The organism is Mesorhizobium sp. M1338, assembly GCF_040318045.1.
In the GTDB taxonomy this organism is placed as follows: Bacteria; Pseudomonadota; Alphaproteobacteria; order Rhizobiales; family Rhizobiaceae; genus Mesorhizobium.
Genome location: NZ_JAMYLL010000010.1, coordinates 1 through 170,321, shown reverse-complemented (window position 1 = coordinate 170,321; position 170,321 = coordinate 1). Strand labels below are relative to the sequence as shown.

At 60.4% G+C, this 170,321-nt stretch carries 134 protein-coding genes and 14 pseudogenes; 76 read left to right on the top strand and 72 right to left on the bottom strand.

Translation table 11 applies throughout. The features are described 5' to 3' along the window. Positions 1-239: pseudogene (locus NKH19_RS13005) on the top strand (D-amino-acid oxidase); the annotation flags it as partial. Between the two features lie 200 nt (positions 240-439). Here the strand turns inward: NKH19_RS13005 and NKH19_RS13000 are convergent. From NKH19_RS13000 to NKH19_RS12975, 6 genes are all read right to left on the bottom strand, one after another. Continuing rightward, on the bottom strand, positions 440-1,480 hold the full coding sequence (locus NKH19_RS13000; protein ID WP_352871600.1) for an EscU/YscU/HrcU family type III secretion system export apparatus switch protein: 1,041 nt from the start codon (positions 1,478-1,480) through the stop codon (positions 440-442). Between the two features lie 179 nt (positions 1,481-1,659). Next, positions 1,660-3,825 carry a type III secretion system export apparatus subunit SctV gene (sctV, locus tag NKH19_RS12995; RefSeq protein ID WP_352871598.1) on the bottom strand — a complete coding sequence of 722 codons (2,166 nt, stop codon included), beginning with the start codon at positions 3,823-3,825 and terminating at the stop codon, positions 1,660-1,662. Beyond that, entirely contained in the window at positions 3,822-4,133 is a 312-nt protein-coding gene (locus tag NKH19_RS12990; protein WP_352871596.1) for a tetratricopeptide repeat protein, read from the bottom strand. The genes sctV and NKH19_RS12990 overlap by 4 nt, the downstream gene beginning before the upstream one ends. A gap of 17 nt (positions 4,134-4,150) precedes the next feature. Next, on the bottom strand, positions 4,151-4,591 hold the full coding sequence (locus NKH19_RS12985; protein ID WP_352871595.1) for a hypothetical protein: 441 nt from the start codon (positions 4,589-4,591) through the stop codon (positions 4,151-4,153). Then, the gene (locus NKH19_RS12980) at positions 4,588-5,592 is read right to left on the bottom strand and encodes a SctD/MshK family protein (protein WP_352871593.1); all 1,005 of its coding nucleotides are present in this window, start codon (positions 5,590-5,592) and stop codon (positions 4,588-4,590) included. Before NKH19_RS12980 ends, NKH19_RS12985 begins: the two co-directional genes overlap by 4 nt. Before the next feature lie 122 nt (positions 5,593-5,714). Next, a complete protein-coding gene (locus tag NKH19_RS12975; protein ID WP_352871591.1) occupies positions 5,715-5,900 on the bottom strand; it encodes a hypothetical protein in 186 nt (61 codons plus the stop codon). Between the two features lie 211 nt (positions 5,901-6,111). On the opposite strand from NKH19_RS12975, the gene NKH19_RS12970 reads away from it, so the two are divergent. Both NKH19_RS12970 and NKH19_RS12965 read left to right on the top strand, forming a co-directional pair. Continuing rightward, a complete protein-coding gene (locus NKH19_RS12970; RefSeq protein ID WP_352871590.1) occupies positions 6,112-6,972 on the top strand; it encodes a MurR/RpiR family transcriptional regulator in 861 nt (286 codons plus the stop codon). A 76-nt stretch (positions 6,973-7,048) separates the two neighbouring features. Continuing rightward, positions 7,049-16,888 carry a LysM peptidoglycan-binding domain-containing protein gene (locus NKH19_RS12965; protein ID WP_352871588.1) on the top strand — a complete coding sequence of 3,280 codons (9,840 nt, stop codon included), beginning with the start codon at positions 7,049-7,051 and terminating at the stop codon, positions 16,886-16,888. 17 nt (positions 16,889-16,905) lie between these two features. Here the strand turns inward: NKH19_RS12965 and NKH19_RS12960 are convergent, their stop codons facing one another. After that, complete coding sequence (locus tag NKH19_RS12960) at positions 16,906-17,838, bottom strand: LysR family transcriptional regulator (protein ID WP_352871586.1); 933 nt, start codon at positions 17,836-17,838, stop codon at positions 16,906-16,908. 3 nt (positions 17,839-17,841) lie between these two features. After that, positions 17,842-18,153 (bottom strand): annotated as a pseudogene (locus NKH19_RS12955) (L,D-transpeptidase); the annotation flags it as partial. A gap of 351 nt (positions 18,154-18,504) precedes the next feature. Here NKH19_RS12955 and NKH19_RS12950 point away from each other — a divergent pair. The 12 genes from NKH19_RS12950 to NKH19_RS12895 all read left to right on the top strand — a co-directional run bounded on the left by NKH19_RS12950 (position 18,505) and on the right by NKH19_RS12895 (position 27,692). After that, complete coding sequence (locus NKH19_RS12950; RefSeq protein WP_352871585.1) at positions 18,505-19,152, top strand: type III secretion protein; 648 nt, start codon at positions 18,505-18,507, stop codon at positions 19,150-19,152. A 20-nt stretch (positions 19,153-19,172) separates the two neighbouring features. Further along, positions 19,173-19,805 carry a hypothetical protein gene (locus NKH19_RS12945; RefSeq protein WP_352871584.1) on the top strand — a complete coding sequence of 211 codons (633 nt, stop codon included), beginning with the start codon at positions 19,173-19,175 and terminating at the stop codon, positions 19,803-19,805. A gap of 17 nt (positions 19,806-19,822) precedes the next feature. Further along, a complete protein-coding gene (gene sctJ, locus NKH19_RS12940) occupies positions 19,823-20,656 on the top strand; it encodes a type III secretion system inner membrane ring lipoprotein SctJ (RefSeq protein ID WP_352982241.1) in 834 nt (277 codons plus the stop codon). Then, complete coding sequence (locus NKH19_RS12935) at positions 20,653-21,273, top strand: SctK family type III secretion system sorting platform protein (protein ID WP_352871581.1); 621 nt, start codon at positions 20,653-20,655, stop codon at positions 21,271-21,273. Before sctJ ends, NKH19_RS12935 begins: the two co-directional genes overlap by 4 nt. Before the next feature lie 5 nt (positions 21,274-21,278). Then, complete coding sequence (gene sctL / locus NKH19_RS12930; RefSeq protein WP_352871580.1) at positions 21,279-21,896, top strand: type III secretion system stator protein SctL; 618 nt, start codon at positions 21,279-21,281, stop codon at positions 21,894-21,896. After that, entirely contained in the window at positions 21,893-23,251 is a 1,359-nt protein-coding gene (locus NKH19_RS12925) for a FliI/YscN family ATPase (protein WP_352871578.1), read from the top strand. Before sctL ends, NKH19_RS12925 begins: the two co-directional genes overlap by 4 nt. After that, positions 23,238-23,726, top strand: a complete 489-nt coding sequence (locus NKH19_RS12920; RefSeq protein WP_352871577.1) for a hypothetical protein — start codon at positions 23,238-23,240, stop codon at positions 23,724-23,726. Before NKH19_RS12925 ends, NKH19_RS12920 begins: the two co-directional genes overlap by 14 nt. Positions 23,727-23,769: 43 nt before the next feature. Beyond that, entirely contained in the window at positions 23,770-24,876 is a 1,107-nt protein-coding gene (gene sctQ / locus NKH19_RS12915; protein WP_352871576.1) for a type III secretion system cytoplasmic ring protein SctQ, read from the top strand. Next, entirely contained in the window at positions 24,869-25,522 is a 654-nt protein-coding gene (gene sctR / locus NKH19_RS12910) for a type III secretion system export apparatus subunit SctR (RefSeq protein WP_352871574.1), read from the top strand. Before sctQ ends, sctR begins: the two co-directional genes overlap by 8 nt. An 18-nt stretch (positions 25,523-25,540) precedes the next feature. Then, positions 25,541-25,810, top strand: coding sequence for an EscS/YscS/HrcS family type III secretion system export apparatus protein (locus NKH19_RS12905; protein WP_352871573.1), 270 nt, complete (start codon positions 25,541-25,543; stop codon positions 25,808-25,810). A gap of 9 nt (positions 25,811-25,819) precedes the next feature. Then, complete coding sequence (sctT, locus tag NKH19_RS12900; protein ID WP_352982223.1) at positions 25,820-26,635, top strand: type III secretion system export apparatus subunit SctT; 816 nt, start codon at positions 25,820-25,822, stop codon at positions 26,633-26,635. 169 nt (positions 26,636-26,804) lie between these two features. After that, entirely contained in the window at positions 26,805-27,692 is an 888-nt protein-coding gene (locus NKH19_RS12895) for a D-glutamate cyclase family protein (protein WP_352871570.1), read from the top strand. A 487-nt stretch (positions 27,693-28,179) separates the two neighbouring features. On the opposite strand, the gene NKH19_RS12890 is transcribed toward NKH19_RS12895, so the two are convergent. The 8 genes from NKH19_RS12890 to NKH19_RS12855 all read right to left on the bottom strand — a co-directional run bounded on the left by NKH19_RS12890 (position 28,180) and on the right by NKH19_RS12855 (position 37,637). Continuing rightward, on the bottom strand, positions 28,180-29,502 hold the full coding sequence (locus NKH19_RS12890; protein ID WP_352982222.1) for an NAD(P)/FAD-dependent oxidoreductase: 1,323 nt from the start codon (positions 29,500-29,502) through the stop codon (positions 28,180-28,182). A gap of 11 nt (positions 29,503-29,513) precedes the next feature. Beyond that, a complete protein-coding gene (locus NKH19_RS12885; RefSeq protein ID WP_352871567.1) occupies positions 29,514-30,401 on the bottom strand; it encodes an ABC transporter permease in 888 nt (295 codons plus the stop codon). A 10-nt stretch (positions 30,402-30,411) separates the two neighbouring features. Then, on the bottom strand, positions 30,412-31,362 hold the full coding sequence (locus NKH19_RS12880) for an ABC transporter permease (RefSeq protein WP_352871566.1): 951 nt from the start codon (positions 31,360-31,362) through the stop codon (positions 30,412-30,414). A gap of 107 nt (positions 31,363-31,469) precedes the next feature. Further along, the gene (locus NKH19_RS12875) at positions 31,470-33,140 is read right to left on the bottom strand and encodes a peptide ABC transporter substrate-binding protein (RefSeq protein WP_352871564.1); all 1,671 of its coding nucleotides are present in this window, start codon (positions 33,138-33,140) and stop codon (positions 31,470-31,472) included. 59 nt (positions 33,141-33,199) lie between these two features. After that, positions 33,200-34,531 carry an NAD(P)/FAD-dependent oxidoreductase gene (locus tag NKH19_RS12870; RefSeq protein ID WP_352871562.1) on the bottom strand — a complete coding sequence of 444 codons (1,332 nt, stop codon included), beginning with the start codon at positions 34,529-34,531 and terminating at the stop codon, positions 33,200-33,202. A gap of 2 nt (positions 34,532-34,533) precedes the next feature. Beyond that, a complete protein-coding gene (locus NKH19_RS12865; protein ID WP_352871560.1) occupies positions 34,534-35,253 on the bottom strand; it encodes an SDR family NAD(P)-dependent oxidoreductase in 720 nt (239 codons plus the stop codon). Further along, positions 35,250-35,741 (bottom strand): MarR family winged helix-turn-helix transcriptional regulator, encoded by a 492-nt coding sequence (locus tag NKH19_RS12860; protein ID WP_023758780.1) that lies wholly within the window; start codon positions 35,739-35,741, stop codon positions 35,250-35,252. Before NKH19_RS12860 ends, NKH19_RS12865 begins: the two co-directional genes overlap by 4 nt. Positions 35,742-36,005: 264 nt before the next feature. Continuing rightward, positions 36,006-37,637 carry an ABC transporter ATP-binding protein gene (locus NKH19_RS12855; protein ID WP_502910922.1) on the bottom strand — a complete coding sequence of 544 codons (1,632 nt, stop codon included), beginning with the start codon at positions 37,635-37,637 and terminating at the stop codon, positions 36,006-36,008. A gap of 633 nt (positions 37,638-38,270) precedes the next feature. Between NKH19_RS12855 and NKH19_RS12850 the strand changes: the two genes are divergently transcribed. From NKH19_RS12850 to NKH19_RS12825, 6 genes and pseudogenes are all read left to right on the top strand, one after another. Then, on the top strand, positions 38,271-39,353 hold the full coding sequence (locus NKH19_RS12850) for an ABC transporter ATP-binding protein (RefSeq protein ID WP_352871556.1): 1,083 nt from the start codon (positions 38,271-38,273) through the stop codon (positions 39,351-39,353). 35 nt (positions 39,354-39,388) lie between these two features. Then, positions 39,389-40,714 (top strand): ABC transporter substrate-binding protein, encoded by a 1,326-nt coding sequence (locus NKH19_RS12845; protein ID WP_352871554.1) that lies wholly within the window; start codon positions 39,389-39,391, stop codon positions 40,712-40,714. 195 nt (positions 40,715-40,909) lie between these two features. Continuing rightward, on the top strand, positions 40,910-41,761 hold the full coding sequence (locus tag NKH19_RS12840) for a carbohydrate ABC transporter permease (protein ID WP_352871604.1): 852 nt from the start codon (positions 40,910-40,912) through the stop codon (positions 41,759-41,761). 1 nt (position 41,762) lies between these two features. Beyond that, positions 41,763-42,653 (top strand): carbohydrate ABC transporter permease, encoded by an 891-nt coding sequence (locus tag NKH19_RS12835; RefSeq protein ID WP_352871553.1) that lies wholly within the window; start codon positions 41,763-41,765, stop codon positions 42,651-42,653. A gap of 475 nt (positions 42,654-43,128) precedes the next feature. After that, positions 43,129-44,199, top strand: a complete 1,071-nt coding sequence (locus NKH19_RS12830; RefSeq protein ID WP_352871551.1) for a tartrate dehydrogenase — start codon at positions 43,129-43,131, stop codon at positions 44,197-44,199. Between the two features lie 267 nt (positions 44,200-44,466). Further along, a pseudogene (locus NKH19_RS12825) lies at positions 44,467-44,694 on the top strand (SOS response-associated peptidase family protein); the annotation flags it as partial. A gap of 401 nt (positions 44,695-45,095) precedes the next feature. On the opposite strand, the gene NKH19_RS12820 reads toward NKH19_RS12825, so the two are convergent. The 4 genes from NKH19_RS12820 to NKH19_RS12805 all read right to left on the bottom strand — a co-directional run bounded on the left by NKH19_RS12820 (position 45,096) and on the right by NKH19_RS12805 (position 50,847). Next, positions 45,096-47,558 (bottom strand): adenylate/guanylate cyclase domain-containing protein, encoded by a 2,463-nt coding sequence (locus tag NKH19_RS12820; protein WP_352871602.1) that lies wholly within the window; start codon positions 47,556-47,558, stop codon positions 45,096-45,098. An 80-nt stretch (positions 47,559-47,638) separates the two neighbouring features. Next, positions 47,639-48,733 carry a branched-chain amino acid ABC transporter substrate-binding protein gene (locus NKH19_RS12815; protein WP_352871549.1) on the bottom strand — a complete coding sequence of 365 codons (1,095 nt, stop codon included), beginning with the start codon at positions 48,731-48,733 and terminating at the stop codon, positions 47,639-47,641. A 300-nt stretch (positions 48,734-49,033) separates the two neighbouring features. Then, positions 49,034-50,128: an S-adenosylmethionine:tRNA ribosyltransferase-isomerase gene (locus NKH19_RS12810; protein ID WP_352871547.1), complete on the bottom strand. Its 1,095-nt coding sequence runs from the start codon at positions 50,126-50,128 to the stop codon at positions 49,034-49,036. Beyond that, positions 50,125-50,847: an SDR family NAD(P)-dependent oxidoreductase gene (locus NKH19_RS12805; protein ID WP_352871545.1), complete on the bottom strand. Its 723-nt coding sequence runs from the start codon at positions 50,845-50,847 to the stop codon at positions 50,125-50,127. Before NKH19_RS12805 ends, NKH19_RS12810 begins: the two co-directional genes overlap by 4 nt. 84 nt (positions 50,848-50,931) lie before the next feature. On the opposite strand from NKH19_RS12805, the gene soxR reads away from it, so the two are divergent. From soxR to NKH19_RS12765, 8 genes and pseudogenes are all read left to right on the top strand, one after another. Next, entirely contained in the window at positions 50,932-51,366 is a 435-nt protein-coding gene (soxR, locus tag NKH19_RS12800) for a redox-sensitive transcriptional activator SoxR (RefSeq protein ID WP_352871544.1), read from the top strand. A 281-nt stretch (positions 51,367-51,647) separates the two neighbouring features. Next, complete coding sequence (locus NKH19_RS12795) at positions 51,648-51,962, top strand: co-chaperone GroES (RefSeq protein ID WP_352871542.1); 315 nt, start codon at positions 51,648-51,650, stop codon at positions 51,960-51,962. 50 nt (positions 51,963-52,012) lie between these two features. Further along, positions 52,013-53,656 (top strand): chaperonin GroEL, encoded by a 1,644-nt coding sequence (gene groL, locus NKH19_RS12790; protein ID WP_352871541.1) that lies wholly within the window; start codon positions 52,013-52,015, stop codon positions 53,654-53,656. 45 nt (positions 53,657-53,701) lie between these two features. Then, positions 53,702-53,773: pseudogene (locus NKH19_RS12785) on the top strand (hypothetical protein); the annotation flags it as partial. Positions 53,774-53,825: 52 nt separating this feature from the next. Next, positions 53,826-54,215: a 4a-hydroxytetrahydrobiopterin dehydratase gene (locus NKH19_RS12780; protein ID WP_352871539.1), complete on the top strand. Its 390-nt coding sequence runs from the start codon at positions 53,826-53,828 to the stop codon at positions 54,213-54,215. An 8-nt stretch (positions 54,216-54,223) separates the two neighbouring features. After that, entirely contained in the window at positions 54,224-54,451 is a 228-nt protein-coding gene (locus NKH19_RS12775) for an antibiotic biosynthesis monooxygenase family protein (protein ID WP_352871537.1), read from the top strand. 166 nt (positions 54,452-54,617) lie between these two features. After that, a complete protein-coding gene (locus NKH19_RS12770) occupies positions 54,618-55,538 on the top strand; it encodes a complex I NDUFA9 subunit family protein (RefSeq protein ID WP_352871535.1) in 921 nt (306 codons plus the stop codon). A gap of 746 nt (positions 55,539-56,284) precedes the next feature. Then, the gene (locus tag NKH19_RS12765; RefSeq protein WP_352871533.1) at positions 56,285-57,499 is read left to right on the top strand and encodes an NAD-dependent formate dehydrogenase; all 1,215 of its coding nucleotides are present in this window, start codon (positions 56,285-56,287) and stop codon (positions 57,497-57,499) included. Positions 57,500-57,663: 164 nt separating this feature from the next. Here the strand turns inward: NKH19_RS12765 and NKH19_RS12760 are convergent, their stop codons facing one another. The 5 genes and pseudogenes from NKH19_RS12760 to NKH19_RS12740 all read right to left on the bottom strand — a co-directional run. Beyond that, complete coding sequence (locus NKH19_RS12760) at positions 57,664-58,149, bottom strand: hypothetical protein (RefSeq protein WP_352871532.1); 486 nt, start codon at positions 58,147-58,149, stop codon at positions 57,664-57,666. Between the two features lie 630 nt (positions 58,150-58,779). Beyond that, positions 58,780-60,093: an HlyD family type I secretion periplasmic adaptor subunit gene (locus NKH19_RS12755; RefSeq protein WP_352675652.1), complete on the bottom strand. Its 1,314-nt coding sequence runs from the start codon at positions 60,091-60,093 to the stop codon at positions 58,780-58,782. Further along, the gene (locus tag NKH19_RS12750; protein WP_352982214.1) at positions 60,068-61,843 is read right to left on the bottom strand and encodes a type I secretion system permease/ATPase; all 1,776 of its coding nucleotides are present in this window, start codon (positions 61,841-61,843) and stop codon (positions 60,068-60,070) included. Before NKH19_RS12750 ends, NKH19_RS12755 begins: the two co-directional genes overlap by 26 nt. Positions 61,844-62,240: 397 nt before the next feature. Beyond that, positions 62,241-63,041 carry a calcium-binding protein gene (locus tag NKH19_RS12745; RefSeq protein ID WP_031213793.1) on the bottom strand — a complete coding sequence of 267 codons (801 nt, stop codon included), beginning with the start codon at positions 63,039-63,041 and terminating at the stop codon, positions 62,241-62,243. A gap of 729 nt (positions 63,042-63,770) precedes the next feature. Further along, positions 63,771-64,279: pseudogene (locus NKH19_RS12740) on the bottom strand (beta-barrel domain-containing protein); the annotation flags it as partial. A gap of 210 nt (positions 64,280-64,489) precedes the next feature. Between NKH19_RS12740 and NKH19_RS12735 the strand changes: the two are divergent. After that, positions 64,490-64,870 (top strand): annotated as a pseudogene (locus tag NKH19_RS12735) (hypothetical protein); the annotation flags it as partial. 29 nt (positions 64,871-64,899) lie between these two features. Here NKH19_RS12735 and NKH19_RS12730 read toward each other — a convergent pair. The 9 genes and pseudogenes from NKH19_RS12730 to NKH19_RS12690 form a co-directional block, all read right to left on the bottom strand. Then, positions 64,900-65,160, bottom strand: a pseudogene (locus NKH19_RS12730) (hypothetical protein); the annotation flags it as partial. A 30-nt stretch (positions 65,161-65,190) separates the two neighbouring features. Then, a complete protein-coding gene (locus NKH19_RS12725) occupies positions 65,191-66,141 on the bottom strand; it encodes a LysR family transcriptional regulator (protein WP_352675657.1) in 951 nt (316 codons plus the stop codon). Positions 66,142-66,207: 66 nt separating this feature from the next. Beyond that, entirely contained in the window at positions 66,208-66,996 is a 789-nt protein-coding gene (locus NKH19_RS12720) for an ABC transporter permease (protein WP_023736275.1), read from the bottom strand. 3 nt (positions 66,997-66,999) lie between these two features. After that, the gene (gene nodI, locus NKH19_RS12715) at positions 67,000-67,911 is read right to left on the bottom strand and encodes a nodulation factor ABC transporter ATP-binding protein NodI (RefSeq protein ID WP_023736276.1); all 912 of its coding nucleotides are present in this window, start codon (positions 67,909-67,911) and stop codon (positions 67,000-67,002) included. Positions 67,912-67,954: 43 nt separating this feature from the next. Then, positions 67,955-68,200: pseudogene (locus tag NKH19_RS12710) on the bottom strand (carbamoyltransferase N-terminal domain-containing protein); the annotation flags it as partial. A gap of 34 nt (positions 68,201-68,234) precedes the next feature. Next, a complete protein-coding gene (gene nodS / locus NKH19_RS12705; RefSeq protein ID WP_502910919.1) occupies positions 68,235-68,882 on the bottom strand; it encodes a nodulation methyltransferase NodS in 648 nt (215 codons plus the stop codon). Then, entirely contained in the window at positions 68,879-70,237 is a 1,359-nt protein-coding gene (gene nodC, locus NKH19_RS12700) for a chitooligosaccharide synthase NodC (protein WP_352675662.1), read from the bottom strand. Before nodC ends, nodS begins: the two co-directional genes overlap by 4 nt. A 14-nt stretch (positions 70,238-70,251) precedes the next feature. Then, positions 70,252-70,911, bottom strand: a complete 660-nt coding sequence (gene nodB / locus NKH19_RS12695) for a chitooligosaccharide deacetylase NodB (RefSeq protein ID WP_023760354.1) — start codon at positions 70,909-70,911, stop codon at positions 70,252-70,254. Then, a complete protein-coding gene (locus NKH19_RS12690) occupies positions 70,908-71,501 on the bottom strand; it encodes a NodA family N-acyltransferase (protein ID WP_023736281.1) in 594 nt (197 codons plus the stop codon). Before NKH19_RS12690 ends, nodB begins: the two co-directional genes overlap by 4 nt. A 237-nt stretch (positions 71,502-71,738) precedes the next feature. Here NKH19_RS12690 and NKH19_RS12685 point away from each other — a divergent pair, with 237 nt between their 5' ends. After that, a complete protein-coding gene (locus NKH19_RS12685; RefSeq protein WP_023736282.1) occupies positions 71,739-72,764 on the top strand; it encodes a LysR family transcriptional regulator in 1,026 nt (341 codons plus the stop codon). Between the two features lie 503 nt (positions 72,765-73,267). On the opposite strand, the gene NKH19_RS12680 is transcribed toward NKH19_RS12685, so the two are convergent. From NKH19_RS12680 to NKH19_RS12665, 4 genes are all read right to left on the bottom strand, one after another. Then, positions 73,268-74,299, bottom strand: coding sequence for a LacI family DNA-binding transcriptional regulator (locus NKH19_RS12680; RefSeq protein WP_023736284.1), 1,032 nt, complete (start codon positions 74,297-74,299; stop codon positions 73,268-73,270). Positions 74,300-74,604: 305 nt separating this feature from the next. After that, a complete protein-coding gene (locus NKH19_RS12675; RefSeq protein ID WP_352982210.1) occupies positions 74,605-75,933 on the bottom strand; it encodes a dicarboxylate/amino acid:cation symporter in 1,329 nt (442 codons plus the stop codon). A gap of 474 nt (positions 75,934-76,407) precedes the next feature. Then, complete coding sequence (locus NKH19_RS12670; RefSeq protein WP_196815355.1) at positions 76,408-76,593, bottom strand: hypothetical protein; 186 nt, start codon at positions 76,591-76,593, stop codon at positions 76,408-76,410. Positions 76,594-76,607: 14 nt separating this feature from the next. Beyond that, positions 76,608-77,189, bottom strand: coding sequence for a mobilome CxxCx(11)CxxC protein (locus NKH19_RS12665; RefSeq protein ID WP_352982208.1), 582 nt, complete (start codon positions 77,187-77,189; stop codon positions 76,608-76,610). 138 nt (positions 77,190-77,327) lie between these two features. Here NKH19_RS12665 and NKH19_RS12660 point away from each other — a divergent pair, with 138 nt between their 5' ends. The 4 genes from NKH19_RS12660 to NKH19_RS12645 all read left to right on the top strand — a co-directional run bounded on the left by NKH19_RS12660 (position 77,328) and on the right by NKH19_RS12645 (position 82,972). Beyond that, positions 77,328-77,576, top strand: a complete 249-nt coding sequence (locus NKH19_RS12660) for a DUF2188 domain-containing protein (protein ID WP_023813721.1) — start codon at positions 77,328-77,330, stop codon at positions 77,574-77,576. A gap of 1,140 nt (positions 77,577-78,716) precedes the next feature. Next, a complete protein-coding gene (nifA, locus tag NKH19_RS12655; protein WP_352982207.1) occupies positions 78,717-80,483 on the top strand; it encodes a nif-specific transcriptional activator NifA in 1,767 nt (588 codons plus the stop codon). Positions 80,484-80,702: 219 nt separating this feature from the next. After that, positions 80,703-81,842 (top strand): histidinol-phosphate transaminase, encoded by a 1,140-nt coding sequence (hisC, locus tag NKH19_RS12650; RefSeq protein WP_352982205.1) that lies wholly within the window; start codon positions 80,703-80,705, stop codon positions 81,840-81,842. A gap of 89 nt (positions 81,843-81,931) precedes the next feature. Continuing rightward, positions 81,932-82,972 carry an LLM class flavin-dependent oxidoreductase gene (locus NKH19_RS12645; RefSeq protein WP_352569645.1) on the top strand — a complete coding sequence of 347 codons (1,041 nt, stop codon included), beginning with the start codon at positions 81,932-81,934 and terminating at the stop codon, positions 82,970-82,972. A 601-nt stretch (positions 82,973-83,573) separates the two neighbouring features. Here the strand turns inward: NKH19_RS12645 and NKH19_RS12640 are convergent. The 16 genes from NKH19_RS12640 to NKH19_RS12565 all read right to left on the bottom strand — a co-directional run bounded on the left by NKH19_RS12640 (position 83,574) and on the right by NKH19_RS12565 (position 100,186). Continuing rightward, entirely contained in the window at positions 83,574-85,466 is a 1,893-nt protein-coding gene (locus NKH19_RS12640; protein ID WP_352982203.1) for an ABC transporter ATP-binding protein, read from the bottom strand. 22 nt (positions 85,467-85,488) lie between these two features. After that, complete coding sequence (locus NKH19_RS12635; protein WP_352982202.1) at positions 85,489-87,327, bottom strand: ABC transporter ATP-binding protein; 1,839 nt, start codon at positions 87,325-87,327, stop codon at positions 85,489-85,491. Positions 87,328-87,412: 85 nt separating this feature from the next. Further along, complete coding sequence (locus NKH19_RS12630) at positions 87,413-88,306, bottom strand: SIR2 family NAD-dependent protein deacylase (RefSeq protein ID WP_023736292.1); 894 nt, start codon at positions 88,304-88,306, stop codon at positions 87,413-87,415. 33 nt (positions 88,307-88,339) lie between these two features. Next, positions 88,340-88,552, bottom strand: a complete 213-nt coding sequence (nifT, locus tag NKH19_RS12625) for a putative nitrogen fixation protein NifT (RefSeq protein ID WP_023813715.1) — start codon at positions 88,550-88,552, stop codon at positions 88,340-88,342. Then, the gene (locus tag NKH19_RS12620; protein WP_023736294.1) at positions 88,549-88,866 is read right to left on the bottom strand and encodes a nitrogen fixation protein NifZ; all 318 of its coding nucleotides are present in this window, start codon (positions 88,864-88,866) and stop codon (positions 88,549-88,551) included. The genes nifT and NKH19_RS12620 overlap by 4 nt, the downstream gene beginning before the upstream one ends. Before the next feature lie 96 nt (positions 88,867-88,962). Then, the gene (locus tag NKH19_RS12615; protein WP_023672218.1) at positions 88,963-89,157 is read right to left on the bottom strand and encodes a 4Fe-4S dicluster domain-containing protein; all 195 of its coding nucleotides are present in this window, start codon (positions 89,155-89,157) and stop codon (positions 88,963-88,965) included. A 32-nt stretch (positions 89,158-89,189) separates the two neighbouring features. After that, a complete protein-coding gene (gene nifB, locus NKH19_RS12610) occupies positions 89,190-90,665 on the bottom strand; it encodes a nitrogenase cofactor biosynthesis protein NifB (RefSeq protein ID WP_352982200.1) in 1,476 nt (491 codons plus the stop codon). A gap of 239 nt (positions 90,666-90,904) precedes the next feature. Continuing rightward, positions 90,905-92,668, bottom strand: coding sequence for a nif-specific transcriptional activator NifA (gene nifA / locus NKH19_RS12605; RefSeq protein ID WP_502910917.1), 1,764 nt, complete (start codon positions 92,666-92,668; stop codon positions 90,905-90,907). Positions 92,669-92,847: 179 nt separating this feature from the next. Next, on the bottom strand, positions 92,848-93,147 hold the full coding sequence (locus NKH19_RS12600; protein WP_023678245.1) for a ferredoxin family protein: 300 nt from the start codon (positions 93,145-93,147) through the stop codon (positions 92,848-92,850). Between the two features lie 11 nt (positions 93,148-93,158). Next, positions 93,159-94,466, bottom strand: a complete 1,308-nt coding sequence (locus tag NKH19_RS12595) for an FAD-binding protein (RefSeq protein ID WP_023813709.1) — start codon at positions 94,464-94,466, stop codon at positions 93,159-93,161. Positions 94,467-94,475: 9 nt separating this feature from the next. Beyond that, the gene (locus NKH19_RS12590) at positions 94,476-95,585 is read right to left on the bottom strand and encodes an electron transfer flavoprotein subunit alpha/FixB family protein (RefSeq protein ID WP_023766900.1); all 1,110 of its coding nucleotides are present in this window, start codon (positions 95,583-95,585) and stop codon (positions 94,476-94,478) included. 17 nt (positions 95,586-95,602) lie between these two features. Beyond that, positions 95,603-96,454: an electron transfer flavoprotein subunit beta/FixA family protein gene (locus NKH19_RS12585; RefSeq protein WP_352664361.1), complete on the bottom strand. Its 852-nt coding sequence runs from the start codon at positions 96,452-96,454 to the stop codon at positions 95,603-95,605. 188 nt (positions 96,455-96,642) lie between these two features. Continuing rightward, positions 96,643-97,023: a nitrogenase stabilizing/protective protein NifW gene (gene nifW, locus NKH19_RS12580; RefSeq protein ID WP_352664360.1), complete on the bottom strand. Its 381-nt coding sequence runs from the start codon at positions 97,021-97,023 to the stop codon at positions 96,643-96,645. Continuing rightward, positions 97,020-98,228 (bottom strand): homocitrate synthase, encoded by a 1,209-nt coding sequence (gene nifV, locus NKH19_RS12575; protein ID WP_352893546.1) that lies wholly within the window; start codon positions 98,226-98,228, stop codon positions 97,020-97,022. Before nifV ends, nifW begins: the two co-directional genes overlap by 4 nt. Positions 98,229-98,253: 25 nt before the next feature. After that, positions 98,254-99,420 (bottom strand): cysteine desulfurase NifS, encoded by a 1,167-nt coding sequence (nifS, locus tag NKH19_RS12570; protein ID WP_352982197.1) that lies wholly within the window; start codon positions 99,418-99,420, stop codon positions 98,254-98,256. Positions 99,421-99,865: 445 nt separating this feature from the next. Next, entirely contained in the window at positions 99,866-100,186 is a 321-nt protein-coding gene (locus NKH19_RS12565) for an iron-sulfur cluster assembly accessory protein (protein ID WP_352601193.1), read from the bottom strand. A 547-nt stretch (positions 100,187-100,733) separates the two neighbouring features. On the opposite strand from NKH19_RS12565, the gene hemP reads away from it, so the two are divergent. After that, a complete protein-coding gene (gene hemP / locus NKH19_RS12560) occupies positions 100,734-100,838 on the top strand; it encodes a hemin uptake protein HemP (protein WP_352761077.1) in 105 nt (34 codons plus the stop codon). Positions 100,839-100,868: 30 nt separating this feature from the next. After that, the gene (locus tag NKH19_RS12555; protein WP_352854604.1) at positions 100,869-101,951 is read left to right on the top strand and encodes a hemin-degrading factor; all 1,083 of its coding nucleotides are present in this window, start codon (positions 100,869-100,871) and stop codon (positions 101,949-101,951) included. 52 nt (positions 101,952-102,003) lie between these two features. On the opposite strand, the gene NKH19_RS12550 is transcribed toward NKH19_RS12555, so the two are convergent. Further along, a complete protein-coding gene (locus NKH19_RS12550; RefSeq protein WP_352441424.1) occupies positions 102,004-102,393 on the bottom strand; it encodes a hypothetical protein in 390 nt (129 codons plus the stop codon). A gap of 413 nt (positions 102,394-102,806) precedes the next feature. Between NKH19_RS12550 and NKH19_RS12545 the strand changes: the two genes are divergently transcribed. The 11 genes and pseudogenes from NKH19_RS12545 to NKH19_RS12495 all read left to right on the top strand — a co-directional run bounded on the left by NKH19_RS12545 (position 102,807) and on the right by NKH19_RS12495 (position 113,456). Further along, positions 102,807-104,024 carry a cytochrome P450 gene (locus NKH19_RS12545; protein ID WP_352982194.1) on the top strand — a complete coding sequence of 406 codons (1,218 nt, stop codon included), beginning with the start codon at positions 102,807-102,809 and terminating at the stop codon, positions 104,022-104,024. A 40-nt stretch (positions 104,025-104,064) separates the two neighbouring features. After that, positions 104,065-104,256 (top strand): ferredoxin, encoded by a 192-nt coding sequence (locus NKH19_RS12540; protein WP_352798761.1) that lies wholly within the window; start codon positions 104,065-104,067, stop codon positions 104,254-104,256. A 288-nt stretch (positions 104,257-104,544) separates the two neighbouring features. Then, positions 104,545-105,165, top strand: a complete 621-nt coding sequence (locus NKH19_RS12535; protein WP_352982237.1) for a nitrogen fixation protein NifQ — start codon at positions 104,545-104,547, stop codon at positions 105,163-105,165. Between the two features lie 263 nt (positions 105,166-105,428). Next, positions 105,429-105,536 (top strand): annotated as a pseudogene (locus NKH19_RS12530) (ABC transporter permease); the annotation flags it as partial. Positions 105,537-106,142: 606 nt separating this feature from the next. Beyond that, entirely contained in the window at positions 106,143-107,936 is a 1,794-nt protein-coding gene (locus NKH19_RS12525) for a DUF262 domain-containing protein (protein WP_352982192.1), read from the top strand. 239 nt (positions 107,937-108,175) lie between these two features. Further along, positions 108,176-108,658, top strand: coding sequence for a hypothetical protein (locus NKH19_RS12520; protein ID WP_156933466.1), 483 nt, complete (start codon positions 108,176-108,178; stop codon positions 108,656-108,658). A gap of 344 nt (positions 108,659-109,002) precedes the next feature. Then, positions 109,003-110,328, top strand: a complete 1,326-nt coding sequence (locus NKH19_RS12515) for a DUF4365 domain-containing protein (protein ID WP_023727136.1) — start codon at positions 109,003-109,005, stop codon at positions 110,326-110,328. Then, positions 110,325-111,779, top strand: a complete 1,455-nt coding sequence (locus NKH19_RS12510) for an argonaute/piwi family protein (RefSeq protein ID WP_023727137.1) — start codon at positions 110,325-110,327, stop codon at positions 111,777-111,779. The genes NKH19_RS12515 and NKH19_RS12510 overlap by 4 nt, the downstream gene beginning before the upstream one ends. Positions 111,780-111,972: 193 nt before the next feature. Then, a pseudogene (locus NKH19_RS12505) lies at positions 111,973-113,039 on the top strand (IS3 family transposase). 106 nt (positions 113,040-113,145) lie between these two features. Further along, positions 113,146-113,199 (top strand): annotated as a pseudogene (locus NKH19_RS12500) (IS200/IS605 family transposase); the annotation flags it as partial. An 83-nt stretch (positions 113,200-113,282) separates the two neighbouring features. Beyond that, positions 113,283-113,456, top strand: coding sequence for a transposase (locus tag NKH19_RS12495; protein WP_352967566.1), 174 nt, complete (start codon positions 113,283-113,285; stop codon positions 113,454-113,456). A 63-nt stretch (positions 113,457-113,519) separates the two neighbouring features. On the opposite strand, the gene brxL is transcribed toward NKH19_RS12495, so the two are convergent. The 8 genes from brxL to NKH19_RS12455 all read right to left on the bottom strand — a co-directional run bounded on the left by brxL (position 113,520) and on the right by NKH19_RS12455 (position 128,129). After that, positions 113,520-115,577 carry a BREX system Lon protease-like protein BrxL gene (brxL, locus tag NKH19_RS12490; RefSeq protein ID WP_352982191.1) on the bottom strand — a complete coding sequence of 686 codons (2,058 nt, stop codon included), beginning with the start codon at positions 115,575-115,577 and terminating at the stop codon, positions 113,520-113,522. Between the two features lie 11 nt (positions 115,578-115,588). Continuing rightward, on the bottom strand, positions 115,589-118,093 hold the full coding sequence (gene pglZ, locus NKH19_RS12485; RefSeq protein ID WP_352982235.1) for a BREX-1 system phosphatase PglZ type A: 2,505 nt from the start codon (positions 118,091-118,093) through the stop codon (positions 115,589-115,591). A gap of 2 nt (positions 118,094-118,095) precedes the next feature. Next, on the bottom strand, positions 118,096-121,542 hold the full coding sequence (gene pglX / locus NKH19_RS12480; protein WP_352982189.1) for a BREX-1 system adenine-specific DNA-methyltransferase PglX: 3,447 nt from the start codon (positions 121,540-121,542) through the stop codon (positions 118,096-118,098). After that, positions 121,542-122,093 (bottom strand): hypothetical protein, encoded by a 552-nt coding sequence (locus NKH19_RS12475; protein ID WP_352982187.1) that lies wholly within the window; start codon positions 122,091-122,093, stop codon positions 121,542-121,544. The genes pglX and NKH19_RS12475 overlap by 1 nt, the downstream gene beginning before the upstream one ends. 10 nt (positions 122,094-122,103) lie before the next feature. Continuing rightward, the gene (locus NKH19_RS12470; protein ID WP_023727145.1) at positions 122,104-123,267 is read right to left on the bottom strand and encodes an AAA family ATPase; all 1,164 of its coding nucleotides are present in this window, start codon (positions 123,265-123,267) and stop codon (positions 122,104-122,106) included. A 106-nt stretch (positions 123,268-123,373) separates the two neighbouring features. Next, positions 123,374-126,913: a BREX system P-loop protein BrxC gene (gene brxC, locus NKH19_RS12465; protein WP_352982185.1), complete on the bottom strand. Its 3,540-nt coding sequence runs from the start codon at positions 126,911-126,913 to the stop codon at positions 123,374-123,376. Positions 126,914-126,918: 5 nt separating this feature from the next. Then, positions 126,919-127,527, bottom strand: coding sequence for a DUF1788 domain-containing protein (locus tag NKH19_RS12460; RefSeq protein WP_502910915.1), 609 nt, complete (start codon positions 127,525-127,527; stop codon positions 126,919-126,921). Next, entirely contained in the window at positions 127,524-128,129 is a 606-nt protein-coding gene (locus NKH19_RS12455; RefSeq protein WP_023727148.1) for a DUF1819 family protein, read from the bottom strand. Before NKH19_RS12455 ends, NKH19_RS12460 begins: the two co-directional genes overlap by 4 nt. 731 nt (positions 128,130-128,860) lie before the next feature. Between NKH19_RS12455 and NKH19_RS12450 the strand changes: the two genes are divergently transcribed. Both NKH19_RS12450 and NKH19_RS12445 read left to right on the top strand, forming a co-directional pair. Continuing rightward, positions 128,861-129,607 (top strand): hypothetical protein, encoded by a 747-nt coding sequence (locus NKH19_RS12450; RefSeq protein WP_352967557.1) that lies wholly within the window; start codon positions 128,861-128,863, stop codon positions 129,605-129,607. A gap of 810 nt (positions 129,608-130,417) precedes the next feature. Beyond that, entirely contained in the window at positions 130,418-131,128 is a 711-nt protein-coding gene (locus tag NKH19_RS12445) for a reverse transcriptase domain-containing protein (RefSeq protein WP_352982183.1), read from the top strand. Between the two features lie 171 nt (positions 131,129-131,299). Here NKH19_RS12445 and NKH19_RS12440 read toward each other — a convergent pair whose 3' ends face one another. The 7 genes from NKH19_RS12440 to NKH19_RS12410 form a co-directional block, all read right to left on the bottom strand. Beyond that, entirely contained in the window at positions 131,300-132,643 is a 1,344-nt protein-coding gene (locus tag NKH19_RS12440) for a hypothetical protein (RefSeq protein WP_031251478.1), read from the bottom strand. 66 nt (positions 132,644-132,709) lie between these two features. Further along, on the bottom strand, positions 132,710-133,105 hold the full coding sequence (locus NKH19_RS12435; RefSeq protein ID WP_352982181.1) for an XRE family transcriptional regulator: 396 nt from the start codon (positions 133,103-133,105) through the stop codon (positions 132,710-132,712). Further along, complete coding sequence (locus tag NKH19_RS12430; protein WP_023727153.1) at positions 133,105-133,476, bottom strand: type II toxin-antitoxin system RelE/ParE family toxin; 372 nt, start codon at positions 133,474-133,476, stop codon at positions 133,105-133,107. The genes NKH19_RS12435 and NKH19_RS12430 overlap by 1 nt, the downstream gene beginning before the upstream one ends. Positions 133,477-133,507: 31 nt before the next feature. Continuing rightward, positions 133,508-133,798: a hypothetical protein gene (locus tag NKH19_RS12425; protein WP_023727154.1), complete on the bottom strand. Its 291-nt coding sequence runs from the start codon at positions 133,796-133,798 to the stop codon at positions 133,508-133,510. A 124-nt stretch (positions 133,799-133,922) separates the two neighbouring features. Then, positions 133,923-135,140: an MFS transporter gene (locus NKH19_RS12420; RefSeq protein ID WP_023727155.1), complete on the bottom strand. Its 1,218-nt coding sequence runs from the start codon at positions 135,138-135,140 to the stop codon at positions 133,923-133,925. Positions 135,141-135,197: 57 nt separating this feature from the next. Beyond that, positions 135,198-136,634 carry an RNA polymerase factor sigma-54 gene (gene rpoN, locus NKH19_RS12415; RefSeq protein ID WP_352982178.1) on the bottom strand — a complete coding sequence of 479 codons (1,437 nt, stop codon included), beginning with the start codon at positions 136,632-136,634 and terminating at the stop codon, positions 135,198-135,200. A gap of 69 nt (positions 136,635-136,703) precedes the next feature. Continuing rightward, positions 136,704-137,237 (bottom strand): peroxiredoxin, encoded by a 534-nt coding sequence (locus tag NKH19_RS12410; RefSeq protein ID WP_352982176.1) that lies wholly within the window; start codon positions 137,235-137,237, stop codon positions 136,704-136,706. 1,644 nt (positions 137,238-138,881) lie between these two features. On the opposite strand from NKH19_RS12410, the gene NKH19_RS12405 reads away from it, so the two are divergent. The 26 genes and pseudogenes from NKH19_RS12405 to NKH19_RS12280 all read left to right on the top strand — a co-directional run. Further along, complete coding sequence (locus NKH19_RS12405) at positions 138,882-140,084, top strand: cytochrome P450 (RefSeq protein ID WP_352982174.1); 1,203 nt, start codon at positions 138,882-138,884, stop codon at positions 140,082-140,084. Between the two features lie 89 nt (positions 140,085-140,173). Further along, on the top strand, positions 140,174-141,463 hold the full coding sequence (locus NKH19_RS12400; RefSeq protein WP_352982172.1) for a cytochrome P450: 1,290 nt from the start codon (positions 140,174-140,176) through the stop codon (positions 141,461-141,463). Then, a pseudogene (locus NKH19_RS12395) lies at positions 141,447-141,590 on the top strand (ferredoxin); the annotation flags it as partial. The gene NKH19_RS12400 and the pseudogene NKH19_RS12395, both read left to right, overlap by 17 nt. A gap of 168 nt (positions 141,591-141,758) precedes the next feature. Then, positions 141,759-142,601 carry an SDR family oxidoreductase gene (locus NKH19_RS12390; RefSeq protein WP_352854586.1) on the top strand — a complete coding sequence of 281 codons (843 nt, stop codon included), beginning with the start codon at positions 141,759-141,761 and terminating at the stop codon, positions 142,599-142,601. After that, a complete protein-coding gene (locus tag NKH19_RS12385; protein ID WP_352982171.1) occupies positions 142,601-143,944 on the top strand; it encodes a cytochrome P450 in 1,344 nt (447 codons plus the stop codon). The genes NKH19_RS12390 and NKH19_RS12385 overlap by 1 nt, the downstream gene beginning before the upstream one ends. 143 nt (positions 143,945-144,087) lie before the next feature. Beyond that, entirely contained in the window at positions 144,088-145,074 is a 987-nt protein-coding gene (locus NKH19_RS12380; protein ID WP_352982170.1) for a polyprenyl synthetase family protein, read from the top strand. 146 nt (positions 145,075-145,220) lie between these two features. Further along, positions 145,221-146,771, top strand: a complete 1,551-nt coding sequence (locus NKH19_RS12375; RefSeq protein ID WP_352982169.1) for a hypothetical protein — start codon at positions 145,221-145,223, stop codon at positions 146,769-146,771. Then, a complete protein-coding gene (locus tag NKH19_RS12370) occupies positions 146,768-147,670 on the top strand; it encodes a terpene synthase family protein (RefSeq protein ID WP_352982167.1) in 903 nt (300 codons plus the stop codon). Before NKH19_RS12375 ends, NKH19_RS12370 begins: the two co-directional genes overlap by 4 nt. A gap of 85 nt (positions 147,671-147,755) precedes the next feature. Further along, positions 147,756-148,802: a type 2 isopentenyl-diphosphate Delta-isomerase gene (gene fni, locus NKH19_RS12365; protein WP_352982231.1), complete on the top strand. Its 1,047-nt coding sequence runs from the start codon at positions 147,756-147,758 to the stop codon at positions 148,800-148,802. 587 nt (positions 148,803-149,389) lie between these two features. Continuing rightward, a complete protein-coding gene (locus NKH19_RS12360; RefSeq protein WP_352688265.1) occupies positions 149,390-149,716 on the top strand; it encodes a helix-turn-helix domain-containing protein in 327 nt (108 codons plus the stop codon). After that, a complete protein-coding gene (locus tag NKH19_RS12355; RefSeq protein WP_352982165.1) occupies positions 149,691-150,947 on the top strand; it encodes a type II toxin-antitoxin system HipA family toxin in 1,257 nt (418 codons plus the stop codon). The genes NKH19_RS12360 and NKH19_RS12355 overlap by 26 nt, the downstream gene beginning before the upstream one ends. Positions 150,948-151,419: 472 nt before the next feature. Then, positions 151,420-152,313: a nitrogenase iron protein gene (gene nifH, locus NKH19_RS12350; protein WP_023763052.1), complete on the top strand. Its 894-nt coding sequence runs from the start codon at positions 151,420-151,422 to the stop codon at positions 152,311-152,313. A 98-nt stretch (positions 152,314-152,411) separates the two neighbouring features. Further along, on the top strand, positions 152,412-153,914 hold the full coding sequence (gene nifD, locus NKH19_RS12345) for a nitrogenase molybdenum-iron protein alpha chain (RefSeq protein WP_352911758.1): 1,503 nt from the start codon (positions 152,412-152,414) through the stop codon (positions 153,912-153,914). A gap of 125 nt (positions 153,915-154,039) precedes the next feature. Next, positions 154,040-155,581: a nitrogenase molybdenum-iron protein subunit beta gene (gene nifK, locus NKH19_RS12340; protein ID WP_352982164.1), complete on the top strand. Its 1,542-nt coding sequence runs from the start codon at positions 154,040-154,042 to the stop codon at positions 155,579-155,581. A gap of 56 nt (positions 155,582-155,637) precedes the next feature. Further along, the gene (nifE, locus tag NKH19_RS12335; RefSeq protein ID WP_352631450.1) at positions 155,638-157,128 is read left to right on the top strand and encodes a nitrogenase iron-molybdenum cofactor biosynthesis protein NifE; all 1,491 of its coding nucleotides are present in this window, start codon (positions 155,638-155,640) and stop codon (positions 157,126-157,128) included. A gap of 9 nt (positions 157,129-157,137) precedes the next feature. Further along, the gene (gene nifN / locus NKH19_RS12330; RefSeq protein WP_352982163.1) at positions 157,138-158,520 is read left to right on the top strand and encodes a nitrogenase iron-molybdenum cofactor biosynthesis protein NifN; all 1,383 of its coding nucleotides are present in this window, start codon (positions 157,138-157,140) and stop codon (positions 158,518-158,520) included. After that, positions 158,486-158,983: a nitrogen fixation protein NifX gene (gene nifX, locus NKH19_RS12325; RefSeq protein ID WP_352982161.1), complete on the top strand. Its 498-nt coding sequence runs from the start codon at positions 158,486-158,488 to the stop codon at positions 158,981-158,983. Before nifN ends, nifX begins: the two co-directional genes overlap by 35 nt. A 17-nt stretch (positions 158,984-159,000) precedes the next feature. Beyond that, positions 159,001-159,480: a NifX-associated nitrogen fixation protein gene (locus NKH19_RS12320; protein WP_286461356.1), complete on the top strand. Its 480-nt coding sequence runs from the start codon at positions 159,001-159,003 to the stop codon at positions 159,478-159,480. Between the two features lie 27 nt (positions 159,481-159,507). Further along, positions 159,508-160,293 (top strand): response regulator transcription factor, encoded by a 786-nt coding sequence (locus tag NKH19_RS12315; RefSeq protein ID WP_352982159.1) that lies wholly within the window; start codon positions 159,508-159,510, stop codon positions 160,291-160,293. A 379-nt stretch (positions 160,294-160,672) separates the two neighbouring features. Next, positions 160,673-161,275, top strand: a complete 603-nt coding sequence (locus tag NKH19_RS12310) for a universal stress protein (protein ID WP_352555895.1) — start codon at positions 160,673-160,675, stop codon at positions 161,273-161,275. A 1,325-nt stretch (positions 161,276-162,600) separates the two neighbouring features. Next, positions 162,601-163,770, top strand: coding sequence for a TlpA disulfide reductase family protein (locus NKH19_RS12305; RefSeq protein ID WP_352982158.1), 1,170 nt, complete (start codon positions 162,601-162,603; stop codon positions 163,768-163,770). A 429-nt stretch (positions 163,771-164,199) separates the two neighbouring features. Continuing rightward, positions 164,200-164,568, top strand: a complete 369-nt coding sequence (locus tag NKH19_RS12300; RefSeq protein ID WP_352982156.1) for a DUF269 domain-containing protein — start codon at positions 164,200-164,202, stop codon at positions 164,566-164,568. A gap of 25 nt (positions 164,569-164,593) precedes the next feature. Beyond that, positions 164,594-164,796, top strand: a pseudogene (locus NKH19_RS12295) (CCE_0567 family metalloprotein). Next, a complete protein-coding gene (gene fdxB / locus NKH19_RS12290) occupies positions 164,793-165,110 on the top strand; it encodes a ferredoxin III, nif-specific (protein WP_352982155.1) in 318 nt (105 codons plus the stop codon). The pseudogene NKH19_RS12295 and the gene fdxB overlap by 4 nt, the downstream one beginning before the upstream one ends. Before the next feature lie 27 nt (positions 165,111-165,137). Next, the gene (locus NKH19_RS12285) at positions 165,138-165,458 is read left to right on the top strand and encodes an exopolysaccharide production repressor protein (RefSeq protein WP_352982153.1); all 321 of its coding nucleotides are present in this window, start codon (positions 165,138-165,140) and stop codon (positions 165,456-165,458) included. A gap of 328 nt (positions 165,459-165,786) precedes the next feature. After that, a pseudogene (locus NKH19_RS12280) lies at positions 165,787-165,946 on the top strand (1-aminocyclopropane-1-carboxylate deaminase); the annotation flags it as partial. An 821-nt stretch (positions 165,947-166,767) separates the two neighbouring features. Here the strand turns inward: NKH19_RS12280 and NKH19_RS12275 are convergent. Together NKH19_RS12275 and NKH19_RS12265 are read right to left on the bottom strand one after the other, a co-directional pair. Continuing rightward, complete coding sequence (locus NKH19_RS12275; protein ID WP_352982229.1) at positions 166,768-168,006, bottom strand: ATP-grasp domain-containing protein; 1,239 nt, start codon at positions 168,004-168,006, stop codon at positions 166,768-166,770. 546 nt (positions 168,007-168,552) lie between these two features. Then, positions 168,553-170,321: recombinase family protein (locus NKH19_RS12265; RefSeq protein WP_352982152.1), on the bottom strand; the 1,769-nt coding region annotated here is incomplete at its 5' end.

Genomic DNA, 170,321 nt, shown 5'->3' with positions numbered 1-170,321 from the left:
AGGTTCTGGAAGGCCATCCGAAGCTGGAATTGGAAAGCTACGGTGTCGGCCCCAAGCCGATTCCCGGAGATGGCGAGCCGGTATTCGGCCGGTTGAAGGACATCAAGGGATACCACGTCGCCTTCAGCCACAGCGGCGCAACGCTTGGCCTGATCGCCGGCGAGCTGCTTGCCGACGAGATCGCCACGGGAAGAGAGCACCCACTCCTCGCAGGCTTTCGGCCAGCTCGGTTTTCTTGAAGATCGATTCAAGATCGGAACTGCCGCTTGGTCGATCCGATGTTGCCGGAATAACTCATGACGATCGTGCTTTTCGCCCAACCCTGCGCTCGTTTGACTCGCCCGCGTACTGCGACCCGGCGTTCTTCCTTCGCCTAAAGATCCTGCCTCGCTCGTTCGACGCTGGTTTATCTTGGCCAAGCCAGCCGACTTGCGTCGCCTCAGGTGAGCCCGTGCCGGACGAGATGGCGAACGACCGGCGAAAACATCAGCTGGCCGATATAAGATCCGGTGTTCGCCTGCTCGAACAGTGTTTCGGCGGCTACCGCATCCTCGACTATGGGGATACCTGCCTGGCGCGCCTGAGCCATTATCTCGTCGGCCGCGCGGCCTTGACCCTTGCCAACGACCGTCGGCACCGGCGTTTCGTCTTTGACGTAACGCAATGCCACGGCGCGGTCGCCGGACACGAAGACGATGACCGCATTCTTCGCACCCAGCTTCGCAGGTTGCATCACCGCTTCGCGCCGCTGTCGCTGCTGTTCATGGCGGATCAATGGATCTCCTTCGAGATCCTTGTGTTCGCGCTTGTATTCGGTTGCCGTCATGCGCATGTCGCGAAGGAACAGCCAGCGCTGAATGGGAACATCGATCAAGCCGATAACGACAAAGGCCAGGGCGGCGGCAATTCCAAGGGGTGTCAGCACCGCCTTGATAATCGGCTCCAGGCATGACTGACCACAGCCTGGCGCATCGAACAGCGGCTGCAGCCATTCGGTCAAGATGAATACGAACAGGCTTGCCAGCAACACCACCTTGATCAGGCCTTTGGTGAACTCGATGACGTTGCGCAGCGACAGGATTTTCTGAAGGCCCTTCGCCGGGTTTATGTTATCGAACTGCGGCTTGAGCTGCTCAAACGAGAAGACCGGTCCGAACGTCCCCAGCATGCCGAAGGCTACGGTAAAAACGACAACGATCCCGACCAGTGGAAATGTGGCAAGCATCAGCAACGAAAGCGAATGGCGAATGGCCCCCAGGCTGACCTCCCCGAACGAGCCGCCGGGCACCGTCACGGTTTGTACGAGCTCCGAAAGGCGCCTGAAGAGCATCGGCCAGGAAAAATAGAGATACGCGAGCGCTGCGAAAAGCGTGAAGCCGGAGACCAGGTCGCGGCTTTGCGAAACCTGGCCTTTGCGGCGGGCGTCACGAAGCTTCTTGTCGGACGCTGGTAATTTCTTTTCCTCAGCTTCTTCGGTCATGTTGCAATCTCATCGCACTGTCGTGGTTCCAGTAGGCCGCTGAATAGGGAGAGGTGGATATGCGGTTGCATGTCGTATTCTGGCCAATCGTCATCACGCTGGCGCTGAGCGGTTGCCAGACGAGCAAAACCGGCGCTGTGCAGGCGAAGGCCTAAATGTCCCCGTCCGTCCGGCTGGCGTCATGAGGTTGCCTCTTGCCCGGCCTTCGGCTGAGCCGATGGCAACGACCGGGAGACACTGCTCGCCTCGGCCTTGCCCGAGCGGCCCGCGATCGTGGCCAGCGGCTGGACGTTGAATTCTTGCGCGAGTTCCTGGAAGGACAGAACCGGAAGCTCGATGGCATTGTGTATGAGCAGGCTCCGCATATGACGCCGCACATCCATCGCGGCGAGGACCACCGGTGAGACGTCGGTGGAGTTCTGCGTCAGCGCCCGCTCGATTTCGGTGACCAGGGCCTGCGCATCATCGTCGGAAAGATTCAGGAATGTCCCGGTCGAAGTGCTTTGCACCGCGTTTCGCAAGATATCCTCGGCCGACCGCTGCAGGACATAGGCGGCGATGATGTTGGTGCGGCCGGCGGAGCGGAAGCTGATCTGGCGCTTCAGGGATGTGCGGACATATTCCGTCAGCAGGACGACGTCCTGTTCGCGCTGGCCCCATTCGATCAGGGCCTCGAGGATCAGGCGCAGATTGCGGATCGGCACGTTTTCATCGACGAGCCGGCGAAGCACTTCTGCGATCTTCTGCAGCGGCACGATCTCCTGTGCCTGTTTGATCAGGTCCGCATAATCCGGCTCCATGTCCGACAGCAGCCTGCGTGTCTCCTGAATCCCGACGAAATGGCCGGCATAGAGCCGAAGCGAATTTTCGGTCCATTTGGCCGCTGTTTCGGCTGGCGTGGAGAAGGCGAAGCCGGCTTCCTTCAGCACCGATATGTTGCTGTCATCGACCCACGCGAATTTGCGCTGACCGGCAACCGGAGGAGCTCTTTCGTAGGTCACTTCAAGCAGATCGAGATGCGTCGCGTCCGCTTCGACAAGAACGCGGTCGGCTGGAATTTCGGCATCCAGGATGGGCGCTCCTTCCAGATCGATGCGGATGCCTCGTGGTGAAAGCATCTCGTCGACCTGCGTGCCGATAGCCGGAACGTCGACACCGAGATCGCCGAACAGTTCGCGGCGCACGCCGTCGGCGAGCGTGGCAAACTCGGGCTCCGGGATTGAGCGTCCTAGCTCGGTTCCGAAGCGGACCACGACGCGATAGGAAGGAGGCAGTGTTCCGGTGGGGATTGCTGAAAGCGAGGCGGAATTTCCTGGTTCGGGCGTGGCGATCTGGCCGATGTCTTTGGGCCCGGATTCCTGGGCAGTGCGGCGATTGATTGCGTAGGCGCCCGCTCCGAAGCAGGCGCCAAGCATGAGGAACACGACGGCAGGGAAGCCTGGCACCATGGCAAGGCCAACCATGATCACCGCGGCAAGCGCGAGCGCTCGGGAGTCCCGCAGCAGCTGGCTGGTTATTTGCTGGCCAAGGTCTCCCGTTCCGTCGGCGCTGCCGACGCGCGTCACCATCGTACCGGCGGCCACGGCGACGAGCAGTGCCGGTATCTGAGCCACCAGCCCGTCGCCCACGGTGAGCAGCGAGTAGGTGGAAGCCGCGTCCCCCAGGGACATATCGTGCTGCAGTGTCCCAACGGCGAAACCACCGACAAGGTTGACCAGAATGATCACGATCCCGGCGATGACATCGCCCTTGACGAATTTCATCGCGCCATCCATCGCGCCGAACAGCTGGCTCTCGCGCTCCAGCTGCTGGCGCAGGCGGCGTGCCTCCGCATGATCGATGTCGCCGTTGCGCAACTCGGCATCGATACTCATCTGCTTGCCCGGCAGGGCATCGAGCGTGAAGCGCGCGGCCACCTCGGCGACGCGTTCGGCACCGCGTGCAACCACGATGAACTGTGCGACGGTGATGATCAGGAAGATGACCAGGCCCACCGCAATACTGCCGCCGACGACGAAGGTACCGAAGGCGGTAATGATGTCGCCCGCGTCGGCCTGGAGCAGGATCAGTCGCGTTGTCGTGATTGTGATGGCCAGCCGGAACAGGGTGGCGATGAGGATGACCGACGGCAGCGACGAGAACTGGAGCGGATGAGAGACGTAAAACGAAGCCAGCAGGATAAGCACGCTGATGGCGATATTTGCGGTGATGAGAATATCGACGAGGAATGTCGGCAATGGGATGAGCATCATCACCACGGCGACCAGCAGCAGGACGGCGATGACGAGGTCGCTGCGGCGTGACAGCCTCGCCAGGAATTGCAGAAGCCGCTCCGACACGGTCATTCAACACCTCGTTGCGACAGGAAGCTCAGCAAGGCACTGCGCGCCTCGGTCTTGCGCCCGGCCGCCAGCAAGGCGCGGCTCTTCAGCAAGGCAAGCGCCGGATGGTCCATTCCTTCCAAGGTCTCCAGCCTGGCGATCGTGGCAAGCGCCTTTTCCGCCTCGCCATCAAGTGTGAGCAGGTGCGCCAATGTCCTGAGCACGCCGGCATTTCCCGGCGAGAGCTGTGCGGCGATAAGCAGGTACGCCGCGCCCCGCTTTGCCTGCCCGTGACACCCGTAGAGATAGCCCAGGACATGCAGCAGATGCACCGTCTCATGCGGGTCGGTCAGATTTCGATTCCTTCCTGCATGCGACCAAGCAGATCGCGATGACGCTCGATTTCATCCTCCATCAGCGTTCTGGCGAGTGCCTTGAGTTGCTCGCCGCCCTCGAGGTCAGGGACCAGGTCCGCTACGAAATGCTGAAGAATTGGCACAGAACGACGCAGGATGGCTGGCTCGGGAATACTGGGCATGACGAAGTTGATGAGGATCTCATCGAGCGATTCCCCGGCTTGACCCGGAGAGGGCTGGAATTCCGCTGTTTGTGTCTTTTCCGTACCAGCGGCCGACTTCGTGCCCTGTGCACGGTTTGAGGCTTTGTCGACGCCATTCATCCGTCGCCGGTTGGTCGATTGACCGCGTACGCTTTCGGCCTGGCGAACCTCGCGGCCGGGTGTGTCGCCCCTTGCCGTGTCGAACCGCGGCCCTTCAAGCCGGCGGCTCACGGATATTTCAGCGCGACCGTGGCGCCGCCCTTGGTCAGGAGAAGTTCCGTCTCGCCGATATGCTTTATGGTCCAGCCGTCATTCGTGAATGCACCTTCGTGGTAGCGTGCACCGTCGGCTGCGATGACGTAGGGCCGCTCGCCATACCAGATTGCCTGCAGCGTCAGGCGCGGAGCCTGCTCCGCATTGCCGATCATGACGTTGGAGACCAGCGCAATGTGGGCGCCGAACGCCTGGTCGAACCAGGATTGCGTTTCCGTCCAGACACCGCTCTTGTCATTCGGGATCATCCCCGAGACCAAGAGGCGTCCCGTTGATTGCTGAACGGTCAATGCGCTTATGCCCGACTGCTCGAGATGCTGCTTGAGCTGGCTTGCCGCTGCGGCGGCATTCTGAATTTGCGGCGGCGATGAATCGTCCAGCACTTCTTGCCCTGCCGCGCCGGCGAAGGCCATTCTGATCGGTTCGCCGTCCTGAGAGGCTAGCTTCTCCTCGCCAATGTCTGGCTTGGCGAAAGAGAACCCGTTCGCAGCGACGGAGACGGCGAAGACGGCAAGGAGAACGCTGCCCGCAACCAGGAGAGGACGATTGGAAACAGGCCAGCGGTTCGATCCGCGCGCCGGGTTAACCAGCCGGATACTGGCATCACCCACATTTATGATGAGCGGCAGCCTGCAGCGGCTGCCATGTCCCTCGTGGATGGTCTCTCCCGTGGCAAGCGCCACATCACCGCCAACGGCTTCGATTTCAAACTGGCTGCCCTGACGCCGCAGCCTTGCATGGATCGGCGCGATGCCTGCATCCCTGAGGACAATGTCCGACTCCGTGCTGGAGCCGACCGTATAGACCGGCTCGACCAGATCGATTTCGGCGCCGGCGTGAAATCCGTGGATTACGCTAAGCGCGATGGAATGCCGTGCTGCCGTGGAGGGAGCGATAATCGATCGGAACCGGCGCGCCGGTGCCGCATCCAGATATCTGCCGATAGGCCTAGCGGTCATGCAACTTGATCTCCCGCCGATGACAATTTCAAATGCAGCCAGACGACGGCGTTGAAAGGTTTCTGCCGTGCAGTACGCCGCCGGTTGCTTTCGGCGGCGTATGGGTTCGAAAATCCGCTGCCTTAGGCCTTTTCAGCCGACTGGCCGAGCGTTTTCGCGGTGCTCATCAGCATGTCATGTTGGGATTTCGCGATCTCTTTCGTGATCTCCAGCCCGAACATGCGCTCCTGTTGCTTGATCATCTTGTCCAGGTTCTGTTCCGGCGACCCGGCAGAGCCGGAGGTAATGGGAGGGGTAGCAGCCATCATTGTCTCCTTGAGGGACTATTCAAGTTACAAACTCCGGACTCACACCGCTGCGATCCGGCAGGTTGCCGAGGCACTCTAAGGCAGCATGACCGAAATTGAAAGTCCATTTGGAATATGCGACCCGCTCAAGTTCCAATTGTTGCATTGCCAACGCGTGAGGAGTAATCTGCCAAGCGGGTGAATGGGGTACTTCAGGATGGAAAAAGGTCCTTTGGCCGAGTTATTGGTCGAACGGTTTGACAATATGCCGCCGCAGTTGCGGGTCGCCGCGCGTTTCGTGCTGGATCATCCCAAGGAGGTCGCGCTGATGTCGATGCGCGAGCAGGCGCACCAGGCTGGCGTTTCGCACAGCACGATGATGCGGCTGGCGCGATTGCTTGGCCTTGAAGGTTACGAGGATATGCGCGGTCTTTATGCGCGCGCGCTGCGGGAGACGATCGCAGGAGAGCCGGCGCGACAGGGGATCGAACAGCGTGGCGATCCGGGATATTCGACCGTCGGCGTCGTTGCCGACAGGCTAGCGGCCCAGATTTCAAGTCTTGGTGAATACACCAACGCCATACAGATCGTTGCCGCCGCCGACCTGCTTGCAAGATCGCGCGATGTTTTCGGTCTCGGCTCACGTTCGGCTTATCCGGTCGCCAGCCACTTCGTTCACGTCATGTCGTTTCTGGCTGGCGGTGATCGCAAGGTGACGCTTGTCGGCGAGATGGCCGGACAGGGCCTGGATGCACTCCAGCACGCGGGACGTGGCGACGTGCTTCTGGCTGTGGGCATGGCGCCTTATGAACGCACGACCATCGACGTGGCGCGCCAGGCGGCTCGGCAAGGCGTCGGCGTGATTGCAATCACCGACAGCAGCGTGTCTCCGCTGACGCGGATCGCGCGGGAGACAATCATCGTCACGTCGAATTCTCAGTCGTTCTTCCGAAGCATGGCGCCGGCGTTCGCCGCCGTCGAGCTTCTGGCGGCGCTGACGGCAGCGCGGTCCGAAACGGATGCCGTCGAACGGGTAAAACAGTCGGAAGAGCAGCTTGCCGCTTTCGGCATTTATTGGAAGCCCCCTCGATAGCCTCCGAAAGGGTGCGATCGGGCGGGCGTGCCGGCGGCCAGGCTGCCGGCAACAGTGATTTCCGGAGGTCGTCCAGATGGTTCGCCCGATAACGCTCAACAAGCCGCCGGTCCAGCCGCAGAAGGTCAATGCAACGGCAAACACCGAGCAGATAGCGCGGCTGGAGGCGCAGGCGGCGAAACTCCGGGAGCAGATCAGGCTCGCCAACAGGATGGGCGAGCGCGACTGGTCGGCGCAGGCCCGTCAGGAACTGGCGCAGGTGAACACGCAGCTGAGTTCCCTTCAGCCGCCGCCTGTCGCGGCTCCGGCGGCGCCGGGCATCAACCTCGTGAACGCTGGCACCGGCACGCCCGGCAACGGCACGACGGTGACGCCGGCGCTCTATGTGCGGACTGATCTCGCGGCACCCACGCTGGCGCCGGTCAAACTTGACGGAAGCAAGCCCGACGACAACGCCGCGGAAGCGACGACTGCCCGCAACATCGTTAACGACGTCACCGGCGGCAAGAGCATCGACCAGATCGCGTCTGCCCGCGGCATGACGCGCGACCAGGTCATCGCCGCGCTCCGGTCTGGCGGCATGACCGTGTCGACCACCGATCCGAATAGCGATGTGCAGACGACGAAAATCACGGATGCCAGCGGCCGCACCGTCACGCAATATTACGACTACCAGCACGACAGCTACTATACGAGCGTCGAGCAACCCAACGGAACCGCGACCACCACGCCGGTCCGGGATGGGCTCGGGCGCAAGGAAACCAGCAGCTACAATGCCGACACCGGCGCCATAACGACACGTTACGAAGACGACCTCGGTTCGGGCACCGTCACCGAGCGGACGTCGCTGCCCAACGGTGCTTCGGTGGAAACGGTGACGCCGGGCGCCGGCCCGTCGCTTCCCGTCACCACGGTCACCGGTCCAGACGGCCGCAAGACCATATTGGCGGCCGCGCAGGATCCCGGCGGGACAAGCACGCAGAATATCAAGGACGGTCTGGCGGACGGCAAAAGCATCGAGCAGATCGCGCGGGACAACGGCCGCACCAGCGAGCAGGTGATCGCCGAACTGCAGGCCGCCGGCTATCAGGTCAAGACGCAGGCAGCGGCAAGCGGCAACGGCGACGTGCAGTCGGTCGAAATCGTCGATCCGCACAGCGGCAACAAGACCGTCTACTCGCACGACTATCAGCACGACGAACGCACCGTCGTGACCACGGCGGACGGCAAGGAAACGTCGCAGTCCGTCGATGGCAACGGCAAGACCCGCAACAGTGTACGCAACACCAAGACCGGCGAAACCACGACCACCATCGTCGATCCGAAAACAGGGACCGAGACCAAGATCGTCACCGACAAGGACGGCCGCGTGACGACGACCACCACCGAGAAGATCAACGGCGGCAAACCCGTCGAGTACGAGGTCAAACCCGACGACAACCTGACCCTGGTCGCGCGGCAACATGGCGTGACACTGGATGATCTCAGGCGGACGAATCCGGAACTTTTCAGCTCGTCCCGCGACCCGGACACCATCCATCCGGGCGAAAAAATCACCATCGAAAACGGGACGCGCACGACGGTGGAGGTCAGCTTCAACGGCTATACGCTGACCACCAGGCCCGATGGCAGTCTGACGCTGCACAACAACACCACCGGCATCGACCTGAAGATCGAGGCAGGAAGCACGCAGGCCTCCCTGGCCAGGACGCTATTGGCGGTGAACCCCAACAGCAGCAATTCCGAGGAGGCAAAGGAAGGCCAGGTCGTGAAGACCTTTGTCGAAGGGCTGTTGGCCGGTGAGACCTTGCCCAGCCTCATCGACGCCGCGGAGAAAGCCGGACAGGACAAACAGGCTCTGATCGACAAATACGGTCTGGGCACGGCCGCCAAGCCCAAGCTGGATGGGCAAAACAGGGTTGTCGATCCGTTCGGCGATCCGCCACAGGGCAACGCACCTTCCGGAGGGAAGTGGACGCCGATGAAGATCGACGGCGTCTGGACCTGGGTCGATCCCCAGGTCGCCCAGGCCATCATTGACGAGAACATCGCCCTGTCGCGCATCACCGAGACGCGAGCCTTGGCCGGCCAGCAGCAGGAGCAGTTCAACGTCGATATGCTCGATCCCGCCTACAAGGATGCGGTCGATGGCGCGCAGACCATCATAAACAAGGCATTGGCGCCTCACGGCCTGCAATGGACTGCGCAGAAACCGAAGGGCACGCTCGCCGATGCGCGGGAGCGGCTGACCAAGGCCAACACCTTGCTGCAGAACGCACGGGATGCCCGCGGCGAATATGAGAATGCCGGACGCGTCCTCAAAGATGCCATCGCCGGGCAGAGCACGCTGACGCCGCTGGGTGATCCCAATGCAACAGCCGTCGGCCCTGTCAACGGCCCGAACCGGTATACGGAACACGCTCAGGGTGTCGCCGAGCATGCAGCCGTCGACAAGCTGTTTTCCGAGGTCGGCCTGCATCTGAGCAAGGGCGACAAGCTCACCATCGATTTCCTGGTGGGGAAGGCCGAACTGGACGGCGTCCCCACGGACTCGAAGGAATACAAGGACCTGAAGGCGCTGCAGACGACAGCAGGCAGTCAGCTCGAACTGGCGCAGGCCTACCAGAACTACTTCGACGCTCATACCACTGCCGCACAGGTCGGCGCGCAGCAGACGGATCTCGAGCAAAAGCTGCTTGTCCAGTATCTTGGCGAACAGAAGTTCGACCCGAACGAGGAATACAACCGGTATAGCGGCGACTACCTGGGTCACTACAAGACCTCGACGCTCGAAGTCCGTGATGGCCAGCTCTGGGTCGTCAACCATTTCGACAAAGGAACGACAGAGCAGCAGCTCACCTACAGTCTGAACGACAAGAACGTCAGGGACGAATACCGGGACCGCCAGCTCAACAAGGACTGGCAACAGCTTCTGAGCGGTTCGACGGAGAAGGTGTGCACCGCCAACGGCCTGGAAACCGCGAAGGCCGGCGAGGCGCAAGCGGCAAAGAATCTGAACGATGTCCTAGACAAGCAGCTCGGCAACAGCATCACCGACCTGAAAACGAAGCTGACGAGCCTGCAGACCAACTTCAACAATGCGCTGACGCAACACGGGCCTGGGGCGGTCGATGCGCCCCAAGGGACGCTGCCCGATGGCGTGCAGCCGGTCGAAATCGATGTCGGCGGACAGACGATCAAGGTGGCGCCGGAGGTTGCCCAGAAATACAACCAGATAGGGATCGATGCGCTGACCCAGGGCGGCAAGGCAATCTGGATCGACCTGGACACACACGATGACGATCATGGTGGCCGCTGGGTCGACCCCGAACTGGCGGTCTCCAAGCTCAAGCTTGATGCGACAAGGGCTGAGATAACGCAGGCCGAGGATCTGCGCAGGGTGGTGCAGGGGTTCAGCGATTACCATGAGCTTCGGCTCAGCGATCCCTCGCTCTTGGCCGACCGCAACGGCACGGTGGACAAGACCTATCTGGACGAACATCAGCAACAGACGCTCGACGGCATCTATCAGCCGAAGTTCCAGCAGCTGCTCGACAGCGGCTACGACAACGAGTTCCGGGAACAACCTGGTACGACCCTCGACGACACGGTCGCCAGGACGTTCGGCCTGGATCGTTCGACCGATGATGGCCGCGAGGCGATCGACAATGTGACGGAGGAGATCCGCGATATTGGCGGCGACAATCCGTATGTGCGCAGAGTACCGATCTTCTACGTCGACGACGAGGTCGGGACGCAGCAGGTCACGCTCTTTGCCGTGCGCGACGGAGACGGCAACACTCGCTATGTCGACGCAACCGGCAAGAAGTTCGACGACCTCGGCGATTTCCAGGACAACAACAGCCAGTTTGGTGAGAACGGCAAGCTCGTCGTTCCCAAAGGACTGGAGATGAAGGCGGGAGACGACGGCAAGATCGCGCTTGAAGTGGTGAAGGCGCGCAACGTCTCGGTCTGGGACAAGGTTGTCGATCCGCTGGTTGGCATTGGGACCGGCATCGCCACTATCCTGTCGTTCACGCCGGCCGCGCCGATCGCGGCACCGCTGGCCTATACGGGGGCTGCCTATCTCGGAACCCGAGCGGTCATAAACCAGGTCAACCATCTGGAACATGGCGGCGAGTGGGACGATAGAGAGTCACTGATGAACATCGCCAGCGCGGCGACCACGGTTCTGCCCATGGCATCCAGCGGCCTGCGCACCATTGGCATGGCGGGAAAGGAAATGACCGCTCTCCAGGCCTTCCGCGGCAGCATAGGCGCAACACGGTCTGGCTCTTCCCTGGCGCTCGAAACCCGCAGCTACATGCAATCGACCGCCGGCCTGAACAAGGCGGCGTGGGGAATGGATGTCGGCTCGGTGATTGTCGGCGCACCCTTACTGGCGACCTCTGCCTACGATCTTGCCGTCAACGGAGACCAGATGAATGGTCTCCAGCTTGCCAATGCGCTTACGGGTCTTGGCACCGGGGTCACCGGTACCGGCCTCGGCATCCACGGCCTGCGTACGTTGCGGCCGGGAACGGGCACGCAGGCGAGCTCCAATGGTCCGGACGCCAGTCCGCCACCGGTCAGCGACGGACCACACCAGCAGCCGCCTGGCGGCAACGGACCGCGGCAATTGCCGCCGGCGCCGGAGCCCGGTTCCTCGGGGCGCCCAATGAATGTCTATGAGATCGGTGCCGACGGCGTTTACAGGCCGACCGGGAAGCAGGTCTTCCACGACCCCAGCCATCCGGTGATACCTGGAGACGTGATCAAGGCCGATGACGGCAGCGGCGATGGTTCGACAATGCAGCCGGGCCACGATCCTCAGGGGTCGACCCCGCCTGGTACTGCCCATCCCGCCGATGGCGATCCCATCATCGTACCGGGCAAGCCGACAGGACAAGACGGAACGGTGCGCCTCGTCTGGGACCCGGAGACACGCAGCTTTGCCAGCACGCCCGGACACGACACGAGCGAGTATGTCTACACCAGCGGCAAGGATCCGAGGACGCCCTCGGCCTATCTCGACGGCTTGACCGTCGAACAGCTTGTGATCCGCTACGAGCAGGAGAAGGGTTATTATTCCAGCCGCGAAATGGCCGAGCGCTATGGCCCGGACGGCGTCCAGATACCGCGCACGCCACTTCGCGACATCCTGCCGGACTTCCGCGTCGGCGTCACCTTCCGGGCCCGGCTGAACACCGGAGATGCATTCGGGATCGGCTCGCCGACAATTGCGGCCGTCGGCTTCGGTGTCGGAACCAAGACCGATTTCGGCATGATCGGATGGTCGATCGTCGACAGCGTCGGCCAACGCAGCCTGACGCCGTTCAAGGACGCGCTCGGCACCCAGGGCGTCGTATCCTACCGGGCACGCGAATACAGGAACATCACAAGCCTCCAGGCCGGCGTATGGCCGGTGTCCAACCAGACGGCCTTCCCGGTCCGCAGCAGCGATCTGTCGGCGGCTGCGAGCAAGGCGATATTCAGCGATGCGACCGGCTATGACGCCAAGCCAGTGGATGCCGCCATCGTCGGGATGACGCCGGATGGCGAAGGCACCGTGATCGAGATGGCCTACACGCCTTCGCTCGATGGCAAGGAGGTCACGCTCGCACCCGGCCAGCACGATTTCTTTGGTGTGCCGGCGGAAAACAGCTCCGGCCATGTCACGCTGCAAGGCGCGCTTCCGTTCGACCGTGTCATGACCGAGACGAAGGCCGGCATACGCCTGCCGATCGTGGCCAATCATGTCGCGGCGGTGGACCAGATGCCGCGCGTCGGCTTCGAGAAGCGCCCGGAACTGTCCGTCAAGGACACGCTCCAGCCGGGCGACATTGTGTCGACGCAGGCATACGACCAGATCCAATCCGCTCTCGGCTCGACAAGCCTGAAGATCCAGTTCGCGGTCAAGGATCCGGCGAAGGCGTCCGAACTCATCGCAGCCATCGGCCAGGGCGATGGCATCCGCTCGATCCGTGACCTCGTCAAGGCCGGCCAGATCGATCCGTCGAACACGGTTTCTCTGGTTGACGAACCGACGCTGAGCGGGTTGCGGCTGTCGGCCATACCGGGCAAGGCGCCCACCGCGGACATCGTTTTGCTGACCGGCGAGAAGGCTCGAATTGTAAATCCCGAGGCGATGCTGGTCGACGTCATCTTCAACGATCACAACAGGCTGCCTGGCGTACTGGGGTTCAATCCCGACCGGATGGTCACGTCCGCGACCTACAAGGTGAAATCGACAGTACAATCATGGCTTCCGGCGCGCTTCCAACCCGACGGATCAGCGCAGTCCCGCTACATGCCGAGCGCGGGCAACATCTATAAGAACCTCTACGGTTCGCATGGCACCCCGGCCACGCGCTACACGCTTTCACTGTCGACCCATCCTCTGCCTGCTGGAGCGTTGACTTTCAGCGCCGAGGTGAGAATCCAATACAAGTCCAAGGCGGCCAGCATCGCGTCTTCGATCGCCGAGAACGAAACCGCGACACTGACCTTCAATCGGGCCGACGGGCAAACTGAGGAATTGACGATCCCGGCCTGGCTCGCCCACACCGTGGAAACCTCGCGCGACGGCTCGGCGACAGGCATTCCGAAGGGCGGCAAGGCCTCTTTGGAGCAGTTCCTCGGCGAACTGGAAAAGAACGCAAGGCCCGACCAGCGCGCGGCGATCGAGCAGTTCCGGACGGAATTCGGCCCATCGATCGTCGATGGCGGCTTCATGCGCCAGAACGTTGCCGATGGCGTGCTGACCTTCCTCTCCTCGCAAGTGGGCAGCCGCCGAAACGGCCCGATTCAGATAAGGGACGAGCACGGTCAATCCGTGACCGCCACCCGATATGGACCGCTGCCAAAGAGCGCGGAGAATGTCTATGTGCCGCCAGCCGACGGACAACCAGCGCGCGGCGACGAAACGGAACTGATGCACAAATCGCATATTCTGTTCCGCGATCCGGAGACCGGAGAGGCATACGTCCTGCCATGGGTGCGCGGCGCCTCCGAGGACCATGTGCCGGGCAGTCAGGGACGGCCGGAAGGCGAGACCGTGCCGCCGGCGGCAACGCCAGCCAGGAAGGCAATCGAGGCGGCGCCTCCAACGACCTATTCGCTGCAACAGGTCCGCAACATGCGCCAGCCCGAGAAATGGCAGGCCGGCGAGATCTATACGCGCGAACTCAATGGGTCGCCTGGAGAAGTGCATTTCCCGGTCGATGCCAACCCGGGCGGGGCGCACCCCGTCTCAGGCGTGGGTGGGCGGTATGTGGATTCGCCCGTCTTCAAGAGCGACGACGTGATCGAAGCGATCGAGGTCAAGACCTATCATCGCTGGACGACGATCAACGGTGTCGCGCAGATGCGCGAAGTACCACTCACGCCGAAACTGCAGGAGCAGATCAACAAGGATGTGGCGCTGCGGAACGAGAACCCGGGTTATCAGCCGCGCTGGGTTTTCCTCGATGCGCCGCCTTCCGCGGACTTGCAGCGGGCGCTCGACGATGCGGGAATTGTCGGCAACATCTTCGGACACAACAAGCCCGCCACGGCAGCACCGCAACCCCAATCCGCAACGGCCGGAACCGGTTCGGGCCGAACCATGCAGCTCAAGGACGAGAGCGGCAAGGTGATCACCGCGACAATGTTGGGCACCGAGCCGAGGGGCCCGCAACAGGTTTATGTGCCGCCTTCCGACCGGCCTCGCGCGCCGGCCGATGCACCGGAGTTGGCGGACAAGACGCACATACTGGTGTACGACCCCGACACCGGCGAAGCCGTCGTGCTGCCATGGATACGCGGTGCTTCCGGCGGCCACGCGCTCACCCGAGATGGCGTCAGGGCGACGCCGCTTGACCAGGTGCCGGATCTCGTCATGGGCAATTTCCAGCCGAACCAGATTCCCTGGCTCAAGCGTGAGCAGGTGGCCGAACTGACGGAACAGCAGTTCCGCGACTTGGATCAGGCCGGCTTGCTGCCTTCTCTGACCAGGAGCCAACTGCGGGGTATCCCGAAGGCAAAGATAGGCCAGGTCAACATCGCGGGCCTCGACGGGAAACAGATTCCTTGGCTGACCGAGGGCCACATCCGGAACATGACCGGCCAGCAGTTCCAAGATCTCGGCAAAGCCGGTTTGACGCCTCAACTGACGAAGCCACAGTTGCAGGCGATCAAAGGAGACTTGGTCGAGTTCGTCGACGTGTCGAAGTTGGAAGCGCGCCAGGTTCCTTGGTTCAAGCCCGGCCAGGTCGCGAAGTTCACGTCACAGCAATTCAAGGACGTGGGCGAGGCCGGATTGCTGAAGAACCTAACCGAGCGCCAGGTTCAGGCGATCCCCGAAACCATGGTCGGTTCCGTGGACGTGGCGAAGCTCGATCCCAAGCAGGTGCCGTGGCTGACCGAGAAGCAGATCCCGGTGTTGACCCGCGATCAATGGGGCGCCTTCACGATCCACCACACCGAAGCGCTGACCCAGCCGCAAATCGAAGCGGTGACACCAAAACAGTTCGAGGAAATGAGCCCCGGCCAGTTCCGCAAGTTCACGCTTGAGCAGTTCGAGTGGATGAGCGGGGATCACATGAACGGCCTCTCCGTGCTGCAACTGACGACCTATCGGGCAACCCATAAAAAGGCGATGACGCCGGAGCAAGCGAGCAGCGTCGATCTGGCGCTGAGCCATGCCAGGATACGGGAAAACGCTCAGGCGCTCGCCACCTTTGGCGGCATGTCGACCACCTCCTACATGCTGTGGACTTCGTTGCCGCCAACTTGGACCGCCACCGCAAGTGGGGTGGCATTTGGCGTGCGAGGCTTCGTTTTCGGCGCGCAGGCGCTCTTCCCCAACGCAACCGCGGGTCACAAGCCGTTCGGGCGATTCCTCAACGCGCTCGGCGGAGCCACATTCATAGCCGCGGCGCCAGGTGCCGCGACCGGGATGATCCAGGGTAAGGATCTTGTCGTCAACAGCACGTTTACGCTCGGCAACATCGTCTATGGCACGAAGTCGATGCTGCAGTCGTTCACAGGCAGACCGGTGATCCGAAACCTGGCCGAACATCTGGCTGGACCAGGATATGTGCTTGGCTGCGCCGTCTATACGCTGCATTCCTGGCCGGCGCCGATCGCAACAGTCGCCGGCACCATGTTCACGTTCGGCTGCGCGGAATTCTGGGCGTCGGCCATAAGGACGGACCGAATGAATAGCCGTTCGGTACCGCGGACCGATGCCGATATCGCGGCGGCGGAAAAGTCCGACAAAAGATGGACCGCATGGGATCGGTGGACCCTGGGCATCACCTTCGGCGTTGGAATGCTTCTCTTCTCGCTGGACTCCCTGCTCGCGGAGCCTTGGGAGGGCGCGAAGACGGCCCCTCCACCCGATCCGAAAAAACCGGATGGCGATGCCTCGTCCCAGCGACCCGATGATCCTTCGGATGTTCCAGGTGGGACGCAAACCCTGCCAGAGACCTTTCCGCAACTTGTCGTGCAAGCGGATGACGGCCTGAATTTGCGGACCCAGCCCGACGGGCATTCGGCCGTGGCGACGGTTCTGCAACCCGGCACATTCGTCGAACAGACCGCGAAGCCTTCGACCGATCCTTCGGGAGAAGCCTGGATACCCGTCGAAGGTTTCGGACCGGACGGCGAAATGCATAGCGGCTGGGTCTCCGGCGACTATGTCGAGGTTCACCCCAAGGGCAGCAGCAATTCCGAGGGCCGCACGAATCCAACACTGGAGAAGAATGGCTATCAGTGGGTCGACGTCAAGAACGGCGACTCTATCCGCCTGATCGCCAGGACCCATTCAGCGGATGTGGCGGAGACGGTGGTGCTCAACATGGATCATATCCTGAGTCCGGACATGATTTTCTCAGGCGACCGCATCTACCTGCCGGTCACGTCGGTCGGCTGAGGAACTGCCGGCCCAATCTAGCGCCCGTCAGCAGGCTGCGCCTTGCCGCTTCTCGCGGCATAGGCGTGCGCGACGCAGGCAGCCAGCTTCGCCGCCCGCTCCGCTATCGCATTGGATGGTTCGGAAGAATAGGAGGCGGTAAACTGCAGGTCGGACGGGTGCCATTCGCAGTCGACAATGCGCAGTGTGCCGCTTGCGGTATAGTCCCGGACGACTTCCTCGGGGAGCGAGGCTATCCCGATACCGTTGAGAGTCATCTTGATGGAGGCCGCCAGCGAATTGGCCGGAAAGATACGCGGCGTCTCTTCCAGTTCACTGGTGAGCTTGCGGTAAAGTTCGCTGTAGGGTCTGGTGGTGCGCGCGTAGCTGATGATCGGAAACTGCATCAGATCATTCAGCGTCAGCTTGCTTCGGTTGGCCAATTTCAATCGCGGCGAACAGACCCAGACGAGCGGAAAGGATGGCAGCTCGATGTTCTCGATGCTGTACTCTAGAATCGGGCCCATCAGCACTGCAAGATCGAGCCTGTGGGACATGAGTTCGTTGCGAAGGGTCGTCGTCGCATCAACGACGATATCCGTATCGACGAGCGGGTAGTTTGCTTGCAATTCCTTCAGGAAATCCGGAAGCCAGGTGTGCACGATGGATTCGGCAACCCCGAGCCGAAGCACCCCTGCCGTCTCTGAGAGAGAGTTGGCCGCGAGTTGCAGCCGTTCCGCTACGCGCAGGACCCGTTGAGCAGGTGGCAGCAGCCTTTGTCCCTCGGCGGTCAGCCTGACGGTGCTGCTATGCCGTTCGAACAGCTTGGCGCCCAGCGCTTCTTCCAGGCCGGCAATTCGGGTGGATACCGCCGGCTGCGTCGTGTTCAGGCGTTCCGCTGCCTTTCGAAAGCTTCCGAAAGTGGCGACCAGGAGAAAGGTTTCGAGCTGCTTGATGTTGAAAGGGATCACGATTCAATGCCGGACAATAATCTGAGCTCCAATCTTTACGCGGTCATATAGATCGATAACGTCTTCATTGGTCATGCGGATGCATCCGGAGGAGTTGGCCTGTCCGACGGTCCATGGCTGGTTGGTGCCGTGGACGCGATAAAGCGTGTTTCCGATATACAGGGCGCGGGCGCCAGGCAGCATTCCTTCGTCTGACGTCTGGTCAGGAGCAGAAGGGGAGACCAGCACATTTCTCGCCTGATCGTAAGTCCAGCTTCTAGGGTCATAAGCGCTGTTTGATTGGGGCCTGCGCCGCCATGGCGGCAACCAGCGTGGCAGCAACAAAGGCTGCCGCAGCCAGTCTCCGGCTGAGACGTGGGCCGGACAGCATACTGCCTCCCGCTATGCTGGCGGAAACGAACACGTTCGCGAGCAGGGCCCTGTTTGCCACCACCGACACCTCTCTGCATCCAGGCGTTGAACAGTGGATCACACATGGGTCCCGCCTGATTCCAGCGCGCACCATATCGCTTTGTTTGTGGTTCGCAACATTTGGCACAGAAAGTTAATGCGTAGTCCAAATGGACTTCCAATTTTCCAGTGTGCGCGATAGAGTGAGACCGGCGGGCAAACCATGAAGCGAGCGACGCGGGCAACACTCGTGGGTCGCTTGCAATAGGACCAAAATTGACGGGACGCGGTATCTGCCATGCGGATCGGTTGTCGGGAGCCAGGGCTGCCTTTGTCGCCTGCGGCCTGGCGATGGTTCTGGCGTTCGGCCTTGCCTCGCAGCGCGCGTATGCCGCCGAACCGCGCTGGCCTCCTGGCCCCTACAAATACATCACGGTCGACCAGTCAGTGGCAGACGCGCTGGTCGAGCTTGGCCGCAACATGCGGGTGCCGATGCGTGTAAGCAAGCTTGTAAAGGGGCGCCTGAGTGCCGGCATGCCTGTTGGAACGGCCCACGAGTTTCTGGAAGAGATTTGCAATCGGTATGGGCTGGTCTGGCATTTCGACGGCATTGTCATGAACGTGGCAACCGAAGCCGAAATCCAGACGGAAATGATCCGGCTTGATGCCAACACGGCTGCCGGCGCCGAAGATCGGCTTTCGCGGCTGGGCGTCATCGATCCGAGGTTTCCGGTAAAGGTTTCGAAACAAGACGATGTCGTCTCGGTATCGGGGCCGCCCTCCTACATCGAACTGGTCAGGAAAACGCTCGGGGTTCCCGCGGCAACGGGCACGAAGCCGGAGCCGGGCAAGGTTGTTTCGGTCCGCGTTTTCCGCGGCAGGCAGGTGGAGGCGTATGATGTCCCCTCCGCCAACAAGAACTAGGAAAACAGGAGAGCAGGTTCATGCAAATCGCGCCGATTGGAGCCCTGGAAGCTACACTTGCAAACTTGACCACCAGCATAAGCGCGCAACAGCAGATCACCGCCGGCGCTGCGGCGCAGCCTGGCAACCGAATGGTCGGTGCCAAGCAGGAAAAGCACGACGCCGCGAAGCTCAACACGCCTGAGCGCAGCGATGTCGCCACACGGTCTGGTCAGCAGGTGGCACAGGCATCGTCCGGCGCCAATCCAGCAATGGCCGGCCAATCCTCCAAACCGGAAAGGACCGAGCCCATCGTCGAGCGCCAACTCTTCGACTATCTGGCCGAGGCCGAGAAGGCAGGAGGCGGGGCGTTCACGGATCCGTCGGCGCTGTTCGGTTCGGCCGTTCGGTCGCTGGACGGAATCATGCAACAGGTCCAGAAAGCACTCGGCCAGGCGAACGCTCCCGCGAACGCCGAGACAGCCGCCACGCAGGATGCTGCCGGCAAGCCAGCGCCGTCCGGCAAGGAAGCCGAGAATTCCCCGGCAAAGAATGCCGAGCAACTTCTCGAACGGTCCATTTCGGTGATGTGGGCAGCCGCCAATCTCGAGGTCGTGACGAGCAGCGTGACGGCCGTCACGTCGTCCACCAGCACGCTGATCAAACAACAGTAAATGCCGCGGAGTGTTTCGTGCCGACGCTAACCTTGCCGTGGCGGTCAACGCTATTGAATCGATACGGCGCCCGTTGGCGCGTCGCGCTCGTTGTCATGGGTATGCTCGTACTGCAAGCGTGCTCTGTGGAGCTCTATTCCAACCTCAGCCAGCGGCAGGCCAATGAGATCGTGGCTACGCTGGTGCGCCACGGGATTCCGGCGCAACGCGAGACCGGCAAGGACGGCAAGATGACGGTTTCCGTAGAGAAGGGCCGCTTCGCCGAGGCCATGGCGATTCTCGACGAAAGCGGCTTGCCCAAACAGGAATTCCAAACGCTCGGCGAGGTGTTCAAGAGAGGTGGGATTGTATCCTCGCCGGCGGAAGAGCGGGCGACGATGATCTATGGCCTGAGCCAGGAACTGTCGCAGACCATCTCGGATATCGACGGCGTGCTTTCCGCGCGTGTTCATCTCGTCTTGCCCGAAAACGATCCGCTGAGACAGCAGCTGGTGCCGTCGTCCGCCTCCGTCTTCATCCGCCATCGCGCATCGGTTCCGATGAATGAGCTGATTCCGCAGGTCAAGATGCTGGTGGCCAAGGGTGTCGCCGGACTGACCTATGACAATGTCTCCGTCACCCTCATTCCGGTGACCGCGACGGCCCCCGAACAGGGAACCGGCGAGGCGGGCCTCACGAGCTTCCTCGGCCTCTGGATGCATCCGGACAGCGTTGCCGCCGCGATGGGGCTGTTTTACGGCATGGCGGCGGCCATATTCGCGCTGGCTGCCCGCCTGGCCTATCTGCAGTGGTGCCGACAGCCAGGCGTCTATGCGCTCGATGCTTCGACAATGCCCGTGAAGAAGACATGACCGAGACCCGCTCGACGCAAACCGCCAGCCCGGAGTGGCAGGCATTCGTGTCCAACCCCGCATCCTATGTCGATGCGGCAAGGCTCGCGGAATGCCTTGACGGTACGATCGGCGAGGCTGCGTGCGAGCGCATGCTGCAATCGCAACGCCTGCATGAACGATTGTCGGAGCTTCTGGTCGAGCGTCATAGGCTGTCTTCAGCAGTCGAAGAGCTTGCCGACGAGGTCGATCGAGCGATCGCTCTGTCCTCTGGCGAGGAGTTGGAGGAACTTGCGCTTCGCGCCGGCGCGATCTACTGGGCCGGCAGTCTAGCCGCTGTCATTGTTGGACGCGAAGCGGCCGCGTGGCAGGCAGCGCTTGGCGCGGATCTCTGCGCTTTCGCGGTCGCCAACCGCGATCTGGCTGGTCCGATGCAGCGGTTGGAGCCCCTGGAAGACATCTACTGTCGCGTCTATGCCGACGGCCTGCGTTGCCTTGGCGCCTGGTGTCAGGCGATGCCTGGCGACACGAGCATGCGGGTGCGCCTCAAGTTGGTGCCGCACGAGCTTGTCGACCAGGCGGTAGCCGGACCCTTTGCCGAGACCGGTCCCGCGATTGTTCGACGAGCGATGAGCTAGACGCGATGGTCGAACTAGGCAAAGCGACCGATGCCGTGCCGAGGCGCCCTTACGCCCGGATCCTGCGTGCCGCCGAGGTGCGCGCGCTGCAGGATGGGCATGCCGTTCTCGACGAAGCAAGGCGCGATGCGCAGCAGTTGCGTGACGCCGCGCGGCGAGCCTATGCGGCTGAATATGCACAGGGCTATGAAGACGGCAAGGCGCAAGGCGATGCGGACGCCACGCGGTTGATGAGCGAGACAGCGGTCAAGGTGGATCGCTATTTTGGCGGGCTGGAAGCCGAAGTCATCAGCCTGGCCCTCGATGTCGTCAGGCGAATGCTTGGAGAATTCGACGTCAGCACGCTTGTCGCGAAGGCCGCAAGTCAGGCTGTGACTGAAATTCGCCGCGCCAAATATCTGAAAGTCCGCGTTCATCCCGCTTCCGTGGACAGGGTTCGCGATGAGCTGGACGCGGTCTTGCGCGAGGGTGATCTGGGCATGACGGTCGAGATTGACGCGGATGACGCATTGGCAACCGGCGCCTGCGTCGTTTCGACTGACTTTGCCGTCGTCGATGCGAGCATCGACGCGCAGCTCCAAGCCATGGCTGCCGCGATTGCGTCAAAGGCGGAGGTTCCATGACACAGCCCGCTGTCGATATCGAAAGCCGTCTGGCGTCTATCATTCCGAACCTGCGTTCCGCCCTCCGCGACGATGCAAGCCGGCCGAGGAAGGGGCGTGTTAAGCGGGTCACCGGCACGGTTATCCATGCAACCATGGAGGAGGCCCGGATCGGCGAGATATGCGAACTGGTCGATCCCAGGACCGGCAAGACGACCAGGGCGGAAGTCGTCGGCCTCATGGACGAAATGGCGATCCTTGTTCCGCTTGGCGATCTGACCGGTCTTTCAAGCCTGACCGAGGTGGTTGCGACCGGAAAGGACCAGCGCGTGCCCGTCGGACCCGGCCTGCTTGGTCGGGTCATCAGCGCGCTCGGCGAGCCACTGGATGGCAAACCGCTTTCGCCGGACGGCATTACCGGCAGCTATCCGGTCAACGCCTATCCGCCATCCCCGCTCGAGCGCAGCTTGATTTCCGAGCCGATCCAGCTTGGAATCCGCGCCCTCGACGGGCTGCTCACCTGCGCGCGTGGGCAGCGCGTCGGCATCTTCGGTGAACCTGGCGTCGGCAAGTCGATCCTGCTTTCCGACATTGTCAGCGGCACCGATGCCGATGTTGCCGTGGTCGCCCTTGTCGGCGAGCGCGGACGTGAAGTGCGCGAGTTCCTCGAACATCAACTTGGACCGGAAGGGCGGCAGCGGGCAATCGTCGTCGTTGCGACATCCGACCGGCCTGCCATCGAGCGCGTCAAGGCCGCCTATGTGGCGACCAGCATTGCCGAATATTTTCGGGACCAGGGCAAGCATGTGCTGCTTGCGATGGACAACATCACGCGGTTTGCCCGAGCGCAGCGCGAGATTGGCCTGGCCTCGGGCGAGACACCGACGCGTCGCGGTTTTCCGTCTTCGCTGTTCGCGGTCTTGCCGCGCCTGCTCGAGCGCTCGGGCCCCGGCCGCGTCGGTTCCATCACGAGCCTCTACAGCGTTCTCCTGGAAGGCGACGGCACACTGGATCCTGTCGCCGAGGAAATTCAGGCGCTGCTCGATGGCCACGTCTTCCTGTCGAACGAACTCGCGCAGCGGAACCACTTCCCGGCCATCGACGTCTTGCGCAGCCGAAGCCGTCTCATGGACGCGGTTGTACCGCCGGCACATCGGTCCGACGCCAGCCACCTGCGTGAGCTGCTTGCCCGCTACGCCGACATCGAACTTCTCCTGCGGGTCGGTGAATACGAAAAGGGCAGCGATGCCGTGGCGGACGAGGCAGTGGCGAAGATCGATGTCATCAAAGCCTTTCTGCGTCAGGCGTCCGCCACACACGAGAGCATCGAGAAGACACGCCAACTCATGCGGGAAATCGTCGATGAAAGACCGTGACATGATCGCTCGATTGCGCGACCTCAGACGCCGCCGGGAAGAACGCGCGAAGGAAGGCGTGATCAGAAGGCACGCCGCCGCGCACCGGGCCACCAGGGAAGCTCAGGAGGCGGCCGCCGCCGTCACGCAGCACCTCCAGCGCACGGTTGACGCCGAAGATGCGGCGTTCGGTTCGCTTGTCGGACAACCGGTAAAGGCCGCCAGCCTGCATCGGCTCCAGGGACGGTTCGAAATCGCCGCCAGAAAAACCGCGCAGCTGCGTGAAAACGAGAAGATGGCCGGCGTCGCCGAGGAGCGTCGGAAAGTGGAATTGTCGGCAGCGCGCAACGATCATCGTGCGAGCGTGAAGGCGGTGGCGAAGCTGGATGGACTGCTGGAGCATCTGACCAAACGCAGCGCGCGTCGTCGCCTGGCTCTTTCCGAGCTTGTCGAGGAGGAGGAACGCGGTCCGCGGCACTTGCCCGCGGAACGATAGCCCAATCCGTGATCGTGGATATGGATGTGGACATGGAAGTGTGATGCCTCAAGCCTTGGCGTCGGCAAAAACGAAAGCGCTGGGAAAACCGAAGAAACGCACTGCCGGACTGCCGGTCGTGGGCGAACGGCTGACGCTCGAATCCGTCCCGGCCGTGGACGTCGGGGCATTGAACGCCTTTTACCGCCGTCGCGCTCCCGCGCAGATCACCATCGCGGGGAAGGCAATGACGATCGCTGCGGTCTGGCCGGCGGCGAACCCCGCGGATCAGCGGCTGTGCACGATTGCGTTCACCGTCGCAGGCAAGGTCGCCAAATTGCGCCTGCCGCTTTCTGTGGTCGAACGAGCCTTCGCCAAGGCGGACGAGTTGGTCGACATGAAACGACTGGCGCCCATGCACGCCGCACTGCTGCTGGAATCCGCATTCGAAGAAGACCTCGAAAGGATCGAGGGCAAGCTGGGTGAGAGGATCGCGCTCACCTCGGTCGAACGAAGAGATACGGTCTCGGAGCAAATCTCGCTCGCTTTTGTCATGGCCGGCAACGACGGGACGATAGACTGCGTGCTGAACACGACGGACGCCGGCCTGGCGGTGCGGATCGGCCGCCTTCTCGACGAGATCGGCAAAACGAGGCCGCCGATTCCGGCCGAATTCCCGCTGTCGGTCTGCCTTCGGCGTGGCGCGCTGACGATCACCCTTGGCGAGCTTCAAAGCCTGCAGCCTGGCGATGTGGTGCTTTTCAGGGATGCGGAGGAAGAACGCATGGCGGCACTCATCATTGCCGAGCGCCTTTATGCGCCGGTGACCTTGACTGCCGATGGGCCGCAATTGCTTGCCGCGCCGACTGCAATCGCCGGATCGAATTGGGAGTGGACCATGAACCAGAACACGCCGCCGCCAGCCGGCCAGACATTGGAAGAGTCGACTCTGGACGAGTTGCCGGTCGCGCTTGCCTTCGAGATCGGCCGCATGGCGATGCCTCTTGGGGACGTAAGACAGCTTGCGCCCGGCGCTGTCGTTGCACTCACCGATGTAACCGAGGAGGCCGTCGACATCATCGCCAACGGCAAGCGTGTCGGTCGTGGCGAGATCGTGCGGATTGGGGAAAACCTGGGCGTGCGGATCGTCCGTATGTTCGACAATGCTTGAGAATTCGCCCAACCTGCTTGGGATTCTGATCGCTGTCGGCTTCGTCGGATTGCTGCCGCTGGCAGTCGTCACGATGACGGGCTTCCTGAAAATTTCGGTGGTGCTGTTTCTCGTCCGCAATGCGCTTGGCGTCCAGCAGATGCCGCCCAATCTGGTGCTTTACGGCATAGCGCTCGTGCTCACGGTCTACGTCACCACGCCGATGCTGAGCGAGATGTCGGGCCGGCTTCAGGACGGGCAGGTTCAGTTCCAGACGACGGACGACCTCGCCAGGGCGGCGCAACTGGTCAGAGAACCATTGCAGCGGCATCTCATGAAATTCACCCAGCCGCAAGAGCGGCAGTTCTTTCTTGACGGCACCACTCGCCTGTGGCCGGAACAAGCGCGGCAGAACCTCAAGGACGACGATCTCTCGATCCTTGTTCCAGCCTTTGTCGCATCCGAGCTTACCCGTGCCTTCGAGATCGGCTTCCTGCTTTATCTCCCTTTCCTCATCATCGATATCGTTGTCGCGAATGTCCTGATGACGCTCGGCATGATCATGGTCTCGCCGGTTCTCATCTCGATCCCGCTGAAACTGTTCCTTTTCGTCGCGATTGATGGCTGGTCGCGGCTGATGCATGGCCTCATCCTGAGTTATGTCTGACGCCGCTGGGGGATTTGCATGAACAATGACTTCATCCTGGCGAAGGTCCAGAGCGCGCTTCTGACGGTGCTGCTCGCGTCCAGTCCGGCGATTATCGCGGCGCTTGCCGTCGGCATCCTTGTCGGCCTTGCCCAGGCCCTGACGCAGATTCAGGACCAGTCGCTGCCGCAGACGATCAAGCTCGTCGTGATCCTGCTGGTCATCATCGTCTTCGGTCCGCTGCTTGGCCAGCAGATCGCGGAGCAGGCCTCGACGGCGCTGGACGAATTCCCCGTCGTCACGCGCTGAGGCGGTCGGATGCCGGTCGAACCAATCTTCGCATCTGTCAAGGAGCTGCAGTTCTATCTTCTGGCCGGCGCTTTCGCGCTCGCACGCCTGACCGGTTTCATGCTTCTGATGCCGCTCTTTTCGCGTGTGCCGCTATCCGGGCTTCTGCGCAACGGCGTGGCTCTCGCGCTGGCGGTTCCGGTCTTCCCGATGATCGTGACCAAGCTGACGACCACCGATATCGCGACAACGATGATCGTCCTGTACATTCTCAAGGAGGTCGTTGTCGGGGTGACGCTCGGGCTGGCAATGGGCATACCGTTCTGGGCGGCGGAAGCCGCTGGCGATATCCTGGACCTGCAGCGCGGTTCCACGATGGGGACCCTGATCGACCCGATGATGACCCATGAGACGAGTGCCACCGGCACTTTGCTGGCCATCATCATGATTACGATCTATCTGGCGGCCGGGGGCTTGCAGCTTTCCCTGACCAGCCTCTACGACAGCTACGGCCTCTGGCCTATCGACCAACTCCTGCCTGTGTTCAGCAAGGATGCCGCTGGGATATTTCTCAGTCTGCTCACCCGCATCCTGGTGATGGCACTGACCCTTGTGTTCCCGGTCGTCATCAGCATGCTCTTGTCCGACATTGTTCTGGCTTTTCTGGCGCGCGCCTCGCCGCACCTGAATGTTTTTGCCCTGTCGCTGGTCGTCAAGACGCTGGTGTTCAGCCTTGTCCTAGTCCTCTACGCGGCTTTCCTGCTCTTCTATATGAACCGGGACCTCGGCTTCCTACACGAAGCAGGCCGACAGATAGAAGCAATCGGCTGCCGCAGCTGTCAATGAGTACAAAAACTCCATGAGCAGATCCTAATAATAACAGCAGCCTCCATTGGTCGACCAATAAATACAATTTATCGACGAGGGAAGATTCTGATAATTTGACAAGCGGGCAACGCGTCGATGATCTTACGCGCTCTCGACGTGTCTCTGAACATACATATGCCCGGAAGCCATGGCTCGCCAGACCACTTCATTGTTCTATGACAATTTGCGACTGGTCGATGCAGATAGGCTGCGCAAACTGGTTAGAATGGGCGCTTATGAAGGATATACGGGAGGGCTTGCGCGCGGTAAGCTGCAGGCCAATATTGTGATTGTGCCCCGCAGTTTTGCCGGGGATTTCCATCGGTTTTGCGTCCGCAATCCGAAACCCTGTCCTTTGGTGGGCGTCACCCGTGCCGGCAGCCCTTTGCTCCCAGCCTTGGGCGATATCGATATTCGCACCGATGCACCCCAGTATAACATCTATTGCTTCGGGGAGATGATCCGTCGGAAAACCGACATCATCGACCTGTGGCGGGATGATTTCGCCGCTTTTGCGCTCGGCAGTTCGCTTACCGTCGAGGCGGCACTTGCCAAAAAGGGAGTGAAGCTCCGTCGCATCGGCTTCGGAAGGACTTCCCCCAAGTTTAGAACCAGGATCGAGACGTTCCAGGTCGGACCGTTTGGTGGCGAAATGGTCGTCTCCATGCGCCCGATAAGACATTGCGACGTCGATAAGATTCGCGCCCTGACGGCAGGTTTTCCGCATGCGCACGGCTCCCCTATCCATGTCGGGGAGCCGGCGACCATCGGGATACGAGATTTGATGGCTCCCGACTGGGGCGATGCGGTCGAAATCCGGGACGGGGAGGTCCCTGTATTCTGGGCCAGCAGCCTGACCGCTCAAGACGCTCTTGCGCGTGCCGAACTCGCGATCTCGATCACGGTGTCGCCGGGCCATATGCTGATCACCGACGTGGATGCACAAGCCGGTGCGCGTCTCGGAGCCAGCTTGGCGCATACGGGCGTGCAAATGGGCGGGTTTTGGACTCGCGACGATGCTCTAGACCCACAATGACTAAATATTTGCAACGAAGAGCGGCCGCAATTGGAGCGGTGACGGTACTTTTCGAGACGGTTTGGACGCGCTATCGAACGCCACAAGGTGGAAAAATCGCTGATTGGTCTCGATAGTCGGTAGGCGTTAGCGTAGTCCGGAGCGCTACGGCGTATTTTTCCGCACAAAAGACAACGATTTTCGGCATCTCGTTCACTACCGATTCTGCATCATCAACTGAAGTCTTCGATTGCGTAAGTCCGATACGTTCGGCAGTCTGCTCGTCTGGGCAGGATTTCAAAGCAATCTGAAGTTGTTGGCTCAATCTGTGGGCGATCGGCCAATTGATCTCGAACCAAATGGCGCCTGTCGTCTCAGGGCGCGGTGGCGTCCGAAACCAGAGCGGCGTGCCGAGGGACTGGAACGGCGGCCGGATTCCGCTCTGTCCTGGGCAGGGACCAGCCGCCTGTCGGCGGTGCGCGTCGCGAAATCTTCCATTCGACCCTGGCTAGGCGTGGGGTGGGAGTTGGGACCCGCTAGCCTTTGCCCGCAGCCAGTCCGAGACGCGATAGTACCGTAACATCGCGGCGGGAGCGAACGACATGAAGAAGGGTGCCCGCCGGAGTGGTTCGAGCTTCAGCGACAGGTCTTTTTCAGGGACGCCCTTCGCCCATTCGCCGAGTATGCCGCCGAGCATGCTTCCGGTCGGCACGCCGCGACCGGACAGTCCTGTCAGTGCGACGACGCCCGGCGCGAGCTCATAGAATCGTGGGATGGTGCGCTGCTGCATATCCAGTTCGCCGAACCAGAAATATTCCCATCTCAACTCGCTGCTGAGCTGCGGATGGAGCCAGCGCAGCCGATCAGACATGAGGCGGTGTGTGAACGCCATGTCCCTTCCGCGACGGCCCATCGGGAACATCGAGGCGACGATGCGTCCCTCGGCATTGTACTTGTAGACAAAGATGTCGCCGCGGCCGTCATGCATCGTCGTGTTGCGCGGCAGGATGGTTTGGCGTTCGCTGGCCGTCAGCGGCTGGCTAGCGGCGACGAACACACTCTGGATCTTGTAAGTCTGGTCGAGGCCGGGCCATCCGTCGACGGTGTAGGCGCCAGTCGCAAAGATGACCTTATCGGCGACAACGGTTCCTTCGCCGGCGTGCACTGCCCAGGCACCATCCTGCCGCACGACGTCGCGGACCGGCGATCCCGTGTGGATTGCGCCACCTTCCTGCATGACGGCACCGGCCAGGCCTCTTGCGTATCTCAATGGATTGAGGTGACCAGCCTCGGAATGAAACCAGCCGCCATGATATCGCGGGCCGCCGGTGATTTCCTCGGTCGCCTGTCTGTCGAGCACCCGCGTCTTGGCGCCGACGGCATTATACTGCTGCGCCTTTACCTCGAGCTTGGCGATGGCGCCTGGCGTCAGCGCGCCCATGACGTAGCCATTCTGCTGCCATTCGCAATCGATGCCGTAACGCTCGATCATCCCTGCGACTTGTCCGTTGGCTCCTGTCTGCCGGGCGATCAGCCTTTCCGCCCACGGCTCGCCCAGCATGGCACGCAGTTCGGGCAGGCTGTAATGGGTGAAGGTTGGCGTACAGTGGCCGGCATTGCGCCCCGAGCCGCCGAACTCGATCTCCTGGGCTTCGAGCAGAACGACGTCAATGCCGTCACGGGCGAGATCGAGTGCGGTGGTCAACCCGGTGTATCCGCCGCCGATGATGCAGACGTCCGCCCGCCTGCGTCCTTGCAGTGGGCTGGTCTCTGGCGGCGGCGGCGCGGTCGCATACCAGAGCGAGACTTCAAACGGTGAAAACCTTGCCATTCCGGGCGGCTTCACAGCATGTCGCTTCGTGCGTCGAGCGCATCGCGCAACCCGTCGCCGATGAAGTTGAAACTGGTGACTGCCAGGGTGATGGCGGCACCGGGAACGATTGCCAACCACGGCGCGCTGTCGAGATACTGCTGGGCGCCGTTCAGCATGTTGCCCCAACTCGGCAGCGGAGGCTGGATGCCGTAGCCGAGGAAGCTGACATAGGCTTCCAGAAGGATGGCGCGGGCAACGGTAAGCGTGGCCGCGACGATGATCGGGCCGATCGCATTGGGCAGCAGTTCGCGAAACATGATGTGGCTGTTGCTGAGCCCGAGCATGCGGGCGGCGACCACGAAGTCGCGTTCGCGCAGCGATCGCACTTCCGCCTCGACGATGCGCGCGATTTCCATCCAGCTCGTTGCCGCGATGATCAGAGTGATCATGATCGGGCTCGGCTTGATGAAGGCCGCCATCGCCAGCAGTAGGAAGATGTTGGGAAAGGACAGCATCGCGTCGACGAAACGCATCAGCACCGTGCCGATGCGGCCGCCGAAGAAGCCGGCAGCGATCCCGAGCACGGTTCCAAAGACCGTGCTGATGACCATCGCAGCGAAGCCGACCAGGAGCGAAATGCGTCCGGCCATGAAGAGGCGCGCCGCGATGTCGCGGCCGAGCGGATCGGTGCCGAAGAAATGATAGCCCGTGAACGGCGGCGAGAACCGGCCACGCAGATCGATGTAGAGATCGTCAAAGGGCAGCAGCAAGGGGCCGAGGACGCAGGCCAGCACCAGAACGACGATCATCACCAGGCCGAACATCGCCAGTCGGTGACGGGCAAATCGGCGCACGGAGCGGCTTTGCCACCAGCGGTGCCTGGCGTGGGTGGGGATGAGGAAATCCGACTGGGTCATCTCTTCGTCCTCAGCTCAATCGAATGCGCGGATCGACGAATGCGACGGTGAGGTCCGCGGCCAGATTGCCGACCAGGACAAGAACCGCGGACATCATCAGCAGACCCATCACGACGGGGTAGTCGCTGTAACCGAGGCTATCGAGGAACAGCCGTCCCATGCCGGGCCAGGTAAAGACTGTTTCCGTCACCAGCGCCCCACCCAGTATTGTTGGCAGTTGCAGCCCCAGCAGGGTGATCATCGGCAGCAGGGCGTTTCCGAGGATGTGGCGGATCAATACGCGCCGGGAACTCAGCCCCTTGGCCCGGGCCGTTCGGACAAAATCCTGACTGATGACGTCGAGCGTGGCGGTGCGCATGTAGCGGCTCCACACGGCGACATTGACCAGCGCAAGAACGATGCTCGGCATGATGAGATGGATCGCGTAGTCGCCGAGCGAGCCATTGCCGATCGTGTACATGTTGCCGGCCGGCAGCCATCTGAGCCGCAGCGAGAATATGTAGATCGCGATCAACCCAAACCAGAAGGTCGGGATCGACAATGCCACCATCGCGCCGACCGTCGCTGCGTAGTCGAAGATCGAGTATCGTCTAAGCGCGCCCAGGACACCTATCCACGTGCCCACAAAGATGGCGATCGCGGTCGATACGCCCATCAGCAGCAATGTCGCGACAAGGTGCTCCCAGATGATATCAAGCACGGGCCTGCCGTCCCGGTAGGAATGACCCCAGTCACCGCGAAGCAGGTGGCTCAGCCAGTCGAGGTACTGGATGGGAAGAGGGCGATTGAGTCCCATTTGCGTGGCGATCCGGTCAAGATCGGCCTGCGTCATTCCTGGCGTGAGAGTGAATTGCGAGAGCGGTCCGCCCGGAGCCAGGTTCAGGACGGCAAAGCCGATCACCGAGACCAGCAGGAGCAGGACGAGACTTTGCCAGAAGCGTCCCAGCAGATAGCGAAGCATGCCGGTTGTCTCCGTTTTGGTGTCCGTCGGATACAGTCGCGCCAGAGGCGCCTTGTCGGCTATGCAGGCCGAGCCGGTCATCACCGGCCCGGCCTCGTTTGCGCGGGCTATGCCCATTGCCAGGTGGCCACGTCCCAGGAGTCGATGCGTACATTGATGTTCGGCTCGACGCCTTCGACACCGGACTTGTGTCCGCGCACCGTCGCGTATTGGAACATCGGCAGGAATGGCAGGTCGTTGCGTACGGTCTCCTGGATCTTCAGGTAGGCTTGCTTGCGTTTCTCCGGCACGAATTCGACACCGCCAGATCCGAGCAGCTTGTCTACCTCCGGGCTGGCATACTGCCAGGTGTTCTGGCCGGCGCCACCCTTGGCCGGAATCGACTTCGAGCTGAGATAGTCCGACGTGTCGGGATCGGAGCCCGTCAGGAAGTTAATGCCGACGACGACGGAATCGAATTCCGACTTCATCCAGTAGTCGCCCCACATCACGGCTGGCGGCAGGTTGGAGATCATCACCTCGACGCCGATGTCGCGATACGATTGCTGGATGAACTGCTGCGCCTGTTCGCGGATGTGATTGCCCGCCGTGGTCGAGTTCTTGAACGAGAGGCGGACACCGTCCTTGACGCGGATGCCGTCCGCTCCGGGGACCCACCCCGCGTCGTCCAGCAGTTTCTTTGCCTTGTCCACGTCGTATTCCTGCTTCGGCAAATCCGGATTGTAGTAGAAGGACTGCTGCGGCATGTAGGTTTCGGTCGGGGCCGGCAGCCCGTAGTAGAGGGCGTCGATGATCGTTTTCTTGTCCAGCGCATGATACAGCGCCTGGCGAACGGCGAGTTCCTTGAACTGCGGGCGCTCCATGTTGAAGCTGAGCGACTCGACCGTGGCGGCGGGAATGACGGCGACCGACGTTCCGCCCAATGCCTTGGCTTCCTCATAGTGGTCGGCTGTGATCCACTGTAGTCCGATGACGTCGATATCACCGGTCTTGAACTGGGTGTAGAGAACGGTCAGATCCGGAATGTACTTGTAGATCAGGCTCTTCAGGTAGGGGCCGTCGGCGAAGTAGTCGGTGTTGGCGGCCAGTTCGATATGGTCGCCGGCCATGCGTTCCACCCATTTGAACGGGCCAGTGCCGATCGGGGCATTGTTGAACGGCGCGGTGTTCTTGTCCTCCGCCGCACCGAGCACATGTTTGGGAACGATGAAGGTCGCGGCCAGGATCGACGGGTAGGGCGCGTAAGGCTCCTTCATCTTCCACTTGATCTCGGTTGGCGAGACGACAGTCAGGTCCTGGACAAGTTCGTGGCCGGCGCGTCGCCAGCTGCGAAACTTCGGGTCGACCAGCAGTTCGAGCGTGAACTTAACGTCCTCGGCGGTGAACGGCTGTCCGTCATGCCACTTCACGTCGTCGCGCAGCTTGACGTGCCACTCGAGCCCGTCGGCCGAGATGCCGCCGTTTTCGACGGTAGGCACCTCCTTGGCGAGCGCGGGGAAGAAATTGCCCTTGGGATCGACACCAAACAGCGGATCGAAGACGCTGAAGTGAATGCCCTCGTCGACCTCGATATGGGGCAAATGCGGGTTGAAGACGGTGGGCTCCTGGGAAAACCCGACGATCACCTGTCCCTTGGGTTCGCTCGGCGGGGTTGCCGCAAAGGCCCTGCCTGCTCCCGTCAGGTTGGGCATGGTGAGGCCGGCGGCACCGGCGATTGCCATTCCAAGCGCCTGACGACGCGTCGGTCGAAAGATTATGCTGCTGCTCTTGTCTGACATTGGAGGCTCCTTTTCATAGTGTTCCACTTTCGCTGCGTCACGCTCTCTTGTCGGAGCGCTTATAATCCAGTGATCGGCGCGACCTTCGATCCGTCCGAGAACCGCGACCACCGGAAGTCCTTGGGATCGACGATCGGCGGCCGTCCGGTGACGATATCGGCCATCAGCCTGCCTGCCGCGGGGCCGATGCCGAAACCATGGCCCGAGAAACCGGTCGCCACATGGAAGCCGGGAACGCTGTCGACGGCCGAAATGACGGGAATGGCGTCGGGCGTGACGTCGATATAGCCGGCCCAGCGCTGCGCCACCTGTGCCTTTTCCAGAACCGGAAATGCTATGCGGGCATTTGCAAGGACGCGCTCCGAGCTTTTCTTGGAAGGCTTTGGATCGAGCACGCGGCAGTATTCGAAGGGGCTCGCCTCATCCATCGCCCAGCGGGTCGGCATCCTTGCCTCGTCTAGGAAACGACCGCCCAGGCGGAATTGCAGCGATCGCCACTCTGTCTTCCAGGCCGGAAGAAAATCGCGCGCATAGCGAAAGGAGTTCGGCACGATGTCGACGACATTGCTCATGCTGGAGGCGACGGTGTAGCCACCGTCCTGGCGCTTGCGTATGGCGAAGTTGTTTGCCCACACGGCCTGGTCCGGCCCGTTCTCGACCGGCGTCGTGCGAAGAACCGTGTTCATGACCTTCAACTGCGGCAGGTTGAGACCAAGCGTTCCGCAAAACAGGTTCGACCAGACCCCTCCGGCAAGGACGACCGCCTTGCAGGCAATGAAGCCGCGTTCGGTCACGACGCCCGAGACGGCGCCGTTCGTCGTCTCCACGCCGCGCACGGCGCATTCCGTCAGTATGGCGGCGCCGCGGTCGCGTGCGGCTTCGGCAATTGCAGGCGCGGCCTTCTGGGGCTCGGCGCGACCGTCGGCGGGCGTGTAGAGCGCCCCTTTGACGTCGAGATTGGAGCCGGGGAGGAGGTCACGCAGTTCACCCGCGCCGATCATTCGCGACTCGAACTGATAGCCTTCGAGATGGCGTCCCCAGCGCTCGTGCTGTTCGTATTCCTTGTCGTCCGCGCATGTGAACACAATTCCGGCCCGGGCATAGCCAGTGTCTCGTCCGGTCCGTTCGGAGAGCCTCGCCCATATGCGCAAGGCCTCCGCCATCAGCGGAACCTCGCGTGGATCCCGCCGGGAAATGCGAACCCAGCCCCAGTTGCGGCTGGACTGTTCCTGTCCGATCTCGCCCTTCTCGCACAGGGCGACCCGCAAGCCTGTCTCGGCCAGTTCAAGTGCCGTCGCGGTGCCGATGATGCCGCCGCCGACGACGACACAGTCGACCTCCTTTGGCAGCTCGGTATCTCCATGGACGGGGACGACGAACGGTCCGGGCATGCTCAGTAGGACTCCTCGAGCTGGCAATTGATGGAAAATTCCGCGACGCTCGCATGATCGGGCAGATCGAGAAGCAAGCCGATGATCCGTGCGAGGTCGTCCGGATCGGTCATCAGCGCATCGGAGCGATCGGTGACGCCGCGGGCCATGTCGGTGGCGACGAAACCGGGACAGACGGCCGTGGCCCGAATTCCGAGGTCCCACCCCGCCTGCCGGATGCCGTGGGACAGCGCGACTGCGGCAAATTTGGAGATCGAGTAGGAGCCCGCGGTCACGGACTTGACCCGCTTGCCAGACAATGAGGCCAGTATGATCACCCGGCCCGCGGGGCTCGCCGCAAGCGACGCCCATGACGCGCGCACCAGACGGCGCGGAGCCTTGACGTTGATCTCGAACATCAGATCGAGATCCGCGTCGTCGATGTCGATGACCGACTTCGGAATCATGATGCCGGCGCTGGCGACAACCGCGTCGATCCGGTTGAAGGCATCAATGGTGCCGTCGACCCACGTCTGTTCACTGCCGGCTTCCGCGGCATCGTACGGGAACAGGCGGACGCGTTCGCTATCGGCCCAGTCGGGCTGCACCGATTCGCGCATGCCCAGCGACAATGTCCAGCCCGTCTCGAACAGGTGCCGGGCGCAAGCCGCACCGATGCCGCGGCTGGCACCGGACACGAGTGCCACACGCTGGCCGGTTCGGATTCCTGCGGGTTTCCTCATTGGTCGAGTCCCGCGGTGCGGCGGTAGACACGCCGCAATATGTCCAGCAGACGCTTCTGGTCTTTCTCGGGCACATCGGCGAAGAAATCGCTGGATTGCTTGGTGGCGATCTTGCGCACCTTGCGGGCGAGGTCTGCCCCCTTTTGGGTGATGTGGAGCTCCTGTGCGCGTCCATCGTCCGGTGCAGCCTGACGCGTGATCAGTTCGTGATCGATCATCTGGTCGACCAGCCTGCCCATGGCGGAGCGATCGCGCATGATGAGCTGCGCGATGACCGAGGGCCGTATTCCTGGATGGCTGTCGACAAGGAGCAGTGTGGTGATCTTGCCCGTTCCCCGGGCAACATCGAGACCTTCCAGCCGGTCATCAAGATCGCGTGAAAGCGCTATGTTGATGCTGCGGATATAGAAGCTCAACGTGTCTTCGAGGACATCCAGCCCGACCGTCTCGACAGGATAAGGCGGACCTTTGTTCTTCTTCACCGGCATCGAACACTCTCCAGAGGCTGTCGTGGACAGCCTTCATCGAGATCGCCGCAGCCCCATCCGGGGTTGTCGAGGGCTTCCAGGGTATGATTGAGCGAGTAGTGGATAAATGCAACTACTTTTAGTGGACAAACGCAACTATTCTACTCAGCAGGAGACCGGCGCGGCACGCATCGGCAGCCTGATCAAGGAGCAGACATGCGGCCGCGCCTTTGTCGGCATGGTCATTTATTGTTCAGGGGAGGAGAGCTTCAGGGTGGCCGCGGCTCAAGCAGCCGGGATCCATTCCTTGCCGGGAATGGCGGAGATCAGTTGCCTCGTATAGGGGTGATGTGGCGACCGGAATATCTGCGACGGCGGGCCACACTCCACGACTTCGCCGCGGTTCATCACCAGAATTTCGTCGCAGATCCGGCTTGCCACCCGCAGGTCGTGAGTGATGAAGATCATGGCGATCTTCATTTCTTCCTGGATGCTCGCCAGCAGATCGAGGATCTGCGCCTGGATGGAGACATCAAGAGCCGAGACCGCTTCGTCGGCGACCAGGACCTTGGGGTCCATCATCAGGGCTCGTGCGATGCCGATCCGCTGACGCTGGCCGCCAGAGAATTCGTGCGGAAAGCGGTCGTAGGCACCCTCGTCGAGGCCGACCAGACGCAGCAGCCGCAGCGCCTTCGCGCGCGCTTCCGGAGCGGACAGGCCGTGCGCCATCGGGCCGACGGTGAGGATCTTGGCGATCGTCTGGCGCGGATTGAGCGAGGCGAACGGATCCTGGAAGATCATCTGGATGTGCGGCCGCATCGGTCGGAACTCGGAGTCCGAAAGCGCCGCGATATCCTTGCCGTCGAACAGGATGCTGCCTCCGTCGCTGTTCAGGAGTTTCAGCAGGACGCGGCCCAGCGACGATTTCCCCGAGCCGGACTCGCCGACGATGCCGAGCGTTCTGCCCTGCCGAACCTCGAAGCTGACCTGCTTGACGGCATGCACGATGCGGGACCTCGAGAAGAAGCCGATGCCCGGGCTATATGTCTTGTCGAGTTTCTGCACCGCCAGCGCGATCGGAGTATCCTCGCGCGCCTTCGTTTCGCTCTCGATCATATGCGGGACGGCGGCGATCAGCCGCCTGGTGTAGGGATGGCTTGGATTGCCCAGCACGTCGGCGGCGGCGCCTTGTTCGACCATCGCGCCTTTCTCCATGACGATGACGCGATCGGCGATTTCCGCGACGACGCCAAAATCGTGCGTGATGAACATGACGCTCATGTTCTTTTCGCGCTGCAGCCGCCGGATCAGGGCAAGTATCTGCGCCTGGGTGGTGACGTCGAGAGCGGTGGTCGGCTCGTCGGCGATCAAAAGATCAGGCTTGAGCGCCAGCGCCATGGCGATCATGACGCGCTGGCGTTGCCCGCCAGAGAGCTGGAACGGATACTGGTGGCGCAAGACCGCCGGTTCCGGCAGGCCGACTTCGCCAAGCAGGTCGACAACCGCCTTGGCGCGGGTCGCCGAGGTGCCGGACCGGTGTGCTTCCATGACCTCCGCCACCTGTTGGCCGACAGTCATCAGCGGATTGAGCGCGGAAAGCGGATCCTGGAAGATGATGGAGACCGAACGGCCACGCAGACTGCGCATCACGTCTTCCCCGGCGCTGGCGAGATCGTGACCCTTGAAGCGGATGCTTCCCTGCGCGATCCGCACCGAAGACGGCAGCAGGCCCATGATCGCGTTTGCGGTGACGGACTTGCCGGAGCCGGATTCGCCGACGATGCAGAGCATCTCACCCTTCCGCATGTCGAAGGAAATGTTTTCGACGGCGTTCTCCCGCTCCATGTTGTTTGGCAGGCGGACGGTCAGATTTCGAACAGAGAGAACAGTTTGCTCGCTCGGCTCGTGGGTGGTCATTTCGCTCGGCGGCATTGCTTGGCCCTTCAAAGTCCAATGATCTGACAGCATACTAGCCGCACGTCCTGCCATCAGCGCAAGCCCCGACGACTATTTCATTCGTCGACTAGCCGACGAACCATTGGCGCCTGAAGTCGCGTGGTAAGCGGTCCCTAACTGGACCATGCCAACCACCAGTGCGCGAAATCAGTATCGTCGGCCTATGATTTTATCAAGAAGGGCGATCCTGGATGCGGTTCCAGGCATGCATGCGGTTGGCGACCTGCACTGCGATCGGATGGAACGGAACTGGCTTCATGTTCGTAACCGGCAGCGGCATCTGCTCGTCCGTGCGCCGACCGCTGACCAGCGACCGATTTCCTGGCCAAGTGACAGCGATATAGCGACGCCGCGGCCGGAATAGATGCCCCTAAAGACGAGACCGGCGCCAAGGGGTACAGGCGCGGCCGGCGGTCGGGCACCACGGCGAAAGTCCCGTGCACCTGCGGCTGGAGTAAACGCTTTACAGCCCGGTTTGGTACCGCTACCGTTTCCACGTCGCGTGAGCAGGGGAGGGGAGCCTGGGGCTGTCGCGGACCAGACACGAAGCGGTTTCCTTCGACGACGTCGCAGGAAGCATTCGGGAGGAAATCGATGGCGTCTGTCGCAATTGGCGAAGTCTACAAATCATTCGGGTCCGTCGAGATTCTACACGGCGTCAGCGTCGATATAAAAGACGGCGAATTCGTCACGCTGGTCGGGCCCTCGGGCTGCGGAAAATCGACTCTTCTCAGAATGATTGCCGGCCTGGAAAAGATTTCACGCGGCCAGATCGCGATTGGCGAACGTGTCGTCAACAACGTTGCGCCCAAGGAACGCGACGTCGCTATGGTCTTCCAGAATTATGCGCTCTACCCGCACATGACAGTCGCCGAGAACATGGCGTTCTCGCTGATGCTCAAAGGTGTCTCCAAGACAGAAAGCGATGCCGGCGTTCGCCGGGCGGCCGAAATCCTCGGGCTTATGCCGCTGCTGTCGCGCTATCCTCGCCAGCTTTCCGGTGGCCAGCGCCAGCGCGTCGCCATGGGCCGGGCGATCGTGCGCGATCCGCAGGTTTTCCTCTTCGACGAGCCGCTGTCCAATCTCGACGCCAAACTCAGGGTGCAGATGCGCGCCGAGATCAAGGAACTGCATCAGCGCCTGAAGACCACGACGGTTTATGTCACGCACGACCAGATCGAGGCCATGACCATGGCCGACAAGATTGTCGTCATGCATGACGGCGTCGTCGAGCAGATCGGACCGCCGCTGGAACTCTACGACAGGCCGAACAACCTCTTCGTCGCTAGCTTTATCGGCTCGCCCGCAATGAACCTGCTCAAGGGCGAAATCGCAACCGACGGCCCGCCGTCCTTTCGCGGCGCCGGCGGCATTTCGGTGCCGCTCGCCGCGCCACTTCCCATCGGCAGCAGCGGGCCAGTGGTTCTGGGAATACGGCCCGAGCATTTGCGGCTGTCGGACCAAGGCATTCCCGTCACCGTCGTGGTGGTTGAACCGACCGGGTCGGAGGTGCAGCTCATCGGCCGCACTTCCGGGGGTGACGAGATCGTCGCCAATTTTCGAGAGCGCCATTCTTTCACGCCTGGCGAAACCATCCAGCTCGCCGCCGAGCCGGGACTCATTCACCTTTTCAGCGGCGAGACCGGGCAACGATTGGAAACGCGCAGCAGGCAATAAGGACCACTACGAGGAATCGACAGGAGGAGACAAGCATGAGGTTCACCAGACGCGACGTAATCCGCACCACCGCCGCCGCGGCGGCGGGCGCCTTGGGAAGCCGGTTCATCAGCTCGCCCGCCTATGCCCAGGAGGGACCGAAATACAAACCCGAGGACGGCGCCAAGCTTAGGCTGCTGCGCTGGTCACCCTTCGTCCAGGGCGACGAAGATCAATGGCTGGCCAACACCAAGCGATTCACCGAAGCGACCGGTGTCCAGGTCCGCGTCGACAAGGAAAGCTGGGAGGACATTCGCCCCAAGGCAGCAGTCGCCGCCAATGTCGGGTCCGGCCCCGACCTGATGTTCGTCTGGTTCGACGATCCACACCAATATCCCGACAAGCTGCACGACGTGACCGAGCTGGGCGAATATCTCGGGTCGAAGTACGGCGGCTGGCATGACGGGCCAAAGCAGTACGCGACCCGGGAAGGAAAATTCATCGGCCTGCCGCTGGCCACCATCGGCAATGCAATCGTCTATCGCGAGAGCTGGGTCAAGGAAGCTGGCTTCTCGGAATTCCCGAAAGACACGAAAGGCTTCCTCGAGCTTTGCAAAGCGCTGCAAGCGAAGGGACATCCGGCCGGTTTCACGCACGGCCATGGCGTCGGCGACGGCAACAACTACGCGCACTGGCTGCTTTGGAGCCACGGCGGCCAGATGGTCGACGAGAGCGGCAAGGTGACGATCAACAGCCCCGAGACCCTGAAGGCGATCGAATACGCCCAGCAGCTCTACAAGACTTTCATTCCCGGCACCGAGAGCTGGCTCGACGTCAACAACAACCGAGCCTACTTGGCCGGCGAATTGAGCGTGATCGCCAATGGCATTTCCGCCTACAACACGGCCAAGATCAACAAGGACAAGGATCCGAAACTGACCGAAATCGCCAAGGACACGCGCACGACCAACTTACCGATCGGACCCATCGGGAAATCCGTCGAGCTGTTCCAGGTGACCACCGCCGTCATCTTTGACTACACGCCTTACCCGAATGCGGCTAAAGCCTATCTGCAGTTCATGTTCGAGGACCCGCAAATGTCGGACTGGATCACTTCCTCGGCGGGCTATTGCTGCCAGACGCTCAAAGCGTTCGATAACAATCCTGTATGGACGGCCGACCCCAACAACGCTGCCTACGCGAAAGCCTCGGCGACGCTTCGACCTAACGGCTATGCCGGGCCGCTAGGCTATGCCTCGGCGGCAACCATGGCCGACTATGTGCTAGTCGATATGTTCGCCAAGGCCGTGACCGGCCAGGCGACGCCGCAAGAGGCGATGGAAGAGGCCGAGAAGCGCGCAAACCGCTACTATCGCGTTTGAGCCGGGCTCAGCCGGGCGGCAGGGCTGTCCGGCTGGCTTCGGACTGCGTCAAGGCTGTTCCGGCCGATCAATAAGACCTCAACAGGAGCCGACCCCATGGCCGTGCCGTCAGCTGCCATTCAGCCGCGTTCTTCGAACCTGTCGCGGATTCTATCGCGCTGGGCCGAAAGCCGGAACGCGCTGGGCTTCGGCTTCATGCTGCCGGCGGCGGCACTACTGCTTGTCTTCCTGACCTATCCGCTCGGCCTCGGCGTCTGGCTTGGCTTCACCGATGCCCGCATCGGCCGCCCCGGCATCTTCATTGGCCTCGAGAACTACGAGTATCTTTGGAGCGACGCCGTCTTCTGGCTCTCCGTCTTCAACACCTTGCTCTACACGATCAGCGCCTCGATCCTGAAATTCGCGCTTGGCCTCTGGTTGGCGCTCATTCTCAATCAAAACCTGCCCTTCAAATCGTTCTTCCGCGCGATCGTCCTGCTGCCGTGGGTAGTGCCGACGGTGCTGTCGGCCATCGCCTTCTGGTGGATCTACGATGCGCAGTTCTCGATCCTATCATGGGCCCTGCAGCAGATGGGCCTTATCGACCATCGCATCAATTTCCTCGGCGATCCGACGAACGCGCGGGCGTCGGTCATCGCCGCCAATGTTTGGCGCGGCATTCCGTTCGTGGCGATCACTCTGCTTGCAGGCCTGCAGACGATTCCGCAGTCGCTCTACGAGGCCGCGACGCTTGACGGTGCCAACCGTTGGCAATTGTTCCGCCACGTGACGTTGCCGTTGCTTACACCCATCATCGCCATCACCATGACGTTTTCGGTGCTCTTCACCTTCACCGATTTCCAGCTGATTTATGTGCTGACCCGCGGCGGGCCGGTTAACGCCACCCATTTGATGGCGACGCTGTCGTTCCAGCGAGGCATCTCCGGAGGCCAGCTTGGCGAGGGCGCCGCGATCGCGGTGGCCATGATCCCATTCCTGCTTGCGGCAATCCTGTTCAGCTATTTCGGCCTGCAGCGCCGCAAATGGCAGCAGGGCGGCGGAGACTGACATGGCCGCGATCGAAAGCAACCGTCCGGACACAGACGAGGGCGGCATGGGTTATCTTCAGAGCCTGCCCCGGCGCGTAGTGACCGTCTATCTGCCGCTGCTGGTATTCGTCATCGTGCTGTTGTTCCCGTTCTACTGGATGACGATCACGGCGGTGAAACCCAATCTCGAGATGACGGATTATGCGAATTTCAACCCGTTCTGGGTCGTGCATCCGACATTGGAGCATATACGCTATCTTCTCTTCGAGACGTCCTACCCCGGCTGGCTGCTCAACACGATCCTCATCTCAACTGCCGCCACGTTCCTGTCGCTGCTTGCTTCGGTGTTTGCGGCCTATGCGATCGAACGCTTGAGGTTTTCCGGGGCGCGCCAGGTTGGTCTGGCGGTCTTCCTGGCCTATCTCGTGCCGCCCTCAATCCTGTTCATTCCATTGTCGGTAATGGTGTTCAACCTCGGCCTTTACGACACGCCGTTCGCTCTGATCCTTACCTACCCGACCTTCCTCATCCCGTTCTGCACATGGCTGTTGATGGGTTACTTCCGCTCGATCCCGTTCGAACTGGAAGAATGCGCGCTGATCGACGGAGCGAGCCGCTGGCAGATCCTCACCAAGATCGTGCTGCCGCTGTCGGTGCCGGGCCTGATTTCCGCGGGCATCTTCGCATTCACCCTGTCGTGGAACGAGTTCATCTACGCCTTGACCTTCATCCAGTCGTCCGAAAACAAAACCGTCCCGGTCGGCGTGCTTACCGAACTCGTGCGCTCGGACGTCTATGAATGGGGAGCGCTGATGGCAGGCGCACTGATCGGCTCTCTGCCGGTGGTGGTGCTTTATTCATTCTTTGTCGAACACTACGTCTCCTCGATGACAGGGGCAGTGAAGGAGTGAGGCTTTGCTACGGTCGCCTTCCGAAGCCGCCCCGTAGAAACACCGCAGGCTTGGTATCCTTTTCAACGAACCTACCTCGGCCTCGTGCTAAGTCCTGTCGAGATTTAGGAATCGGCTTTTGGCTTGTTTGTGATTCAGGCTGAATGGGACGATTTGTCCTGACTGACGCCAAATGGGTAAGATGGAACCGCCTTGCGTGACCTTCCAGCCTTTTTTGAAAATTGGACACCGTCTTCAAGCGATGCCGGGATTGAATCCCATTACTGCGGGTTTTCGAAGCCAATCGGGACCAGCCAGACGGGGAGTCCGGTCGAGGTCACCGCCACGGAATGACCAGGGACGGCATGACCGAGCAAGATTTGCGCGCCCACGCGGCCCCAAACGCGAACGGCGATAGGCGATATATTCAGGGGCACCGCCGATACCGAAGGAATGACCGGCGCTATCGTCGCTGTCATCGAAAAGGAGCCTGGGAATGTCCTCGCATATGATCGCTGTCATCGGTGGTGACGGTATTGGACCGGAGGTCGTCGAGGCTGGGGTGAAGGTGCTAGAAGCCTTGACTGTTGCCGAACCAGGTCTTGCCTTCGATTTCAAGCGCTTCGACTGGGGTTCTGATTACTATCGCGGCAACGGCCGCATGATGCCGCGCGATGGCCTTGACCAGATTAAGGCCTTCGATGCGATCTATTTCGGCTCGGTCGGCGACCCTAATCTCCCCGACGATATCACGCTTTGGGGTCTGCGCCTGGCCATCTGCCAGGGGTTAGACCAGTACGCCAATGTGCGGCCGACGCGCCTCCTTCCTGGACTGACCGGTCCGCTGCGGTCCGAACTCGGCAAGCAGATAGACTGGGTGATCGTCCGCGAAAACAGCGAGGGCGAATATGCTGGCGTCGGCGGTCGCGTCCATCGCGGCCTGCCGATCGAGGTTGGCATGGATGTCGCTGTCTTTACCCGCACCGGCATCGAACGAATCGCCCGGTTTGCCTGCGACCTTGCCTCGTCACGGACCCGAAAGCTGCTGACAGTGGTGACAAAGTCGAATGCACAGCGCCATGGCATGGTGCTCTGGGACGAAGTCGTTCGCGAGGTGGTTCGCGACTACCCCAGTCTGACTGTCGATTGGATGCTAGTCGACGCCATGACCCAGCGAATGGTCAACAAGCCCGACAGTATCGACACGGTTTTAGCGACCAACCTCCATGCCGACATCCTTTCCGATCTGGCTGCTGCGCTTGGCGGTTCTCTTGGCGTTGGCGCGACGTCGAACATCGATCCGTCTCGCAGGCATCCGTCCATGTTCGAGCCCATCCACGGTTCGGCCTTCGATATCGCCGGCAGGGGCATTGCAAATCCTATTGGATCGTTCTGGACGGCAAGCCTGATGCTCGACCATCTCGGGGAGGTGGCTGCAGCACGTCGCCTTATGGTGGCGATCGAGATCGTCACCGACCGTGGAGAGTTTCTTAGCCCGGATCTTGGTGGTGCTGCGAGCACGGCAGCGGTCACGGCCGCCGTGATCGAGGCACTTCGCTCCAACTAGCACTACTTTGGCAGATTTTTAACAATGGGGCGGGCCGGATGATGCGTTGGCAACAGGAATTACACAGAACAGAAAAATCTAGCATCGGTCAGGTCTGAAGCTCATTCGCGCAAGCGACAACGCAATTCGCTGAGCATCCAAAGTTTGTTGCCGGGCCTGCGAAAGCCATAGCATGCGATGCTCCCACGACACCCCTCTCATTGCGGACCTCGCGGCGACAGTGATTTCGTATCCCCCGCAGCGAGGCGACGCGATCGAACTGGCATCATGGCCGTCGCTGGGGGTGAAGCTGTCGGCAACAAGCCGCCCACCTTCACCATGCTGACGACCGATCCCGGGCGGGATGTCGCGCCATATCACAACCGACAGGTGGTCGTCCTTCAGCCGGAGAATTGGGCTGCCTGGATCAATTTAACAAAGCCTGACGCCGAGCTCTTGCGCCCGCTTCCATCCGGATCGCTTTCGGTGGAGAAAGTTCGCCCCGAAAGTTCGTGATTTAGCTGCGTAATCTCCGGCACGCTGAGGGGACCGAGATCGAGAACCGGCGTGTATTCGCCGGTGCGGCGCCAGACGCCCCGAACCTTTCCATTCTCTCGATCCCGTTTCGGATAGAATATCTGCCCCTCGAAGTGATCAAGGAACGCCTTTGCAGACGCGGCATCACTGAAACAATGGAGCCGAAAGGTATTCTCCGTTCGGCCATATCGCCTGCACCTGCCGCGTTTGGTGCTTAAGTCCTCGTTCCTGGCAGAACTTCGCAATTAAGCGGCGCGCTTTTACCCGATTGGGACTCGGAGCGACCGGAAGCCTTCATGCATCTGGTGCTCTGCATCGCATGAGCGGCGTCCCACATCCCACTCCTTGCGTCCATTGGGAGGGTCGTTGTGGACCAAGCCCTACTTGTGACAAAGCCGATCCAGCGCGTCTCGAAGTGCAGTGGCGGCATCGTCACGCTCGTCAGGGGACATAAGCTCCGGTTCAAGTTCCAGCCTGAAGTGCGGCAGCTCGGTTCGAACGGCACGACGAGCGGCCGCCAGATTGGCCTTCAGATCGATGACGCGGTAGGTGGCCACGGGATAGGCAATCCCCTTGACCTGGACGTGCCCCAGTTCCTCACAGTCGATTGAGTCCTTCACTTGCGCAAACGTCTCGTAGGAAATGAGGATGGCCCCCGGCGGCGCCTCCTGCTCCAGGCGCGAGGCGAGATTCACGGCGCCGCCGATTATCGTGTAGTCCATCCGGTCCTCGCTGCCGAAGTTACCGACGGTGCAGTAGTCGGTATGGATGCCGATGCGACAGCGCAGCGGTGTTTCGATCCCCATGTCCCGCCAGACTTCGGCAAGCTCGCTAATCCGCTTTTGCATTGCAAGTGCCATCTGCGCACAAGCCAGCGCGTCCTCCTTGACGCCGCGAGTCTCGGGATCGCCGAAAAACATCAGGATCGCGTCGCCGACATATTTGTCGATCGTCGCGCCGTGATCCGAAGCTATTTTCGACATTTCCGTCAGATAGTGATTGAGGAGTTGGGTGAGATCCTCGGATTCCATTTTGTCAGTGGTCTCCGTAAAGCCGGCGATATCGGAGAAGCATATTGTCAGTTTCTTCCGCTGGCTGGCGATCCTGACCTCCTGGCGGCCGGTGAATATCGAGCGATACACTTGGGGCGCCAGATACTTCGCCAGCTTGCTGGAAAGCGCCTCCAGAACCACGGATTTCTCGGCTAGGTTCTCCTCCCTTTGCTTCAGCTCAGTGATGTCCGAATAGACGGCGACCGTGCCGCCGGCGCTGATCCGCCGCTCGCTGATCATGACCCATCGCCCGTCGCCTCGCCGCTGCACCCAAGGTTCGCCAGGGTTGCGGTGCCGCGAGAGGCGCTCGGCGACCCACTCCTCGACCCGCCCCTCGGCGTCCTTGATGTAGCCGCGCTCAGCGGATCGGCGAATGATTTGCTCGAATGTCGTGCCGAGCGTCAGTTCGGTCTCCAGACCGGTGTAGAGCAATTCGCGGTAGCGGCTGTTGCTGAGGGCGAGCCGGTCCTCCCGGTCGTACAGAGCGAATCCTTCGGAGATGCTTTCGATGGCATCGATGAGCCGCTGGCGAGCTTCCGCTATTTCGCGCAGGTTCTTTTCCTCGACCTCGACAGCAGTATCCCGGAAGAGTCTCAGCGCTTCGGCCATGCGCCCGATTTCGTCGCTGCCCGCGGCTGGCAGCGGCGCACGAAGGTTGCCCCCCGCAATCGCGAGCATGCCCTGGCTCACGGCCCCCAGTCGGGCGAGGAGGCTGCGGTCGACATAGAGCCAGACAACCAGAACCGAACTCAGGAGGCTGAGGAAGGCGGAGCCGAGCACAACCGCGGTGCCGTAGCGCTGGACGAGCGCGGCTTCGCGACCGGACGCAGCGATCTCCTGGTCTGCGGTGGCGACCAGGCGATCGACGCCAGCGGTGAGATTGCGCGACAGTCGATTGTTCTCGACCAGAAGCCTTTCGCCCTGTGCCAGGACAGCGAACTCGTCCTCCCGCGCCTTGGGGATGCTGTCCTCGCCGTCGGTCAAACCCTTGAATTCGTCGACACGCTGCCGGAAGCGGGTCCGCAGCTTTTCGTCGATCTCCGTGGAAACCTTTTCAAGAGCAGTGAGCGAACGGCGTAGCGGAAAAAGGATCAACGCCAGGTCGCCCGGCGTCGGCGCGTTCGCGACCTTCACCAGCGCGTCGTTGACCGCCGAGATCTCCAACTGCGCCTTCTGCTGGGGGATGTAGGCCGCAATCGCCTGGACCAGGTCGGTCATCGCCGCTGCGCGTCGATCGGGCGACAGCGACGTGTCGGCCGCGACCGCCCGCCATTGCGGAAGCCTGGAATCCATCACTAGGATGCTGGTGGCGACAAGGCGCTGGCTTCCGGTCGTCGTCGCGGCGAGGCGATTCAGGAGCTCCTCCTTGCGGGCGACCACGTCGAGCCGGGCGACAACAAGAGAGTCGAGCTCCTTCAGGTTGCGCCTCAGAACAATCACGGCTTCCTCGATCTCGGCCAAAGGCACTGTGCCCAACGTGGCATCACGGAGGTCCGTGCGCAGGGCCTCGAGGCGGGACATCTCGAGCGCCACGGCAGCCGAGACCTCGCTGTGCTGAGCCCTGCTTGTCGCTGCCAGCACCGATGGCGCGGCAGCAGCGACCCGTTCGGCTTGGCGCGAAAGCTGGAGGGAGGCGAGCGCCGACGGCACTCGATCCGTGGTAATTCGGTCGACGACGTCGCCAACCTGGAGGAAGGCATAAAGCGCCGCAGCGGTTGCCAGCACCGCAAGGGCGCTGATCCCGAAAAAGGCGAGCAACAGCCGGCCGCGTATGCCGAGGCGTTCAAGCATCTCGGTGAGTCGCGACAGTTCGGCCACTCTGGTCTGCATCGACTAGACATCTCAGCCGGCACGCCGGCGATCAGCGAATCCTATTCAACCGGCACGTACTCTCCGCCGCGCCAGACGTACCAAACCCAGCTCTGCTTCGTGAGGTCGCCCTTGTCGTCGAAATCAACCCGGCCGATGACGGTGTCGAATTCCTGTTCGTGCAGTGCCGCAATGACGGCCTTGTGCTCCAGCGAACCTGCCTTCGAGACTGCCTGGGCCCAAACCTGGACCGCGCAGTAGCTCAACAGCGTGTAGCCCGCGGGTTCGAAATTCTCCGCACGGAACTGCTCAACGACCGCGGCCGCTTCGGGGCTTCGCCTCGGGTCCGCCGGGAACGTGAAGAGGGTCCCCTCCGCCGCGGGGCCGGCGATCAGGGCAAATTCCTCGGTCGCCAAAGCATCTCCGGATATGAGCTGAACCGTGTAGCCATTGTCGTGTGCAGCGCGAGCAATCAGCGCAACCTCGGCATGATACCCACCCACATATAAGGCGGAGACGCCGGCGGTCTGCAACGCAGCGACCTCGGCCGAATAGTCGTCCTTCCCGGGAATGTATGCGTCGTAAACGGCCTCAGTCACGCCCCGCTTGTTTAGCTGCTTCCTGGTCTCGTCGGCGAGACCCTTCCCATAGGTCGAGTTGTCGTGGAGAATCGCAATCTTCTTGTTGCCCCAGCGATCGGCAAGGTAGTTGCCGGCGACGATACCTTGCGCGTCGTCGCGGCCAATGGTGCGAAAGACATTGGCGCGGCCCTGTTCGGTCAGCTGCGGATTGGTCGAGCCTGGAGATATCTCAACGACGCCCGCCTCCTCGTACACTTTTGATGCGGGGATCGAGGCCCCGGAGCAATAATGCCCGACGACGAGCACGACCCCGTCAGCCACCAGCTTCTTGGCGGCCGCCACAGCTTGCTCGGGATCGCAGAAGTCGTCGACGGAAATGAGCCTCACCTTCTGGCCGAGCACGCCGCCCGCCGTGTTGACGTCGGCCACTGCCATCTCCGCGCCGCGCTGTCCCTGCTCGCCGATCCAGGCGAGCCGTCCCGTCATCGCAGCCGAGACGCCGATCAGCACCTCCGCTCGCGCGGAGCTGAACGCGGCCGCGAGCGCGACGATCGCTATGGCGATGATGCGGTGCATGTGTGCACCCCCTTAACTATAGCTTACGCCAATCCCGTCAGAGCCGACAGCCCCTTCGGCAAGCGCGACTATCTCGGCTGCTATTGCAGCGCACACCCAATTTTTGGCGGAGCGATCATAAACTGGAATGGCTTGTCATAACTTCGTTCGCTGAGGTCGGAATCGCGCGCCAAATCCGGACGTTGCCGCTGACCGGAGGGAGCGTCGTGATTGGGTCAAATTCCGAATCTTCATCCGCTGCAACATAGCTCCGACCTTCTCGCGCGCCGAGCGCCCGAAATGCCACCGAACCTGCCGACATCATAGCCACGCCTCGAGTAGAGGCTTCGTCTCGAGCACCTCGGCACGGTTCCGTTCGCGCGATAGAAGCAGCGGTTGGCGATTGAGCAGCATGGAATCGCCGAATTCATGCGCGCGGTATCGATACGCGGTGAAGGCTGCGGAGGCCTTGGCGAGCAGAGCATCATCGGCAAAGGCGCGCAGGAGTTCGAAATGGCTTTCGCCGGGCTGGTGGACGCCTGTGAGAATCGCATCGACCACGCGAAGCCGCGTGCCCCGCGCGATGCGCCCTGTCGCAATGCCATTTCCGGCACGCACATTGCCGCCGGGATTGGCGGCTGCCTCAAGTGCGCGCACTACGCTCGTGCCGATCGCAATGATGCGGCTGCCGCGCAGCTTCGCCCGCGCGACCTGCGCCGCGGTGCGCCCAGGGATGCGGTATGGCTCGTCGAAGGGAAGGCGCGAGTCGAGCGCGGGATCGCCGGTGGAAGAGACGCCCGCAGCATGCGTGAGTGTTGCAAAGCCAACGTCGTGCCGACGCCAGGCTTGGAGCGTGCGCCAGTCGAGCGCGAAGCCTGCCGACGGCGCCTCGAACGCGACCGGCCCGGCGGCAATCTTCGTCCAAACATCCCACAGTGCCAACGGCTCGGGAACATGCGCGTATTGGATCGGCTGGCCGTGCTGCGCCAGTCCTGCAAGCACCGCTGCGCGGTTGCCTGGGAAGTGCAACTCGAGAAGGCGTGGATGGTCGAGAAGGCGCTCGACGACAGCGTCAAGCGAGCCGAGCCGGAGGCGATCGCCTGGTGACAGCGGAGGTGGAGGCAGCCGGTCTTCCGTGCGCGTGCGGTGATCGCCCGAACCGAAGGCAATCGCCACGAAACGGGTTGGGTCGGGAAGTGACAGCCAGCCCGCCAGGCGGATCTCGATCGCCTCACCGCTTGGAACATGCGTGCCGTGCAAGCTGGCAGGCAAGGTCGCGGCGTCATTGGCGACGACCAGATCGCCGGGGTTGAACAGCGTCGCGAGTCCAGCGCGCCGTAGGTCGCGCATCATGCCGTCCGCCTCGACGACGAACAGCCTGGCGGAGCGCCGATCGGGACGATCGGCGGCAATCATCCATGTGCTCCGGCGAGAAGCATAGAGCGGACCGGCAACGCGTCGAGCATCTTTTCGATGATCTCGGCAGCTGCCTGCTCGGGGCGCTTCAAGGTCGCCGGATCAGCATCAGGGATCGCGAGCGCGTGCAGTGGGGTGTCCATGTCGCCGGGGTCAAGCGCGAGGAGCCGGATGCCGTCTGCTTTCGCCTCCTCGTCCCAAATCGCCGTCAGATGGGCAAGAGCGGCCTTGCTCGCGCCGTATGCTCCCCAGCCGGGATAGGCGTTCACCGCGGCGTCGCTGGAAATGTTGATGACCAGCGCGCCGCGGCCCTCGCGCGCGGACGCGGCAAGCGCACCGAACAGAGCTTTCGTCAGCCGGAACGCGCCGACGAGATTGACCGCGAGCGCCGTTTCCAGCTCCTCGCACTCGGTATCGGCAAGGAGCGCCAGAGGGACAGGGCCGAGGCTTGAGGCATTGTTGATCAGGACATCGAGCCCGCCGAGCCCGGCAGTGACCTGCAACGCGATCAGGTAGATGTCCTCCTTCTTGCCGACGTCGCCGACAATGCCGTGCGCGCCCGTCTCGTCAGCGATGCGTGCGACATTCGCGGCGGCGCGAGCGACGAAGGCCACGCACGCACCCTGCGCGGCCAGCTGCCGCACAAGCGCCACTCCGAGCCCGGAGGTGCCGCCCGTGACCGCCACGCGAAGTCCCTGAAGTTCGATATTCGTCTGCATTGCCAATGCTCCTTTAATCCGTATGCCCTTGCTACAAGTTCAAGTTAACTTGAAGTCAAGCGGGAATTGTGCTTTCGTTCATGCATGGATTCCATGCTGACCATCACCGACGTGGCGCGGCGCAGCGGCGTCGCATCATCGGCCCTGCGCTTCTACGAGGAGCGCGGGCTGATCGCGTCCGAGCGGGCCGGCTCGGGACACAGGCGCTACCCGCGATCCGTGCTGCGCCGGATCGCCTTCATCGTCTTCGCGCAGCGAATTGGGCTGACGCTTGAGGAGATCGGCGCCGAGCTGGCCAAGTTGCCAGCCGATCGCGTGCCGTCGCGTCGGGATTGGTCGCGGTTATCGGGCCAGTGGACCAAGCACATCGACCAGCGCATCGCCGAGTTGCAGCGCCTGAGGTCGGGGCTTACCGAGTGCATCGGTTGCGGCTGCCTGTCGATCGACCGGTGTAGCCTTGCGAACCCTGCCGATATGGCAGGACGCAAGGGGCCGGGGCCGAGGTATTGGCTGGGGTGAGTTGGCAGCGTGCCTGTCACTATTGCAGAACTCGGCAGCGCAAGACTTCGCCAAGTGCGAGACGCTGCGGCCCCGGTAAGGTTCAGCGGCGGTATTGTTCGTCGCTGACTTTCTCCACCGCTCGACGGCCTTGCAATCGAGTGAATAGCAATATGCGCCGTTGAACGCGCCGACGCGTCGCCAGGCAAGCCTGGAAAATTTGGCGCTCCTATCATTCGAGTGCCAAAGGGGCTATGTTAAGCGTTGCAGTCGCTCAGTGTGCGGCGGCAGAAAGAACCCCAATGAAATTCCGACCACTCCACGACCGCGTCGTCATTCGGCGGGCGGAAGGCGACAAAAAATCCAAGGGCGGAATCATCATTCCCGACACCGCCAAGGAAAAGCCGCAGGAAGGCGAAGTGATCGCCGTCGGGCCGGGCGCGCGCGACGAAAGCGGCAAGCTGATCCCGCTCGACGTCAAGGCCGGCGACTTCATCTTGTTCGGCAAGTGGTCCGGCACCGAGGTCAAGATTGACGGCGAGGACCTTCTGATCATGAAGGAGAGCGACATTATGGGCATCGTCGAGAAAACCAAAGCGGCCAAGAAAGCCGCCTGACCGGGCGATTTGCGCTCTGCTAATTTCTAGACTGAACTGGACGTAAAATCATGTCTGCCAAGGAAATCAAATTCGCTACCGATGCGCGCGACCGCATGCTGCGCGGTGTCGAGATCCTCAACAATGCGGTGAAGGTCACGCTCGGTCCCAAGGGGCGCAACGTCGTCATCGACAAGGCCTATGGCGCGCCGCGCATCACCAAGGACGGGGTCGCCGTCGCCAAGGAAATCGAGCTTGCCGACAAGTTCGAGAACATGGGCGCGCAGATGGTCCGTGAAGTGGCCTCGAAGACCAACGACCTGGCCGGTGACGGCACCACCACCGCCACGGTGCTGGCCGCTTCGATCCTGCGCGAGGGCGCCAAATTCGTTGCCGCCGGCATGAACCCGATGGATCTCAAGCGCGGCATCGATCTTGCTGTGGCTGCCGTGGTGAAGGACATTCAAGCCTGGGCCAGGAAAGTCAAATCTTCGGACGAGATCGCCCAGGTTGGTACGATCGCCGCCAATGGCGACGCGTCGGTCGGCGCCATGATCGCCAAGGCGATGAACAAGGTCGGCAATGAGGGCGTGATCACCGTCGAGGAAGCCAAGACCGCCGAGACCGAACTCGATGTCGTCGAAGGCATGCAATTCGACCGTGGCTATCTCTCGCCCTATTTCGTCACCAATGCCGAAAAGATGCGCGCCGAACTGGAGGACCCTTACGTCCTCATCCATGAAAAGAAGCTCGGCAATCTGCAGGCGATGCTGCCGATCCTCGAAGCGGTGGTGCAGAGCGGCAAGCCACTGCTGATCATCTCCGAGGACGTCGAAGGCGAAGCGCTGGCGACCCTGGTGGTCAACAAATTGCGCGGCGGCCTGAAGGTCGCGGCCGTCAAAGCGCCGGGATTCGGCGACCGCCGCAAGGCCATGCTGGAAGATATCGCGGTGCTCACCGCCGGCCAGATGATTTCCGAAGACCTCGGCATCAAGCTCGAAAACGTCACCATTGACATGCTCGGCCGCGCCAAGCGCGTCCTCATCGAGAAGGACACCACCACGATCATCGACGGTGCCGGCGAGAAGGCCACCATCCAGGCGCGCATCTCCCAGATCAAGGGGCAGATCGAGGAAACCACCTCCGACTACGACAAGGAAAAGCTGCAGGAGCGGCTGGCGAAACTCGCCGGCGGCGTTGCCGTCATTCGCGTCGGCGGCGCCACCGAGACGGAAGTCAAGGAAAAGAAGGACCGCATCGATGATGCGCTGAACGCCACGCGCGCCGCAGTGGAAGAAGGCATCGTTCCCGGCGGCGGTGTAGCACTCCTGCGCGCTAGGTCGGCCCTCAACGGGCTGACCGGCGCCAATGCCGATGTGAATGCCGGCATTTCGATCGTGCTGCGGGCGCTCGAGGCGCCGATCCGCCAGATCGCCGAGAATTCCGGCGTCGAAGGCTCGATCGTCGTTGGGAAACTCATGGACAGCAAGGATCACAATCAAGGTTTCGATGCTCAGACCGAACTCTACGTCGACATGATCAAGGCCGGTATCGTCGACCCCGCCAAGGTCGTTCGGACGGCCCTGCAGGATGCCGGCTCGATTGCCGCGCTCCTGATCACCGCTGAAGCAATGATCGCGGACATTCCGCAGAAGGATGCGCCCGCTGTGGGTGGGGCAGGAGGTATGGGCGGAATGGGTGGAATGGACTACTGAGCGGCGCCTGAAACTATAGCCAGGACGACGGAAGGCCAGCGACACGGGCACATGCAAGCCGATATCTCGACGATCATCGGTTCGCTCGACATCGTGTTCGGGGAGATCGATCGATAGGCGCTCGTCGCTGTCGTTTCTGCTGCTAAAAAATGGTCTTGGAGACAAGAACATGACCGACACTCTTGCCGAGAAAACATGTACGCCTTGTCGCGGCGGCGTCCCGCCGCTCACGCGTGATGAAGCCCAACGTTTCCAGGCACAGGCTCCAGATTGGGAGCTGGGTGACGATGCCCACCGCATCCAGCGGAGCTTTCGATGCCGCAATTTCCGGGACGCGCTCGCCCTTGTTCAGGAGATCGGTGAGCTCGCCGAAACCGAAGGCCATCACCCCGACATCAGCTTCGGCTGGGGTTATGTGACGGTTTCCCTGAGCACCAAGAAGATAAAAGGACTGCACGAGAACGATTTCATCATGGCGAGCAAGATCGATTGGGTGCTCGATCGCTCGGGCCCCTCGACCGCCGGCGGTGACACGGCAAATCCATTGCCAATCAAGTGAGGTCGTTTATGCCACACATCCGAACCGACAATCAGCGCGTCACCCAAATCACCATTGTCGATTCTGAACCGGACAAGCAGGCCGAGGCATTGTCCGTCATGACCGAGCGAGCGCGCTTTATGGCGCGCCAGCCTGGCTTCATCTCAATCAGCCTGCATCGCAGCCTCGACGGGCGGCGCATCGTCAACTACGTCCAATGGCAGAATCGCGATCTGCTGCGATCGGCTCATCAGTAGCCGGAATTCCGCAAGGAGTGGGGTCATTTCGATCAGTTGACGGACGAGATCGATCCCAATCTGTACGAGGTAGCCCAAGTGATAGATAGTGGTCAGTAGGCGTGCCGCCCACATGACCTGAATCGCCGGGTCGAGACGGCCGACATGAGCTGACAGAGTCTAAGCCATGGCTGCCATGAACCATCGCGTCGTCACCGTGTTCGGTGGAACCGGGTTTCTCGGCCGCCGCGTTGTTCGGCATCTCCGCGATGGTGAGTTTTTCGTTCGGATTGCATCAAGACATCCGGAACGGGCCAAGAAGCTGTTTGGTTCTGACGATCCGCAACTTCAAGCGGTCGAAGCCGATATCCACGATGAGCGGGCGATCGCCGATGCACTTGCCGGTTCCTACGGTGTTGTAAATGCGGTCAGTCTTTATGTCGAACAGGGACAGGAGACCTTTCATTCCGTGCATGTCGAGTCAGCCCGGCGGGTTGCAGCTCAAGCACAACGAGCTGGCGTCGAACGGCTCGCTCACGTTTCAGGAATCGGCTCCGATGTTGCCTCGCCGTCGCTCTACATCCGCAAGCGCGGCGAAGGCGAACTGGTGGTGCGTGCAGCGTTTGCTGACGCCACTATCATCCGCCCGGCGGTGATGTTCGGACCGGATGACGCGTTTCTCACCATTATCCTCAAACTTCTCCGCCGGCTTCCAATCTATCCAATGTTCGGTCGCGGCCTGACGAGATTGCAGCCGGCCTATGTGGGCGATGTGGCAGAGGCGACCGCAAGAGTGCTGCAGGGGACGGAAACGCATGCGATCACGTATGAGTGCGGCGGTCCTCGCGTCTACTCATACAAGGAATTTCTCAGAGCCGTTGCGCACGAAGTCGGTCTTAGGCCCAAACTGATTCCAATCCCATTTGCCGCTTGGCACGCGCTGGCTTGGTTCGCCGAAATGCTCCCGAGCCCGCCCGTCACTCGGAATCAAGTGGAACTGATGCAGGTCGACACCGTGTCATCGCCGGAGATACCGGGATTTGGAGAACTTGGAATTTCGCCGTACTCGGTCGAGGAAATGCTCCAGGAGATATTATGGGATCACTGATCAAAGAGCTTCTTCGGCTAGTGCGCTCCCGCCAAGGGGAACGACAAGGGCAAGGTCGAGGGCATGGTGAAGTATTCCCGCTCGAACTTCATGACGCCGATACCGGCGGCGGCGAGCGTCGATGAGGCTTCGGTTTATCGTCTGCTCAAGGCGCACGACCTCGTCTAGGGTAGGACACCACACTTGGTAAACGCCGCTCCCTTCCGGTCGAGCGGCGTTTTCGTATCTTCTGTAAAAAGGCAACAAACGGCCCGCATTGTGGAAAGGCTAGCCTTGTAGCGCTGGCTGGTGAGCGTTGCGAACTGGCCCGGCAATACCGTCTGAGCGGCAAACGATCCGAGATTCCTCTGCTTTATAAGCGCTGACTAACAGGTTGTTTGCAATCTTTGGGGGGATGCAGAAGCCTTTGAGGCCTGCGAAGTAGGAGCCTGTCAGTGATGCACGGTGCCCGACCTCGGCAATTCTGAAGTGTCCGCATCAAGCATTTGTTGTCAGCAGGCCGTGCGCGCGGTCTGAAACAAGGGAAATTGAACGCTGCACCACTGCCGCCCGCAGCACTTGAAACCATGCCCGGGTCTTCCATGTAATACGCAATAGCGCACAACTTTCCGAATGAGGAAGCGCCGGCAGATGAGTCTGCTCCCCACCAGCAATTCAACAGAGCATCGCGATGCTGACCATCGTTGGCCGGCAGCGCTAACAACAGAGCGTTTTCCTCTTCGTTGTCAGACGAAGGGAGATACACAATGGCAAAGGTCGTTTGCGTCCTCTATGACGATCCGGTCGACGGTTATCCGACAAAATATGCGCGGGACGGCCTGCCAGAGCTCGACAGCTATCCCGGCGGCCAGACACTTCCCACGCCGAAGGCCATCGACTTTGAACCAGGGGTCTTGCTCGGTAGCGTGTCGGGCGAACTCAGCCTGAGGAAATTTCTCGAAAGCACGGGCCACAGCCTGGTAGTGACCTCGGACAAAGACGGTCCCGACAGCATTTTTGAACGCGAGCTCGCTGACGCCGAAATCGTGATCTCGCAGCCGTTCTGGCCGGCATATCTGACTGAAGAACGAATAGCCAAGGCAAGCAGACTGAAGCTTGCGATCACCGCCGGCATCGGATCCGATCATGTCGATCTTCAGGCCGCCATGGACCGCGGCATCACGGTCGCCGAGGTGACCTACTGCAATTCGATCAGCGTGTCCGAGCATGTGGTCATGATGATCCTGGGGCTCGTGCGCAACTACATCCCGTCCTACCAGTGGGTCGTGAAAGGCGGCTGGAATATCGCCGACTGCGTCGCACGCTCCTACGATATCGAGGGAATGCAGATCGGAACCGTCGGTGCCGGCCGGATCGGCAGCGCGGTGTTGCGCCGGCTGAAGCCGTTCGACGTCAAGTTGCACTACACCGATCGCCACCGCCTGCCTGAGGCGGTCGAGAAAGAGCTTGGCGTCACCTTCCACAAGGACCCCGCATCCATGGTCGGCGTCTGCGACGTGGTGACGATCAATGCGCCTCTCCATCCGGAGACGGAAAACCTCTTTGACGAGACGATGATCGCCAGGATGAAACGCGGCGCCTATCTGGTAAACACGGCGCGCGGCAAGATCTGCAATCGTGACGCCATCGCCCGCGCGCTGGAGAGTGGCCAACTCGCTGGCTATGCCGGCGACGTCTGGTTCCCGCAGCCGGCTCCCAAGGATCATCCGTGGCGATCGATGCCGCATCACGGCATGACGCCGCACATTTCAGGATCGTCGCTCTCCGCCCAGGCGCGCTACGCCGCGGGCACCCGCGAAATTCTCGAATGCTGGTTCGAAGGCCGGCCGATCCGTGAGGAATATCTGATCGTCGATGGCGGCAAGCTCGCCGGCGCTGGCGCGCATTCCTACAGCGCCGGCGACGCCACCCGCGGTTCGGAAGAGGCAGCACGCTTCAAGGCCAGGAGTGATCCGAGCTAGATCGACTTCCGCTACGCTCGACTCGGACGGGAAGAAGACAAGGGTGACGTGGGGGGCAGATCAACAGGCAGATCAACATTGGTCCTGCTGCCAAGGTTGACGAAAAGACCAAGGCCGAACTCAAGAAAAATTGGACGATGATGCTGGCCGGTTCGACAACATCATCAAGCTGGCCACTGACACGTCGCTGCGCCTTTCGAAGTTGAGGACGACCAAAGGCAAAGGCCGAGCCGCCTGAGTGTTGGAACCAGGATGCCGGCAGCCTGTTGCGAGGTTGGGCCCGCGCGTTGCCACTGGCGCAGCCATTTGACTGCGTCGCGGTCGCTGGTCTCGGGGTGGAGGGTAATGCGCTCCAGCACACTGAGACGGAGCTGCAGCGCCTCCTCGCGCTCGGCCGTGAGCCAGGCCTGATAGGCGTCAAGCTGCGGCAGATCGAGACCGTCGAGCAAAGGCAGCGCCAGGAGCTTTGCCATTTCGTGCAGTTCATTGAGCGTGACAGGCGGCGAGGAAGCCTGCCGTCGCCGGACGATCTCTAAAACTATCTCATTGTGCCGTGGCATGATCCTGACGAGGAGCAGGCAGGGCCTCGGCTGTGATCGACAGGAGATCTTTCCTGGGACGCCGATAGCTGCAAGGATCTCGCGGAACATTGGCAAACTGTCGAAGCATTGCGCCGACTACCGGGGGCGGCCCGACCCCATGTGTTTCAGATCCGATGTCGGCTGCGTCAGGATCGCGGTGCCTCGGATCAACAGCCCCCGCCTGCTAGCGGGGAGAAATATGACGTCGAATGTTGCAGCCGCCCATGGCGTCATAGGCGCACGGCATTTAGCTCAGGCCCTTGAGAGAGGCCACTGAGGTCGATGCCTAGGGAAGGGTCACCGCGTGCCTCCGGGATGGCACTTCCGCTTGCGGCGGTTGCAAATCGCTGGGGCCTCGGGACGTTACGGAGGGAAGGCATGTGGGTCGATCCACGTCTCGCCGACGGCCCGAAAGACGTCTCCGCGGCGCTATGCAGCCAACTTTGTTGACCGTCGTAGCTATGGCTGAATCGACTTCTCGACGGTATGGAAACGGTATAAAGGCATAGGAGACAATGATAGTAAAGGCGGATTAACTAGCTCGGCAACGTATAATCAATTGAATTTATTAAGAAATATTTGGTGCCCAGAGGCGGAATCCAAGTGAGGAAAGTATGCCAGTACTTTCAGGATGTTACTACCCACGTAGCCTGCGAACAACCAACATAAATACCAACAATATATTTCTGTGGATTACTATCATTCCTCGTGGAATGCCCGACTGATTTGGTCCGACAGCGGCTTCACAAAATAGGAAAGCGCCGTACGCTCGCCCGTCTGGACCATCGCTTCGGCCGGCATGCCGGGCACGAGCGTCAGGTCCTTGAGCTTCGTCAGTTCCGCATGCGGAACCGATAGACGCACCAGGTAATACGAAATGCCGTTTTTTTCGTCCGTCGCCAGATCGGCTGCGATCCGGCTGACATATCCGTTCAATTCCGGCGTGGTTCTCAGATTGAAGGCTGACATCCGCAGCACGGCCTTGTGACCAAGCTGGATTTGGTCGATGTCCTTCGGGGTGATCCGTACTTCCAGCGCAAGATCGTCGCCTTCCGGCACGATTAGCATGATCGGATCGGCGGGCGTAATCACTCCGCCGAGCGTATGAACTGCGAGTTGTTGAATGGTGCCTGACTGCGGCGCGACGATATCGATCCGTCGCAGTTCCTGTTCAGCCGCCACCTTGCGCTCACCATACTCCCCGATCTGCGCCTGAACCTCTCTGAGCTCCTGGCCGACTTCGGTCTTGAAATCCTGATCGATCTGCGGGATCTGCAGGCGCGTTTCGGCTATGCGGGCTGCTGTCTGTGCCTGATGTGCGATCTTCTCACCGCGTTCGCCACCGAAAGTGGCAACCTGGATCTTCAGGCTGTTCAACCGTTGGTCCGAGACAATGCCTTGGTCGCGCAGCCCACTCAGAACAGCAATTTCCTTAAGGAGAACCTCGATCCTTTTTTCACAGGCAATTTCCTGCGCCTCGAATCCTTCGATCTCGTGGTGATATTGAGTAATGTGTTCCGCCAGTTGCGCCTGCTTTCCGTCGCGGGATTGTCTGCGGAATTCGAACAGCAGCGTCTCGCTATGTATTGCCGAAGCTACGTCCGGAACATCTCTTCGGACGAGCAGCCAGTCCGGGAAGGCGATCTCCGCGAGATCGTCACGTTCAGCATCGAGTCTTGCCTGGTAGGCGGCGAGCTCATCGAGCCGCTTGGTGACTATGGCGAGATTGGCGCGCGTCTGGGTGGCATCGAGCCGCATGAGGATGTCGCCGGCTTTCACTTTATCGCCTTCGCGCACCAGGATTTCTCCCACCACCCCGCCGGTCGGGTGCTGCACCTTCTTGACATAGGAATCGACGACAAAGTGTCCGGACGCGACAACCGCACCGGAGAGATTCGTGAAGGCCGCCCAGGCTCCGGCTCCTCCCACAAAGATTACGCTCGCCAGAAGGCCCGCCACCAGGTGGCGGCGAATGGAGCTGGAAACGTCATTGTTCTGATGAATGCCGGACACCGGGATCCTCCATGTCAGCGCGCTCTCCCACATGATCCTGTGTAGATTCGATGGCCTTGACGCCAGCGCCTCGTGCCATCGCTGTCCCCTTCAGGACTTTGGAAAGTGCTTCATCACGCGCACCGAATGCTCGCTGCCGTCCACCTTCCATCACCAACACCAAATCCACGGCGCGGATGGCGCTCGGCCGATGGGCGACGACAACCGCAATGCCCTTGCGCTCGCGCACGGAGGCGATCGCCTTAACGACCGCAGCCTCGCCTTCCGCATCGAGATTGGCATTGGGTTCATCCAGCACAACAAGGAAAGGGTCTCGATAAAGAGCACGGGCAAGACCGATACGCTGGCGCTGCCCGGCGGAAAGTGCCGATCCGGCCTCACCGATCGGAGTTTCGTAGCCGTGCTCAAATCGGAGGATCAGTTCGTGCGTGCCCGCTGCTTTCGCCGCGGCGACAATAGCCTCAGGGTCAGGATTATCTTCAAAACGAGCAATGTTTTCGGCAATGGTGCCGTCGAACAGTTCAACACCTTGCGGCAGATAGCCGATATGACGGCCTAGTGCTTCCCGGTCCCATTGATCGAGGCTTGCGCTGTCGATGCGAACCTTTCCGGCGACCGGCGCCCATGCGCCGACGATGGCGCGCGAGAGTGTCGACTTGCCCGAGCCCGATGCACCGATGATCCCGAGTGCGCTTCCCGCCTGAATGGCAAACGCAAGGCCGGTCACGGTCGGCTTCCTTTCGCCGGGCGGAACGATTGTCACGCCTTCGAGGCGCAGTTCGCGTTCAGGTGCAGGCATTGGCATAACAGGAGCGGATTCAGGAACCTTTTCCAAGAGGTCCTCCAGCCGCGCCCAACCCTGGCGCGCCATGAGGAAAGGTTTCCAGCTTGAAATGGCCAGATCGACCGGAGCCAGCGCACGCCCCATCATGATCGAACTGGCAATCATAACCCCGGCCGTAGCCTCCTGTCTGATGACAAGGTACGCGCCGACGGCAAGAATGGCCGATTGCAGCAGCACGCGCAGCGATTTTGAAATGGCACCCAGCCCACCTGCCAAGTCCCCAGCTTTCCGGTTGGCGGCCAGATACTTGGCATTGGCCTTTTGCCATCGGGCAGCGATCCGCTTTCCAAGGCCGAGAGCTCGCACGACCTCGGCATTGCAACGCGCTGCTTGCAGCAGACCATTGCGTGCCATGTTGTGGGCAACGGTATCGCTTATCGGCCGTTGCGAGAGAGTGTTGGCAAGGAGTGTCAGAGATGTGAGGCCGACCGCCCCGATAAGTGCCGTCATGCCGATCCAGAAATGAAGGAGGAAGCAAATGCCAAGATAAAACAGCATCCATGGCAGATCGAAGAACGCTGTCGGACCGTTTCCACCCAAGAAGCCGCGAACATTGTCGAGATCGCGAAGCGGCTGCAAGCCGTCGCCCGGCATGCGCGTTGAAAGCGGAAGGCGAACGATCGCATCGTGAACGCGTCCGGAAAACTCTCCATCGAAACGCTCGCCAATCCGCAGCAGCACGCGGGCGCGCAAAATGTCGAGCAGGCATTGGAACGCATAAAGCCCCGCAGCAAGCACGACGAGCCCCACCAGCGTCGATACGCTGCCACTTGCCAGAACGCGGTCATAGACCTGAAGCATGAACAGCGGCGAGATCAGCGCAAGCACGTTGACCGCGCCGCTGATCAACACAACGCCCCAAATAGCGGAACTCAGAGGGAAAGGTCTCAAAGCTGAATCCTTCAAGGAATGGCTTCTCACGTAAGTTCCGGAGGCTGGCGACTCAGCCCCATATTGCTCCCCGACCGGCGACCGACTGCATCCGCTCGCTGGTTCAGGATCAGTGCTCCCGCCGAATATGTTTGGTCCCGGCATTTAATGGAGCGGGTCAACAAACCGTCCGGCTGAAGGTTTGGAAGGGCAACGTCATCGTGGCCGGCCGCAAGGGCCCGGACAGGCTTCCGCCTCCACACTTTCAGGAGATTTCGGTGCACGACCAGCGCGACGCGCAGGGCTTCGTCAAGCTATCCACGCTGCAACTGCTCCCGGGCGCCCCTCGGCCGCCCCGGCCCATGGCAAGTAGCGGAAACGGGAAAGCGCCCGCCCAGGGGGGCGGGGCGCGGTTCCGTATCGGTTTTCTGGATCAAACGAAGGTGAAGTCCGACGCGGTCAGGCCTAGGTCGGCCACGGTGACCACACCGCCCAGGTGGGCGAACTCGTGCGCGCTGCCGTCGGCGGTGACATAGGCCAGAGTTGCGACTCTGTCGGTGTAGCTGCTTTGGTAGACAATGATGTCGCCGGCGTGCTCGCCGGAGATCGCACGCGCTGCCTCATTAGCAGAGTTGAAAGATTCGCCAGTGATTACCACGACATGTTCGCCGTTCGCACCCGAGGCCGCGCCACTGTAGAAGCTGCTCACCGGGTAGCCGGACTGTATACTGGCGTTGTTGACGAAGTTCGCGCCAAAACCGTCGTTGTAGAGGCCCACCGCATCGAAGGCGAACTTGTCCTCCGCCGGGTTGAAATCGGTGATAGTGGTAATGTCCGGCTTCGACCCGACACTCGGATCGACCCCAGGCACCGGATTGTGGAACTGGAACACGAACGTGTCATTGTCGGTGCCCCCGGTCAACGTATCCTGGCCGTCACCCACGTAGAGGACATCCTGGCCGGGACCGCCGCTGAGCCTGTCATTGTCCTCACCGGAGATGCGCGCGTTGAAGCGGCCGTTGTCGCCGGAGAGATCGTCCCAGCCATCTCCGCCGAAGATGCGGTCGTTACCCTCGCCGCCAAGGGCTCGGTCACTGCCCGGGCCAGCCGAGATCTCGTCGTTGCCGCCACGACCGTCAATCCAGTCACCGCCCTGGAAACCCTCCATCCAATCTTCACCCTTGGTGCCGAGGAGTGTTTCGGCATCCGGGCTACCCTCGATAATGTTTGCCATCGAAAAAATACTCCTGATGATGCACCCTGCCTGACGCGTTCATATTGCTCATCGGGTAATTAGAGAAATCGATTGCTTGGATAGACACACATTTACGAAATGGATGCATTCACGTTCACTTCGCCCTTCCGCTGAGCAGTAGCGGGCTCGCAGGCGGCGGGGACGCGCCCAGACGATCGACCCGAACATTCACACTCAAGCGGACGAGTAAAACTTGGTAACCGGCCGCCCTGGTTGGGCCCAAACCTCTCCCTGTTTGCTCGACGCCGGCATACCCGCACCGTAAGCGCTGGACGTGGACAAGTTCCGGTGGCGGCGGGTACGGCGCGGCTCAGCGATGAATGGGGGGGGGGGCCGGAGACGGTTCCTTCCCCGACACGCATGCTGCTACCGCGCAACAAGGGGAGGGCAATTTGCCGCCAATGGTCTCGTGATAGCACCTTTCGCCGACAGGCTGTCGAAGTTGACCGAAGCCGAGCTGAAACGACAACTGACGGGTCCTCACAGCTGCGTTACGCATTCGCTCACCGTCAAGCCGGCCTCGGAAGAACAGGCATAGGGCTGTGTTGCCGAGTATCTCGCCAGCACTGCCCATTGCGAGCAATGGAACATTAGGGAGCGCGTTCGCGCGAGCCGAGAGTTCAAGGATCTCGGAACGACAGCTTCCACACGTCGGCCGCACGGGCTCTACGCGACGCGGCCTACGCCAAGCTAACAGAATTGCTTTCATTACTCGTGGAATGCCCGACTGATTTGGTCCGACAGCGGCTTCACAAAATAGGAAAGCGCCGTACGCTCGCCCGTCTGGACCATCGCTTCGGCCGGCATGCCGGGCACGAGCGTTAGGTCCTTGAGCTTCGTCAGTTCCGCATGCGGAACCGATAGACGCACTAGGTAATACGAAATGCCGTTTTTTTCGTCCGTCGCCAGATCAGCTGCGATCCGGCTGACATATCCGTTCAATTCCGGCGTGGTTCTCAGATTGAAGGCTGACATCCGCAGCACGGCCTTGTGACCAAGCTGGATTTGGTCGATGTCCTTCGGGGTGATCCGTACTTCCAGCGCAAGATCGTCGCCTTCCGGCACGATTAGCATGATCGGATCGGCGGGCGTAATCACTCGAGCGTATGAACTGCGAGTTGTTGAATGGTGCCTGACTGCGGCGCCACGATATCGATCCGTCGCAGTTCCTGTTCAGCCGCCACCTTGCGCTCACCATACTCCCCGACCTGCGCCTCGCTGGACGAGGACAAGTTCCGCTGGCCGCGGGTGGAGAACGGCGTGATCCGGCTTGCCGCGCCCAACTGATGGCGCTCGTCGAAGGCATGGACTGGCGCGCTTAAGCCGAACGGAGACGGCGTCCGACGTCGGCCGGATAGGCCGTGGCGACGTGACTCAGGCGCAAAAGGCGGGCCTCTGGCCGTGCAAAATAAGCTTTTGTCGGCGTCATGAAGAGAAGCGCTTTGGCCCGTCTCCACGAAATCGTTCCGCTCAAGGCGATATTCGTCCCCATGGCGGCGGAGAAGGCCGAACTGCAACAACTCCGGAGCGAACACTCAAGGCCGAGATCGTCCGGATGGCGACACTCAACGAGCGTGCCCAGGAGAGGCTCGCCGACCTTCAGGGATCGTCAAGCAGCTGGAGCGCGGCGCTTCGGTCGCAGCTCCGAGAAGCTCGAACGTGCCCAGGAGGCCTTCGCCTTCGAATCCAGACCGGGCTCGGCGCGATTGAGTCCGAACTCGAGGCCGCAAGGCCGCAAGGCCGCAAGTCCGACAGGCGAGCCGCGACGTGCTGCGCGACCGCGCAAGGCGTTCCCGGTGCATCTGGAGCGGGTCGAGATCGTCATCCGGCTCGACCCATGGGGGAAGAAGCGCTCCCGCAGCCAATCGTCCAGTCCGTCAAACGCCGTCGGCCGCACGGGCTTGCGAAACGGAACAGTCCCGCCCTCGCTTAGATGCCGATGCACGGTGTTGCGCGCGCACCGAATTCCTTCGCCCGTCGGTTCCCCGCCAACCTCATGCCGCCGCAGCATCGCTGCCACCTCTTCAGGCTGAAGGATCTGCTCTCCCTGCATCGTTCTCGACAATGCAGGAATCGCCCAATCCCAATCGCCATCCATGCCTCCTCTTATAACCGAGGGGTCAGTTTCTCAATTCGGCCGACAACTGAGACGTCCGGTGCTCTTAGGCAGGGCAATCATACGAGATGCCTCCTGCAACATCATTTCCCGCATCCATAGGCTTGCCGGATCATTATTGTGAAGCGCAGGCCATTGGATGGCCTCCGTGAATGCGGCAGGAAGTGGCGGCGGAAGTTCGACAATCCGCAAGGGTGTTAATTTCGCGAAATGCTGCGCCAGCCGCAACGGCATGGTCCCGATGCGGCTGGTGCCTGATAGAAGGGGCGGGATCATGCTAAAGGCGTGTACGACGACCTCGATACGTCTCTCGAAACCGTTCTCGAGCAAATACCATTCCTCGATGGAGGGCTGCCGGGTGTCCCCGAATTTAAGCACAACCTGCCCCATCGACAAGTATCGGTCGAATGTAAGTGGCTCTGACAGCTGCTTGTTCGTGCCGCAGCCTACGCATACGAGCATATCTTCGAACAGGGCTGCGCGAGGATGTTTCGACATGAACACTTCCGGCATAATCAGAAAATCAACGTCGCCGCGCCGGAGAAGCTCCTCGGGGTCGTCGGAAATAGGCAGACATTCGAAGCGGACGGCGGGAGCTTCCCGCGCAGCACGCTTTACGATCTTCTTAAAAAATACGAGAGTGAGGTAATCGGAAAGGATGATGCGGAAACGACGATCCGATCCGACCGGGTTAAAGGGGTCCCAGGAAATAATCGACAGCTGGATGTGCAGCAATGCCTCCCGGACTGCTGTGGCGAGCCCCTCCGCGCGCGGTGTCAAAATGAGTTCGCGGCCGTTCATCGTAAATAGCTCATCGCTGAAATAGGCGCGTAACCGACCGACGGCGGCGCTCATGGCCGGCTGACTCAGGTTAATACTGCGGGCTGCGGCGGTGACTTTACGCTCCCTGATCAAAGCGTCCAGCACAACGAGGAGATTTAGATCGAGTCCCTTAAAACGCATGCATTGACCTATCCGACCCGTGGATGGGTATCGCCCAAACAATCAATTTCACGAATGGTGAGAGCGTCAACGCATCAGCCGACGACGAAACAGAGCAACCGATAGGAAGAACGGCAAAACCGTGTATATGCAAAGCGCGCCGATATGCAGGCCCATGCTGCCGGCCGGACGGCCAAGCATCGCCGGACGAATGAGGTCAATTGCATGTGCGAGGGGCAACAAGGAGGCGACGTCCTGAAAAGCGCCGGGCAATTGGTTGACCGGAAACATCGCGCCGCAAAGGAAGAGCATGGGTGTTATAACAAGGGTATTATAAAATATGAAATATTCATAACTGGGCGCAAGCGCCGTGACGACCATCGCTAGACTCGCGAAGGCGAGGCCACTGAGAGCGATGACTGGCAGCAAGCAGAGGATGGATGGCCACGATGCGTAGCCTAGCGTGGTCGCAACAATAGTGATTGCTGTGCCCGCCATCAGGGCCTTGGTGGCTGCCCAGGCCAATTCGCCGAGTAAGATATCGCCGAGCGTCAGCTGAGTGCATAGCATTCCTTCCCAGGTGCGCTGGTCGCCCATGCGGCCGAAACTCCCGTAAACCGTTTCAGCGGTCGCCGATGCCATCGCGCTTGTGGCAACCATGCCAGCCGCGAGAAACGCAATGTACGAAGTGCCCTCAACAGGACCTATCATTGTTCCGATTCCAAAGCCGAGACCGAACAGATAGATCATCGGATCGGCGAGGTTGCCGAGCACCGATGCAAGCCCGATTTTCTTCCATCCAAGATAGTTGCGGCGCCAAACCGCGACCCAATTCCACGCATTGGCGGGCATGCCCGCCGCATAACGTTCGCCCATTGTTCAGTCCTCCATCTCGCGCCCGGTTAGCCGCAAAAACACATCCTCGAGATTGGGGGGACGCTGCAGAAGGCGTAGACCCGCGCGCCCGCGTAGCTGCGCCAGCACCTGCTCCGGATCGGGTGCATAGCAAAAAAGCGTCTCACCGCTCACCTCGATGCGCTGTGCGTACGGCCGGATCAGCGCACCCAGTTCATGCGGATTGCCGCCGTAGACCTCGACCACGTCACAGCCGATCTGCTCGTCAATGAGTGCGGACGGGCGGCCTTCGGCGATCTTGCGCCCCTCCTCCATAACGCACAGCCGATCGCACAGCCGCTCGGCCTCTTCCATGAAATGGGTAGTCAAAAGAATAGTCTTGCCCCGCGCCAGCAGCGATCGCAGCCGTTCCCAGATCAGGTGGCGGGCCTGCGGATCGAGGCCGGTGGTCGGCTCGTCCATCACCAGCAAGTGCGGGTCATTGATCAGCGCACGCGCGAGCGTCAGGCGCCGCTTCATGCCGCCGGACAGTTCGGCGACGCGCGCATCCGCTTTGTTCTCGAGGCGGGCGAACTCAAGCAGCGATGGTATGACCGCATCGATCTGGCGTCTGCTCATCCGGAAGTAGCGCCCGAACACCAACAGGTTCTCGCGTACAGTGAACGCGGTATCAAGATTGTCGAACTGCGGGACCACGCCGATGCGCATACGTGCCAAACGCGCGCGCGCCGGCACTGGAACGCCGAGCACAGTAATCTTCCCCGCATCGGGCGATGTCATGCCGAGGACCATACGCGCAATCGTGCTTTTGCCCGCGCCGTTCGGTCCCAAGAGCCCGAAGCATTCCCCCGCCGCAACGCGGAACGACAGTCTGTCGACAACGAGCTTGTCATAAGTTTTGCTTACGTCAGTAAGATCGATCGCTACCATGGACATGGGTTCATTTTACCGAGAGGGACGCCAAGACTGGCGGTTGCTTGGTTGCCTGCCGGACCTGAAACTGTGACTCGTCTTCGCCATCCCAGCCGTCGATAACGAACTGATCGACGTCACAAGGATTTAGCCCCTGTTCCGGTAAAGCGGCGACAATTGCGTAGAGATTATCGATGGCTTGGTAACGCGGATCGTTGTGCCGCTTTTCCTGGTCAACGCAGAAGACGAGCCGTCCATCCTCGACCAGGGCGATCGCCCCATCATGGGTCAGCTTGATACCAAAGATGCGCATAGTGTCTCCAGGTTAACGGCGATAGATTCGATCATCAGGAAGCGGAAAGCGGGTTTCGGAAACGGACGAGCAAGCAGTCTTCGTTGACCGACTCGCCCCGACACTCAAGACGCTCTACCTCGATCAACGTTTCGTTCAGCATGGCGATGACCGGCTCAGCACCAGCGGCGTGACCCCAGCGACGGCAATTAGCATCCCTTGCCGATCCGAAGATCAGATGCCCGCCAGGCGCAAGCACCCGCACCAGGTTTTTGACGGCCGCGCGCATCTCGGCTATGTCTTCGAGATAGTAGAGGACCTCCGCCACAACGATCAGGTCAAACAACTCGTCGGTCGAAAACTGTTGAACATCGGAGACTATCCAGTTGATGCGCGACGGCTCGTTTATCCGTTGACGTGCTCGAGCAATCGCTTGCGCCACGACATCGATGACGGTGAGCCCTTGGCAGTAGGGGGCTAGTTTTTCCGTGAATGCGCCGGCAGCGCACCCGACTTCGAGGGCATTTGAAATGGAGCCTTGGGCAAGCGCCAGCTGGAGCATTTGCGTGTGGCGCTTCCGCTCGAACGGATTGCCGTCGAGAAGCCACGGATCGTCTGCGGCCAATTCCCGATCAAGCAACTGATGATTCACGTTCGGGGTCAAACTCGTGCACCTCTCGTCCACTAGGTAATTAGCGATCACTCGTCGCCGCAAATGTTGCCCGACAGCACTAATTCCGAAGAATCCCGCGCAAGATTGAGCCTGCGAAGCGGAGCCGCATGCGGCGAGAATTCTGCCCTGCTGGAACCAGTGATCGGAGTTTGGGTGGGGGCCTGTTTTCCCCCAGTGTTCGATGTAGCGACAGCAGAGCCTCGCGACAGCCAATCGCTATTGCTCAATGTACACAGCGCGTAGGCTTTCAACGGAAGCAAGAGAAAGATGTTGATGAACGTGTGCAGCGAAAAGCCCAGAAATCGAAACTGTCGGGCACGAACTGCTACCACGCTGCATCGGAGCATGGTCATGGACACAATCATCAGTCCTGTCCACCAAGGCACAGAGCCTGTCAGTGCGAAATGTGCGAGGCCCGTTAATACCGATACGGCGAGGAGTAGCGCGCCGAGATTCTGTCCGACCACGTCCAACGTGAGATAGCTATTTAGGCTGGGCAGCAAGCGCAGCCCAAGCAGCGTGTCCCGGAATGTGCTTCGTGCCCAACGGAGTTGTTGGCGCAGATACGGTCCGAGTCTGTTCGGGACGACTGTGGCCGCGATGGCGCTCGGAACGTACTCGGTTCGAAAGCCTGCTTTCAGCATCAGGATAGTAAGATGGCGATCCTCACCGAAGTCGCTTGGCTTGCCCCGAAAAAACTGCGACTCGTACTGGTCCAGTAATAAAAGGAGCGCAGACCGGCGGTACATGGCACATGGGCCGCAACAGCACATAACGGCACCGAAGCGAGCCTGCGCCGCGCGCTCCTCGTTGCAAGCCAGCCAGTACTCCATGTCTATCAGCCTAGTCAGCCAGCTCTCGGTCCGGTTACTGGCCGTCAACTGACCCATGACTGCGCCGACCGCTGAATCTCGCATTTTCGGTACAAGCTTGGCAATGACGTCGGACGCGAGTAACGTGTCTGAATCAACGTTAAGCACCAGATCCCCTGATGAGCGGCGTATCGCGGCGATCTGCGCCTTGCGCTTTCCAACATTCTCGGGAAGCAAAATGATGTCGAACCTGGGGTCGCGCGCGTAGGCTTCGTGGACAGTTCCTAAGGCTTCGCGATTTCCAGAACCGTCATCAACCACATAGACCCGAAGTCTTCCGGCGTATTCTTGGTCGGCAATGGAAGCCAGGCACTCTGAAAGCGTGCGCGGATCCTCGTTGAAGCAGGGGACGATGACATCCACGCTGGGCAGTTGATCGGAGCCGACGAGAACCTCCAACGCCGATGAGTCGTTTGTCGGCAGAGCATAAATCCCCTGCATGCTCTTATAAGCAGTTGAGAGCAGCGCATAAAGCGATATGGCCACAGTGCTGGTTGTACCAAGAAGAGTCATGGGATCTCGTTTGTTCAGTGATGTTGAGGAAGTGAGCGGATTACAAATCCGCGCTCACGCAATGCTGGAATCAGCCGGGACAGCGCCGTGACCGTCTGGTCGCGCAGACCGGCGTGAGCGCCCTGGCTTAACTCGCCGGGAGGGCATCCGTCGTGCAAGAGTACGATTGCGCCCGGCCGGACAGAGGCGAGCACTTTATCGATAATCGCGTCGACCCCAGGGCGAGACCAATCTCGAGGGTCGACGGACCAATGGAGGGCCGCCAGCCCGGCGATCTGTGAGGCTGTGAAGACTTCTTCGCTCCAGGCGCCGTAGGGCGCGCGAACATAGCGCACCGAGGCCTGCGGGCACGCTCTCATGATGGCGTCGTTCGCTTCAAAGACCTCACGTTGCACTTCGCCGAAACCGCATTGGTACAGATCCGGATGAGACATCGTGTGGTTGCCTACCTCGTGCCCTTCTGCGACCATCCGTTGGATTAGATCTGGGTGCTCTAAGGCGTAGGCGCCGATGACGAAGAAAGTCGCCGGCACCCGCTGCTCTGCCAGCACATCGAGAATCTCCGGTGTGAAAAGTGGATTGGGACCGTCGTCAAACGTCAGATAAACGCTGCGACGGCCGGTGCCGTCAGAGCACTCACGGCGCACTTCGTACAAGCAATCGGGACGGCTCATAGCTCTGGTCCGTTCCGATCTATCATCGTGCCCGTGGGCCATTCGCTGATCGGCCGTCCAACCGGCAGAACAATGGTGAGTGCGTCATCGATGCGTGTGGGCGGCAGGTCGAGGCGGGCCTCTGGTCGGGTCGAGCGCACGCGAATTCCCGACAAAACGGCCAAAGGCCTGTATCGCCGCCCGAACCTCTCAACATGATTCCGCAGCGCGTCCCGGACCGTTCCGAAAGCGAATGGAACGCCAAGCTCCTGCAGTATTGGAAGCATGACATGGATTGAATGGGCGATTCCGAGACCCTCAAGGTCCGGGCGTACCCCGTACAGGCCCAGCTCAGCCACCAACAGGTCGACCGCGTCAACCTTGATGAAACGGCGCAGTATGCCCATGTGAGCCGCTACACCACTTGAATCATAGGCGATCACGCGGAGTTCAGGCCTGGCTCCGGCCCAGCTTCGACTACCTTCGAACGGTTCTGCGTTGGACGCCCCAGTCGGCCCGTACGTATCACGAAAGAACTCGGCGAGCTCAACGTGATCGGAGAGCTGCAATTCGTTTTCCCAGCACAACTTCCACTGCACCTGGTGGCGCATTCAGGACCTCTCTTCATATTAGTTTTTGCGGCCGCATTACCCGACCAAAGCGGCGCTGTTGGCTGCATTCAGCCGTTGTCGTTGGCGAAGGTGAGCCAGACGCTCTCTCGAAGTTCCGGCCCGTGTCGTCGATTTGAGCTTGACGTCGCTCATTAACGTTCCTCTAATGCATGGCTCGTAAATTCGTAAAATTGATTGTTTGAATGATACGCATCCACACGTTGGATAGAACATGACATGCGTTTCAAGGGACTCGATCTAAATCTCCTCGTTGTGCTGGACGCTCTGATGAGGGAGCGTAAAGTCACTGCCGCGGCTCGCAGTATCAACCTGAGCCAGCCGGCCATGAGCGCCGCTGTTGCTCGGTTACGCGCCTATTTCAACGATGAGCTATTTACGATGAACGGCCGCGAGCTCATTTTGACACCGCGCGCCGACGGGCTCGCCACAGCAGTCCGGGAGGCATTGCTGCACATCCAGCTATCGATTATTTCCTCCGACGCTTTCAACCCGGCCCAATCGGATCGTCTCTTCCGAATGATGCTTTCCGATTACATCACGCTCGTATTTTTTAAGAAGATCGTAGAGCGTGCTGCGCGGGAAGCTCCCGCCGTTCGCTTTGAATGTCTGCCTATTTGCGACGACCCCGAGGAGCTTCTCCGGCGCGGCGACCTTGATTTTCTGATTATGCCGGAAGTGTTCATGTCGAAACATCCTCGCGCAGTCCTGTTCGAAGATATGCTCGTATGCGTAGGCTGCGGCACGAACAAGCAGCTGTCAGAGCCACTTACATTCGAGCGATACTTGTCCATGGGGCATGTCGTGCTCAAATTCAGGCACACCCGGCAGCCCACCATGGAGGAATGGTATTTGCTCGAGCACGGTTTCGAGAGACGTGTCGAGGTCGTCGTACAGGGCTTTAGCCTGATCGCGCCCGTCCTGTCAGGCAGCAACCGCATCGGGACCATGCCCTTACGGCTGGCGCAGCATTTCGCAAAAACAACACCCCTGCGGATTGTCCAACTTCCGCCGCCACTTCCTCCTCCCGCATTCACGGAGGCCGTCCAATGGCCTGAGCTTCACAATACTGATCCGGCAAGCATGTGGATGCGGGAAATGATGTTGCAGGAGGCATCTAGCCTGGCGCCTTTGCCTGAAATCAATGAGCGTCTCGGGCACGCCGATCCGACCTTGCGGTTGTTGGTACCGACTGCCACCTCGATTTCGCGTGCGAAGTCCCGGAAGATGTTAAGCCCCACTTAAACACCGGGCCTTGCCCAGCAGAGCGGCGCAGTTGATCGTCAAGTACGAGGGCCAGGAACGAGCAGAACACACGCCCGGGGTTGCTACTGAATTGACTGCCGCCTCCGATTTTCCTTGCGGAGTCCCAGAAGATGCTCAGCCCCACTTAAATGCCAACGTCGCAGGCCTTGCCGCGGCTTTTCACGCGCGGCCAGGCGAGGAGATGGCGGTCCACGTGGTCGATCATCTGTGCCAGCCTCGCTCGGCTACTGGCGTCGACGACAGTCCCCTGCACCGAGAAAGTCGGGCACTTGGCAATGAAGCCGGTCGAGCTTGACGCTGCGGACCCAGGCAATTGACCCCGCGCTTCTGCCTGAACGCGTGGCCGATCCGTTCATCTAATCGGCGCTACATTCTGCCCGGCTGAGGTCCGTGGGTGCGGCCACCCCGCGGGATGGGATCATCATTCAACTTTCTCTCGTTTATGAAAGGAAACTCCCCGCTCACGATAGAGTCCATGAGTTTCATATATTTTCCGGCAGATGGATGTCGAACGGGAGAAATGTCTGTCCGGGCGTTTCAGCGGTGCCGGTCTCGATAGCCCGCGTCATCAGCGTTATCAGCTCTCGGCAAAGTCGGCGCATTGGCGTGGCGACCGCCATCGTGACGATATTATCTGCGAGCGCCGCCCGAGACTCCGGTGTGATTTCATTCACGATCGCGACGAGATCGCGACTTTTGCCCTCTTCTCGGAGCGCGGAGATGGCGCCCTCCATGCCGCCGCCGGCGACATAGAAGCCGACGAGCTCGGGCTCTCGCTGCATGAGATCAAGCGTTGCCTCGTAGGTGATCTGCCGTTTCTCGAGGTTCATGACAGGATCCAGCACCTCGAACGTGGGCGCGTTCTCACGGCAATAGGAGCGAAAGCCGACGTCACGGAGCTCGTGCCCCTGGAAACGATGGCTGCCGACAAAAACCGCCACTTTGCCGGGCCGTTTTGCGACCTTCGACACCATCCAAGCGGCCGTGCGCCCCACCTTGCGGTTGTTAAGGCCGATATACCCCTGTCGCACGCCGGCGGCGAAGTCGGAAAGCAGCGAGAAAACCGGAATGCCTTTGGCCTTGAGGTCCTCAACCGCTGCTGTAATTTTCGGGTGGTCCGGTGCCACCATCGCGATCGCATGGCAGCGTGCGCCCAAATCCTTGAGCCGCGCGATCAGGTCGCTCGGCATATGTGACGGGGCGAATTCGACGAGCGGAATGCCGTGGAAGGACTGGGCCAAATTGACCGATGCTTCGACCTCGCGTGCAAAATCTTGGTAGAAATGCTGGGCCGGTTTTCTCAAGATGAAGCCCAGACGGTAGTGCGGTAGGTCTCGCCGTAAGCGCTGCTTGATTAGCCCGGCAGCATGATAGCCGATCGCGTGGGCGGCGTCGTGGACCCGCCGCGCGGTCTCCTCGCGCACCGGATGGCGGGCGTTCAGAACCCGATCGATCGTTGCTACGCTGACTCGGGCTTCGCGGGCGAGATCGGCAATTGTGGGGCGCTTGGTCATAGGTCCCTATTCTGATCGGTTTTTGACGCGGGCCGGCTCTCTGTCGCCTAACGCGTTTCGGTTTCGGGTGGCAAAGTGAAAACGTCCCATACGAATGGCCAACAGCGTGTTGGACGAACATCATTCCAGACGTAAACCGGCCGGGTATACTGGAAGGCTCATTCGCTTAAAGGGCGGTGACGGTTTGCACTCACACATTTAGCGCTTCGGCTACATGGTCCGTGAGGAGCCGTTTAGAGGCTGCGGGTCGGTCGTTCAGTTCATGTGACCAGCTAGGCGACTTAACAGGTCGTGGGCCGCCCACCTTATTGGGAGGAGGGTAGCCGGTTTGATGCCTCGGCAAGCTGATGACCGCAGAAGGCGGCTTTCATCTGTGCTCGGTCCAATTCTCCTTCCCAGCGGGCGACGACGAGGGATGCCACTGCGTTGCCGACGCAATTCGTCAGCGCCCGGCATTCGGACATGAAGCGGTCGATGCCGAGTATCAGTGCCATCCCAGCAACGGGAACACTCGGAACTACGGCGAGCGTAGCCGCCAGGGTGATGAAGCCCGCGCCTGTGACACCTGCAGCGCCCTTGGAGGAAAGCATTGCTACGAGCAGCAGCAGCACCTGATCGCCGATGGACAGATCCGTGTTCGTCGCCTGCGCGATGAAGAGGGCCGCCAGCGTCATGTAGATATTCGTGCCGTCCAGATTGAATGAGTATCCGGCCGGGATGACGAGACCCACAACCGAACGCCTGGCGCCCGCCTTCTCCATTTTCTGCATCAGCGAAGGGAGCGCCGCCTCCGAGGAGGACGTTGCGAGGACAAGCAGCAGCTCTTCCTTGATGTAGCGAATGAGAGAACAGATCGAGAAGCCGTTGTAGCGACAGACCGCGCCGAGAACCCCGAACACGAAGAGGAAGGCGGTGAAATAGAACGTCGCGACCAGCATCGCGAGGTTGACCACCGAACCGATGCCATATCTGCCGATGGTGAAGGCCATTGCGCCAAAAGCGCCGATCGGCGCGGCCTTCATCAGAATTCCAACGAGCTTGAAGACAGGCGCGATGAGCGCCTGAAGGAAGCAAACGACAGGCTTGCCCGGCTCTCCGGCCATCGCAAGCGCCATGCCGAACAGAACCGAGAAGAACAGCACCTGCAGGATGTCGCCTTCCGCGAAGGCACCGACGATCGTTGGCGGGATGATGTTCATCAGAAAGCCGGTGACCGACTGCTCGCTGGCTTTTGCGGCATAGGTATTCACGGCCTGGACATCGAGCGAGGCCGGATCAATGTTGAGGCCGGCGCCAGGCTGGACGACATTGGCGACGATGAGGCCGACGATCAGCGCGAGCGTCGAGAAGGTGAGGAAATAGACCATTGCTTTACCGGCGACCCGGCCGACCTTATGAAGATCGTTCATGCCGGCAATGCCGGTGGCAATTGTCAGGAAGATGACAGGCGCGATGATCATCTTGACCAGCTTGATGAAGGCATCACCCAGCGGCTTCAGGCTCTCGCCGGTCTCCGGATAAAAATAGCCAATTGCGACGCCGAGCGCGATGGCGGCAAGCACCTGGGCGTAGAGCTTGGCGTAGAAGGGTTTGCGGGGCGCGGGACTCGCGCCGCGAACTTGTGCAGCTGACACTGTTTCTCTCTCCCTGACCGGATCGAGGTGGCGTGACTTCTCCCGGGCTTCTCCCTATCGCGGCGCTCCGGTCGAACGCTGCACCAACGCCGCCGCAATACCCATGCCAGATGAATCCGCATGACCTGAACTGACGTGGGCTCGCCAATGCTGGAGGAATGCGGTGTCAGACCAGCGGGATAGGCCGCGGTCCGGCACGCCCTTGATGGTCTCTGGCAGAGTGCTGCCGGTCGATCCCTCTGGCTAGCGGTTTTGCTGCACAGAGCGTGCTGGGTTCCTCGTTTTAGCCGGCTTTGGACCGCGCCGCATCGCTGGCGCCAGCGCGTACCAAATAGGTCGCCTGTTCATAAGCCCTTCCAGATGACAGGCTAACTTACCCCTGGAAGCGCTCGTTTCTTGACAGCCTACGACTATGCAGCCACTGCAATGCACAGAATAATTTGGATGGGCCTTTGGACGACCCATTTTGGCAAATCAACGCCCGCAGCAGGGGCAGCCGCTTCCAAGCGGTCCCATCGTAATCTGTTCAGACTTTTCGATACGCTCATTGAGTGTGCCGATTTCGGCGCCAGGCCGGGTGATCCGTGTTACAAACTCTTTCCGATCACCCAGAGACAACTTCGTATATCCCCGGATAACCTTGCGCAGTTCATCGTTCATCATCTTCTCCTTATTTAGTTTCCGCCGCAAACGGCGCATTTCTTTTTTGGCCACCAACGCAAACGTCGAGAAATGGGGATTTCGTTACACACCGCACATAACCTTCGATACTCGATCAGCCCGTTTCGCATGCCTAGGTTCTTTTCTTCGGACGTTATGTCCTTCTCGATGTCATGGGAATCTATGATTTTTTGTTGATCGGTCCGCATCCTGAATTCGAGAGCGATATCGTCGACTCGACTTTCGCCGATTGCACGCCAGGCCTCCTCCATTTCATATGAATCGCGCATGGCACGTGAGCTATAGGCCAGATCGTCGTCCCATCGGCTGAAGACTGCCCAAAGAGCGAAAAGCAGTTGGATTACCGCGGCCACCGCGAGACCAATCTTAAGCACCGTCAGGTAAGTCGCTGGCAGTCCGAATGTGTCTGAGCCCGCAATAGCGCCAAGAATGATGGGAATTGCGAACGCCCAGAAATCGCGCAGCCTCGTAAGAAGCTTAAGTCGCCTCAGACGGCGCGAAAAAACGGTATATGTGCCATGGCAGTTCAGCGCAGAATTCCACGCTTTTGTGCGCACCTCAGCTTCAGTGATCATGTCGGCTCGATGACAAAACATTAACTCAGTGGGAACTGCCGGTCGGCCGCCTCGAATAACATGTGGAAGTGAAGCACGGTAGGTTGTGAATGGAAAAAATATCCGTACTTTACTGCTATTCACAGAGGATAAATCTTCATGACAAAGAAGCCTGACAGAACGGTTTATCAGCGCCCTGCCGACAAAAAGTGGGTAGACAGACGAAATGACGCCGATCGCGGCTTCGTGCATGATACGCAGAAGGACGCAATTCAATCCGCCAAGGAAAAGATCACCAATCAGGGCGGTGGCGAACTGACGGTGAAGGGCCGCGACGGAAAAATTCGTAGCAAGGACTCGGTCGGCGGCGGTAACGATCCCAATCCTCCGAAAGACAAAGAACATTGATGCCTTCCACGCTGCGACGCCGCAGGCCTAATATGGTTGCTTTTCCAGGTCGCCTGCCTGCACGGCAGGTGAGCATCATATTTGCCTGAATTGGCACTACGCCAATTCGCTTGGCGGGTATAGGTTTTCAGCATCGACGCATCCTGCCCTTGCGTGTTCCTCAGGCACTTCCGTTCCGGCCATTCCGCCGCGGTTGTGACCACGGCTCTAGGGAACCCCTGACGGGCTTCCGGACATCGTGTGACAATCCCTTTTGTAAGAGGCGAGTTCCTCTCGCCGGAACGCCTGCGCCACATGGCGCAAATCCGTTGGTCTAGAGGAGGCCGAGAGCTTCGCTTTCCCTGACTAGCCGTGGCACCCATGATGGGATGAATGCGCTGGCACAAGGCGGGAATGACGAGGGTCCAGCACGACCCGTTGATGTTCACTGACAGAGTGCTGCCGGTCGATCCCTCTGGCTCGCGGTTTCATCGGTGGCATCAGAGCGGAGAATTGCTGTGCTCTTTGCAGCGCTCCCGCTGCATGAAAGCGACGTCGAGACGTAGAGCTTGACGCCGCTGGTGATGACCACGACGATGTGATTCAGAAATTGCGAGCACCGCCTACGAAGCCGTACTCGACGCCAGCTTCGCGCCTTCACACGCGACACCGCCGCCGCATGATCAACTCGAGAAAAATGGCGGTTGCCGCAACCGACCAGTGTCGTTGGCGGTTATTGTCGCTCCAGCCCCTCCTTCGCAGGCGCTGGTGAATGCACGGCCCGGCATTTACACTCGGCGCGGTCAGCCGCTCGGGCACCGCATCGCCGGCGCAAGTATTTCCGTCGTTCAACGGCAAAAACAGAATTGATGTATTCTATCATATGCCGCGAGGTTTCCTTTCACGAATGAAAGAAAGCTCGATTGACTATCCCGCCTCGCTCCAGTCTGTTGAAAACAACGTGTGGTTGCCTTGGTGCAAGCCGAGACCATGGCCAAGCTTCGTGGAGGGGAGAGCCAAGCGATGCATCAGGGTTCGATCCGCTTCGCACTCGACCAAACGGCGGCACGAGTTCACGTCGGAGTATTTTCGGGCCTGCTCGCGACGCCGCGGGCGCACATGCCGCCGGCTTACGTTTGATGGCGCGAGATCGAGGATCACATGCACCACAACATTCGCAAATCAGAACAAAATGCCAGCGAGTGCGGCATATCGCTGCCGGATGCGATAAGAGGTTGTCCAACGTCCGAGACGAATCCTGCGAATGGGGTATTGCACGAGCGCGCCCTCATCGGAATCTTCGAAATATCGAAAATACTCACCGGTCCCGCCCGGCTCGAACTCACGTTGGCCAAGGTCGTTGATCTCCTGCACTCGTTAGTGCAGATGCGGCACGGCATCATCACTCTCTGCGATGCCGAGGCCGGACTGGACATCACCGTGGCCAGCGACTGCGACACGAACAGCAATGAGCCCTCCCGGTCGCGCGTGCCGCGCAACGCCATCGATCAGATTGTGACGACGGACACGCCGCTCATCGCCGAGGACATAGCGATGCATCCGGCCTTCACTGCCGCTGACATCGAGGTGCTTGGGGCCTCCGATACCGTGTCCTTCATCGGCGTTCCCATTCGTGTTGATGGGAACGCCGTAGGCGCGCTGACTATGGACAGGGCTTTGGAAAGCAGGTCAAGCTATCGGCTCGATTACGATGTCCGACTGCTCACCATGATTGCCAACATGGTGGGACAGACAGTCAAGTTGCACCGCTTCTGCGCGGGGGACCGCGAGCGACCGCCGGAGTTGGAAGATCGGCTGCAGACGAAATTTTCCGATGTTAAGCACCCTGCACCCCGGCGCAAAAAGGTTCATGTCGAGGGGATGATTGGTGACAGTCCGGCGATAAGCGCGCTGCTGGAGAAGATCGCGATCGTAGCCAAGGCAAAAACCACGGTTCTGTTGCGAGGCGAGTCCGGTACCGGGAAGGAGCTGGCTGCCAAGGCAATTCACGAGTTGTCGCCGCGCGCCAAGCGGCCCTTCGTTAAACTCAATTGTGCAGCGCTCCCAGAGACAGTCCTGGAATCCGAATTGTTCGGTCATGAGAAGGGTGCCTTCACAAGCGCATTCAATTCCCGCAAGGGGCGCTTTGAGCTCGCTGACAAGGGGACGTTGTTTCTGGATGAGATTGGCGAGATCTCGGCCTCGTTCCAGGCAAAGCTACTGCGCGTGCTGCAGGAGCAGGAGTTTGAGCGCGTCGGCAGCAATCAGACCATTAAGGTCGATGTTCGCGTGATTGCCGCCACGAACAGGAACCTGGAAGAGGCGGTTGCAAGGAATGAGTTCCGCGCCGACCTATACTACCGCATCAACGTGGTTCCCTTGCTGGTACCAGCATTGCGCCAGAGGCGCAGCGATATTCCGCTGCTCGCAGCTGAGTTTCTCAAGAAGTTCAACGACGAGAACGGCTGTACGCTTACCTTCGATCCAAGTGCGATTGAAGTGCTGATGAAATGTGAGTTTCCCGGCAACATTCGCGAGCTTGAAAATTGCGTGCACCGGACAGCGATCCTGGCCGAGGGACTATCAATCGGGAGAAACGACTTTGCCTGCTCGCAAGGCCAATGCTTTGCCGAGGCGCTGTGGAAGTGCAGATCGGGCAAGGCCGCGCTGCAACCAGCGCCGATCCTGCCGGAGTCAGTGAATCCGGCCACGCCGCCGGATGCGGCAGCCTGTTCGGCCGCGACCACAGTCCCGCGTGCCGGCGCAACACACCCAATTGGCGCGAGGACCCCCGACATAGAGCGCGTCATTGCTGCCATGGAAAGATGTGGCTGGGTGCAGGCAAAGGCAGCGCGCCTCCTTGGACTGACCCCGCGCCAGATTGGCTACGTGCTGAGGAAATACGGCGTCGAGATCAAGCGTATCTGAAACCGAGGAGATGAGCTGAGCTGCATAGCGCCTTGCGGCAGCGATGCAGATCCGCGTCCGCGTCCACTCGATTCACCGAGGACAGCCTGGCCGAATTCCCGTGTCTGCGTTGCGACCATCGTGTGAGTGGCAACGCTTCCATCGTCAATCCTGTCCGCCATGTTGCTTTCGTTGCGAGCTCATACGGATGCCCCCTGTTGACTGAAACGGAGTTAAAATATGTCCGATGCAAAACTGCAAACTGTGCTTTCGGCTCTTCCGCCAGTGACGCGACAGTTAGATCCTCTGCCGTCCAACGGACCAGCGCCGGACGGAAATTTTGTCAAGCTGAATACGAATGAAAACCCGTTTCCGTTGCCGCCAATCATAATGCAAAGTGCAGTGGCGGCTCTCAAGTGCCAGTATCTATATCCGGATGACGATAACATCAGCTTGAGGGAAGCGGCGTCCAGCACCTATGGCGTTTCCAGGGATCAGGTCATCGCAGGCAACGGGTCGTCTGAACTGCTCGGACTCATCTACAGAGCTTTCCTCGCGCCTGGCGATAAGGTTGCGATGATGTCGCCAGGGTTTTCGTTCAACCGCAAACTTGCCATGATTCAGGGCGCCGAGTTTCTCGAAGTCGGATGTCAAGCTCATTCCCTGCCAATGGAGCAATTGCTTTCCGGTCCGGCAAAAGACGCCAAGTTCATTATGTTGGCCAATCCAAACAATCCGACCGGAACATTCCTCCCGATAAGCGATATCGAACGCCTCGTAGCACAATCGGACCGCTTGGTTGTCCTTGATGAAGCCTACGTCGACTTTGCACCCGATCATGGCCTGCGCCTCATCAACCAGTATCCGAACGTTCTGATCTTGAGGTCATTCTCGAAAAGCTATGCCGCCGCCGGCATTCGCGTCGGTTTCGGTTTCGGTCACCCTGAAATTATTGGCAGGCTGCGAAACATCCAGAACGTCTTCAACATGAACGTCATCGGGCATGCCGTTGGTATCAGCGTGCTTGCGCATCGCGGCGCCTACGCAGAGAACCACAAGCACATCAAGGATGAACGAGAGCGAGTGACAGTCGCGCTGTCGCAACTCGGATTTTCCGTAACGCCCTCCCGCGCAAATTTCTTGCTGGCCCGTGTGCCCGCGGGACAGGACGGCTCATGGTGGCAAGCAGCATTGGAAAGGCAAAAGATACTTGTCGCGTTTTTTCCGGACAAAGGCTTGGAACACTGCATACGCGTCAGCATCGGCACAAAAGAGCAGATGGATGCATTTCTTGCTGCCGCTGGCGACATTGCTGGAAGCTTAACGGTGCCAAGCTCCAAGGGCAGGGAAGCGTCAGGCTCTGCTTCTTCCTTACGCTGACGCTAATCGGCGATCACACACATCTCTTCCGACTTGCTTGGTCATCCCAGCAAGAGAACAGCCTGCTTTTAAAATTGGGGACTTATCGAGTGACAAACGTCTTTCCTTCAAACCTAGCGTTCGGCATCTTCGATCATCTGGACGAGGATGGCCGCGACATCGGTCGGCAGTACGAAGATCGCCTGATATTAGCAGAGGCGTGCGATCAGCTAGGGTTCTATGCCTATCATCTCGCAGAACACCACTGTACTCCCCATGGGAGAGGTCCATCGCCGAATCTGTTCTTATCGAGCGTCGCCCAGCGCACCCGGCGCTTGCGTCTCGGACCCTTGGTGATGCTGCTTGCGCTTTATCATCCGCTGCGTGCGTTCGAAGAGATCTGTATGCTGGACCAGTTGAGCGGTGGCAGGCTCGAACTGGGCATAGGGCGCGGTGCTCTCCCGATCGAATTGGGCTACTTCGGGATTGGTGCGGACGCGGTGCCGGGCCGTTATGCCGAAGCCAGCGAAATCCTCATGGAAATACTTGTTAATCCGATGAAGGTCGGCACGCTATGCTATCAAGGCCGCCATTTTGATCTCAATGACGTTCCTTTGACGCTAAGACCTCATCAGCGTCCACATCCGCCGACGTGGGTCGCTGCCAATCGACCCGAGTCCGCAGCTTGGGCGGCTGCGAATGGAACAAATATCGCGTGTGTAGGACCTTCCTCTTCTGTTCGCAAAACTACTGATGCGTTCCGCGCCTATCGAGAAGACAACGCTGGCGCGGGGGATCAGGCGCAATTTATCGGATTGCTCCGCATGGTCGTGGTTGGGCGTTGTGACACACATGCCTATTCGCTCGCGGCACCTGCTTACGAACGCTGGCTCAAGAGCTTCCAATTTCTTTACGAGCTTAACGCTATCCCCACTCCACCAAACCTGCCGCTGACCTTCGATGCGGCAGTCGAGAGTGAATTGTGCGTGGTAGGATCAGCAGAATCTGTGCGAAAAGCTCTGTTAGGTCAGTTGGAAGAGGCAGGTGCCAACTACCTGCTTTGTCAACTGGCATTTGGAAATCTGCCGCTAGATGCTTCCCTGTACACTGCGACGACCATTCAATCCGAAATCATGGCTCGATTTGGCTGACCATGAAATTCGCAGTCTGAGGTTGAATCGTTGTACAGCGCTCCTTCACATCCACGTGCTCGAGCGTGCACGTGGTGGGGACGGGCAATCGGGAGGGAGGCCAAACTGACGACGAGCCGGCGGCACAGAATACCAGGTTTGTGCGTTGGCTGGCGTCTGGGCCATCGTGTGAACCTGCATGATCCTAAGGAGATGATGGCCGAGCGCGTCACGATGCAGGCACGCGTCTGCTCGTCGCGCTCGCGCTACCCGTTGCCCATAGCCCGCCGCAGAGGTTCTTCTCGCCCGGGGCGGCGTCGGTGCGGCGCCTCCAGCTTCATCAGCGGCCCGGCGGTAGCAAAGCCGCCACTCGCTACGGCGCTGTTGAGGGCGCGCTCGCGAGCGGCTTTGCTACGCCCAGCCACCAACGGGAGCGAGCTCGCCCGATGATGGGGTGCACCGCGGTCGGGATACGATGCTGAAGGAAATCGTTCGCAGCCGGTCTTCACGAACTGCGAGGAGTGCTTGTCCTTGAATGCTGCCTGCTGGCCGTCTGCGGTGGCCTGAGTGGTCCGCCGACACGCCCGAAAGTCAACGCCACTACCACAAGGCCGCCAAAAACTCAGGTCTGGGAGCCAGCTTGGAAGGTGGTCTCGTGTTCGGGGATGTCGTCGAAGGAGGCGTAGTTGAGATAGTAGAGTTTGGAATACAGGCCGCCCATAGCTATTAGCTCATCGTGGTTGCCAGTCGCAACAACTTGGCCATTCTGAAGCACGATGATGCGGTCGGCCCCCCGGATCGTGGCGAGACGGTGGGCGATGACGAGGCCAGTCCGCCCTTCAAGCAGCTTAATCAGAGCCTTCTGAATCTGCAATTCCGTATAGCTGTCGATGTTGGCGGTCGCTTCGTCGAGCACGAGGATCTTGGCGTCAGCGACGAGGGCGCGGGCGAAACTGATAAGCTGGCGCTGGCCGAGAGATAAGTTGTCGCCGCGTTCGCCAAGTTGGGTCTCATACCCGTCGGCGAGGCTCATGATGAAGTCATGCGCGCCGACCGCCATCGCCGCCTCGATCACCTTGTCGCGCGTGACTTCCGTCTTCTGGTATCGAATGTTCTCGAAGACCGTCCCGGTGAACAGGAATGGCTCCTGCAGCACCATGGCGACCTGGCGGCCGAGCGATTCCTGGGTGAGGTCGCGCACATCATGCCCGCCGACCAGCACCTGACCCTGCTGAACATCATAGAAGCGGTGGACCAGGGCCATCGCACTCGATTTGCCAGAACCGCTCGGTCCGACCAGTGCGACCGTCTCGCCGGGATTGACCCTGAAGGAGACATTTTTCAGAACCGAACGGTTCGGATCGTAGCCGAATGTGACGTCCCTAAACTCAACCGAGCCGTCCATTTCGGGCGAAAGCACCTCGGCATTGGGTTTGTCCTGAACATCGATCTTGACATCGAGCACATCGGTCAGGCGCTTGCCTGAGGCCATGGCGCGCTGCATGATCGAATATTGCAGGGTGAGTGAGCGGATCGGGTCAAAGAAGCGCTGGATGTAAAACAGGTAGGCTACCAACACGCCCACATCTATACGGCTATTCACGACCATCGAGCCGCCGACCACAATAACGGCGGCCAAGGCGAGGCCCGTGAGGCCATCGACGATAGGCACCATGACCAGTGCATATCTGGCAGCGATCAGTTGGGTCCTGAGGTTGGCATGGGCCCGGTCGTCGAAAAGAATGAAATTCACCTGCTGGCGATCCATCGACTGTATGGTCCGCACGCCGTGAATGGCTTCGGCCAGCGCGCCATTGACGACGGAATTGGTTTCGTGTGCAGCCATGAAGGCGTCGCGGGCACGCGGCAGCCAGACAATGCGGACGATCACCAGGATCGGCAGAACCGACAGCGTCAGGAGGCCGAGGCGAAAGTCGAGCCACAGCATTACGAAAACGATGCCAAAGAGAAGTGCAACATCGCCTAGGGAATATACCGAGGTTTCCAGGAACTCCTGTATGGAGTTAACGTCGCCTTGCAGGCGCGACATCAGGCGTCCGACCTCAGTCTTGTCCATGAAAGAGAGCGAAACCTTTTGCAGATGGCCAAACATGGCGCGGCGGATGTCGAACAGGACAGTTTCGGCAATTTTCCCATCCAAGGTTTCCTGCATGTAACCGGCGGCGAAATTGACCAAAATCGCCCCAAGGAACGCGCCGACGGCCGCAAGCTGGGCTGAGCGATCACTCGCTGCCGGGTTCATGCCCTGGTCGATCGCGTAGCGGATGATCAAGGGGATGAGAAGCTGCGTCCCGGTGAAGATCAACATCGCGACAATCGTGACAACTACCTTTGCCCGATAGGGATGGACGAAGCCCCAGATCCGGCGGAGGATGCTCTTGTCGAAAGCCCGGCCGAACATCTCCTCCTCGATCCGGTGCGAGCCGACGACCGCGCGCGGAGGGCGTCTGCCGTCGTCACGTTCGGCTTCGAGTTCGCCGGGGCCCTGGTCCATCAGCGGGCGCCCCCATACTGGGTCATATGCTATCACCTGGGCGCGTCTGGAGATCGTAAAGGGCCCTGTAGCGTCCCCGCTTCGCCAGAAGCTCTTCATGCGTGCCGCGTTCTACGATTTCGCCGTTATCGACAAAAAGGATCTGATCGGCATGCATAAGCGCACTCAGCCGGTGCGCGATGATGATCGTCACCCGATCCTTGGCGAAGCGCCGCGTCGCCGCGCGAATGCGCTGCTCGGTGCCGGCATCGATCGCGGCCATCGAGTCGTCGAAAACGACGACAGAGGGGCGCAGCATCATGGTGCGAGCAATCGTGAGACGCTGGCGCTGGCCGCCAGAGAGAGAGACGCCGCGTTCGCCCACGACCGTCTCATACCCTGCTGGGAGCCCGAGGATGTAGTTGTGGAGCTGGGCGAATTCGCCAGCGCGTTCAATTCGCTGTCTCTTCGCCCAGGGGTCGCCATAAGCGATGTTGTTCTCAATCGTGGTGGTGAACAGGAACGCATCCTGCTGTACAACGGCAACCGCCTTGCGAAGGCTCTCGAGGGTGACATTGCGTATGTCCTGGCCGTCCAACGTGATGGCGCCACCGGTCACGTCGTAAAAGCGGGGGATCAGATGAGCCATCGTCGATTTGCCGGAACCCTGCGGACCGACGATCGCGATCGTCTCGCCTCTCCGGGCCTCAAAGCTGAGGTTCTTCAGAACGGCGCGGTTTTCGACATTGGGGTACGCAAATGAGACATTGTGGAAGCGCAGAGTGCCGTCGCTTATCTCAAGCGGTCTGGCCTCGAGAGCATCCCTGATCGTGATCTCCTGATCGAGGAGACCGAAAAGCCGCGAACCGCAGCTGGAAGCGCGGGCAAAGGCATTGACCATGAGGCCGATCTGGCGGACTGGCATTTGCAGGATGGTCATGAAGGTCAGGAAGGTCGCCATCGTTCCGACGCTGATCTCGCCAGCGATGAGCTTGTTGCCACCGATCCAAAGCACCAATCCCATTGCGAAAAAGAAGGACAAGGTCATCGCCGACGTGCTGGGTACGTAGATGTCAACGAGATCGTTGGCGAGGCCGAGCGCGGTCTTGGAAGCGCGGTCGAACTTCAGCATCTCATAGGATTGAGCCGCAAAAGCGCGGACCACGCGGATGCCTGCGAGATTTTCCTTCATCACGCGGCTTAGTACCGAAAGGCGCTCATAGAGGTCGAGCCAGGTGGCGCGCAGCCTAAGCTGTGTGGTCGATGAGCGCCAGGCGACAAAAGGCACGAAGCTCAGCGCGACCAGGCCGAGCATGAGATCGATCGAGATCATCATGTAGGCGCCGATCCCGATCAGCATGGTGAGCAGGACCACGCGAACGAGCGCGGTGGAAAAATACATCCGCACCCCTTGGAGATCGAGCATTCCGATGGTGATCAGATCGCCTGAATGGACCCGATCGTGAAAGGAAAAGCTGAGACGCTGGATCTTGTCGTAGTAGGCGAGCCGCAGTTCGTACGCGACATGATGCCCGACGGCTTCGGCAAAATAGTTCTGCGCCATCGTGAAAAGGCCGCGTAGCGCGCTGACGGCGAGCAGCAGGAGAGCCGGGGTCCAGAGCGCTTGCCCTGCCGCGCTCCCGCCGCCCCCGATGGCTGTCTGGGCCTGGTCGACAGCCCGGCCGAGAAGCTGGGGAATGAGCAACTGGAGGATTGCCGCCATGATCGTCGAGCCCATAGCGAAGGCGACCTGCCAGGGATGCCGAAAATTCATACGCGTAATGCGCAACAGCGTACTCAAATCCCGGCCCCAGCGCGCCGCTTCAACATGGGTCAACGAATTCAGAGCGTTCGTTGCGCTGCCGACAGCATCACTGTTCACGGGTGTATTCCCGACTGCATTTTGCGCCTTCGTGGAAAGCCGAAGGACGCATCATCAAAGGCATCCGCCATTGTTAATCCCGTCCTCAACCTGCAGCCGTGCCCGTTCCCAGAAGCCGAGCCGCCGCTTCACCTACTGGCATGTCGATCACAGTGATTCCGCTCGCCGCAAGGAAACGCGCTTCGTTTCTGGTCAGGGTTTCCGCGTCCATTACGGTGCAATAGGGACCGCGGGAGCGCTTCATGATCTGTCTGGCGTAGGTGCGCAGCATCTGATCGTTGAAGCGGCAGCCAACGAAGAAAAATCCACGGGTGATGCGCCGTTCCTTCACCACGTCTGGGATCGGTGTCTGGATATCAATTTCGGTCAGGACTTCGACATAGTCGGAATCTGCGACGAGAAAGTTTTGCGCGGGCCTACTACTCCCGTGAGGTGCATAGAGGACCGTCTTTGCCCCCGATCGGGCGTCGAGCTCCCTCCCGGACAAATCGTAGGTTTTTGTCCAAATGTTGCCGATTTCGTTCGCCCGCGTGACGCCTTGTATCTCAACGACGTCCGTTCGGCCGGTCTCCACGAGAGCCGTGCGCATCGCGCTGTCATACCAGCTGTCGATGATGAGGGAGAGCGGCAGCCTTGCGAGCCAGGCGTGGAGGAGGGTTGGCCTCACCGGCGCTGCGAATATCTCCGTCATCCAAGCTTGAAGCGTCCGGCGATGCCGGCGCTGTTCGATGAACTGCGCAACCGACCACATATTGGTGCGGATCCTGGAAGGGGCGGGCGCCCGTGCATTGAGTGCCGCGGCAACGACCTCCGGAGTATGCGGCACAGGCGGTTCCGCACAGTTCAACCCAAGAAGACCCGGACCGAGATAGGGGATCACCTCATCGGCGGCGAGCGCTTCCTTCGCCAAGTCAAGCAGCTTATCGGCAAAACTGTCCCGCACGATGACGAGGTGGCCCGATGTCAGGATCGTGTTCATGCTCGTTTCCTAGCGACGCACTTAGCGGCAGCATCAGTCCTCTTCGGAAACCTTCCTTGCCTCGACAGTGATCGGCAGACGCGTATCCCGTGGGAGATCGGGTAAGACGAGCCGCCACCCGTTCCGGAGCGTGATAGTTCCGCCCCACAACTCTTCCTTCTCGAGCTTGATGATCGGCTCTTCGAGGTCTTTTTTGGGGACATACGCCGACAAGCCAGCATCGGTCCTGCGGATCATGACTTTCATCTGGCCGTCCCTTCATTGGAATTGCTTTCAGCACTGCAGGACTCGGCTTTCTCGAGGCTCATCAGTTCACGCGCTCGCATGCCGACGACGGTGCCACGGTCGATCCACTCGACCGCATAGATGAAAAACTGCTGGAGAAAGGTGCCGATGTCGCGCACATATCCCTCGTCGCCCTTGCGCACGAGATTTTCGCCGATTTCCCTGCCGGGATAGGTGCCGTCATTCTTTATGTGGCGAGTGGCACGTACCCGCTCTCCCGGCATGAATCGTGGGGGCCTGCGGATTTCGATCTCCTCTTCGCGTCCGAGCGACATGTCCGTTCCCTGATTTCTCTTGGGGCTGCAGATTGTGAACAAGGCGCTCCAGGCGTCCTGCGTAGGCAGCCCCAACCATGTCGGCAGCCCATGGGGTCACGCAGGAACGCAGGTCTTCGGCACCGGGCATACCGAGGCACATTGCTGCGCATCGAAGACCCCCTCGCATTCGGTGCACTTCTGTGACTCGATCACGTAGCTCTCGCCTTTGAACTTGATCGCGCCGGAAGGACATTCGAATTCGCAGGCGCCGCATTGGGTGCATTGGGATGCGATGATCTTGAAAGCCATTTTAACTCCTGGTCCGAATGAAATGAGACAGCTCAGGCCGTCGCCGCGAGTGCGGGGGCCCCTGACGTGGCGGTGTAAATCGCGCTGATTGCCGTCTCGATATAGTCATGGGCATAAGCATCGGTCGCTTGGATTCCAGCCTCCGCGAGCTGATCCTGCGGGCAAGTTCCGATCCTGGCGCACAGCACGATATCTATGCCTTGAAGGGCTGCGATGATGCCATCGAGGGCGGCTTCCTTGCCCAAGCCGCCGAGGCAATACTTCTCCACCTTCCGATGCCCGACAAAGCTGATCCCCCTCGGCGAGGCTTGATAAACCTGGAATTCCTTCGCATGGCCGAAATGTTCGTTGACGCGGCCGCCGCCCTTGGTCGCCACCGCGAAGAGGACGGCTTTGCCGGGCCTGGCTGCCTTGACCAATCCGATCGCTTCACTTCTGGCCGCCACGTGATCACGGCGCTCCTGCGCGACCAGCTCCCGATAGGCCTTACGCTTGCTGGCATCGTAGGTGACCTCGCCGGGAATCCGGTCGGCCGTGAATTCCTGGCCACGATCCTCGCCAAGCATGCCGACGGCATCTGCCCGGCACTGCCGGCAGTGGCGCATCAACTGGGCGCCGCCTTCGAGACGATCCTGAAGAGCCTTCAGCTCCATTGCGTTTGGGCCGCGCTGCCCACTCAGTCCGTAGTGCGTGCCGTGCGCCGGGTCCGAAATCAGCGGCATGAGGTTGTGCAGGAACGCGCCTCGCTCCTTGACCCATCTATTCACCTCGATCAGATGCTCATCGTTCACGCCAGGAATCATCACCGAATTGATTTTGGTGAGGATGCCGCGCGCGGTCAGCATCTCCAGGCCCAACATCTGCCGCTCGTGCAGCATCCGGGCGGCTTCGAGGCCGACGTAGCGGCGATGGTCGTAAAAGATCCAAGGATAGATCTTTGTACCGACCTCAGGGTCGACCATGTTGATGGTGATCGTCACGTGATCGACATTCATGTCGGCAAGCTCATCGACATGGTCCGGTAGCGCGAGCCCATTCGTGGAGATGCAAAACTTGATGTCTGGGATTTCCCTGGCGACCCTGGCGAAGGTCGCCTTCGTCTTCTTCCAGTCGTAACAGGCATCGCCCGGTCCGGCGATGCCGAGCACGGAAAGCTGCGGCACCTCGCTGGCGACCGCGATCACCTTGCGTAGCGCCTGGTCGGGCGTCAGCTTTTCAGAGGCCACCCCAGGCCGGCTTTCGTTGGCGCAGTCATATTTGCGATTGCAGTAGTTGCACTGGATGTTGCAGCCCGGCGCGACCGCGACGTGCATGCGCGCGAAATAGTGATGCGCCTCTTCTGAAAAGCAGGGGTGATCCTTGATCTTCTCCCAGACAGCCGGATCCGTGTCGTCGGGCTTTGTCGACGAGCCGCAGGATGACGCGCAGCCACCGGGTTTCATGGTGCCAAGCAACTGGTCACCGAATGTCGTGCTGAGGCTCTCAAGCGAAATTGCCGGTGCAGACATGAACGGCTCCGTTGCTGCGTGATGTCGCAGTTCAAAGCGCAAGAGCTATGCCAGCTCAAAGAGCTGTTTCGGTTCACGAATAGGCTTGTCGTGTCAGATTCCTTCGGATTGCTCCGACACACCTTTGTCGGGCTTACGACAGTGGACACGCAAATAGGGTCGCGAGGCTACCAGCCTTGGGCGCGCAAAGTGTGAACGAGACCACTCCGGGCTGCTTACGGTTGACGTCATCACGACGTCTAGAATTTCTTCACCACGATACCATGCCGGCGCAGGGCGTAGCCGACTTGCCGCGGCGTGAGGCCGAGGATACGAGCCGCCCTGGCCTGAACCCAACCGGCCTTGTCCATCGCGTCGATCACCCGGTCGCGTTCCGCCAGACGCGGGGGACAAGTGGGATCGTTCGGATCGCCTGCCGTAAAGGGAGATATCTTGCCTGCGGAGGCACCGATGCAACTGGCCGGCAGCCGCAATCCGACCGGCGCTGCGTTGACCCGTGCGAGATCGTCGATGGCATTGCCGCCATTCGAGCGGTCGGCTCGCTTCCAGAGGAGCCAGGAAAGGCACTGGCCCTTCTTACAGGCGAAATCGGATGGAGTGATCGTCCTTGAGCGCGCAAGTGTGGCCGTCCTTTGGACGCAGTTCTCCAGCTCGCGGACGTTACCAGGGAAGTAACATTGCGAGATCAGGTCAAGCGCCGGCGCCGCGAAGGCTAGTGCGCGATCGTTCTCCTTGTTGAACCGGTTGAGGAAGGCGTTCGCAAGGCGTGGAATATCGCCGGTTCGCTCTCTGAGCGGAGGCAGGATAATTGGCACGACATTGATGCGGTAATAAAGGTCGGCCCTGAACTCCCCTTTTATGACGGCCGTCTCGAGGTCCTTGTTGGTGGCGCATATGAGGCGCACGTCGACCTGTAGCGTTTTGGTGCCGCCGACTCGCTCCAACTCGCCTTCCTGCAAGACACGCAACAGCTTGGCTTGAAAGGCCGGCGAAATCTCGCCGATTTCATCAAGTAGCAGCGTTCCCTCATTTGCCAATTCAAAACGACCGGCGCGCTGGGAGATAGCACCCGTGAAAGCGCCCTTTTCATGCCCAAACAGTTCTGACTCCAGAACGCTTTCAGACAGTGCGGCGCAGTTCAATTTGACGAAAGACTTCTTCCTCCGACGTGAGAGCTTATGGATGGCCTGCGCAAAGAATTCCTTGCCGGTGCCGCTTTCACCCCGCAGAAGCACGGTGGAATTGGTCCCTGCTACGACCGAGACGGTTTCGAGCACCTGCTTGAGTGCGGGGCTTTCCCCGATGATCCCGTCGATTTTGGCATCCGCATGCCGGGCAGGGTCGTAGGTCCTCCCCTCGTTGGGCGATTTCTCCGGTCCCGATTGCCCATGGCCACACCGCTGACGATCTGTACTCAGGGCGCGATGGAGGCGGATGGTCCGGCCGACAAGGTTGGCGACCATCGTCAGGAAATAAATGTCCTCGTCGTCGCGAAAGTCGGTGGCGCCGTCTCCGGCGCGGTCGATCGACAATGTCCCAAGGATATCATGATCAGCCTTTAGCGGGATACCGATAAAGGCAATTGGGATGGTTCCGATGCTCGAAGACGTTTGAAGGTCAGCCTGAAATAGTTGGGACTTGCGCACGTCCGGTATGAAGAGCGGCGTCCCCGTAGCGACGATTTGATCTGTTACGGCCTGTGGTATGACGCGGCGAGTGCCTGATTGACGTACGTGGGTATTGCCGGCAGTCGCGGCAATCTCCAGCTCTCCTTCAGCGTCCAGGACGACGATTGCTCCGTGACGCATCTGCAGAAATGAAGGCAGGACGTTCACGACATTGGCGAGCGTAATCTCCAGCTCGCTGGGGGCGGTCAGCACCTTCGATATCTCGTAGAGTCCTCTGAGCGCGATATCTGATTGGGGCATGCTTTTGATGGGCGGTTCAGGGCGGGTCTCCCGAGGTCCAACCTCGTCGACCCGATCTTGCGGTCCGTGGGTCATGGAAACACCTCAGGGGTTGTCGTCCAGAGTGCTCCTCCTTTTTTATCTGAATTCTGAAAGCACAGTATTCACGAGCTTCTCTTCGTCAAAGCGACGATCGAAGCAAAGAAAATAGACTTGGCGTTGGGCGAGACCTAAACTGTATCAAGATCAACCCTCTTAATACGTGCGTGCGTCGGTCATCCGAATTTGAAGAGGACTCCGAAACCGCCGCGTGGATAGTTCCACTCGATCTCGCCACTGGTCTCACACAAAATCCGGCAGGTGCCGCACTCCATGCAGCCGTCAGCAGTGATCTCCACTTGACCTTTGTCGTTCAACTCATAACATTTCGCCGGGCAGACGTGGGTAAGCGCGAGCAAGTTCGCGCTTGGCCTCTCGTGCGGTCGCACTTTGATATGCGGGCGGCCGGAATCCACCAAGTAGCGGTTCTGGTAAAGCTTGTCCTCGACACGTGACTTTGTCACTGCGATCGTCATTTCGTCTCCCTTCAGCGCCACGCCAATGCAAGGCGGACCGCGTCGCTGACCAGCCCCCAACGCGAGCGCGCCTTGATGAAGGCCGCCGTGGTCGCCTTTTCCTTCTCGATCTTCGGCGTGCCGTCGACACGCATGAAGTTCTGCGCGGCTTGCGACATCAACCGCGGATAAGTTGTGAAGTAATTGCAGGAATTGGTGTGGAGCAGGGCCGGCATATCTTTGTATTTCTTCAGGTCCTTGACCACGAAGGACTTGTCCAGCATGGCTTTGTAAAGAGCGAGATTTCGTTTGGTCATAGGAGCGTTGCGGCTGTTGACCTCGATGATTGCCTCAGCCGCGATGCGGCCGGAGGTCATGGCGAGGTTCGAACCCTCGCGGTGAATGGCGTTGTTCAGTTGCGCGGCATCGCCGACCACGACCCAACCGTCGCCAAACAGCTGCGGAATAGCCTTGTAGCCGCCTTCGGGAATGAGGTGTGCGGAATATTCTTTCACTTCCGAGCCGGCGATCAGCGGCCGGATCGAAGGATGGCTCTTTAAGGCATCAAGGAGAACGTAGGGGCTCTCGACCATCGCGGCAAAATCGGAGACGAGGCAGCCAATGCCCAGTGAGATCGACTCCTTGTTGGTGTAGAGGAAGCCGAGCCCGGCCATGCTGCGGGAGGTCGTGCCCACCGCCTCGATCACGCAGCCTTCATCGCCCTTGACGCCGAACCGCTGCTCAATGACCTCTTCGGGCAGGAAATGCATTTCCTTAACGGCGAGCGCCACGGTTTGTGGCTTCGGCATCTGGCGCAGGCCGGCTCGCGTGCCAAGCAGTCCGCAGACACCTTCTGCGAGAACGACCACGTTCGCGTAGATGGCTCCGCCGGCCCGATCTGTGCGGACGCCGACCACCCTGTCCTTGGCGTCACGGATGAGCTCCGTCACGGTCGTCTCGCACAGAACCGTCGCGCCGGCCTCGCGCACCTTACGCGAAAACCATTTGTCGAACTGGGCACGGATGATTGTGTATCGGTTGGGCTTGGCCTCATTGAAGTCGTCCGACCGATAGTGAATCCCGGTATGGGATGTGTCGTCCATCACCCAAAGCCGCTGTTCAACCAAATGCCGCTCGAGAGGCGCATCGTCCCTGAAATCCGGGATGATCTTCTCCAGCATGTTCGCGTACATGATGGCACCTTGGACATTCTTGGAGCCCGGATATTCACCGCGCTCCAACTGCAGCACCTTCAGGCCATGGCTGGCCATGGTGTAAGCAGCTGCGTTTCCGGACATGCCTGCCCCAACAACAATGGCGTCGAAGTTTTCCTCGATCATGTCCGTCCCTTAGCTCGCAAGCTTATCGCGACTGTGGGGCGACAGCCGCCGGGTGAAGGCTTCCGTCAGTGCGGGCAGGAAGCGGATCGCGTCGGTGACGATTCCGAGGTGAGCGAAATCGAAAATCGGCGCGTTCGGGTCGGTGTTGATGGCCACGATGAGATCCGCCCCCTCGACGCCAACCCGATGCTGGACGGCGCCGGAAATCCCGGCCGCTATGTAAAGCTTCGGCCGGATGGTCTTGCCAGTTTGGCCGATCTGCCGATCAGCTGGCATCCAGCTCTTCTGGACTAACGGGCGCGAACAGCCATGCTCGGCGCCGATTGCTCGCGCGAGGTTCTTCACAAGCTGCAGGTTCTCCGCCGCGCCAAGACCAAGGCCTCCCGCAACCACGACGTCGGCATAGGCAAGGTTTGCCTTTGCCGACTGATTGTCCGGCAGGAAGCCGAGGACTTTGGTAGCGATCTCGTCCTCGGCAAGCGAGAGCTTGTGCCGGATGACACGCCCGACCGGTTTATCCGTCCGCTGCGGCATGGGCATGACTCTTGGCCGCACTGTCGCCATCTGAGGGCGGAAATTGAGCGTATAGATCGTGCACAACAAGGAACCGCCGAAAGTCGGACGCGTCGCGGCGAGCGAACTGTCGGTATCCACATCGAGTTCGGTGCAGTCGGCCGTGAGCCCTGTCTGCAAGGTCGTCGCCACGGAGCCGGCAAGATCCCTGCCGAGTGTGGTGGCACCGAGAAGAAGGATTTCGGGTTTGTGGGTATCGACCAGATCCGTCATCGCCTTGGTGAAAGGCTCGTTCCGATAGTCGGCGAGCAGGGGCGCCTCGGCGATGTAGACAAGGTCAGCACCATAAGCGAATGCTTCGGCAACGGCGTTCCCGACGGCCTCTCCCGGCGGTCCGAGCACGACGCCTGCAAGCTGGACCTGAAGCTTGTCTGCTAATTTGCGGCCTTCGCCGAGCAGCTCGAATGATACGGGATGGACCTGGCCGCGTTCGAGCTCGATGAAGACCCAGACGTGGCGGTAGTCCTTGAAATGGGCGGGCAGCTCCTTCTTTATGCCGGCGCGGCCGGCGGCAGGGCGAGGGGTTTCTCGGTTCGCGGTCGACATCGTTTTGCTCCTTGCCGTCACGCGCCGCCGTTAAAGGCGAGCTCATGTTCCAGCGCCGGCTGGCGGGTGAAGATTGCGGTGATGAGTTCGTCAGCGACATCGCGCAAGGCCTTCTCGGCGGTGTCGATTAGTGCCGCCTTTTCAGCTCGAGCAGGAGGGGCGAAAACACGCTTGACGACGGTCGGTGAGCCGCGCAGGCCGCATTTGGTGAGATCCTCGATGCCGGCGTCGGCCGCACTCCATTTCAAGACCTGGTTGCGCGCGGCGCACAAGGCGTCGTGGATCGAGCCCCGGCGGATCTCGTTTGTGCCTTCCAGCATGGTGATGAGGCAAGGCAGCCTGCTCTTCAGCATCTGTGTGCCGCCTTCGGAGCGGCGCTCGACCTTGATCTCGCCTGCAGCAAGGTCAATAGAGGGGATCTTCGCGACATAGGTCAGTTGCAGGAGTCCGAGGCGCTTGGCGATGCCGGGCCCGACCTGGGCGGTGTCGCCATCGATCGTCTGCTTGCCGGTGAAGACGAGGTCTGGCGTGCCGAACGTCTCGCCGACCTTCGCGATTGCCTGGGAAAGGGCGAACGAGGTCGCCAGCGTGTCGGAGCCGGCAAAATAGCGGTCGGTCAAGAGCACCGCTCGGTCGGCGCCGTAGCCGAGCGCCTTGCGCAGCGCGTCCTCTGCCATGGGCGGACCCATGGTGAGCACAGTGACTTCGCCGCCATAGGCATCGCGCAGTCTGAGCGCTTCTTCGAGGGCGAACAGGTCGTAAGGGTTGATGATGGTCGGAACACCCTGGCGCATGATTGTGTTCGTCACCGGATGGACCCTTATCTGTGCCGAGTCCGGCACCTGCTTGATGCAGATTACGATGTGCATTGGCGGTTTCTCTAGGCTCCTGTCCGGTTGCGGGCATTGCGGTTATCTCCTTGATCCGCATAATTCGTGCCAAGTCTCTTGCGCTGCCCCCTTTCCTACAACTTCGGCTGGTTGCTTCTGACGGCGCTGTGGTGATGACCGGATTTGTCGGCTGCTCGACATTGTCGCGTCGCAACCCTTGTCGCCGCTCATTCTCGTCCGAACCGCTTCAGTACCGAGTCGAACGGGACAAAGGTGTGACCCGGCGCGGCAGGTTTGTTCGGATCGTGGTCTTTGAGCACCTTGAAGACCCGATGCGTGAGCGGCGAGGAAATCGCAAAGTCCTCGTAAGCGCGTTCGAGCGTCGCGCGCACCCTCGCGGCAATCACCTGGTCGGGCAGACCGGAGAAATCTTCTTCGGCAAGGTATTGGCCCACGCGCTTCATTATATGGAGCCGCGAGACATTCAGCACCTTCGGGTCATAGGAGACGCGCAGGACTGAGAAGAACTCCTCCGCGGCCGACAGGCGCTTCAGTCGTGCGAGGATGTCTGTGACATCGATGGGGCGGCTGTCAGCGGAACAATTCATTGCATTCTCCCTGGTCGCAAAACTGTGGCCTCTGCACGCGCGCGCGCGGCTGACCTGGACCCGCACAGCTCGAACAGGGACGCCTCGCTGCACATTTTATCGTAGAGCTCGACCAGTTGAGTTGCAGTGACCGTCGATTTGGTCTCGGCCGCCTCGCGCCGGACGCGGGCCACCATCGCGGCTGCCAGATCCGGGTCGAGATCGCGACCGCTTTCGCTCAGCACATGAGCAATCGCAGAGGCGCCGGAATGCTTGCCGATGACGATCCGCCGGCAACGGCCCACGAGAGCCGGATCAAGCCCCTGATAAGTACGCGAGTCCTTCAGCAGCCCTGCGACGTGAATGCCGGATTCGTGGGTGAAAACATCGGCGCCGACGACCGGCTTAGTGGCCGCGGTCTGCCGGCGGGCGGCCCAGGCCACCTGGGCGGCGAGGCTGGGCAATGCGGTCAGCTCGATGCCGGTATCTGCGCCGCCGAAGACCGCCATCGCGGCGGCCACCTCTTCCAGCGCGGCATTGCCCGCACGCTCGCCGAGCCCCAGGACGGTGACGGAGGCATGGCGCGCGCCTGCGCGGATCGCGGCTAGCGTGTTGGCGCCAGCAAGTCCGAGATCGTTGTGCGCATGAAATTCAAGGTCGATTGGAGACTGCGCCACGAGCTGGGCGACAAGTTCAAAGGTCGAAAACGGGTCGAGAACACCGACTGTGTCGGCTAGCCTGACGCGGCTTGCGCCGGCGCGTGCGGCCGTATCGATGACGCGGGCGAGATGATCCCGATTGGCCCGCGAGGCATCCTCGCACCCCACCGCGACGAAGAAGCCGGCGGCGGCGGCGCGCCTGACCATATCATCGATGACCTGGAGCGCTCCCGCCTTGTCGAGGCCGAGCTTGGCGGCAAGTTGGATGTCCGACGCAGGCAGCGACAAATTGACCGCTTGGACCCCGCTCTTGATCGCTGCATCGAGATCCAACGACGTCATCCGGCACCAGGCCATGAGCCGAACCGGAAGACGCCGCGCGACCACGGCGCGAATTGTTTCGATCTCGTCGACCCCCATGACCGGCGTGCCGATCTCGATCTCTGTCACGCCGGCCGCCGCAAGAGACTCAGCGATCTCCAGCTTTTCCGTCGTGGTAAAGGCGACGCCCGGCGCCTGCTCGCCATCGCGCAAGGTCGTATCGTTGAGAGAGACATGACGGGTCATGACCGGTAGCCTGTTCTTCTGCCGCTCACGCATAGACCGGATTACCCGGCCCAGAACCGGAAAAGCTGCGCAGCTTCCCCACGATTGCCGGCATGACCTCGAGCACCCGGTCGATATCCTCTTCGCTGTTGTCCCGCGCCAAGGAGAAGCGGACTGCCGCGTGCGGCGTTTTCATCGCGCTTAGGACATGGCTTGGTTCCTGAGAGCCGGAGGTGCAGGCCGAGCCAGAGGAACACGCGATGCCAATGCGGCTGAGGAGAAGTGGAATTCCATCACTGTCGACATGTTCGAAGGAGATGTTTGCGGTGTTGGGCAACCGTTGCAGGGGATCACCAGTGACACAGGTGCCTGGGATGCGCTGGAGGATCCCGCCCTCCAGACGATCGCGGAGCGACTTTACCCGTGTGGTCTCGTCGTCCATGAATTTCAAGGCGAGTTCGGCCGCCGTGCCGATCCCGGCTATGCCGGGCGTATTCTCGGTGCCAGCACGCCGGTTGTGTTCTTGGTGACCCCCCTTGATCAGCGAATGGAAGTTGACGCCGCGTTTTACGAAAAGCGCACCGATCCCTTTCGGCCCGTGCAGCTTGTGGCCGGAGAGCGACAGCATGTCGATTGCGGTCGACTTCAGGTCCATCGGAAGCTTGCCGACCGCCTGCACAGCATCGGTATGGAATAGGGCGCCCACTTCCTTGGCCAACTCGGAAAGCCTGGCCACGGGGAAGATCACACCAGTCTCGTTGTTCGCCCACATTATTGATACGATTGCCACCTGTGGGGTGAGGGCGGCCATATAGGCGTCGAGGTCGAGCCGACCACGGCAATCCACCGGGATCCTGTGCACCTTGACGCGGCGGGTCTTCTCAAGATGCGCGCAGAGCGTCAGCACGGCGGGGTGCTCGACCGCGGACGTCACGATCTCGGTTCGGTTGGGCGCCGCCTCGAGCGCTGAAAGAAGCGCTGCATTGTCGCTTTCTGTCCCACCCGAGGTGAAGGTGATCTCATCCTCGAACTCCGCGCCGATCAGCGCTTGCAATTGCCTCCGCGCCTTTCTCACCGCCGCACTGACAGAGGCGCCAAGAGCGTGTGCCGACGAAGGGTTGCCGAATTGATCCCTAAAGAACGGCAACATCGCTTGCACGACCTCAGGATCGACCCGTGTGGTTGCGTTGTTGTCGAGGTAGACAGGCTTCATAGGTGCGATCCTCAGTTAAACAGAATGACGCGAGCGCTAGACCGACTCGTTGAGCCTCTGGCTCATGCCGTTGATGATAATGGGCCTGAACTGGCAGCGCGCGCAGACGCCCGGAGTGTTTGCGTAAATCGGATCTCCGTCGATATGGACATGTTCGCAGTGGCCGCAGGTCAGCCCGCAGGTAAGGACGCCCGAACGCGATAACGCTACCGATGAGCCGAATTTGGCGCAGCGGCGCGATTTGTCCGCAAGCAGCTCGGGTGCCACCAGGAACCGAGCTGCTTCGGGAGGCGACTTTCTTTGAATCCTACTGGGAGCGAATGGCGGTCCCGAGATCGGCTTTGACCTTGTCTTGCTTTTTAGGACGCGGACATCTGTTGTGCCGGCCATATAAGTCTCCTCTGCCGCAAAATCAGTCTGTCGGCCGCACAGGCGCTTCGGGCGTTTAACTGAAGGACTTGCCGCAGCCGCACTTTTCGCGCGCATTGGGGTTATCGAAGACAAAACCGGAAGATTCGAGCCCGGTGAGGAAGTCGACGGTCATGCCGGCTACATGGGGTTGGGAGCCCGTGTCCACGAACAGCTTGATCCCATCGGTGTCAGTGATCGCGTCGCCCTCGCGCGACACGCTCTCCAGGCCCATTAAGTATTTGAAGCCGGCGCAGCCGCCGGCCTCGACCATGATGCGAAAGCCTTCCGCCGGCTCGCTGGCGCGGGAAAGAGCAGTCTTGAAGGCGGCAACGGCGTTGTCGGTGAGCGTAATCATGGCTCCATTCTCCTCAGTCCAGGACCGGCTTGCGCATCACGCCGCATGCACCGTGCCAAAGCGAAAAAACGTTTCAACACAGCGCGGCATCTCTGACACTGCCGTGCTTCTTGTGAGTGCATTGCAGCGAAGGCGTCGGCAAACCGACACGTACTGTCGGTTTGTCCGGTCCCGCCACCAGGGATGTTGGGCCTGAGTTCCCGGTTGAACTCACATCACCAAGTACAGAACTTCTTCTGAGCTTGCTTCGGCGCAATTGGCACGGTTTTTGAAGCTCCGTTTGGCGAGACGGCAAGAGCATGCCGATCCACAACCATGCCGTGGGTGCCCGCGCGATGGATGGGGCGAAGCAGGGGAGCAACATGTCAGGACCGGGTCAGACACGCGTTGTTTGGCAAAGCCGCGCCGCCCGTGGCATCCGAATGCCCGCTTGGCCGATTGCGACAACACCCACACTCGCTCACCCACCGCCCAGTAGCGGCCGACCGGCTCGATGGGATGCCATTGGCATGTGCCTGCTCGCCGGTTTTCGCGCGGGTGCGACGCCGTGCGCACGCTGTCCAGCGACACCTTGTTCATGGGCCAGCAGCAGATCAGGATCGACCATTTCGGCGCGCCTTATCGGCTGAAGATACCCGGGCAGGGCAGATGATCCTCACACGTCGTAGAAACAGGGGTAAGCATGGACCAACGCGAGAAACCGTCGCCCGACGAAATCCGGCGGGCGTGCAAAGACAATCCGAAAATCCGGGAGCATGATCTCGCCGCTCGATTGGGCATTTCGGAAGTCGAGTTGGTCGCGGCGCATTGTGGTCATGGCGCGGTGCGCATCGAGCCGCGCGTCGATGATCTGCTGACCGGCCTCGAAGCGGTCGGCGAGGTGATGGCGGTCACCAGCAACGAAAGTGCCGTGCACCAAAAGATCGGCGTGTACGGCAAAGTGGTCACCGGCAACCAGCATGCCATATTGCTCGGCGACGGGATCGACCTGCGCATCTTCCCGAAAGCGTGGGCGTATGGCTTCGCCGTCGAGAAGCGCGAGGGAGCCGAGATCCGCCGCAGCCTGCAATTCTTTGATGCCACCGGCGAGGCGATGCACAAAGCTCATCTCAGGCCCGCCTCGAACCTGCAGGCCTATCAGGATCTGACGGCAGAGCTTGTATCCTCCGATCAGGAGCCGATCATATCGCTCGAGGCGAGCGGGGCGCGCGATAACGCAGTGAGTCCAGACCACGCCGCCACGGTCGACGACCTACGCGAGCACTGGGGCCGGCTAAGCGACGTGCATCAGTTCTACCATATGTTGAAGACACTGAAGCTCAGCCGCTGCCAGGCTATGCGTACGGCCGACGAGGATAACGCCTGGCTGCTCGACAATGATGCCGTTGGCGCCCTGTTCCAACAGGCGGCCGAAGACGAGATGCCGATCATGTGCTTTGTCGGCAATCGTGGTTGCATCCAGATCCATTCCGGCCCGATCAAGTCGGTCAAGCAGATCGGGCCGCGGATCAATGTGCTCGACGAGACCTTCCATCTGCATCTTAGGACCCATCGCATCCGCGAGGTCTGGGCCGTGCGCAAGCCGACGAGGGACGGTCACGTGACGTCCATTGAAGCGTATGGCGCGGACGGCGAGATGATCATCCAGTTCTTCGGCAGGCGCAAGGAAGGCGAACGCGAGGGCAGCGACTGGCGGTTTCTGGCCGAGAGTCTGCCATGTGTTCCCGGTCCGGATGTGGAGAGTGCCGACAGGCCCTCGGATTGAACCGGCCGCCATAGGACTCGGCAGCACGTTCCGACAGCGGCTCGCGAGGAATTTAGCTCCATGTGCGGAAAGGCTTGCCTTCATAAGCGCATACGGACGGTTGGGTGTGCACGCCGGAACAGACCGCATCGATACAGTCAAGCTCGTCGCGGCCGGACTGCTGCGCACGAGTGCATCGCCGTCTGACCGAAAATCCTTGCAGCGCCTGCGAGCGATAAAACGCATACGCCATCATCGCCGAACCGAAGCGCGGCTCGATCTTGTTGATATTCCCGATCAAACGCCGTCGGGTCTTGTCGGATCGCACCCGATCCTTGCGCTGGATCGCATCGTTGCTCAATCCGGGCCGTGCGAGGCGATCTCCTCGCTCGTCGACCGGAAGGCTGTGCAGCAGCAGCCAGGCCGAACAGCCCGATGTCGCGGACTCGACAAAACCGACCACGGATGTCGGTTGTCGGACGTTGTCCTAAGAATGATGGACAGGTGATCATCAACTTAGCGGCGGCGGCCCAGTTCAGGCTGGCGTCGCTTGGTACAGGCCAGGGGCACGCCTATCCGGCACGCGACTTGCTTTGACAATTTGGCCAGCGGGGTGTCAGCAGTGCGTCACGATCTCAGCGGTGATTGATCGCCTCTCAACCATAACGGGATAAGCGGCGGCTTTGCTTCTGACCGCAGCGCGGCGGAGATGCCCTTCGGATTGACTTCGCAACCGATCTCATCGCGCTGGCAGTGGGCTGATCGGGCGACAGATCTCGAACGCGCCCGACAAGAGACGCACCCATACGGAAATCGATTTTATCAACAGCGGTGCAATCTCAATCGAGCCATGAACGCCAATGTAGAGAAAGCAAGATGGCGACCAACCCCGTTCCAGATCATGTCCCGCCCGAAATGGTGAGGGATTTCAGCCTGTTTACATCGCCAGGGATGCCACCAACACCCAACGGGGATCCACACGCAGCTGTCGCTCGCGTACATGACGGGCCTCCGATCTTTTACTCCCGCTACAACACGCAAGATGGCCGGGGTACCTGGGTCATCACCCGTGCCGCGGACCAGCGGAAGGTGCTGCAGGACGCAGAGACTTTTTCCAGCCATCGCAGCATCTTCTCCTCCATACTGGGTGAAAACTGGCCGACGATCCCGCTTGAGCTTGATCCACCGGCCCATGGCGTCTTTCGCTCACTGCTCAATCCGCTGCTTTCGCCAAAGCGGGTGTTGGCTTTGGAACCGGCTGTCCGCGAACGGGCGGTCGAGCTGATCGAAAGGATCGCCGCGTCGGGCACAAGCTGCGACGTGATGAAGGATTTTGCCTTTCCTTTCGCGGTGAGCACCTTTCTTCGCTTTCTGGGGTTGCCCGATGACCGACTCGATACATTCGTCGGCTGGGGGAAAGATCTGCTCCACGGCGACGATAAGGAACGACCTGTGGCTGCCCGGACGATCGTGGCATTCATCGACGAACTTGCAGCCATGCGCCGCCAGGAGGCGGTTGACGATTTCATGACCTTTATCGTGCAGGCACAGGTCGAGGGCCGCCGGCTGACGGACACCCAAGTCCGCGGCATCGGCGTGCTTGTCTTCGTCGCTGGGCTCGACACGGTCGCAGCAGCTATAGGCTTTGACTTGGCGTACCTCGCGCGCAACCTCAAAGATCAGCAATTGCTGCGGAGCGAACCGGACCGCATCCCGCTCGCAACCGAAGAATTGCTGCGGGCCTATCCGCCCATTCAGTTGATTCGCGTGGCTACGAAAGATATCGACTTCGAAGGCGCGCCGATCCGGAAGGGGGACTATGTTTCCTGCGCCACGATGATTGCCAATCGTGACCCGGCGGAATTCGCATGCCCCAACACGATTGATTTGGAGCGGGAGGACAACCGCCACGCAGCGTTTGGCTATGGTCCCCACCGTTGCCTTGGCTCACACCTTGCCCGGCGGGAGATTGTCATTGGCCTGGAGGAGTGGCTGGCGCGCATCCCGGCTTTCAGGATCAAGCAGGGTACGGCACCGATAACTTCTGGCGGCCATGTGTTCGGGATCGAGAATTTGATCCTGGACTGGTCTTAGGCCCGCCCCGAGCCGGGGCACCGACAATGGAGGCAGCGCCATGCGCATCATCGTCCAAAAGGCCAAATGCCAGGGTCACGCGCGATGCGCGGCGCAAGCGCCGGACATCTTCAAGCTTGATGAGGAGGGCTACATCCTGCCTGGTGACATTGAAGTTGCGGAAGGGGAGGAACTGCCTGCATCGCGAGGCGCGCGATCCTGTCCTGAACGTGCGCTGGAACTCACTCGCTGACGCTCTGAATCAGACGTCATTCAACCGTGAGTCTGGCGGCTTCAACCATGTGGCCGCACTCAGCACGCGACCTCTGTCCCGCACGGTCCACGTCCAAGGGCCGGGGTTCGCGAAACGCCTCCTTCCAATCACAGAATCTGCGACAGAGCCGAGTGGACCAGACGAAAATTGCCGAACTACTCGACCGAGAGGCGATCCGCGACTGCCTCTACCCGAAGAACTCCCCCACCCAGTTGCGGCCGGCCGGGTCGCTGCATGACTTGATAGGACAAACCAGGAGAACGCACCATATTTGCCCAACATTATGCCCGGCTCAGCACCGGCCAATGGCCGCAGATCGAGCTGGAGAGGAGGTTCGACCAGCATGTACTTGCCTGTGTGCTCTCACGGGCGCTCGAGGAGATCGAGGCCGGCGAGGCGACTGCGACGGAGGCAACCGGACTCTCGCGCGCCGAGCTGCGCGATGTCCTGGCCCGCTGTTTCCCTGCTATTCCTATCAACGCGTTTGCCTTGAAAGAGGTGAGCGAGCCCGAGCCGGATCTGGAGGAAGAACTTCTGCACGGACTGCTGCTGGCGCATGCCCGGCCGGGCGACAAGGCGAGCGCCCGCTTCGCCAGGATCATCGCCCGGCGTGCCATGCGCAATGACCACCTCTGGCAGGACCTTGGCCTTTTTAATCGGACCGAGCTCGGCAGCCTGCTCGCCTCGCATTTTCCGACGCTGGCGGCCGGCAACACCCAAAACATGAAATGGAAAAAATACTTTTATCGCAAGCTCTGCGAGGCCGAAGGCTTTTCGCTGTGCAGCTCCCCCAGTTGCCGGGACTGCAATGATTTCGAAAGCTGCTTCGGCCCGGAGGAAGGCGAAAGCCGCCTCACACGGATCAAGAACGGCGTCGCCTCGGATTGAGAGCCGCTTTCGTCAATCGTACAGCGCCGGCGCTCGCGCCGCGCCAATCTCTTGTCGAATGTCGACGGACGCCTTCGAGGATTTGAATGCTGTGCCTGCTGTCCGATTGATCGCGATGCTCGCTTCGGCGGGCGCTGCCATCATGGCCGTGCAGGACCCGACCCGCACCATCGCCGCCGAGCAACTGCTGTTCTCCGGGTCGTTGCTCCTCGCCTGCCTGGCGGTTGCGGCGCATGGGCGGCCGCGGTTCACCGCCGTCATTGTTCGCGCTGGTGCACAGTTTCGCCACGATCACCCATTGGGGCGGCCAGATTGTCTCCGGCGTCGCCATCAATTTCGTTGCTGCCGGCTCCGCAATCATTCTCGGCCAGGTTCCGGCAGGGCGCGCGCTAGGGTTCCTGGAAGCTTTTCGAATTTTCTGGATCCCGCCTCAACCCGAATTGCGCGTGCTTGTTGGACAAATTAGTCACTAGATTCGGATTTAGGATAGATTCAGGAGGCTTCGAATTTCTAACGCTCGCGACCTCGCAGGTCGTTCACGTCAGCACGAAGGCGTTTAACCCTACGTGTCGTATTGGCAGCTATGCGCAGCATTCCGGTCGTTGCCCAGTCTTGTTGAAAGTTCCAAAAGCTGCCGATCCGGTTAGCGCACACAAAACACCATAGCGGGGCGGAGGCGGACCCTCGGTTATTAGACTATGGCGTTGAAACAGCTACCATGGCTCTTAGCTGGCCATGCGGTTCCGCTTCCAATTCGCGAACACGGCATTTCTTGTAGCTGCAGGCATTCACGGGTTGGGTGCGATCGTCGCAGCGACTGCATCCCAGGGCATGGGTCTCCAGTGTTGGGCCTACTCCTGCGGCGTGCCGACCGCCGGGTCTATCCTCGGGCCCTACGTAGACTTTCGGCGACAAGAAAAGTACACCGGATCAACAATATAGAGTCGCCTTTCCGTCGACTCGACCCCAGGGGCCGAATGATGCACATTTCGCCAACCTCGTTGAAAGTCAGCCAGTTGCTCGGTACGGCAAACGAGCAATATGTAATCCCGCCTTATCAACGCCGATATTCCTGGCGCGAACGACAAATCTGGGAGTTGCTCGAGGACATCGATTTACTCGAAGGGTCCGATGTTCATCTGTTGGGCAGCATCGTGTGCCTGACCGGGCGCCATTCCGCGAATATGAACCCCTTGGAACTGGTGGACGGGCAACAGCGCCTGACCACGATCTGCATCTTGCTCGAATCCTTGAAGAAACGCTTCGTCGAAGAAGGAGTCGATGACGAGGAGCAATGGCGCAGTCTTGCGCGGCTGCTGATAGCTCGGAATTCCGGTGGGGACAGCAGCTCGAAGATTGCGCTCAACACTCTGGACAGCGATGAATTCAAGAGCCTAGCTGCCAGCGAAGAAATCGACTTTGGCGCCTATCAGAACCAACGCCTAGCGAACGCATTCGGGACGATCAGGGCTTGGCTCTCGGAGAAGACGCTGGAAGACCTTGTGGCATTCTCGTTCAAACTACAGAATCAGGCTTTGATCGTGCGGCTCGACGCGAGCGATGCCAAAGACGCATTCAAGCTCTTCGAGACGATCAACAACCGCGGGCTCCGCTTAAGCCCCACCGACATCGTCAAGAATTTCCTGTTGGGCAATGCCGCGAGGTTCGGGCCGCAGCAGCTGGAGGGTGCCAAGAAGGAATGGGCGAAGCTTCTTTCCCACCTCGATGGCACCGATACGGATGCATTCTTCCGATACTTCCTCATTGCCTCCACACAGCGGCGCATCACGAAGAACCAAGTCATTCCGGAGTTCAAGACGCTGTTCATGAATGAGGTAGTCGAGGCTCGTCAGCTTCCAGATCGGCACCTCTACGCCGACGAGGAGGAAATCGAAGATGACAATCTCGATGATGGCGTCGACATAAAGGACATCGAGATCGAAGAGACCTCGGCGGAACAGATCACGTTCGCTGCATTCCTCAAGCGGATCGTGACCAGCGCGAAAGTATTCGGCGAACTGGTGCTCGGCGCCACCGGCAGCAAGCAGATCGACAGACATCTGCGAAATCTGCGCATGATCAAGTCCGCTCAGACCTACGGCTTCTTGATGCATCTGCGCGCCGGGGGCATCGACGACAAGACATTCGTCCAGATTCTGAAGCTCACGGAAAGCTTCGTATTGCGCCGGCATATATGCAGGGAACGCGCGAACGAGACCGAGACCTTGTTCGCCAAGCTGTGTGAGGTGGATCCAACCGACCCGATCTCGGCGACCCGCAAGGCATATCGCGACGCGTGCCCATCGGACGACAAATTTGCATTGGAATTTGCCAGCGCGAATTACTCTGCCAACATCATCGATCGAGCAAGATACTGCCTGGAACAGATCGAAATTCGCCGCCATGGCAAGCACACCGAGCTGGCCGTGCTCGGTGCAGAAGACGTCCATGTCGAGCACATCATTCCGCAGAAGATAACGACGGCGAAATCGAAGAGGGATTGGGGCGACTGGATCACCTACCTTGGGGAGAAGGCAAACATTCTACATCCCCGATTGGTATCGAGAATCGGCAACCTCACACTGTTCGCAGGCGAGCTTAACATCAGTGCCTCCAACAATCCCTTCGTTGCGAAGAAGTCGGCCTACAAGCAGTCCGCAATTCTTGTCACGCAAGATTTGGCGGTCATGCCAGCCTTCAAGTTCAAACAGGTCGAGGCTCGATCCGTGGATCTAGCTGGGTTGGCGGTTCAATACTGGCCACGGCCTTGAATTTGTTCAGCCGGGCGTTCCATCTCGGTCATTCCCTGGCGTATGCTGAGATAGCCGCTTCTGGCGATGTCAGCCATAGGCGGACTTTCGTTGGCGATCATGGTGTACGCCGCTCCCCTGGCGTCTTGGGGGCTGGTAAATGAGATGTTCCGGTCAGGGCACCCGCCTCGCGGCAAGACTGGCAGAACGGCATGCAGCTATGGTGCTCGCCAAGGCGGTCGACGAGCGAGGGGTGGTGAATGGGAAAGCAGATCGTTTGGAGAACAGATACACGGCGCTTCGAACGAGGCGATGTGGTGGCCTCTGCCGCTGACCACGCGGCAACCACATTGCACGCTAGTCACGCTCTGGCCGAGCAAGCTTTCCGAGACGGTATCCCGAACGGTCACGACCTCCGCGCCAACTCCCTCTACACATGGCGAGACGAGAGCTGGGCGCGGCTGACCTGGGACCGCGAAAAGGGCAAGTTCCTCTACAAGCTCGAAATCGATACGGATGACATTAGGCACACTGGAGACGTGTGCTGGTATTCCGCTGCCGGCATACTCATCGGTAATGGTAAGTCTCCCGACGAAGCCGTGGACGCTTATGCGACCGGCAAGCCTCATATCCCGGACATACATTTCAAGCCGAGGGTGGAAATCCTGGTCAAGCGGGCCATCGTGCTGGAGCGGTACGAAAAGAAGGCCCCGAAGGGCCTTGCCGGGCTTGGTAAGGACTAAGCCTGTCCTAATCCCATGTGTGGGCCGTCCCCTCATTGCTTCGCTTGCGAAAGAGCCTGACTTCTTCAACAGCCTGCTAGGTGCGGTTCGCAGGCTACCTCTTGCTATTAGCCTCAGGCAGCAGCCTATCACATCGCATGCCACAAAGAGCAGCCCCGGCATCCGGCCTGCTCCAGCGCCGCTTCTGGTAGGCGGTGGCGGAAACCCGAATGGCCGTGAGGCGCAGTCTCCGGCGCGGTCAAAAAGCTATGGGTATGTGACTCTACCCGACAAATGACTATCGACAACCGACTGCACAATCCCAATATTGGGAGCTGTTCGCCTATTGTTCCTTTGGAGCGTCGATGTCAAAGAAGATCACCGACAATCAGCTGCTGGGTGAGATTGGTGAAACCGCAGCCCGACTTCGATTCTTGAAAATCGGATTTCAGTTCGATGTCAGGTCGAGATTGGAAGCAGGCGTAGATGGCATCGTCGAAGTGATGGACAACGGTGTCCCACTTGCGAAGATGATCGCCGTCCAGGTGAAGGCCCGCCATGGAAATGCATATGCTTCGGAGGACAAAAACGGCTTCACCTATATGGTGCGAAGCGAAGACCTCGAATATTGGCGCCCGTCGAATCTGCCGGTGATCATTGTCCTGTACCGCGATTCCGACGAGACCTTCTTCTGGAAGGAGATCCCGCGCGGATCGGACGACTCCGAGCGCAGATTGCGGTTCGACAAGAAGCTGGATTGTCTCGACACCGATGCCGTCGATAGATTGGCCGCAATCACCGTTCCCAAGGCCGGCTTCGGCTACTATATCCCGCCGTTGGGAGGTGGCGAGTTTGCCCTCGTCAACATGCTCCCCATAACTTTCCCTCCTGAGATGTATGTCGCGCCCACCACCCATTCGGCGAAAGACGCTGGCAGAATACTGCTCGATCTCGACGAGCCCGCCCGGTTCGACTGGGTCATGAAGAGTGACACGCTGTGGTCGTTCCAGGATCCGCGGAAGACTGTCTGCCGAGAGATCGTCGAACTCGACCAGGTTGAGGCCATAGACACGCGTCATTTAGCATTCCATGAGGACGTCCACGAGCGCAACGTGTTCGCACATCTTCTTCGGCGGGCCTTGGGTCATCAGTTCTACAAGGATTTGGGCTGGGACAAGGACCGCGGCCAGTTCTACTTCAAGGCGTTGGCGGCGAATGCATCGAGGTCGTTCTCCTACAAGTCCTCCAAGCAGAAGGCCAGCTCCTACGTCGTAAATGTCGCCATGCAAAAAGCCGATACGACCCGAGTGTCTTTCGTGCGCCATCATTCGTTCATCCCGCGCTTTGAAAACCTTATGGATGAGTGGTTTTTAGTGGTGAACCCGAACTACTACTTCACGACCAACGGCTTCCAGCCGCATTCCTATCCGGCCGAATTGCTGGCCGGAAAGAAGCGCCTTGACAACAGTGCTTCGCTGCGCGGTCAGTTGATACTCTGGCACCGCTTCCTCACCAGGCAGGATGGCAGTGCCGACGATCTCTTCGCCGAGCCGAACCTCGAAGGCCAATTGAAATTCGGGGAGCCGCCTGAGGTGTATCTCGCTACGAAGGTGCCTGAGGACGCTTGGGGTACGAAGAAGGCAAAAGACAACGGCGACGACAGCACTCAGGCGGAGATCGAATTCCTATGAAGTTCGAAACCATTATCTTCGATGAGCCACATCTCGAGTTCGGCGACAAGCACCACCATCCGGATCCACGGCTCGGCCTGTACGAGGCCGGACCTTTGCAGACGCCCCTCGGTGACTCCATTCGAATTGCGGTCGTCGGCAATGCCAAGACCATCGAGGACACCAAGCGCTACCTGGAAGACGCGACCGCTGGTTTCCCCGGCAAGACCGAGAAACATCCCAACCTCCACCCCGATTTTCCCGGGCTGGGAAACCAGAACCCGTTCCGTTGCAAGTTCGAGCTCGTCGAGAATGCCGCTCTGGCCATGCCGCAGGCTCGCATCGAAGCCATCCTGAAAGAACCCAACCACGAGAAGGCGGTCAAGATGGCCGTCGATGAAGTCATGATCCAGCTTCGGGCCATCGACGAGGGGACCGAGCGGCCGAACGTTGCCATTGTCGCACTTCCGGTCAACCTCATCGAACGCGTGGTGAACGCCAAATACTCCCCTGATGGAACTACCGAGCAAGAGGACAGCGGGGGAACCGATGCGCCGAACTTCCGCGGCATGCTGAAAGCGCGCGCCATGGATCTTCGATTCCCGATCCAGATCGCCTGGGAGGATACGCTGGACGACGCAGTGATCATCCCCCAGAAGGTCAAGGAAGCCACCGGCCGCCAAATCCAGGACGAGGCCGACCGCACGTGGAATCTGATGACGACGCTGTACTATAAGGGGACGGGACGCATTCCGTGGCGCCGTATGCCGAAGGAGGGGGAGTTTACTGCCTGTTACATCGGCATCAGCTTCTACCGCGAAGTGGGAGGGCAGCAGCTGTTCACCAGCGCGGCGCAGATGTTCGACGAGCGGGGCCGGGGCTTCATTCTCAAGGGCAAGCGCGCCCGCACCGAGACCAGGGGCCGGCACCCATACATGGCCGAGGACGATGCCAAGGAACTGATTCGCCAGGTGCTCGCCGCCTACCGTGCCCATCACATGAATTATCCGGCTAGGGTGATCGTCCTGAAGACATCTAGGTTTCGCGATGAGGAGGCGGAGGGGATTTTGGACGCGCTCCAAGAAGTTGGTACCGAATTGCGGGATCTGGTCTGGGTGCAAGAATCGTCGCACATCAAGGTGCTTCGTGACGGAAACTACCCGGTGATGCGCGGAACCTTCGTGGAGATGGGCGGCAAGGGTTTGCTCTACACGACAGGCAGCATTCCCTACTATGGCACCTATCCAGGCAGGTACGATCCCAAGCCTCTGTTGATTTGCCCCCATTTGCGCAGTGACAGCACCGTCAGAACATTGGCGGAAGAGGTCTTCTCGTTGACCAAGGTTAACTGGAATTCGACGCAGATGAATCAGAAGCTGCCCATACCGATTCGGGCGGCCCGCAATGTCGGCGAAATCCTCAAATATATTACCGATGAGAAGGTAAATTCGGACTATGGCCGATATATCTGACACTTGGGGCAGCTTTCAGATCTGGAAACCCCACGCATTTAGGCGGCTGGGATTGTGGCGCTTCCGGTATAGATTGTGTGGATGGAAGCATACAAGCTGACCTGAGACCCTGAAGCTCCTCCAGTTTTTGGTAGAGTCTGTCCCGCTCAAGGAGACGGACGAATGAAGTTCACGGTTCACGGAAGAACAAGTCATCGCGATTTTGAAGGAGCAGGAGGCGGGCATGAAGACCGCCGATGTCTGCCGCAAGCATGGGATCTCGGAAGGGACCTTCTACAAATACAAGGCCAAGTTCGGTGGCATGGACGTTTCCGATGCGCGCAAGCTGAAGACTTTGGAAGAGGAGAACGCCAAGCTCAAGAAGCTGCTGGCTGAGCAGATGCTGGACAATGCCATCCTGAAGGATGTCGCTGCAAAAAAATGGTGACGCCCGATGCCAAGCGATACGCTGTGGCCCACGCCTGCGATCGGCATGGGGTGAGCCAGCGTCGGGCGTGCAAGGCTCTTTTCGTCGATCGCTCGAGCGTTCGCTACGCAAGCATCCGGCCGGACGATGCCGCCGTTCGAGCCGCGATGAAGACGGTGGCTGCCGAGCGCCGCCGCTTTGGCTACCGGCGCAACCACATCATGCTTGAACGGCAAGGGATCGTGATGAACCAGAAGAAACTGCGGCGGCTTTACCGGGAAGAGAAGCTCCAGGTCCGCAAACGTGGCGGCCGCAAACGGGCCTTGGGAACGAGACGGCCGATGATCGCGCCGGGCCGGACGAATGAGCGCTGGAGCCTAGACTTCGTAAGCGATGCCTTCACGGACGGACGCCGGTTCCGGGTTCTGGCCGTCGTCGACGACTTCACGCGCGAGTGCCTGGCGCTGGTCGCGGATACATCGCTGTCGGGCGCCCGCGTCGCTCGGGAACTGGATGCCATCCTCGCCCGCCGCGGCAGGCCTCGCACGATCGTCTCGGACAATGGCACCGAGCTGACATCGATGGCGATCCTCAAATGGTGCCAGGAAAGCGGCGTCGAATGGCACTACATCGCACCCGGCAAGCCGATGCAGAACGGATTCGTGGAGAGTTTCAACGGCCGATTTCGCGACGAATGCCTGAACGAAACGCTGTTCTCCACTCTCACGCAAGCACGGACAGCAATCGATCTATGGAAGGAGGACTACAACCAGAACAGACCACACTCAGCCCTGGGCAACATCACGCCCATCGAATTCGCCATCAAAATGGCTCTGGAAAAACAGGCCGCATGAGGCCAGAAATGAAACTCCGGACTCTCCACTGAACTGGAGGGAACAAGGGTCTCAGGTCAAAGCGTGGCAGCTACACGGTTGGGGCTGCAAGTATCCCTTGGTTTGGGTGACGAAATACCGTTGCGCGGTGCTCGGTGGCGACGTTGGGAGCCGGTGTCGAGAACTGCTGCGCGAGACGGCGCAGGCGCATGAGGTGGCTGTGCATGCCGGATCGATCAATCGATCAATCGCGACCATTTGCATATGCTGGTGTCGATCCGTCGATCCCGCCGAACCTGTCAGTGTCGCGCGCGGTGCAGCACCTCGAGGGGGCGCAGTTCGCGCAAGCTGCAGAGCGAGTTCGGTATATTGCGCAAACGCTACTGGAGCCAGCATCGATGGGCGAGGGGCTATTGGGTGGTAAGCTGTGGAATGTGACCGATGAAATGTGGACCTAATCATCAAGTTCGGCATCGAGCGCGACTGGCATAAGGAACCGCGTTAACCCAGGCGCATATAAGTCACCTCGAATCCTTTGGCGGACCGAAACTGCTGAAGTCGGTTCGACAGGCTAAAGGCGTCGTTCATCTCGTAGTGCTGAAAGATATCCAGGCCTCGGTCCAGCGAGATTTTCCAGCCCGTATCAGTCACGATATGGCGCGCGTGGATGGTTCCGGCACCGTCAAACTCCCAGGTGAAATTGACGCCTGAACCGAGGCAGGACTCTTCGATGGAAAGCAGATTGGCCTTTTGTTGATCCGCTTTGAGATCATCGCGCGCCGTCACGAGATGGATGTCCACCTCGTCCTCCGGCGCCTTGTGCTTGACGACGGTCTCGATGAACTCCATCAGGTTCCGGACCTGGTAGAAAAGACGGATGTAGGGGTCCGTGAGCGTGATCTTCCGTGCGCCCCTGACATAGGGGCCAAAGAGCAAGTCGAATGAAACGCCCTTCTGGTTCTCGCTGAGAACTCGGTGGCCTTCCCTCGCATCCGGCAAGACGCTTTCAGCTTTGCTGATCGAAGGCACGCTATTCCGGGAAACCACCTCCTCCTGGATCTCCGGTTGGCCCTCCTGCTGCGCAGCGGCCCGACGGCGATAGTAGGTAGGGTACTCGTCTTCCTCGAGCGTGGTGACGGCGATCTTCCGGTCTCCGGCCGCGAAGTAGGAGAAATCGATATCGGGATACGTGGTGTCGATCCGCATCAGCTGATCCTTGACGCGTTTTCTGCCCTCGATGGAGAGCCTGAGAAGCTCTTCGGTCTCCTCCTTCGACGCGCCGCCGCCAGGGAACAGAATTTTCATCAACCCTGAGAAGGTCTTGTTGATTCCGTCGCGGTCGCGGGTGGAGATGGCCGAGGATAACCGAAACAAGTCCTTGTAGCGATCGGAATAGTCGTCGCTTCTGAGGTGCCGCAGGATTTCGGCGAGATAATCGACGACGAATCCATAGCCGATGGAGAACATTTCTCCGCGGATCACGTCCACCTCCCAACCCGGGATGTAGGCATGCAGGCGATCGATGAACGCCGAGTCGTAGTATTTCTCGGGGACCTCCTCGAAAAGATCGGTGTGCTTGAGCATGTAGGGGACGTTGTGTTTGGTATTTCCTACGAACACCATCGAGGCCTCGGCGCCCAGTGTCTCCACGCCTCGGGAGAACGTTTTGTTCGCCATGTAGTTTTTCATGATGTCGACAAGCGACTTGTCGACCCGCTTCTGCCGCCCCGCGAACTCGTCGAACGCGACGACATCCCAATATCCCACCAGCCCGAGCTTGCCGGACTGGTTGTTCACGAACAGCTTGGGCACGGTAACCTCGCCACCCGAGATCAGAATTCCGTGCGGCGAGAACTCGGAATAGATGTGTGACTTACCCGTACCCTTTGGCCCGAGCTCGATGAGATTGTAGTTGCGCTCGACGAACGGGATGAGCCGCATCAACTGGATCAGCTTGCTGCGTTTCCCGAACATCTCCGGGTCGAAACCTATGCTCTGGATCAGAAGGTCGATCCATTCGTCCGTCGTGAATTCCTGGCGCGCCTTCAGATAGGCTTCATAGTCGAAATGGGAGAGTTGGATCGGCTTAAGGGTGCCGAGAATCCATGGCGAGACGGCTTTGTCCTCGGTGTGCTCGTATTCGACGTCCGCGATGCACCAAACTCCGGCTACCAGCAGCTTGGGATGGGACTTCACCGTCCCAGAATCTACAACGACCTTCTTGATGCCGAGGTTCGCGAATTCCGCCTCGTAAGCATCGTTCTTATCGTTCAGCGCGACGCCGATCTTGTCGATGACCTTGTAGCGGCCCTTTTCCCGAACGTTCGAGCGGACCAGTCCTGCCTCGTTTCGATGGACATAGTGCTTGCGCAGGATCTCCTTGACGGTCTCGATACCGGACTGGATCGAAGCCTCGTCACTCGTGGCGCAGTACTGCCCGAGGAGATATTCGAGCACATAGGTGGGAACGATAGCGTTTCCCTTGACCGCCTTGACCAGGTCCTTTCGGACGACCAGCCCCGGGAAGGCCGCATTGATTTTGGTATCCAGCGCGTTCAATCGCTCGCTCCTCAGAAATCGAAATCGCTCGTGAAGCTCCTGCGTAGCAGATATCTCATGCTCCGGTACTCCTTGAAGTGCGACGTGCCAGCATGCTGCTCCTCGAGCCGCAGCACGACCTCTTGCCCGTTGAACTCGTCGGCCTTCTTCGACAACAGGAATCGCACGGGCATCTCCCTTTCCCTCGGGTTCTCGGAGGGGAAGTCAAACAGAAGATCATGGCTGTCGGAAATCAGTTCGCCGGAACCGCTGTAAATACCCGCCCGGAGCCGCCGCGGCTGAGCCTTCTCCGTCACCGGGGTCGATTGGTAGAAAAGGACAGAAATCTGGGCGGAGGTGATTGTCTTGTTCGAACTGGCGACGATGTCGACCTCGACCGCCGACAGGTCGCTCTGTCGTTTTTTGTTGATCTTCAGGACGGGGATGATCACCTCCTGCAGGGAGGCGCCGCCATGCACATAGCGGCTGCCGGATCCTTTGAGGCGCAGCCTGCCGATGGATTTCGGGATCAGCACCTCGACGTCGCCTTCGAGACCGAGGGCGGCGGGCTCGAACTTCCGGAGGCCGGATTGCGCGACGAATCCTTTGCCCAGCACGAAGCGGCGATCCTTGAACAGGACTGTATCACCGCTGACCTCGGCACCTGAGAAGTCACTCTCTTCGATCGGCCGATGCTGGTAGATGAAGCCGTGATCGGCAGTGAGCAGGAGATTGCTAGCGTTGGCCGCAGTCAGCTTCTTCACGAGCTTGACCAACTCGTCGAGCGAGTCCTCTACGGCCTCGAAGACCCGCTCCTCCGAGACCATCTTGTCTCCGGCCGCATCTATGCGGTTGTGGTAGATGTAGACGACGTCGTGATCGCGTAGAAGGGTCCTCGCTTCGTCCCCTTTCATGGCCATTACTTCTTCGGCTTTCAGGGCGGCAACCCGGTCTCCGGCGCGGCCGCTCTCCAAGATCTTGCGGCGATTCACAAGTCCTTGGGAACTGGCGCCGTCGACCAGTACGACTCCTGTATCGTCTCCGGCGATCCGGATTTCGTTGTTGGGCAGGAGTGACGCCATCCCGAGCTGGGTGTAGCTAGGGATCGACGCCAGCGCCGGCTCGATCTCGGCGTCGTAGCGGTCGAGGCTCCGGATGCGGCCGAGCAGCTCTTCTCCGACCTCATATCGCATGGCATCGGAAACAACGACGCAAAGCTTCAGGTCCTTGCGCCTATAGGGGGCGACCTGAGATGCGTAGAATTCCCGCTGGCGCATGATAGGCGGCGCTTCCCATCGGTCAGCGGCGTCGATGTGTTCCTGCCAGCGGTTGTTGAGCTTGAGCAGGTAAGTGTTGACGTAGAGGTTCTCGATCCTTTCGAACAGGTCGCCCATCAAGGACGCCTGTGCGGAGCGCTGCATATGGAAGACGAACTGGCGATAGATCTGGTCAATGCGGAACCAGGACTGTGCGTAGCGTCGAGCCCCATCCGACAAGGATTCCATGTTCAGTGTGGCTTGAGAGACCGACTGCAGGAAATCAGCGGCATGACTCAGGGCTTGATAGAGGTCGGCGAATTCTTTGTACCAGTGGCTCTGTCGCCGCTGGCGTAGCCAGCTGACCACGTCAGCGTAGGGCAACGTCTGCGCGCCGACCTCGCGCACAAGGTTCCGGATGATTTCCCGGTCGATCTCGCGGAAATAGTCAAGTTCCATCAGCGTCCGAAAATCGCGCTTGGCGAGATCAGCCGGAATGGCGAGTGCCTCCTCATATTCCGCCGAGAGCGTTTCGAAAGTTTCGGCCGTGTTGCGGTTGTTCTTCCACCGCCGAAAGAACACCAGCGCCTCAGAGGAGAGGCGCGCATCCGACCCGACACCAAAGGCATAACAGGACTTGAACAGCTCGATTGCGAAATCGGGAATAGACGGATCCTTGGCGCGATAACCGTAGTGCCGGCCCATCTGCTCCCACACGAATTCGTCTAGGGCGACACGGGATATCAGCCGCAGCCTGTCGTCCTTCTTCTCGGCGTGCTCGGCCAACAGGCTCTCGACTACCGTGTCGAAGGTCGGATCCGCGTTGGTGCAGACCGCCAGCATCTTCAGGCGGAGGGAATTTGCCGTATCGTCCGACCTGAGCAATCGCTTGAGTTGCTCGATGCGCCTGGCCGCGCCGAAGAACTCCTCGTGCTTCCGGACGAGATCGGAGAAGCCGACCCCGAGGCCCAGCTCGGAGAGCCAGTTCGAGACCTGGTCCATCCGAAACACGCCATTGGCAAGTTGCACGTCCAGCAGCCAGTTCTCGAGCTGATCCGGTTCGGGACCTTCCCTATAGAGCAGGAACTTCTGCTTCGGCGCCGCCTCACGAAGGATTCGGTGCTTCACGCCAAATTCGTTATTGGCAATCTCGACCTTCTCCACACCAGGAATCGACACCGCCTCGAAGGAGTTGCGGAAGCTACGCTCCGCATCGTACCAGAAGACAATGTCGTGCTTTTCGAATTGGGCCTGAAGGCCGAGGGCTATGCGATCTTGCATCATCAGTCTTCCGCATCGCCCAGGCCTTTGATCGGCTTGAGCGCGCTGCCGAACTTGGCGTAGTTCACCTTGACCCCATCATCGAGGTCGATCTCAAGCCGGCGCGTCGCAAGGGGGTAGAGGATCTCACGTTCATAGCCGTCCAGTTCATCGATATTCCGGCTGACGCTCTCAATCTCTTTCAGAGCCTTGGCCTTGTCGGCCTGTGCAGATGCGGAACTGATGCTGATCGCCGCCAGTTCGTTCCGATGCGAGTCCAGCTTGCGGCGGAACTCGCGCAGGTAATCCAGCACAGTGCTCACAGTGTCGGGACGGTAGCGGTGCATGTAGACCAGCGCGTTGAATGTGCCTTTCGGGCTCGAGAACAGCCAATAGATCGGGCGCTTTTTGTAGCGGCGGACATGGTCTTCGTAGAAGTCTCGCAGGAAGAAGCGCCGGATATCCTTACCGAGCGCCGTCTCGATGAACGCCAGGTTTTCGACACGGCGCTCCTCCCCGAAAGTCAAGCGAAGGAAATGGCGGAATCGGTCTGCCATGTCGTCGGCAAACCAGTCGCCGTCCAGAATTGGGATCACATTGTCCCTGTCGGGCGGGAAGCTTGGTTCCGGTATGCGCTTCAGGTAGTCCTCGAATCCTTCGCCCTTGTTGGCCAGGATCAAGCCCGGCGCATCGAGGCTGTAGCGGCCGAACATACAGCCTACAGCATAGCTAAGGAACTCGCCCATCGTGTCAGCGCGCTGCAGATCCTCAAGCTCGGCCTCTGATTTCATGCCACCATAGTGATAGGCCGGGTTGCAGGTCAGGGTTATCTCCTGCGGGGGCACTACAGTGGTCAGCTCGTCCTGGAGGCCATAGGCGTTGATGAAGATGCGGTTATTCTCTTCCTCCAGCAACTGCATCTCCTCGATCACCCGGCGCCAATGGGAGCGGAGACCGGCGTAGGTTTCGGCCAGCGTGACTTGCCGGTGGTTAGGTGAAAGAAGCGGGAGCGTGGTGAAATCCCAAGAGGTTTCGTAAGCGTCCCAGTCGGATTTCGTGATGCTTATTGCCTGCATACCGATCTGCTTTGTAGCGTCCTCGGTGGATGCGTTGTCCACCATCGGAAGATTTGAGATGTGCCCGCTCTGGAAATCCAGCATGGGAGCCAGAACCTTCAGAAACTCTAGAGTCACTTTACTATTCAGAAAGGACGCAATCGATTCGAGCGCATGTGTTTCACTAAAGAGGCAAGGCCCCGTAGATTCGAATAACTGCCCGGAAGGAAAGTATCTGAACGCGGTTGATCCGCTTGAAACTCGTGTCCAAGTGAGACCGCGCTTGAAGTAGTTGTGAGAATTCCTGAGGTTAGATTTTGGAAAAGCTTTAAGGGTCGCGCCATCATCCTGCCAGTCAGCGACATAGTCATTGTTTCCGTACCACTTGCGAAAAGGCCCGCCTTTCTGACACGGTATCCAGCGATCAAAAGGACTTTCAACCTCGTGCCACAACCGAAGGAAGCGATCATTGTCACCTGTGTCGAAGCCTTTTCCGATAGAGGCAAACTGATCGAGACTTTTCCCTTTCTGAAAAGCGGAACGGGCTTCGCTGGTTGGCCAATATGCAAACGGATATCCGGGGATTTTCAGGAACTCCATCTGATCAACGACAAAGCAGTTGTACGAATGGTCCCTGAATAGCCTTTCAATCTTTTCTGGCGCGCGCACCTGTACATGCGCATCAAACAGTCGTCTATATATACCTCGCGATGATGATGAAGGTTTTGAATTCTCCAAACAAAAGGCGACGGTTCCGAAGTCAGCACCGAAAATACCACGCCCTAGATGCAGTAACGAACGGACACTCGCGTTTCTGATTAGTGATAGACGAAGTTGTTCGAAAGATATCAAAAACATCCACGAAGGAATGTTAATCATTCCAAGAATACCATGGTGTAAAAGAAGAATTAAGCTGCGTTCCATGAAGCATGTCATTAAATCTTGCTTGCTATTGGGAAATTTTCGCTCGACCCACGCCTTCAAACCTTGGTTCATCCCGCCCCAGCCCATGTACGGCGGATTCGCTACCACCACATGGTATTTCGGGCTCAGATAGTCGGCGATACGCAGCGCTGCTTGGACCCGAGTATGCACGTCGCGCAAAAACAGGTTGCTCTCAAAATCCTTCGTCGCAATAAGCCGGGCTACCTCGGTCAGGTCCCCCAGCTTGGGAACAATCAGTGAGCCGAAGTTCTTGGCCTCGGCAAACTGGCTTAATGTCTCGCGAAGGTCGCTGGTGAATAGGTCGCGTCCGACCGTGGCTGTATAGTCCGCCAACTCCCCGTCCTTAAAAGCAACGTTCTCCAGCACGCAGACATTGGGCTGGACGGGCCGCCGCAGGAACCGCTTGCGTCGGCTAGCCGCCTTCATCACCAGCGCAAAGGCTGCCAACGCTCCGGCGCGGTCATCGATCTCGATGCCGTAGAGGTTGTGGGTCAGAATCGTTTCGGGGATCTCGGCGGGATCGTATCCTTCCTCCTCGTAGATCGCGTAGAGCAGGTCGAAGGCGTAGGTCAGCATGTGTCCGGACCCGCAGGCCGGATCGCAGACCTTGATCTCCTCTGGTGAGGAGACGCGTAGGAAGTCGTCCTCCGGCTCTTCCGGCGCGATGTAGTAGTCCATCTGCTGGGCGAGCTTCGATCCGGGGCGATTGAGCATCCAGAGCCGGCCGAGCGAATTCTCGACGAGGTAACGCACTATCCAGTGCGGAGTGAACAACTGTGTCGCGGAGGGAATGTTTTCTGGGGTGATCTTCTGGTTTTTCTTCAGCCCGGCGAAGACCTCGTCCTTCTTCTCCGAAATGTAGAATTGGTAGAGCCAGCCGATGACCTCGACGTCTTCGCAGACATCAGGCGTCATGGCTTCGCGCGTATATGCGAGTATTGAGTTGTTCGACAGCAGATCCTCAGGCATCAGCAGTTCGGTAAAATCGTCGATTCGCTCGAATAGGAAGGGCATCGCCTTGTGCCAGTCGTTGCAGATCGCAACGAGTAGCAACTGGTAGGCCTCGGCCTGCGGGTCCTGGCTGGGGGAGCGTCCGTCGAGCTGGGCGCGGATCTGACCGCGAACCTTCTCCGGCACGCGACCCTCATCGATGTTCCCGGCCTTGGCTTCTGCCAGGATCTCTGGCTGGAACTGGCCCGGCAGAGGCGAGACGACCCTGACAGGATTCAGGTCGTTGACGTCCATGTAGCGCAGGGCGCAGAATCGGTTGAACCACGTGTAGGCGACCCGCTCGATTACCTGCCGCTTACCGTCGGTCGCGATGGCCACCTCAAGCTTCTTCACAGCTTCCGGATGCTCACGACGCGCGGCGGCGCCTTCGGCCAGTACGGAGTCGAGCTTGGCGCCGACCTGCCCGATCAAGGTGCGGCGGGCGAACTGGGCGAATTTCTTGAGTTTCGAAGTATCCATCAGGCAGCCGCTTGCGCGCTAGTTGCCGTTGCGGGAATCCGTTTGACGGGCCAATCGGCGAACGTTTTGTTCCAGATGTCCACGGAAAGCACGACGCAATCAGCGATGTGCTGACGCCGCCAAGGCGTATCTGTCTCGCATTTGATGTCGGCGAACAATCGGTCCTTGAAGCCTGCGAGAAGAGCTTTCTGCTTCTCGTGGTCGAAGGCGTCGAGGCCGATCAGGACCACGAATTTGATGGGCTTGCCATCGCGCTCCATCAGATGAAGGAACGTGTAGGAGTCACGCGCCTTAGGCGTTAGTTCCTCTTTGAGGACCGTGTTGTCGGCTAGCCTCTTGAAATACCGCTGACGTTCATCGTCGGGGCATCTGGAGATTGACGGATCCTTTATTTCCACGAGCAAGACGTCCTGGTCTCGTTCGATCACGAGGTCTACGAACTTCATCTGCTGGGGCAGTCTTATGCCCTGTTGATCCAACTCGTGCCAGGGAAGGTCGTCCGGAAAAGAAAACTCAAGCTCTGCGTTTGCCTCTGCTCTGTATGTTTTCATGTTCTAGCGCTCAACCCAATGCCCGCTTCACGTCTTCGTCGTACAATTCAGCAAATGTGTCGGAAATGGCGGACTTTGAGATAAGCGAATAATTGTCGGCGCTTTTAACCCCCACCTTCTGTGTATCTGGATCGCGGTAAAGAGCGTGGAATCTCACGTGATCATCCTTTCCCGGATCCATCAGCAGATCGATCCACTTCAGAAGGACATAGTCGTGTGTGGCGAGGATGATTTGCTGGCCGTTTCGGGACAACTCCAGCAGAACTTGAACAAGCTTCTTCATCAGCTTTGGGTTCAAGTTCGCCTCAGGTTCATCCCAGAGGAGAACACCACTGCCGCCGGGGTTAATTGACCCATTGCACAACAGACGGTGGAGCACTCCGATCTTCCGGAAGCCTTCGGCCGTCATGCTGCTTGCAAGAGAGTTCTCTCCCTTCGGCACGAAATGGAGGACAGTCGAATCTTGATATATTTGAGCCGCTTTGGATTTCGAACGCTCCGGATCGGCCTTTTCCTGATACTTTCCTGCCTCAAAGCTAAAGCCGCCGTCAGCCGTCAGGAGGTACCGCCCGCCGACCAAATCTACTAACTCGCGAACGACCCTCGACAACCTTGGATCCTCGCTGATGGTCGAGTCTTCGTCCTCAAAGCCTGGCCGCACCAGCTGTTCAGCCAAGTCGATGTATGTATCGTCAAAAATCATCTCCACAGTGGCGCGATCGTGATCTGGATGACGGATACCGCGTGCAAGAGAGAGCACCTCCTTGGTGGGAATGAAGACCGGCCGAGCATCTTTTCCATCGAAATGCGACCCAGACTCAAGCCTCAGTTTCTCGGAATTGTAGTTGAACCCTACGGCAGCGATGGTCTCGTCGCTTTTCTTCACGTGTAGCCGCGCCCGCTCGTTTGATCCATCCGATCGCAAGCTGCCGATCTTGTTCTCCCTCGGCAGGAAAAGACGGAGGAACTTGTCCGAAAGAGCTGCTTCGATATCCTGCTTTGCCCGCTCCACGTTAGGAGGTAGATGGCCTGCCATCGTGAGCGCATAAATCGCCTTGAGGAGGTGCGTTTTGCCGGTGCCATTGCTGCCGATGACAACGTTGATCCGCGGTGAAAGCGAAACGTTCAATTCTTTGAACGCCGTAAAGTTTTGGATTTCGAAGCCAGTGATCATTCCTCGGTGCCCCGCGCAGTGAGCGGAAGGTACCGACCTGCTCGGCGGACCCCGTAATCAGGAATGGATCTCTGCGACATCGCTCGAATGCGCGTGACCCGCTTGTTCATACCGTAATCCTTTTGCCTGCCCGGATTTCCCGGATCAGCGTCTTGCGCATGGATTCGAGAAATGCCTCGACATCGCCCTCGTTTTCCAGGAATGCCTTTCCGAAGGGGATAGGCAGCGAGGTGTGGGCTACAAACAGGACCGGCGGCTCCACCTTACTTGCATTACCGTCCTCGAATCCTTTCGCCGCGCCTCGATCATTGTCCGGCTTTGCGGCTGCTTGCCTGGAAGGGGAGGTGATCCGTGCGAGAAGCTCCGGATAGAGCCTCGTCCGGAAGTCATTGGCCCGTTCCCGGACGATGGCGATGAGCGTGGCGCTGCGCAGTGGGGCCAGCCCTGCCTCGGCATCGGCAAGGATCAGCTGGCGTTCGACCTCGGGCAAGTTGCCCAGCTCCGGAAGCGCGTTGAGCTTTGACGCAAGTTCATCTAGTTCCTTGATCGCGGCGTCCCGTTCGTGCTTCAGACGCTCCTCGATGATACCGCGGATGCGATCCAGACCAGCCTTCAGCTGCTGGATGGCGTTGTTTCGGAAGCACGTGGGATCTTCTAGGACAACCTTTATGGCCTGCGCCTCGACACCACCCGCGTAGGCGAGGTTCGCCTCCTGCTCGCGAAGGAATTGCCTCGCGTCATCGTAAATCCCACGCTGGGCGCCTTTCATGAACTTCCGAACGGGATCGAGAACATCCTCCTTGAGGTTGACCAAGGAATCGGCCTGTTTGGGGAAGTCGGTCACGTACCAGCCATAGGGTTTCCCGGTCGCCGGCTTCAGGGCTTCGAGAACGGGCTGCAGCGCCACCAAGAATGGATATCGGTCCCTCTGGTCCAGATATCCCTGGATTTCCTGAACCGTCTGGTGGAAAGCCTCGGCAACTTCCTTGCCGATGATCCGCGCGTCCGTAGCCGAAGGCTGAGTGTCGAAGAACTCGGAATAGAACTCTTTCAGCTGGCGCAGCTGGGCCTGCGAGAACTCCACCTGCGGCTCCAGCACGATGTTGCCGTGAGCCTGCGTGTTCTTCAGCGTTCGTTCGAGCGATTGCCCCTCGAGCAGGTTCCCGTCGGCACGAGCCTCTAACTTTCCTCGTGCAAAAAGGCTGGCGAGGTTGCAAAGGACGGCGGCATATGGCCAGCCATATGGCTTGCGCTCAAATCTTTCCGTAACAGCCTTGACGGTGGTCCGCACGCCGTTACGGCTGTTGCCCTGGATGAAGTTCTGGATTTCTTGCTCGGCTTCGCTCAGTCCTGCGGCTTCGTTCCCGAATAACCCGTCTTCCGCCTGCTTCATAAATCTGCCGAGGTCGCTCTCCAAATACTGAACGCCTCGAAGCATGCCGAGGTTGACGTGCACCTTGTCGACGAGAACCTGAAAGGCTTTCATGATCCGGAGCTGGGCATCCTCGGCGCGGATGTCGATCTCCTCGCCCCGGACGAAGAGCCGAGCTTCTGAAAGCAGTGCCTTCAGGCGGCTGGTCAGGTCGCGGTGCCGCTGCGCGTTCTGGGCGCCCTTGTCCCCGATGATCCGCTCGACGCTGGGCTGCAGCGTCATCGCGCGGTTCTGTCGCACATATTTTTCCGTCCGCTTGTACATCATGATGTCGGTCATCAGACGGTCATCGGGCTTCAGCACGACAGCTAGCTCGTCGCGCGACATGCTCTGCATTTTGGTTGCGTCAGGATTCCCCACGTGCTCGTGGAAGGGCGTGTAGAGGTTGATGGAAAGCTCGTGATCGCGACCACTCAGCCGGTCATCGAGTCGCCTCGCATAGGCGTAATCGTGTCCGGTCGCCTCGTGTCGGATCTTTCGCGTCTTGACGATCCCGTCAAATACCAGCTCCTCGAATTCCTGGGCGACCTCGGTCAGGTCGACCTCGACCGCCTTAATCTCCTGCTCGATATCCTTTTCCTCATCCGTCAGGAACTCGAAGAGCTCGCCGTTCCGCTGGATGTAGGTCTGTTGCTCAAGGACGCTGACGGCTTCCTCTACCTGCTTCCTCAACCGGGTCAGATCCTCGTCGAACCACCGTAGAAGGAGGATGCAGACGTTCCGGAGTGTTGTCTTGAAGGGCCGGACATATTTAACGAGGAACAGGGCCTTGAGGACGCGCACAGCGAACGGATTGTCCAGGTTTCGCTCGGCAATCTGGATCGATTGCTGAACCCCTGATTTGAGTGCGGACCGAATGCCCTCGAACATCATGTCGAAAGGGGCAATGCCGCCGAGTTCAAGACCAGCGATATGGACCGCAACGTCCTGGAAGACTCCCAGCATCGACCTTTCGCCGACAGAGCTGTGTCGTCCCTCGAAAGCGTTGTGCTCCGACAATGCCTGGATGGACATCTGGAACAGCGAGTACTGGTAGGGAATGAAAGGATAGCTCTGGATGAAATGATCCCGGTCGGCAAAGTTCCGGAAGTGGATCGAGCCGTCGGAGAAGTCGAACAGGGTTTTGAAGTTGCCTGACTGCTTGTGGAAGAGGTCCGACAGCGCGAACACCCCACCTTCGGTCTTCTTCAGCAGCCGCTTCTGGATGACTTCGTCGGCGTTGGCGCTAGTTAACGACATCCGGTTGGCGAAACGCGCCTGGATCTTGGAGAAGTCGTTTTCCTGGCGCTGGGTCAACTCGCCGATCACGGCGCGAATTTCCTGCTGCGCCGTGACGACGATCCATGCTCGGCCCCGGCACTTGGTGTTCAGGCTTTCCGCGATCGTCTGGAGGTTGGTCATCAGCTTGACGTTGTCGGCGATGTATTGGCCAACCTCGTCGACGAAGAAATTCAATCGGAACTGCAGTCCCTGCCTCTCGACGTAATCCTTCACTTGCTGGGCGAAGTCCTCGATCGAAACCTTGTAGTCGGAGCGGTACTTCCCAAGGATTCCCTCGGCAGACGCCGCGTCGGCGCCGCTTGCCTCCGCATAGGCTTTTGCGATGCTCGGACCCTCCAGCAGCGCCTGCTCCCGGCCGCGTTCCCACGTTTTTCCGGCGATGCGCTGGTAGACGGTCTTGAAGCCGGCGTATTGCTCTCGGCTGTCGAGATCGCGCTCAAACTGGGCAACATGACCCTGCTTGCCATAATAGCCGCACATCTCGTCGAAGACCTTCTGGAACACCGCCAGCAGGGCATCGATTTGGGTCTTGGTGATGACGTCCGCCTTCTGGTCGATGTTGAAGAGAATGCTCTTCGAAGGAATCGCGACGGCGCGCTTCAGGTCTGCGCTGAGGATTTCGTTCTCGACGGATTTCTGCAGGAAGATGTCCAGTGCGGGAGTCCCGTCGATCACCCTGTTCTCAAGAACCAGGGCGAGCATCTTCAGCAGGTGCGACTTGCCGGAACCGAAGAAGCCGGAAATCCAGACGCCGTTCGCCGTTTCGTAGTTGTTGTAGGCATCGAGAAAATGCTCCAGGCGCTTCTCGACTTCGTTCGTGATGACATACTCCTCCAGTTCCTGGCGGAGACTCGCCTCGTCATCGGCCTTGATGACACCCTCAATCGCGCGGTCGACAGGCTTCTCGAAGATTTCCTTCAGATGAATCGGCATCCCCGTCACACCTCGTAATGGAAGATATTGAAGGCCCTGTAGTACTTGTCGTCGTGCAGCAGCCCGAAGAGGTCGAGAGACGCCCCGGTTTCCAGGCTCTGTGTGTATCGACCAGGAAAGAACATGACCGTGGGCTTTTCCTTGGCCGTGCTCTGGAGATTGTTCAGAACGTTGTGGGACCTGATGTAAGGAAAGACCTCGCCCACGCCTGACAGAAAGAGGACCGCATATTCCTGAGATTCGAGCCTGCGGCCGATTTCCGGTACAAGATGCGCCTCCGGATCGAGGACTCCCTGTAGTAATTCCTTCAGCTCGGCCTTCGCAGTCGACGGTTCCATCTCCAGAATCTGATCCCAAATTCCTCGCTGCCTCAGCAGATCGATGGCCAGGTCGTAAAGATTAACCTCCAAGACGGCCACACCGTGGTTGGCCAGCTGATTGATCAGCTGCCCACGCTGCTGCTCCATGGATACCGCTTCCTCTGGAGGGTAGGGGCAGATGAAGAATGGAACTTCGTTCCCCAACCCTTGGCGTGCAAGAAATCGCTCGCTCGACATCACCTTCACGAGGTGTTCGAAACGGCGCTTCGGAGATGCCAGTTCGCGCGACATCATGCGGAGAACCCAGATGCGCCTGGGAAGAAACGCAACTCCTTGGGATCGTGCGCGACAATCAACTCCTGCAGGGCGGGGGAGAGCAGGGTCCTCATGATCTTTCCGGACGGCGAGACGAGATCAGCCTCGCGCACTATCCGAAACAGGACCTGACGGAGCTTGGCGCGGGTGGAAGGTTTCAATTCCGCCAGTTCGGGATGCCATTCCGCCTTCGCATCGAAGAAGGAATCGAAATGGTCATATCCCAAATCCTCTTGGAACCTGGCATATCGCTCCTGGAGAATTTCCGACGCGAAATCAGCAACAAAACCGTAGGTGCGGCAGATCGCCAACCAGAGAAGATGACCCTGCTCGTGCCTGCTGCTGCGTGTGAAGAACTCCAGCTCATCCATATGCAACGACCGGAGCCGAGCAATGATCTCCCGGACGGTGCGCCGGGCCGAACTTTGAGTCCGGAAGGAGAGCGACTGCAGTGCCTGCTCGGCAACGTGCGGCCAGTCGGACCGCTCCTGATACGACCGGGCCAGCAGAATGGATTCGTCGAGGAACAACGATCCAATCGAGAATGACAGACGGTACGTGGCAGGTCCTGTTGTGAGCATCGGGCGGTATTACACTTTGTTTGGGCGGCGGGCATGCAATATCCGAGCGTTATCCCGAGCTGACGGCTCGCGACGGACCGGCGGTCACGTTACGAAATGTGGCTGCCTCCCCGGGTCCTGCTCGGACACCGAATCCCGTGGCCATACTAGCGATTTGAGGCGGCGTGCCAACCTTGCGCCGTGTCGCATCCTCATGATCGAGAATTGACTTTCTCCATTGCTCGAGAAACGACCAGCTTCTCAAGAGCTGCTACGCGCGTATAGGGCTCCAGATCTCGCGTGCCGGTTCGCACCGGTTGCCCCGCCGCTACCGTCCGGGTAAACTCTGGGGCTGAGATTTGACTGTCGGCCATTCATCTTGGCTTGCGCCAGAAGTCTCGCAAAGGTCTTTCCAGTCCTTTGTGCCAATGTCCTTCAAGATTTATGATCTGGCGAGGGCGCTTTCGATTCTACTAAAATAACAGATATCGATTTTTTAGGTATTTTTAAAAACCAAGAGCGCAGGAAAGCTTGCTGCTGCCATTCCAAGTGGCGCCGTGATAAACTCAAACGCACGGGTTGCTAGATTAATCATAGGGCTATTCTAGTCGACTGGCCGGAATCACGCAAGACCATACCGACTGCCGCGCGCACGCCGCTAGGTCTGAATGGCCTGAATTTAGACGCGTGATGCCAAATGACAGAGAGTTCATAGCTGACTAGAGTGCCGACCCGGCTCTTGGGAATCTGTCATGATCATCGACCAGAAGCATCCCATCTCTTGGTCACTCGTCGAGCGCGGCGCAGACGGCCGGAAAGTGATGAAGGACCCCGCACTCACGAAGCCATTCCTCTATCACATGCTTGAATGGCGTTACGCCAAGGTGATTTTCGAAACTAACAAATTGCGGCTCTCGCCCGTCCGAAGTTGGCAGGACCCCTACGAGCGGTGGTGGTGCGATGGTCTGTTCAATCGCCCCGGTCCGTTGTCGGGGTTCCAACCGTACGGCTCGTGTTGGACCACAGGTGCACATGACGAACCGCGTTGGCGAATGGCCGGCTTTGGTCCCGACAAGGAAACTCCTGTAGTCCGAATCCGCTGTCGGGTGGACGCTATGGTGAACGCGGCAAAAGGCCTCCTCAAGAACGGTGCCGGCTCCGCTTTTTTAGGCCGCGTTCAATATCGTGGCGAGAGAACGCTTGTTCGTCTGGCGCAGTCGGTCGCAGAAGGATCGAAGAAAGAAGTTACCCGGATGGCCGCGACCATGCTGTTGCACAAGCGGCGTGCCTTCAAGTTCGAAGACGAGGTGAGACTCCTTTGGCTGGACAAGCAGGCATTGAGAGAGGGGGTCTATATCGACATCAAGGCGAAGACGTTCATCGACCAAGTGATGATTACACCTCACGCAAGCCCCGCTGAAACGGTGAACATCAAACGGGAGATGAAGCCTTTTGGTGTACCTTGCCTCTCGTCAGGTGTGTTGAAGTCGCCACGTTAGGCGCCGCCGCAGCCTTCGCGTCGAGAGCCGATCGAAAGATTAGCAATGGCCTATGTTGCGTGTTAGGTCGCTCAGGTTTCTCGTCGGCCAAACAAACGAACGTCAGCTTTTCATCCGCCCTTGGCCCGAACCGGACGTGCCGCTTGCGGCCTAACAGCCGCCGGGCTGCAATGCGCTTCATGCACGAACATGACGTAATCGCGGCAGCGGTGGCCACCTGAGACGTGGCGGCAATGTTCGAACCTCTAGCCGGCTGGCTGCCCCCCGATAGGATGAAGAACGGGCTCACGATTGACACCGGGCCCTGGCATCGAATGGAGGACAGCCATGGAACAGTATATCGGTCTCGACGTGTCCACGAAAGAGAGGGCAATATCGACAGAGAGGGCAATATCGATCCGGCAGGACGGCCAGAGGATTTGACGGGGCAAGTGCGCGTCCGACCCGCAACTGCTCGCGGCGGTGATCCGCAAGGGCGCACCGCAAGTCCGGCGAGTCGTTGTTAGCCGGGAATGGCTGGTTCGCTTCCTGGAGCATTGGATCGGCGACAAGCAGCGGCCGTTGGCGATTGCCACCCTGGAAGATAAGATCGTTCAGGGTGCAACGGTCATGGTGCTCAATGCCATCTACGAAGGCGACTTCTGTGGTTTCTCCTACGGGTTCCGACCCAAGAGGGCCGCACGATGCATTGGATGCCTTGTACGTCGCGATCGACCGACGGAAGGTGAACTGGATCGTCGACGCGCATCATCCGCCAGATCCAGAAATGGCTCAAGGCGGGCATCCTCAAAGACGGGGTCGTGACTGTGGATGACAGGGGAACCGGTCAAGCTCGGTGATTTCGCCGCTTTTGGCCAATATCTACCTGCATTACGTTCTGGCCTGTGGGCCCAGCGCTGGCGACAGCGCGAGGCTACCGGCGACATGATCATCGTGCGCTATGCCGATGATGTGGTCGTTGGCTTCGAGCATGAGAGCGACGCTCGTCGCTTTCTCGAAGCGATGCGCGCGAGGCTTGAGGAGTTCCTGCTGTCGCTTCATCCGGACAAGACTCGCCTGATTGAGTTTGGTCGCCTGGCGGCGGCCAGTCGAAAGAAGTGCGGGCTCGGCAAACCGGAGACCTTTGCCTTTCTGGGATTCACGTTCATCTGCGGAAAATCGCGTCGAGGGCGCTTCCAGCTTCAAAGGAAGACCCGCGGCGACCGCATGCGGGCGAAGCTTCAGGACATTAAGGTCGAGCTGCGACGGCGAACGCACTGGCCGATCCCCAAGCAGGGGAAGTGGCTAAGGCAGATCGTGACAGGCCACTTCGCATATTTCGCGGTTCCAACGAATATCCGGGCGCTCACGGCGTTCAGGTATCGGGTGATCGACCTTTGGAGGCGTACGCTTCAGCGACGCAGCCAGAAGGACGGCGCTACGTGGGAACGGATCGCGCAGTTAGCCAACGACTACCTTCCCAAGCCTTGCAACCTTCATCCATGGCCGAGTGTCCGCTTCGCCGTCAAACACTCGAGGTAGGAGCCACGTGCGGGAAAGCCGCCCGCGTGGATCTGTGCGGGGGGGCGCTCAGTAATGAGCGTCCCTACCGCGAAAAGCCGCTCTCAACTTGATTGTCGCGCGGCAGACGATCAATGGCTCGGTCTCGGCACTGCGGTTCCTACGAAACAGGGTCAGCGGGAACGCAGCGAATCAAGGCTTAGGAACCCATTTTGCGTAAAGGCTCTTCGAGGCCGTGGGAACCGTCTTGGCATCAACGAGAGCGACGAGCGAGCGGAACCGCTTCTCGCAGCCGCTGTTCGAGTTGATGCGACTTGCGACGAGGGTTGAGGCCTTCGGTAGATCCAGCATCAGCTTGACCTCGTTTGGCGAGAACGACTTGACCATCTCATTGTAGGATGGCGACGCCGCGTTCGAGACGCCGTATGAGTTGCCAGTCGCTGCCGTCACGACTCCCTCCACAAAAGTGGCCTGCGCTGTTTCCGGAACGCGGTTTTTCCGCGACAGCTTGAGGAGCCGATCGGCGAAGGGCGGCTCGTTGTGGAAGTTATCCCAGCCATTGTGCACACTTAAGAGCTTCCTACTCGCTGATGTGAAGATACTGTGGACCTCGGCTTCGCTCAGCAGCGACAATTGGCCCAGTGTCTCGAAGAACTGCAGCGAAGCCTTCTGACGGGCTTCGTCGCCTTTTGCCTTATAGTCCTGGTGTCGATCCACCAGCGCCGACCTGGTCCGGGGGCTAAGGTCGTTACTGAACGATTCGCAGATTGCGATGGCGTTCAGGCGGGCTTCCTCTCCCGACGCTGGGTCACAGTAGATGCCGTGTAACATGACGAAGATCAGCTCGCGCTGGGCCTCGAATGTTTCTTGGATACGGCGTTCCCATTCTTGTCGTTGATCCTTCTTGAACTTCGTTGCTTTCAGCGCGGCGAGCAGGGACTTTGTGTCCACCCCCTTAGGGTTGTGGGCGCTCGAGAGCGCATGCTTCTGACAGCGGCTTAGGAAGCTCAGGAACTCGTCTTCGTCGACCGTCCCCGCAGCTGGGTGTGCGATAGAGAAGCTGTTGCGTGTGGCCCTGCACTGATCGAGGAAGAAGAAGTCGTCGTCACCGATCAGGTTGAGCTTACGGCAGAGGTCGAGCAGCTCGGCGTCCTTGAGGTCGAGGAGCGTGTCCTCGTCGAAGGACTTGTCGTCGAGGATCTGAGGGACGACGTTGATGCCGAACCGTCGCACCTTGTCACGCAGTTCCACCACGGCCGCGTTCCAAACATAGTTGATGGCTGCGTCGAACAGTCCGCTGGCGACGGCGACACACATTTTGACGATCCGCTCATCGCGCAGGTGCGGAGGGATCTTCTTGATCAGGCGTGGGAGCTGGGACCAAGCATGGGCGATCTGGTCGTCCTCGGCGAGCACATTGCGGGGGACTCCCAACGCGGCGGTAAGTTGGGCTAGCATGGGCGAGGAGAGAGGGGTCACGTCGGGCAGTGTGACGGCGGGCAGATCGGTCTTTGGCTTAACTAGGACGTTGCTCATACTTACTCCCTGCATCGACGAGACCATCTCGCCCCATCGGTAGTCTTTAGCCGAAACAGAGTGAGGTCAGCCGGCGCGTGCGGCCTTTGTGCGATTACGTCCACCTGCCGCTCTTTTAACGCTACGCACGGAGACGGCTTTGGGAGCCACGACGTCGCCGAGCCGCTCTATACGGAAGGGCGCGCGCGAGGGAAGGCGAACGACGAGTTCGAGTTGCCCCCCGATCGCCTCGACGTAGCTTTTAAGAGTAGATAAGTACATGTCGGCTTGTTTCTCGATCTTCGAGACCGAAGGCTGCTTGATCTTGAGGACCGAAGCGATTTCGGCCTGGGCCTTTCCAGCGGCACGCCGCAACTCGCCGAGACTCTCGACTTCTCCCCTTAACTCTTCGAAACGCGCGTCGACTCGCTCCCGACGATCCTCGGGGAGCGCAGCGATTAGGTCGTCAAGCTTGCGTCCCATCACTTCTTCTCCTTCTTCGCCGCCGCCAAACGGTCGAGATGCCCTTGATAGCGCTTGTCCGCCTTGGCGATCAGACTTTTATAGAAGCGCTTCTCACTTAGGCCCGACTTATCGCCGGCGACGAGCAGGATCGCCTTCCGCTTCCGGTCGAATGCGAACGCAACCCGCCAGACACCATCATCAGCGCCGAAGCGAAGTTCTTTCATGTTCGCAAACGACGAGTCATTCAAGGTATCCGCATGGGGTCGCCCCAGCTGGGGCCCGAACACACCGAGCAGCTTAGCCGAGGCCAATAGCTCATCTTGGACTGTCTGGGGCAACGCCTCGAACTCCCCATCGAACTCATCGCCAAAAACGACTTCCCAAGTCATATATAGCTCCTAGGCTATGTGGTCAACATCATCAAGCTGCCGAACGATAGTCTGCGGCCGAAACAAGGTACGCGCGGTCGACGATAATCCGGCCGCCGTTGACACGACTGGCAATTCGCGACCTGTCTGCGCTATCGAGCGGCATCGTCACCGGCGTTCTGACGGGCGTGGCCGGCGCGTAGCTGTCGCTTGCCCAGAATGCCGGCTTGTCGTGAAGGATATGACCGCCAGCAAAGGGTTCCATCGCGCCGGCAGCGCTCACCGTCGCCAAATGGAAACCGGTGCCGGCGAGGTTCGCTTGTCTGGCGGCGAAGGTCGCCATGGCCCGGAGGTGAAGCCGGCGAGGCGCTGCGCTGGTCCATGCGTAATCGTGCGGAGAACCGCGCCGCGCCGTGCATCGCATCTCTCGTCCCGCTGCGCTGCTGAGGCCTTTTCTGTCAGGCGGTCTAGGTTTCGCGCTTCGGGCCGAGCAGGAATACTATGAGGGCAGCGACGAACGTGGCAACAGCACTGTAGGCAATGGCACTGGTAACCCCGGCATTGTCCACCAATAGTCCGCCGAAGATCGCGCCGGCAGCGATTGCCACTTGGAATACTGTGACCAGCAGCACACCGGCGCTTTGGGCCTGCTCGGGAACGACCCTCCGTACCATCCACGTCTGCAATCCCACTGGCACCGCGCCGAAGGCAAACCCCCACGCGGCAACAGCAATCGCCGAGGCCAAGGCCGATGCTCCCGCCGTCAGCAGCGAAACAGCGGCTATCGCTATGAGCAGCGGTGCAAGGGCCGCGACTGCCTTGAGACTGTACTCGGCCAGAAGCCCGCCGGCCAAATTGCCGAAGAATCCGCCGATGCCAAAAGCCAGCAACACAAGCGAGATCGTCTCGACATCCAGCGCGGGAATCTTCTCGAGGAAGGCGCGGATATAGGTGATTCCGGCGAAGTGGCCGGAAGCGACCAGCAGGACGACCAAAAGCGCAATTTTGACCATCGGAATCTTGGCCACATCCAGCATGCTGCGGAAGCTAGCCACTCCAATCGGAGGCAGTCTCGGAATGGTTATGAGTTGCACCAGCAGTGTAGCCGCGCCGCCGACTGCGGCGAGTATGAAGGCGCTTCGCCATCCCCAGATATCGCCGACATAAGCGCCGATTGGAGCTGCGCAAACGGTAGCCACCGAAACGCCGGTGAGGATGATCGACATAGCGCGCGCCAGGAGGTGGCTTGGAACGAGCCGCATCGCCAGTGCTGCCGACATCGACCAGAAGCCTCCGAGCGCTATGCCGAGCACGACGCGTGCAGTCAGGAGAACCGCCAGCGACCACGCGCCGGCCGCCAGAAGGTCCGACAGGATCAGCAGCAGCGTCATGGTCCACATGACGGTCCTGCGGTCCAGGCGCTTTGTGATGATGGCCACCGTGGGCGCCGAGATCGCCCCGACGATAGCGGTCGCCGTCATCGCCTGTCCAGCCGCTCCCTCGGTTGTGCCGAGATCATGCGCGAGGGGCGTGAGCAGGCTGACAGGCAGAAACTCTGCCGTGACCAGCCCGAAGGTGCCCAAGGAAAGCGAAATCACCGCACCCCATGCGGGACCAGACGGTGGGACGGGTTTTTCTGGGTCGTGCAGAACAGCGTCCATGACGCATGCCGCGGATTGGGTCATGAACGAAGTCTCCACTTTGATGCAATGCAACGTGATGTTGGTTGCCCTGACCCAAATTCAAAAACACAAGCGCATTTCCCGGCGGCGTTGCACGGAGGAGGGGATGTTCATTGCTTCGCGATATTTTGTGACGGTGCGGCGCGCAACATCGATGCCGGTTTCCTTCAGCCGGACAGCGATGTCCTCATCGGAAAGCACGTCGCCGGGAGATTCTGCGGCAATGATCGCTTTGATCCGATGCCGGACAGCTTCGGCGGAGTGCGCATCGCCGCCTTGGCAGGACGCGATCGCGACGGTGAAAAAATACTTCAGTTCAAAGACTCCGCGCGGGGTAAGCATGTACTTGTTCGAGGTCACCCGGCTTACCGTCGACTCGTGCACGCCGATCGCGTCAGCGACGGTTCTGAGATTGAGAGGCCGCAGGTGGGCGACGCCATGTTCCAAAAAGGCATCCTGCTGACGCACGATTTCAGCCGCAACCTTAACAATCGTCTTGGCGCGCTGATCGAGGCTGCGGATTAGCCAGTTCGCGTTTTGCAAGCATTCGTCGAGAAATGCTTGATCTTTCGAATTTTGGGCAGTTTGACGCGTGACTTCGGCATAGTAGGTTTGGTTGATCAGCAGCTTTGGCAGCGTGGCGGGATCAAGTTCGATCTGCCACCCGCCTTGCGGCGAGGGCGTGACCCAGACGTCGGGTATGATTGATTCAGACGCACCGGATTGGAATCTGTTCCCAGGCTTGGGATCGAGGGCCCGAATTTCATGCATCATGTCGAGAAGGTCTTCTTCATCGACGCCGCAATGCTGCTTCAGCGCCTCAAAATCGCGTCGCGCAAGCATTTCAAGATTGGCAACCAAAGCTGCCATTGCCGGGTCGAGCCGGTTTCGCTGGCGCAACTGGATCTCGAGGCATTCTCTGAGACTTCGCGCAAAAACTCCCGGTGGATCAAATTGCTGCAAGGTTCCGAGAACCCGTTCCACAACAGCCTCATGGACATTCAGGCTCTCGGCCAGCTCCAAAAGGTTTGCCCGAAGATAGCCAGTGTCTTCCAGATCGGCGGCAAGCTGGCCAGCGATCAGCCGCTCCTGTGGTCTGAACGCAGTGAGGGCGATCTGACGAGCGACATGGTCGTGCAATGTTTCGGCGAGGGTGGCAAACTCGTCGAGGGAAGGGCCATTGCCGGGCGGGTTGTTGGTCGTGTTGCGAAGTGATTTCCATTGCCCGAGCCGTTCAGGCGAACTTGCCCCGGTCGGTCCTTCAACGGCGTTTGCGCCAGGGCCGACAGGCTGATCCGCTCCCGAAATCGAAACGTCGTCAAAAGGCCCGCCATCGCTTGATGCAGATTCCAAGAGCGGGTTCTTCTCAATTTCCCGCTCCACGAACTGATGCAGTTCAGTATGCGCCAGTTGCAGCAAGCGAATCGACTCAATGAGTTGAGGCGATGCCACCATGGATTGCTTCTGGCGCTGAAGCAGGCTTGCTGAGGATTGCATGGTGAGCGCGATAATCCTGTCGAGGAGCCTCTTGGGACCGGCAATGGCACCAGTGAGACGTTTTCTAGGTCAAGCGGCGGCTTTCAGCGTTTCGAGAACGTTTTGCGGGGACGAGACGCCATACGGGTCGGCCTCGCAGTTGTCGGAGAAACCTTCCTCCTCGAACCAGTGCTCCACCACGCCATTGTTGATCAGGGCGGCGTAGCGCCAGGAGCGCATCCCGAAGCCGAGATTATCCTTGGCGACCAGCATGCCCATTTTGCGTGTGAACTCGCCTGAGCCATCGGGAATGAGCTCGACCTGCTTCAGGCCCAAGGACTTCCCCCACGCATTCATGACGAAGGCGTCGTTGACTGAGAGGCAGTAAATCGCGTCAATTCCCTCCTTCTCAAACTCATCATAGAGGTCTTCGAACTTGGGCAATTGGTAGGTCGAGCAGGTCGGCGTGAAGGCGCCAGGCAGCGAGAACAGGATGACCCGCTTGCCGGCAAAGTAATCGTCAGATGTCTTTTCTTGCCAGCGATATGGATTTGGCCCCTGGACTGACTTATCGTGAACACGCGTGAGAAAGGTGACGAAGGGAACTTTCTTTTGAACTGTCATCAAGTTGCTCCTAAAGAAGAAAACTGCCGTTGAATTCTGGCAGAGGCTGGCGCAATTCCGAGCAAAGCTTAGTATGCTCGGGCACGGAATGAGGGCCTCGGCGGCTCGCAACGTCCTTTTCCATCCCGACGTATGGGAACGTCTTGGCGGCTGGTCTTGGCCACCCGAACGCAATCGATCTGAGCGAGCTGGAGACCGTCGAGCCGCTTGCTTTCCACGGCTGTGGCGCCGGAAGCGGGATCGGTCACTCGCGATCGTGCGTTTGGAAAAGGGATAGCGGCCGGAAGTAGCCAATATCTCAAGCATGTGGGGGCCTGAAATGTCACTTCACGCAACAGACCCGCGTCACTGGACTGGTTCAGCGTGTTGTCGATATGTGGCAGCGACCCGCCGGCCTTGGCTTGGGTGACCGTTTGACGGGGCTCTTGGGCACTCCCATGCTGAACAGAACCGGTAAACGGCATTTGCGCGAGCGGCCCGTGTTGGCGTGCCGGCATCGGACCAGCCATGCGCAAAGCGGCCACCGAGGAGGGACTTCCGGAGAAGACGATGTCCCGATGTTCAGCGGGAACGGGCACCGTCTCTTCAGGCCACGGTTTGGAGCTTCGCGTATCGGGCATGGCACAAGTCGCTTTCATCGTGATTTCATGGTGCTCTAACCAAGAGCAGCAAGCGGCGTGCCATTTCAAATAGAGATGCTGTTGGACCGCCCCTTCTTCTCGGAGGCCGTGTCTTAGAAGATCGGGCGCGCGCTATGCCGCCTCGTCACACAGGCAACAACGATGCTGTATGGTGCGGACATTCGGCGCTTCAGCCCCGGCTGGGCAAAGACGAACACCGGAAGCCGAGCCGATGCACTACCTGAGGCTGGCGGGCACTCCAGTCATTGCGTAGCGCGTGCCGCTAGCGTTCTTGGGTGCGCAGGCACGCCTATCGCGAACATGCGCCTGTCGCGGCAACCATGAGCGCGCGCTCTTGGGCAAGCGCCTTGGCCCCTGAGGATCGAATTCCCCAATCGTGTCTGTTTGCCGCCCTCTTATGTTCGAAACTGGACCAGAATGTCGCAAGCCCGACCTAAAGGTCGCCCGAGGCGTTCTGTCCGACACTGTACCGTCGCCTTTGTTGCCCGCGACACCGGCTTATTTCGCCTAGCTCTTCTCTGGCCTCAGGCTAAGCCGCTGAGAAGCTGCCACGATTTTTTTCTGCTGCTGCCAAATTGGCACGAGATTTGAAGCACCTTCGTTGCGGCCGGGAGCCGCCGACCGACTTTCATTTCGTGGATGACACGAATGGAACGAAGAAAGAAAAGCAAAATGTCAAATCCGCGTCGGATAGCGTCTATGGACAGGGGCCCTCGGCGAAACCGCCTTACCCAACAGCTCGCCGCCCTTGTCGACCCTTGCGCAGGAAATCTTGGCCGGCGGCGAGTCAAAGGCCCACCACACCGACTTTATCCTGACCTCGAAGGTACAGGATAACGTTCTGCATCTCGCCGCGCGTTTGCCTAGACAGTTAAGCGTTAGCCGATCCTGATAATCGGTCTGCCTTCCGACGACGTCGTCTACATGCCGTCTTAGGTCTTCTCTACCGCAGCGCCCGCCGGTCACCTTCCGCCCTTCCATCGCTATAGAGTGAAGTGCCAGCATGTCCGAACAAGCTTTGCCGACGCTGCCGATGTGGCGCGTCGATCACATTGAGCCCTCGCCTGAGATGTTGGCGCTACGGGCCAACGGTCCGATCCACCGCGTGCGCTTCCCGTCCGGGCACGAAGGCTGGTGGGTGACAGGCTATGACGAGGCCAAGGCGGTGTTGTCCGACGCGGCGTTCCGGCCCGCGGGAATGCCGCCGGCGGCATTCACCCCGGATTCGGTGATTCTCGGTTCGCCAGGATGGCTGGTCTCGCACGAGGGGGACGAGCATACGCGGTTACGCACGATCGTGGCGCCGGCCTTCAGCAACGGCAGGGTGAAGCTGCTCGCGCAGCAGGTCGAGGCGATCGCCGCGCAGTTGTTCGAGACGCTGGCGGCCCAGCCCCAGCCCGCCGATCTGCGGCGCCACCTCTCCTTTCCGCTTCCCGCCATGGTCATTGGCGCGCTGATGGGCGTGCTCTACGAGGATCACGCCTTTTTCGCCGGGCTGTCCGACGAGGTGATGACGCACCAGCATGAAAGCGGCCCGCGAAGCGCGTCGCGCTTGGCCTGGGAAGAACTCCGCGCCTACATTCGAGGCAAGATGCGGGACAAGCGCCAGGATCCGGGCGACAACGTGCTGACGGATCTGCTCGCGGCGGTCGACCAGGGCAAGGCGACCGAGGAAGAGGCGATCGGCCTGGCGGCTGGCATGCTGGTGGCGGGGCACGAGAGCACCGTGGCGCAGATCGAATTCGGCCTGCTGGCCATGTTCCGCCATCCGCAACAGCGCGAACGCCTGATCGGCGATCCATCCCTGGTGGACAAGGCGGTGGAGGAAATCCTGCGCATGTACCCGCCGGGCGCCGGCTGGGACGGCATCATGCGCTATCCGAGGACCGACGTGACCATCGCGGGCGTGCATGTTCCCGCGGAGAGCAAGGTGCTGGTCGGCCTGCCGGCGACGTCATTCGATCCGCGCCATTTCGACGACCCGGAAATCTTCGACATCGGACGTGACGAAAACCCGCACCTGGCGTTCTCCTACGGGCCCCACAACTGCGTCGGCTTGGCGCTGGCCAGGCTGGAACTCAAGGCGGTGTTCGGTTCGATCTTCCAGCGCTTTCCCGCGCTGCGCCTGGCCGTGGCGCCCGAAGAACTGAAGTTGCGCAAGGAGATCATCACTGGCGGGTTCGAGGAGTTCCCGGTGCTCTGGTGATACGCGGACGCCACCAGGTATCCCGATGTTCTCGAATTGCCGGCGCGCCTGCCGCGCCGATCAGATCAGCCAGCCAACAGGTGACCAAGATGGACGTGCAAGACACCATGGCATCATGCCGGGACGCCTTCGCCGAACTGGCGTCGCCAGCGTGCATTCAGGACCCGTACCAATTCATGCGGTGGTTGCGCGAGCACGATCCGGTACATCGCGCGGCGTCGGGCCTCTTTCTGTTGAGCCGCCACGCCGACATCTACTGGGCGCTCAAGGCCACGGGCGATGCTTTTCGGGGGCCGGCGCCAGGCGAACTGGCGCGCTATTTCCCGCGGGCGGCGACCAGCCTGTCGCTAAGTTTGCTGGCGTCCACTTTAGCGATGAAGGAACCACCAACGCATACGCGTCTGCGCCGGCTGATCTCGCGCGATTTCACCATGGGCCAGATCGACAAGCTGAGGCCGACCATCGCTCGCATCGTCGCAGCGCGCCTGGACGGCATGGCGCCCGCGCTGGAGCGCGGGGAGGCGGTGGACCTGCATCGGGAATTCGCGCTGGCCTTGCCCATGCTGGTTTTCGGCGAACTGTTCGGCATGCCCCCGGACGACATTCTCGCGCTCGTCACCGGCATCAGCGCCATTCTGGAAGGCCTGAGCCCGCACGCCAGCGATCCCCAGCTCGCCGCGGCGGACGCGGCCAGCGCCAGGGTGCAGGCCTACTTCGGCGACCTCATACAGCGCAAGCGTATCGATTCCCGCCACGACATCGTGTCAATGCTGGTCGGCGCACACGACGACGATGCCGAGATGCTGTCGGATGCGGAATTGATCAGCATGCTCTGGGGCATGCTGCTGGGCGGCTTCGCCACCACTGCCGCGGCCATCGGCCATGCGGTCCTGGCGATGCTGGCGTATCCCGAACAGCGGCACTGGCTGCAGGGAGATGCCGGAGGGGTGAAGGCATTCGTCGAAGAAGCCCTGCGCTACGACGCGCCCGCCATGTTCAGCTCCATTCCGCGTATCGCCCAGCGCGACATCGAACTGGGCGGCGTGGTGATCCCGAAGAACGCGGACGTGCGCGTGCTGATCGCGGCCGGCAATCGCGACCCGGACGCCTTCGCCGATCCCGATCGCTTCGATCCCGTGCGGTTCTACGGCACCAGTCCTGGCATGTCGATCGACGGGAAGATCATGCTGACCTTCGGCCATGGGATCCACTTCTGCCTTGGTGCGCAACTGGCCCGGGTGCAGTTGGCCGAGAGCCTGCCGCGGATCCAGGCGCGCTTCCCCACGCTGGCATTGGCCGAGCAGCCGACCCGGGAGCCCTCCGCGTTCCTTAGAACATTCCGCGCGCTGCCGGTACGGCTGCATGGGCAGGAGGGCTGAGATGCGCGTCGTAGTCGATCAGGATCTGTGCGGAACGACCGGGCAGTGCGTGCTGACGCTGCCTGGCACCTTTCGCCAGCGCGAACCGGACGGCGTGGCCGAAGTGTGCGTGGCGACGGTCCCGCAGGCGCTGCACGCCGCCGTGCGGCTTGCGGCCAACCAGTGCCCGGTCGCCGCCATTCGGATCATCGAAAACGACGCTGGCCATGACGAGCGCGCCAGCGCCGACCCGGCGCCTTCTCCGACGCAGGCCGAGGGGCATGCCGCGAAAGACCAATGCAATTCAGGAGACACGATGGGAAGGTTTGAAGGCAAGGTGGCCGTGGTGACCGGCGCCGGCGCCGGCATCGGCAAGGCATGCGCTCTCGCCATCGCGCGCGGGGGCGGCAGAGTGGTGGTGGCCGACATTGATGGCTCGGCTACCATCGCCTGCACCGCGCAGATCGCGGCCGAAGCGGGCCACGCGCTGCCCATAGCCATGGATATCGCCGATGATCAGGCGGTGGCAGCGCTGTTCGAGACGGCGGAGCGGCACTTCGGGGGGGTCGACCTGCTGGTGAACAATGCGAGCGCCATGCATCTGACCCCGCGCGACCGCGCGATCCTCGACCTGGACCTGGCAGTCTGGGACCAGACCATGGCGACCAATCTGCGCGGCACGCTGCTCTGCTGCCGGCAGGCCATCCCACGGATGATCGCCCGCGGCGGTGGCGCGATCGTCAACATGTCCTCATGCCAGGGGCTGAGCGGTGACACGGCGCAGACGTCCTACGCCGCGTCGAAGGCGGCGATGAACATGCTCTCGGCTTCGCTCGCCACCCAGTACGGTCACTCTCAGATACGCTGCAACGCGGTTGCGCCGGGTCTTATCATGACCGAGCGTCTCCTCGCCAAGCTGGACGAATGCATGCAACGGCATCTGCGCCGGCACCAGCTCCTGCAGCGCGTCGGCCTCCCCGAGGACGTGGCCGCGCTCGTGGCGTTCCTGCTCTCCGACGATGCTGCGTTCATCACTGGCCAGGTCGTGTGCATCGACGGCGGCATGCTGGCGCATGTGCCGACATACGCCGAGGGTGGCAACAGCTGCGCCGCGCGCCCTGCCGGCGACACCGAATCGGCGGCGGCGGCGCGCTGCTGATGGACATGCTGCTCAACCCACTCAACCGTCGGCACCGGCTGCGATGCGACATCCCGGTCATGCCTGGCGCTTTCCCCCTGGTCGGGCATCTTCCCGCCATTGTCTGCGACCTGCCGCGCCTGCTGCGGCGCGCGCAACGCACGCTGGGCAGCCACTTCTGGCTGGATTTCGGCCCTGCCGGACATCTGATGACCTGCGTGGATCCGGATGCATTCGCACTGCTCAGGCACAAGGACGTGTCCTCGGCGCTGATCGAAGAGATCGCGCCCGAATTGCTTGGCGGAACGTTGGTTGCCCTGGACGGCGGCGCGCACCGGCAGGCGCGCGATGCCATCAAGGCAGCGTTCTTGCCCAAGGGGCTGACCCAGGCCGGGATCGGCGACCTGTTCGCGCCCGTCATCCAGGCGCGGGTGCAGGCGTGGCGCGCCCGCGGCGAGGTAACCATCCTGCGCGAAACCGGCGACCTGATGCTGAAGCTCATCTTCAGCCTCATGGGAATCCCCGCGCAGGACCTGCCGGGATGGCATCGCAAGTACCGGCAATTGCTGCAGTTGATCGTCGCGCCACCGGTCGACCTGCCCGGACTGCCATTGCGGCGCGGCCGCGCCGCCCGCGACTGGATCGACGCGCAGTTGCGCCGGTTCGTCCGCGACGCGCGCGCGCATGCCGCGCGCACCGGGCTGATCAAAGACATGGTGAGCGCCTTCGACCGCAGCGACGGTCCGCTCTCCGATGACGTCCTGGTCGCAAATATCCGCTTGCTACTGCTTGCCGGTCACGACACCACTGCCTCGACGATGGCCTGGATTGTGATCGAGCTGGCGCGGCAGCCTGTGCTGTGGGACGCCCTCGTCGAGGAGGCGCAACGCGTGGGCGCGGTGCCGACCCGGCACGCGGACCTGGCGCAGTGTCCGGTCGCCGAGGCGCTGTTCCGCGAGACACTGCGCCTGCATCCGGCGACCACGCTCCTGCCGCGTCGCGCGCTGCAGGAATTGCAACTCGGCCAACGACGCATTCCCGCGGGCACCCATCTATGCATCCCGCTGCTGCATTTCTCGACCTCGGCGCTGCTGCACGACGCGCCTGATCAGTTCCGCCTGGCGCGGTGGCTGCAACGCACGGAGCCGATCCGGCCGGTTGACATGCTGCAGTTCGGTACCGGACCACACGTCTGCATCGGCTACCATCTGGTATGGCTGGAAATGGTGCAGTTCTGCATCGCCTTGGCGCTGACCATGCACAAGGCCGGGGTGCGGCCGCAGTTGCTCAGCGATGTCGAAAAAGGCCGGCGCTACTACCCGACCGCACATCCGTCCATGGCAATCCGCATAGGCTTCTCATGAGCTGGGCACGCCCTGTGTGGCAAGGCAGCGGCGCCGGCGGGGCGCGGCATTGCTGCACTCAGCGCACGCATTGGTGTGACGCCGGCAACACCGTGACGGCTTGCGCTCGCCGTGGCCGTCTCAGCTACAAGGACATCAACAACATGCAGACCGGTTCCACTCCACGCGACCGAATCGGCGTTTCCGCCGGCGGATTGGGCGCGCAGGCGCGCGGCGCATCTGGCGGGCTGCTCCCCGAGATCTGGATGCAGGACGGCGCAAAGCGGGTCGAACAGGCTCTGGGGCGTCTGCTCTGCGCCAAAGACGACGGTAAGACAGAGCTGATGGCGGCCATGCGCTACGCCACCTTGCATGGCGGGAAGCGCACCCGCGCCTTGCTCTGTCTGGCTGCCGGCGCACTGGCGGGCACGCCGGCGCACATGCTCGACGACGTCGGCGCCGCCATCGAGATGATGCACGCCTGTACCCTGGTCCACGACGACCTGCCCGCGATGGATGACGACGTGCTTCGCCGCGGCCTTCCGACCGTGCACGTAAAGTTCGGCGAAGCCACTGCGATCCTGGTCGGCGATGCGCTGCAGGCCCACGCCTTCCTGACCCTGGCGAGCCTGGATGCGCCGGGCGACAACCGTATCGCGCTCGTGCGCGAACTGGCGCAGGCGGTGTCCGCCGAGGGTGCCGCAGGCGGGCAGGCCATGGATCTGTCGTTGGTCGGAAAGCACGCCGGGCTGGACAGGATCCTGGCGATGCACGGGATGAAAACCGGAGCGCTAGTGCGCGCGTCGGTTCGCATGGGCGCGCTATACTCCATCGCGGAGGATGCCGCGCACGCTGCGCTGTATGCAGCGCTCGATCGCTACACCGCCTGTTTCGGCCTGGCGTTGCAGGTGGCCGACGACATTCTCGACGCGACGGCGGATACCGCGACTCTTGGCAAGACCCCCGGTAAGGACGCGGCGGCGCAGAAGCCGACCTGCGCGTCGATCATGGGGCTGCAGGCTGCGCGCCAGTTCGCGCTGTACTTGTTGCACGACGCCGGGGAGGCCATCGCCCCTCTGGGGCCGCGTGCGGAAGGGTTGGCGCAGATGCTGCAGCGGGCCAAGGTCTATCTGTCCGCGCCACACGCATGAGCGCGCCCATCCGTAAGGACTCGCCCCTGTGCTGGTGCGATCGGCCGGCCGGCGCTGCATGCTGAACTGTGTCCGTGTCGGCGGCGACGTGCGCGGCGTCTGCACGTTTCTGTTCTCGTTAGCCCTCTGCAGAAGGAACATACCGCGTGAACGCGCTGTCCGAACAGATCCTTTCCGAATTGCGTCATCTGCTGAGCGAGATGAGCGACGGCGGTAGCGTCGGTCCGTCCGTATACGACACGGCGCGAGCTCTGCAGTTCGACGGCAACGTCACCGGTCGGCACGACGCATACGCGTGGCTCATCGCGCAGCAACAGGCCGATGGCGGATGGGGAAGTGCGGACTTCCCGCTGTTTCGCCATGGGCCTACCTGGGCGGCGTTGCTGGCATTGCAGCGTGCCGATCCTCTTCCTGGCGCTGCCGACGCAGTCCACGCTGCAACCCGGTTCCTCGAGCGCCAGCCCGATCCCTACGCGCATGCGGTGCCGGAAGACGCGCCCATCGGCGCGGAGCTGATCCTGCCGCAGTTGTGCGACGAGGCCGCATCCTTGCTGGGTGGCGTGGCGTTTGCGCGCCACCCGGCGCTGTTGCCGTTGCGGCAAGCACGCCTGGCCAAGCTGGGGGCAGTTGCGACGTTGCCGAGCGGCCATCCATTGCTGCACTCCTGGGAAGCCTGGGGGACGTCGCCGGCCACCGCATGCCCGGACGACGACGGCAGCATTGGCATCAGTCCAGCGGCCACCGCCGCGTGGCGTGCGCACGCCGTGACACAGGGAAGAACGCCGCACGTCGGGCGCACCGACGGGTATCTGCAGGCTGCATCGCGGGCAACGCGCACCGGCATTGAAGGTGTCGTTCCCAATGTCTGGCCGATCAATGTGTTCGAGCCATGCTGGTCGCTGTACACCCTGCATCTGGCCGGTCTGTTCGCGCATCCCGCGCTCGCCGAGGCGCTGCAAGTGATCATCGCGCAACTCGACGCCCGCCTCGGAGTCCGCGGTCTGGGCCCTGCCTTGCACTTCGCGGCCGATGCGGACGACACCGCCGTTGCGTTGTGCGTCCTTCGCCTTGCAGGCCGCGACCCGGCGGCCGACGCGTTGCGCCAGTTCGAAACCGGCGAGCTGTTCGTCACCTTCCCGGGCGAGCGCAATGCCTCGGTGTCGACCAACATCCATGCCCTGCATGCGTTGCGAATCTTGGGAAAACCCGCCGCCGGCACCAGCGCCTACGTCGAGGCCAATCGCAACCCGCACGGTTTATGGGACAACGAAAAATGGCACGTTTCGTGGCTGTATCCCACCGCGCATGCGATCGCTGCGCTCGCGCAAGGCAAGCCCCAGTGGCGCGACGAGCGCGCGCTGGCGGCGCTGCTGCAGGCGCAGCGCGACGACGGCGGCTGGGGCGCCGGTCGCGCGTCCACATTCGAGGAAACCGCCTATGCGCTGTTCGCGTTGCACGTGATGGACGGGAGCGAAGAGCCGGCAGGGCGACGGCGCATCGCGCAGGCGGTGGCGCGCGCGCTGAAGTGGATGCTCGCCCGCCACGCAGCCCATGCATTGCCCCAGACGCCGCTGTGGATCGGAAAGGAACTGTATTGCCCCACTCGGGTGGTGCGCGTGGCCGAACTCGCCGGGTTGTGGCTGGCGCTTCGTTGGGGGCGGCGCGTCTCGGCCGAGGGAGCAGGAGCGGGGCCATGATCCCGACCGATCGCGCGCTGCAGCAGGTGCTGGAGTGGGGGTGTTCCCTGACCGGGTTCGCCGACGAGCATGGCGTGGAAGCAGTCAGGGGCGGCCAGTATATCCTGCAGCGCATCCATCCGAGCCTGCGGGACACCGGCGCCCGCACCGGCCGCGATCCGCTCGACGAAACGCTGATCGTGGCGTTCTATCGCGAGCTGGCGCTGCTGTTCTGGCTCGACGATTGCAACGACCTTCGCTTGATCGCGCCGGAGCAGCTCGCCGCGGTGGAGCAGGCGCTCGGGCAGGGCGTGCCGTGCGTGCTCCCCGGATTCGAGGGCTGTGCTGTGCTGCGCGCTTCGCTCGCCGCGCTCGCCTACGATCGTCGCGACTATGCTCAGCTTCTCCACGATACCCGGTGCTACTGCGCGGCGCTGCGCGCCGGACACGCGCAGGCGGCAGGGGCGCAGCGCTGGTCCTACGCCGAGTACTTGCAGAACGGCGTGGATTCGATCGCCTACACGAACGTGTTCTGTTGCCTGTCCTTGCTGTGGGGGCTGGACATGGCGACCTTGCGCGCGCGTCCGGCGTTTCGCCAGGTCCTGCGGCTCATCTCCGCGATAGGGCGCTTGCAGAACGACCTGCATGGACGCGAAAAGGATAGGTCGGCCGGCGAGGCCGACAACGCGGCGATCCTGCTGCTGCAGCGCTATCCGGCTATGCCTGTGGTGGAGTTCCTCAACGACGAGCTGGCCGGCCACACACGCATGCTGCACCGGGTGATGGCGCAAGAACGCTTTCCCGCGCCGTGGGGACCGTTGATCGACGCCATGGCGGCCATCCGCGCGCAGTACTACGAGACCTCAACCAGCCGCTACCGCAGCGACGCTGCGGAGCGAGGCCAGCGTGCGCCGGCCTGAACGCGCGGGAAGCGGCGGCGTGCGCGCGCTCCCGTCGGTCCGATCCGACGCAACGCCGTCGCCCGATGCGGCGGATGGAGCGAGCATCAGCGACACCAACCTGAGCCGGCGCAAGGACGACCACCTGGACATCGTGCTGGATCGTCGAACGGCACGGGCCAAGGCCGCCGGCTGGGAGTACATTCGCTTCGAACACTGCGCATTGCCCGAGTTGGACCTGACGCAGGTCGACCTCAGCGCCTCGCTGCTGGGCAAGACCATGCGCGCGCCTCTGCTGATCAGCTCCATGACCGGCGGCATGCCACGCGCCGAGGCCATTAACCGGCATCTGAGCGAGGCAGCGCAAGTCTTGGGGATTGCCATGTGCGTCGGTTCGCAGCGCGTGAGCCTGCAATCCCGCAACTCCCAGGGGCTGACGCGCGCGCTACGCCGCCTCGCCCCAGACGTTCCCTTGCTGGCCAATATCGGCGCCGCGCAACTGCGCCAGCCCGACGGCCTGGACCTTGCCCGCCGGGCGGTGGATGCACTGGAGGCCGATGGACTCATCGTCCATCTCAATCCGCTGCAGGAAGCGGTACAGCCGGAGGGCGACCGCGACTGGCGCGGCGTCCTGGCGCAGATCGCTCGCGCCGCACGCAGCGTGGGCGTGCCGATCGTGGCGAAGGAAGTGGGATCGGGCCTGTCCGCGTCGGTGGCCTGTGCGCTCGTCGAGGCGGGCGTGGCGGTGATCGATGTCGCCGGCGCCGGCGGCACCAGCTGGGCCGCGGTGGAGGGCGAGCGGGCCCGCGATGCCGCCGACCGCGCAGTGGCAATGGCATTCGCGGATTGGGGGATTGCGACCCCGGCCAGCGTGCAGGCGGTCCGTCGGGCCCTGCCAGCGGTGAAGCTGATCGCGTCGGGCGGGATCAGCGACGGCGTCGACGTGGCCAAGGCCATCCGCTTGGGCGCGGACATCGCCGGGCAGGCAGCCGGCGTGCTGCGCGCGGCTACGCAATCCAGCGAGGCGGTTGTCGCGCATTTCGAGATCGTTATCCGCCAGTTGGCCGTCGCCTGCTTCTGCACCGGCTCGGCTGATCTGGTGGCGTTGCGTCAGGCGCGCTTGTTGCCCTCGGCGCACCTGCCCGCCGGTTGACGCCGGCGGCGCCCGTACGTGCGGCGGGCGCTAGTCTTACTGAGTGAGAAAGTCTCGGAAGCGGGAGGATTGCCTGGTCGCGGGGTTGTTCGGGTGCTGCTTCGTGATCGGGGAGGCACCCCGCCATGCCCCGAACGGACAGCCGAGAGTAAAGCGGTATTCGACGGCTAAGTCGATGCTTGATCAGGGTGACCGGTCACGCAGAGCGAGAAGCCCCTAAAAGGGTCGGAACACCAGGTGCGGCGGGAGACCGGCAGGAGCAGATGGTACAAAGCCATTGCGATCAAGGAGTGGCGATCACATTGACCTCCAGTCAGCGCGGCCGGCCGTATGAACGAGAAGAGACGAGCGATTTCAGCCGCCGGACCCCCTTGATTTAACATTCCGATGATTTCGGAGCGCTGATCGGGCGTCAGCTTCGGACGGCGTCCACCGTCGGGGGCGCCAAAAGGCAGGATGATTGATCTTTTTACGTATCATTTGTCTGATGCATGATACGCGAACAGATCCTAACACGTTGACCTCGATCGCTAAATAAGATACGCTGCCATATCATCTGGCATTGGAATGGATCGTTTACATATCATATGGACTCTCAATCGGAAATTCTACGGGAAATCGGTGGGCTTTTCAGGCAGGCGAGGCTGGCCGCTGCGATGACGCAAGAGCAGGTCGCTGATTTGGCGGGTATATCCCGTCCCCGGTATCGCGACATCGAAAAGGGAGCCGCAGCCGCGCGTGCAACAACGCTCATGAATATCGCTCGCGCGCTCGGTCTGGAAATGATGCTGGTTCCGCAAGTCATGGTGCCGGCTGTCCAGGCTCTATTGCGTCCGCATGATGATGACGATCGACCCGCCTTTGTTTCTCAACCTGACGATGACGATCATGCCTCCAGTCTTTCGCGCACCTAAGACGATCCCGTCGCTGGACGTGCTCTTGAACGCAGTGAAGATCGGCACAATCGTCAGGACGCCGGGCGATTTCAATGCATTCAACTTCGATGAGGCCTACCGCGCGACGGGCGGCTTTCCGGTTCTCAGCCTGTCGTTCCGGGCAGCGACGGGAGGATTGCGGAAAGATCCGAAGCCTCTGGCAAGCGCCTTGCCCGCTTTCTTCGCGAACCTCCTGCCGGAGGAGAAATTGCGGGAGGCGATGGAAAGGCACCACGAAGGCAATGTGCGGCCAGGCAATGACTTCGATCTTTTAGCGGCACTAGGCACCGATCTGCCGGGAGCCGTACGGGCGTTGCCCAGTGACGGCGCGATAGCGGTTTCGCAGGATGCTTCAAAGGATCAGCCCAAGGCACGGTTCTCGCTTGCCGGCGTGCAGATGAAGCTGTCGGTCATGAAGAACATTGGAAAAGGCGGCGGCCTTACCTTGCCGCTGGACGGCGAGCAGGGCCGGTACATTGCCAAGTTCCCTTCGACGGCCTTTCCGGGCGTTTCCGAGAACGAATTCGCCAACCTGGCGCTGGCAGCAGCAATCGGCATGCAGGTTCCTGAATGCGAACTGGTCGAGAAGTCCGATTTTGAGGGCGTTCCCGAAGAATTCAATACGCTGTCGGAAGGCAAGGTCCTTCTCGTCAAACGCTTCGATCGCGGCGCCGGTGGCGAGAGGATACACATCGAGGATTTCGCTCAGGTCTTCGGTGTATACCCCTCGCGCAAATATGAGGGGGCTGCTTATCACGACATAGCCTTGGCTCTTGGCGTGGCCGTCTCGCCTACGGCGGCTCTCGAGTTCGTCCGCCGCCTGGCACTGACCGTCATCACCGGCAATGGCGACATGCACCTGAAGAACTGGTCTTTGATCTATCCCGGTAACGGCGACAAGCCGGCGCTTGCACCAATCTACGACCTCCTATCCACCGTGCCATATATTCCCGCCGACGCCATGGCGCTGTCGCTTGGAGGAGAGCGCTCGTTCAAGGCGCTAGCAGCACCGCGATGGAAAGCATTTGCGAACCGTGCACGGCTTCCGGAGCCAGCAGTCCTGAAGGCAGTGGTCGAGACGGTCAAACTCGTCAACGAGTACTGGTGGCATCTGCCTGAGCGCGACGTTGTCGCAGCGAAAGTGCTCGAGCGGATCGACGGACATGTGAAGGCGATGACGCCGATACTGAACTCCTGCGCCGAGAAGTAAACCGAGTCCCTCGGGTTGATATAGCGGAACTATTCGCCCGTGCCCCGGATTAGTGGCCGTGGATCGGTGGTATGCTAGGATCGCGCGCAAAGTCGGCGGAGTGTCCACTTGGACACGCGTTGAGCAAGCACGTCAGCTCGCGGGCACAGAAGAGTTCGCAGCTCCCGCAGAGGGTCGAGATGCTGTTCGTGCACCTCAATTCAACGATGGGGTTCAACCGAATGCGGTGACTGAGGATCGCGATCCGACGCTTTGTGTCGCCAATGTCGCGTCCGCTACACGGGCTGTTCCGACGATCCTTTCTTGGAACTCAAGCTAAACCCCTGAAAAGCAACCATGAAATTATTCTTCGGTTGGATCAGCCAAATTGGCATGAGTCTTGAGATCCTTAGGTGCGAGGCGGCTAGAGCTGCCCGACCGGCATTCAAGTCGCGGCAGCCGCGATGAATGGGAACGAAGGAAGGAAAGCTACATGTCAGGTTTGCGTCAGATCGCCTTTTACGGCAAGGGCGGCATCGGCAAGTCCACCACCTCCCAAAATACGCTCGCCGCCCTGGTCGACCTCGGGCAGAGAATCCTCATCGTCGGCTGCGACCCCAAAGCCGACTCCACCCGCCTGATCCTGAACGCGAAGGCGCAGGATACTGTCCTGCATCTCGCGGCAGAGGAAGGTTCGGTGGAAGACCTGGAACTCGCGGACGTGCTCAAGGTCGGCTACAAAGGCATCAAATGCGTGGAGTCGGGCGGACCCGAGCCAGGTGTCGGCTGCGCCGGCCGCGGCGTGATCACCTCGATCAACTTCCTCGAGGAGAACGGCGCCTACGACGATGTCGACTATGTCTCCTACGACGTGCTCGGGGATGTGGTGTGTGGCGGTTTCGCGATGCCGATCCGCGAGAACAAGGCCCAGGAAATCTATATCGTCATGTCCGGCGAGATGATGGCGCTCTATGCCGCCAATAACATCGCCAAGGGCATCCTGAAATACGCCCATTCGGGCGGCGTGCGGCTCGGCGGCCTGATTTGCAACGAGCGCCAAACCGACCGCGAGCTCGACCTCGCCGAAGCGCTGGCTTCCAGGCTCAATTCCAAGCTTATCCACTTCGTGCCGCGCGACAACATCGTCCAGCACGCCGAGCTCAGGAAGATGTCTGTGATCCAGTATGCGCCGGACTCCAAGCAGGCCGGGGAATACAGGGCGCTGGCCGAGAAGATTCACGGGAATTCGGGCCAGGGCACCATCCCGACCCCGATCACCATGGAGGAGCTCGAGGACATGCTGCTCGACTTCGGCATCATGAAGACCGACGAGCAGATGCTTGCCGAGCTTCAGGTCAAGGAAGCGGCCAAGACTGCCGCACAGTAGCGACTGCTGCCGACATGAGGCGCCGCCTTACCTGGTGCGCCTTTCAAAGAACGGCGCCTCGTCGGTGAGGCGTCACCCTGAACCTTGAAAGGGGTCCCATGAGCCTGGAATACGAGAATGACGGTGGCCTCCATGCGAGGCTTATCGAGGAGGTGCTGTCGCAATATCCTGACAAGTCGGCGAAGCGCCGCAAAAAGCACCTCAGCGTTGCAAAGAGCGGCGACGAGGCTGGCGAGGAAAGCGAGGTCCTTTCCGAATGCGATGTCAAATCGAACATCAAGTCCATCCCCGGCGTGATGACGATTCGCGGCTGCGCCTATGCCGGCTCGAAAGGCGTGGTGTGGGGTCCAGTCAAGGATATGGTCCATATCTCGCACGGGCCGGTCGGCTGCGGGCAATATTCCTGGTCTCAACGCCGCAACTACTACGTCGGCACGACCGGCATCGACACGTTCGTCACGATGCAGTTCACCTCCGATTTCCAGGAGAAGGACATTGTTTTCGGCGGCGACAAGAAGCTCGAACGGATCATCGACGAGATCGAGGAACTGTTTCCGCTGAACAAGGGCATGACTGTGCAATCCGAATGCCCGATCGGCCTGATTGGCGACGACACCGAAGCCGTGTCCCGCAACAAGGCCAAGCAGCACGAAAAGACAATCGTGCCGGTGCGCTGCGAGGGCTTCCGCGGCGTGTCGCAATCCCTCGGCCACCACATCGCCAACGACGCGATCCGCGACTGGGTGTTCGAGAAAAAGGCCATCGAGTTCGAGGCCGGCGCGTACGATGTCAACGTGGTCGGCGACTACAATATCGGCGGCGACGCTTGGGCTTCGCGCATCCTGCTTGAGGAGATGGGCCTGCGCGTGGTCGGCAACTGGTCGGGCGACGCTACGCTGGCCGAAATAGAGCGGGCGCCAAAGGCGAAGCTAAATCTCATCCATTGCTACAGGTCGATGAACTACATCTGCCGGCACATGGAGGAAAAGTATGGCATCGCCTGGATGGAGTACAATTTCTTCGGCCCCTCCCAGACCGAAGCCTCTCTGCGCAAGATAGCCAAGCACTTCGGGCCGGAAATCGAGGCCAAGGCCGAGGCGGTCATCGCCAAATACCGGCCGTTGGTCGATGCCGTAATCGCCAAGTACCGGCCGCGCCTCGAAGGCAGGACGGTGATGCTCTATGTCGGCGGGCTGCGCCCCCGTCACGTCGTCACGGCATATGAGGACCTGGGCATGGTGATCGTCGGCACTGGCTACGAATTTGGCCATAACGACGACTATCAGCGCACCGGCCACTACGTGAAGAAGGGCACCCTGATCTATGACGACGTGACTGGTTACGAGCTGGAGAAGTTCATCGAAGGGATCCGTCCTGATCTCGTGGGCTCCGGCATCAAAGAAAAGTACCCGGTCCAGAAGATGGGCATACCGTTCCGTCAAATGCATTCCTGGGATTATTCCGGCCCGTATCACGGCTACGACGGCTTCGCCATCTTCGCCCGCGATATGGATCTGGCCATCAACAACCCGGTCTGGAACCTCTACGACGCCCCCTGGAAGAAAAAAGCCGAGCCGTCGGCGGCGATCGCAGCTGAATGAAAACCTGGCCTCCCGGAAGCCGGCAGGCCGTGAACGCCTGTGGCCTTTGTCCGCGGGAGACCTGAAAACGTTTCGACGTCCCTGTGCCGCCCTATGGCGGGCCAGATGGAAAGAGGTAACCACCCATGCCGCAGTCGGCTGAAAAAGTTCTCGACCACGCGCCCCTGTTCCGCGAGCCGGAATACAGGCAGATGCTAGCCGAGAAGAGGCTGAATTTCGAATGTCCTCACCCGGACCAGATCGTTACCGACCAAGGCGAATTCACCAAGACGTGGGAATACCGCGAAAAGAACCTTGCTCGCGAGGCGCTTGTCGTGAACCCCGCCAAGGCCTGCCAGCCGCTCGGCGCGGTGTTCGCGGCCGCAGGCTTCGAGCGAACCATGTCCTTCGTCCACGGCAGCCAGGGCTGCGTCGCCTATTACCGCTCGCACCTGTCGCGCCATTTCAAGGAGCCTGCTTCGGCGGTTTCCTCCTCGATGACCGAGGACGCGGCAGTGTTCGGCGGCCTGAAGAACCTGGTCGACGGGCTCGCCAACACGTACCAACTCTACGACCCGAAGATGATCGCCGTCTCGACCACTTGTATGGCGGAGGTCATTGGCGACGATCTGCACAGCTTCATCGAGAATGCCAAGGACGAAGGCTCGGTCCCGCGCGACTTCGACGTCCCCTTCGCCCATACGCCGGCCTTCGTCGGCAGCCATGTCGACGGCTATGACGTTGCGGTTAAGGGCATTTTGGAGCATTTCTGGAAAGGCGAGGAGCGAACGGAAGCCGAGGGGACCATCAACGTCATTCCGGGCTTCGACGGATTCTGTGTTGGCAACAACCGGGAACTCAAGCGCCTGCTCGACCTGATAGGCGTGTCCTATACCTTGATCCAAGACGCCTCTGACCAGTTCGACACGCCGTCGGACGGCGAATACCGCATGTACGACGGCGGCACGAAGATCGAAGACGTGAGGAAGGCACTCAACGCCGAGGCGACGCTGTCGCTGCAGCATTACAACACCCGAAAAACACTGGAGTATTGCGAGGGGGTAGGGCAGGCGACTGCCTCGTTTCATTACCCGCTCGGAGTCCAGGCGACCGACGACTTCCTGATGGAGGTCTCCGCGATTTCCGGCAAGCAAATCCCCGAGGCAATCCGCCTGGAGCGCGGCCGACTTGTTGACGCCATGGCGGACAGCCAATCCTGGCTGCACGGTAAGAAATACGCCATCTACGGCGATCCGGACTTTGTCTACGCCATGGCCCGCTTCACCATGGAGACGGGCGGCGAGCCGACCCATTGCCTCGCCACCAACGGCACCTCGGCGTGGGAAGCGGAGTTGAAGGAGCTGCTTGCATCATCGCCCTTCGGCAAGGGTGCTCAAGTCTGGGCGGGCAAGGACCTCTGGGCGTTGCGCTCGCTGCTCTTCACCGAGCCGGTGGACCTGCTGATCGGCAACTCCTATGGCAAGTATCTGGAGCGCGACACCGGCACGCCGCTGATCCGGCTGGCCTTTCCGATCTTCGACCGCCACCATCACCATCGCTTTGCGCTGATGGGCTACCAAGGCGGGCTGCGCGTACTGACCACGATCCTCGACAAGATCTTCGACAAGCTCGATCGCGAGACAAGCGAGACGGGCGTGACGGACTATTCGTATGACCTCACCCGCTAAGCGTGACGGTCGGCTTTGGCCGGTCGTCTTCCCGAGGGACTTTGGAGACCGACGCAATGTCCTTGCTCAGAGCCAAAATCCAGGATGTCTTCAACGAGCCTGGCTGCGAAAAGAACCGCGGCAAGGATGCCAAGGCGCGCAAAAAGGGCTGTTCGAAGCCACTGACCCCCGGAGCGGCGGCCGGTGGCTGTGCCTTCGATGGCGCCAAGATCGTACTGCAGCCGATCACCGACGTCGCACACCTGGTCCATGGGCCGCTCGCCTGCGAGGGCAATTCCTGGGACAACCGCGGTGCGGCTTCGTCCGGGCCAACGCTGTGGCGCACAAGCTTCACGACCGACCTCACCGAACTCGATGTTGTGATGGGGCAGGGCGAGCGGAAGCTTTTCAAAGCGATCCGCGAGATCAAGGAAGCGTATGGGCCGCCGGCGATCTTCGTCTATCCGACCTGCGTGACGGCGCTGATCGGCGACGACATCGAGGCTGTCTGCAAGCGCGCCGCGGAAAAGTTCGGCTTGGCCGTTGTGCCGGTCAATGCGCCGGGCTTCGTCGGCTCCAAGAATCTCGGCAACAAGCTTGCCGGCGAGGCGTTGCTCGAGCATGTCATCGGCACGGTCGAGCCCGACGATGCCGGCCCTTACGACATCAACATTCTTGGCGAATTCAACCTCTCGGGCGAATTCTGGCTGGTGAAGCCGCTGCTGGATCGGCTCGGGATCCGGGTGCGCGCCTGCATTCCAGGTGACGCACGTTACTTGGACATTGCCGGCGCGCACCGCGCCCGGGCGGCCATGGTGGTGTGCTCGACCGCGCTCATCAATCTCGCCCGCAAGATGGAGCAGCGCTGGGGCATCCCGTTTTTCGAGGGCTCCTTCTACGGCATCAGCGCCACGTCTGAAGCGCTCCGACAAATATCTCAGCTGCTCGTGAAGAAGGGTGCCGATCCGGAGATCCTCGGCCGTACCGAGGTATTGATTGCAGAGGAAGAGGCGATCGCTTGGAAGAGGCTAGCGGCGTACGAGCCGAGGCTCGCAGGCAAGCGCGTGCTGCTCAACACCGGCGGCGTGAAGTCCTGGTCGGTCGTCCATGCGCTGATGGAGATCGGGATCGAGATCGTCGGAACCTCTGTCAAGAAGTCGACCGTCGAAGACAAGGCGCGCATCAAGCAGATCCTCAAGGACGACAACCACATATTTGAGCAGATGGCGCCGCGCGAGCTCTACGCCATGCTCTCAGAACGGAAGGCGGATATCCTGCTGTCGGGCGGGCGCACGCAATTCATCGCGCTGAAGGCCAAGACACCCTGGCTCGATATTAACCAGGAGCGCCAACACCCTTACGCCGGCTATGACGGCATGGTGGAACTCGTACGCCAGATCGACATCGCCATTCACAATCCGATCTGGGCGCAGGTGCGGGAGCCGGCACCATGGGATTGCCAGCCTACGGTGAGGGAGGAACGGCCGCGCACGAAATGCGAGACCGCGACCTTTCATGCTGTCCAGGAATTCGCCGGCACGACCGCCGACGGTTTCGGCGAGTGTTGAGGAAAGCCGATGGTCCGCATCCTTCCCCAGACCAAAGCGGCGGCGGTCAATCCGCTGAAGTCATCGCAGCCGCTGGGTGCCGCCTTGGCCTTTCTTGGCGTCGACGGCGCGATGCCGTTGTTCCACGGCAGCCAGGGCTGCACCAGTTTCGCGCTCGTGCTCTTCGTGCGGCATTTCAAGGAAGCCATCCCCCTGCAGACGACGGCGATGGACGAGGTGGCGACGATCCTCGGCGGGGCAGACCATCTGGAAGAGGCGATCCTCAACCTGAACGCCCGCACAAAGCCCACACTGATCGGGGTCTGCACGACGGCGCTGGTGGAAACCCGGGGCGAAGACTGCGCAGGCGATATCGCCAATATCAGGCTGAAGCGCAGGGAAGAACTCGCGGGTACGGAGGTGGTGCTAGCCAACACACCGGATTTCGACGGCGCGATCGAAGAGGGCTGGGCCAAGGCTGTCACCGCTATGATCGAAAGGATTACGCGGCCCGGCGAGCAGGCGCGGCAGTCGAAGAAGATCGTGATCCTGCCTGGCTGGAACCTCACTGTGGCTGACATCGAGCATTTGCGTGAGATGGTTGAAAGCTTTGGACTGAAGCCGGTGATTCTGCCGGACATCTCCGGCTCGCTCGACGGTGCGGTGCCCGACCGCTGGGTCACGACCACCTATGGCGGCACCAGCGTCGAGGATATCCGCGAGCTTGGCACGGCTGTGCAATGCGTCGCCATCGGTGAGCATATGCGCCGCCCGGCCGAGCTGCTGCAGAGGTTGACCGGCGTGCCTTACGTGCTGTTCCGGTCGCTGACTGGATTGAGGGACGCCGACCGGTTCGTCTCGCACCTATCGGCGGTTTCGGGCGCGGCGGCGCCGGCTGGGGTACGCCGTCGCCGGGCGCAGTTGCAGGACGCGTTGCTCGACGGACATTTCCACTTTGGAGGCAAGAAAATTGCGATCGCTGCTGAACCAGACCAACTCTACCAACTCGCGAGCTTCTTCATCGCCATGGGCTCCGAAATCGCGGCGGCGGTCACAACGGCCGCTATGTCGAAAATTCTGGAGGAAGTGCCGGCGCAGTCGGTTCAAATCGGCGATCTCGGCGATTTGGAAGCGCTTGGCGCCGGCACTGATCTTCTCGTTACTCATTCCCACGGGCGCCAGGCGGCGCAGCGCCTCGGCATTCCGCTCATGCGGGTCGGCTTCCCGATCTTCGACCGGCTCGGGACCCAGCACAAGCTCATAATCCTCTACCAAGGGACCCGCGACCTGATCTTCGAGGTTGCCAACATTTTCGAAGCCAACGGGCACGCGCCGACGCCTGAGGCGCTTGATCCACTCCGTAAGCGAGAAATGCCAGATGAGCTCCGTCCGTCGCCTCTCGCTCGTCACTGACGAGGTTCACGCACCGACGCCGGAACGCCAAGCCGGCGCATTGCGCGTGGCAATGGCCACGCAGGACATGAAGAACATCAACGCCCATTTCGGCTCGGCCAGGCGCTTTGCTGTCTACGACGTGATGCGCGAGGAGTGGAAGCTCGTCGAAGCCGTGGCCTTCGATGACGTTTCCGGCGAGAGCGGGAAGCACCGAGCTGAGGGCGATGACCGCATCACCCTGAAGGTGGAGGCGCTGAAGGGCTGTCATCTCCTGTTTTGTCTGGCGATCGGCGGACCTTCGGCAGCCAAACTTGTTTCCGCAAAGATCCATCCGATCAAAGTCCCGCAGCCCCAGACCATCCAAGAGGTGCTGTTGCGCACGCAGATGATGCTCAGGACGTGTCCTCCCCCTTGGCTGCGCAAGGTGCTGGCGCAGGCAGGTGTCGCTGAACAGAAACCCTCCTTCGAGGACGAGGGCTGAATTGAGGAGTAGCCGAAATGTTTGAAGCCGCTGTTAGCCCTGCCGCCACCGAGGACGAGGCGGCCCTTGCCACCCCGTTCGTCAAATGCCTCGTGCGGTTGATCCGTGCCAATGATTCCCACGGGTCATGGGAAGGCAAATCGGACCCCGAGCTGCTGGGCGACTTCATCATCACCAGGGAACAGCGCCGTGCAATTCCAATCATCGGCGATCCCGATCCGGACGTGCTGTGGAGGCTCGATAAGTTCTACACCGCCGTCGGGCTTGCGATTGAGGAGCGCACGGGCCTGATGGCATCGCCGATGATGGAGATGAGCCATGAGGGCTTCGGGCGCGTGCTCTTCACAGCCGGGCGGTTGGTCGTTCTGTCAAAGACCCTGCGCGACGTCCACCGGTTCGGTTTCGAGACGTTCTGGAAGCTCGCCGCGGCCGGTACCAAACTGGCCGGCGATGCCACCGCAGCCATTGAGGCTCATCCCGAGGTGGCGCGGGCGTGATGCAACCGACTTTCGATCGAGGGGATCATGTCAGGTCTTGAGGACATGCGGTGGCCAGTCCTCTCAATCGAGGCGGTCCAGGCCGATATGGTTCTTGGGGTAGCGCTGATGAAGCCAGTGGTACTGATCTGTTCGCAAGATGCGGAGTTGTATCTGTACTACAGCCACATTCTGGGGGTGGATGGCTTCAGGATTGAACTGGCCAGAAGCGTGGAGGAAGCGCTGGCATTAGCCAGTGAACGGGAGCCGCAGGCCGTGGTGCTGGACTGCCAGCCGGCAAGCTCGACAGGGTCTACCATCTGTGCCCAGCTCAAGGCGGAGTTCCGGAACAGAGGCCTGCTGGTTATTGCGCTGATCGCGCCCGGCGCCGAAAACCAGCAGCTCGATCTCTTGAAGGCAGGTATTGACGAGAGCTTTGTGCGGCCCTTCACGCCGGCGATGCTGCTCGACTATCTACGCACGAAGCTGGCGCTACCGAAGCCGGGTTCAAACGGGATCGAAAATGGCAGCTGGCTCTGCTGCGGCAGCCTTGAGATGAAGCTCGATGCCCACCGAGTTCGCGGCAATGGCCACGACATCCACCTCGGACCTCTCGAATTCAACCTGCTGCGGCAATTTCTTGAGGCTCCCGGCAAGGTCTTCAGCCGAGACGAGCTGATCGACGCGGCCTGGCCGGACAATATCCATGTCGGTGAACGCACTGTCGACGTCCATATCAGCCGGATCAGAAAGGCGCTGAAGGCGGCCTCGCCAGGTAGCGTCATTCGTACTGTCAGGTCTGCCGGCTACTCGCTCGAGAAGCTGGACGACTGAATCGCGAACGGATGGTGTGCCACTCTCCGTCTTCGTTGGAAGGCAAGTCTTGCGGTTCGAAACGCGCTACGGGCCCGACATCTCAGGGGGAAGCAGTCAGATGGCCTTCAAGAAAATACTCAGTGTGACGGGAGCTGACCATTCCGATCAGGACGTCGCAATAGCTGCTCGCTTGTGCGCCGAGGTCGGCGCGTATCTTTCCGTACTAATTATATCGCCTCCGCCGCTCCTGATGTCGCCTCCGCTTATTGGGTCCCCTCCGCCGTTGGGCGGTGGCATCCCCGAGTGGTCTAGACATCGCACACACCACATTGCCGCACGGGAACAATTTTCACAGGAGATGGCCAACCTGGAAAAGACATGCAGGGAAATTCACAAAGTGCTGAGAGCCACGTGGCGCTGCTATGATGTCGACACCGAACACTGCGACAAGGCTGGCGTCGGTGACGCGGTGCGACAGCGGGCGCTCTGCACCGACCTGACAATCGTCGGCCCCGCACTTCTCAACGAGACTAGTCTCGGACCCCTTGTTATCAACGGCAGCTTGTTCGACACGGGAAAGCCGGTGCTTGTCGTACCGGAGGGCGCTGAGGCGACTCTGTCTCCACGGCGCGTGCTGGTCGGCTGGGATTCGCGAGTCGAGGCGTCCCGTTCGATTCGAGAAGCGCTGCATCTGCTAGCCGGTGCTGAGGAAGTTCGTGTCGCAGTCGTCGATCCGGAGGCGACCTGCACCGGAAACGGCGCCGAGCCGGGAGCCGACATCGCTGCCTATCTCACTCGGCACGGTGCTCGGGTTTGGGTCGACCGGCTGGCGAGCCGCGGCAAACCGGTGGCCAAGGTGCTAGCGCAGCACGCAATCGACACGTCTGCCGACGTGATCGTCATGGGCGCTTATGGCAGCCGCTGGTTGCGCGAGCGGCTCTCCGGTAGCGTGATAAGATGGATAGTTGGCACGCCTTTGCCGCTGTTTTTGGCCCGCTGACGGGTTCTGAAGTAGCACCGATGCTGTTCAAAGCTCTACTCCGCTGGCCACCTACCCTGATACCAAGTCGGAGGAAGATCGCCGCAAACGAGCAGGTTTCGCGAAGCTCATGAGCAACTTGGAAGCGCCGTCGCGAAGCACATTCCCCGGACGCCTCTAACGCGCTCGGTGTCTGCTCGCCGAGACAACCCGTAACGCGCAGACAAACGGCCGGGCAGAAGCCCAGGCGTCCTCAATGCGCTCAAACACAGATACTCGAGCCGGCGTCAGGTCGAGAAAGAGAGTCGTTTCAGCGCGGCAGGCCGCGTTCGGACCATAGCCTCCTCGTACTAGCGTTATCACGATTTCCCTCACCACTGGCCGGGAACTGAACACGGAACGACCGTGCAGCGGCCAACGCACCGACCTTCGAGTCCGGCGGTCGGGCTCTTGCCGGCCCTCGGCGCGAACGGTGGCATCAATCACGTAGCATCGCCTGGGATGGTAGCCGTCAGCGGCGAGGGCGGCCGCATCTTCGGCGTTTTCAGTCTGCCTTGGCCCATCGCGTGGCGACCTAGCGGCCTTCAGGCGGGCCAAATTCCGACAACGCTCACATTCGCACTAGGTGGTCCCTGTAGGGCCTGCGCACAGGGACACAGAACAACAAAAGTAGGATCCGGGAGAGTTCACCGGCCCGGCACAGGCCGGCACTCATCCTGGCCCTCTTCCCCACGATCATCATCTGGCGATAACGGTACTCGCGACCCGCAGCCGGACATAACCGGCGTCGTCGTGAAGAACTCCTGCGTCGCCAGCAGGAATTCAAGCGCAAAGCGGAAGAGGTAGGGCAGAGGCGATGCTCGGATGGAGCGGCGCCTGCAATCGCAATGGCGTTGCGCTACACTTGAGCGACCGAAACGACAAGAAGCTCAAGCAAGGCTTGAGGCGGACGATGATGACGAGGCTGGCGGCAGCCAACGCGGTCATGCATCTGTTGGTCCCTATATGTCGAGACGTCGGTGGCCACGCTTCTGCGCCGACGGGGAAGCGGGTGATGCGTGTCCAAGACCTGACAGTGGCGGAAAATATGTCGCGTCCAATACAACCGGCGATCTTGGGCGCCACAGAAGTTTTTCAAAGCATAATCAAGCATTTACCGCACGGCTGAGTGCGTTGGCACGGCCTTTGCGAATTGAGATTCAGCAACACTGAGTGAAGGCTGACTGCACGCAGATGCGCAAGACGAACAATGCTCTCCCTTCGTTGAACCCTCGTGCCCCGTCTCAAAGGGGAACAAGCTTGCGCATAAGGTCACGCAACCTTTGGCAATAGCTTTGGAGGGCAAGATGATGTTGCGGATGGGGTCACCGGCTCCTTCGATCAAAGTGGAGGACTGGCTGCGTGGCGAGCCCCTTGCGGACTTCCAGCCCGGCAAAGTCTATATCGTCGAATTTTGGGCAACTTGGTGCGAACTATCTGCGGCGGAGATGCTCGAGCTGATGCAGCTACAGGAGAAATACAAGGACAGCGGACTTGAGGTCGTCGGGATCGCGGCTGATGAAGACGCTCCAACGGCCGTCGAGGCCCGGACCAAGTTGGACGCGTGGTTGGCCGAAAAGTGCCCGGATCTGAATCATCGGATTGCGTTCGACGTCACAGGCGAAATGAAGAAGCTTTGGAGGGAACCCAGCTTTTGCGTCGGGGTTCCGACCTCGTTCGTAGTCGACCGAGACGGCTGCATTGCCTTTATCGGTCATCCGAGCCAACTCGGTGAGGTTTTGCCGAAAGTGCTCAACGGCAGCTGGCGTACCAGCAACAAAGCGAAAGCTGCCGATCAGGAGCGGATCGCCACAAGCGAACCCCTGGCGCGCGGACAAGCGTTGACGAAGCCGATCGATGACAGGTTCTGGGCGGCGGTGAAGTTGGAAGATTGGAAGACGGCGCTCTGGGCTATCGAAGAGGGCATTGCCTTGATGCCGGACGACCTCAATTTCCGCCTGGCCCATGCACATCTGTTGCTTCACAAAATACAAGACATGTGGACCGGCCTGCCCGTGATGCGCCAGTTGGTTCGTGACGCGATCGACAAAAATTCCGAGGATTGGATGGTTTCGGCGCTAGACCAACTTTTCCATCCGGCCAATGACCATTCGCGCCTTCCCCCTGCCGAGCGCTTCGCGATGGGCAAGGAGCTGTCCGAACACATCCTGGCGCTGAATCCCCCGCAAGGCGACAGTCCTAAGTTCCGATCCTATCCCGCGGTCGCCCGGTACTATCACGAGAACGGCAACAATGATCGCGCGATCGAGTTGGTCGAACTGGCACTGACGTCGCTGGACGGTCCGGAGCTTATCCCGGCCGAATTGAAAGAGCAGCATCTGCCGGATTTGCTGCAGGCCCTCGCCAAGTACAGGGGTGCGAAGGCTTGTTGCGGCGCTCTCTTTGCCGCTGCGCAAAACAGTTTCCCGAAGGTGCCAAAGCGCGGTCGGCCGAGGAAGAAAGATAAAAAAGGGTAATTGGTCTAAATGGTTTACTGGCCAATTCGTCCATTTCCCTGGCGTGACCGCAGCAAGGAGGTCCATGCAGCACTTGGTCGATCGTTTGCAGCAGGATCGAGGCTCGAATCTTCATGGCCTCCCGCATTGCGGCGGAAGCGATGTTCGACGCGAATTCGCGTGGAAGACTTCGCAGTCGAGGACGTGTTCAAGGTCGGCCCGAGGGACATCAATTGCGTGGAATCAGCGGCGCCGAGCCATGCGTCGGCTGCGCAAGGGTGCCCGAAGTAGGCGTCCCAGAAAACAGACCTCGTGCTTCGAGGAAGAGAACTGAAATGAGGAGAAGGCGAAATGTCTGATGCTGGTCAGCCGGGCTATCAACGCGGACGAGGCGGCCCTTGCCATGCCTTTTGTCAGATGCCGTGCGGCTAATCCGTGCTCAAGACTCCTATGGCTCGTGGGAAAGGCAAATCGGACGCCGAACTGCTGGGCGACTTCATCATCACCAGAAACCAGCGGCGTGCGATCCCCATCATCGGCGATTCCGATCCGGACGTGCTGTGGAGGGTCGATATGTTCTACACGGCCATCGGGCTTGCGATCGAGGAACGCTCCGGCCTGATGACATCGCCAATGATGGAGATGAAACCCATGGGGGCATCGGACGATTGCTTTTCACGGTCGGGCAGCTCGTCGTTCTGTCCAGACGTCCATCGGTTCGGCTTCGATACGTTCCGGCAACTCGCGGAGGCCGGTACGAAACTGGTCGACGATGCGACCTCAGCCACTGAAGCCTATCGCGACGTGGCACGGGCGTGAAGACACCGATTTCGAGGAAGGATCTATGTCAAAGCTGGATGAGATGGGAACGAAAGTTCGAAAGCTTCAGCTGCGCGCGGCAATTGCCAAGATGAAATTGCGCGACCTTGCAGAGGATCTCCCGGGAAAATGGACGGAGATAGAGGAAGTTGCCGAGGGAGCGTCGGCCGTTTTTGCCGAGTGGGTGGTGCCAGGAGAGAGCTCGCTGCAATGAAGAAGTTACGATGAGGAGCACATGCACCACCCGCGACGGCTCCGGATGGATGCCGGAATATCTCACTGCGATAGACAGCGCGACCTGCATCGGCTGCGGCCGCTGTTTCAAAGTCTGCTCTCGCGAGGTCATGCATCTTTACGGCGTCGATGACGCGGGTGAAATCCTCGGCGCCTGCGACGGCGAAGACGACGATTTCGATGGCGAGCTCAATCGCATGATCATGGTCGTCGACCATCCCGGCCGCTGCATTGGCTGCGGAGCCTGCGCCCGCGTCTGCCCGAAGAATTGCCAGACCCATGTTGCGGCCGACAATGCCGCTGCATGATCTGGTGGACAACCCAGGAGAACGGTATTGCCCTTCAGAATCTTCTGCCGCGTCCTGGGAATGGTCCTTTGCAGCACAGTTCTGACCGCCTACTTCGCTTCTCATTCCATCGGCACAGCAATCGTCACGACGCTGGCTTGTTCGTTGCTCCTTCAGTTGGCCTATTTCGCAAGCGTGCTCTTTCTGATCTGGCGGTCTGGCCGCGTTAGCCGAGCTGGCCAAAGGGCTGAGCATTTCGACAGTTGCAAGGAAGTTGTATCCGAGCCAGACCTTGATGAGGTGACGAATGAATCCGCAAATTTGCTCCAGCGCGATCAAATCCTGGCCATATCGCTGCTGCTGCCTTGAGGCGCCATGACAAGGTCAGTGCTCAAGCTGGCAAATTTTGGACCAACCATAAGTATCGAGCAGATATTCGAAGGTTACTTTGCGTGAGAAGTCGATTGGCGACCGCAATCCGGTCACTCTAGTATTCCAGGAGATGCAAGGTTCTTGAATGCCATACCATCGTAGCCCTCTCGCAGTACGCCGGCGTGCGGTTGCAACTCTCAATGACCCTGGAAATAGTAATGGGACTCTTCGGCGCCGGATAACGCAGATGACCTCAAACCAAAGACACCTCTAGAATGACTCATGCATGGCCAATTCAGCTCCATCGCGTGTTGCCGGAGAGAACATGCTGGAAAAGTTCGAACGCTATCCGCTCACCTTTGGGCCCACGCCCACTGAGAAGCTCGACCGCATCTCCAAGCACCTGGGGGGCAGGGTGGAAATCTACGCCCGAGCGCGAGGACTGCAACTCCGGTCTGGCGTTCGGCGGAAACAAGCTCCGCAAGCCGTGCAGCCCTCTGCGACAGCACCGTCAGGATGTCTGCAACCAACGGCCCCTGCCGCTCAGCCGGAACACCAATGAAAGACTGGTGGCTCGACATGGAATTCGAGAATTTCGGCAGATTCTTCGCCAGCAACTGCGCGTGCGCCGGTGGTCTTCGAAGCGCCACGATACATTTCCTAGCCATCAGAAGCCGGCCTGGCGAAAGGCCGCCCCCTTATAGGGCTTCCGGTCTCTTCCGGTCCATAGAGATCTGCTGCACACCATGGAATGGCGCGGTGCATCTATTAGACAGGCTGGAGATGATCGAATCGCCGCCTGGAATGCCACAGGTATTGGCGCCATCGGCGCCGACCAGCATTTTTCCCGGAAAATTCTCGATTGTTTCGCGATCCTTCGCTACCTTGGGCGGCTTCCTATTCGAGTCGATGGCCCCATTGAAAATGCGGGCGCCGTCGACAGTCGTCGCAGCCCCTGCTTGATAGCAAGCTCACGCACTTCCATGATAAAGGGCTCAGGAACAAGCCCGCCACGTTGACAGTGCGGATTCTCCAGCACGATGACCCCCTGGCGGCTCGTCGGTAATCGCTCTGTCGCGGATAGCCGTGCGCAGATTATCCAGTGACAGCCTTGAGTGGGTTTCCGCCGGCACCGGCTGCAGGTCATAGATCGGAACGATTGCCGAGGATCACCTCGCGGGACTAGTGCGAGCAACGCAGTAAGGTCCCTAGCCTCCGCTCGCCAGGAAAGCGGCGTCTTCATTTCATTTCCGAGCAATTATTCTAGCGCCTGCGCCTGGCGCGAGGAGGGGATAGCAGATTGTGCCTATTCGCCAACCGTCGGAAATGGCTTAATCGACCAATGGAGCGAATCGACGGCACGTTGGAGTATCTCTTCGGTCTGAGTGTGCCAGGGCGAGGCGGCGATGATATGTCCGATCCAGTCCCGGTAATCGCCTTTCCTAACGATCGGCGTCATGGGTGGAATATAGAATTTGACCTCGGCAACGCCTGGTACAGCAGCTTCTTGACTGCCGTCGGCGATCCTATCAAGGATGCCGTCGCGATCAGCAACTAGGAACCGCGCAGCCGCAATGTGCGAATGCCTTCTGCGCAAATCCCTTTTTTCGCCAATAGCAATCTTGATGTGCTCGGTGACGAGATCGATACCGTAAGCCAGCTGAAGCAGTTGGGGAGTGGGCGCGCCATGAAGCCGCGGATTGACTTCAATGACGACTGGGCCACGCTTCGTCCACCGGAATTCGATGCCCGCCGGCCCCCAGCCAAGCCCAAGAGCTCGCAAACAACTCAGCGAAACATCGGCGATACGTTCATGCTCGTCATCAGTCAGCGGGGCCGGAATGGTGCACGCACGGCAGACGAAATGCGGGGGAGGGCCGTAGTCAGCGGTCCCAATTCCAATGATCTGATCTCCCATTGTGTCTGCCCAATAGTAAGGACCTTTTGCGAATTCCTCGACCAGCACCCTAGGCGAAGACCGCCATTTGTGCTGCCCACCCAACATATAGGCCGTATGTTTAGCTAACTCATCGAGGTCGCGGCACAATCGAACACCCATGCTGCCGCTGCCTACAGCCGGCTTAACAATTACTGGTAGTCCGATCTCTGCGGCAGAGCTTTCTACGTCCGCCATGTTCGCTGCCAGGCGATAAGCCGGTATCGGAATGCCAGCATCCGAGAGAAGCTGACGTTGAGTGAATTTGTCGTGACATTGTTCGATGGATTCGGGGTTTGGCCCCGGTAGATCGAAATGTCGGCAGAGCTTGCCAACTGTTGCATAGACCGACTCATCGTCGCCCGAAAAGCCAGTAATGCCAGCAATCTCGTAGTTCTCTCCTAAACGGGAAAGTTCGCGGATCAGAGCATCGAGATTGTCTGTATCGACGACGATTGCCTCCATCCCTTCCGCCGGCAGATAGTCGTACTGAGCTGGATTAGTCGACAGGGTGATTGGATGAAGACCAAGACGATTGGCCGCTTCGACGTATAACAGACCATTGCCCCTTGAATGACCCTCAAGGAGGATGAATGCTCTTTTGGCCATCTGCTGTTGCTCCGATTTGCCGTGCTTTGCCGAGGTCATGGCACAGCTTCATCCGTGCCTGATCTCAGACCGGGTGAACGTACCCTAGTCAGCGATCTGCAGTTGCAAAGGTTCGGTAAATTCATTTGAAGGTTCTGTTGCAGCGGATCATTAAACGCAAGGCAGGGTGGCAAACCGCTGGTCGGTCAATGAGACAGGAACTGCTCTGCCAGTGAGAGCATTGGGATTCAATTCGTACTTTGCCTGCCCCTTACAACATCGTCCACATCGATATCGCTCAGCCGCGACAGCCCGGCACGCTTGAGAGCCCGGGTGGCGAGACGCCGCCCTCCATGGCGATGTGACTGCGGTTTAAAGGGCTTCGATGTCCCCGCCGCTGCTCGTAGTGGCGCACCTTCGGCGGGATGCAAGATGGCGCCGCCACGTGCGCCACTACGAGCAGCGCACCGACGTCTCTCACGCCATGATCCTTGCTATGGGCGGCAATCTCATCCGCAGAAACGCTCATCGCTTTGCGCACTGACCCATGGAGGGTAAGCGCTGTTCTCAGGCCACGGCCTTTAGCTCGGGCGCGCGGATGTAGGCCCAGGGCAGCAGGTCGTCGATCTGGCTGTTCGGATGGCCGTTGACGATCCTGGTGAGGACATCGGCGACATAGCCGAGCGGCTCAACGCTGTTGAGCTTGCAGGTTTCGATCAGCGAGGCGATGACGGCCCAGTGTTCGGCGCCGCCGTCAGAGCCTGCGAAGAGCGCATTCTTGCGGTTTAGCGCGAAGACCGATTCATTATGCACCTCCTTTTCAAATGGCGGAAAACAGCGATTCTTGTTGTCGTCGTGGATGCGACGCGGAGTATTGCGCGCCAAATCGGCGTCATCGACATCCGCCACGATGTCCTTGATGAGCGCGCGCAGCAGTTGCTGACGACAGCGCATGTCGACACCCGGCGCATTCCAGGTGGCCTCGAGATTCTGGGCGAGGCCGGTGAAGTCCGGAACCGCGTCGACGGGCTCCACACGCTGGACTTCGCTCAGCCGGGCCTCGCAGGTCTCCACGCGCCTGAGCGTGGCTTCCCAACTCCTCTCGAGCTGGGCCGCAATAAGCCGGTTCTCCGGGTCGCAAGCGGCATAGCGGCGCTCGGCGAGCGATGCCTCATAGCGCGCCTGCTGCAGGTCCATCTCGATCATCTGCCGCCGCTTGGCTTCGCTCTCCAGCTGCATCCGTTCAGCCTCCAACGCCGCTTCGATCGCCATCGGCGCAACCGCCTCCAGCGCTTCGCGGGTCACCGCCGCGTCGGTGCGAAAGCCGTTGAACGACATGCATCGCGCCTGGGCCATCATGAGGTTGCCGCGCTCGCAGCGATATACCGGATAACCTTGGCCGCGTCCGGCATACATGACAACCAGTCTTCGCCCGCATCGACCACAGGAGATGAGACCCGGGAGCATCGCGCGACCGCCGCGGCCCGACTTGACGCCGCCGGCTTTGCCATAAGCGTTGGCCGCGAGCAGTTCCTGGTTCCGTTCGTACTCGCTCCATCCGATGTAGCCTTCGTGATGGTCCTTGAGCACCACCGCCCACTCGCTAGCCGGCTTGTAATGGCCATAGCTCTTGCGAACGCGGCCATCGACGATCTCAGTGCGCTTCTCGCTCTTACCATAGACATAGGCGCCGGCGTAGAATGGGTTCTTCAGGATCGAGATCACGTTGCGGTAGCGGATCGGAACCCAGTCGAAGGAGACCATCTTCTTGCCATCGGAGGGTCTGGGGAAATGCACGTCATCGTCGATCATCGAGATCAGGACCTGGCGCGCACTGCCGAGTTCGCGGAAGCGCGTGAATATCAGGCGAATGGTCTCCTGCAGGCGCATGTCGGGATCGAACCCGAGACCGTAATCGCGGTGCCAGACATAGCCGAAGGGCACGGAGATGCGCAGTTCTCCGCGCTGTGCCTTGGCGCGGGCAGCCTCGTACATGCGGGCACGCAGCACGCCGAGCTCGAACTCGCTGATGCTGCCCTTCATACCGAGCAGCAGGCGGTCGTTCGGCAATCCCGGATCGTAGACTCCGTCCATATCGATCACGCGTGCATCGACTTCGCCGCACAACTCGAGCAGCCGATGCCAGTCCGGCCCGTTGCGCGACAGGCGGGACGCCTCCAGGCAAAGCACGGCGCCCACATGGCCGGTGCACAGATCGTCGACCAGGCGCTCGAAACCGGGACGCTCCACAGCCCCGCTTGCGGTTCGTCCCAGATCCTCGTCGATCACCTCTACTTTGCGGAATCCCCAGCGCCGCGCGACCTCGACAAGCTCAT

Excerpts from the sequence above, each read along its gene's own strand:
- NKH19_RS12935 (WP_352871581.1), top strand. The coding sequence starts at position 20,653 with ATGACCGAGACCCGCTCGACGCAAACCGCCAGCCCGGAGTGGCAGGCA.
- NKH19_RS12870 (WP_352871562.1), bottom strand. The coding sequence starts at position 34,531 with ATGCCCGGACCGTTCGTCGTCCCCGTCCATGGAGATACCGAGCTGCCA.
- NKH19_RS12725 (WP_352675657.1), bottom strand. The coding sequence starts at position 66,141 with ATGCGTTTTAAGGGACTCGATCTAAATCTCCTCGTTGTGCTGGACGCT.
- NKH19_RS12390 (WP_352854586.1), top strand. The coding sequence starts at position 141,759 with ATGGGAAGGTTTGAAGGCAAGGTGGCCGTGGTGACCGGCGCCGGCGCC.
- NKH19_RS12920 (WP_352871577.1), top strand. The coding sequence starts at position 23,238 with ATGAAAGACCGTGACATGATCGCTCGATTGCGCGACCTCAGACGCCGC.
- NKH19_RS12275 (WP_352982229.1), bottom strand. The coding sequence starts at position 168,006 with ATGGCCAAAAGAGCATTCATCCTCCTTGAGGGTCATTCAAGGGGCAAT.
- nifK (WP_352982164.1), top strand. The coding sequence starts at position 154,040 with ATGCCGCAGTCGGCTGAAAAAGTTCTCGACCACGCGCCCCTGTTCCGC.
- pglX (WP_352982189.1), bottom strand. The coding sequence starts at position 121,542 with ATGGATACTTCGAAACTCAAGAAATTCGCCCAGTTCGCCCGCCGCACC.
- nifH (WP_023763052.1), top strand. The coding sequence starts at position 151,420 with ATGTCAGGTTTGCGTCAGATCGCCTTTTACGGCAAGGGCGGCATCGGC.
- NKH19_RS12875 (WP_352871564.1), bottom strand. The coding sequence starts at position 33,140 with ATGTCAGACAAGAGCAGCAGCATAATCTTTCGACCGACGCGTCGTCAG.
- NKH19_RS12510 (WP_023727137.1), top strand. The coding sequence starts at position 110,325 with ATGAAGTTCGAAACCATTATCTTCGATGAGCCACATCTCGAGTTCGGC.
- NKH19_RS12590 (WP_023766900.1), bottom strand. The coding sequence starts at position 95,585 with ATGTCGACCGCGAACCGAGAAACCCCTCGCCCTGCCGCCGGCCGCGCC.
- NKH19_RS12445 (WP_352982183.1), top strand. The coding sequence starts at position 130,418 with ATGACAGGGGAACCGGTCAAGCTCGGTGATTTCGCCGCTTTTGGCCAA.
- NKH19_RS12685 (WP_023736282.1), top strand. The coding sequence starts at position 71,739 with ATGCGTTTCAAGGGACTCGATCTAAATCTCCTCGTTGTGCTGGACGCT.
- NKH19_RS12405 (WP_352982174.1), top strand. The coding sequence starts at position 138,882 with ATGTCCGAACAAGCTTTGCCGACGCTGCCGATGTGGCGCGTCGATCAC.
- nifA (WP_502910917.1), bottom strand. The coding sequence starts at position 92,668 with ATGACCCACGGACCGCAAGATCGGGTCGACGAGGTTGGACCTCGGGAG.
- NKH19_RS12770 (WP_352871535.1), top strand. The coding sequence starts at position 54,618 with ATGGCTGCCATGAACCATCGCGTCGTCACCGTGTTCGGTGGAACCGGG.
- NKH19_RS12760 (WP_352871532.1), bottom strand. The coding sequence starts at position 58,149 with ATGTTCCGCGAGATCCTTGCAGCTATCGGCGTCCCAGGAAAGATCTCC.
- NKH19_RS12840 (WP_352871604.1), top strand. The coding sequence starts at position 40,910 with ATGCTGCCGGCGGCGGCACTACTGCTTGTCTTCCTGACCTATCCGCTC.
- NKH19_RS12450 (WP_352967557.1), top strand. The coding sequence starts at position 128,861 with ATGATCATCGACCAGAAGCATCCCATCTCTTGGTCACTCGTCGAGCGC.
- NKH19_RS12455 (WP_023727148.1), bottom strand. The coding sequence starts at position 128,129 with ATGCTCACAACAGGACCTGCCACGTACCGTCTGTCATTCTCGATTGGA.
- NKH19_RS12885 (WP_352871567.1), bottom strand. The coding sequence starts at position 30,401 with ATGACCCAGTCGGATTTCCTCATCCCCACCCACGCCAGGCACCGCTGG.
- nifB (WP_352982200.1), bottom strand. The coding sequence starts at position 90,665 with ATGTCTGCACCGGCAATTTCGCTTGAGAGCCTCAGCACGACATTCGGT.
- sctR (WP_352871574.1), top strand. The coding sequence starts at position 24,869 with ATGCTTGAGAATTCGCCCAACCTGCTTGGGATTCTGATCGCTGTCGGC.
- nifW (WP_352664360.1), bottom strand. The coding sequence starts at position 97,023 with ATGAATTGTTCCGCTGACAGCCGCCCCATCGATGTCACAGACATCCTC.
- NKH19_RS12775 (WP_352871537.1), top strand. The coding sequence starts at position 54,224 with ATGCCACACATCCGAACCGACAATCAGCGCGTCACCCAAATCACCATT.
- NKH19_RS12765 (WP_352871533.1), top strand. The coding sequence starts at position 56,285 with ATGGCAAAGGTCGTTTGCGTCCTCTATGACGATCCGGTCGACGGTTAT.
- NKH19_RS12670 (WP_196815355.1), bottom strand. The coding sequence starts at position 76,593 with ATGAACGATGAACTGCGCAAGGTTATCCGGGGATATACGAAGTTGTCT.
- NKH19_RS12435 (WP_352982181.1), bottom strand. The coding sequence starts at position 133,105 with ATGGGACGCAAGCTTGACGACCTAATCGCTGCGCTCCCCGAGGATCGT.
- NKH19_RS12665 (WP_352982208.1), bottom strand. The coding sequence starts at position 77,189 with ATGATCACTGAAGCTGAGGTGCGCACAAAAGCGTGGAATTCTGCGCTG.
- nifX (WP_352982161.1), top strand. The coding sequence starts at position 158,486 with ATGAGCTCCGTCCGTCGCCTCTCGCTCGTCACTGACGAGGTTCACGCA.
- NKH19_RS12680 (WP_023736284.1), bottom strand. The coding sequence starts at position 74,299 with ATGACCAAGCGCCCCACAATTGCCGATCTCGCCCGCGAAGCCCGAGTC.
- NKH19_RS12520 (WP_156933466.1), top strand. The coding sequence starts at position 108,176 with ATGGGAAAGCAGATCGTTTGGAGAACAGATACACGGCGCTTCGAACGA.
- NKH19_RS12585 (WP_352664361.1), bottom strand. The coding sequence starts at position 96,454 with ATGCACATCGTAATCTGCATCAAGCAGGTGCCGGACTCGGCACAGATA.
- nifA (WP_352982207.1), top strand. The coding sequence starts at position 78,717 with ATGCACCACAACATTCGCAAATCAGAACAAAATGCCAGCGAGTGCGGC.
- NKH19_RS12620 (WP_023736294.1), bottom strand. The coding sequence starts at position 88,866 with ATGTCGCTCGGACGCGAAGAGGAGATCGAAATCCGCAGGCCCCCACGA.
- sctQ (WP_352871576.1), top strand. The coding sequence starts at position 23,770 with ATGCCTCAAGCCTTGGCGTCGGCAAAAACGAAAGCGCTGGGAAAACCG.
- NKH19_RS12850 (WP_352871556.1), top strand. The coding sequence starts at position 38,271 with ATGGCGTCTGTCGCAATTGGCGAAGTCTACAAATCATTCGGGTCCGTC.
- NKH19_RS12820 (WP_352871602.1), bottom strand. The coding sequence starts at position 47,558 with ATGCTTGAACGCCTCGGCATACGCGGCCGGCTGTTGCTCGCCTTTTTC.
- NKH19_RS12315 (WP_352982159.1), top strand. The coding sequence starts at position 159,508 with ATGTCAGGTCTTGAGGACATGCGGTGGCCAGTCCTCTCAATCGAGGCG.
- groL (WP_352871541.1), top strand. The coding sequence starts at position 52,013 with ATGTCTGCCAAGGAAATCAAATTCGCTACCGATGCGCGCGACCGCATG.
- nifE (WP_352631450.1), top strand. The coding sequence starts at position 155,638 with ATGTCCTTGCTCAGAGCCAAAATCCAGGATGTCTTCAACGAGCCTGGC.
- nifD (WP_352911758.1), top strand. The coding sequence starts at position 152,412 with ATGAGCCTGGAATACGAGAATGACGGTGGCCTCCATGCGAGGCTTATC.
- NKH19_RS12355 (WP_352982165.1), top strand. The coding sequence starts at position 149,691 with ATGCCTCCAGTCTTTCGCGCACCTAAGACGATCCCGTCGCTGGACGTG.
- NKH19_RS12425 (WP_023727154.1), bottom strand. The coding sequence starts at position 133,798 with ATGGCGACCTTCGCCGCCAGACAAGCGAACCTCGCCGGCACCGGTTTC.
- NKH19_RS12975 (WP_352871591.1), bottom strand. The coding sequence starts at position 5,900 with ATGATGGCTGCTACCCCTCCCATTACCTCCGGCTCTGCCGGGTCGCCG.
- nifT (WP_023813715.1), bottom strand. The coding sequence starts at position 88,552 with ATGAAAGTCATGATCCGCAGGACCGATGCTGGCTTGTCGGCGTATGTC.
- NKH19_RS12440 (WP_031251478.1), bottom strand. The coding sequence starts at position 132,643 with ATGAGCAACGTCCTAGTTAAGCCAAAGACCGATCTGCCCGCCGTCACA.
- NKH19_RS12370 (WP_352982167.1), top strand. The coding sequence starts at position 146,768 with ATGATCCCGACCGATCGCGCGCTGCAGCAGGTGCTGGAGTGGGGGTGT.
- pglZ (WP_352982235.1), bottom strand. The coding sequence starts at position 118,093 with ATGCAAGATCGCATAGCCCTCGGCCTTCAGGCCCAATTCGAAAAGCAC.
- NKH19_RS12720 (WP_023736275.1), bottom strand. The coding sequence starts at position 66,996 with ATGGGCGAACGTTATGCGGCGGGCATGCCCGCCAATGCGTGGAATTGG.
- NKH19_RS12565 (WP_352601193.1), bottom strand. The coding sequence starts at position 100,186 with ATGATTACGCTCACCGACAACGCCGTTGCCGCCTTCAAGACTGCTCTT.
- NKH19_RS12595 (WP_023813709.1), bottom strand. The coding sequence starts at position 94,466 with ATGATCGAGGAAAACTTCGACGCCATTGTTGTTGGGGCAGGCATGTCC.
- NKH19_RS12805 (WP_352871545.1), bottom strand. The coding sequence starts at position 50,847 with ATGCAGACGAATATCGAACTTCAGGGACTTCGCGTGGCGGTCACGGGC.
- NKH19_RS12810 (WP_352871547.1), bottom strand. The coding sequence starts at position 50,128 with ATGATTGCCGCCGATCGTCCCGATCGGCGCTCCGCCAGGCTGTTCGTC.
- NKH19_RS12925 (WP_352871578.1), top strand. The coding sequence starts at position 21,893 with ATGACACAGCCCGCTGTCGATATCGAAAGCCGTCTGGCGTCTATCATT.
- NKH19_RS12640 (WP_352982203.1), bottom strand. The coding sequence starts at position 85,466 with ATGGACCAGGGCCCCGGCGAACTCGAAGCCGAACGTGACGACGGCAGA.
- NKH19_RS12945 (WP_352871584.1), top strand. The coding sequence starts at position 19,173 with ATGCAAATCGCGCCGATTGGAGCCCTGGAAGCTACACTTGCAAACTTG.
- NKH19_RS12600 (WP_023678245.1), bottom strand. The coding sequence starts at position 93,147 with ATGACGATCGCAGTGACAAAGTCACGTGTCGAGGACAAGCTTTACCAG.
- hisC (WP_352982205.1), top strand. The coding sequence starts at position 80,703 with ATGTCCGATGCAAAACTGCAAACTGTGCTTTCGGCTCTTCCGCCAGTG.
- NKH19_RS12300 (WP_352982156.1), top strand. The coding sequence starts at position 164,200 with ATGGCTCGTGGGAAAGGCAAATCGGACGCCGAACTGCTGGGCGACTTC.
- NKH19_RS12890 (WP_352982222.1), bottom strand. The coding sequence starts at position 29,502 with ATGGCAAGGTTTTCACCGTTTGAAGTCTCGCTCTGGTATGCGACCGCG.
- NKH19_RS12630 (WP_023736292.1), bottom strand. The coding sequence starts at position 88,306 with ATGAACACGATCCTGACATCGGGCCACCTCGTCATCGTGCGGGACAGT.
- NKH19_RS12980 (WP_352871593.1), bottom strand. The coding sequence starts at position 5,592 with ATGACCGCTAGGCCTATCGGCAGATATCTGGATGCGGCACCGGCGCGC.
- NKH19_RS12555 (WP_352854604.1), top strand. The coding sequence starts at position 100,869 with ATGGACCAACGCGAGAAACCGTCGCCCGACGAAATCCGGCGGGCGTGC.
- NKH19_RS12320 (WP_286461356.1), top strand. The coding sequence starts at position 159,001 with ATGTTTGAAGCCGCTGTTAGCCCTGCCGCCACCGAGGACGAGGCGGCC.
- NKH19_RS12895 (WP_352871570.1), top strand. The coding sequence starts at position 26,805 with ATGGCTCGCCAGACCACTTCATTGTTCTATGACAATTTGCGACTGGTC.
- NKH19_RS12905 (WP_352871573.1), top strand. The coding sequence starts at position 25,541 with ATGAACAATGACTTCATCCTGGCGAAGGTCCAGAGCGCGCTTCTGACG.
- NKH19_RS12780 (WP_352871539.1), top strand. The coding sequence starts at position 53,826 with ATGACCGACACTCTTGCCGAGAAAACATGTACGCCTTGTCGCGGCGGC.
- rpoN (WP_352982178.1), bottom strand. The coding sequence starts at position 136,634 with ATGCAATCCTCAGCAAGCCTGCTTCAGCGCCAGAAGCAATCCATGGTG.
- nifN (WP_352982163.1), top strand. The coding sequence starts at position 157,138 with ATGGTCCGCATCCTTCCCCAGACCAAAGCGGCGGCGGTCAATCCGCTG.
- NKH19_RS12540 (WP_352798761.1), top strand. The coding sequence starts at position 104,065 with ATGCGCATCATCGTCCAAAAGGCCAAATGCCAGGGTCACGCGCGATGC.
- NKH19_RS12525 (WP_352982192.1), top strand. The coding sequence starts at position 106,143 with ATGATGCACATTTCGCCAACCTCGTTGAAAGTCAGCCAGTTGCTCGGT.
- sctL (WP_352871580.1), top strand. The coding sequence starts at position 21,279 with ATGGTCGAACTAGGCAAAGCGACCGATGCCGTGCCGAGGCGCCCTTAC.
- NKH19_RS12845 (WP_352871554.1), top strand. The coding sequence starts at position 39,389 with ATGAGGTTCACCAGACGCGACGTAATCCGCACCACCGCCGCCGCGGCG.
- NKH19_RS12835 (WP_352871553.1), top strand. The coding sequence starts at position 41,763 with ATGGCCGCGATCGAAAGCAACCGTCCGGACACAGACGAGGGCGGCATG.
- NKH19_RS12615 (WP_023672218.1), bottom strand. The coding sequence starts at position 89,157 with ATGGCTTTCAAGATCATCGCATCCCAATGCACCCAATGCGGCGCCTGC.
- nodI (WP_023736276.1), bottom strand. The coding sequence starts at position 67,911 with ATGTCCATGGTAGCGATCGATCTTACTGACGTAAGCAAAACTTATGAC.
- NKH19_RS12475 (WP_352982187.1), bottom strand. The coding sequence starts at position 122,093 with ATGAAAACATACAGAGCAGAGGCAAACGCAGAGCTTGAGTTTTCTTTT.
- NKH19_RS12830 (WP_352871551.1), top strand. The coding sequence starts at position 43,129 with ATGTCCTCGCATATGATCGCTGTCATCGGTGGTGACGGTATTGGACCG.
- fdxB (WP_352982155.1), top strand. The coding sequence starts at position 164,793 with ATGAGGAGCACATGCACCACCCGCGACGGCTCCGGATGGATGCCGGAA.
- sctV (WP_352871598.1), bottom strand. The coding sequence starts at position 3,825 with ATGACCGTGTCGGAGCGGCTTCTGCAATTCCTGGCGAGGCTGTCACGC.
- NKH19_RS12385 (WP_352982171.1), top strand. The coding sequence starts at position 142,601 with ATGGACATGCTGCTCAACCCACTCAACCGTCGGCACCGGCTGCGATGC.
- soxR (WP_352871544.1), top strand. The coding sequence starts at position 50,932 with ATGGATTCCATGCTGACCATCACCGACGTGGCGCGGCGCAGCGGCGTC.
- NKH19_RS12470 (WP_023727145.1), bottom strand. The coding sequence starts at position 123,267 with ATGATCACTGGCTTCGAAATCCAAAACTTTACGGCGTTCAAAGAATTG.
- NKH19_RS12360 (WP_352688265.1), top strand. The coding sequence starts at position 149,390 with ATGGACTCTCAATCGGAAATTCTACGGGAAATCGGTGGGCTTTTCAGG.
- NKH19_RS12865 (WP_352871560.1), bottom strand. The coding sequence starts at position 35,253 with ATGAGGAAACCCGCAGGAATCCGAACCGGCCAGCGTGTGGCACTCGTG.
- NKH19_RS12430 (WP_023727153.1), bottom strand. The coding sequence starts at position 133,476 with ATGACTTGGGAAGTCGTTTTTGGCGATGAGTTCGATGGGGAGTTCGAG.
- nodC (WP_352675662.1), bottom strand. The coding sequence starts at position 70,237 with ATGACTCTTCTTGGTACAACCAGCACTGTGGCCATATCGCTTTATGCG.
- brxC (WP_352982185.1), bottom strand. The coding sequence starts at position 126,913 with ATGCCGATTCATCTGAAGGAAATCTTCGAGAAGCCTGTCGACCGCGCG.
- sctT (WP_352982223.1), top strand. The coding sequence starts at position 25,820 with ATGCCGGTCGAACCAATCTTCGCATCTGTCAAGGAGCTGCAGTTCTAT.
- nifV (WP_352893546.1), bottom strand. The coding sequence starts at position 98,228 with ATGACCCGTCATGTCTCTCTCAACGATACGACCTTGCGCGATGGCGAG.
- NKH19_RS12410 (WP_352982176.1), bottom strand. The coding sequence starts at position 137,237 with ATGACAGTTCAAAAGAAAGTTCCCTTCGTCACCTTTCTCACGCGTGTT.
- NKH19_RS12420 (WP_023727155.1), bottom strand. The coding sequence starts at position 135,140 with ATGACCCAATCCGCGGCATGCGTCATGGACGCTGTTCTGCACGACCCA.
- NKH19_RS12400 (WP_352982172.1), top strand. The coding sequence starts at position 140,174 with ATGGACGTGCAAGACACCATGGCATCATGCCGGGACGCCTTCGCCGAA.
- NKH19_RS12965 (WP_352871588.1), top strand. The coding sequence starts at position 7,049 with ATGGTTCGCCCGATAACGCTCAACAAGCCGCCGGTCCAGCCGCAGAAG.
- NKH19_RS12495 (WP_352967566.1), top strand. The coding sequence starts at position 113,283 with ATGCTGGTGTCGATCCGTCGATCCCGCCGAACCTGTCAGTGTCGCGCG.
- NKH19_RS12380 (WP_352982170.1), top strand. The coding sequence starts at position 144,088 with ATGCAGACCGGTTCCACTCCACGCGACCGAATCGGCGTTTCCGCCGGC.
- NKH19_RS12795 (WP_352871542.1), top strand. The coding sequence starts at position 51,648 with ATGAAATTCCGACCACTCCACGACCGCGTCGTCATTCGGCGGGCGGAA.
- NKH19_RS12860 (WP_023758780.1), bottom strand. The coding sequence starts at position 35,741 with ATGCCGGTGAAGAAGAACAAAGGTCCGCCTTATCCTGTCGAGACGGTC.
- NKH19_RS12545 (WP_352982194.1), top strand. The coding sequence starts at position 102,807 with ATGGCGACCAACCCCGTTCCAGATCATGTCCCGCCCGAAATGGTGAGG.
- NKH19_RS12305 (WP_352982158.1), top strand. The coding sequence starts at position 162,601 with ATGATGTTGCGGATGGGGTCACCGGCTCCTTCGATCAAAGTGGAGGAC.
- NKH19_RS12515 (WP_023727136.1), top strand. The coding sequence starts at position 109,003 with ATGTCAAAGAAGATCACCGACAATCAGCTGCTGGGTGAGATTGGTGAA.
- NKH19_RS12690 (WP_023736281.1), bottom strand. The coding sequence starts at position 71,501 with ATGCGCCACCAGGTGCAGTGGAAGTTGTGCTGGGAAAACGAATTGCAG.
- NKH19_RS12880 (WP_352871566.1), bottom strand. The coding sequence starts at position 31,362 with ATGCTTCGCTATCTGCTGGGACGCTTCTGGCAAAGTCTCGTCCTGCTC.
- nodB (WP_023760354.1), bottom strand. The coding sequence starts at position 70,911 with ATGAGCCGTCCCGATTGCTTGTACGAAGTGCGCCGTGAGTGCTCTGAC.
- NKH19_RS12815 (WP_352871549.1), bottom strand. The coding sequence starts at position 48,733 with ATGCACCGCATCATCGCCATAGCGATCGTCGCGCTCGCGGCCGCGTTC.
- NKH19_RS12460 (WP_502910915.1), bottom strand. The coding sequence starts at position 127,527 with ATGATGTCGCGCGAACTGGCATCTCCGAAGCGCCGTTTCGAACACCTC.
- NKH19_RS12660 (WP_023813721.1), top strand. The coding sequence starts at position 77,328 with ATGACAAAGAAGCCTGACAGAACGGTTTATCAGCGCCCTGCCGACAAA.
- NKH19_RS13000 (WP_352871600.1), bottom strand. The coding sequence starts at position 1,480 with ATGACCGAAGAAGCTGAGGAAAAGAAATTACCAGCGTCCGACAAGAAG.
- nifS (WP_352982197.1), bottom strand. The coding sequence starts at position 99,420 with ATGAAGCCTGTCTACCTCGACAACAACGCAACCACACGGGTCGATCCT.
- NKH19_RS12855 (WP_502910922.1), bottom strand. The coding sequence starts at position 37,637 with ATGACCACCCACGAGCCGAGCGAGCAAACTGTTCTCTCTGTTCGAAAT.
- NKH19_RS12745 (WP_031213793.1), bottom strand. The coding sequence starts at position 63,041 with ATGGCAAACATTATCGAGGGTAGCCCGGATGCCGAAACACTCCTCGGC.